The 230,686-nt window shown below is 45.0% G+C and carries 193 protein-coding genes, 1 tRNA gene, 1 other RNA gene, 6 pseudogenes and 1 riboswitch (2 of these 202 only partly in view); of the genes and pseudogenes, 86 read left to right on the forward strand and 115 right to left on the reverse strand.

Annotated elements, in window-relative coordinates:
• Both lepB and PLE7327_RS00490 read left to right on the forward strand, forming a co-directional pair.
• Nucleotides 1–523 carry the 3' portion of a signal peptidase I gene (lepB, locus tag PLE7327_RS00485; protein WP_015141895.1) on the forward strand. It extends 116 nt beyond the left edge of the window, so only the last 523 of its 639 coding nucleotides appear in the window; its start codon lies beyond the left edge, outside the window; its stop codon occupies nucleotides 521–523.
• Between the two features lie 132 nt (nucleotides 524–655).
• The gene (locus PLE7327_RS00490) at nucleotides 656–1,258 is read left to right on the forward strand and encodes a Crp/Fnr family transcriptional regulator (protein WP_015141896.1); all 603 of its coding nucleotides are present in this window, start codon (nucleotides 656–658) and stop codon (nucleotides 1,256–1,258) included.
• On the opposite strand, the gene PLE7327_RS00495 is transcribed toward PLE7327_RS00490, so the two are convergent.
• The 8 genes from PLE7327_RS00495 to PLE7327_RS00530 all read right to left on the reverse strand — a co-directional run bounded on the left by PLE7327_RS00495 (nucleotide 1,248) and on the right by PLE7327_RS00530 (nucleotide 7,255).
• Entirely contained in the window at nucleotides 1,248–3,137 is a 1,890-nt protein-coding gene (locus PLE7327_RS00495; RefSeq protein ID WP_015141897.1) for a response regulator, read from the reverse strand. The genes PLE7327_RS00490 and PLE7327_RS00495 overlap by 11 nt on opposite strands.
• A 175-nt stretch (nucleotides 3,138–3,312) precedes the next feature.
• Nucleotides 3,313–3,648: a hypothetical protein gene (locus PLE7327_RS00500; RefSeq protein WP_015141898.1), complete on the reverse strand. Its 336-nt coding sequence runs from the start codon at nucleotides 3,646–3,648 to the stop codon at nucleotides 3,313–3,315.
• Between the two features lie 38 nt (nucleotides 3,649–3,686).
• Nucleotides 3,687–4,271: a chromophore lyase CpcT/CpeT gene (locus tag PLE7327_RS00505; RefSeq protein ID WP_015141899.1), complete on the reverse strand. Its 585-nt coding sequence runs from the start codon at nucleotides 4,269–4,271 to the stop codon at nucleotides 3,687–3,689.
• Nucleotides 4,272–4,274: 3 nt separating this feature from the next.
• The gene (locus PLE7327_RS00510; RefSeq protein WP_015141900.1) at nucleotides 4,275–4,811 is read right to left on the reverse strand and encodes a phycobiliprotein lyase; all 537 of its coding nucleotides are present in this window, start codon (nucleotides 4,809–4,811) and stop codon (nucleotides 4,275–4,277) included.
• Nucleotides 4,812–4,891: 80 nt separating this feature from the next.
• Nucleotides 4,892–5,104, reverse strand: a complete 213-nt coding sequence (locus tag PLE7327_RS00515; RefSeq protein WP_015141901.1) for a phycobilisome linker polypeptide — start codon at nucleotides 5,102–5,104, stop codon at nucleotides 4,892–4,894.
• Nucleotides 5,105–5,189: 85 nt separating this feature from the next.
• Nucleotides 5,190–5,405, reverse strand: a complete 216-nt coding sequence (locus PLE7327_RS00520) for a phycobilisome linker polypeptide (protein ID WP_041391749.1) — start codon at nucleotides 5,403–5,405, stop codon at nucleotides 5,190–5,192.
• A gap of 110 nt (nucleotides 5,406–5,515) precedes the next feature.
• A complete protein-coding gene (locus tag PLE7327_RS00525) occupies nucleotides 5,516–6,283 on the reverse strand; it encodes a phycobilisome rod-core linker polypeptide (RefSeq protein WP_015141902.1) in 768 nt (255 codons plus the stop codon).
• Nucleotides 6,284–6,376: 93 nt separating this feature from the next.
• Nucleotides 6,377–7,255 (reverse strand): phycobilisome linker polypeptide, encoded by an 879-nt coding sequence (locus tag PLE7327_RS00530; protein ID WP_015141903.1) that lies wholly within the window; start codon nucleotides 7,253–7,255, stop codon nucleotides 6,377–6,379.
• A 340-nt stretch (nucleotides 7,256–7,595) separates the two neighbouring features.
• On the opposite strand from PLE7327_RS00530, the gene PLE7327_RS00540 reads away from it, so the two are divergent.
• The 6 genes and pseudogenes from PLE7327_RS00540 (at nucleotide 7,596) to PLE7327_RS00560 (ending at nucleotide 12,324) form a co-directional block, all read left to right on the forward strand.
• Nucleotides 7,596–8,105: a GNAT family N-acetyltransferase gene (locus PLE7327_RS00540; protein WP_015141904.1), complete on the forward strand. Its 510-nt coding sequence runs from the start codon at nucleotides 7,596–7,598 to the stop codon at nucleotides 8,103–8,105.
• A gap of 173 nt (nucleotides 8,106–8,278) precedes the next feature.
• Nucleotides 8,279–8,632 carry a hypothetical protein gene (locus PLE7327_RS25575; protein WP_254658056.1) on the forward strand — a complete coding sequence of 118 codons (354 nt, stop codon included), beginning with the start codon at nucleotides 8,279–8,281 and terminating at the stop codon, nucleotides 8,630–8,632.
• A pseudogene (locus PLE7327_RS00545) lies at nucleotides 8,605–9,591 on the forward strand (RNA-guided endonuclease InsQ/TnpB family protein); the annotation flags it as partial. The gene PLE7327_RS25575 and the pseudogene PLE7327_RS00545, both read left to right, overlap by 28 nt.
• 104 nt (nucleotides 9,592–9,695) lie before the next feature.
• Nucleotides 9,696–10,664, forward strand: coding sequence for a COP23 domain-containing protein (locus tag PLE7327_RS00550; RefSeq protein WP_015141905.1), 969 nt, complete (start codon nucleotides 9,696–9,698; stop codon nucleotides 10,662–10,664).
• Nucleotides 10,665–10,795: 131 nt separating this feature from the next.
• Nucleotides 10,796–11,530, forward strand: a complete 735-nt coding sequence (locus PLE7327_RS00555; RefSeq protein WP_015141906.1) for a 15,16-dihydrobiliverdin:ferredoxin oxidoreductase — start codon at nucleotides 10,796–10,798, stop codon at nucleotides 11,528–11,530.
• Between the two features lie 53 nt (nucleotides 11,531–11,583).
• Nucleotides 11,584–12,324 (forward strand): phycoerythrobilin:ferredoxin oxidoreductase, encoded by a 741-nt coding sequence (locus PLE7327_RS00560; protein WP_015141907.1) that lies wholly within the window; start codon nucleotides 11,584–11,586, stop codon nucleotides 12,322–12,324.
• Nucleotides 12,325–12,337: 13 nt separating this feature from the next.
• Here the strand turns inward: PLE7327_RS00560 and PLE7327_RS00565 are convergent, their stop codons facing one another.
• From PLE7327_RS00565 to PLE7327_RS00605, 9 genes are all read right to left on the reverse strand, one after another.
• Nucleotides 12,338–13,984: a SpoIID/LytB domain-containing protein gene (locus PLE7327_RS00565; protein WP_015141908.1), complete on the reverse strand. Its 1,647-nt coding sequence runs from the start codon at nucleotides 13,982–13,984 to the stop codon at nucleotides 12,338–12,340.
• Between the two features lie 491 nt (nucleotides 13,985–14,475).
• Complete coding sequence (gene uvrB / locus PLE7327_RS00570; protein WP_015141909.1) at nucleotides 14,476–16,470, reverse strand: excinuclease ABC subunit UvrB; 1,995 nt, start codon at nucleotides 16,468–16,470, stop codon at nucleotides 14,476–14,478.
• Nucleotides 16,471–16,631: 161 nt separating this feature from the next.
• The gene (locus PLE7327_RS00575; RefSeq protein ID WP_015141910.1) at nucleotides 16,632–16,835 is read right to left on the reverse strand and encodes a hypothetical protein; all 204 of its coding nucleotides are present in this window, start codon (nucleotides 16,833–16,835) and stop codon (nucleotides 16,632–16,634) included.
• A 27-nt stretch (nucleotides 16,836–16,862) separates the two neighbouring features.
• Nucleotides 16,863–17,180, reverse strand: a complete 318-nt coding sequence (gene minE / locus PLE7327_RS00580) for a cell division topological specificity factor MinE (RefSeq protein WP_015141911.1) — start codon at nucleotides 17,178–17,180, stop codon at nucleotides 16,863–16,865.
• A gap of 49 nt (nucleotides 17,181–17,229) precedes the next feature.
• Complete coding sequence (minD, locus tag PLE7327_RS00585; protein WP_015141912.1) at nucleotides 17,230–18,027, reverse strand: septum site-determining protein MinD; 798 nt, start codon at nucleotides 18,025–18,027, stop codon at nucleotides 17,230–17,232.
• Between the two features lie 342 nt (nucleotides 18,028–18,369).
• The gene (minC, locus tag PLE7327_RS00590) at nucleotides 18,370–19,200 is read right to left on the reverse strand and encodes a septum site-determining protein MinC (protein WP_015141913.1); all 831 of its coding nucleotides are present in this window, start codon (nucleotides 19,198–19,200) and stop codon (nucleotides 18,370–18,372) included.
• A 93-nt stretch (nucleotides 19,201–19,293) separates the two neighbouring features.
• The gene (locus PLE7327_RS00595; RefSeq protein ID WP_015141914.1) at nucleotides 19,294–20,610 is read right to left on the reverse strand and encodes a four-carbon acid sugar kinase family protein; all 1,317 of its coding nucleotides are present in this window, start codon (nucleotides 20,608–20,610) and stop codon (nucleotides 19,294–19,296) included.
• Nucleotides 20,611–20,698: 88 nt separating this feature from the next.
• Entirely contained in the window at nucleotides 20,699–20,935 is a 237-nt protein-coding gene (locus PLE7327_RS00600) for a hypothetical protein (RefSeq protein WP_015141915.1), read from the reverse strand.
• 60 nt (nucleotides 20,936–20,995) lie between these two features.
• Nucleotides 20,996–21,277, reverse strand: a complete 282-nt coding sequence (locus PLE7327_RS00605) for an RNA-binding protein (RefSeq protein WP_015141916.1) — start codon at nucleotides 21,275–21,277, stop codon at nucleotides 20,996–20,998.
• 1,473 nt (nucleotides 21,278–22,750) lie between these two features.
• Between PLE7327_RS00605 and PLE7327_RS00610 the strand changes: the two genes are divergently transcribed.
• The 5 genes from PLE7327_RS00610 (at nucleotide 22,751) to PLE7327_RS00630 (ending at nucleotide 30,276) form a co-directional block, all read left to right on the forward strand.
• Nucleotides 22,751–25,870 (forward strand): ABC transporter transmembrane domain-containing protein, encoded by a 3,120-nt coding sequence (locus PLE7327_RS00610; RefSeq protein ID WP_015141917.1) that lies wholly within the window; start codon nucleotides 22,751–22,753, stop codon nucleotides 25,868–25,870.
• Nucleotides 25,871–25,992: 122 nt separating this feature from the next.
• Nucleotides 25,993–28,023: a response regulator gene (locus PLE7327_RS00615; protein WP_015141918.1), complete on the forward strand. Its 2,031-nt coding sequence runs from the start codon at nucleotides 25,993–25,995 to the stop codon at nucleotides 28,021–28,023.
• 68 nt (nucleotides 28,024–28,091) lie between these two features.
• The gene (locus tag PLE7327_RS24635; RefSeq protein WP_015141919.1) at nucleotides 28,092–28,709 is read left to right on the forward strand and encodes a HetP family heterocyst commitment protein; all 618 of its coding nucleotides are present in this window, start codon (nucleotides 28,092–28,094) and stop codon (nucleotides 28,707–28,709) included.
• A 159-nt stretch (nucleotides 28,710–28,868) separates the two neighbouring features.
• A complete protein-coding gene (locus tag PLE7327_RS00625; RefSeq protein ID WP_015141920.1) occupies nucleotides 28,869–29,168 on the forward strand; it encodes a hypothetical protein in 300 nt (99 codons plus the stop codon).
• Between the two features lie 346 nt (nucleotides 29,169–29,514).
• Entirely contained in the window at nucleotides 29,515–30,276 is a 762-nt protein-coding gene (locus PLE7327_RS00630; protein ID WP_015141921.1) for a peptidylprolyl isomerase, read from the forward strand.
• 63 nt (nucleotides 30,277–30,339) lie between these two features.
• Here PLE7327_RS00630 and PLE7327_RS00635 read toward each other — a convergent pair whose 3' ends face one another.
• Nucleotides 30,340–31,173, reverse strand: coding sequence for a hypothetical protein (locus PLE7327_RS00635; protein ID WP_015141922.1), 834 nt, complete (start codon nucleotides 31,171–31,173; stop codon nucleotides 30,340–30,342).
• A gap of 212 nt (nucleotides 31,174–31,385) precedes the next feature.
• Here PLE7327_RS00635 and PLE7327_RS00640 point away from each other — a divergent pair, with 212 nt between their 5' ends.
• Nucleotides 31,386–32,168, forward strand: coding sequence for an ABC transporter permease (locus tag PLE7327_RS00640; protein WP_015141923.1), 783 nt, complete (start codon nucleotides 31,386–31,388; stop codon nucleotides 32,166–32,168).
• An 11-nt stretch (nucleotides 32,169–32,179) separates the two neighbouring features.
• Here the strand turns inward: PLE7327_RS00640 and PLE7327_RS00645 are convergent, their stop codons facing one another.
• The 3 genes from PLE7327_RS00645 to PLE7327_RS00655 all read right to left on the reverse strand — a co-directional run bounded on the left by PLE7327_RS00645 (nucleotide 32,180) and on the right by PLE7327_RS00655 (nucleotide 35,298).
• Nucleotides 32,180–32,875 (reverse strand): TrkA family potassium uptake protein, encoded by a 696-nt coding sequence (locus PLE7327_RS00645; protein WP_015141924.1) that lies wholly within the window; start codon nucleotides 32,873–32,875, stop codon nucleotides 32,180–32,182.
• A gap of 58 nt (nucleotides 32,876–32,933) precedes the next feature.
• Nucleotides 32,934–34,268: a TrkH family potassium uptake protein gene (locus PLE7327_RS00650; protein WP_015141925.1), complete on the reverse strand. Its 1,335-nt coding sequence runs from the start codon at nucleotides 34,266–34,268 to the stop codon at nucleotides 32,934–32,936.
• Between the two features lie 319 nt (nucleotides 34,269–34,587).
• Nucleotides 34,588–35,298, reverse strand: coding sequence for a DUF2993 domain-containing protein (locus PLE7327_RS00655; RefSeq protein ID WP_015141926.1), 711 nt, complete (start codon nucleotides 35,296–35,298; stop codon nucleotides 34,588–34,590).
• Nucleotides 35,299–35,428: 130 nt separating this feature from the next.
• Between PLE7327_RS00655 and PLE7327_RS00660 the strand changes: the two genes are divergently transcribed.
• Together PLE7327_RS00660 and PLE7327_RS00665 are read left to right on the forward strand one after the other, a co-directional pair.
• Nucleotides 35,429–36,187: a pseudouridine synthase gene (locus PLE7327_RS00660; protein ID WP_015141927.1), complete on the forward strand. Its 759-nt coding sequence runs from the start codon at nucleotides 35,429–35,431 to the stop codon at nucleotides 36,185–36,187.
• 64 nt (nucleotides 36,188–36,251) lie between these two features.
• On the forward strand, nucleotides 36,252–37,049 hold the full coding sequence (locus tag PLE7327_RS00665) for a RodZ domain-containing protein (RefSeq protein WP_015141928.1): 798 nt from the start codon (nucleotides 36,252–36,254) through the stop codon (nucleotides 37,047–37,049).
• A gap of 92 nt (nucleotides 37,050–37,141) precedes the next feature.
• Here PLE7327_RS00665 and menA read toward each other — a convergent pair whose 3' ends face one another.
• On the reverse strand, nucleotides 37,142–38,053 hold the full coding sequence (menA, locus tag PLE7327_RS00670; RefSeq protein ID WP_015141929.1) for a 2-carboxy-1,4-naphthoquinone phytyltransferase: 912 nt from the start codon (nucleotides 38,051–38,053) through the stop codon (nucleotides 37,142–37,144).
• 290 nt (nucleotides 38,054–38,343) lie between these two features.
• Here menA and PLE7327_RS00675 point away from each other — a divergent pair, with 290 nt between their 5' ends.
• The 6 genes and pseudogenes from PLE7327_RS00675 to PLE7327_RS00700 all read left to right on the forward strand — a co-directional run.
• The gene (locus PLE7327_RS00675; RefSeq protein ID WP_015141930.1) at nucleotides 38,344–39,783 is read left to right on the forward strand and encodes an isochorismate synthase MenF; all 1,440 of its coding nucleotides are present in this window, start codon (nucleotides 38,344–38,346) and stop codon (nucleotides 39,781–39,783) included.
• Nucleotides 39,784–40,106: 323 nt separating this feature from the next.
• Nucleotides 40,107–41,807 carry an AarF/ABC1/UbiB kinase family protein gene (locus PLE7327_RS00680; RefSeq protein WP_217523370.1) on the forward strand — a complete coding sequence of 567 codons (1,701 nt, stop codon included), beginning with the start codon at nucleotides 40,107–40,109 and terminating at the stop codon, nucleotides 41,805–41,807.
• Nucleotides 41,808–41,946: 139 nt separating this feature from the next.
• Complete coding sequence (locus PLE7327_RS00685; protein WP_015141932.1) at nucleotides 41,947–42,318, forward strand: hypothetical protein; 372 nt, start codon at nucleotides 41,947–41,949, stop codon at nucleotides 42,316–42,318.
• Between the two features lie 257 nt (nucleotides 42,319–42,575).
• A pseudogene (locus tag PLE7327_RS00690) lies at nucleotides 42,576–43,718 on the forward strand (hypothetical protein).
• A 30-nt stretch (nucleotides 43,719–43,748) separates the two neighbouring features.
• Nucleotides 43,749–44,590 (forward strand): annotated as a pseudogene (locus tag PLE7327_RS23005) (IS5 family transposase).
• A 76-nt stretch (nucleotides 44,591–44,666) separates the two neighbouring features.
• Nucleotides 44,667–45,028: pseudogene (locus PLE7327_RS00700) on the forward strand (mechanosensitive ion channel family protein); the annotation flags it as partial.
• A 25-nt stretch (nucleotides 45,029–45,053) separates the two neighbouring features.
• On the opposite strand, the gene PLE7327_RS00705 reads toward PLE7327_RS00700, so the two are convergent.
• A protein-coding gene (locus PLE7327_RS00705; protein WP_144266069.1) for an IS1 family transposase occupies nucleotides 45,054–45,744 on the reverse strand; the annotation gives its coding sequence in 2 pieces (ribosomal slippage) (nucleotides 45,054–45,420 and nucleotides 45,419–45,744; 693 coding nt in all).
• Between the two features lie 72 nt (nucleotides 45,745–45,816).
• Between PLE7327_RS00705 and PLE7327_RS26070 the strand changes: the two genes are divergently transcribed.
• From PLE7327_RS26070 to PLE7327_RS23850, 5 genes are all read left to right on the forward strand, one after another.
• On the forward strand, nucleotides 45,817–45,948 hold the full coding sequence (locus tag PLE7327_RS26070; protein ID WP_256377708.1) for a hypothetical protein: 132 nt from the start codon (nucleotides 45,817–45,819) through the stop codon (nucleotides 45,946–45,948).
• Between the two features lie 91 nt (nucleotides 45,949–46,039).
• On the forward strand, nucleotides 46,040–46,975 hold the full coding sequence (locus tag PLE7327_RS00710; RefSeq protein WP_015141934.1) for a YihY/virulence factor BrkB family protein: 936 nt from the start codon (nucleotides 46,040–46,042) through the stop codon (nucleotides 46,973–46,975).
• A 116-nt stretch (nucleotides 46,976–47,091) separates the two neighbouring features.
• The gene (locus PLE7327_RS00715; RefSeq protein WP_015141935.1) at nucleotides 47,092–47,532 is read left to right on the forward strand and encodes a hypothetical protein; all 441 of its coding nucleotides are present in this window, start codon (nucleotides 47,092–47,094) and stop codon (nucleotides 47,530–47,532) included.
• A 168-nt stretch (nucleotides 47,533–47,700) separates the two neighbouring features.
• Nucleotides 47,701–47,991, forward strand: a complete 291-nt coding sequence (locus PLE7327_RS00720) for a DUF5132 domain-containing protein (RefSeq protein WP_015141936.1) — start codon at nucleotides 47,701–47,703, stop codon at nucleotides 47,989–47,991.
• Between the two features lie 125 nt (nucleotides 47,992–48,116).
• Nucleotides 48,117–48,356: a hypothetical protein gene (locus tag PLE7327_RS23850; RefSeq protein ID WP_217523296.1), complete on the forward strand. Its 240-nt coding sequence runs from the start codon at nucleotides 48,117–48,119 to the stop codon at nucleotides 48,354–48,356.
• Here the strand turns inward: PLE7327_RS23850 and PLE7327_RS24165 are convergent.
• From PLE7327_RS24165 to PLE7327_RS00750, 6 genes are all read right to left on the reverse strand, one after another.
• Nucleotides 48,320–48,571 (reverse strand): hypothetical protein, encoded by a 252-nt coding sequence (locus PLE7327_RS24165; RefSeq protein WP_015141938.1) that lies wholly within the window; start codon nucleotides 48,569–48,571, stop codon nucleotides 48,320–48,322. The genes PLE7327_RS23850 and PLE7327_RS24165 overlap by 37 nt on opposite strands.
• A gap of 74 nt (nucleotides 48,572–48,645) precedes the next feature.
• Nucleotides 48,646–48,909 carry a hypothetical protein gene (locus tag PLE7327_RS00730; RefSeq protein WP_015141939.1) on the reverse strand — a complete coding sequence of 88 codons (264 nt, stop codon included), beginning with the start codon at nucleotides 48,907–48,909 and terminating at the stop codon, nucleotides 48,646–48,648.
• Between the two features lie 145 nt (nucleotides 48,910–49,054).
• Entirely contained in the window at nucleotides 49,055–49,648 is a 594-nt protein-coding gene (gene recR / locus PLE7327_RS00735) for a recombination mediator RecR (protein WP_015141940.1), read from the reverse strand.
• A gap of 152 nt (nucleotides 49,649–49,800) precedes the next feature.
• A complete protein-coding gene (gene psbA / locus PLE7327_RS00740; protein WP_015141941.1) occupies nucleotides 49,801–50,883 on the reverse strand; it encodes a photosystem II q(b) protein in 1,083 nt (360 codons plus the stop codon).
• 422 nt (nucleotides 50,884–51,305) lie between these two features.
• Nucleotides 51,306–57,050, reverse strand: a complete 5,745-nt coding sequence (locus PLE7327_RS00745; RefSeq protein ID WP_015141942.1) for an alpha-2-macroglobulin — start codon at nucleotides 57,048–57,050, stop codon at nucleotides 51,306–51,308.
• Between the two features lie 238 nt (nucleotides 57,051–57,288).
• The gene (locus PLE7327_RS00750; RefSeq protein WP_217523301.1) at nucleotides 57,289–57,672 is read right to left on the reverse strand and encodes a flavodoxin family protein; all 384 of its coding nucleotides are present in this window, start codon (nucleotides 57,670–57,672) and stop codon (nucleotides 57,289–57,291) included.
• A 194-nt stretch (nucleotides 57,673–57,866) separates the two neighbouring features.
• Here PLE7327_RS00750 and PLE7327_RS00755 point away from each other — a divergent pair, with 194 nt between their 5' ends.
• Nucleotides 57,867–59,336: a hypothetical protein gene (locus PLE7327_RS00755; protein ID WP_015141943.1), complete on the forward strand. Its 1,470-nt coding sequence runs from the start codon at nucleotides 57,867–57,869 to the stop codon at nucleotides 59,334–59,336.
• A 182-nt stretch (nucleotides 59,337–59,518) separates the two neighbouring features.
• The gene (gene aspS / locus PLE7327_RS00760) at nucleotides 59,519–61,306 is read left to right on the forward strand and encodes an aspartate--tRNA ligase (protein ID WP_015141944.1); all 1,788 of its coding nucleotides are present in this window, start codon (nucleotides 59,519–59,521) and stop codon (nucleotides 61,304–61,306) included.
• Nucleotides 61,307–61,449: 143 nt separating this feature from the next.
• Here aspS and trxA read toward each other — a convergent pair whose 3' ends face one another.
• The 3 genes from trxA to PLE7327_RS00775 all read right to left on the reverse strand — a co-directional run bounded on the left by trxA (nucleotide 61,450) and on the right by PLE7327_RS00775 (nucleotide 64,069).
• Nucleotides 61,450–61,767 (reverse strand): thioredoxin, encoded by a 318-nt coding sequence (gene trxA / locus PLE7327_RS00765; RefSeq protein ID WP_015141945.1) that lies wholly within the window; start codon nucleotides 61,765–61,767, stop codon nucleotides 61,450–61,452.
• Nucleotides 61,768–62,028: 261 nt separating this feature from the next.
• Complete coding sequence (locus PLE7327_RS00770) at nucleotides 62,029–62,658, reverse strand: DUF1361 domain-containing protein (protein ID WP_015141946.1); 630 nt, start codon at nucleotides 62,656–62,658, stop codon at nucleotides 62,029–62,031.
• 244 nt (nucleotides 62,659–62,902) lie between these two features.
• Nucleotides 62,903–64,069: an FAD-binding oxidoreductase gene (locus PLE7327_RS00775; protein WP_015141947.1), complete on the reverse strand. Its 1,167-nt coding sequence runs from the start codon at nucleotides 64,067–64,069 to the stop codon at nucleotides 62,903–62,905.
• 323 nt (nucleotides 64,070–64,392) lie between these two features.
• Here PLE7327_RS00775 and PLE7327_RS00780 point away from each other — a divergent pair, with 323 nt between their 5' ends.
• Both PLE7327_RS00780 and PLE7327_RS00785 read left to right on the forward strand, forming a co-directional pair.
• Nucleotides 64,393–65,907 carry an aldehyde dehydrogenase family protein gene (locus tag PLE7327_RS00780; RefSeq protein WP_015141948.1) on the forward strand — a complete coding sequence of 505 codons (1,515 nt, stop codon included), beginning with the start codon at nucleotides 64,393–64,395 and terminating at the stop codon, nucleotides 65,905–65,907.
• Between the two features lie 294 nt (nucleotides 65,908–66,201).
• Nucleotides 66,202–67,281: a glycosyltransferase gene (locus PLE7327_RS00785; protein WP_015141949.1), complete on the forward strand. Its 1,080-nt coding sequence runs from the start codon at nucleotides 66,202–66,204 to the stop codon at nucleotides 67,279–67,281.
• Nucleotides 67,282–67,409: 128 nt separating this feature from the next.
• Here the strand turns inward: PLE7327_RS00785 and PLE7327_RS00790 are convergent, their stop codons facing one another.
• The 4 genes from PLE7327_RS00790 to PLE7327_RS00805 form a co-directional block, all read right to left on the reverse strand.
• On the reverse strand, nucleotides 67,410–69,680 hold the full coding sequence (locus PLE7327_RS00790) for a transglutaminase family protein (protein WP_015141950.1): 2,271 nt from the start codon (nucleotides 69,678–69,680) through the stop codon (nucleotides 67,410–67,412).
• Nucleotides 69,681–69,847: 167 nt separating this feature from the next.
• Nucleotides 69,848–70,219 carry a glyoxalase/bleomycin resistance/dioxygenase family protein gene (locus PLE7327_RS00795; protein WP_015141951.1) on the reverse strand — a complete coding sequence of 124 codons (372 nt, stop codon included), beginning with the start codon at nucleotides 70,217–70,219 and terminating at the stop codon, nucleotides 69,848–69,850.
• Between the two features lie 9 nt (nucleotides 70,220–70,228).
• Complete coding sequence (locus PLE7327_RS00800) at nucleotides 70,229–70,498, reverse strand: hypothetical protein (protein WP_015141952.1); 270 nt, start codon at nucleotides 70,496–70,498, stop codon at nucleotides 70,229–70,231.
• A gap of 92 nt (nucleotides 70,499–70,590) precedes the next feature.
• A tRNA-Asp gene (locus PLE7327_RS00805) sits at nucleotides 70,591–70,664 on the reverse strand.
• A 309-nt stretch (nucleotides 70,665–70,973) separates the two neighbouring features.
• Here PLE7327_RS00805 and pds point away from each other — a divergent pair.
• Together pds and crtB are read left to right on the forward strand one after the other, a co-directional pair.
• Nucleotides 70,974–72,407, forward strand: coding sequence for a 15-cis-phytoene desaturase (gene pds, locus PLE7327_RS00810; RefSeq protein WP_015141953.1), 1,434 nt, complete (start codon nucleotides 70,974–70,976; stop codon nucleotides 72,405–72,407).
• A 142-nt stretch (nucleotides 72,408–72,549) separates the two neighbouring features.
• Entirely contained in the window at nucleotides 72,550–73,476 is a 927-nt protein-coding gene (gene crtB / locus PLE7327_RS00815; RefSeq protein ID WP_015141954.1) for a 15-cis-phytoene synthase CrtB, read from the forward strand.
• 75 nt (nucleotides 73,477–73,551) lie between these two features.
• Here the strand turns inward: crtB and hrcA are convergent, their stop codons facing one another.
• Together hrcA and PLE7327_RS00825 are read right to left on the reverse strand one after the other, a co-directional pair.
• Complete coding sequence (gene hrcA, locus PLE7327_RS00820) at nucleotides 73,552–74,634, reverse strand: heat-inducible transcriptional repressor HrcA (RefSeq protein WP_015141955.1); 1,083 nt, start codon at nucleotides 74,632–74,634, stop codon at nucleotides 73,552–73,554.
• Between the two features lie 463 nt (nucleotides 74,635–75,097).
• Complete coding sequence (locus PLE7327_RS00825; RefSeq protein ID WP_015141956.1) at nucleotides 75,098–75,430, reverse strand: rhodanese-like domain-containing protein; 333 nt, start codon at nucleotides 75,428–75,430, stop codon at nucleotides 75,098–75,100.
• A 250-nt stretch (nucleotides 75,431–75,680) separates the two neighbouring features.
• Between PLE7327_RS00825 and PLE7327_RS00830 the strand changes: the two genes are divergently transcribed.
• On the forward strand, nucleotides 75,681–77,366 hold the full coding sequence (locus tag PLE7327_RS00830; protein WP_015141957.1) for a DUF3352 domain-containing protein: 1,686 nt from the start codon (nucleotides 75,681–75,683) through the stop codon (nucleotides 77,364–77,366).
• A gap of 104 nt (nucleotides 77,367–77,470) precedes the next feature.
• Here the strand turns inward: PLE7327_RS00830 and PLE7327_RS00835 are convergent, their stop codons facing one another.
• Nucleotides 77,471–78,127 carry a hypothetical protein gene (locus PLE7327_RS00835; protein ID WP_144266071.1) on the reverse strand — a complete coding sequence of 219 codons (657 nt, stop codon included), beginning with the start codon at nucleotides 78,125–78,127 and terminating at the stop codon, nucleotides 77,471–77,473.
• 215 nt (nucleotides 78,128–78,342) lie between these two features.
• Here PLE7327_RS00835 and PLE7327_RS24170 point away from each other — a divergent pair, with 215 nt between their 5' ends.
• The gene (locus tag PLE7327_RS24170) at nucleotides 78,343–78,492 is read left to right on the forward strand and encodes a response regulator (RefSeq protein ID WP_144266072.1); all 150 of its coding nucleotides are present in this window, start codon (nucleotides 78,343–78,345) and stop codon (nucleotides 78,490–78,492) included.
• Between the two features lie 35 nt (nucleotides 78,493–78,527).
• On the opposite strand, the gene PLE7327_RS00840 is transcribed toward PLE7327_RS24170, so the two are convergent.
• Both PLE7327_RS00840 and PLE7327_RS00845 read right to left on the reverse strand, forming a co-directional pair.
• Nucleotides 78,528–79,157: a DedA family protein gene (locus PLE7327_RS00840; protein ID WP_015141959.1), complete on the reverse strand. Its 630-nt coding sequence runs from the start codon at nucleotides 79,155–79,157 to the stop codon at nucleotides 78,528–78,530.
• A gap of 109 nt (nucleotides 79,158–79,266) precedes the next feature.
• Nucleotides 79,267–79,515, reverse strand: coding sequence for a Ycf34 family protein (locus PLE7327_RS00845; RefSeq protein ID WP_015141960.1), 249 nt, complete (start codon nucleotides 79,513–79,515; stop codon nucleotides 79,267–79,269).
• 111 nt (nucleotides 79,516–79,626) lie between these two features.
• On the opposite strand from PLE7327_RS00845, the gene PLE7327_RS00850 reads away from it, so the two are divergent.
• The 5 genes from PLE7327_RS00850 (at nucleotide 79,627) to PLE7327_RS00870 (ending at nucleotide 86,302) form a co-directional block, all read left to right on the forward strand.
• The gene (locus tag PLE7327_RS00850; protein ID WP_015141961.1) at nucleotides 79,627–80,865 is read left to right on the forward strand and encodes a CCA tRNA nucleotidyltransferase; all 1,239 of its coding nucleotides are present in this window, start codon (nucleotides 79,627–79,629) and stop codon (nucleotides 80,863–80,865) included.
• 116 nt (nucleotides 80,866–80,981) lie between these two features.
• Nucleotides 80,982–82,169: a hormogonium polysaccharide biosynthesis glycosyltransferase HpsO gene (gene hpsO, locus PLE7327_RS00855; RefSeq protein WP_015141962.1), complete on the forward strand. Its 1,188-nt coding sequence runs from the start codon at nucleotides 80,982–80,984 to the stop codon at nucleotides 82,167–82,169.
• A gap of 173 nt (nucleotides 82,170–82,342) precedes the next feature.
• Nucleotides 82,343–83,767, forward strand: coding sequence for a pyruvate kinase (gene pyk, locus PLE7327_RS00860; protein WP_015141963.1), 1,425 nt, complete (start codon nucleotides 82,343–82,345; stop codon nucleotides 83,765–83,767).
• A 39-nt stretch (nucleotides 83,768–83,806) separates the two neighbouring features.
• Nucleotides 83,807–84,502 (forward strand): 2,3-bisphosphoglycerate-dependent phosphoglycerate mutase, encoded by a 696-nt coding sequence (locus PLE7327_RS00865; protein ID WP_015141964.1) that lies wholly within the window; start codon nucleotides 83,807–83,809, stop codon nucleotides 84,500–84,502.
• A gap of 168 nt (nucleotides 84,503–84,670) precedes the next feature.
• A complete protein-coding gene (locus tag PLE7327_RS00870) occupies nucleotides 84,671–86,302 on the forward strand; it encodes an alpha-D-glucose phosphate-specific phosphoglucomutase (RefSeq protein ID WP_015141965.1) in 1,632 nt (543 codons plus the stop codon).
• 57 nt (nucleotides 86,303–86,359) lie between these two features.
• On the opposite strand, the gene PLE7327_RS00875 is transcribed toward PLE7327_RS00870, so the two are convergent.
• Nucleotides 86,360–88,786: a transglycosylase domain-containing protein gene (locus PLE7327_RS00875; RefSeq protein ID WP_015141966.1), complete on the reverse strand. Its 2,427-nt coding sequence runs from the start codon at nucleotides 88,784–88,786 to the stop codon at nucleotides 86,360–86,362.
• A 76-nt stretch (nucleotides 88,787–88,862) separates the two neighbouring features.
• Between PLE7327_RS00875 and PLE7327_RS00880 the strand changes: the two genes are divergently transcribed.
• Nucleotides 88,863–89,270 (forward strand): helix-turn-helix domain-containing protein, encoded by a 408-nt coding sequence (locus tag PLE7327_RS00880; protein WP_186005356.1) that lies wholly within the window; start codon nucleotides 88,863–88,865, stop codon nucleotides 89,268–89,270.
• A gap of 828 nt (nucleotides 89,271–90,098) precedes the next feature.
• Here PLE7327_RS00880 and PLE7327_RS00890 read toward each other — a convergent pair.
• Nucleotides 90,099–90,668, reverse strand: coding sequence for a Uma2 family endonuclease (locus PLE7327_RS00890; protein ID WP_015141967.1), 570 nt, complete (start codon nucleotides 90,666–90,668; stop codon nucleotides 90,099–90,101).
• Nucleotides 90,669–90,977: 309 nt separating this feature from the next.
• Here PLE7327_RS00890 and PLE7327_RS26290 point away from each other — a divergent pair, with 309 nt between their 5' ends.
• Nucleotides 90,978–91,151 carry an AbrB/MazE/SpoVT family DNA-binding domain-containing protein gene (locus PLE7327_RS26290; RefSeq protein ID WP_371265308.1) on the forward strand — a complete coding sequence of 58 codons (174 nt, stop codon included), beginning with the start codon at nucleotides 90,978–90,980 and terminating at the stop codon, nucleotides 91,149–91,151.
• Between the two features lie 147 nt (nucleotides 91,152–91,298).
• Entirely contained in the window at nucleotides 91,299–91,454 is a 156-nt protein-coding gene (locus tag PLE7327_RS25580; RefSeq protein ID WP_186005357.1) for a type II toxin-antitoxin system PemK/MazF family toxin, read from the forward strand.
• Between the two features lie 128 nt (nucleotides 91,455–91,582).
• Here the strand turns inward: PLE7327_RS25580 and PLE7327_RS00900 are convergent, their stop codons facing one another.
• A complete protein-coding gene (locus tag PLE7327_RS00900) occupies nucleotides 91,583–92,647 on the reverse strand; it encodes a tocopherol cyclase family protein (protein WP_015141968.1) in 1,065 nt (354 codons plus the stop codon).
• Between the two features lie 174 nt (nucleotides 92,648–92,821).
• Here PLE7327_RS00900 and rplU point away from each other — a divergent pair, with 174 nt between their 5' ends.
• On the forward strand, nucleotides 92,822–93,256 hold the full coding sequence (rplU, locus tag PLE7327_RS00905) for a 50S ribosomal protein L21 (RefSeq protein ID WP_015141969.1): 435 nt from the start codon (nucleotides 92,822–92,824) through the stop codon (nucleotides 93,254–93,256).
• 43 nt (nucleotides 93,257–93,299) lie between these two features.
• Nucleotides 93,300–93,575, forward strand: a complete 276-nt coding sequence (gene rpmA, locus PLE7327_RS00910; protein WP_015141970.1) for a 50S ribosomal protein L27 — start codon at nucleotides 93,300–93,302, stop codon at nucleotides 93,573–93,575.
• Nucleotides 93,576–93,660: 85 nt separating this feature from the next.
• Here the strand turns inward: rpmA and PLE7327_RS00915 are convergent, their stop codons facing one another.
• Entirely contained in the window at nucleotides 93,661–94,497 is an 837-nt protein-coding gene (locus tag PLE7327_RS00915) for a cyanophycinase (RefSeq protein ID WP_015141971.1), read from the reverse strand.
• Nucleotides 94,498–95,165: 668 nt separating this feature from the next.
• Here PLE7327_RS00915 and PLE7327_RS22490 point away from each other — a divergent pair.
• Entirely contained in the window at nucleotides 95,166–99,116 is a 3,951-nt protein-coding gene (locus tag PLE7327_RS22490; RefSeq protein ID WP_015141972.1) for a PAS domain S-box protein, read from the forward strand.
• A gap of 22 nt (nucleotides 99,117–99,138) precedes the next feature.
• On the opposite strand, the gene PLE7327_RS00925 is transcribed toward PLE7327_RS22490, so the two are convergent.
• The 4 genes from PLE7327_RS00925 to PLE7327_RS00940 form a co-directional block, all read right to left on the reverse strand.
• Nucleotides 99,139–100,983, reverse strand: coding sequence for a penicillin-binding protein 2 (locus PLE7327_RS00925; protein WP_015141973.1), 1,845 nt, complete (start codon nucleotides 100,981–100,983; stop codon nucleotides 99,139–99,141).
• Between the two features lie 78 nt (nucleotides 100,984–101,061).
• A complete protein-coding gene (locus PLE7327_RS00930) occupies nucleotides 101,062–101,556 on the reverse strand; it encodes a hypothetical protein (RefSeq protein WP_041391760.1) in 495 nt (164 codons plus the stop codon).
• Between the two features lie 98 nt (nucleotides 101,557–101,654).
• The gene (locus tag PLE7327_RS00935; protein WP_015141975.1) at nucleotides 101,655–103,028 is read right to left on the reverse strand and encodes a serine/threonine-protein kinase; all 1,374 of its coding nucleotides are present in this window, start codon (nucleotides 103,026–103,028) and stop codon (nucleotides 101,655–101,657) included.
• Nucleotides 103,029–103,113: 85 nt separating this feature from the next.
• A complete protein-coding gene (locus PLE7327_RS00940) occupies nucleotides 103,114–104,115 on the reverse strand; it encodes a LysR family transcriptional regulator (RefSeq protein WP_015141976.1) in 1,002 nt (333 codons plus the stop codon).
• A 281-nt stretch (nucleotides 104,116–104,396) separates the two neighbouring features.
• Between PLE7327_RS00940 and PLE7327_RS00945 the strand changes: the two genes are divergently transcribed.
• Together PLE7327_RS00945 and PLE7327_RS00950 are read left to right on the forward strand one after the other, a co-directional pair.
• Complete coding sequence (locus PLE7327_RS00945; RefSeq protein ID WP_015141977.1) at nucleotides 104,397–105,113, forward strand: NnrU family protein; 717 nt, start codon at nucleotides 104,397–104,399, stop codon at nucleotides 105,111–105,113.
• Between the two features lie 217 nt (nucleotides 105,114–105,330).
• Nucleotides 105,331–105,672, forward strand: coding sequence for a co-chaperone YbbN (locus tag PLE7327_RS00950; protein WP_015141978.1), 342 nt, complete (start codon nucleotides 105,331–105,333; stop codon nucleotides 105,670–105,672).
• A 78-nt stretch (nucleotides 105,673–105,750) separates the two neighbouring features.
• Here PLE7327_RS00950 and PLE7327_RS00955 read toward each other — a convergent pair whose 3' ends face one another.
• Together PLE7327_RS00955 and PLE7327_RS00960 are read right to left on the reverse strand one after the other, a co-directional pair.
• A complete protein-coding gene (locus PLE7327_RS00955; RefSeq protein ID WP_015141979.1) occupies nucleotides 105,751–107,514 on the reverse strand; it encodes an ABC transporter permease in 1,764 nt (587 codons plus the stop codon).
• A gap of 398 nt (nucleotides 107,515–107,912) precedes the next feature.
• Nucleotides 107,913–108,863 (reverse strand): ABC transporter ATP-binding protein, encoded by a 951-nt coding sequence (locus PLE7327_RS00960; RefSeq protein ID WP_015141980.1) that lies wholly within the window; start codon nucleotides 108,861–108,863, stop codon nucleotides 107,913–107,915.
• A 335-nt stretch (nucleotides 108,864–109,198) separates the two neighbouring features.
• On the opposite strand from PLE7327_RS00960, the gene PLE7327_RS00965 reads away from it, so the two are divergent.
• The 4 genes from PLE7327_RS00965 (at nucleotide 109,199) to PLE7327_RS00980 (ending at nucleotide 114,966) form a co-directional block, all read left to right on the forward strand.
• A complete protein-coding gene (locus PLE7327_RS00965) occupies nucleotides 109,199–109,834 on the forward strand; it encodes a hypothetical protein (RefSeq protein WP_015141981.1) in 636 nt (211 codons plus the stop codon).
• A gap of 138 nt (nucleotides 109,835–109,972) precedes the next feature.
• The gene (locus PLE7327_RS00970; protein WP_015141982.1) at nucleotides 109,973–112,060 is read left to right on the forward strand and encodes a BON domain-containing protein; all 2,088 of its coding nucleotides are present in this window, start codon (nucleotides 109,973–109,975) and stop codon (nucleotides 112,058–112,060) included.
• 137 nt (nucleotides 112,061–112,197) lie between these two features.
• Nucleotides 112,198–112,740: a Rab family GTPase gene (locus tag PLE7327_RS00975; protein ID WP_015141983.1), complete on the forward strand. Its 543-nt coding sequence runs from the start codon at nucleotides 112,198–112,200 to the stop codon at nucleotides 112,738–112,740.
• Nucleotides 112,741–112,764: 24 nt separating this feature from the next.
• Complete coding sequence (locus tag PLE7327_RS00980; protein WP_015141984.1) at nucleotides 112,765–114,966, forward strand: EAL domain-containing protein; 2,202 nt, start codon at nucleotides 112,765–112,767, stop codon at nucleotides 114,964–114,966.
• A gap of 49 nt (nucleotides 114,967–115,015) precedes the next feature.
• Nucleotides 115,016–115,177: riboswitch (cyclic di-AMP (ydaO/yuaA leader) on the forward strand.
• A 123-nt stretch (nucleotides 115,178–115,300) separates the two neighbouring features.
• Here PLE7327_RS00980 and PLE7327_RS26075 read toward each other — a convergent pair.
• Nucleotides 115,301–115,423 carry a hypothetical protein gene (locus tag PLE7327_RS26075; protein WP_256377709.1) on the reverse strand — a complete coding sequence of 41 codons (123 nt, stop codon included), beginning with the start codon at nucleotides 115,421–115,423 and terminating at the stop codon, nucleotides 115,301–115,303.
• 162 nt (nucleotides 115,424–115,585) lie between these two features.
• On the opposite strand from PLE7327_RS26075, the gene PLE7327_RS00990 reads away from it, so the two are divergent.
• The 5 genes from PLE7327_RS00990 (at nucleotide 115,586) to PLE7327_RS01015 (ending at nucleotide 119,637) form a co-directional block, all read left to right on the forward strand.
• Complete coding sequence (locus PLE7327_RS00990) at nucleotides 115,586–116,923, forward strand: ArsB/NhaD family transporter (RefSeq protein ID WP_015141986.1); 1,338 nt, start codon at nucleotides 115,586–115,588, stop codon at nucleotides 116,921–116,923.
• Between the two features lie 16 nt (nucleotides 116,924–116,939).
• On the forward strand, nucleotides 116,940–117,542 hold the full coding sequence (locus PLE7327_RS00995; protein ID WP_015141987.1) for an exopolysaccharide biosynthesis protein: 603 nt from the start codon (nucleotides 116,940–116,942) through the stop codon (nucleotides 117,540–117,542).
• 280 nt (nucleotides 117,543–117,822) lie between these two features.
• Nucleotides 117,823–118,374, forward strand: coding sequence for a Uma2 family endonuclease (locus PLE7327_RS01000; protein ID WP_015141988.1), 552 nt, complete (start codon nucleotides 117,823–117,825; stop codon nucleotides 118,372–118,374).
• A 693-nt stretch (nucleotides 118,375–119,067) separates the two neighbouring features.
• On the forward strand, nucleotides 119,068–119,277 hold the full coding sequence (gene psb35 / locus PLE7327_RS01010) for a photosystem II assembly protein Psb35 (RefSeq protein WP_015141990.1): 210 nt from the start codon (nucleotides 119,068–119,070) through the stop codon (nucleotides 119,275–119,277).
• Nucleotides 119,278–119,322: 45 nt separating this feature from the next.
• Nucleotides 119,323–119,637: a hypothetical protein gene (locus PLE7327_RS01015; RefSeq protein WP_015141991.1), complete on the forward strand. Its 315-nt coding sequence runs from the start codon at nucleotides 119,323–119,325 to the stop codon at nucleotides 119,635–119,637.
• Between the two features lie 101 nt (nucleotides 119,638–119,738).
• Here the strand turns inward: PLE7327_RS01015 and PLE7327_RS01020 are convergent, their stop codons facing one another.
• The 6 genes and pseudogenes from PLE7327_RS01020 to PLE7327_RS01035 all read right to left on the reverse strand — a co-directional run bounded on the left by PLE7327_RS01020 (nucleotide 119,739) and on the right by PLE7327_RS01035 (nucleotide 126,607).
• Nucleotides 119,739–120,572: a transglutaminase family protein gene (locus PLE7327_RS01020; RefSeq protein ID WP_015141992.1), complete on the reverse strand. Its 834-nt coding sequence runs from the start codon at nucleotides 120,570–120,572 to the stop codon at nucleotides 119,739–119,741.
• 227 nt (nucleotides 120,573–120,799) lie between these two features.
• A complete protein-coding gene (locus PLE7327_RS01025) occupies nucleotides 120,800–122,452 on the reverse strand; it encodes an alpha-amylase family glycosyl hydrolase (RefSeq protein WP_015141993.1) in 1,653 nt (550 codons plus the stop codon).
• 663 nt (nucleotides 122,453–123,115) lie between these two features.
• Nucleotides 123,116–124,503, reverse strand: a pseudogene (locus PLE7327_RS26295) (MFS transporter); the annotation flags it as partial.
• On the reverse strand, nucleotides 124,442–125,254 hold the full coding sequence (locus tag PLE7327_RS25080) for a hypothetical protein (RefSeq protein WP_015141996.1): 813 nt from the start codon (nucleotides 125,252–125,254) through the stop codon (nucleotides 124,442–124,444). The gene PLE7327_RS25080 and the pseudogene PLE7327_RS26295, both read right to left, overlap by 62 nt.
• A gap of 17 nt (nucleotides 125,255–125,271) precedes the next feature.
• Nucleotides 125,272–125,802 (reverse strand): hypothetical protein, encoded by a 531-nt coding sequence (locus PLE7327_RS25085; RefSeq protein ID WP_015141997.1) that lies wholly within the window; start codon nucleotides 125,800–125,802, stop codon nucleotides 125,272–125,274.
• Nucleotides 125,803–126,214: 412 nt separating this feature from the next.
• Nucleotides 126,215–126,607, reverse strand: a complete 393-nt coding sequence (locus PLE7327_RS01035; protein WP_015141998.1) for a phage holin family protein — start codon at nucleotides 126,605–126,607, stop codon at nucleotides 126,215–126,217.
• Between the two features lie 230 nt (nucleotides 126,608–126,837).
• On the opposite strand from PLE7327_RS01035, the gene PLE7327_RS23025 reads away from it, so the two are divergent.
• Nucleotides 126,838–127,014 carry a YqaE/Pmp3 family membrane protein gene (locus tag PLE7327_RS23025; protein ID WP_071880586.1) on the forward strand — a complete coding sequence of 59 codons (177 nt, stop codon included), beginning with the start codon at nucleotides 126,838–126,840 and terminating at the stop codon, nucleotides 127,012–127,014.
• A 435-nt stretch (nucleotides 127,015–127,449) separates the two neighbouring features.
• Here the strand turns inward: PLE7327_RS23025 and PLE7327_RS01040 are convergent, their stop codons facing one another.
• Nucleotides 127,450–128,238: a hypothetical protein gene (locus PLE7327_RS01040; protein ID WP_015142000.1), complete on the reverse strand. Its 789-nt coding sequence runs from the start codon at nucleotides 128,236–128,238 to the stop codon at nucleotides 127,450–127,452.
• A 461-nt stretch (nucleotides 128,239–128,699) separates the two neighbouring features.
• Between PLE7327_RS01040 and PLE7327_RS01045 the strand changes: the two genes are divergently transcribed.
• Both PLE7327_RS01045 and PLE7327_RS01050 read left to right on the forward strand, forming a co-directional pair.
• Nucleotides 128,700–129,122, forward strand: coding sequence for a rhodanese-like domain-containing protein (locus tag PLE7327_RS01045; RefSeq protein WP_015142001.1), 423 nt, complete (start codon nucleotides 128,700–128,702; stop codon nucleotides 129,120–129,122).
• A gap of 57 nt (nucleotides 129,123–129,179) precedes the next feature.
• Entirely contained in the window at nucleotides 129,180–129,683 is a 504-nt protein-coding gene (locus PLE7327_RS01050) for a DUF6658 family protein (RefSeq protein WP_015142002.1), read from the forward strand.
• Between the two features lie 906 nt (nucleotides 129,684–130,589).
• Here the strand turns inward: PLE7327_RS01050 and PLE7327_RS01055 are convergent.
• The gene (locus PLE7327_RS01055; RefSeq protein ID WP_015142003.1) at nucleotides 130,590–131,135 is read right to left on the reverse strand and encodes an FAD-dependent oxidoreductase; all 546 of its coding nucleotides are present in this window, start codon (nucleotides 131,133–131,135) and stop codon (nucleotides 130,590–130,592) included.
• Nucleotides 131,136–131,350: 215 nt separating this feature from the next.
• Between PLE7327_RS01055 and PLE7327_RS01060 the strand changes: the two genes are divergently transcribed.
• Nucleotides 131,351–132,679, forward strand: coding sequence for a hypothetical protein (locus PLE7327_RS01060; RefSeq protein ID WP_015142004.1), 1,329 nt, complete (start codon nucleotides 131,351–131,353; stop codon nucleotides 132,677–132,679).
• A gap of 57 nt (nucleotides 132,680–132,736) precedes the next feature.
• Here the strand turns inward: PLE7327_RS01060 and PLE7327_RS01065 are convergent, their stop codons facing one another.
• The 3 genes from PLE7327_RS01065 to PLE7327_RS01075 all read right to left on the reverse strand — a co-directional run bounded on the left by PLE7327_RS01065 (nucleotide 132,737) and on the right by PLE7327_RS01075 (nucleotide 135,955).
• Nucleotides 132,737–133,618, reverse strand: a complete 882-nt coding sequence (locus tag PLE7327_RS01065) for a zinc metalloprotease HtpX (protein WP_015142005.1) — start codon at nucleotides 133,616–133,618, stop codon at nucleotides 132,737–132,739.
• Nucleotides 133,619–133,893: 275 nt separating this feature from the next.
• Nucleotides 133,894–134,982 (reverse strand): hypothetical protein, encoded by a 1,089-nt coding sequence (locus tag PLE7327_RS22495; RefSeq protein WP_015142006.1) that lies wholly within the window; start codon nucleotides 134,980–134,982, stop codon nucleotides 133,894–133,896.
• A gap of 151 nt (nucleotides 134,983–135,133) precedes the next feature.
• The gene (locus PLE7327_RS01075) at nucleotides 135,134–135,955 is read right to left on the reverse strand and encodes a helix-turn-helix domain-containing protein (RefSeq protein WP_217523304.1); all 822 of its coding nucleotides are present in this window, start codon (nucleotides 135,953–135,955) and stop codon (nucleotides 135,134–135,136) included.
• Between the two features lie 369 nt (nucleotides 135,956–136,324).
• Between PLE7327_RS01075 and PLE7327_RS01080 the strand changes: the two genes are divergently transcribed.
• The 10 genes and pseudogenes from PLE7327_RS01080 to PLE7327_RS01115 all read left to right on the forward strand — a co-directional run bounded on the left by PLE7327_RS01080 (nucleotide 136,325) and on the right by PLE7327_RS01115 (nucleotide 142,712).
• Nucleotides 136,325–136,879, forward strand: a complete 555-nt coding sequence (locus tag PLE7327_RS01080; RefSeq protein ID WP_015142008.1) for a late competence development ComFB family protein — start codon at nucleotides 136,325–136,327, stop codon at nucleotides 136,877–136,879.
• A 629-nt stretch (nucleotides 136,880–137,508) separates the two neighbouring features.
• The gene (locus PLE7327_RS26300) at nucleotides 137,509–137,601 is read left to right on the forward strand and encodes a DUF3641 domain-containing protein (RefSeq protein ID WP_371265114.1); all 93 of its coding nucleotides are present in this window, start codon (nucleotides 137,509–137,511) and stop codon (nucleotides 137,599–137,601) included.
• The gene (locus PLE7327_RS01085) at nucleotides 137,561–138,361 is read left to right on the forward strand and encodes a TIGR04283 family arsenosugar biosynthesis glycosyltransferase (protein ID WP_371265287.1); all 801 of its coding nucleotides are present in this window, start codon (nucleotides 137,561–137,563) and stop codon (nucleotides 138,359–138,361) included. The genes PLE7327_RS26300 and PLE7327_RS01085 overlap by 41 nt, the downstream gene beginning before the upstream one ends.
• Nucleotides 138,362–138,442: 81 nt before the next feature.
• Nucleotides 138,443–139,036 (forward strand): annotated as a pseudogene (locus PLE7327_RS01090) (TVP38/TMEM64 family protein); the annotation flags it as partial.
• A gap of 97 nt (nucleotides 139,037–139,133) precedes the next feature.
• On the forward strand, nucleotides 139,134–139,868 hold the full coding sequence (locus tag PLE7327_RS01095) for a TVP38/TMEM64 family protein (protein WP_371265288.1): 735 nt from the start codon (nucleotides 139,134–139,136) through the stop codon (nucleotides 139,866–139,868).
• A 21-nt stretch (nucleotides 139,869–139,889) separates the two neighbouring features.
• On the forward strand, nucleotides 139,890–140,114 hold the full coding sequence (gene merF / locus PLE7327_RS01100) for a mercury resistance system transport protein MerF (protein WP_015142011.1): 225 nt from the start codon (nucleotides 139,890–139,892) through the stop codon (nucleotides 140,112–140,114).
• Between the two features lie 10 nt (nucleotides 140,115–140,124).
• Entirely contained in the window at nucleotides 140,125–140,574 is a 450-nt protein-coding gene (locus PLE7327_RS01105) for a copper chaperone Copz family protein (RefSeq protein ID WP_015142012.1), read from the forward strand.
• A 17-nt stretch (nucleotides 140,575–140,591) separates the two neighbouring features.
• Entirely contained in the window at nucleotides 140,592–140,780 is a 189-nt protein-coding gene (locus PLE7327_RS25090) for a redoxin domain-containing protein (protein ID WP_217523306.1), read from the forward strand.
• Nucleotides 140,743–141,138 (forward strand): redoxin domain-containing protein, encoded by a 396-nt coding sequence (locus PLE7327_RS01110; protein WP_217523307.1) that lies wholly within the window; start codon nucleotides 140,743–140,745, stop codon nucleotides 141,136–141,138. The genes PLE7327_RS25090 and PLE7327_RS01110 overlap by 38 nt, the downstream gene beginning before the upstream one ends.
• 29 nt (nucleotides 141,139–141,167) lie before the next feature.
• Complete coding sequence (locus PLE7327_RS01115) at nucleotides 141,168–142,712, forward strand: mercuric reductase (RefSeq protein WP_015142013.1); 1,545 nt, start codon at nucleotides 141,168–141,170, stop codon at nucleotides 142,710–142,712.
• Nucleotides 142,713–142,780: 68 nt separating this feature from the next.
• Here the strand turns inward: PLE7327_RS01115 and PLE7327_RS23035 are convergent, their stop codons facing one another.
• The 3 genes from PLE7327_RS23035 to PLE7327_RS01125 form a co-directional block, all read right to left on the reverse strand.
• Nucleotides 142,781–143,029 carry a transposase gene (locus PLE7327_RS23035; protein ID WP_015142014.1) on the reverse strand — a complete coding sequence of 83 codons (249 nt, stop codon included), beginning with the start codon at nucleotides 143,027–143,029 and terminating at the stop codon, nucleotides 142,781–142,783.
• 185 nt (nucleotides 143,030–143,214) lie between these two features.
• Nucleotides 143,215–143,964, reverse strand: coding sequence for an FkbM family methyltransferase (locus tag PLE7327_RS01120; RefSeq protein WP_015142015.1), 750 nt, complete (start codon nucleotides 143,962–143,964; stop codon nucleotides 143,215–143,217).
• A gap of 704 nt (nucleotides 143,965–144,668) precedes the next feature.
• Nucleotides 144,669–145,562, reverse strand: a complete 894-nt coding sequence (locus tag PLE7327_RS01125; protein ID WP_015142016.1) for a hypothetical protein — start codon at nucleotides 145,560–145,562, stop codon at nucleotides 144,669–144,671.
• A 374-nt stretch (nucleotides 145,563–145,936) separates the two neighbouring features.
• On the opposite strand from PLE7327_RS01125, the gene PLE7327_RS01130 reads away from it, so the two are divergent.
• The 5 genes from PLE7327_RS01130 to PLE7327_RS01150 all read left to right on the forward strand — a co-directional run bounded on the left by PLE7327_RS01130 (nucleotide 145,937) and on the right by PLE7327_RS01150 (nucleotide 150,462).
• On the forward strand, nucleotides 145,937–147,118 hold the full coding sequence (locus tag PLE7327_RS01130; protein ID WP_015142018.1) for an FAD-dependent oxidoreductase: 1,182 nt from the start codon (nucleotides 145,937–145,939) through the stop codon (nucleotides 147,116–147,118).
• 268 nt (nucleotides 147,119–147,386) lie between these two features.
• Nucleotides 147,387–148,202 carry a molybdate ABC transporter substrate-binding protein gene (gene modA, locus PLE7327_RS01135; RefSeq protein WP_015142019.1) on the forward strand — a complete coding sequence of 272 codons (816 nt, stop codon included), beginning with the start codon at nucleotides 147,387–147,389 and terminating at the stop codon, nucleotides 148,200–148,202.
• Nucleotides 148,202–148,915 carry a molybdate ABC transporter permease subunit gene (gene modB, locus PLE7327_RS23860; RefSeq protein WP_041391767.1) on the forward strand — a complete coding sequence of 238 codons (714 nt, stop codon included), beginning with the start codon at nucleotides 148,202–148,204 and terminating at the stop codon, nucleotides 148,913–148,915. Before modA ends, modB begins: the two co-directional genes overlap by 1 nt.
• The gene (locus PLE7327_RS23865) at nucleotides 148,878–149,945 is read left to right on the forward strand and encodes a sulfate/molybdate ABC transporter ATP-binding protein (RefSeq protein ID WP_041391769.1); all 1,068 of its coding nucleotides are present in this window, start codon (nucleotides 148,878–148,880) and stop codon (nucleotides 149,943–149,945) included. The genes modB and PLE7327_RS23865 overlap by 38 nt, the downstream gene beginning before the upstream one ends.
• A 121-nt stretch (nucleotides 149,946–150,066) precedes the next feature.
• The gene (locus tag PLE7327_RS01150; RefSeq protein ID WP_015142020.1) at nucleotides 150,067–150,462 is read left to right on the forward strand and encodes a hypothetical protein; all 396 of its coding nucleotides are present in this window, start codon (nucleotides 150,067–150,069) and stop codon (nucleotides 150,460–150,462) included.
• A gap of 94 nt (nucleotides 150,463–150,556) precedes the next feature.
• On the opposite strand, the gene PLE7327_RS01155 is transcribed toward PLE7327_RS01150, so the two are convergent.
• The 23 genes from PLE7327_RS01155 to PLE7327_RS01270 all read right to left on the reverse strand — a co-directional run bounded on the left by PLE7327_RS01155 (nucleotide 150,557) and on the right by PLE7327_RS01270 (nucleotide 190,130).
• Nucleotides 150,557–153,730, reverse strand: a complete 3,174-nt coding sequence (locus tag PLE7327_RS01155; RefSeq protein WP_015142021.1) for a DEAD/DEAH box helicase — start codon at nucleotides 153,728–153,730, stop codon at nucleotides 150,557–150,559.
• 323 nt (nucleotides 153,731–154,053) lie between these two features.
• Nucleotides 154,054–154,641 (reverse strand): hypothetical protein, encoded by a 588-nt coding sequence (locus PLE7327_RS01160; protein ID WP_015142022.1) that lies wholly within the window; start codon nucleotides 154,639–154,641, stop codon nucleotides 154,054–154,056.
• Between the two features lie 110 nt (nucleotides 154,642–154,751).
• Nucleotides 154,752–155,945, reverse strand: a complete 1,194-nt coding sequence (gene dxr, locus PLE7327_RS01165; RefSeq protein ID WP_015142023.1) for a 1-deoxy-D-xylulose-5-phosphate reductoisomerase — start codon at nucleotides 155,943–155,945, stop codon at nucleotides 154,752–154,754.
• A 105-nt stretch (nucleotides 155,946–156,050) separates the two neighbouring features.
• On the reverse strand, nucleotides 156,051–158,024 hold the full coding sequence (locus PLE7327_RS24180; RefSeq protein WP_015142024.1) for an efflux RND transporter periplasmic adaptor subunit: 1,974 nt from the start codon (nucleotides 158,022–158,024) through the stop codon (nucleotides 156,051–156,053).
• Between the two features lie 25 nt (nucleotides 158,025–158,049).
• A complete protein-coding gene (locus PLE7327_RS01175; RefSeq protein WP_015142025.1) occupies nucleotides 158,050–160,299 on the reverse strand; it encodes an SBBP repeat-containing protein in 2,250 nt (749 codons plus the stop codon).
• 317 nt (nucleotides 160,300–160,616) lie between these two features.
• Nucleotides 160,617–161,618: a glycosyltransferase gene (locus tag PLE7327_RS01180; protein WP_015142026.1), complete on the reverse strand. Its 1,002-nt coding sequence runs from the start codon at nucleotides 161,616–161,618 to the stop codon at nucleotides 160,617–160,619.
• Between the two features lie 134 nt (nucleotides 161,619–161,752).
• Nucleotides 161,753–162,976, reverse strand: coding sequence for an aminotransferase class I/II-fold pyridoxal phosphate-dependent enzyme (locus PLE7327_RS01185; RefSeq protein ID WP_015142027.1), 1,224 nt, complete (start codon nucleotides 162,974–162,976; stop codon nucleotides 161,753–161,755).
• A gap of 102 nt (nucleotides 162,977–163,078) precedes the next feature.
• The gene (locus tag PLE7327_RS01190) at nucleotides 163,079–163,873 is read right to left on the reverse strand and encodes a sterol desaturase family protein (protein ID WP_015142028.1); all 795 of its coding nucleotides are present in this window, start codon (nucleotides 163,871–163,873) and stop codon (nucleotides 163,079–163,081) included.
• Nucleotides 163,874–164,448: 575 nt separating this feature from the next.
• Nucleotides 164,449–165,498 (reverse strand): UDP-glucose 4-epimerase GalE, encoded by a 1,050-nt coding sequence (gene galE, locus PLE7327_RS01195; RefSeq protein WP_015142029.1) that lies wholly within the window; start codon nucleotides 165,496–165,498, stop codon nucleotides 164,449–164,451.
• Nucleotides 165,499–165,576: 78 nt separating this feature from the next.
• Nucleotides 165,577–167,100: an MFS transporter gene (locus tag PLE7327_RS01200; RefSeq protein ID WP_015142030.1), complete on the reverse strand. Its 1,524-nt coding sequence runs from the start codon at nucleotides 167,098–167,100 to the stop codon at nucleotides 165,577–165,579.
• A gap of 5 nt (nucleotides 167,101–167,105) precedes the next feature.
• The gene (locus tag PLE7327_RS01205; protein ID WP_015142031.1) at nucleotides 167,106–168,308 is read right to left on the reverse strand and encodes a glycosyltransferase; all 1,203 of its coding nucleotides are present in this window, start codon (nucleotides 168,306–168,308) and stop codon (nucleotides 167,106–167,108) included.
• A 42-nt stretch (nucleotides 168,309–168,350) separates the two neighbouring features.
• The gene (locus PLE7327_RS01210; RefSeq protein WP_015142032.1) at nucleotides 168,351–169,895 is read right to left on the reverse strand and encodes a GMC oxidoreductase; all 1,545 of its coding nucleotides are present in this window, start codon (nucleotides 169,893–169,895) and stop codon (nucleotides 168,351–168,353) included.
• 46 nt (nucleotides 169,896–169,941) lie between these two features.
• Entirely contained in the window at nucleotides 169,942–170,775 is an 834-nt protein-coding gene (locus tag PLE7327_RS01215; RefSeq protein ID WP_015142033.1) for an SDR family oxidoreductase, read from the reverse strand.
• Between the two features lie 60 nt (nucleotides 170,776–170,835).
• Nucleotides 170,836–171,987 carry a UDP-N-acetylglucosamine--LPS N-acetylglucosamine transferase gene (locus PLE7327_RS01220; protein WP_015142034.1) on the reverse strand — a complete coding sequence of 384 codons (1,152 nt, stop codon included), beginning with the start codon at nucleotides 171,985–171,987 and terminating at the stop codon, nucleotides 170,836–170,838.
• 78 nt (nucleotides 171,988–172,065) lie between these two features.
• Nucleotides 172,066–173,058, reverse strand: a complete 993-nt coding sequence (locus tag PLE7327_RS01225; RefSeq protein ID WP_015142035.1) for an NAD(P)-dependent oxidoreductase — start codon at nucleotides 173,056–173,058, stop codon at nucleotides 172,066–172,068.
• A gap of 22 nt (nucleotides 173,059–173,080) precedes the next feature.
• Entirely contained in the window at nucleotides 173,081–174,949 is a 1,869-nt protein-coding gene (locus PLE7327_RS01230) for a hypothetical protein (protein ID WP_015142036.1), read from the reverse strand.
• Nucleotides 174,950–174,999: 50 nt separating this feature from the next.
• Nucleotides 175,000–178,032: a type I polyketide synthase gene (locus PLE7327_RS01235; RefSeq protein WP_015142037.1), complete on the reverse strand. Its 3,033-nt coding sequence runs from the start codon at nucleotides 178,030–178,032 to the stop codon at nucleotides 175,000–175,002.
• Nucleotides 178,033–178,036: 4 nt separating this feature from the next.
• Complete coding sequence (locus PLE7327_RS01240; protein WP_015142038.1) at nucleotides 178,037–182,803, reverse strand: type I polyketide synthase; 4,767 nt, start codon at nucleotides 182,801–182,803, stop codon at nucleotides 178,037–178,039.
• Between the two features lie 67 nt (nucleotides 182,804–182,870).
• Nucleotides 182,871–184,292: a hypothetical protein gene (locus PLE7327_RS01245; RefSeq protein WP_015142039.1), complete on the reverse strand. Its 1,422-nt coding sequence runs from the start codon at nucleotides 184,290–184,292 to the stop codon at nucleotides 182,871–182,873.
• Between the two features lie 174 nt (nucleotides 184,293–184,466).
• Nucleotides 184,467–184,745: an acyl carrier protein gene (locus PLE7327_RS01250; RefSeq protein WP_015142040.1), complete on the reverse strand. Its 279-nt coding sequence runs from the start codon at nucleotides 184,743–184,745 to the stop codon at nucleotides 184,467–184,469.
• A 49-nt stretch (nucleotides 184,746–184,794) separates the two neighbouring features.
• On the reverse strand, nucleotides 184,795–185,769 hold the full coding sequence (locus tag PLE7327_RS01255) for an acyl-CoA desaturase (RefSeq protein ID WP_015142041.1): 975 nt from the start codon (nucleotides 185,767–185,769) through the stop codon (nucleotides 184,795–184,797).
• A gap of 117 nt (nucleotides 185,770–185,886) precedes the next feature.
• On the reverse strand, nucleotides 185,887–187,728 hold the full coding sequence (locus PLE7327_RS01260; RefSeq protein WP_015142042.1) for a fatty acyl-AMP ligase: 1,842 nt from the start codon (nucleotides 187,726–187,728) through the stop codon (nucleotides 185,887–185,889).
• Nucleotides 187,729–189,503: 1,775 nt separating this feature from the next.
• Nucleotides 189,504–190,130, reverse strand: coding sequence for a TetR/AcrR family transcriptional regulator (locus tag PLE7327_RS01270; RefSeq protein WP_015142043.1), 627 nt, complete (start codon nucleotides 190,128–190,130; stop codon nucleotides 189,504–189,506).
• Between the two features lie 128 nt (nucleotides 190,131–190,258).
• On the opposite strand from PLE7327_RS01270, the gene PLE7327_RS24645 reads away from it, so the two are divergent.
• Entirely contained in the window at nucleotides 190,259–190,402 is a 144-nt protein-coding gene (locus PLE7327_RS24645; RefSeq protein ID WP_015142044.1) for a hypothetical protein, read from the forward strand.
• 18 nt (nucleotides 190,403–190,420) lie between these two features.
• On the opposite strand, the gene PLE7327_RS01275 is transcribed toward PLE7327_RS24645, so the two are convergent.
• A complete protein-coding gene (locus tag PLE7327_RS01275; RefSeq protein WP_015142045.1) occupies nucleotides 190,421–191,452 on the reverse strand; it encodes an NAD(P)/FAD-dependent oxidoreductase in 1,032 nt (343 codons plus the stop codon).
• A gap of 83 nt (nucleotides 191,453–191,535) precedes the next feature.
• Between PLE7327_RS01275 and PLE7327_RS01280 the strand changes: the two genes are divergently transcribed.
• Nucleotides 191,536–192,378, forward strand: a complete 843-nt coding sequence (locus PLE7327_RS01280; RefSeq protein ID WP_015142046.1) for a YaaW family protein — start codon at nucleotides 191,536–191,538, stop codon at nucleotides 192,376–192,378.
• A 38-nt stretch (nucleotides 192,379–192,416) separates the two neighbouring features.
• Entirely contained in the window at nucleotides 192,417–193,772 is a 1,356-nt protein-coding gene (locus PLE7327_RS01285; RefSeq protein WP_015142047.1) for an O-antigen ligase, read from the forward strand.
• A gap of 22 nt (nucleotides 193,773–193,794) precedes the next feature.
• Here PLE7327_RS01285 and PLE7327_RS01290 read toward each other — a convergent pair whose 3' ends face one another.
• The 3 genes from PLE7327_RS01290 to PLE7327_RS24650 all read right to left on the reverse strand — a co-directional run bounded on the left by PLE7327_RS01290 (nucleotide 193,795) and on the right by PLE7327_RS24650 (nucleotide 195,251).
• Nucleotides 193,795–194,241 (reverse strand): pentapeptide repeat-containing protein, encoded by a 447-nt coding sequence (locus tag PLE7327_RS01290; protein ID WP_015142048.1) that lies wholly within the window; start codon nucleotides 194,239–194,241, stop codon nucleotides 193,795–193,797.
• Between the two features lie 292 nt (nucleotides 194,242–194,533).
• Complete coding sequence (locus PLE7327_RS01295) at nucleotides 194,534–194,752, reverse strand: hypothetical protein (protein WP_015142049.1); 219 nt, start codon at nucleotides 194,750–194,752, stop codon at nucleotides 194,534–194,536.
• A gap of 358 nt (nucleotides 194,753–195,110) precedes the next feature.
• Nucleotides 195,111–195,251, reverse strand: coding sequence for a hypothetical protein (locus PLE7327_RS24650; protein ID WP_015142050.1), 141 nt, complete (start codon nucleotides 195,249–195,251; stop codon nucleotides 195,111–195,113).
• A 288-nt stretch (nucleotides 195,252–195,539) separates the two neighbouring features.
• Between PLE7327_RS24650 and dnaB the strand changes: the two genes are divergently transcribed.
• On the forward strand, nucleotides 195,540–196,889 hold the full coding sequence (gene dnaB / locus PLE7327_RS01305) for a replicative DNA helicase (protein ID WP_015142051.1): 1,350 nt from the start codon (nucleotides 195,540–195,542) through the stop codon (nucleotides 196,887–196,889).
• A gap of 26 nt (nucleotides 196,890–196,915) precedes the next feature.
• A complete protein-coding gene (locus PLE7327_RS01310) occupies nucleotides 196,916–198,520 on the forward strand; it encodes a glycosyltransferase family 39 protein (protein WP_015142052.1) in 1,605 nt (534 codons plus the stop codon).
• Nucleotides 198,521–198,583: 63 nt separating this feature from the next.
• Here PLE7327_RS01310 and PLE7327_RS01315 read toward each other — a convergent pair whose 3' ends face one another.
• Nucleotides 198,584–200,797 carry a glycosyltransferase gene (locus tag PLE7327_RS01315; RefSeq protein WP_015142053.1) on the reverse strand — a complete coding sequence of 738 codons (2,214 nt, stop codon included), beginning with the start codon at nucleotides 200,795–200,797 and terminating at the stop codon, nucleotides 198,584–198,586.
• 478 nt (nucleotides 200,798–201,275) lie between these two features.
• On the opposite strand from PLE7327_RS01315, the gene metH reads away from it, so the two are divergent.
• A complete protein-coding gene (metH, locus tag PLE7327_RS01320) occupies nucleotides 201,276–204,860 on the forward strand; it encodes a methionine synthase (RefSeq protein WP_015142054.1) in 3,585 nt (1,194 codons plus the stop codon).
• 722 nt (nucleotides 204,861–205,582) lie between these two features.
• Here metH and purD read toward each other — a convergent pair.
• Nucleotides 205,583–206,845 (reverse strand): phosphoribosylamine--glycine ligase, encoded by a 1,263-nt coding sequence (gene purD / locus PLE7327_RS01325; protein ID WP_015142055.1) that lies wholly within the window; start codon nucleotides 206,843–206,845, stop codon nucleotides 205,583–205,585.
• A 179-nt stretch (nucleotides 206,846–207,024) separates the two neighbouring features.
• Here purD and bchD point away from each other — a divergent pair, with 179 nt between their 5' ends.
• Nucleotides 207,025–209,031, forward strand: a complete 2,007-nt coding sequence (gene bchD / locus PLE7327_RS01330) for a magnesium chelatase ATPase subunit D (protein WP_015142056.1) — start codon at nucleotides 207,025–207,027, stop codon at nucleotides 209,029–209,031.
• Nucleotides 209,032–209,037: 6 nt separating this feature from the next.
• Here bchD and PLE7327_RS24655 read toward each other — a convergent pair whose 3' ends face one another.
• Nucleotides 209,038–209,202 carry a hypothetical protein gene (locus PLE7327_RS24655; RefSeq protein WP_186005359.1) on the reverse strand — a complete coding sequence of 55 codons (165 nt, stop codon included), beginning with the start codon at nucleotides 209,200–209,202 and terminating at the stop codon, nucleotides 209,038–209,040.
• Nucleotides 209,203–209,285: 83 nt separating this feature from the next.
• On the reverse strand, nucleotides 209,286–211,778 hold the full coding sequence (locus PLE7327_RS01335; RefSeq protein WP_015142057.1) for a phospholipid carrier-dependent glycosyltransferase: 2,493 nt from the start codon (nucleotides 211,776–211,778) through the stop codon (nucleotides 209,286–209,288).
• Between the two features lie 46 nt (nucleotides 211,779–211,824).
• On the opposite strand from PLE7327_RS01335, the gene PLE7327_RS01340 reads away from it, so the two are divergent.
• Nucleotides 211,825–212,769 carry a 2-keto-4-pentenoate hydratase gene (locus tag PLE7327_RS01340; RefSeq protein ID WP_015142058.1) on the forward strand — a complete coding sequence of 315 codons (945 nt, stop codon included), beginning with the start codon at nucleotides 211,825–211,827 and terminating at the stop codon, nucleotides 212,767–212,769.
• Nucleotides 212,770–212,954: 185 nt separating this feature from the next.
• Here the strand turns inward: PLE7327_RS01340 and PLE7327_RS01345 are convergent, their stop codons facing one another.
• The 10 genes from PLE7327_RS01345 to PLE7327_RS01390 form a co-directional block, all read right to left on the reverse strand.
• Nucleotides 212,955–214,268, reverse strand: coding sequence for a recombinase family protein (locus PLE7327_RS01345; protein WP_015142059.1), 1,314 nt, complete (start codon nucleotides 214,266–214,268; stop codon nucleotides 212,955–212,957).
• 36 nt (nucleotides 214,269–214,304) lie between these two features.
• Nucleotides 214,305–214,667 (reverse strand): VOC family protein, encoded by a 363-nt coding sequence (locus PLE7327_RS01350; RefSeq protein ID WP_015142060.1) that lies wholly within the window; start codon nucleotides 214,665–214,667, stop codon nucleotides 214,305–214,307.
• 94 nt (nucleotides 214,668–214,761) lie between these two features.
• A complete protein-coding gene (locus tag PLE7327_RS01355) occupies nucleotides 214,762–215,046 on the reverse strand; it encodes a DUF427 domain-containing protein (protein ID WP_015142061.1) in 285 nt (94 codons plus the stop codon).
• 74 nt (nucleotides 215,047–215,120) lie between these two features.
• Nucleotides 215,121–215,894: a hydroxyacylglutathione hydrolase gene (gene gloB / locus PLE7327_RS01360; RefSeq protein WP_015142062.1), complete on the reverse strand. Its 774-nt coding sequence runs from the start codon at nucleotides 215,892–215,894 to the stop codon at nucleotides 215,121–215,123.
• A gap of 23 nt (nucleotides 215,895–215,917) precedes the next feature.
• On the reverse strand, nucleotides 215,918–216,466 hold the full coding sequence (gene frr, locus PLE7327_RS01365; RefSeq protein WP_015142063.1) for a ribosome recycling factor: 549 nt from the start codon (nucleotides 216,464–216,466) through the stop codon (nucleotides 215,918–215,920).
• A complete protein-coding gene (gene pyrH / locus PLE7327_RS01370) occupies nucleotides 216,453–217,175 on the reverse strand; it encodes a UMP kinase (protein WP_041392607.1) in 723 nt (240 codons plus the stop codon). The genes frr and pyrH overlap by 14 nt, the downstream gene beginning before the upstream one ends.
• A gap of 245 nt (nucleotides 217,176–217,420) precedes the next feature.
• Entirely contained in the window at nucleotides 217,421–218,338 is a 918-nt protein-coding gene (speB, locus tag PLE7327_RS01375) for an agmatinase (protein ID WP_015142065.1), read from the reverse strand.
• 65 nt (nucleotides 218,339–218,403) lie between these two features.
• Nucleotides 218,404–219,027 (reverse strand): roadblock/LC7 domain-containing protein, encoded by a 624-nt coding sequence (locus PLE7327_RS01380; protein ID WP_015142066.1) that lies wholly within the window; start codon nucleotides 219,025–219,027, stop codon nucleotides 218,404–218,406.
• A gap of 194 nt (nucleotides 219,028–219,221) precedes the next feature.
• The gene (locus PLE7327_RS01385) at nucleotides 219,222–220,133 is read right to left on the reverse strand and encodes a carbohydrate ABC transporter permease (RefSeq protein ID WP_015142067.1); all 912 of its coding nucleotides are present in this window, start codon (nucleotides 220,131–220,133) and stop codon (nucleotides 219,222–219,224) included.
• Between the two features lie 64 nt (nucleotides 220,134–220,197).
• Nucleotides 220,198–221,982: a fatty acyl-AMP ligase gene (locus PLE7327_RS01390; protein ID WP_015142068.1), complete on the reverse strand. Its 1,785-nt coding sequence runs from the start codon at nucleotides 221,980–221,982 to the stop codon at nucleotides 220,198–220,200.
• A 125-nt stretch (nucleotides 221,983–222,107) separates the two neighbouring features.
• Between PLE7327_RS01390 and PLE7327_RS01395 the strand changes: the two genes are divergently transcribed.
• Together PLE7327_RS01395 and PLE7327_RS01400 are read left to right on the forward strand one after the other, a co-directional pair.
• Nucleotides 222,108–222,764, forward strand: a complete 657-nt coding sequence (locus PLE7327_RS01395; RefSeq protein WP_015142069.1) for an isoprenylcysteine carboxylmethyltransferase family protein — start codon at nucleotides 222,108–222,110, stop codon at nucleotides 222,762–222,764.
• Between the two features lie 204 nt (nucleotides 222,765–222,968).
• Nucleotides 222,969–224,339 carry a CHAT domain-containing protein gene (locus PLE7327_RS01400; protein WP_015142070.1) on the forward strand — a complete coding sequence of 457 codons (1,371 nt, stop codon included), beginning with the start codon at nucleotides 222,969–222,971 and terminating at the stop codon, nucleotides 224,337–224,339.
• A gap of 8 nt (nucleotides 224,340–224,347) precedes the next feature.
• Here PLE7327_RS01400 and rnc read toward each other — a convergent pair whose 3' ends face one another.
• From rnc to PLE7327_RS01435, 8 genes are all read right to left on the reverse strand, one after another.
• Nucleotides 224,348–225,082 (reverse strand): ribonuclease III, encoded by a 735-nt coding sequence (gene rnc / locus PLE7327_RS01405; RefSeq protein ID WP_015142071.1) that lies wholly within the window; start codon nucleotides 225,080–225,082, stop codon nucleotides 224,348–224,350.
• A 3-nt stretch (nucleotides 225,083–225,085) separates the two neighbouring features.
• Entirely contained in the window at nucleotides 225,086–225,646 is a 561-nt protein-coding gene (locus tag PLE7327_RS01410) for a tetratricopeptide repeat protein (RefSeq protein WP_015142072.1), read from the reverse strand.
• Between the two features lie 17 nt (nucleotides 225,647–225,663).
• Nucleotides 225,664–226,103: RNase P RNA component class A (gene rnpB / locus PLE7327_RS22970), an RNA gene on the reverse strand.
• 150 nt (nucleotides 226,104–226,253) lie between these two features.
• Nucleotides 226,254–227,207: an MFS transporter gene (locus PLE7327_RS01415; protein ID WP_254658068.1), complete on the reverse strand. Its 954-nt coding sequence runs from the start codon at nucleotides 227,205–227,207 to the stop codon at nucleotides 226,254–226,256.
• 211 nt (nucleotides 227,208–227,418) lie between these two features.
• On the reverse strand, nucleotides 227,419–229,035 hold the full coding sequence (locus tag PLE7327_RS01420; RefSeq protein WP_015142073.1) for a glycoside hydrolase family 3 N-terminal domain-containing protein: 1,617 nt from the start codon (nucleotides 229,033–229,035) through the stop codon (nucleotides 227,419–227,421).
• Nucleotides 229,036–229,117: 82 nt separating this feature from the next.
• Entirely contained in the window at nucleotides 229,118–229,522 is a 405-nt protein-coding gene (rbfA, locus tag PLE7327_RS01425; RefSeq protein ID WP_015142074.1) for a 30S ribosome-binding factor RbfA, read from the reverse strand.
• Nucleotides 229,523–229,636: 114 nt separating this feature from the next.
• On the reverse strand, nucleotides 229,637–229,840 hold the full coding sequence (locus PLE7327_RS01430) for a DUF751 family protein (RefSeq protein ID WP_015142075.1): 204 nt from the start codon (nucleotides 229,838–229,840) through the stop codon (nucleotides 229,637–229,639).
• 242 nt (nucleotides 229,841–230,082) lie between these two features.
• On the reverse strand, nucleotides 230,083–230,686 hold the 3' end of the coding sequence (locus PLE7327_RS01435) for an aspartate kinase (protein WP_015142076.1). It continues 1,208 nt past the right edge of the window; 604 of the gene's 1,812 nt are visible here — the last part of the coding sequence; its start codon lies off the right edge, out of view; it ends in the stop codon at nucleotides 230,083–230,085.

The following is a 230,686-nucleotide window of genomic DNA, read 5'->3' on the forward strand; positions in this document are numbered from 1 at the left end:
TCTGCAAATTGTCATTATTGCCCTAGTTATTGCCTTCTTAATTCGGACTTTTATTGCGGAACCGCGCTATATTCCCTCTGATTCTATGTTACCGACGCTACAGGAAGGCGATCGCCTGGTGGTAGAAAAAGTTTCTTATTATTTCCATCCGCCGCGACGAGGGGACATCATCGTGTTTGAACCGCCTTCGCAATTACAAATGCAAGGCTATGCCAAAGACCAAGCGTTTATCAAACGAGTTATCGGTCAAGCGGGTGAAATCGTTTCTGTCGATCGCGGTACTGTATACATTAATGATAAGCCTTTGCAAGAGAACTATATCCTCGACCCTCCCAACTACAATTTGCCACCTCTAAAAGTACCCGAAGGTCATTTATTCGTTATGGGAGATAATCGCAACAATAGCAATGATTCCCATATTTGGGGATTTTTGTCCCAGCAACATGCGATCGGTCGTGCTATTTTTCGTTTCTATCCTTTCAATAAAATTGGCAGGGTGGCTTCGATCGCTCCCCAGCGCTAGACGCAGGAATTTGTGGATTTGGCGCGATCGCGGGAACGATCGGCCTCGCAGATTATTGCAAATTTTTTGCAATAATTTTAAGATCGAAAAGCAATAACTTTATCTGTTCTCGTGCCAGTCACGTTGTCACTTATGCAAACTACTCTAGCCAACGGCAAAAGGCTATATACATTTAAACCGCGCGATCTCATTCCGCTACCGAGAGATGTTGTGTGGTTATTGCAACAAGGAGCAGTAAAAACCCTGACTTGGAACGAAGAGGGCACATTAATAACGCTAGGATACTGGGGAGCTGGGGACGTAGTAGGTCAGCCATTCTCTCAAATAGCTCCTTATCAAATTCAATGTTTGACTCGCGTCAAGGCGGTTTGTATTTCTTTGCATCAGTGGAATTGGTCGTCGGATGCCGTTCGTCGCTACATCCAGCAAACAGAGGAACTCTTGTATATTATCCGCTCGGATCGAATTCCCCAACGCTTATTCAAAATTCTGATTTGGTTGGCACAAAAATTCGGTCGGAAGGTTCAACAAGGACAGTTAATTGAGTTACCGCTGACTCATCAAGAATTGGCAGAAGTAGCTGGTACGACGAGAGTAACCGTAACCAAGCTACTCAATCAATTTGAACGCAAAGGAACGATTTATCGTCCTTACCGCCGTGCAATTGTGGTGCGATCTTCTAACCCTTATTACCAAGCTGAGTTCGATCGAAACAAGATCGAGGCTATACCTTGACAGAATCATTATTTTGTAATGGCTGATTGCTTGATGCTTCTGCCAATCTTTGCAGAAGTTTCAATCGCTCTAGACGATTGATAATACGAGCGATCAATTCGGGACCAACCACGGGCTTGCTAACAAAATCATCGGCGCCAGCAGCAAATACCCGATCGACCAACTTAGGGTTAATATTTGCCGTCAGAACGATAATGGGCAATCCTCCCCAATGACTATCGTTGCGAATCACTTGACACAGTTCGATGCCATTAACGTGAGGCATTTTAATATCCAAAATCAGCAAATCGGGAGCAACGGCTTCGAGGGTTTCCCAAAATCGACGAGGATCGTCGAGGGTCGTAACTTTGAGTCCCCAAGGTTCGAGCAAGGTTCGCAAAATCGCTAGAATTTTGGGATCGTCGTCTACAACCATCACGTGAGCATCGGGCGGTTTTCCCCGGTGCAGCACCCGATCGACCGCGTTGAGGACTTGAGCCGGAGACATTGGCTTTTGCAGGAAGGCGCACCCTCCCGAACGAACGAATTCAAGCCGTTCTTCCAACCCATCTCGATCTGTAAAGATTAAAACAGGGACGGGAGGCCTTTGATGCGCCAGTTGTGCGACAAGCTCGAAACTCTCTTCAGGGGACTCGGATAGAAAAGGTTCGAGCAGCACAACATCGGGGCTTCGATCTTCAAGAATTTCTCTAGCGAGCGAGAGACTGGTAGCACTTTCTGCCTCCATTCCCCAGCTTTCGGCTTCTTTAGCTAACTGTTGTACGAGTTGACGATCGCTCTCCACCACCAATAGGAAGGGACGCTCGTTTGACTGAGTTGCTCCTTCGGACAAAGAACTTTCCGAGGTGCGATCGATTTCGCGGCGCAAGGCTTTCACAAGCCGATGCAGTCGCAGGGTTTCTTTTTCCTCCCACAAGCGATCGATTTGCAATAATTGTTCGATTTTTCGCGCCAATTTAGACCCTTTAGATAACCCGAACGTGCCCAAGGCACCTGCTAGGGTATGAGCTTCTCGTTCGGCTTGCTCTTGCAGTTGTCGATCGTGCGATCGCGCCAACAGAACCGTGGCTACTTGCTCTATGACTTCCACCTGCTCGTAAATCCTAGATTGAAACCGCTTCCAAACCTCGGCTATGCCTGTTAGCGTCTGCTGTCGAGGATCGTCGTCACCAATGTTTTCTGCCGATTCGGGCAAACACATTGTTTCTTGTTCTTTGAGGCGGTAACCGATGCCGTAAACGGTTTCGATGATATCCGCCGGAGCGCCTATAGCTTTGAGTTTGTGGCGGAGTTCTTTAATATGGGTTCTGACGGCGTTTTCTCCAGGCAGCTTCTCGAATTCCCACAGATGGTCGAGAATGGCACCGCAGCTAAACACGCGGCGAGGATTGCGCAAAAAAAGCTCTAGGATAGCATACTCTTTTGGCGTCAGGGATAGGGGTTGTTCTCCGTAGGTGACTTCATAGGTACTCGGTTCGAGTTGTAAGTCCCCCCACTTGAGAACGGGGAGCGAGGCAGAACTTCCCCGACGTAAGAGCGCCCGAACGCGAGCTAACAACTCCTGCGAATCGATGGGTTTGAGGAGATAATCGTCAGCTCCTGCGTCTAATCCGACGACCCCACTTTGGCCGCTGTCCGCTCTGGTTAGCAGAAGAATCGGCAGCGTTTGACCGCTAGAGCGGATTTGCTTGCACAGACTAATCCCGTCGAGTTTTGGTAGGGTGGCATCTACGATGATTAGATCGTAGGGAAAGACATCGATTAACTCCCATGCCGTTTCTCCATCGCTGACGGTTTCAACGGTATAGTTTTGGCTGGAGAGAATTCTGTCGAGCGATTTGGCAGTCAGCTCGTCATTTTCTACCACAAGAATTTTCATCGCCGATGTCTCCGGTTTGCGCCCCCTTTCTAGAACCTAGCAGATCTGCACTCAACTATGCGCAACCCAATTATCAAGCTTTATCTTTTGCCAAAAATCTTTAAACTGCGATCGCATTTGAGTTACCATCTTTTGAATTTAATTTTTGTACGGGTGCATGGCAGTGCGCCCCTACCTAAACCCTTTCATCAAATCTTGTATAAAAACCGCCGTACTTTATCCAATATTGTTTGAGATCGCTATGAGGAGGAGTATGCAAGCTCGCTTTAGCTTGATAGAGAAGAACTTGCCGATGATTCCCAATCCAAACTTTTTTGATAGGCTCGACAGAAATTAAAGTGCCTCCCAAACTGGCAACGCACTCCTCAAATCGCTCTACTGCCGAGTATTCTAAGGTTTCAAAAATAAAAAAATTTCCCGAACAAATCAGGTGGCGACTTCGTATCCAAGCCTGCATTTTTTTGCGAGCTACTGGGGGTAGCATAATAGTTTCAAGTTCCGATACACTCATCGATAAACCCGATTATTTAACCTTTAAATCTGATGAAATTACAATGGAACTTCATCGGCAAAACTCTCTCGCTTCTCAAATCTCAAAGCTCCCGCAGTCGATCCCCACACTTGCTCGTGGGTATTGACATCCATGCCTCGATCCCAACTGACAAAGATCTTTTCTGTCAGTTCTACTTCGCTAACTAAGTAGGTTTGACGACCATTGCGTTCGATAAAACAGCCATTTCCTTCAACATTTCCCCGAAAAATCTCGTTCTCTTTTCTAAAAATCATCGAACAGTTATATCGTCTTTGAAGGCAATCGGGAGTAATGGTTTTCAAAATTGCTAAATCTCGTCCCGCACCTGCATAGCGCAAGGGATCTTCAAGGCTGTAATTTTCTACATAGATGGAATCTCCGCGATCGACCAAACGATGAACGCCTTGACGATAGGGACTCCAGAGATCGTAGTCATAGGTTTGCTCGGAATAAAACCCTATTCCACCAAAAAATTCCCAGGGTAAAGGACGAAAAAAAACGCGAATGTGAGCGTAGGTTTTAGGGTCTTCATAGGACTGTTTTTGATTGCTAAAATCCCCAGCCAGATAACGAGCTAGAGTCAGCATTAAATCGTTTTTCATCCTTCATCCCTCATTGTTTAAAAAACGAATTTCTGAAGAAAAAGAAGCGGTGACAACTCCCGAACCAGCACTGGTTTTAATCAGCGATACTCGCAAGCGCAAGTTAGGAGTAGCAAACCAAATTCTTTCTTCTGCTGCTGCGCGATCGTACTCGGTTTCTAGGACGAATACGCTATCTTCGGTAATGTGATACTTTCCCACCGAAGGAATGGTTTCTGCATACCCTTGGTCTCGGAGTAACCGTCCTTTGGTCGGGTTATCGGGATCGGGAATGGGAACGAGAACTGTCGTTCCTTTCAGTACCTCTTCTTCATTCCAATCCGACTCTCCTTCCCAACTCATGCGAAAGGGAGAAGTCGCAAGTTGGGGATCGATCTGGTAGGACTTACAGAGGTTAACGACCTCTGGATTATCTTTAGCCAAAGAAACAATATCGATGGTCGAAGTCACTGCTTCAAAGTGAGCAAAGGCGAGATGGTGAGCGCTGCGTTGCGATCGCCAACGTCCTAGAGAAAGTTTTACGAATTCGGTAAGATCCATTACAAAATTGTTGAATTTAGCTAGATAAATTAAAACAAGAACTCAGTAAAGCAAGATAAAAAGGTTGGCGATCGCTCGGTTCATTTTTTTCCCATTAAAGGCGAAGAACTCATTTTAATGCCTGCAATTCGACCGCCCAGGCGATCGATCCACTTCATGGTTTGATTGAGTCGAGAATAGGGAATCATTAGGGTAAAAGTCCCTCGCCGCTTGAGTTCTTGATGGCAAAAACCCGTCACCTCGATCGCGACTTTGCGCTCGTCGAATCCGCTTTGACTAGAAAAACCAATCATGTTAGCTAATCTCCATAAACCACTGGATTTTAGGAAACTCAGAAATCAGCTATCGGCTTAATCGCTAAAAACTGTGATAGTTGAATTAGCTAATTTCGCTAATCCTGAGAATTTTTGCGCCCATTCTATGGATGTTTTGAATTTTCTGAGATAGTTGGTCGTAACTCACTTCGTATATGACAGAACTCGTTCTAAAGTTGGGGGCGCCAACGGTACTTACAGTAATGCGAAAACGTTTGCTTGTATTGCTGTAGGCACCTGTAGGCTTGCCTAAAGGAGTCGCTCCTTCTGAAGCAGCCATACAATTGCTCCTATGTTTAAAAAACGAATTAAAAATGCAAAAGCGCTCTTAAAAACTAGACAGAATAGAGATGCAAAACTTGCATCTCTATCCAGACAAAATGCCAGAACTTATTGGATCTCTGTAATGCTGACAATCGTTCCGCCAGCTCGATGAATTCGCTGAATTTGCGGGGTCATCTTAGCGCCTGAAACAACATACTCGGTATTGCTGCTGCGACGAGGACTATCAAATTTAGACCCCTTCACCACGATCTTAAACATCTTTTCAGTTGCATCCTTATAGGCACCGCGACGACCGCCAGTACTCGGTAAAGTAATCTTATTGCCGCTATTGGTAGCGATAGCTTCGACCAAGCGAGAATCCTTAAAAGCACTATCCACGCCTGCATAACCCTGATATAGAGAAAGCGTGCGATTATAGCCGACTTGCTTTTGTCCTACTTGACTTTTTGCGCCTTGATAGTAAGGAACGGTATTATCGCCGAATTTCTCTTGATACTCTTGGCTGTCGATATAGGAGTCGATTTCTGCGTCGTATCCTGCTTCAATACAGATGCGAATATGCTCCGAAATCTCGCTGCGATCTAAGGGGGCACGACCGAGTAAATGTTTAAAATTTAGCTCTACAAAGCGATAGGGAGAGCAGGATTCAAAATAGCGATCGCGATATAAGTCAGATTTGGCAACGGCACGGACAAAATCGCGCACCGTTATACTACCATTTTTCAACTGCGATTCTGCCGTTACTAGGCGCTCGTTCTCCATCATGTGGGGATTGCCTAGCACTTGCTTGTACACTGCCCGAATCGCAATGTCTATATCGTCAAGGCTGCTATTAGGACGCAGTTCTATTGGAGTATCTAAAACTACAGACATTACAGTTCTCCTATTTTCAAATTTTCAATGCTTTTTGAATCAGTTATCCTAGGGGCAAAGCATGCTCTGCCCCTACAGTTTTTAGTGACTGAATTAGCCAACGGGCGTAATGCTAGCAATTACACCGCCTTGTTGGTGGATGCGCTGATACTCTTGGGAGAGTTGATTGTAAGGGACAAAATAGACTTTGTTGCTTCGACGGAATTTAGAGACTTTGTTGACCCGACCCGGGGAACTGTAACCCGTTACTTCAACGCGGTAAACCTTGCCGTCTTCACCAGCACCTGCACCCAGACGAGTACGGGAAGCCAAGGGACTTTCTTGGAACGACCAACCATTGCCCGCAGAACCACCAGAAGGCGGAATGACGGGAAGGGGCGTTTCCTGAATGACGTATTTATTCAATACGGGAGTTTTTCCAGCAATACTTCCTTTTAGGTCGCTGCTAGAGGCTCCCCGCAAAAGCGCAAACATATGAGTAAACCCAACCATATTTTGTCCTGGCTGGGTTTTGTAGCCTCGGTAGTAGGGAACGATATTTTCTCCGTAGGCGTTTTGATACTCATCGCTATCGATGTAAGAATCTATGTCTGCCTCAAATCCCTCGTTATCCAAGATGGTGCTGTGCGCTCTCATCTCTTCTAACCCGTCGGGAGCGCGACCGAGAAAATGTTTGAAATTTAACTCGGTATAGCGATAGCGAGGACAGGTCTCGAAGAAGCGAGAGCGGTAAAGATCGGATTTGGCAACCGCCCGTACAAACTCGCGCACGCTCAGTTCGCCTCGCTTGAATTTCGATTCGGGCACGAGCGCACGCTCGCTTTCCATCACATAGGCATTGCCTAAAATTTGCCGATAAACGGCTCGGATGACGGCTTCTGCTTCTTCTTCCGAGCAACCCGGTACCATTTCTACCGGAGGCGTGTCTTCAAATAAAGCAACACCTAATTGAGATGCGGGTCCAAAAGCCATTCAGAAATCTCCTTAATGAGAACAAAGGTTTTGGGAATCAGTTTCTTATTTTTGTTACAAAACTTAACAAGCTCGACCGAAAGAGATCTTCATCGGAAGAATTCCTCAAAACGCACAGCTTGTTATTTTAAAGTCTATTTTCTGAGAGCGACAGTCATCAAGTCTGCCAAATTACTCAAAACGCAGGAAATCTAAGCATCTTTTAGAAGATTTTAGCTTTCTACATTTTGTACGACCTGACAGCCAGACTGTGACCTGAGTGAATGTTAATACACTCTAACAAGTCTATTTATACAATGCTCCCTTAACCATTATTGTCAAAAATTGTAAAGATAGACAAATGATCGTTGTTAGTCGCGAAATTCCTAATCATATCGCTGCAATTCGCTCTGTTCTAGAGACAGCGTTCGATCGCCAAGCCGAAGCTAAGTTGGTCGATGCACTTCGCAGTCGAGGTGTCCTGACGATGTCCTTAGTGGCTAGCGAGAATGACCGAGTTGTTGGGCAGATTGCTTTTAGCCCCGTTGCTGTTGGAGCAGAAAGTTCGAGCCTCAATGCTGTCGGACTCGGTCCCCTAGCAGTTTTACCCGAATATCGGAATCGGGAAATTGGCTTGCAACTGGTGACAATTGGGATAGAAGAATGTCGGCAGGCTGGTTATGATGCAATCTTCGTGCTTGGCGATCCTGCTTTTTACTCTCGCTTCGGTTTTGCTCCTGCGTCAATTTATGGAATTGAGTTGGAGGGAGATTTCCCGCAAGAAGCTTTTATGGTTAGAGAACTGAATCAAGGGACATTCACCGATCGCGCGGGAGTAGTGCGATATCAGTCTGAGTTTGCAGAAGTATGAAACTTAAGTTTATATCTGATTCCTTAACTTTACCGAACAGCGATGGTGAAAGCCCTCCTCATTTATGGGAGGGATGAAACCGAGCAAGCGTCCAGCCAAGCTACTTTTAAGTAGCCAGTCTATAGTATAATGAGAGCAACAAGGAGGTGAGTTAATTGTACGGATGCCAGCAAGTGTTATTAAAACCTAATAAAGAACTATCGGCTATTTTGGTATTTATTTGCCAACAAGCGCATAATTTAACCAATATGGGCATCTACTATGCACGACAACTCTACCTCAAAGCCAAACGCTACATCGGCAAGTACGACCTAGAAAAACTCTACAAGAATAATCTTCACTACAAGGTTTTCCATTCTCAAGCAGCGCAACAGATACTGGGGTCGGTGTATGAATCTTTTGTTTCGTATAAGAAGTTAGTTAAAGCCTATAAACAAGGACAGATAGAAGACCAACCAAGACTTCCCAAGTACAGAAAGAAAGGAGGCTTGGCGTTAGTTTCCTATCCCGGACAAGCATTGAATTAAAAGACGGGAAGATTAGAGTACCGCTAGGCAAGCAAATTAAATGTTGGTTTGGACTAGACAGTTTTCAACTAACTATGCCTAGCAACATTAACTTCGCGGAGCTTAAAGAACTCAGAATTCTACCTAGAAATAAGTGTTTTTATGCCGAGTTGGTCTACAAAAAAGAAGTACCAACTCCAGAAGTAGATAAACAAAATGTACTGGGGATCGACCCAGGATTGAATAACTGGCTAACTTGCGTCTCTAATGTAGGCACTAGTTTTATCATCGATGGCAAATATATTAAGTCGATGAATCGCTGGTATAACAAGCAGGTCTCGACTATTAAAGATGGAAAGCCACAGGGGTTTTGGAGCAATAAGCTAGCAGCTATAACCGAGACAAGAAACAGACAAGTTCGCGATGGCATCAATAAGGCAGCTCGTCTCGTTATTAACCACTGCTTAGAAAATCAAATCGGGGCAGTTATTTTTGGTTGGAATAAAGGCAACAAGAGAGAGATAAAACTAGGCAAGAAAAATAATTCTGAATTTGTATTAATCCCAACAGCAAGATTAAAAGACAGAATTGAACAACTCTGTCGAGAATATGGCATTCAGTTTATTGAAACTGAAGAAAGTTATACCAGCCAAGCTAGTTTCTTAGATGGCGACTATCTGCCTACTTATGGTGAGAAACCCGATGATTGGAAGCCTTCAGGAAAAAGAACCAAGCTTGGTTTGTATAGAACTGCTAATAACTGGTATATCAACGCTGATGCAAACGGGGCTGCTAATGCCATCCGGAAAGTAAGCATGACACTGGGCATAGACCTAAGTGGAGTGTCTAGGGCGATTTTGACTTCGCCCCACAGGATAAAACTGTGGTCAGCTAATAAGCTCAAAACGTGGAGTGACGGTCTTTCAAGCCGTCACGAAACAACCTTATTAGAATTCGCCCTCATTCATGGGGCGGAGTAGTCAATTATGTTAATTTGCAATTTTAAGGTTAAAACTAAATATAGCAATCTTAGATCTTAGATCGTTAAGGATTGCTATAACTCTAATTGCAACAATCTGTAGCTATGTTATTAAAAAGTTCGTACTCTCACACCAAAGTTCCAGTTTCTATACTCAAAGCGATCGCTTTACCTTTGGGTATGGGCATTTTGCTGCTATCGACTAACCAAAGGACTTCAGCTCAATCTCTTTGGACAAATTCCAATCCCAAATCGCCCAACTCTGCTATTCAAGTCAGTCTAGAAGAAATCGGACGATCGCAACAAGAAAAGACAGAGGAAAACGAGCGATCGCGGCGAGACATCCCAGATGTTATTATCGATGATGAGAAATCTCAACCGGATGATTCATCCTCGACAACTTCTACCGATACTGAATCAGAAGACGAATCCACTCCTACTTCTACCGCTCCCGAACCTGAAGAAGAATCCTCGACCTCTGCCAGCACCGAACCTCGCTTTACCTGTCAGACGGTCAATGGCGAATACACGGTAATGTATCATCCAGAAAGCCGTCCGGGCGAAGCTTATGCCTGGGCAATTCCCCGTCAAATGGGCGGCGGTTGGTCGGCAGAACGCCGCTGTAGTGAAATCAGTCGTCGCCTAGAGTTCTATCGACCAGACGGGCTGTTGGAGATGAGAACCGCCGTAGAAAATAATTACAATACCGTCTGCGTGACTACTCAGAAAAATTCGAGTTGCCGCATTGTCTTTACCGTACCGCCCGGTCAAGATCCGATGGTCACTCGCGATCGCGTTTTTGAAAATCTGACCGTTGCCGATAGCGGTCAACAAACTCAGGGAGTTAACACCTTGGTTGATAACGGTCGCTCTAACCCAATTCTCGGTCAACTCGGTCAAGTCTTGGGTCAAGACCTATCCAAACTAGCGATGCGTACTAAGTCATCTGAGGCAATTAATTTGCGTCCTTTCCTCGATCGAGCTGATGGCGGAACGGGAACGAGGTTGCAAGGCAGTCCGTTTGGTTCTCCTAACTCTCGTCCTCAACGTTTAAAACCTGAGAATTTCCGTTAAAAGGTAAGTTTCTAGTTACTAATATCGCGATTCTCAACATTAAAATTTGTTGCTTTGTTGGCAACAAATGAGACGGCGCTCGTTGGCTTCCTCTATTCTCGGAGGAAGCTTTAATATACGTGCTATCGTCTATGTTTCAGCCGTTTCGCGAATATTTAGAAAAGCAGCTTTTTAGTCGCTTTGATTTACGCAGTCGCTCCATTCCGTCAGGATTGGATTACCAGGTTAGCGATCGCGGCAAGAACCCAGCCACCATTCAAAGTTGGTGCTATCAATGTCCCGAACTGCGAAAAATCCGCTATACCTACATCGAAGCGGGAGAAACGGCGCAAGTTTTTAATAGCGTTATTTATCCCAGTCATTGTTACGATCTGCCGTTATTAGGAATCGATTTTTTATCGTTTGGTCAGAAAAAAATTTTAGTAGTTTTAGATTTTCAACCCCTGTTTCGCGATCGCGAATATCTAGAGAAATATATCGAACCAATGCGATCGATTCGGGATAAATATAACGATTTGGCACAAAACTTAGAAATGAAATTTTATGATGCAAACCAGTATTTTTCTAAATACTTGCTGTTTGCAAAAACTGATAGCAAAACCGTAGTAAATCGATTATTTCCAGCCTACCGAGAATATGTCGAGCTATATTGGCAATTGTTAGAGCGAGCAACGCCTTTAACCGATCCAGAAGATATTCAGCGCATTGTTAAGGCTCAAAAAGATTACGACCAATACAGTGCCGATCGCGATCCTGCCTCCGGTTTATTTAGTAGTTATTTCGGGCACGAATGGGCAGAGCGATTCCTCTATGAATTTTTGTTTGAAGATGCCGTCCCTTTAGCTGTCACTTCAACCAAAAGATAGCCGAATAGTTTGCTAAATTTAGAGATGGGAACAATCCAAAATCCTTTCCTCCCATGACTCTATATCAGCCTTTTTTAGATTACGCGATCGCCCTACTAAAAGAACGGCTAGATTTATCCCCCTATCCCATTCCAGAGGGATTTGAGTACAAAGAAGGCACGATGGGCAAGGGGAAAAAACAAGAAGCAGTCGTTACGACTAGCTATGCCTTCAAATCTCCCAAACTTCGGCAAATTCGAGCCGCTCACGTTCGAGGAGGCGCTTCTCTACAAGTCCTTAATTTCGTCATTTTTCCCCATCCAGCCTACGATTTACCGTTTTTTGGCGCAGACTTAGTCACTCTACCAGGAGGGCACTTAATTGCTTTGGATATGCAGCCTCTCTTTCACGATACTGCTTATCAGCAGAAATACAGCGAACCCATCTTGCCCATCTTTAAAGCTTATCAACAACACTTACCCTGGGGAGGAGATTTTCCAGAAGAGGCAAAACCTTTCTTTTCTCCTGCATTCTTGTGGACTCGTCCTCAAGAGACGGAAGTCGTTCAAACGCGAGTATTGGAAGCCTTTAAAGATTATCTGCAAGCGTATCTAGATTTTGTCGAAAAAGCAGAACCCGTGACAGACAGCCAGCAACGAGAAGAGATTTTAGAGGCTCAACGGCGCTATATTGCCTATCGAGCTGCCAAAGATCCGGCGCGGGGAATGTTTACGCGCTTGTATGGAAGCGAGTGGACGGAGGAATATATTCATGGTTTTCTCTTTTTGCCCGATCCTCTCGCAAATGCTAATTGAGAAAATCACCAATCTAAAATTGATTGGCTTGAGCTTGTACGTTATCTAAAGTGCGATCGCGCCAAAAAACGATCGAATCATCAAGCGGTTGCAGCTTGGTTCCCGGATAATAAAATGCCAAAATCTGCTCGGCAGACCAACCTATATTGGCTAAATTATAGGAGCCAAATTGACTTAACCCTACTCCATGCCCGAAGCCGCCGCCAATAAAGGTATAGCCTCTTAATTGATTCTTTTCGTCATACATGGGTTCGAGATAAAATAGAGTGCTGCGAGGAGTCCCAAAGCAACTGCGAATCTCATTTTTGTGCAGTTCCAGCACCCCTTTATCAGTTTGTATCGCCATAGTGAGGATGCGTCCCGAAGGCGATCGCTTGGTAATTTCCATCCGCTGAATTGTCTGAAAATCTGCAAGGGGGTGTCTGCGTTTTTCGAGATATTCTTTTAAATCTTCATTGAGTTCTTGAAGAGTTCCTTTTCGATTCCAGCGAAATACTTTTTGTCCCGTTTCATTAAAACCCTCTTTCATGCCGATAAAACGGCGAAATGCTGCTTCATCTGCCAAAGATTGTTGGGACAAATTCCAAACTTGTCTGGGTGAATCGATGACGGGTTTTAGGTAAGGACGTTCTTCTCCATTCCAGACATCACTAAAGCTTGCCGTTATTCCACCCGTCGTTGAGGAATAGAGCGCATCGACCAACTCATTTTGATAGGTTAAAACTAATCCTTTAGTTTCGGCGATCGCGCGATCGGCTCGCGGATTGGTATTCGACAGTCCATAATACACTTGACAGTGTACATTTGCGCAGAGTTGATAATTATCTATCTGAAATCTTCGTAGATTTCGCAAAGCGTAGGTTCTCGCGATAATTGTCTGAGCTTTAATGGCATTGTCGGGAGCTTGATGTCCGATTTCGTAGGGGACGACTCCTCGCAAATAGGTTTCGAGCGGGACTTGATTGACTAGGGTAAAAGTTCCATAGGCATTCGGTTGCAGCCTCAACCTTCCGCCATAGATGCGGTCGTTATTTTTTCCTGCAATTACTTGGATGAGGTCGTTGCCAGCGCTAATCTCTAAATAATTTGGCTCGTAGCGCTTTCCGTTGACAGTAAAAGTCGGTTGGAATTTTTCAGAGAGAATTTCTGTTTCTAGATAGGATTGGTTGAATCCCCGCGCTCTGAGACTCTGCAATAGCAGGCGACGCAGTAGAGGATTTTTATAAATCTCTCGTTTTGCCCAAACCTCCCAGCGATCTGGTTGAGCAATTTCGACTTCAATTCCTTTAGTTCGCCATTCTTTGGCGCTATTTTCAGCCGTCTCGAAGGTAGAATAATTGCCAAGCACTACTCGTTCTGAGAACGTGGAAGCTTGCAAAGGCTGTTTTACTACTTGCAGTTTTACTTGGTTCGTTTTTAGGACTTGGGTTTGTCCGTTGCGATCGGTAAAAGTGAGCGTTAGGATATCTCCCTTTGTACTCGAAAGGGCGATCTCAGTATTATTTTCTTCGCCGAGTCGCTGGATGATGCCAACTTGCAGCTCAACATCTTTTGCTTTGACGCTTGGCGCCCATACTAAACCAAGCAATACGGGCAAGGTAAATGCGGTTAGAATCAATCGTTTGCCTGGTATCCGAGTCTGTTGTCGAGTGGTTGGCATATTGAAGCTCGATCGAACGGTTTATCCTAGCTTTTCATGATAGCCAACGACAAGCTCGTTTAGCTATTAAAAATACAACGCGATCGCCAATTAAATTGTCATAGATATTACCTGTCATTGGAGAGCGATGTGAGCCGAAGCGCAGCGTAGCCCTGAGCAACAGCGAAAGGGAAGTTCGCCAGGAACTAAAGTTCCTGGCTAAGAGTCAAAGTCCACTCAAGCTATCAGCCTAGAAATTTATTTCTAGGCATGTTGGTGGAAAGAGGCAAGCTGGTTGACTGACAAATCTTTGTCCCCTCATCCCTAAATCCCTTCTCCCCCAAGGGGCGAAGGGACTTTAGTCCAAAGTCTTAAGTGGAAAGCCCCTCTCCCGCTCTGGAAGAGGGGTTGGGGTGAGGGCGATTTGAGTTTTGTCAGTCAACTAGAGAGGCAAGATTTAAGCGATCGAGGTTTAGTCGCCTTAGTGTCAACCGATAACCGAATCTAACAACCTAACCTAATAACCTATCTCGCAGATGCTTAATTCTATCGCGATATTTGGCAGCTTCTTCAAACTCTAAATTCTTAGCCGCCTCTTTCATCTTCTCTTCAAGCTGTTGAATTAACTCAGGAATTTTTTCTAAAGGTAACTCATCTGAATGTTCCCAGACTTCTTCTAACTGTTGTGAATTCAACCTGCGAGAAATATCTAAAAAGTCAAGAATAGAATTATGCGATCGCGTTTTAATTGGCTGAGGAGTAATGCCGTGCATCCGATTATATGCCATCTGAATCTTTCGCCGTCTTTCTGTCTCTTCGATTGCTTTGAGCATGCTATCTGTTAAATTATCGGCATACAAAATCGCTTGTCCTCGCACGTGACGCGCTGCCCTACCAATAGTTTGAATTAAAGAACGCTCCGCCCGTAAAAATCCTTCTTTATCTGCATCTAAAATCGCTACTAAAGAAACTTCTGGTAAATCCAATCCTTCTCGCAATAAATTAACGCCGATTAAAACATCAAATTTTCCCTCGCGTAAGGATTGTAAAATTTCTATGCGCTCGATCGATTGAATTTCTGAGTGCAGATATTGAACCTGAATTCCTCTTTCTTGAAGAAATTCCGTTAAATCCTCTGCCATCCGTTTAGTTAGAGTAGTAATCAATACCCTTTCTTTCCGCTTGACTCTTTCTTTAATCTCGCCTAATAAATCATCAACCTGACCTTCAGTTGGACGGACAAAAATTTCCGGATCGAGAACTCCTGTCGGACGGATAATTTGTTCGATGACTCGTCCATTTGACTGTTCGATTTCCCAATCTCCCGGCGTAGCAGAAACAAAAATACATTGACGAACTTTTCTCCAAAATTCTTCTGCTTTTAAAGGGCGATTATCTGCCGCACTGGGAAGGCGAAATCCGTGTTCGATTAAGACTTTTTTTCGAGATTGGTCGCCATTATACATCCCTCGTAATTGAGGAACGGTAACGTGAGACTCATCTATGACTAATAGCCAATCTTTTGGAAAATAATCGACTAAACATTCTGGTGGTTCCCCAGGATTTCTTCCGGCTAAATGGCGGGAATAGTTTTCAACGCCATTGCAATAACCCACCTCTCGCAACATTTCTAGATCGTAGCGAGTTCGTTGTTCGAGGCGTTGTGCTTCTAATAGTTTTCCAGCTTTTTCTAATTCTTTTAATCGTTCTTTTAATTCTCGTTCTATGTTTTGACAAGCTTCTTCTAATTGTTCTTCAGGAGTGACGAAGTGACGTGCCGGATAGATATTCACCTTATCCAGACTTTGAAGGATTTCCCCCGTAACGGGATCGAGATAGCGAATTGCATCGATTTCATCGCCAAAGAATTCGACTCGGATGACTCTATCTTCGTAAGCGGGAACAATTTCTAAAACATCCCCTTTTAGTCGAAAGCGTCCCCGTACAAGTTCGAGATCGTTGCGAGAATATTGAACGGAAACTAAATCTCGTAATAATTGACGCTGATCGATTTCTTTACCAACTTCTATGGGAATAGCAGCTTTAAGATATTCAGACGGCATCCCTAAGCCATAGATGCAGCTAATTGATGCGACGACAATTACGTCTTTCCTCTCAAATAAAGAACGGGTTGCGGAGTGTCGCAACATATCAATTTCATCGTTAATCGAAGCACTTTTTTCAATGTAAGTATCGGTTACGGGAATGTAGGCTTCGGGTTGATAGTAATCGTAATAACTGATAAAATATTCGACAGCATTATTAGGGAAAAATTGCCTCAGTTCGTTACAAAGTTGGGCAGCAAGCGTTTTGTTGTGGGCTAGCACGAGAGTAGGCTTGCCAATCTTTTCAATAACCGAGGCGATTGAAAACGTTTTTCCAGTCCCCGTAGCGCCTAAAAGCGTTTGAAAGCGGTTTTCTTGTTGGAGAGATTCTACCAGTTGGGCGATCGCTTGGGGTTGATCGCCAGTCGGTTCAAAAGGAGCTTGCAGAGAAAATTGTTTCATCAAAAATTCGACGTAGGACTTTTCCCCATTTGGTAAAAATACAACGTTATCTCAATACTAGCGCTCATACCAAGCTTCTCGCTCGCGCCAGCGAGAAACTCGCGCTAGGTCATATTTGTCTAGGTCATATTTGTAATGACAACTCGATCTCGATCCAATGCTCAATTGTCGATGGCTTGGTCGTCTGGCTCTGGAAAATTGAGAATCGGCAAGCGATCGCCGCGAAAGACTTCTTCGCTGGCTTGACCTAATTCAATTAAACTTTGGGTTAGAGAACGAAAGGCTAACATACCGAACAGAAAGGGAGTAGTAGCCAAACTGAGCCAAAGGGAAGCGGGAAGGGGAGACTGACGAGAAGTTTTCAAGGCACTCTGTTGTCAATTAACTGACCGTTAAACCGGATTCTCTTCAATCGTACTAGAATTTTTTTCTATTGACGATCGCAAGGGTCTATTTTTCACTCGTCGGATGGGCAAGTTCGCAATTAAAGCCGTAATTCTTTGATCGCTTTCTAGGACAAATTCCATTTCATCGGAATCGATTTCTACATAGCGACCGACCACTTCTAAAATTTCTTGGCGCATGCATTCTAGCGCCTCTTGGCTCAATCCAGAGCGATCGTGAGCGAGGACAAGCTGAAGGCGGCGTTTAGCTTGTTCGCCGCTTTTCACTTGTCGCCGAAATAGTTTTTCCAGCAGTTCGAGAATCATACAAGCTATTAAAAATCCTTAATCTTAAAATAGTCTCCCGCGTCGATTTCTATGCGCCAAACAAACGGCGGATACGGGTAATGAGAGTATCGTGAGCTGCCATGAGGTCGAGAAAAGGGACTTCCTCCCCTTCTAAGCGTCTGGCAATGTTGCCAAACGCTAGGGCAGGGAGAGAAGGTTTTTCGTCGAGTACTAAGGGTTCGCCTTTGTTGGTTGAGATAATAATACGCTCGTCGTCGGGAACGATGCCTAGCAAAGGCACGACCAACAGGTCTAAAATATCCTCAACGCTAATCATTTGGTTAACCTGGATCAATTCCGGTTTGACGCGATTGACGATCAGACGGATGTTTTTGATATCTTCGGTTTCGAGCAAGCCAACTACGCGATCGGCATCTCGTACTGCTGCCATTTCGGGCGTAGTAACGATAATAGCTTCCTGTGCTGGAGCGATCGCGTTGCGGAATCCCATTTCGATCCCTGCTGGAGAGTCGATCAAAATATAGTCGTAGGATTTGGTTAATTGCTCTACCAAATCCTTCATTTGGTTGGGAGTGACTGCATCTTTCGTGCGGTTTTGCGCGGCTGGCAGTAACACTAGATTGGGTTGGCGCTTATCTTTGACAAGGGCTTTTTCGAGCGAGCATTCCCCTGCCAGAACATCTACTGCCGTGTAGACGACTCGTTGTTCCAACCCTAATAGCAAATCTAAGTTTCTCAGTCCGAAATCGGCATCGACTAGGGCGACTTTTTTTCCTAGTTGGGCGATTGCCGATCCCAAGTTTGCGGTAACGGTAGTTTTTCCAACCCCTCCTTTTCCAGAGGTGATGACGATAATATGACTCATATTCAGTTATCAGCGATTGGTAAACAGTAACCAGGTTATTAGAATTCGGAAGTCGGAAGTTAGTTATCAGCGATCGGTTATTTGATGAAAGGATTGGGGATTAGTTAGTAGGGGGCAAGTTTATCTAAAAATGCTAGAGATTTCTCAACAGTTACTGTCAAAAAACCTGTCCGTACAGGGTTATTGGATTAAAGGATGAAAGGATTTTGGATTGGTTAGTAGTTAGTAATTAGCAGTTAGTTGTTAATTTTCTCCCAACTCCCCCTTGTCTCCCCATCTCCCCCTTTCCCCTGTCTCCTCCCCTTCCCCTCTCCCACTCCCCACACTCCCCGTCCCTCATCTCTATCCTTCATACTTCGTCCCTTTCTCTACCCATCCTTTGGCTTTTTGAGAAAAAGAATAGGTTTTGGCAAAATCGATCGCGCCAGTAATGCGAATGCCTTGCGGGGTCATATAGGCGACTTCTGGCTCGAATTCCTTTGGCGCCACAGCTGGCGCTCTAGCAACGACATCGGCAATTCGGAGTTGGGTGGGTTCCATTCTCAATGCCATAATTCGACATTCGCGATCGCCCTTTACTCCCGCGCGAGCGATGCCTCGCAAGCTACCCCAAACGATAATGTCGCCGTCGGCTGCGATTTCACCTCCTGGATTGACATCTCCTACAAGGATTACTGTACCAGGATGGCGAATAGTAACGCCAGAGCGCACCGTTGTTTTTAAATAAAGCGGTTCGGCTAATGGCAAGACAATTTGAGCCGAATTAACCCCAAAAGGTTGGGTTAGGGTTTCTTGTTCTACCGAGTAGCCCGCAGTGGCAGCGGCTACTGCGGTTTGACGGCGACTGGTACGAACGCACTTTAGCAGAAGCTGTTCTTCTTTGAGGGCTTCCGCGATCGCCTGTAGCTGTCTGCCGTCGAGCAGACGATCTTGGGCGACGAGATAAACGACCGTTCCTGCTTGAGTGGCGCGATCGTTACTCTTGAGACAGTACTTGATCTGCTGCCAAGTTTGCGACCAATCGTTGCTCTCCTCTTTTTGAGGGAGCGTTGGTAAAACCAACAACAGTTTCTCGCCCTCACTTTTGAGATGAACTTGCGAGTAGCGTTCGAGAGGAAAAGGTGAAGGTTCTTCTTGAGAATCGGTTAATGGGAGTACGCGATCGGAAGACATTTGATGCGGGTCAATTGACTAAACGACATCCTAGCGCAATATGGGTTCTCAGTTACCAATATATGAAATTTTAATTTTTAGCAATGGCGAGCTTCAGCGATTCAAACGGCGATAAACCGTCACCAATCCTTGCGCGTCGCCAACATTACCGGGAAATAAAACCACCGGAAGATCGGGAAATAAGGGATGTCCGGCGGGAGTGCGGATCATCGAACATCCTGGCAAAATTTGACCGAGCAACCGCGCTGCGGTCAAGTTCAGTCCCTTACTCAGTACGTCATTCGAGGTAATCCCTCCTTTGCTGATAAGAAAGCCAATATCTGAAGGCAATCCTTGCACTACGCCCATCAATAGCGAAGAAACAACAATGCCAAAGTCCAAACGCTCTTGTACGGTTTCAAAGGCAAGTTCTTGGCGACTCGTATAGACGACGGGCGTTTTACCTGCTCGATGAACTTCTTTGACTCGTTGTAGCGTTTGCGTCAATAGAGTCTCTCTTTGAGAGGGATCGTTTCGCAATTGCGTTACATCAACTTCGATCCCGACTGTAGTGGGTTCTTTAAGTAATTGTTCTAATTGCTGAGTCGTTTTCTTAACGTGAGACCCCACTATCACTGCGCCCGGTTTGGCAGTCGGTTTGTACTTCGCCATGTCTTCTGGGGCGATGGGTTGTTTGCCCAGTTGCGCGAGAGAAGTGAGGATACTCGCGGCGCTGCGAAACAGAAATCGTTTTCCCGACGCCGCTGCCGCCAGAATATCTGTGGCAAATCGATCTAAATCGGCTTGAGTTTCTCCATCTACAACAGCGCAGCGATTGTCCTTTAAATTCATCAGGCGCTCTAGCGTTCCCTGACGAATATCTGCCAGTAAAAAGCGTTCTACCTCGCTAGCTTTGATGCGACCTTTGGTTTTTTCTTCCACGTAGTCGGGCAGGTAGCTGTGGTGATAGCCAAACACCGAATCGCGGGCAAATTCTGTTTTATGGACGGGCGTTTCTACGCCATCGACTATTAGGTAATGAATGCTATCGCGGGTGATTCGTCCTCCCTCAAAAAAAGCGGGGATGAGAAAATGCGCGTCAAAACCGCCCAGTTCTTCGGCAATGACATCGGTTTCGATGGGATAATGTCCCCGCAACGTTGAGTCAGAGCGACTGACAACCAGAAACTCTTCGATTTTTTCGGTTGCGATCGCAATTTTTAGATTGTGGCAGACTTCTCGCGTAACGCTAGCCGCTTTGTCTGGCGTTAAAGCTCTCGTATTGGTTAGGACGAAGAATATTGGAGAATCATCCGCTAGCCCCAACCTAAGAGTTTCTACGTCCCAACGCATTAACAGCAAGCAACTGTGGACGGTTTGAGACCCAGTAGGATCGTCGTCAAGGACAATAATTTTGGGTTTGCTATTCATTGTTTATGTGCAAAACTAGCCTGGATTATTGTCTCATGTTTGCATAATCTCAAGACGAGCTGACGATTAATCCTACTGGTTGTTGGTATTATTCCTCCTGATTTTCGGTAGAACTGTTATTAGTGCTGCCGCTACGACTGGAACGGTCATAACGTCTGCGAGAAAAACGCCCGGTTCCCGATTTATTAAACTGACGAGCATAGGCTTTGTTGCGCTCGGCTTTTTCTTTCTTTAAGTTACGGCGTTTAGCCACGATTACCTCATTAAAACGACAAAAACCTCTGGTATGAGTTTTTTCAACCAAGTCTAAATCCTCCAGAGGCATCTCTAGATTTAGATGTTGTTATGTTAGCTTGACTACCGGAAAACGATCGGCAAAATTTTCCTAGTATCGAGTGCGATAGCTGCCCCTATTTGGGTTATCCTCTCTAGGTCTGGCTTTGTTAACTCGTAATTGTCGCCCCATTAACTCAGTCCCGTCAAGATCTCGAATGGCCTGCTCTTCTTGGTCTTCTGATGACAGATCGACGAAAGCAAACCCTCTCATTCGCCCGGTTTCTCGGTCTAGGGGAAGTACGACTTTCTTAACTATACCGTACTCGGCAAAGATTTCTTCTAAGTCTTCTTTAGCAGCTTGGTGGGATATGTTACCAACGAAAATAGTCACAAACGTCTCTCCATCTGAACGATTGCAGGGTTCAGATGAAGCTCGGCTAGCGATGCTCAAAAACTCTTCCGAGACAAATTTTTAAAAATTTCCTCGAATTTGGCGCGAAAAAGTTCGCACAGATTAATGAACCACTAATGAAACCGAACTTGCATCTAGAATATACACTTGTCCAGTTTAATACTTAATTCCTCTGTTCGGGTGAGAAAATTGCCTAGAAATTCTTATCGCCCCGTTCGACAGATCTTTTTGAGTCGGGAGTCAGGAGTTATAGAGACGAGTTTATCTAGAAACTCAACCGACTTACCGACATCTATTAGGAGTCTCAGCTTGACAATTCCTTGATTGAAAAGGTTGTTTTGATTTTATCAGCAGAAATTGGAGATGAGAAATTGCCTTGTATAAGCTGTTTGAAAGCTACTACGGGTGGGCTAGCTTAGTCTAGTCGCAGATTCATTCAAAGATCGTTCTTTAGATAGATTTTTTTTACATTCAAGTATCGTTAATCTATTCTGCATTAACAAAGATCGCCCTTTGTGTTGAATTTGTCTCTGGCTTAATCAGAAATCATTCTCGACTTAATAACCGATTTGGCGATCGCCCCAACTGTTGAAAAAAATCTAAAAATCTATACTTGATAGATTATCTTGGCGCTGCAAGTCGGGGGAATTAATATTTAATCCTACCAAGCTGGGTTTTCTTATTTCAATTTATATAATTTAGATTTTCTATATTTTTAATGATTTTTTAGGAGCAACCCTTTATTTTAAGAGCTTTAGGTTATATACTAAATGGTGAACAATTAGTTCTATACTCAATATTGGCTATCTACTCAAGATGGCTTGTCTACTCAATTACCAAGATTTTTTTAGTTTGCTTTTCGTTGCAAAATTTAACAAAGAGACTGACCGCCTTATCCGACTTAAATTCCCTAACCTACTGTTAAAGTGCGCTCTCTCAAGAATTAATAATTAGGCGGTATCATTTTAAAAAACTGTTACATACTTTTTAGAGAAAAGCTCAGAGACGTACTAAAGCTACGCAAGCGATGCGCCCAGGTTTAGTGCCGTTAACACTAAACCTAGACGACTTTCCCCTTGTTTAGATACCTCAAGATGCAATCACAAGGAGATACAAAGATTATGGCACAGTTTATTTTTTTCGTCTCAAAACCCACACTGGGCAAAAGTTTTACATCGAACGACAATCTTGTTCGCTCGAACTCTAGCTCCCCTTTACAAACGCGCAGAAAAATTTGAGGGGACTTAGAAAGAAACTTTTCTCAACATAGCCTCATACAGGCTCAAGGCAGAAATTGTACATCGAACGACAACCCTTTTTGGCTGTCAGGGGGTTTTAGTATCGATTCATCCTGTGTTGTGATGTACTTCTTTTGCTTTTGCCGACAGAAACTTTTGGCGATTTTGATGCCAGAAAGTTTTAGAGTTCTATTGCTGCAAGAAAGCTAAAAAAATGAAACAGAATTCAGGCTTGCCAAGAGAGCCTTTCCTTGTTAGCTCGAAAGATACAGCTCAACTACAGCAAGTACTTTCAAGACAGTTAAGGCTCCCTCCAGAAGAGAAAGCGCTCATCTCGGATTTATGCAAAGCGTTTGAGATGGTTGAGTTCGAGCTAGGGAGTTCGCTGACAATTTCCTCCGCGAGTCGATCGCGCGATGACGTTGAGACGGAAGATAATTCTCAATATTTTTACGTAGTCTGTCAAGGACAAGTCCGATTGCTCGGCTTTGACGCACAGCAGGAAAGGCAAGTGTCCGCACAGTTGTTAGCAGAGGGGAAATCCTTTGGGGGCGACTCTTTGTTTGGCGAGATGTCCTTGCCTTACCGAGCGATCGCAGCCAGTTCGACTCAAGTTGCTAGAATCGCGATCGCCGAGTTGCAACCTTGGCTTAAAAAGCTACCCTCACTTTCAAGCTACTGGCTTGCCGAAACCCAACATCGGCAAGCCTTAATCTTTTTTAAAACCTTGACTGCCTTGGGATCGCTCTCCAGTCGAAGGCTCCAGCAACTCTTGCCCTGCCTGGTAGAAAAACGCATTGCAGCCGGGGAGTCGCTCGCGCGAGCGACTCCTTCAGATATTGGTCGCTACTGGCTGCGCAGCGGTCGGATTCGGTCTCAACCGCTGGAGATAGGAAATTCTTGGGGATATCCAGAGCCGATCCCAGCCGATTGGGTTGCCCAGACCGATCTGCTAGTCTATCAGCTCCCTAAAGCCCATTGGGAAACCGTACGCGCGCTCGATCCCCAGCTAGCTGCTGCGTTGGAAGAAAAGTCTTCCTCCGAATTAGAAATAGCCGCTCCTAACGGACGCCAACCCGATGGGGGAGAAATGGTTTTCTCCCCTCCCCCGGAACCCTCACCCGATCGCGATCGCATAGATTCTCAAGCCATTGAATTTCCTCAACCCTCGAAGCACCGCCGCTGGTTTGACAGAGGTTGCCCCTTCGTCGAGCAGCAAAGCTCCTCAGACTGTGGTGCAGCTTGCTTAGCAGCGATTAGCCAGTACTGGGGCAAGCACTTCAGCCTGAATTCCCTGCGCAATCTAGCCGGGATCGGGCGTGCTGGCGCTTCTCTAAAAGGATTAGCCAAAGCAGCAGATAGCCTGGGATATCAAGCTCGACCCGTGCGAGCGAGTTTGAGCCGCCTGCTGGAGCAAGATTTCCCCTGGATTGCCCACTGGCAAGGCGATCATTATATCGTGGTCGATCGCATTAAGGGAGACAGGGTTCTAGTCGTCGATCCCGCGCGGGGCAAACGCTGGCTGTCTAGAGGGGAGTTTCTTTCAGGCTGGACGGGCTATGCGCTGCTGCTAGAGCCAACGGAACGCTTATATGCAACCCCTGACGAGAAACGCACCCTCAGTCGATTTTTGAGCGTGCTTTTGCCCTATCGCACTTTGGGCGTGCAAATTATCTTGGCTTCGGTGCTGATCCAGGTTCTCGGTCTGGTTAGCCCCCTGTTTACCCAAGTCATTCTCGATCGAGTAGTAGTCAACAAAAGCCAAGTAACCTTAAATTTCTTTATTGCGATCGCGCTGCTTTGCGGGCTTTGGAGCATCGGTTTGTCCTCAGTTCGGCAATACCTGCTCAGCTATTTGTCGATCCGATTAGACCTCAGCTTGATCGGCGGTTTTATCAAACACGCGCTGACCCTGCCTCTCAAATTCTTTGAATCGCGCCGCGTGGGGGACATCCTGTCGCGGGTTCAAGAAAATCAAAAGATTCAGCGTTTCCTAATCCAGCAAGTCCTCCTGGCTTGGTTAGATTTCGTCACGGGATTCATCTATTTAGGGCTGATGCTCTATTACAATTGGCGGCTTACTCTCCTCATTCTGTCTCTGATCCCGCCGATCGCGATTTTGACCCTAGTAGCAACCCCACTCCTGCGGAAAATATCGCGAGAATTTTTCAATGCCCTAGAGAATCAAAATTCCACTCTAGTAGAAATGATGACGGGGGTAGCTACGATCAAAGCTGCTGCTGCCGAGCCAGAAGTGCGCTGGCGTTGGGAAGGGCGGCTGACCGAGCAACTGAACGTACAATTTAGCGGGCAAAAAGTCGGGATTAACTTGGGAGTTGTCAGCGGGCTGATTAATTCCCTCGGCAGTCTTGCCTTGTTGTGGTACGGTGCAACGCTGGTAATTCAAGACCAACTCACCATCGGTCAGTTGGTTGCCTTCAACATGATGATCGGTCGAGTAATCAGCCCAGTGCTGACCCTGACAGACCTCTGGGACGAACTGCAAGAAGTGCTGATCTCGGTAGAGCGGCTCAACGATGTCTTTGATACCAAGTCAGAAGACCCTCCCGGAGAGCAAATGTTGCTTTTGCCAACTCTGCGGGGCGAGGTGCGGTTCGAGGATGTTACCTTTCGCTACGATAGCGACGAAGATCGCAATACGCTCCAGAATCTCTCTTTTGAAGCGCAACCGGGACAAACGATCGCGATCGTGGGACGCAGCGGTTCGGGAAAGACGACTTTGATTAAGCTATTACAAGCCTTATATCGACCTACTAGCGGTCGCATCTGGATCGATGAGCACGACATCCGTCATGTTTCTCCTCAGTCGTTGCGATCGCAACTGGGCGTAGTACCTCAAGAGTGTTTTTTATTCTCCGGCACCATTTTGGAAAACATTACCTTCTTTCGACCCGAATACACGCTAGAGCAAGCTATTGAGGTCGCCAAACTGGCCGAGGCACATGCTTTTATCCAATCAATGCCCTTGGGATACAACACCAAAGTCGGGGAGCGCGGAGTTAATCTTTCTGGCGGACAGCGACAGCGAATTGCCATTGCCCGCGCCCTGTTGGGAAACCCACGCATTCTCATTTTGGATGAAGCTACCAGTTCCCTCGATACCGAGTCCGAGCGGCGCTTTCAGCAAAATCTCGCTCGCATGAGCCGCGATCGCACGACCTTTATCGTTGCCCACCGCCTTTCGACAGTACGCCATGCCGACCGCGTTCTAGTGCTAGATCGAGGCGTTCTCGTCGAGCAAGGCACCCACGCAGAACTGATGGCACGACAGGGACTTTACTACCACTTAGCACAGCAGCAGCTCGATCTTTAAAATCTACGACATTAGTCATTGGTCATTAGTCATTGGTCATTAGTAGTACAAATGACAAGTGACAAAGGACAAATGACAAATGACAAGTTAATCAAATCGCATAAATAATAAAAAGGATTTCTATGATTCGCATTTTGCTGGTAGACGACCAAAAGACGGTTCGAGAAGCGCTCAAAGCCAAGCTAGAGCTATCTCCAGATCTAGAGGTATGCGGCATCGCTAGCGATGGCTATGGCGCGATCAAGCAAGTTAAGGCTTTACAACCCGATCTCGTTCTCATCGACCTGGAGATGCCTGGTTTAGATGGAATCAGCGCTACGCGGATTATCCGCCAGAACTTTAAAGACATTAAGGTTCTCGTTTTAAGCGTGCATGACAGTGACGAATCCGTTATTATCGCCATGCGTGCCGGGGCGATGGGGTATCTCAACAAAACCATTTGCGATCGCGAACTCATCGAAGCAATCCGGTTTGCCCACAAAGGGTACGTTCAAATCGGGCCGGGACTGTTAGAAAAAATTATTTCTAGAGGTGGAGAATCCAGCTCCCAAACCCCTAAGACAATTTCTAACGAGACGTTAGACAGTACTAGAGCTGCACGCCTGTCATTGGTGCCAGCGGCTGAAGCTGTCTCGACTTATGGAGGGATGACCGGGGCGACAATGACACTTGCCGAATCTCCTGCCTCTTCCACACCCCTAGCGGCTCGGACAACCGCTTGGTCTGCTGATTTTCAGGCATTTTTGGATCGACCGCCCGCCTCTCTCCCTCGTCGTCTGATTGTCGGCGGCATCGCTTTCTGCCTTGTCTTTGGGATTATGGCTTGGTTTGGTCGAGTCGAGGAAGTAGGGAGAGCCACAGGACAGTTAGTGCCAAAAGGAGAAACCTATAAAGTCGAACCGATTGAATCGGGCAAGGTCACTCGCATTGCCGTGAAAGAGGGCGATGTAGTAGAAGCCGGACAAGTATTAGTCGAACTGGATACCGAGCTGGCGAAAAAAGAAGTCGAGCGGTTGGAGCAAATACTGAGTGCCTATCAATTTGAAGGTCGCCAAAAGCAAGATCTGCTCGATCGCGCGCTTCTAGAAGCTCAAACCCTAAAAGCGATCGCAACTGAAGACGCGCAAGAACAGCGTTTGGCGATCGCTCAAGCCAGAGAAAAAGTCGCAACCAAGCGAAACTTACTGACTCAATTGAGTTCGGAAATAGCAGCTGTTCGGGCAAGAAAAAGCCAGATTAAACCCCTCTCCACCGTAGCGAAAAGACGGCTTGCGCAACTGGACTCAGAAGAAGCAGCCCATCGAGAACGGCTAAAACGGCTTAGAGCCATGCAGAAAGAAGGGGCAGTCTCCCTCGAATATATCTTTCAAGCCGAACAGTCCCTGCGCCAAGTCCAGCAGCAGATCGCTCTCAGCCAGTTGCAAGAGATAGCCAATACCGACGAGCAACTATTTCAAGCCGAACAGTCCCTGCGCGAACTCCAAGACCGCATGACTCAAAGCCAAGGCGAACTCTCCGCCTCCCTCAAAGAAGCCCAGCGACTTGAGACAGAACTGAATCAGAAAAAAGCCCAGGGGCGCAAAATGCTGCTAGAAGCCGAGCAACGGATTCAGCAACTCAAAGTTGAAAGCGCTCAGATCGAAGCCAAGATTGCCGAAACGAAGAATTTGCTAGCCAGCGAGCGAGCTAAGCTCAAACAGAGATTTTTCCGCGCCCCAGTCGATGGAGTCGTCTCGCGCTTAAATCTCAAAAACGCTGGCGAGGTGGTTCAGCCTGGAGAAGCGATCGCCGAAATTGCTCCCAGCAATGCACCGCTGGTTCTTTCAGCCGTCCTGCCCGACCGAGAAGCGGGTTTCGTCAAGAAAGGAATGCCAGTCAAAGTTAAATTCAATGCTTATCCCTTTCAGGATTACGGGATTATCTCCGGCAAAGTCGTCTCCATTTCTTCCGATGCGGAACAAAACGAGCAACTGGGCACAGTCTATCGGGTGAAGGTGGAATTGGAGCGCAATTATGTTAATGAAGGAAGACGAACCATCAGACTCAAGGCTGGTCAGACAGGCAGTGCCGATATAATCATTCGCCGCCGTCGCTTTGCAGACATTCTATTCGACCCAATCCGACAGTTGCAGCGCAGTGGCATCGATTTATAAAGCTGTACGGGTACGAAAAGCTCGACCCCTACCAATTGGTATCACTTTACTTAGGAGTAACCATTCCTATGAATTCCCAATTTTCTGACTCTCAGCCCAAATTAGACAAGGCGATGACAACCGAACAATTCAATCGAATTGTTGAAGCAATTCTTGCCGGAAAATATTCCTGGGCATGCGTTCTCATCCTGCGCTACGCTGGATACAATCCGCTCCACTACATCCCCTATACCACCTATATCCGATTAGTTAAAGACAACCCGCAAGGGGAGGCTCAAAACCGCAAGAGAAATCTCGAAACCAAAGCCAAAAGAAAATTTTCCCAGGGCGACTCCAGCCAACTTACCGATCTCAGTTATTTAGAGACGATTGAAGAGAAAAGCGGAAGGATCCGAGGCGGCAATCGCTCCCGATGGGGGAACGAGCGACTAGAAAGCTACTGCTCGCTTGCTAAGAATTTATCCTTCAATTTCAAAAGGTTCGGCGAAGAATTTTTATCGCGAATTAGATCGACTGGTTTGACCTCGAAAAGTAGTGCGATCGCAATTTCTAAAAACCGCATGGATGACATTGCTCCTTCTTCGGGCCTCAATAATTGCGAAAGAACCCAATTCTACTGCGATCGCGGTTTTTCTCAAGACGGTTCCAGGACTTTTACAACTCCCCGTAGAGCCAGCCGTTGTTAGTGAAACGCTCGAATGCAGCTTAACGACGCCAACGTAGATCGATCGGAATTGAAAAAAACTTTCTACCAAATTGGTAACACCCACCTAATTTTTCTCGGTATCGTAAGAACGTAAATCAAGTTGCTCTAAGCAATCGGTTAATTAAAAAGGAGAAACTCAATGATTCTATCTGACCTCAACTATTTAGAAATCGTTGACCAGGCAACTGGTATCGTCGGCGGCGGCGGCGTTCGTTTTGATAGCAGAGTCAGAGACAGAAGAGATCTCGATATCAGACGTAAACTTGACATCGACACGAAAGTCCGGGCTAAGGCTGATTTCAGCGGTAACTTTGCTTCCGTATCTGGCACTGCTGATGCCCTAGGAAAAGACACTTACACCGACATTGTAGGTGGTACTCAAACGGTGGAAAACAAATCCTCCGAATCGTTCCTTGACGCTATATCGATCAGCAAATAAGTCGGCAGACCTCAATTTACTCATCTGCGGCAATAAAAAATAACCTAACCTAGCTGTGTGGCTAATTTGGCATGGATTTGACAATCTCTACACAGCTAGGTTTATTTAGACTCAGATCTTGCACCTTTGGCATCAACGCCTAGAACTAAAGTTCTAGGCTCAAAGCTCAACTCAATTAAAAATGATTGCTCTTGTTGGGTTAAGTGTAAACCAGCCGCTTAGGTTCTGAGTTGTTGTCTTGTGCAATAACTCAAGGGCTACCAAAAGCCCGCGCCATACCTGTTTAGGGTTAGCGCTGGGTAGTTTACTTAATGGAGAGTCGATTATTGCTGAAAGACGATAAAGTATGACCGACAGCGAGGCAAACCAAAGGAGGATAATTAATTTTTCGGGCGTATCCATTACTCCTGAAGAGATTGTGGATTTCTTGAAGCACGAGATGCTTCTCAAAGATCTTTGTCAGAAACTGGTGTCTCAAAAAATTATTGCCCAAGCTGCTAAAGACAGGGGCGTAACCGTTACGCCGGAGGAAATTCAAGCCGAGGCAAACGACATCCGTTACGAAAAGCGTTTAGAGAAAGCCTCAGACGCGCTTGCCTGGCTAACCGAGCAGATGATAACTACAGATGACTGGGAGACGGGAATTCGCACTCGCCTGCTCGCTCAAAAATTAGCTGAGCATCTATTTGATAAGGAAGTAGAAAAGTTTTTCGCTCAAAATCAGCTCGATTTCGAGCAGTTCGTTCTCTATCAAATTGTCGTTCCCTACGAGCAGCTAGCCTGGGAAATCTATTATCGAGTTGAAGAAGAAGAAATCAGTTTTTACGAAGCGGCTCACCTTTACGATATTGACGAACGGCGCAGGAATTACTGCGGCTATGAAGGAAAGCTTTATCGCTGGAGTTTAAAACCCGATATTGCGGCAGTCGTAATGAGCAAACCTGTCGGAAATATTATCGGTCCGCTCAAAACAGATCAAGGATATCATCTGCTGATGGTAACGGAGTTTATCCCTGCCGAACTCAACTCTGCCAGCCGTCAGGAGATTATTGATAAGCTATTTGAAGAGTGGCTAGAAAGTGAGTTAAACTACCTGCTTAATCGCTAAGAGCGAGTTCGGTCGATCGCGATTTGGATCTGGTTTTGGGTTAATAGTTAATAGGAATTACTTTTAATTAGACTTCAAAATACGCTTTAACGTTGAGGCAGCACTTAGGGCGAGTAAAGCTAAACCGAAGCTAGCTTCAGGTACTGACACGGGCGGATCTGCAACTGATGCATTATTCGTTTGACCTTGAATTAAAGTTAGATTAGTTGGGCTATTGAAGGAACGCTCAAACGAACCTCGAATCGAAATGGAGGCAAATTCTTCGTTTCCTCCAAAAGATGTCGTTTGTGAATTGTCAGTCAACGTGATGTTGTCGCTAATCTCAGAGAGCAGGAAATCGTTGGTGTCGCCTGGAGTTGATAAATTTCCAACAACAAGAAAGTCATCTAAGACAGTTGCGTTATCGAGCAACAAGAGAGTTATATCGCCAGCAGCCGTTGCAGCTTCGGTTTTGGGATCTTGAATTGAGGTTTCGAGGTCTAATAAACTGGCAAAATCAAATGAAAAAGTTTCGCCTGCTTCTATGGCAAAGGTGCCGAGAACTTGAGCTTCGCTTTGCACTTCCCCTGAATAGTTCCTACCTTCGCCGAATGATAGACTAAAGGATCTGCTCAAAGCGGATGGAGTCTGAGGTGGAAAAAATGCCAAGGAGCGAGCCGAGTTTCTCACGTCTCCGCCGGGAGGGGCGGCAGTCGTAAAACCGCTAGTATCGGCGAAAGTAGACGTTGTTTGCGGTCTGTGACTAAAATTACTTAACCGGAATTCTGCTGCAGAATTGGCTAGGGTGCCAGCTAGAACTGGAGAAGATGCGATCGCCGTACTAGCGACTATCGAAGTGATGCTCAACAACCAACGATGAGCCGATCCTAGCTTTTTTTCTAGTTTTGTTTTCTCCATCGCTATTGAGTTTTAAAAGTGCTACGGATAGTTCAGCAATGAGCTAATCTTAACTATTTTTGTGATTTTGTTGGCTCGATCGCTATTTTTTCTAAAAAAACTACAGATATTTTACCGTTCCTTGCTTCCCTATGCAACAGTCGCTCGCTCTATCGTTTGCAAAAATTAGTAGAGAGCGTCAAGCTAGTCATTAGCGACAGGAATTTTTCCCCATGCAACGATATTTCAAAGTGTTGTTTTTATTCTGGAGTACTGCGATCGCGGCGGAATTAGAATATCGTCTCAATTTTCTTATTGCTACCTTCAGCAGTCTCGCTAATTTGATCGGCAGTATTTTTGGATTATTTCTCTTCTATCGAACTGGCTACAATTTTCGGGGCTGGAATTGGCAAGAAGCTATGCTAGTTCTAGGAATTTTTACCCTCTTGCAAGGTTTTTCTGCTGCGTTTCTCGTTCCCAATCTCAATCGCATTGTCGAGCAAGTCGAACGCGGTACGCTAGATTTTGTCTTGCTTAAACCGATTAGCAGTCAGTTTTGGCTATCGACGCGAATGATTTCTCCGTGGGGATTTCCCGATCTCTTTTTTGGCACGATTATTATTCTCTATGCCGGAGGGCAACTGAATTTATCTGTTTGGAATTATTTATTCAGTATCGTCCCGATTTTATTCGGTTTAATTATCCTCTACAGCCTTTGGTTTATGCTGGGATCGACGAGTATTTGGTTCGTCAAAATTTACAACGTCACTGAAGTCCTGAGAGGGTTGCTAGAAGCAGGTCGCTATCCGATGGTTGCCTATCCTGCTGCTTATCGCGTCTTCTTTACCTTTGTCGTTCCCGTTGCGTTTTTGACCACTATTCCAGCAGAAGCGATGCTGGGTCGCAGCGAGACCACCTGGATATTAGGATCTGGACTTTTAGCGCTTGTCCTGTTACTAGCTTCTAAACTTTTTTGGCAATTTGCCTTGCGTTTTTACACCAGCGCTTCGAGTTAAACTTAGTTTATTTAAATCGGCAATTTTTGAATATCTTTGTTGCAACCGATTACCACCATCATCATTCCTTTGTATAACCTTTCGTGGGGTGCGGGATTTATCTTAAATTTCTCATCTTTTCCGACTGCTAATAAGTTCAAACCATAGCGATTGCGAAGTTGCAATTCTGCCAGAGTTTTCCCATCAAATTCTTGAGGAACGAATACTTCTACAATACTGTGTTCTGGATCTAGATCGAAACGTTCTAAAATCGCTGGTTTGGTTAAGCTATAAGCCAAGTCGCAACCTGCATCGTATTCAGGAAAGACGACGCGATCTGCCCCAACTCGTTTCAATAATTTGCCGTGGATTTCTGATGAGGCTTTAGCAACCACATAATTAACGCCACCTTCTTTAACATTTAACGTGGTAATGATGCTTTCTTGAATAAAGTTACCAATCGCAACGATTACTGTATCGAATTCAAAGATTCCTGCTTCTTTTAAGGCAGTCAGTTCGGTTGAATCCAGTTGAATGGCATTGACAACAATTTTTTCTGCGAGTACTTGAGAGACGATTTTTTCATCGCGATCGGTTCCCAAGACATCATATCCCATCTTACAAAGCGTCTGACAAACTGCCCGACCGAAACGTCCTAGCCCAATTACGGCGAACTGGCGATTTTCTCGGCGCAGGTTACTTAAAAATTTGACCGATTTTTGATACATTTCCCCTTCTTGTTTCTGTTATCAATCTATTTTTATTTTCTGTATTTTCTAGAGACAGTTAACCGACTAGCAGATTCTCTTCTGGATATTGAATTACGCTAGGACGAGGATCTCCTATAATCGCTGCTATTAAGATTATAATCCCTACCCTTCCAATATACATGACGGCAACAATAACTAATTGGGATAAAGGAGAAAGGCTGGCAGTGATTCCCATAGATAATCCTACCGTCGCAAAAGCTGATATCACCTCAAATAAAATTGCTAGCGCATTTAAATTGTTTTCAATATAAGAAATTATCAGCGTAGCAATAAAAATAGTCATTACCGAACCGAAAACCACAGCGATCGCTTTTAAAATTAGAGGATAAGGAACTTTTCTCTGATATAAAATTACCTCTTCATCCCCTCTTAAAACCGAGCGAGTACAACTGCTAATAACTCGTAGCGTAGTTGTTTTAATTCCGCCGCCCGTCCCGCTAGGACTAGCTCCAATAAACATCAAGATCATTGTGATGAATAATCCTTCAACCGTCATCTTGCCGATATCGAGGGTATTAAATCCAGCCGTTCTGCTTGTAACAGACTGAAACCAGGCAGCTAACAGTTTTTCTTGAAGATTTAAATCCACAAAAGTACCATCATTTCTAAGTTCTGCGAAAAAAATTGTTATCGTTCCCAATCCTAAAAGGATTATTGTCGTACTAACAACAACTTTCAAGTTCAAAGAAAAAACAAATCTCGCTTTTTTTCTTTGACATTTTTCTGTTAGCCAGGAATAGAGTTCTATAATAACTTGATAGCCAATTCCTCCAAAAATAATTAAACCCGTAATCGTTAAGTTAATAATGGGGGAAGAACGGTATCCAATTAAACTATCCTTGAACAAACTAAATCCTGCATTGTTCCAAGCACTGACGCTGTGAAAAATTGAAAGCCATAGTCCTTGCTCTAACCCATAATCTCTGGAAAATGGATAAAGCATTAAAAAGATGCCCGTAATTTCAAAAATTAGCGTCGTAGCTATAATCGAACGAATTAAATTTTGACTGCCTAGTATAAAAGGTCGATCGAAAGATTCCTGAATAGCAAATCGTTGTTGGAGATCGAATTTTCGCCCAATTAATAGCATCAAGAAAGTAGTAATGGTCATATAACCCAAGCCGCCTACTTGGGCTAGTAGCAGAATAATTAGCTGTCCCCAGAAAGAAAAATAGGTTCCCGTATCGACGACGGCTAATCCTGTAACGCAGACGGCAGAAGTAGCAGTAAATAGAGCAACAATGGGGTTATTCCAACTCCCATCGCTAGTAGAAAAGGGAAAGATAAGCAACAAGGTTCCTACAGTAATAACAGCAAGAAATCCAAGGCAAATTGTCCGAGAAATCGTCATGCAATCTTAAAGTGTCAGTCAAATTTGGAAGGATTCCAGAGATAATATGGGGCAGAAAAATACAGTTTTTAATATTTTCTCTGAGAGAGTTTTTCGTATCTAAGTTCTATATACTAGAACTTTTATCGATCCATAATCCTACTAAGTTAACTCCATTAAGATATGGACGCAAGCAAAATTTTAGCCAAATCAGCCTCAAAACAGCGATCGCTAAGATTTAATAAAAGGTAGACGCGATATTCTGGTAGTACGAGAAGAGCTTAGCGATTCAATCGCAAGTAAAAGATCTGTTTTTCGATAGAATCGATAGGAAAGAAGGCTACGATCGCACGATTAAGCGACCGCAACAAAATAATTTGCCAGCTTCTAGGTTTATTATCTCTAGTTCCACGTCATCTCCCAAATCGACTTGTAATTGGGTCAGAGCGATCGGGAACAATTTTGGCAGAACGTCCATCTCAATAGGATGAAGGCGCAAAATCTGATGATTGACGAGTTCTAAGCCCGCACGAATAGTAGCGGGCTGTTCGTTTCCTAGGGCATCGACAATTGTTCCATTCAAAACAAACTTATCGGCATTGAGGGTAACTTTGTGCCAGCTAAGGCGATACTTCTCTAGAATAGTAGTAGGCTGAGGTTGCCCGCTCAGTTCGAGCAACATCGAGAGCAGATCGGTAAAGGCATTTGATAAAAGGGAGGATGAGAGGGAGGCATTTAAGTCTGCTTCCTCCAAATGAATTTCCCCGGTAACTTTCACGGGTTCCAATAATTGGAGGGGCTTACCTTTAAGGACTTGACCGATATTGATGCGAATATTTTCGCCTTCTAGTCGTACTCGACTCAAGCGTAAGCCTTGATAAACGGCACGAGTGCTGTTTAGAAAGACACTGGGAATATAACCGCTTAAAAGGTGGCGATTGCGTCCCGATATTTGAAACTGAAGGTCTTCGACAGAATCAACTTGCGATCGCAACCATAGCTGCAATGCCGGAGAAAGAATCTTACTTATAATTTCACTTTTCTGACTCATTGATATCCTCTCGACTGAGGTCAGGTATTTATATGTCTCTTGCTTCTTGTAAGATGTGTACAAGATTAATCAAAAATAAAAAATAGGAAAGTTTAATTTTTAGAATCTAGCATTTTAAATTTCCTTACTAATGGCAGAACGAGTACAAAAAATTTTATCCCAGTGGGGAATCGCCTCGCGTCGCCAAGCAGAACAAATGATTCTCGCCGGACGAGTGCGACTGAATGGAGAGATTGTATCATTAGGTTCCAAAGCCGATCCCCATCGAGATCGACTAGAAGTAGACGGCAAAGCGATTCAACCTGCCAATCGCCCCGAACTTATTTATATTCTGCTCAATAAACCCGTCGGTGTTCTATCCACTTGCTATGACCCCCAGCATCGACCTACCGTTCTCGACTTACTCGCCGAAGACCTCCGCCAAGGTCGAGGAATTCATCCAGTAGGGAGACTCGATAGCAATTCGACAGGCGCTTTACTTCTCACCAACGATGGCGATCTGACGCTAAGCTTAACTCATCCCCGCTACCATCTGCCTAAAACCTATCAGGTTTGGATCGACGGACATCCATCCGAGTCCGTTTTGCAAAAATGGCGGGACGGGATAATGCTGATGGGGAAAAAAACCTTACCCGCACGAGTTGAAGTACTCAAACATCGCGATCGGCAAACGTTGTTAGAAGTTATTTTGGTAGAAGGAAGAAACCGACAGATTCGCCGGATCGTTCGACAGTTAGGTTTTGAAGTCCTCAAACTCCATCGCACTGCTATTGGTTCGATTCAACTCGATCGACCCCAACTGCATAGCGGTCGCTATCGATTTTTAGACGACAATGAAATCCATTTTTTAAAAAATCGCGTCAATTTAGTAACGGCGACGGACATTTAATGGCAGGGAGCTTGTTGCCTGCCCGCGTTCTCAAAAGAAGCTGCACCGATTCAGTCATTATGTTATGTTTGCCAAGTTTAAAAAAAAGTCACCTCCAAAAACGCCCCAGCAAGAACGACAAGAAAAACTTGCAGAAATCGGTTCTCAACTGGCTCAAATTCGGACTGAGAAAGGGATATCTCTCAAGTTAATCGAGACAAAGACTCAAATTCCAGTTCGTCTGCTGCATGCGATCGAGACGGGCAATTTGAATTCATTGCCCGAACCCGTTTATATTCGAGGGTTAATCAAGCAATTTGCCGATGCTTTGGGATTGGACGGCACTGAAATCGCTAATACTTTTCCTATCGATTTAAAGCTCGAACGGAGAAACTCGCGCTTTAGATTGCGCTTGCCCAGTTGGCAATTTCAATTACGCCCTTTTCATCTTTATCTTCTTTACATCTTGTTAGTCGTTTTATCAGTTCGAGGGATTGCCAACGTTCTCAGACAATCCGCACCAGAAATCGCGATCGCACCTCAACCAGTCGCTCAGCCTTCTCCGACTGCCAAAAACACGCCAAAAGCAACCAAAACCGCCCCAGCGCCTAAACAACCTCAGACAAAGCCCGTTGTTGTCGATCTTAAAATCAACGAGTTGAGCTGGCTAGAAATCAGAGCTGACGGCAAGAGAGTGTTTCAAGGAAATCTCCCAAAAGGAACTCAGCGCACCTGGACGGCTAACCAGCAAATAATAGTCCGTGCTGGCAATGCAGGCGGCGTGCTGGTGAAGTTTAATGACGAACCCCCCAAACTGCTCGGACAACTCGGACAGGTGCAGACAGTCACTTATCAAGCTAAACCCGCGCCAGCTAGCCGCTAGTCGCTCTTGAAAATGAAGGGGGACTGGGAGACATACTTCCGAATTCCAACTTCCGACTTCTAATAATTGGTTACCGATGGAGCGATCTCGGCTCAAAGTAGCCTTGGCAAAACAAATCCCAACGCCAATAATATCCCGCTCACAAAGTGAAGATTGACAGCGAGAAATTTACAAGTTCTAACTATTTCGGGGTTATCGTGATGCTGTTGGACGTGCCGTACCAATCGATTTGCCAAGGGCAAACTGCCAAAAATTAGTAACGTCGAGACCGGAAAGACTCTCAAGAGGACAAAAAGAACGGTAAATACAAAAAGACTTGCCGTTAACCAGGCTAATACCTGAGATCCCCTTGCCGTTCCCATGCGAACGATCGGCGATCGCTTTCCAGCTGCTAGATCGTCCTCAACCTGGTGAAAATGCGAGCAGAAGAGGATAATCGAAGTACTCAAACCGATGATAGCGGAAGCGGCTAAACCCATAAGGGAGAAGGTTTTCGCTTGGGAATAATAAGCGGCTGCGATCGTCAGCGGACCAAAGGTGACAAAGCAAATAATTTCTCCGAGTCCCTGATATCCCAATCGGAAAGGCGGTCCTTGATAGCTGTATCCCAAAGCGCAACAAAGCAGAACGATTCCTAAAACCATCCAGTCTTGCTGCAACCAAGCAATGGAGATAATGCCCAAAATGCCCAATCCTAGCAAGAGATTGCTTATCCAGAAGACTAAAGTTTTGTTTCCTGTTAAATTAACGACCGATTCAGCTTTATTTTTATCGATCCCCGTTTCCGAGTCAAAAACATCGTTACTCAGATTTAACCAGGCAATAATTAAGATGGCTGCTCCTAAAAATGCGAAAAAGATTTCCTGGTGAAAGCGGTTGGTTTCGGCAAATGCTACTGCCGTTCCCATCGTAATTGGAATGATGGCAACGCTATACATGGGAGGTTTGATAGCAGCTAGCCATAGCTTCCGACGAGATTTGTCAATGTAACTTGTTGTAGCCATTAGACACAATTAAAGACAACGATCCTAAAACTCAGTTATGATTTTGAATTGTGCGTACCGAGGAAAGGAAAATTCGTTCCCTGTCTGAAGTCTGACTGGAGCGCCTTTCTTAGGTACTATAGTGAAGGACAGTTTGGCGACTCGTCTACCCTCAGAGACTGTAAAGCTTGACTGTCTGGCTCTAGCCGAAGTTCGGGGAGGCACCATAGCAGAAAAAACACTACGGTTTAATATTCCAGACATACCATTAATTCTGGTTTGAGAAAAAACAAATTATAAATAAATTTACGATGTCTGCTGCTGTCCCAGTCGTCCCTTTTCGTGCTAATCATTTATCTACTAACGAGCGAGAACTACAACAATTTCTCTTAGGTCTTCAAGAGAAATCGCCTAGAAAATACAAAACACAAATTGTCAGTTTTTCGCTCCAACTCGATCCTATCGATCCCCTATCTGTTTTAGCGGCGATCGCGCGATCGGATCGCACGCATTTTTATTGGGAAAATGCTGCCCGAGAAGAGGCAATTTTAGGGTTTGAAGTTGCTAAGTCTTTTACCATCAATTCGGGCGATCGCTTTGCCAAATCTCAGAAATTTATTGAAGAGTGCCTGGATCGAACCGTTCGGATCGGAGACCTTTGCTTGCCTGGTTCTGGTCCTTATTTGTTTTGTAGTTTTACTTTCTTCGAGTCTCAGCAAAACGATCCTTCTCCTTTCCCCCGCGCGACCGTTATTCTGCCTTCTTATCAGATAGTTAGAAAAAAACAAGATTGCACTTTAGTTATTAATTTAGCGATCGATCGCGATGCAGAACTGCAAGACTTATTAAGAGCCATTCAGAATAAAATCAAAGCTTTTATTCAGTCAGCTAACGATCTCGCTCCCAATCGTTCGAGCGATCGAAATCAAGTAATTAAGCAAGAAGTAACCTTTCAATCGCTTGAGAATTTTAGATCGTCCGTTGCCCATGCTCTAAAATCCATCCAAGAAAAGCAATTTAGTAAAATTGTTTTAGCTCATTCCTTAGATGTTACTTCTGATGCGCCTTTTCAAATCGTAGAATCTTTAAATAATTTACGCCAAATTTATCCAGATTGCTATATTTTCTCGCTTGCTAACGGAAGGGGACATCATTTTATTGGAGCGAGTCCCGAACGTTTGCTTAGCGTCCGGGATGGAGAATTAATTACTGATGCCTTAGCTGGATCGGCACCCAGGGGAAAAAATGTGACTGAAGACGATTGTTTTGCCAAAAAACTTTTGAGGAGTGAAAAAGAAAAACGAGAACACAAAGCCGTTACTGAATTTATTACCGAACGTCTTTCCCAACTGGGATTAAAACCTCAGCGCTCGCCGCTTAAGCTGCTTAAATTATCCAATATTCAGCATTTGTGGACACCAATTTATGCCAAGCTACCTTCTAATATTCATCCTCTAGAAATTGTCGCTAAACTTCATCCAACTCCAGCGGTTGCAGGCGTTCCTACAGAAATTGCCTGCGAACAAATTCGCCAATATGAAAGCTTCAATCGCGGTCTTTACGCAGCGCCTATTGGCTGGATAAATTACCAAGGAAATGGAGAATTTATCGTAGGAATTCGTTCGGCATCGATTGAAAAAAATCGGGCGCGTTTATATGCAGGTGCGGGAATCGTTTCGGGTTCCGATCCCGATAAAGAAATGGCTGAAATTCAACTCAAATTTCAAGCATTGCTTAAAGCTTTGCTGTAAGCTCATCCCACTTTTTTCGCCAAAAAGGAAAAGGAGAAAGAAAGGGAAAAGATCTATGAAAGCTTTCCCTTTACCCCAATCCCAATGACCGATGACGGCGGGGCGACTTTCATCCTATCCCGCGCGTGGAATGGGCTTTCCCGCCGCCCCTTCGCGAGAAGAGCGATAGACAAATGCGGCTGTACGGTTTGCGTTTTTCTTTGGAATCGGCAATAATAAAAGGTTAAGGAATTTGTACTTTTGTATAGTATAATGAAAATCGACCATAGAAAACACTTTTAAAACGCGAGGCAAAAGAGTAGCTTGTGAGTCGGCATCAAGAGTTGTTATCTGACCCAAGTTCGGAAAATGGAATCATAAGGCGTTACGACGCAGAAGCGATCGCAAAATACTATCGCATCCGACCTTGGCTTTACATCTGGCGTACCCTAACTGTAGTCTGGGTTTTTGGAACTTTTTTCTTCAGTCTTTTGTGGGATAAATGGACGAATCGAACTGAAAAAAACAAGCAAAAACGCGCTAGCCAACTCCGCCAACTCCTCACCCATCTCGGACCTACCTTTATCAAAGTCGGACAAGCTCTCTCCACGCGACCCGACCTAATTCGTAAAGATTTTCTAGACGAACTGATTAAGTTACAAGACCAACTGCCACCTTTTGATAATCAAATCGCCTTTGCTATTATCGAATCCGAACTGGATTGCTCTGTAGATGAAGCTTATCGAGAAATTTCACCGCATCCAGTTGCAGCGGCAAGTTTGGGTCAAGTTTACCGTGCCGTTCTCCATACGGGAGAAGAAGTAGCCGTCAAAGTTCAGCGACCCAATCTGCGACCGATGCTTGCTCTCGATCTCTTTCTGATGCGCTGTGCTGCTCAAAGATTCGGACGCTGGTTGCCGCTTAACTTAGGACACGATCTGACCCTGATTGTCGATGAATTTGGCGCCAAGTTATTTGAAGAAATTGACTATGTAAACGAAGGGCATAGCGCCGAGAAATTTGCTGCTAATTTCCGCAACGATCCAGAGGTTAAAGTTCCGGCGATCTACTGGCAATACAGCAGCCATCGGGTGTTGACCCTAGAGTGGATTAACGGCTACAAACTAACCGATACGGAAAAGATTCGCTCAGCAGGCATCGATCCCAACGAAATCGTAAAAATCGGCGTGACTTCTGGATTGCGCCAACTCTTAGAACACGGTTTCTTCCACGCCGACCCCCATCCGGGTAACTTGTTTGCTACTCCCGACGGTCGCATGGCATATATCGACTTCGGGATGATGGATCAGTTGGAGGAAGAGGCAAAGGAAACCATTGCCAGTGCAGTCGTCCAACTGATTAACCAAGACTACGAGGCACTCGCAGAGGATTTTGTCAAATTAGGCTTCCTAACACCCGACACGGACATCAAACCCATTATTCCTGCCTTAGAAAAGGTATGGGGCAATGCAATCGGGCAAAGCGTGGGGAATTTCAACTTTAAAACCATTACCGATGAGTTTTCAGAGTTGATGTACGATTATCCTTTCCGCGTTCCTGCTAAATTTGCCCTGATTATTCGGTCTTTGATTACCCAAGAAGGCCTCGCTCTCAGTCTCGATCCTAATTTTAAGATCGTCGAAGTTGCCTATCCTTACGTGGCGCGACGGTTGCTGACGGGAGAATCGCCACAACTGCGGCGACGTTTGCTAGAAGTTTTGTTCAAGGATGGGAAATTCCAGTGGCAGCGTCTGGAAAATATGATTGCGATCGCTCGTTCCGATAAGAAATTTGACCTATTGCCGACTGCCCAGCTTGGATTGCAATATCTGATCTCAGACGAGGGTCGTTATTTGCGCCGTCAGCTGCTCCTTGCCCTGACAGAAGACGATCGCCTGCATACCGAAGAAGTACAGCGTCTGTGGGTTTTAATTAAAGACGAACTCAACCCCCAACAGTTATGGCAAGCTGCTTTAAATACCTTCCGAGAACTGTCTGTTGCAGGTGTGGCAGCATTGGTTCCCACGGTCAGCACTTTAAGGTAAATTGTCGATTGGTTAGTGGTTATTAATTCTTGGTTAGTAGGCTTTTTTCGCCAATTAACGACTAACTACTGATTGATGTAGAAAGGCGATGTATAGCCTCTCTACCATTAACTAATAGCAAACAACAAACAAACAACCTATGTACTATTATTTGCCAGAACCGCCTTATTTTTTGATATTCGTTGGATTGTTTGCCGGGATTACTTCTGGATTGGCTTTTGAAGCGTCATTAAAACAAATCGTCCAAGAATGGTCGAAAACAGGGATGTCTGAAACGCTCAAACAAGCGCAAGGAGTCAAGTTACAATTGCCTTTTTTGGCAATGTCTGTAGGCATTTGCGTGTTTTTAGCGTCAGGTTTGGAGGTGTTTCTGTTCGATCGCTGGCTTACCTATGCGATCGCGCTTCCCGTGACGATTTTTATTGCCGCTTTAGTATGGATTCAACTTGGTAAACTCTTAAAACAGTTACAGCAAGGGGGATCGAAGGCGATCGATCTAGATGCTTTTTAAGCACTCGGAGAGAGAAATTGCGGATCGTGTTGCCCCTGATGCGCACTTATCGAATTAACCTCATCTGGATAAGACAAAAGACTGGCATTAAATCCAGTCTTTTTTTCTAAACGAATAAAAGCTAACAGTTGCTTGCGGTGAGTTTTTAGGTTTGGGGTGATGCCAATGTCATTTTCTAGTCATTTTTAGTTTTGAGACTGACAGTATAAAGAAGTCACCTTACTCAAGCTTCTCGTGTGATTAGATAGGACTAGCCCATGAACTTAGTATTTTCAACTGACGAACTGACGACTTTAGCAGAAGTGCGATCGCTTCCTTGCGTTTCGATCTTTATGCTAACTCATCGAATGGATCCCCAAACGCAACAAAATCCAATTCGGTTCAAAAATTTGCTGCGGCAAGCTGAGGAAAAACTGACTGATAGCGGACTGCGGGGGCAGGATGCCAAAGATTTCCTCGAACCTGCTCAAGAACTCGATGATTATCAGTTTTGGCAGTATCGGAGCGATGAATTGGCAATCTTTGTTTGTGCGGATCGCTTGCTGTACTATGGCTTACCCTTGAATTTTCCCGAACGGGTAGTAGTAGGCGATCGCTTCTACCTCAAACCCTTGTTACCATTACTTACGGGAGATGGACAGTTTTACATTCTGGCACTTAGTCAAAACCAAGTCAGGCTCTTTCAGGGGACGCGCTACAGTGTCGATGAAGTCAAACTAGAAGATCTGCCCACCAGTATTGCAGAGGCATTGAAATACGACGATCCCGAAAAGAGCCTTCAGTTCCATACAGGCACTTCTGGTGGTGGAAATGGCGATCGCGCTGCCATGTTTCACGGTCACGGCGCTGGCGATGAAGCGCAAAAAGATAATTTACTGCGCTACTTCCGTCGAGTGAATCAGGGGTTGCAGGAATTATTGAAAAATCGGCGATCGCCCTTAATTTTAGCAAGTGTAGATTACCTATTACCCATTTATCAACAAGCGAATACCTATCCTCACTTGCTCGATGTAGGCATCACCGGAAATCCAGAAGAACGGAAAGCCGAAGAATTACACGCGCAAGCCTGGGAAATCGTACAACCTTACTTCGAGCAGGAACAGCAAAAGGCTAGCGATCGCTATCAAGCTCTCATAGGAACGGGGCAAACGGCAAGCACTATACAGGAAGTCGTCCCTGCCACTTATTACCAACGAGTTGAGACTTTATTTGTTCCACTCGGACGACAACAATGAGGACGCTTCGATCCAGCCACGGGTAAAGTGCAGTTACATTCCGAACCAGAAACAGACGACGAGGAATTGATGGATTTGGCTGCTTTGCATACGCTGCTTAATGGCGGTACTGTTTATGCCGTCGAGCCAGAAAAAAGACCTCCAGCAAAAGTCAGAGTAAGTTAGGTAAAATAAAACCAAATTACAATTCGAGTTATGACTTACTCTCAAGTAAAAAATTTAAAACCGACAGAGTTTAAACGGCTTTGTGGAGTATATCCAGAGACGTTTAAAGAGATGGTAAAAGTTCTAGAAGCCGAAAAAGTCTTACAAAAAAAACAGGACGACCAAATAAATTAAGCGCAGAAGACCAAATCTTAATGACTCTTGAATATTGGCGAGAGTATCGCACCTATTTTCATATCGGAACTAGCTGGGGAATAAACGAGACAACGGCTTTACGAATCACCAGAAAAGTAGAAGATATTTTAATGAAATCGGGACTTTTCAATCTGCCTGGGAAAAAAGCTGTTCAACCCCAAAATACAGAAATTGAAATTGTCGTAGTAGATGTAGCAGAACATGAAATAGAAAGACCGAAAAAAACAAAAAGCTTACTACAGTGGTCGGCAAAAGTGTCACACGATAAAATCGCAAGTTTTAGCTGACGCAAAAACGAGACAAATTCTTTGTATTGCTCATGAGAAGGGAAAAAGTCATGATTTTAAGATTTGGAAAAATAGTAAAATAGGAATCGAACAACAGATAGAATGTTTGGCTGATAAAGGATATCAAGGAATTCAGAAACTTCATCCCAACAGTAGAATTCCCAACAAAAAAAGCGCAATCAACAGTTAAGTCTAGAGCAAAAGAAGTTTAATCGTAAGTTAGCAAGTGAAAGGATTGTAATTGAAAATATTCATCGCAGTCTAAAAATATTCAGAATTCTTTCAAGTCGATATCGCAACCGAAGAAGACGGTTTGGGTTGAGATTTAATTTGATTGCTGGCATTTATAATTATGAACTTCTTTCCCACTCCAATTATGCGATCGCGTAACACTTTTGCAGGAGGTCTAAAGTACCGGGAGACGCTTCTATTGCAGCGATCTTGCGTTATTGAATGGGAGGAAGACAGCGTAGCAATTGGCTTCAGCTTGCGAGATATTTTAAGTAACTGCTTTTCTGGTATCATTTTGCTTGCTTCTCGTCCGTTTCGGTTGGGAGATCAAATTATTATTAGAGACTTTGAAGGTACGGTGGCGCAAATTCAACTGAGGGCAACGACGATCGAAACCTATGACGGACGCATTGTTTATATTCCTAATCAAGAGGTTTTTAGTGCCATTATTACCAACAATACCGCCTGTACGATTCGCCGTAGTTCGGTGACGAGATCGGCATTGGTTATGATGGGGACATTACGACTGCTAAACGCATTCTTAAAGAAGCCGTTCTGGAAGTGGCAGGGATTGAAGCCGAACCAAAACCAGAGATTTGGCATTGCTGAATAAGCATATGATTCACTGAGGGACAGGCACCTCTCCAAATTTCAGGTAGCGCAGTAACAATTTGAGCGAGTGCTTTAGCATTGCTACGGACTTCGAGTAGCACAACGTCTTGCGGTGCAATCGAGCCAGGTAGTGACGTAATCGGGTATTTTCGCCTTCCACCCGCGTCATGTAAGTCTTGCTGATAATGTGGTTGCCATCGGGAATGAAACCAGGATAGACCTTCCAACCATCGGTGACATAGAAATAGCACTTCCAAGCGGCCACGATGGCCCACAAGGGACGGAACGTTTCCGCGCTATGAGCCCCTAAAACCCACCCTAAAATCCCCGCTTTGAAGTGGTCAACGGCAGTCCACAGCCAAATCTTGTTTTTTTGTGCCCACAAAGGTCTCCAACTCATCCAATTCCCCCACTTCCGGCGTGACTTCTGGTTCGTAAGCATCGGCTAACAATTCCCCAATTTGCTTGACCCAAGTAATCACCGTTGTATGGTGAACGCCTTTGACTCGTTCAATGGCTCGAAATCCCATGCCGTTGACATCCAGTTTGAGACAGTCCCGCTTAAACTCATCACCATAGCCTGCAGGGGGATCATAGGTTTCAATGAACTGCCGCCGACAAGCTTTACAAAGGTAATTTTGTTTACCTCTTTGCTTACCGTTCTTACCGAGCGCAGTAGAGCCACATTTAGGACATTGCATTGGTTTTACCCTCGTTTCATATCCTCATTATGCAATGCCCCTTTTACTAACCTTCTTATCGCAGAGATTTTAGTGCGCGAACTCGCTGCCAATGCCGTTAACATAGAAGTGCGATTTGGGGTTGATGCGAGACGATTGCCTTTTTTGGAAATGACTTCTCAAGTTGCTCAGGCAATTAAAGAGCTATTGCAAAAGGTTAGATGACTTTTCGACAATGAAGGGCGATTGCGCTCCGCGCACCGATAGAATCGATCGCAATCCTAATTCCAAGCAGCTAAGAAATATTTCCTAGCTTATGGTGAGTTTAAGGCAAATTAGAAGACTGCTTAAAGAGACGATTTCTGAGTGGCAATTGAACGAAGTGTCGCTTCTGGCTTCGTCCCTAGCATATTATACAGTTTTTTCCCTAGCGCCGTTGATGGCGATCGTCATTCTCATCGTTGGGGCAATTTTTGATGAAACTGTCGCCACCGAACAGCTGGTGGCGCAAATGAGAGATTTGTTTGGCACTGAAGGCGCACAACTCCTTGCAAACGCGATCGCATACATGAAAACTGACGCGAACGAGCAAGAACCGTTTCAACTTCTGTTTAATCTCGGTTTTTTGCTGGCTGGCGCGACTGGCGTTTTTGCTCAAATTCAAGACGCGCTTAATAGAATTTGGGAGGTACGGCCAACCCCAGGAAGGCACTTGTTCCACTTTTTGCGCAAGCGCCTACTGACTTTTGTCATGGTACTGGCGATCGCATTGTTGTTGCTGGTGTCTTTTTTTGGTAACTCTATTTTGATAGCCTTTGTTGATTTGTTGAACGAGTTAGTACCCGGTTCGGGTAATCTGTGGCAAATCGTCAGCCTATCGGTTTCTTTCGGGGTAACAACGCTTATTTTTGCTCTAATGTACGCGATTCTGCCCGATGCCGAAATTGCATGGCGCGATACCTTAATTGGCGCGATCGTGACAGCACTTTTATTTCTACTGGGACAGTTTTTATTTGGATTATTTCTTACGCAAACGAATTTTGGCTCTGCCTATGGTGTAGCTGGTTCTTTTGTTATCGTTATTACCTGGATTTTTTATGCTGCTCACATTCTTTTGTTAGGAGCAGAGTTTACAAAAGTTTACGCCAAACATCGCGGCTCGCCCATTACTCCATCCGATTATGCTATAAGCGTTACTCGTTCTAGACAAAGGCATTCGCAGATATTTCGGAAAGACCGCCACTATTTTTAAGTAAATCTATGTTAGAAACGAGCTAGATTTGATCGCGATCGCCTATCTCAAGGAAATTATTTAGTATTATTTATTGTGGATCGTCGCCAAATAATTAACGGCTCGATCGAAGGATTATGAACGTTAAATCGCTTGACAGGATTCCTTGGCTATCTCTGGTGATACTTTGGCTGGCTTACGCCTTACTGGGGTGGTATTTATCCGCTCACCATATTATTTGGCTAGTAGGCGCTTTTGTAGCACTTGTATCGTTAGCTGTAGCTTGGAAAAGCAATCCGCTGTTAAAACGTTTGCTTAATCTAAGTTCTCAAGGTTTGGTTGTGGTTGTAATTGCGAGTGTAATTGTCAGTATATTAGTAACTTTGGCAATTATATGGAATACAGTTTTTAATCTAATTGTTATTCCTTTTGTCGCTACGGTTTTAGCTCAAGTCGAATCAAGTTTTTCTGGCTGGAGTAAACTACAGATGTTTTTAGTCTTAACCTTTGTTGCCGGATTTGGATTAATATTTGGCGAAATCGTAGATTTGACGATTTTTTCTCATAACGTTCGCTGATATCTACATTTTTTCCCTTTTCCTTTTCAAAATTTGCTTTTTATGTTGATTTATAATTGTGTCTTCCTATTAAAAATCGTTTCATTCCAGACATATTTTTCTGTTTTGTTTGGCTAGCGCCAGCTCTTAGGGTATAGACTAAAAGCGTAGGGATTAAGGAGAGAAAAAATGGCAGTCAAACTCATCCCTGATATTGAAAATGTTGTTGAAGATCTCGGCGTTCCTGGAATCGCTGCGATCGTTCTCCTGCCCGTTCTCGTTCCAGTTGTGGCAGGCGTAGGCAAACCGATAGCCAAAGCCACTATCAAAGGGGGAATTCTCCTTTATGAAAGAGGCAAGGGAGTAATTGCCGAAGTCGGCGAAACCCTCGAAGATCTTATCGCAGAAGCCAAAGCTGAACTCGCCGAGGCAGAAACCGGAGAAGCTCAAGCAACCGAAACTGAAGCCGCAGCAAGCTAGTCGAGTTTTCGCCATGAAAAAGTTCGTTGCTTGTGGGAGAATAAAAAGCGAAGTAAAACTCAAGGTCTGACTTGACACTGGAGTTTAGATAGAAAGAGTCCTAGCCTAAGCTCCAGCGCTCGTATTTGGGCGATCTTATTGCTGCCAAAAAGGGAGTGACAGGCATGAATAATCTAGTTAAAGAAGGAAAAAACACCTATATCGTTCAAGCTCCACCTCCTAGTAGTCCCGATATCGTGCCCTCAATTTACTGGATTGAGCTAGCAGAAGGTTTTTTAGTGGAGTGGCTGTGGACGTATTTACCAGACGGTAATCGGGTAGTTACCGATTATAAGCTTATACCCCCCCCCCGCGAGCGATCGTAAAAAAGTTGATGGCGACGTTTGAGAAACGCGATCGCTTCGGCAGAAGATAAGTACATTTGCGCTACATTGTCGACGCTCAGCAACCAACGAGTTTCCAGTTGGGACAGTACCCAATTTTCCTTTGGGTGAAAAGGCAGAATATGCCAATTGCCGTTGACAGTCAGTTCACAAGTAAATCCCAAACTTCTAGCGTGGCTGACAACAGGTTCGCTCATAAAAAGTTAGAAAGTAAAAATATAGCTAACCTGCGTTTATCCTATCCTGTTTAAGAAACCGATTGGAATAGAAGTCAGTCAGCAACGGGATTTGGGGAGTTTGCATTTAACCCTTGTTGGAGGGCAGCAAGCATTTGAAAGCGAACGGCAGTTGCCCACAGATCGAAATCAAAATTTTCATGGTTGGGATTGAGTACGGTCAGAACTTCTTGATTGTTAATGTTTTCTCTTGTTTTGTCGATTTTCACTGGCGCATGCCTCCTAATACCATTTTGCGTCGAAGAAGCTGAATGGGGATAAACATAGAGCGATCGCGAGCCAAAGACAATCTGTAACATTTGTTACAGCTTTCTCTTTCGATCGTAAACTAGTAAAGTTTTTGAAAGGGTTAAGTCAAGATTAGATTTTGATTAAAACAACTTGAATTGTCTGTACTGTTATTAGTAATTAATCATATCCCCACACCCCCATCCCCAATCATCTCTAATCCAGTTCTCGCCTTCCTTCTAAGGCTCTTGCCAGAGTAACTTCATCGGCATATTCTAAATCGCCCCCCATAGGCAAACCAAAGGCAATTCTCGTGACTTTCGTGAATGGTCTAAGAAGCTGACCGACATAAAGGGTTGTCGTCTCTCCCTCAACGCTTGGGCTAATTGCCAAAATGATTTCTTTTACTTTCTCGCGATCGACTCGCTGCACCAAAGGGGTAATATTAAGCTGTTCGGGACCGATGCCGTCCATTGGAGAGATGACTCCTCCTAGCACGTGATACTTGCCGCTATACTCTCGCGTTTTTTCGATGGCAATCACGTCGCGAGAGTCTGCCACTACGCAGATAGTGCTACTGTCCCGATTGGGATTGCGGCAGATTTCGCAGATGGGTTCGGCTGAGAGATGAAAGCAAACTTGACACAAGCCGACTTGCTTTTTTGCCTCGATTATAGCGCTAGCTAATGCTTGCACTTCGGCTTCGGAGCGCTTGAGAATATGCAGTGCCAATCGCTGGGCGGTTTTTGGTCCTACACCGGGCAAACGTTGCAGTTGTTCGATCAGACGAGCTAAGGGAGGTGTATAAATAGCGAGTGTGTCTCCGAATTTAGTCCTTTTTAGTCCTTTCTTATTATAGAAAGCGATCGCGCGCGATCGCTGACAACAAAAAGCGCTCTCGATCGAAAGAGCGCCTATCGATTAGTACAACCCTAGACTTTTAGGATTTTTTGCCTGAAACTTTACCCCTCAATAGAGGGAGCTGTCAAAGCGATTGGAGTAGCTTCGCCGCTAGCCAAATCCAAGGGGAAGTTATGGGCATTGCGTTCGTGCATGACCTCAAAGCCAAGATTAGCACGGTTCAACACGTCAGCCCAGGTGCTGATGACGCGACCTTGAGAGTCAAGAACCGACTGGTTGAAGTTGAAGCCGTTGAGGTTGAATGCCATGGTGCTGACGCCCATAGCGGTAAACCAGATGCAAACGACGGGCCAAGCACCCAAGAAGAAATGCAGGGAACGGCTGTTGTTGAAAGATGCGTATTGGAAGATTAAGCGTCCAAAGTAGCCGTGAGCAGCAACGATATTATAGGTTTCCTCTTCTTGTCCGAACTTATAGCCGTAGTTCTGGGATTCGTTTTCGCTAGTCTCGCGCACTAAGCTAGAGGTAACTAAGCTTCCATGCATCGCGCAGAACAGAGAACCGCCAAACACACCAGCTACGCCTAGCATGTGGAAGGGATGCATCAGAATGTTATGCTCGGCTTGGAAGACGAACATGAAGTTGAAGGTGCCGGAGATTCCCAGGGGCATCCCGTCGGAGAAGGAGCCTTGTCCGATGGGGTAAATTAGGAACACGGCAAAAGCCGAAGCAAGGGGAGCGCTGTAAGCAACGCAAATCCAAGGACGCATGCCCAGGCGGTAGCTCAACTCCCACTGACGACCCATCCAGCAGCAAATTCCCAGCAAGAAGTGGAAGAGGATTAACTGGTAGGGACCGCCGTTGTAGAGCCACTCGTCGAGGCTGGCTGCTTCCCAAATCGGATAGAAGTGCAAGCCGATGGCGTTAGAAGAAGGTACGACAGCACCGGAGATAATGTTGTTGCCATACAGGAGAGAACCAGATACGGGTTCGCGGATGCCATCGATGTCCACTGGGGGAGCGGCGATGAAGGCGATGATGTAACAGATGGTTGCAGTGAGAAGCGTTGGGATCATGATGACGCCGAACCAACCGATATAGATGCGGTTGTTGGTGCTGGTAATCCACTCACAAAACTGCTCCCATAAAGAGGCTTTTTCGCGTGTCTGTAAAGTGGTTGTCATAGCTGAATGATTACTAAAAAGATGATACGTTGGTTTTTGATGAATTTCGCAAGAGTTACCTCGCAATATATTTTTTAAGTATATTTACATCTTTATAAAATCGGGCGACATTTTTTTGTATATTTTTATATAAGTATATTTATATAAATATACTTATATTTCTTTGTGTTAAGTTTAATAAATAAAATTTACAAGCTGGCGATCGCGACGAGTTTTTTAAGAGTCCAAACGAGTTAATTTATCGGACTTTTCAGGAATTGTGCCTTTGGCGCGATCGCGAGGATAATCCTTACAATTCTTCATTAACAGGATTTTTCTAAAAATAGCTAATTTCTAGAGAAAATAGCCAATTATTAACTTTTTTGCGCTTTTAAAGCAAATGTTAATTTCCAAGATTTGTAAATTTTCTTCCCATCAAATTGTTAAGAATTATTTGATACTTCTAAAACAGAAGAAGCAGAACGCCCAAATTCCTCTGGGGCATATTGTAGATAAACTTCCGCACCGGGATATTCAAACTTACCGGGAGTGACAGAACGCACTAAATAGTGCATGCTATAAACGCCAGCCTTTAAGCGATCGCCATACGCTACAATTTTATCTTTATGGATTTTCTGATAGTTAATTTCCCAACTATCCTGTTGTGGCTGAAAATATGAGGTAGAAGCTTGGAAACTGGTATCGACTGCTTCAAAACCAGCCGGAAGGGGATCGTTAATTATCAGATGGTCTATAGGATGGTCGGTAATGATTTCTAATCCGATATCAAATACCTGTCCTGGCGTTACGGTAAAGGGTTCGTCAGGCACATACAAATCGATTTCGCGCAAGACTCGTGGTTGATTGGCAGAACGAATATAGCGGAGAACTCTTAATCCTTCGATCCGTCCGGGTTGATTTCCTTTGATGCGATAGCGATAGGCAGTTAAATAATGCAAGTTACCTTTGCCGGATTTGTTGAGGATTAAATCGTGTCGTCCTTGCGGTAACTTCTCCATCGGGACTTGCAGTTCGTAACTGGGGTTGCGATACCCTTCAAAGCGAACTTTGCTTAACTGTTTGTTAGCTAGTCGAACGATAGCGCTATAGTTAGGCGGAGTCGGTTCTAGTTGAGTGTATTCTACTAATGCCGTTAATGCTTGGGCATTGTCGTAGCTAGTTTGCCAAGTTCCCTCTCGCCGCATTGCTAAAAGTCCTTGCAGGAGGCGATCTAAGTTTTCCGGACTTACTTTTTGGGCAATAAACAGGCGCAAGGCTTGTGCTTGGGCGGTCGTATTAGAATTAAACCAACGCCATTTTTGCGGCAGGTTTACCGTTGCAGTGCGTCCCGTTTCGTAAACTGTTTCCTGAATCTCATTAAATAGAATTTGCGCTTCGTCTTGCCATTCGGGGAATTGAAAGAGATAGCGGGTTAATTTAATTTGATTGACGCGATCGAATGAATTACGTTGTTCGTAGATAGAGACGAGGAAATCTGTGCGTTTTTCTCCTAATTGTGCCAACGCCATCAATGCTTCTAGCTGTACTTGTCGCCTGCATAGGAGAGTACACCAATCGTATTGACCGGGATTTGCCAAAATTTTGTTTAAATAAGTCTTGAGACGAGCTATAATCTCCGAATCTACGATAAATCCAGCGGCTTTTGCTTGGGCAATACTTTCCGCCGCGTAGGGAGTTATTAGAGGATCGGACTGAGAGATTTCTGGAGAAGGAAAATAGGCAAAACCGCCGTCGGGTTGCTGGAGTTTTTGGAGGTTTTCTAATGCTTTAGCCGCCTCTTGGGTAGGGTTGAAATTGCTAAAGGTTTGACCGTATTTTTGAGAGAGGATTTGTAAGTTAGCCGCGATCGCAAGTTGACTTGCAGAGGTTTCTAAGAAAGGTAACCAATCTTGGGCAAAAACCTCTTTCGCTGGCGCAGTAATCTCTGGAATAAGGGTACTGGCGAGGAAAATGTCTAATCCACCTGCATCGGGAAGGACGTTATTATCGACTTGCAGGGGAATTTTGACTTGACTCGTCGTTACGCCTGATTCAATTGCTTGTTCTGTCACCTCTAACTCTCTTACTTCCAAAGGTACTTCAAAAGCATCGCTTGCTTGGTTATTGAGTTGGGTGACAAACTGGACTTTCCCTTTGCCAATTTCAGAGGCAACCATTGGAAAGCGATAGGCATTGGTTCCTGATGTTGCATTGGTAGAGATGTTACACGTAGCGTCTCTACAGTTATCGGTAAATTGGAGTTTGTTTGTCACAGAACCATTAATGGTTAAATTCCCCGTTTGTCCCGTGGTATTGGTGACGGATAAACCTCCTTGAAAGCGATCGCCTACACGAGCAAATTGAGGCAAAATGGGGTTAGTAACCAGGGGTTTAGTTGTCATAAAAGTCGCTTCTCCATTGCCGAAATGGAGATTTCCATCGGTAACAACTGCCATGACGCGCCAAGTGGTCAAATCGTCGGGTAAAGTAAAGGTAACACTGGCTTTTCCATTAGCATCGGCGAGGACGGAACCGTTATAGTAAGCAAGTGCCTGGAAATTGGTGCGAATGCGGGTATTTGCTGCTGCTGCTGACTCTCCTCCCCCATATCCCCATCCTTTTTCTAATGGAGAAGCTTGGGGGGTGAGGATGACATCGGGACGATTATCGGCGAAGCGAGTGGCAATATCTTGTTCTGCATAGACGGTTGCGACTAAATCCGGAGGACGATAGCCACTCAGTTGTAAGATGGCTTCATTGACTACCATGACGGTGAATTGTCCCCGAATGGGATTGCCTTTGTCATCCTGTAAAGTTAGGTCTACCGTTTCTTGCGTTCCTGGTTCTAGTTTGTCTTGTTGGGGAGTTATTTTTACCTGTAAATATTTATCCTCCAGGCTAGTATTAAAGGGGGCAAATCCAATGCGGACGAGATTTTCTACGCTTCCGGGTTCGACTTGAGAGATGGGTTGTCCCTGACGCACTAATACTGCTTCTACAGCGGCATTGGGAACCATGTCTGGAGTAACTTGAAATTGTATTTTGGGTGCGCCGCCTTGGACTTTCTGGATAGTACTGTAGAGAGTATCGTGACGAATCACGGCAAAATATAACTCCGCTTCTGGATAGGGAGATTCGATTAATGCGGTAGCAGTTTCGCCCGGTTGATAGGTTTGTTTATCGAGGTGAATTTCTATGCGATTATTATCATAGCGATCGCCCCAATTCACTATATCTTCTCCCGTCACCCAGATTTGCGTATCGGTTGCGCTGACATCGCTTTGACTGTGGGCGAAATTTGCATGGATGCGATAGGAACCCGATTCGGGTGGCGTAAAAGATATCGTTTGCGGTTCGTTTCCCGAACGAATCTCCTGTTCTACGACGGTTTTGTATTCCACCTGATTTTGAGAAGTCGCACTTCCTTCTTGCAGTTGCGTGACGCTGCTATATTCCATCAGTTGCAGTTCGACGCGAACTCGTTCCCCAGTTATTACCCGGCCTGCGGGATCGGTTACGATTACTTTAACTGGAAAAGATTGACCCGCTTGGGCAACAAAATCGCTTTGCAATCCAATTAAATATTTATTGGGAAAAGCTGTAAAAGTTTTTGCATTAGATACAGACAAATTAGAGACATCAGAAACTGATGCTTCCACGCGATAAGTCATCGGATACGGTAAATCTTCTGCTACTTTGAGTATTTCACTATTTTTTCCCGATGCATCTAATACTTGACTGGCTTGTCGTACATCAGCCGAAACTTCTGGTGGTTCTTCGGGCCAAAACCAGTGGCGGCCAAAAGAAAATTTCTCCCAACCTTTAGGAATAAATTCTGCTTTTTGGCGAGTGACATAATATTGTATTTTTCCCCCTTGTACCGGAGATCCAAAGAGATAATTACTCTCCGTACTAACTCTAACTTTCTCGCTAATTGTGGCAAATTCTTTATCGAGAGTCAGATCGACTTTAAAGTTTGGTGGCTTAAATTCAGCAACGCGAAAGTCACCATAAATTTCTACTCCATCTTTTCCCTTTGCTTGTAGGCTATAGTAACCTAACGGTCGATTTTTATCGAGGGTTAATTCTAAAGAAAATGTGCCAAACTCATTTGTTTTCTGAGTTCCCAAATCGGTTTCTTTTCCATCAGGATCTCTGAGGGTAATTCGATAGGAAGTATTTTTATCTTGTTTTAGGACACCATTTTGCAGATAATATGCCGTTCCCGTAAACCAAGCTTTTTCTCCTGGTTGATATAACTGTCTGTCAGAAAAAATTGTTCCTCTTGCTTGAGGTTTGCCATTATCCCAACCCGCGTAGATACCATAGCCATAATTGCCGCTATATTCATCGGTTTGCGTAAAAGCCCAATCTTGTCCTTCGCGGGCAATTACTAATAATTTAGGGGTATTTTCATTCTGGAGACATTGTTGCCAATCTTGACCTTTTATTATAGCCGTTCCTGTTGAATCTGTTGTTGCGATCGCGCAGGGATTTTGTTTGGTTCTAGATTTCGTTTCTAATTGAGTTTGATAAATTTCAATCGTCGCATTTTCAACCGCAGAACCATCAGAAAGATGATTGACTCGAATCAAACCAGAGTCGGGAAACCACTGAGAAAAGATGCCTAAATTTGTTAACTCAACCAATCCATAAAATTCTGGTTCCGACCAATATTCTCGACCATTTTCTTGATAAGGATTTGTTTTGGCTTTAATGCCATAAGCTAGTAATCCCGTAGCGGAACCCAGTTTTTCTTTTAAGGGAACTATGTTGTCATAACTTTCATTTTTTCTTCCTCCTGCTTTGGAAGTTGACCAACTACTAGCTTTGGGTAATAGTTTGTCTACATTACCTTGAGGATAATTAGCATCAATATAAACTAGATCCGTTGGTTGTAGAACTTGATAAGCAGCTTGATATCGAGAGTTGGGTAAATTAACTGTTGAGACGTGAAGTTGTAAGTTAGTATCTGCCGGAAAAATGTTTAATCCAGTTGGTGCCCAAATATCCGCTGCAACATCTCCAGTATTATATTGCAGAGTAATGGGTTTTCCTAAACTCTGTCCGAATTTATCTTTGAGATTACCCCCGATATTAATTGTATAAGTTGTAGCAGGTTCTAATGCCCAAGGATTGATCCCAACTAAGTTATCGTTATCATCCACCTGTAAAAGTTTTACTGCTTTTTTAGGAGTAGGTGTAATACTAATATTTTTAAAAGCAGAATCTGCTACCAAACCATTATTAAATTTTAATTGAGGACTGCCTTTAACAAAGCGTCCGTAAGCTATTCCTTTTTGTAGCGCTCCATAATATTCTAACTTTTCAAAAGCCAACGGCGCATAAGTAGAAATATAGCTAATCCAGGTTGTTTCGCTAGGCAGATTTCCGCGAATGGGACGCAAACCAGGAGAAAATTCAATCCGGTAGCGAGTAGCTTTATCTAAATTCTGTTGCGGTGTAATTTCGTAATTCCATGTACGAGAAGAAGCATTGAAATTTGCTTGAGATTTTTCTTCTGCCAATAGAGTTTCTTCTTTAAGCGCTACATTAACTCTAATTCTTTCATCTTTACCTGTTGGCAACAGTAACAAGTGTTCTTTAATAGAATCTGGGTCTAATTCTACATTAGAAGTAAAAATTAGATTGGGTTTTAAATCAATTGGATTGGCATCGGCATCTTCAGCCTTAATACTACCTGGCAAATTAGTAATCTGGATTGGTTCTGTATTAAAAGTCCAAGCTAAATCCTTATCTAACTGATTATTATTTAAATCTCCTAATCCTGTTTTAAGAGTGACTTGAAAGCGAGTCGCTTTAGGCAGTGCTTCGTCGGCTTGAAATCCTACCATACGAGGAGTTAAAAAGCGAAATTTTCCCGATATAGGTGGTAAAAGTTTAAACTTTTTTAACAGTTCTTCTCGAGCCGGACTATCGATCTTTTCGACGGGAATTAAGGGATATTTAAAGCGAATGCGAATTTGGGCTAATGGTTCGGATTGTCCGGTAGGACTAATTTGCTCGATCCAATCGGGTAACTGCGGAAGGGGTAAAGAAGCAATAGAAGGTAACGGTTCTACTCCCGATTTGATTTTTATAAAATCACATCCCGCTATTCCCAAAACTAGGACGAAAATAAGGAAAAATTGGATCGAAATCTTAATATGTCGTGCGATCGCCTGCATTCTCTTTCCCCTCACAGCCTATTTCTGTCATAGCTGATAGAAAGAGCAATTAGGAAAATTTCTACAATTCTTAATTAATTGAGAACGTAGGGATTAGTTAATAGTTAGTAGTTAGTAGGAATTTTTACTAATAACTGCTCGCTAACCTTTTAGAAAAAGATTGACTTAATCGATCGCAACTAATAACAATTTTTGTGCTGGCGATCGCTTTTTCATAGGAGCGATCGCCCAATTTTGCCTACCTCGTCCAACGCCTAGTTGCTTCGGCAATGCGCACTCCAAATTTCTCTGCCGTTAGGCGATTGCCCGAATCGAGCACTGGTTCTTTACCACTCATATCGAGAGGACTTTGCCCCATCACGCCTAAAAACGATCCCAATCGATTCACGCCATTGGCTTGTTGCAGCATCTCAGCAGCATTGACCCAAATCATACCATGTTGGGCGGCATTAATAGCAAGATATAAAAGCGTTCCCTGCTTGTCGCCGCTGGGAGAGCTAGAATGCGTAAAGCCTCCGGCAATTTTATCTTTCCAACCCTGCGCAAACCAAATCTCGCTAGCAGCATCGATAAACGCCTTAAACTGAGCCGCTACGCCTGACCGACTAAATGCTAAAAGCAATTAGCAATGAATGTAAAGTAGATACTCTCAGGTAAGATAGTTACGCTACGGTAACTAACGATTTGTCGCAAAATTTGACAGTAAAGGCGTTTTACGAAACGCCTTTTTAAACAAACATGACTTATCATCAAGTTAACCAGCCAAAAATTAAAGTTGGTGAGACAATTTTTATAGGTTAACTTTCCTCAATTCCCATGCCTTCTTCTGCCCCCGGTCCCTACAAGAGCAGACTATTTAACTTCCTCAATCGCCATTCGCTACAGTTTAAAGATCGGCTTGAGAAAACCGCACGACACTTAAAAGTGGCATTGGAGTGGGGAGTGCAAATCCTCATCTACCCGATGTACTTGCTGGTACAAACTGGGCGCATGGCTGGGCGACAATTGGGAAAAACGGTTGAAAAAGCTCAATTACCAGCATCTTCTTCGCCGACAGAGACTCAGCCAACCTCTCCTCCCGCAGACCAACCGATCGCCCAAGTCCTACAAGCGATCGAGGTTGCGATCGCGCCAGAAAGTTCGAGCAATCCATCTCCCCAGGAAACAGAATTGCTAGCAGGAATTCAACAGCAAACCCAAAGCACTCTTAAAACCTCCGATTTACTAAGGTCGCGATCGACGCAAAACCTAACCGTTCGGTCTTCTTCGGAGACAGCCAAAAGCAGCCAGATAGTTGTTCGAGGCATAGCTAGCTCTCTTCAGACGCGCGATCTGGTTTTGGTCACCTCAGACAATCAAATTTTAGATATCTTCTCTGGCGAACAGCAAAAAACCCTACAAAAGTGCATCTATTGGGAGGTAGCTAACTTTTGGTACGAACGCCGCCTACAGCAAGAAGCAGCCAACCCATTTCCCGAACTCGTTTCGTCTTTCGAGCAAAATAGCGATAATGTCTTGCCGCCTGCGAGACTTTTCTGGAAAGTCATGCATTGGATGCAGACGAGTCCAATCGCGATCGCGATCGATCTGTTTGGAGAATCACATCTCGTTCGTTCCCCTTCCGCCGATGCTATCCTATCTTCATCCGAACCCCAAACGGTTCGCGATCGCTCCGTGGGATGGTTACAAAGATTACAGACTGGCTTAAACTTCTCTCAAAAGTCCTCCCAACAACCAGCCACCTCAGAACCCGATCCCTTTCAAATTCAGGCGCTCATTCAAGCTGCCATTGACTACTTTTTCGGTCAGCGTCAAGAGCAATTGCCGTTGTCGGGAGACAAAGCTTTAAAGGCATCGCCAGCAGAAATCGAAGATCCTTGGCTATCCTGGGACGATCTCTACAGCGAGACAGAAACGGTATCTACCAGCGATCGCACTTCTCATCCAGATGGGTCCATTCCAACTCAGTTGCCGCCTCCTTCCGCCAAACCAGTCAAGTCTAAAAAATCGCCCTCAACCCTTCGTCGTTCCTCGCGCGATCGACAGGCAAAGCCAGCAGTTCGGCATCAAAACGTTACCGAAGTCAAACAACCGTCTTCCATCGTCCCCAACCAACCAACGGATAATTCCCTAGAACTCGACCCCGATTGGATTGAAACGAAAGCCACTCCAGTCGGCTATGTCAAACATCCTCTAGAAAGAATCTTGGAATGGCTAGATCGCCTGTTGCTCTTGGCAGAAGAATGGGTTGCGAGCATTTGGAGATGGCTGCGCCAGCGTTTTTGATTTTTTGGTAGATTTGGAATTTTTCGCGATCGCAGCGGTAAAATCTACTTGAATTACAATAATATATAACTATACTACAAACTTACCTGACACGATTGGCAAAAATGCAGGATAATGGGCAATGCGTGCAAATTCTGTTAATCTAAAAGGCTCTATATTACAGCATCTATTAAACAACGACTATGCGAACTCATTATTGTGGAGAACTAAGAGCAACTGAGATAGGCAAAACAGTCACTCTTTTCGGTTGGGTAGATCGCCGTCGGGATCACGGAGGCGTAATTTTTATCGATCTGCGCGATCGCAGTGGCATCGTTCAGATCGTCAGCGATCCCCAGCGCACCCCCGACTCCTATAAAGCCGCAGAGTCGTTGCGTAACGAATACGTCGTGAAAGTCAGCGGACGAGTCAGCCAACGTCCGCCAGAGTCCATCAATACCAAAATTCCTACGGGTGAGGTAGAAATTTACGCCGACAAGATTGAAATTCTCAATGGAGTCTACAAACAAATGCCTTTCGTCGTCTCCAGTTCGGAGGCAGACTCAGTACGAGAGGAAGTGCGGCTGAAATATCGCTATCTGGATTTAAGACGCGATCGCATGAATAGAAACCTGCAATTGCGCCACCAAGTCGTCAAAGCCATCCGTCACTTTCTCGAAAACGAACAGAATTTCATCGAAGTTGAAACGCCTATCCTGACTCGTTCCACTCCCGAAGGTGCGAGAGATTATCTAGTTCCCTCCCGCGTCAATCCGGGAGAATGGTATGCTTTACCCCAGTCGCCACAATTATTCAAGCAACTTTTAATGGTATCTGGGTTCGATCGCTACTATCAGATCGCGCGTTGCTTCCGCGATGAAGATTTGCGTGCCGACAGACAGCCAGAATTTACCCAATTAGACATGGAAATGAGTTTCATGTCTCGCGACGAGATTTTAGAACTTAATGAAGCGTTAGTTTGCCACATTTTTAAAGCCGTTAAAAATATCGATATTCCTCGTCCATTTCCGCGCCTTACCTATGCCGAAGCGATGGCGCGTTACGGAACAGATCGACCCGATACTCGCTTTAATTTAGAGCTAGTTGATGTTTCAGAAATCGTCAAAGATAGCGGATTTAAAGTCTTTTCTGGTGCCGTACAAAGTTGCGGAACTGTAAAAGTATTGCCTATTCCTGGCGGCAATGATGCTATCTCGAATGTAAGAATTAAACCAAAAGGAGATTTATTTGAAGAAGCTTGCAATGCAGGTGCAAAAGGTATCGCTTATATTCGCATTCGCGAAGACAATGAATTCGATACTATTGGTGCCATTAAAGATAATCTTTCCCAAGAGCAGAAACAGCAATTAATAGAAAAAACAGGGGCAAAACCCGGTTATTTATTGCTCTTTGGCGCTGGAGATGTAGATACTGTTAATAAATCTCTAGCGAGGTTGCGCTTAGTTGTCGGAGAAGAATTAGGATTAATTGACTCCAATAAAATTGATTTACTTTGGGTGACAGACTTTCCCATGTTTGAATGGAATGCAGAAGAAAAGCGCCTAGAAGCATTGCATCACCCCTTTACTGCACCAAATCTAGAAGATTTAAACGATCTAAAAACAGCCAGAGCGCAAGCTTATGACTTAGTTTATAACGGCGTAGAAATTGGCGGCGGCAGTTTGCGGATTTACCAGCGAGAAATCCAAGAAAAAGTGTTTGCAACGATTGGATTATCGATGGAGGAAGCCTACAATAAATTCGGATTCCTTCTCGAAGCGTTTGAATACGGAACGCCACCCCACGGCGGGATTGCCTATGGCTTAGATCGCTTCGTGATGCTATTAGCTGGCGAAGAATCGATTCGGGATGTAATTGCCTTTCCGAAGACACAACAAGCAAGCTGTTTGCTGACAGATGCACCTGCACCAGTCGATGCAAAACAGTTGCAAGAATTGCACGTAAAATCAACTTATAAGCCTAAATCTTAATCTGAATGACCTGACTCGGCAAAACGTTGATGTTATTGACACCAGTAATGCCTAATAGATTGTTCTAAAACAGGTTTTAGTTCTTGCCAGCACGCATTTGAGAGTTGACAAGATAGAACATCTTCGTACTCACAGGCGCCGATCTAAAGCAACGTTTGTAGGTGCTCAATTAACTGGGGGGCAAGCATTACACCTTCAATGCGATCGACGGGCTGACCGTTTTTGAACAAAACTAGGGTTGGTAGGGCATGGATTTGATACTGAGATGCCAATCCGGGATATTTATCCGTATCGATTTTGACGACTTGCAGCCGATTTTTCATCTGCATTCCTACTTGTTCTAAAATCGGAGCCATCATTTGGCACGGACCGCACCAAGTCGCATAAAAATCAACTAAAACAGGAATCTGTGAGGTGGCAAGGAGTTCTTGAAAACTAGAAAATTGCTTCTTAACTGCCATAATTTTCAGGAGTAAGAAATACGAATAAGGTGCCTTGAATTGCACCCTATCTTATTTCTTATCATAGCTAATTCTCCCGGCGATCGCTTTTTCTGGCTTTGCTCGCTCGAAGCACATATCCCATACTGTCATCCCAAACTTTTCATTTCATTCCAAGATCGACTCCGCTTGACATTGCCGAAATTCTTTGCTCTGCTTCTGTGCGATCGCAACGACAATCCTGACTCATATTCAGCTTTTTTCCGTTCCCTTGCCTGCCAACTAATATTTTTTGCGATCGCGAAATCTGAAAATTAAGCCCAGCGTTATTTCTTTCATAAACCAGTATAAGACTACTAAAATCAAAAAAGTAACGCTCATCATCAGCACCGACCATTTCCCCGTTAAATTATCAACAATACTATCCATTAAATTATCGGGCTTGGTTACGATATCCCAACTATTAAAACGCTGAAAGCGACCGAGATATATTCCCAGAGAACAAAGAGCATGAGTAATTAACTCGATCCAAGAAATATATTTTCCCCATCCTAATTTATAGCAGTAGTAACCTAAGTTAATCAGAGAAATAACATAGGCTTCCATCCCAGCTAAAATAAATATTAAATATTGGGGAATCAATACTAAAGTAATCGTCCAAACCGAGTAACCTTGTCGAATTAGTTCGATTAAATGAATGATATCTGTTAAGATATAAGGAGCATTGGGGAGAAAAGCGATAAAAACGGCAAAAACAACCCACCAAAGCAGCGATCGCCGCCCAACGATCCGAAATAGCCAGACGCTTAAGACTAAAGGAATATAGGCTAGAAAAAGATTCCAAATTATGAGAGATTTGCTATAGCCTAATACCTCCCTAGCATGGGCTATCCAATCAAAAAATCGCTCCATAACGAACAAAATTTCAACGCTTTATCTGGATGACAACTCTACCATTCTAGTTTATGAAATTTAACGGTCAACCGAAGAATCGGAGCATTAGCCCCAAAAAATCACTCTCAAATCTAACATTTTAGTCGATAATTCGGGAATTTAACTTATACCAAATCCGGTTGAATGACCACAATAACCAGTGGTGCGACCATCTTGGCCGCGAGCGGGACTACATATTATGACTAATTAAACGGATTTGATATTAGTCATTTGCACTTAATTGAGGAATGATATTGTCTTTTTCTTGAGCTGCCCAACTGGCAAAATGTCGGGCTAAAGGTGGAGCAAAAACTAAAGTACTGGTGAATCCAGAAAAAAGATAAACGCCGGTCAAATGATTAATTGCACCCACTAGCGGCAGAGAATTTTTCGCAAAAGCAACTAGACAGCGATGCCAAGTTCCTGGTAAATTTTGTAATAAAGGTAGTATAGTTGCTATTCCCGTGCGAATTTGCGCTTCGCTAATCGCCGAATCGATTTTTACTTGGGGATTGGTATAGATTTCGCTGATTTGACCGATATAAAAGCTGCCATCCAAAAATTGAACGGCACCGGGATCGAGAATGCCTGCAATAAAGTCCTGGCTTGGTTGCTCCCAGAGAGATTCTATTTCTGGCGCGGTTGCTTGTGCCTCCAGCAGCATCCGTTTCTGAGTAGCTGGCATAACTAATGTTCGCAGACAAATATCAACAGGCGGCGTTTTAATCAGTTGTGCGTGAGTGAAATAGAGTTTGATACTAATTCCTGCTTCTTTGAGGAGCATTCTACTCAAACCTCCCGCACAGACTACCGTATTGGCTGCATAGTATTGATTTTGAGCAGTGACGACTCCCTCGATGCGATCGCCTTGACGTAGTAAGTTGACAACTGGCTCGATTTTAAGTTCTCCGCCCAGACGACAAAAAGCTTGCTGATAGGCAAGGTTGGTCTTGTGAGGATGGATATGACCGTGAGGAAGTCTCAAAACGCCTGCGATAGCATTGGGATTGAGCAAAGGTTCTAATTCGCAAGCCTCGGCAACATCGAGGACTTGAGGAGCGATCGCAAATTGGGAATAGTTGGCAGCGACTGTTGTAGGATCGTCTTGTGCATCAATAGTTAGCATCAAATCGATGTCGCGAAACTCAGTATCTGCCCCTAATTCTTCAGACAAATTGCGATGAATTTCGATGCCTTCTTGACAAATTTGTCGAGTTAATTTCGTCGTTCCAGACCAGTAGGCAAGTCCTCCATAACTGTAGTAGGTGGCATTATTCAGTCGAGCATCTTTTTCCAATAGCAAAGTGCGGAATCCTTTTTTTGCCAGTTCGTAGCCCAAAGCAGATCCCGTAATTCCCGCACCGATAACGATCCAATCGTAATTGGTCATGTCATCTCCTATTTACAATTCGCAATGCTCAATTCACAATTATGCACCGATGCGCGAACGCGATCGCAATCCCGTCATCAATTGATGCACCCCATCACAGAATTGTGCTGAATCTTGTCTAAGTTTTATTGCCGATATAGCACGAGCAATCTTCGCGATGCCTAGACTGAAAAAGAGGCAGAAGCGATCGAGCGAACGCTATTGCATAAACTCAAGCCTCATGAGGCGATCGCTTCTGCCTTCAGATTATCCAATAGCAACCGAGAACTTTTAACGTTTTAAACGCTTAATTAACACTCCGGTCATAGACAAAGGAGGGAGATATGACAACTCAAATACAAAAAGCTGTTGAACCTCAACTCAGCAGCCAAGTCTCGCAATTTTTAAACCAATCTTTCAAACATCTCATTGGCGGAAAGTGGATTGACGCGGCAAACGGTCAAACTTTGTCCGTATACGATCCGGCAACCGGTCGCGTTATTGCTAATGTTGCCTCTGGAGAACGCGAGGATATCGATCGCGCCGTAAAAGCCGCACGTCATGCCTTTGAGGAAGGAACTTGGACAAAATTCACGGTCTCAGAACGAGGACGCTTAATTTGGAAATTAGCAGACTTATTGGAAGCCCATTTAGAAGAGTTTGCCGAATTGGAGTCCCTCGATAATGGCAAACCCATTACAGTTGCTCGCACTGCCGACGTGCCGCTGGCGATTGACTTGTTTCGCTATATGGCAGGATGGGCGACAAAAATTGAAGGAAATACCATTCCCCTCTCCGTTCCTTACACGCCCGATAGCCAATACTTTGCCTACACTGTGCGCGAACCCGTCGGCGTAGTCGGACAAATCATTCCCTGGAACTTTCCGTTGCTGATGGCGGCATGGAAATTAGGTCCAGCGTTAGCTGCTGGTTGCACCGTCGTCCTAAAACCCGCCGAACAAACCCCCCTGTCTGCCATCCGTTTGGGCGAATTAATCTGCGAAGCGGGATTTCCCGATGGCGTTGTCAACATCGTCACGGGTTACGGCGAAACGGCTGGTGCTGCCCTCGCTGCCCATCCCGATGTCGATAAAGTTGCCTTTACTGGGTCGACAGAAGTCGGTAAACTAATCGTGCAAGCAGCGGCAAGCAATCTCAAGAAAGTTTCTCTGGAACTGGGCGGCAAATCTCCCAATATCGTCCTCAAAGATGCGGATTTAGCAACCGCGATCGCGGGGGCAGCCAATGCGATTTTCTTCAACCACGGTCAATGCTGTTGTGCTGGTTCGAGACTTTATGTCGAGCGATCGATTTTCGATCGCGTTGTGGAAGGAGTCGCCGAGCAAGCCAAAAAAATTCAAGTGGGACCGGGACTAGACCCCAATACGGAAATGGGCCCGTTAGTTTCTGACGAGCAACTCGATCGCGTTTGTGGCTACTTGCGATCGGGAATTGCCGAAGGAGCAAAAGCGGTAACGGGCGGACAGCGCCTCGGCGATTTAGGCTATTTTGTCGAGCCGACGGTATTGGTGAATACCAAGCAGACGATGAAGGTGGTGCAAGAGGAGATTTTTGGTCCCGTCGTCACAGCAATGCCGTTTCAAGAACTCGACGAACTCACACCGCTAGCCAACGACAGCATTTATGGGCTAGCAGCAGGCATCTGGACAAATGATTTATCAAAAGCACATCGCTTAGCAGCCAAGCTTCGTGCTGGCACCGTTTGGATTAACTGCTACAATATCTTCGATGCTGCCCTGCCCTTTGGTGGCTACAAGCAGTCAGGCTGGGGGCGCGAAATGGGTCATGACGTGTTGGAACTTTATACTGAGGTCAAAGCCGTTTGCATCAAGCTTTAACCTTCTTCTGTAGGGGCTTCGCCATGTCTTGCCCCTACAGCCAATGAAACGCAAGGCAAGAACTTAGTAGCGCGATGGTTGGTCGATGAAAATTCCCGACTTTACTGTCAAAAGGTTTTTGAAGCTCTCGAAGATTCAGCCAATTAATGGGAACTAATGGAGAACGACTCCGTTTCATAACAGACCGAGGCGATCGCAACAGGTTGAATGATACCAATTCGCAATTAGTCAGCCGTTCTAACTGAAAAAATTCTTGAAAAGTGGGTCGCGATCGCGAATTTCAAGCATGTTGACATGAAAAAAGCACTTGTTGTCGGTTATACCAAAGACTCTATTACAAAAGCTCAACAAGAACCATTTCGTTACTACCAAAAATTACTCAGCCGCCAACTCGACTTGAAGATCGAACATATAGCTGCCGAATCTTTTGGTGCGATTGGCGAAGCTTGTAAAAACCAAGATGCCGAGATTATCTTCGTACTGCCTTTTTGGAATGAAAGTTCAGACCAAGCCGAACAAGTCATGCAATCGCTTCGCCAACAGCAACCGACGCGAACGATAGTCTTTATCGATCCGTTCGCCCAGGTAACCAGCAACTATTTCAATGTGCTGCCCCATGTCGATTATTTTCTTAAACGTCAACGTTACAAGAATTTGGATGAGTATCAGCGCTCATTCATCGGTGGCTCGATGTTCACCGATTTTCTGGCTAGAGAGTTGGAGCTAGACTTTAGTCAATGGCACGTCGGTTCACAAGTGCCCAAGCAATACCAACATCGCATTGTTTCTGGCTGGAATCTTGGGAGTGCCAAACAATTCAAGCAAAAATTGCAAACCCCATCTTGGTTTGAGTTCTGGCAACCCGCTAAGGAAATCGATATTTTCTGCCGCCTATCTTTGGGTTCTAGCCACGAAGGAGATTGGTACTATGCCTATCGTCAAATGGCGCTAGAAAGTCTCAAACCCTTGCAATCCGATTATAAGGTCGTCTCTAGCGGCAAAATTCACGCTCAACTCGTTTCTCGTCGCCAATACTTTCGAGAAATTAAACGCAGTCGCATTGTCTTTAGTCCGTTTGGATGGGGCGAGAGTTGTTGGCGCGATTTTGAAGCGGTTTGTTACAATTGCTTGCTGGTAAAACCTTCGATGGCGCATATCGAGACGCAACCCAATATTTATGTGGAAGGGGAAACCTACGTGCCTGTAAGCTGGGATTTTTCAGATTTGGTAGAAAAATGCGATTATTATCTCAAGCATTCCGATGAAGCGGCTCGGATTGTTAAAAATGCCCGTCGCGCCTACCTTGACTATTTTGAGAGGAGAGAATTTTTGCAGACGATCGCAGGGGTAATAAATGTCCGTCTAATTACTTAGTAGTGCCAGCGTGCCGCTCGCGACTCCTGTTGGTCGCACTACATATTATGACTAATTAAACGGATTTGATATGACAAAGGACAAATGACCAATCCGAAATCCAAAATCGAAATGGCGTTACTCTCTGCCTATACTCGTCTTAAATCCAACGTCAAGGGGTATTCTGGATTTAACTGCAATGGTAGCGCCTTAATGGTTGCGATCGCGGGAGGATTGGCAATAAAGCGTTCTGCAACGCGCGTCTGGGCTTGCGAGGAATTAGTCGGAAATGTATGATAAGGCTTGCCATCGGGAGGATTGACGGAGTAGGTGCAACCGCCCAGCGATCGCCCTTCCCACGTATCGACAATCTCAAAAGTTAAAGGACTGTGGGAATCAATAGCAGGATGCAACATCGATGCATATTGTCTTGCCCTGAAGCGAACGCCGCCGACATATTCCCCTGCGACTCCAGTCGAGATGAGCGGCACTGGATAACCATTGCACGTAACGACGTAGCGAGAGGAAAAGGCATTTCTATTGGGAGAATTCCCCATTGCCCCGCGCAATTTTACTTGTATTCTTTCGAGGGAATCATCCACATATCGGGCAACTCCTCCATTGGCGATTTCTTCCCCTAAAACGTGCCAAGGCTCGATCGCTTGACGCAACTCTAACTGGATGCCTTCTCTGGCAATTTCACCGTAAAGGGGAAAACGGAACTCGAAAAATGGCTCAAACCAGTCAAATTCAAAAGGATATCCAGCTTCCTGCAAATCGGCAAGGACGACTTTCAAATCCTCGCCGATGAAATGGGGCAACATAAAGCGATCGTGCAGTGTCGTTCCCCAACGGATGAGGGGTTTGGTATAGGGAGACTCCCAAAACCAAGCCACCATAGCTCGAATCAGCAGCATTTGCAGCAGGCGCATCTCTAGATTGGGAGGCATGGCTATGGCGCGTAACTCCAGCAAACCCAATTGAGTGCGAGGATTTTCGGTTGGGAACAGTTTATCGATGCAAAAGGCAGTTCGATGGGTATTGCCCGTTACATCTACGAGCAAGTGACGCAACAGGCGATCGACCACTTCCGGCGGAACTTCTTTGCCGGGTTGCAAGGCACTGAAAGCAATTTCTAATTCGTATAAACTCTCGTGTCGCGCCTCGTCAACGCGAGGAGATTGACTGGTAGGACCGACAAACTGACCGGAGAATAAATAGGATAGACTCGGATGATTCTGGAAATAACTAATCAAACTCCGCAGTAAATCGGGACGGCGCAAGAGGGGACTTTCTTGAATCGTTTCGCCGCCAATCGTGATATGAGCGCCTCCACCCGTACTGATGCGACGACCGTCGAGCATGTATTTTTCGGTTCCCAGACGGCACTGTCGCGCCTCGTCATACAAAATCGTCGTAATTTTGACTAGCTCATCCCAAGTCGATGCTGGATGAATGTTGACCTCTATCACGCCGGGATCGGGAGTAATCTGAAATTTGCCGATTTTTTTGTGGTCTGGGGGCGGATATCCTTCTATTAGTACGGGAAAGCCTGTTTCTTGGGCTGTATTTTCTATCGCCGCAATTAAATCTAAAAAGCTTTTAGCCGAGGTAAAAGGAGGCATGAAGACGCGAAGGATGCCCTGTTTGGCTTCGATACTCAAAGCAATGCGAATGGAATTGGCAGGAGATTCTACAGACGCGAGGCAGGGTGTCATAGAATCGTCATCTACAGACAAAACCGCTTCTGCTTGCAAATCCTCCGACCAAGAAATCTCTCTCAGGGGCAAACGCAATCCGACTGGAGCATTGCCTCTAAGTAAATACAAGCGATCGCTCGGTACTATCCAGCGACAGCTACTCCAATAAAACGTGCCTTCTTTAGCAATTGGTAGTAGTGGTAAGACAAATCCGGCAACTGCCTCGGTTTCAACTTCATAGACTCGAATCACAAAGTCTGGATTTAACTCCAACTGCCCAACCAAAGCGTTGATAAAGATTTCTGCCTCTTGGCGCCCGTGCCCGTAATCTTTGCCCTCTTCTGCTATTAATGCGCGATCGCGCCAAATCTGAATCCCATCTTTGCGCCAAAAATACCCTAGCGCCCAGCGAGGAGTAATCTCTCCAGGATAGGCTTTTCCTAGCCCATAATGCAATAGTCCGCCTCCTAGTGCAAACCGATTTGCCAAGCGCTTGAGTAACTGTCCGGCAATTTGGCGCTTGTCTTCCCCTAATGCTGCTATGCGCCATTGAGGAGATTCATAATCATCTAGGGAGATAAAAGTCGGTTCGCCTCCCATTGTCAACCCAATGCCCAAACCTTGCAGCCGTTGTTCTACTATTTGACCGAGAGTATCAATTTTTTGCCATTGTTCGCTGGTATAGGGTTGACTGTTAGAAATTGCTTGGATAGACCACATTGGCGACGATTGCTGAATTTTTAAGCCCGATTCGTCTGTAGTTTTTATAGTTATTACAGCACTACATCGATCTCACTTTCAAAGTCTACCAATGCCTTCATCTAATCCTTAGATAATTAATGATTTCTTGAACAACGTAAGTTCCCAGTCGGAGAAAAACCATTGCTTTAACTAGATTGATGAAAAATTAAACGATTTCCAGCCGGATCGTAGGTATAAATTTCTCGTCCGTGGGAAGCAATGGTAATTGCTCCTGGCGGTGGATATCCTATCTCAGTTAAATGTGCGATCGCACTTTCCAAATCTTCCACTTCCAGACACAGACTCATCCCACTTCCAACCGAATTCGCAAACTCTTGTTGGTGGCTTTCTTGAGGACAAAAAATCCCCAACCGCAAGCCAGTTAATTGAAATTCGGCGTATCCATTAGGAATGTAAGGCTTCGGATCTCGTTCTAGCAATCGACGGTAAAATTGAACTAACGCTTCAAAATCGATTGCCGCGATCGCAACAAAAGCCTCAGTATATTTGAAAAACATTATTAATAATTACGGGTTGCCAATAAACCCAAATATCTTGGCAAATCCACCCAATATTGCGATAATTAAGGCGACAAATACGCCACGATTAATGAAATCGACGCTATCGACTCGCTTGCTTAAGCCATCAACTTTCTCTTCTAATCTGGCTTGCCCTACTTCTAATTTATTAAGGCGTTCGTCAAGTTTATCAAATCTTCCCTCAAATTTGTCTAACTTTTGATTAATTTGTTCGAGAATCTGACTTAGACGATCGATTGTTATTTGCGGATTGGTCACGATGTTAAATTTATCTTCAGAAAGACACTTCAAAGAGCGAGAAACGATTCCTCGCTTTCTGTCTATTATCTTACTGTACTAAAAGTATAGAACGGGACTGACGGGGCTCGAACCCGCAACTTCCGCCGTGACAGGGCGGTGCTCTAACCAATTGAACTACAGTCCCATTTTTGAGCCGATTAGCATAATAGCAATAATCACGCTAGTTTGTCAAATATTTTTCTGGCAAGTAAATTTACCCTCTTAGAAGAGAAATGTAGTCACGATTCCGCAAGCCTTAAGTCGAGCTTGTTGCTCTTAGCTCAGTCCAGGTAGTTGTTCGATCGCCCAATCACAAGGTTGCATCGCATCAGCTCCAATTAAATTTAATTATTTTTTAATAGTTCTGCGATCGACTCAAAATGTAACGAAATGCAAAGTATAATGGAATGACACAATAAACATTCAGCATAAATAGAGATTCAAAAATTTAAACATGCGAGTTGCGATCGCTGGAGCAGGTTTAGCCGGACTTTCTTGTGCCAAGTATCTTGTCGATGCAGGATACACTCCCATTGTCCTGGAACGTCGCGATGTTTTGGGAGGGTTAGTTGCCGCTTGGAAAGATGAAGATGGAGACTGGTACGAAACGGGGCTCCACGTTTTTTTTGGAGCTTATCCCAACATGCTCCAACTCTTCAAAGAACTGGGGATCGAAGATCGCCTTCAGTGGAAAGAACATACGCTGATTTTTAATCAACCAGAAAAACCAGGAACCTATTCTCGCTTTGACGTTCCCGATATCCCCGCTCCCTTCAATGTCATTACGTCAATTCTCCGCAACAATGACATGCTCACCTGGGAGCAAAAGATTCGCTTTGCTATTGGCTTGCTGCCTGCCGTAATTCGGGGACAGAAATATGTCGAAGCCATGGATCGATACACCCTCTTAGAGTGGCTGAGACGGCAAGGCGTTGACGAACGGGTCAATAGCGATATTTTTATTGCTGCCTCCAAAGCACTTACCTTCATCAACCCCGAAGAGGTTTCGGCAACGATTCCCCTGACTGCCCTCAATCGCTTTTTAAAAGAGCGATATGGTTCTAAGGTAGCCTTCCTAGACGGTTCGCCCACAGAGCGGCTCTGCCAACCGATGGTAGACTATATCACCGAACGGGGAGGACAGGTGAGATTAAACGCGCCGCTCAAAGAGATTTTGCTGAACGAAGATAGAACGGTCAAAGGATTTCTGCTGCGAGGACTCAACGGCGAACCCGATGAAGTCTTGACAGCAGATCTTTATGTCTGTGCTATGTCTGTCGATCCTTTGAAGGTTATGTTACCCCAACCTTGGCGGGAAATCGATTTCTTCAGAAAACTTGAGGGGATAGAAGGGGTTCCAGTTATAAATTTACACCTCTGGTTCGATCGCAAGCTCACCGACATCGATCATTTATTATTCTCCCGTTCGCCCTTGCTCAGCGTTTACGCCGATATGAGCAACACCTGTCGGGAATATGCTAACCCCGATCGTTCCATGTTGGAGTTAGTGCTAGCACCCGCCCAAGAATGGATTAATAAATCCGATGAAGAAATTATTGCCGCAACGATGGCAGAATTAGAAAAACTCTTTCCCGCTCATTTTAAGAGCGAAAAACCTGCTAAATTGCTAAAATATCGCGTGGTGAAAACACCGCGATCGGTTTACAAAGCCGTACCGGGAAGACAAGCCCACCGTCCGTCTCAGAAAACTCCCATTGCTAACTTCTATCTTGCAGGAAGTTACACCATGCAGGAATATCTGGGAAGTATGGAAGGAGCCGTTCTCTCTGGCAAATTAGCTGCCGTTGCGATCGCGCAAGATTACTCGCCAAAGCCAGTCGCTTCTTCTTCAACAGTCGAAGGAGAAGCCCCGTTGGTGACGAGTTAAGTTGCTTGCCGTGTCATTGATTTTGAATTGTTAATATTCAGATTGCTAATCGAATGAGACAATTCTAAATGTTTAATGGCTGAGGAGCGGTCAAACACCATCCTTCACCTCTTAAACGGATAATCGTTCTGAGAAGCGATGAATGCTGCAATTGCCTAAACCAACCCCACCCAAAAAACCGCTAGTCTCCCTTTCTGAGTCCTACGAATTCTGCCGCCACATGACGGCAGAATACGCCAAGACGTTCTACCTTGGCTCTCTGTTGCTACCAAAAGAAAAACGCAAAGCCATTTGGGCTATTTATGCCTGGTGTCGTCGCACTGATGAATTGGTAGATGGCGTGAAGTCAGAGTCTACAACTCCAACAACTCTAGAACAATGGGAGCAACAACTTGAGTTACTGTTTGCAGGGCATCCTGTAGACGATATGGATGTAGCTTTAACCGACACGGTTAAAAATTTCTCTATCGATATTCAACCCTTTCGAGACATGATTGCGGGACAAAGGATGGACTTAGATCGCAATCGCTATGAAACCTTTGAAGAGCTTAAACTGTACTGTTATCGAGTAGCAGGAACAGTCGGATTAATTACTAATCCTATATGGGGAATCGGCAATAGCAATAGTACCGTTCCTTGGGAAAGTCAACAAAAACTTTATGAACCAAGAGAAGAAGCGATCGCGCTAGGAATTGCCATGCAATTGACTAATATTCTCCGAGATGTTGGAGAAGATGCTCAACGAGGTCGAATTTATCTCCCTCTCGAAGATTTAAGGCTCTTTGATTACACCGAAGAAGACTTAATGAAAGGCGTTATCGACGATCGCTGGCGTGCCTTAATGCGCTTTCAAATTCAACGGGCGAGACAATATTATCATCAAGCAGAAAAAGGAATTCGCTACTTAGATTCTCGTTTGCCCGTTTGGGCGGCTTTGATGCTCTATCAAGGCATTTTAGACGCGATCGAACGCAACCAGTACGATGTTTTCACCAAAAGAGCTTTTGTTTCTAAAGGAGAAAAAATTCTGTCGTTGCCTGTCGCTTGGTTGAGGGCACAAGTGCTTTAACCAGCGAGCAGCTATCAGCGATGAGTCATCTGTAATAGCATGAGGAACGCTGGAAAATAACCCGATAAAACTCAGTTAACTCAGTGCCTCGGATAGATAGTCGGCTGTCGATTCGACCAAAGGAATGATATTTTCATAAAGCATGCGTGTCGGACCGATAATGCCCACGCTACCTGCTGGATTATCTCCCTGTCGATAAACGGCAGAAATTAAGGTACAAGAACGCATCGATTCTAGCGGATTTTCCGAGCCGATTTTTATACTAACTCGCCTGCTGAGCGTTTCTGATTCGGGGAATTCAAAAATAATCGGCAAAAGTCGATCTTGTTCCTCTTCTAACAAGTGCAATAAAGTTTGCACTTGTTGCAGTTGAGAGAATTCTGGCTGTCGCAATACTTCGGAAACTCCATGAATCATAATTGGAATCAATGGAGAATAGTGAAAGCGATGACTTAATTCTTTTAATAACGTTTTTAGGAAATTAGCATACCGCGTAAATTCTTGATCGATTTCCTGCCAATCTAAAGTCACTAATTCTGTCAGCGATCGCCTGCGTAATTTACTATTCAAAAAGTTAGTTAAAATTTGCAATTCTTCTTCGACTCCTTCCAAATTTTCCTGGCTTTCTTCTAATCCCAGATTGGATGTATCCATCAAAACTGATTGAGTTTGATAGCTATCCGTGACGATAATTAACATTACTTGAGAGGAAGAAACTCGAACGAGCTGTAAGTGACGCAATTGATTGGGAGACGTTTGAGGCATAGTAATTAAAGCAATATAACCGCTTAAATTAGCGAGAATTTGCGTCGCCCTTTGCAGAAGAGCCTCATAACTCCACTTCTCCCAATTTAATTGTTGGTTCAGCAGTTGTTCGATTTTCCGTCCTATTTTCTCATCCGGTACAATCAGTCTGTCGACATAAATTCGATATCCCCAATCCGAAGGAATTCGCCCGGCAGAAGTGTGAGGTTGATACAATAAACCTTCTTTTTCTAATCGTCCCAGCGCATTCCGAATTGTCGCCGAACTTAGGCTAAAATTGTACTCTTCAACCAAGGTTTTTGAGCCGACAGGTTCTGCCGTAGCAATGTAGTGTTGAATCGTTGCTTTAAGAATATTTTGATAGCGTTCTGTTAAGTATGGTCGCTCGATCATACGGTATAGCAACAAAGAAACAGATTTTTTTAAAAAGGTTATCCAATGAATTTTCGTCAGTATAACTGGTTAAGTACTAAAAATGTAAACCCCACAGATATATTCCCTCTTTAAGATAACTTTTCCAACTGTGGAGGTCGAGTAAAGAAACTTTCTAAGGGCGGAGGATAGAGGAACCTGGGAGAGTTAAGAGAAGCGTGGGTAGGGGTGGCGACTGGGAGAGGGGAACACTGGCACAAGAGGAAGAAGAGGAACGAGGCAAACTACTAACCACTGTACGGGCGGGTTTTTGATCCTAAGTGTTGATAAATTTCTAGCATTTTTAGATAAACTCGCCCCTACTAACTCATCCCCAATCCCCAATACTTTCATCCTTTCATCAAATGACTAATGACTAATGACCAAGAGGTTTACCTTTAAAATCGAATCACTGGTAACTGCCTTGTGTCTTCACTTCCGCCTTCTAATATCGAGGCACGTTGGGATCGACTAAAAGAGAATAGGCATCGATCCCGCCGGCAACGTTTTTAACATTGGTAAAGCCATGATTTTGTAACCACTGGCACATCTGAGCGGAACGCACGCCATGGTGGCACATTACTAACGTTTCAACATCGGGATCGAAGCGCGTCTTAATTTGTTGTGACCATTGTTCGTATTGACTGAGAGGAAGTACCTCAAATCCTTCGAGAGAGGCTATTTCCACTTCTTCGGGTTCTCTCACGTCAATCAATTGCAATTGGGAATCTCGTTTGGCAAGACGTAGTGCCAATTCTTCAACGCTAATTTGGGACATCGATCGCTCCATAACCTTTTTGAGAAGATACTTCTATAGGAATATTTGTTAATAGATTAGCAAATGGAAAGAGCGATCGCGCCCCAAGCAAGGTATGCTAGACCATTGGAAGACCTAAAATACCAATTCGCAATTGACAATTAGTCAGCAGCGCTGGGTATCAGGCTCCCTCAAGGAGCATCTTTAGCGCTCTTTTTTAGCAATGGTATAACCCAAATCAGTGACAACCGATAACTGATAACTGATAGCCGTGAAACTTCGCTCTTTTTTGCTCGTTCTTGCCACCGTTGCCGTCGTGCTGTTAGCTATTGCTGGCGGGAGTTTGTATTGGATTTTGGCTCAAAGTCCGCTCCCTTTGGTCAAAGGAGGAGTGACAGACCAACCAACGGCGGCGATCTTCGTTCCCAAACAAGCCCCCGTAATGGTGTCGCTGTTGGTCAATCCCGATCGCCTGGAGTCCTTTGCACAATTAACCGCCTATCCCAAAAACCGACGGCGATCGCGCGGCGAGATAGAACAAGTAGAAAGAAGTTTATTAGCCAACACGGGTTTGGACTATCAAAAAGAAATTCGACCCTGGATTGGGGATGAAATCACCCTCTCGGTCACTTCTCTCGACTTCGATCGCGATCCGGCTAACGGAGTGCGACCGGGCTATTTACTCGTGGTGAGAACGAAAGATCCGGAACTGGCGCGGGAGTTCCTCCAATTATCCTATTCCAAACAGGCGATCGCGGGCACTTTCGATCTCGTTTTTGAACGATACAAAGGAATCGATCTCATTTACAAGCGACCCCTGCAACCCCCGCTAAAGACCAGTTTTCTTGCCAGTGCCGTCGTTGGCGATTTCGTTCTCTTTGCCAACGATCCCAAAGTGTTGCGAGATGCCATTAACAACGTTCAAGTAGCAGCTCTCAACTTAAAAAATTCTCCCTATTATCAGGAAGCTCTGCAAACCATCCTCGAACCTCGAATCGGCGTTGTCTACGCTAACCTTCCTGCCGTTTCTGCCTGGATCGCCAATGCTCCCGCGCCAGAAACCCCCGAAGTGCGACAGATACTTACGGTAGCCCTATCGCTGAAGTCCCAGGGATTGGTTGCTCAGACGGCACTTATCGGCGTAGCGGGAGCGGAAAACCAAGCGCCTGCGTTAGCCGCACCCGTGGGAGCTTTGGCATACGTCCCCGGCGACGCGATTTTGACGGCGGCGGGGACGAATTTAAAGCAGTTTTGGACGCAAATCGAGACGGGATTAGAACCCGATAGTCCACTTCAGCAAATTTTCAATCAAGCGCTTAACCTCCTGCAAGAACCTCTAGGAATTAATTTGCCTCAAGAAATTTTTGATTGGGTTCGAGGCGAATATAGCCTCGCTCTGGTACCGCACCCCAATGGAGGCGAACCGGATTGGATCTTTATTGCCGAGAAAACGGCCGATGCGAATGCTGACGAAGCGATCGCACATTTAGATGCGCTGGCAAAAGAACAAGGATATAGCGTTGGCAATTTGCCCCTACTAGATAAGACTGTCACTGCATGGACGAAACTATCGACTTCTGCTGGGAAAGGATTGGATAGTTTGGCGCGTTTGCAGGCAACGGTCAGCGGAGTCCATACGAGCGTCGATAAATACGAGATTTTTGCTACTTCTGTGGAAGCGATGGCAAAAGCCTTGCAAGATGCAGAACGTTCCCTAGTCAATAGCCAAAAATTTCAACAAGCAATTTCTGCCTTGCCAACCGAAAATGATGGTTATTTCTATATCGATTGGAATCAAAGCGAACCAATTCTCGACGAAAAATTTCCCCTGGTTCGCGTCGTTGAATTGGCTGTCAAACCGCTGTTTAAAAACTTGCGATCGCTCACGATTAGCAGTCAAGGCAGCCAAAATAGTATCCGTCGCGCGACTATCTTTTTTAATCTAGGAGTCAGGTAAAGGATAGGGAACTAATGCCAACGTTAGAATTCCTGAAACAACTAGGAGCGATTTCTTCAACAACGCGATCGCTCTTTTTAGTCAAGTAAATTTTGACCGTGCCTTTAGCTAGAAAATGTCCGATAGCGCCATTTATTAAGCTGCCAAGACGCGATCGCTGACGGACTTTGCAACTCTGCCACTTGACTTTTCAGTCTAACGATCAGTTTAGCTTGTTGTTCGCACTGCTGTTGCAAATTCCCATAACTTTCTGCTTTTTCTTTGGCTAGCTTTCGCTCAAAGGCTAACTGATTTTGTAAGTAGCTAATATCTCGCTCCTTGACTTCCAACTGCTGTTGTAAATAGCTAATATCCCGCTCCTTGGCTTCCAACTGCTGTTGCAGTGCCTCATAGCTTTCTATCCGTTCTTTGGGGAGTTTTTGCTCGACAGCCAATCGCTCTTGTAACTCTTTAATCATACGGTCTTTGGCTTCCAACTGCTGTTTGAGCAGATCGCTTTCGTCTGCTGGCGCTGTTTTTGCAGGAATCTGGTCGCTGGAAGTATCGACAGAATTTGCTTCGCTGGATTCAACTGTTGGCGAGTCGCTTGCGTGCGATCGCACTTTCTGTTTTTCTTCAGCTTTGTCTGAGGCTGGCTTTTCACCATTGGCATTAGGCACGGTCTCAAAACCCATCAAAGCCATCCAGCTCATCCACACTCGAGCCATTGCTTCAGTCCAAGACTGAGCGGATTCTTTGGCTGCTTTATTCCAAAAAGCCATATTTTTTTCCATATATCCCTCCTTATAGATCCGATTGCGAGTCTATTTAAGATGCAAAAAACGGATTTTGCTAGTTCTCCTTTGCCTTCATTTATAGCTCGTTATGCCAACCAGTATCTCTCGAACTCGAATAGAGTTTTCTATCCTTAGTTTAACTTTTATTATTTTTTACAAAGGCGAGATTTTTTTATGATTATGCTTTTAGAAATTACTCTTTGCTAAAGACGAAGCCAGTCGCGATCGCGACGGCAAATCTAGGAACTCCCGATCGCGCCAAAGCTAAGATGGTTGGAGCGACCGATTATCTGACGAAACCTTTTTCTCGTTTGGAGTTTCTCAAAATATTTTCTAAATACTCATTTTAATTAAACTTTTCAAAAACGGGAGATCTACCTTCTCTTCATCCTCCAGCCTGTTGTTTCAGTTTGCGAGATCCTCGCCAATAGGTTACGGTAACCCAGGCTACGACCAACAGCAGAGCCAGAATTCCAAATTGGGTAATTCCATGTACCAATTGATGCAAAGGAATTAATCGTCCGCAGAAAAACGATAAAGTTACCATAATCGATGCCCAAATAGCAGCTCCACCAAAATTACACAATAAAAATTGCGAGTAGGGCATTTGAGCGATTCCCGCCATTGGTCCGGCAAAAATCCGCAACAACGTGACAAATCGACCGAAAAATACGGCTCTAGGAGCGTTGAGACCGAACTGTTTTCTCGCTTTTTCTAGTTGGTGTTCGTGAATGTTAAAAAAGCGTCCCAACTGCAATAAAAATTGCCAGCCACCGCTCCTGCCGATCCAGTAACCTAAATTATCGCCAAAAACCGCTCCTGCGATCGCGCTTGCCAGCACAAGCCAGTAGTTTAACTCCCCACTCCCCGCTAAGAAGCCTCCAACTATAGTGATTGTCTCGCCAGGAATGGGAATCCCCATATTTTCTAAAGCGATCCCAATAAAGACAGCCCAATAACCGTATTGACTTGCAAATTCCTGGATGTTATCTAGCGACAAAAGCTCTAATGACATTTAAACCGTTCTTTACAAAGGTTTACTTCTTATCACATCTTGACGCGATCCAGGCATAAGTGTCAATTTCAAAGAAAAAGGAAGAAGGAAAAAATTTTGCCTTTTACCTTTAAGTTGGTATTGGTTCGCCGGGGCGAAGTTTTGCCCATTTGCCAGTTTCGCGCAAGAAACTGTTGCAGCCGACAACATCCCACTCCATTTCAATGTATTCGCCTTTAGTACGAATATTGACGTTGATAGTAGGTTCGTTTGGCTCGAAATCAGGATTTTCGGTTAAATGGGGTTGTTGATGCTGATGTTCTACCGAGTGGTAAGTTTGGCAGCGATCGATAAAGTAGCAGTTCACACAAATACACATGGCTCTAACTCGATCCCACTTTTTTGTTAATCTAGCTCAGGCAAGCCATTGATGACCAACTCTTTAGATTGATTTTTGTAAAGTATTGATTTTTCTAAAGTTCTGAATTGAATGTTCTGGCAAAAAAAATTAGCGCTTTTACTTGGGAACCATTTGCCTTTCAGTATAGATTGTCTGCCGCCGACGGCTTGTCTGGTTGGTGGTGCGGTACGCGATGCGCTGCTAGATCGCCAAAGAGATTATTTGGACTTAGACTTTGTTTTGCCAGAATTAGCGGTAGAGGTGGCACGAAGAATTGCCGAGCACTATCGAGCTGGATTCGTCGTCCTAGACGAACAGCGTCGGATTGCTAGAGTAGTCTTTAAACAGGGGACGGTAGATTTTGCCCAGCAGGAAGGAGACAGCCTAGAAACCGATTTACGACGACGGGATTTTACCATTAATGCGATCGCTTACAATCCCCACCGACAGGAGTTAATCGATCCGCTAGGGGGATTAGTCGATCTAGAGCAAAGAAAGCTGAGAATGGTGTCGCAAGGCAATCTTAAAGACGATCCCCTGCGTTTATTACGAGCTTACCGCCAAGCTGCCCAACTGAATTTCACCATCGAAGCAACTACGAGAGCAACGATTCGTCAATTAGCGCCTCTGCTGGGCACAATAGCGGCAGAAAGGGTACAAAACGAGTTGGGGCATTTACTGGCTCATCCCAGCAGAGGAAATATTTGGTTGGCGGCAGCTTGGGAAGATGGGTTGCTCAAACCTTGGCTTAAAAATACAACGGCAGAAAAATTACAACAAGTCGAAAGGGTAGAACGGTCGGCTGACATCTTGCCAGATCTCGTTAATAAACCCTTTTCCCTATCTCCAGAAACCATCGAGATGGCAAAGCTTGCCTGCTTGTTGGCTTCTAATCCAGAAGAAGCCGAAATGGAGCTAGTTAAATTAAAGTACTCTCGCGCCCATATTCGGACGATTACAACGGCTTTAAAATATTTGCCTCAATTGCAGCAGAATGCTACTTCTATGAGCCTTAGAGAGCAATATTTTTTCTTCTTAGGCGTGGGAGACGTTTTTCCAACTTTAGCGTTGTTAGCCATGGCTGTAGGAGTCGATCGCGATGCAATTGCCATGCTAGCTAATCGCTATTTCGATAGGAGCGATCCCGTTGCTCATCCCAAGCCATTAGTTAAGGGTCACGACTTGATAAAACATCTTGGCCTTGCATCTGGTCCGGCGATCGGCAAATTACTCACTGAGCTGCAAATAGCCTACATCGAAGGCAAAATTTCCACGGCTGGAGAAGCATTGCATCTGGCTAAGATTCTCTTGCAATCTAACAATTTTTAGATATATGGAGCATTCGATTGAAAGATAAACTTAGACTGACTACTATATCAATTTCGTTAAGGTGGAAATTATGTAGTATTTAAAGAATCCTAACAGCAGAAAGATGAACTTTTTTTATGAGAATATTAGTAGCCAGCCATACCTATATCGTCGATCTTAATTGCGAAAAATTAAGAACTTTGGCGCACCTAGAACCAGGAGTTGAAGTAACTGTCGTTGTTCCGAAGCGATGGCAACCGGGTGGCGTTCAGAACCGAATTATTGAAACCAAAGCTTGGAGCGATCGCAGTTTTCGCGTCGTTCCTATCTCAAATTTCAGTCAAAATAATCAGGGATTGCTGACTTTTGGAACGGATATTATTGAATTACTAAAACAGTTTAGACCGCAAATTATTCAAGTCGAACAAGGAGCGAAATCCTTTGCCTATGCTCAATTAATTACACTCAATCGCTTGTTAGGATTGAAGGCAAAAAATGTTTTCTTTACTTGGTGGAATCTTCCCTATCAATCCAAATTTCCTGTCTCAGTTTTAGAAAATTACAATCTCGCTCATACTGATGGACTGGTTGCTGGCAATCTAGATGCTGCCGAGATTCTGCGGGATCGTGGCTATAAAAAAGCCGTAACAGTCATGCCTCAACTCGGAGTAGACGAACGGCTATTTTCTCGTCGTCTCCAACCCGAATTAGCTTCTCAATTAGGGATTAAATCTGAGGAATTTGTTGTTGGATTCGTAGGACGTTTCGTCCCAGAAAAAGGGATCTTAACGCTAGTTAAAGCCTTGACAGGTTTACAAGAATTGCCCTGGAAGCTGTTGTTATTAGGAAGAGGAAGTCTCAAAGAAACAATTATTACAGAGGCTAGCAAGGCAGGAATTCAAGACAGATTAATTATTCTAGAAAGTGTTCCTCACCATGAAGTTCCTTGCTATATTAATTTAATGAATGTGCTGGTTTTGCCATCAGAAACAACCGATCGATTTAAGACGCTAACGGCTGCTGGTTGGAAAGAACAATTCGGTCATGTTTTGATTGAGGCGATGGCAACTAAAATACCAGTAATCGGTTCTAATTCTGGGGAAATTCCTAATGTTATTGGCGAGGCAGGTTTAGTGTTTCCCGAAGGCAATTTTGAAGCATTACGCCATTGTATTCGGCAGATAATAGAACGCCCAGAATTGTCGCAGAAGTTAGCTTGGATGGGATATAAAAGAGTCATGGAAAACTATACTAATAAAGCTTTAGCTCAACAATTATTAGCTTTTTATAAAAAGCTTTTAGTAGCTAGAGAAGAAAATCTCTAATTTCAACTCAATTTTAGGATTAACGAATCATTTCAAAATTAGTGTGTTTGCCGATAAAATTGCTTGTCGGCGAATTAATTTAAGTATTTTATCTAAAGATTTCAATTAAAATAAAATGCGATCGCATCATAAAAAATATATATAGCGATCGCTATTTCGCCAAAAGAGTACTTATGAAACCTCTAATGCACCGTACTAAGATTGTTGCTACTATTGGTCCGGCGAGTAGTTCTCCAGAAATCCTCAAGCAAATGATCCAAGCTGGGATGAATGTAGCGCGGTTAAATTTTTCTCATGGAAGCTATGAAGAACACGCCCGTAGGGTTTCGTTGCTGCGTTCCGTTTCTCAGGAGTTAGAGACTCCTATAACATTACTTCAAGATCTTCAGGGACCTAAAATCCGAGTAGGCGAACTGCCCGACGGTTCGATTCCCCTCAACGAGGGCGAGTCTCTCACCTTAGTTCCAATCGCCGAATTTACCGAGCAACCCAATACCATACCGATAGACTACCCCTATCTCGCCCAAGAAGCCGAACCAGGAGCGCAAGTATTGCTTGATGACGGTTTATTGGAATTAAGGATCGAAAAAATTCAAGGGAATACCCTTATTTGTCAAGTTATCGACGGGGGAATCCTTAAAAGTCGTAAAGGAGTGAATTTACCCAGCGTAGATTTGCGTCTACCGTCGATGACTCAAAAGGATAGAGCAGATCTCGAATTCGGACTATCTCAGGGAGTAGATTGGGTTTCCTTGAGTTTCGTTCGCAAAGCAGAAGATCTTCGCACGCTCAAAGAATTTTTGGCGGCAAAAGGAGCAAGTGACCTGCCCGTTATCGCCAAAATAGAAAAACCTCAGGCGATCGCAAACTTAGAAGCTATTCTAGAAGAGTGTGACGGCTTGATGGTGGCGCGGGGAGATTTGGGCGTAGAAATGAGTCCCGAAAAAGTGCCGATGTTGCAAAAGCGGATTATTGGGATGTGCAATCGCAAGAACATTCCAGTCATTACGGCAACGCAGATGCTCGATAGTATGATTCGCAATGCCCGCCCCACTCGCGCCGAAGCTAGCGATGTGGCTAATGCTATTGTGGACGGAACTGATGCTGTCATGCTATCAGGAGAGTCGGCAGTGGGCGATTTCCCGGTTAAATCGGTAGAAATGCTCGTCAAGATTGCCAATGAAGTCGAAAAAGACATTCAATTCGTCAATCATCCACCAGCAGAAACTGACGAAACCCACGCCTTGAGCGAAGCCCTCAACGCTATTGACAAAATTCTCAATCTGCGCTACGTGGTTACCTTCACCACTACAGGCTATACGTCTCGAATTGCTGCGGGAGAGCGCCCTAGAGCGCCAATAATGGCTTTTACGTCCAATCCCAAGGTATACCACCGCTTAAACCTGATTTGGGGAGTCATGCCTATCCTGCTCGAACACGAGATGGAGTCCTTTGAAGATTTGGTCGAGCAAGCTGAAACTTATTTAATTCAACAAAATTTAGCATCTGTTGGGGATTGCATTTTGATTATGGCAGGAATTCCCACACAAAAACCAAAAGGAACTAACTTTCTCAAAATTCACAAGCTTGGTCAGTAGCTAGCAAGCAATGACTAGATAACCAAAGACTTTTGACAAATGGCAAAACTCATTCTCATCCGTCACGGTGAAAGTATCTGGAACGCTGCCAACAAATTTACAGGTTGGGTTGACGTTCCCTTAAGCAGGCGAGGTCGTGCAGAAGCAACGATTGCCTCCGCGAAATTAAGACACTACCGGGTAGATGTCTGCTTCACCAGTCTCTTAGTTCGGGCAATGGAAACGGCAATCCTCTGCCTGACTGAATATGAAGAAATCTGCGGTGGAAAGACTCCTATTTTTCAACACGCAGCAGACGACCCAGAATGGCACGGCTGGGATAAATATGAAGGCAATCCCAATGAAGAACTGCCCATTTTTCTCTCTCAGGCACTAGACGAACGCTATTACGGTCAGTTGCAAGGCTTGAATAAAGCCCAAACTGCCGAAAAGTATGGCAAAGAAAAAGTACGCGAGTGGCGGCGTTCCTACTATACCTCACCTCCAGGCGGAGAGAGTTTAAAGGATACGCAAAAACGAGTTATTCCTTACTTTACCAGTCGCATTCTCACCCATATCAAGCACGGCGATACAGTGCTAGTGGCGGCTCACGGCAATTCCTTGCGTGCCATGATTATGAAACTGGAAAATCTCAGTCCCGAAGAAGTCCCCAATCTCGAACTTGTTACTGGCGTTCCTATTGTCTACGAACTCGATTCTGAAGCGAATGTTATCGATAAAGCAATTTTGAATTAGTTTCCTGTCAGATAAGACATGAAGGATTTTCAAACATTTTCCCCAGAAAAAAAAAGATTGCGATCGCCTGCAATTTTAAAATCGGTTTTGGCACTTAGCGATCGCGCTCTCTTTTAAAATTTTTAATGTGCGATTGCCAACCCTAGATTTTGTCATACTGTATCGAATATGAATATCAAAACTATCTCGACCACGCCTTTTGGCGACCAAAAACCTGGAACTTCAGGACTGCGCAAGTCAGTTAAAGTCTTTCAGTCGCCCCACTACCTAGAAAACTTCGTCCAGTCCATCTTCGATACCCTCAATTGCCAAGGTCAAACCCTGGTTCTCGGCGGTGACGGTCGCTATTACAATCGCCAAGCCATTCAGACGATCCTAAAAATGGCGGCAGCTAATGGCGTAGGACGAATACTGGTCGGTCAGGGTGGCATTCTATCAACGCCAGCCGCTTCCTGCGTCATTCGCGAGAACAAGGCTTTTGGCGGTATTATCCTTTCAGCTAGCCACAATCCCGGCGGTTCCGACGGCGACTTTGGCATTAAGTACAATGTTACCAACGGCGGACCCGCACCTGAAAAAGTTACCGAAGCGATTTATGCCCGGACTCGAGTTATAGACAGCTACAAAATCTTAGAAGCAGCAGATATCAATCTCGATCGCCCCGGTTCTTTTGTGCTGGGAACGATGGACGTAGAGATTATCGATCCCGTCGCCCCTTACGTCAAGTTAATGGAGTCCCTCTTCGACTTCGATCGCATTAGCGCTTTGCTGACCTCTGGAAAATTTCGCATGTGCATGGATTCCCTCCATGCCGTAACCGGACCCTACGCCAAGGCAATTTTTGAGCAACGTCTGGGCGCGCCCGCAGGAACGGTAATCAACGGCGTTCCCCTGGAAGATTTTGGCGGCGGTCATCCCGATCCCAATTTAGTCTATGCGCGCGAGCTAGTAGACATTCTCTACGGCGACAAGGCGCCAGATTTCGGGGCAGCTTCCGATGGAGACGGCGATCGCAACATGATTTTGGGTCGCAAGTTCTTTGTCACTCCCAGCGATAGCCTCGCCATCCTCACGGCAAATGCCCATCTCGTGCCGGGATACCAAGATGGATTGGCAGGAGTTGCCCGTTCCATGCCCACTAGCGCAGCAGTTGACCGAGTAGCCTCTCAACTCGGCATCGATTGCTATGAAACCCCGACGGGTTGGAAATTCTTTGGCAATCTGCTAGACGCAGGCAAAATCACTCTCTGCGGCGAAGAAAGCTTCGGGACGGGTTCTAACCACGTTCGCGAAAAAGATGGCTTGTGGGCAGTTCTTTTCTGGCTCAACATTTTAGCTGCGCGGGGCGAATCAGTCGAACAAATCGTTCGCAATCACTGGCAAAAATACGGTCGCAATTTCTATTCCCGTCACGACTATGAAGAAGTCGATGCAGCGAGGGCTAATGAAATGGTAGAACGCCTGCGTTCTCTACTTCAAGATCTCAAAGGAAAGCCATTTGGCAACTATCAAGTCGCCTATAGCGATGACTTTAGCTATACCGATCCCATAGATGGCAGCGTCAGCCAAAAACAAGGCATTCGCATCGGTTTTACCGATGGTTCTCGCATTATCTTTCGTCTCTCCGGTACGGGAACGAAAGGAGCAACCGTGCGAGTGTATCTAGAAAGCTACGAACCCGATCCCAACAAGCACAATCTCGATCCGCAAGCAGCGCTCGCGCCCTTGATTGGCATTGCTCAAGGAATCGCCCAGATTAAAGAGTTTACAGGAAGAGAAGCACCGACGGTAATTACCTAAGCGATTGGCGCAAAGCAGGGAACGGAGACGCAGGAAAAATCTGCAACTCCTATCCTGTTAATCTTTTCGAGAGGCGGGAGGGGCTGGGGGAGTAAAAGTAGAAGCAGGAGGGGGAGCTGCTGGAGCCGTCGTCGGTTGGGGAGCGGGAGTCGGAACAGGAGCGGGTTCTGGTGCTCGATTGACTGGCACGGGCGCTACCCGACGAGAATATCCCGATCGCGATTGCCGAGGGCGATAAACTCTTCGTTCCGGTCGAGCGTAGGTAGCGGTGCTTCTACTGCGTCGCAAACGCTGTCTCCTTCTAGGGACGCTAGCTTCACCCACAGCACCGACTCGTTCGCCATCCGGGTTAGTTGCCGTGGTGTAATTATAATAACTGCGCCTGGGCTTAATTGGTTCGGCTTTGATGGTTCCTTGGCGACCCTCTATTCGACCGGGAAGATCTGGAAAAGATTCGCTAGGTATATCTTCAGTCGCTTCTAACATAAATTGCCGCCAGGTAGCCGCCGCCGTACTGCTTTGACCCCAAGTGGCTTGATTATTGTCGTTACCCAGCCAGACTCCGGTCACTAATTGAGGGATATAGCCAACGAACCATAGGTCGCGAGCTTTGTCAGAGGTGCCCGTTTTCCCCGCTACGGGTCGCCCGATTTGGGCAGCAACGCCGGTTCCGCCATCGACCACCCCTCGCAACATCCAGGTTACGATCGCTGCCGTATCCGGATCGATCGCTTCTTGAGCTTTAAAGTTCGCTTGATAGATAATCTTTCCCCGGCGATCGAGAATGCGACTAATTCCGTAAGGAGGTTGGCGAACGCCTCGATTGGCTAGCGTGCCATAAGCGCTGGTCAGTTCTAGAAGATTGACTTCGGACGCGCCCAAGGCAAGCGAATAGGTGGGGAAAAGCTTCGATTCGATGCCCATTTTTTGGGCGATTTTGATAATTGGATTCCAACCGACCTCTACCAGCACCCGCACGGCTACGACATTAAGCGAGTCAGAAATCGCGTTGCGCATAGAGACTTGAGCGCCGCTATACCTGTCGCCGTAGTTTTCTGGTTTGTAGCCATCGACGACGTATTCCGCGTCTGGAAAACGACGATTGGGCGAAAAACCCGCCGCGATCGCCGTTGTATAGACAAAGGTTTTAAAGGTCGAACCGGGTTGGCGTTTGGCTTGCGTTACGCGATTGAATTCATTTTTGCCAAAATCCGTTCCTCCAACCATTGCTTTAATTTGACCGTTGCGGGGATCGATGGCAACAATAGCCGCTTGCTCGAAACGCTGCCATTTGCCATAGCGCTCTACGGTTCTCTCGATGGTTTCTTCGGCATGTTTCTGCCAGCGAGGGTTAAGCGTCGTTTCGACGACGATTCCTCCCGCCTTGAGTACCTCTGGAGATACGTACTTGGGAAGTTCTTTTTGAATGTATTCGGTAAAGTAAGGCGCTTTCCGTTCCAAACGCTTCAGCTTGCCTTGCTTTACTTCTAAAGGCGAGGCGATCGCCGCTTCGGCTTCTTGGGCTGTAATCAACCCTTGAGCTTGCATCTTTCTGATAACTTGATTTCTACGTTCCTTGGCGGCTTTAGGATTGTCTAGCGGCGAATAAACGCTGGGAGCTGGAACGATTCCTGCCAGCGTTGCCGCTTCCGCCAGGGTTAGTTCGCCTACGGGTTTGCTAAAATAAACCCAGGCTGCGTCGGCAATGCCATACGCGCCCGACCCCAGATACACGAGATTGAGATAGCGCTCTAAAATTTGCTCTTTATCAAAATTTTCCTCAATTTTTTTTGCCAGTCGCATTTCTTTGAACTTGCGTCCGACGTTGCGCTCTTGGTTTAAGAATGTGATGCGAGCTAGCTGCTGGGTAATGGTACTGCCTCCCTCTACCACTCCCCCGGCTTGCAGGTTGGTAACGACGGCTCTGGCAATGCCCAAGAGATCGACTCCCTGGTGTTCTTGAAAGCGGCGGTCTTCGCTGGCAATAAACGCTTTGCTAACGCGATCGGGAATTTGCCATATTTTTAGTTTTTCGTGAGTCACCGGACCGATTTCTTGCAATATCGTGCCATCGGCTGCTTCGATCGTTATCGTTCCTGGCGGAGTATAGGTCAAGATTTCATCTACCGAATCCGGCAATCCGCTTTCTATATAGTACGCTCCCGCACCAAGCGCGATCGCGCCGCCGCCCAGGGCAACCCCCGTACCTATCAAAAACCAAAATCTGGGACGACGATGGCGAAAAACTCCTTGAGAAAGTGCTTTGAAACGACTGGAAAAATTAGCCAACAGGACGGGAAGACGAAACGATTTAGTTCTTCGTTTCTGTTTTTTTGAGGTGGGTTTTCGTCGCCTCTGTGGGTTAGGTTGAGGAGGGGAAGGCGATTCCGAGCGAGTTTCGGAGTTAGACTCCAATTTCTCGGCGCTCGCGCGAAGAGATTGACTCAACCGTTTTTTTGCCTTGGGGTTGAATTTTTTGAACACGTTACCTTCTCAAGCGATCGGGACTGGTAAGATTCCAGTGTCGAGCTGTCTAGTACCGCTTATCATAGCTCATTTTTTGAGAAGCGAAAGCAAGCCTTACAACAAGGACTGCAACCGGCAACGAACCCAAGAAAGAGCCGAAGCTTTGAGCTTAAGCGCCCAAGGGTGGAAAGTGTCGGAGATTGCCAGTCATCTTAACCGTGCATCGAATCCAGTCCGCCAAACATTTTACCGATGGTTAAGTCAAGGAAGAGAGGGATTATTTGATGCACAGCGTTCGGGGAGAGCCAAGAAATGGAAAGAAGAAGAGCTAAAGTTATTAGAGACCGGTCTTTCTGAAGAACAAAGAACCTATAATAGCCGTCAACTTTCAAAAAAAAAAAGACTGGCGAGGGAAAAGAACGAAAGAAAGTTTAAAGAGAAACCAAAATCCCCAGCAAAAAGCGAAAAAGGTAGCCGAATTGGAAACGCTGAAACGCCATGAAGAAGAAGGGTTAGCGAGATTAAAATATTTAGATGAAGCCGATTTTTGTCTTTGGAGTCCAGTCAGCTATAGCTACCTAAAAAAGGGCTGGCCGAAAGAAATAAAACAGACGAAAACAAGAGGAAGAAGACTGAGTATCCTGGGCATTTTTGAAAAAGATTGGAGTTTTGAGTCTAGATTAGTTTGAGGAGGAGTCAAGAGCGATGTCTACAGAAAAATCCTGGACTGGCAAGCCAACAAAGCTCGAGAGCATCTACAGAAAACTGGAGAAATAACCGCGCTCGTTCCAGACAACTATTCGGTTCACCCAAGCCAAAAAATTCAACTAAAAGAACTGGAGTAGCAAGAAAAAGGATTAGAGTTTTTCTTTCTTCCTATAGTCCCGAACTCGAGCGAATTGAACCAGAGTGGCGTCAATTGAAAACTCATGCCTTAGCTGGAAGGATGTTTGAGGATGAATTTGATTGAGCACAAGCAATCATTCAAGCCATTGAATCTAGAAGCAGAAAAAACAATTGTGATGGTCAGCGATTTCGTTTTAATTAAATAACGAAGCCAGAAAAGATTGAGCTCAGAAATTATTCAATCTTGTTGGTTTAATTCTGCCTACCTACTTACTATAATAATTAACGATTGAAAATAATTACTTTTGATATTCCTCCACAAACTGCATTCGTAAGCGATGAAACAAGTACAAACAGTGATGCTGTATGTCAACAAAAGGGCAAGTCCATCCAAACCACCGCCATCATTGCCGATAGCCAATCGAAGAAGTTTTCTGTGGCTCGATGGGAATCAGTCAGATAACAGGTAGGTTAGCCATCGCAGTTAAAGAATTCCTCCCAAATCCAACACAAAACCTGGCAGTACATTCTCTCCATCCAACTGAGTTGGGTTGGTTAAAACTTCTACGGGTTGTCCGATTCTATAAATTTCCACGGTTTTGAGCATCGGGTCGAGCAACCATCCCAATCGCACCCCATTATCGAGATATTCTTGCATTTTGTTTTGCAGTTCTTTGAGGCTATCCGATGGAGATCGCAATTCGACGACAAAATCTGGGGCTATGGGAGGAAACGTTTGTCTTTGTTGGTCGGTTAAATTTTCCCAGCGAGAACGTTGTATCCAACTAGCATCGGGAGAACGGAAAGCACCACTAGGCAATTGAAACATGGTTGAAGAATCAAAAGCTACGCCCGTACCGTCTTTTTTTGCCCAAACCGTCAATTGAGCTGTCAGCCAACTATTTCTCATTCCGCTTTCTCCACCCGTGGGCGACATGACAACTAATTCTCCTCGCGCGGTCAGTTCTAGTTTGGCATCGGGATTGGCATAACACAGTTGGGTAAACTGTTCGGCGCTCAAATGAATGACTGGTTCTAACTTCAACGTAACCATCGCGATTGCTCCAGACAGGTTATCGACAAATCAAGACTCATGAAACCGATAAGCGGACAAAACCCCGTTCCCGGATAGAACAAATATACCATAAGGCGAGGGGATGTAAAAGAAGGCATCATTCTCTTACATCCGATTAAAACTATGATTAAAATACTTTTGTTCCTTTCTCCGCTCCTCGTATAAGCTAAATATATACTTAGAATCAATAAAGCATAGATAATCCAAAAGGAGATCGTTTTGTCTACTAATATCGGCAAATGGAGCAATAGTTTGGGGTTAAGGATACCTGGATAGGTAGCCGAACAAATTCATCTCAACGAAGGGGATGAAGTTACCTTTTCTGTTGAAGGCTCCCGATTAGTTGTTACACCAGTTCGTCGCAGGAAATACACGCTTTCTGAACTCCTCGATGGGATGAGCGAGGAGAATTTACACTCGGAAATCGATTGGGGAGAGCCAATGGGGCGAGAAGTATGGTAGAAGAATATATTCCCAGCAGAGGAGATATTACGAGAGCAGGCAGGAGTTCGTCCGGCTTTAGTCATTTCGCCATAAGCTTACAATCAGATTTCTCATTTGGTTGTGGCTTGTCCAATTACCAGCCGCCTCAAAGGATAGCGATTTCAAGTGCCTCTCCCTCAAGGACTGACAACTTATGGGGTAGTTTTATCCGACCAAATTCGCGTATTTGATTGGCAAGTTAGAAATGCTCAATTTGTCGAAAACGCTCCCCAAGAGTTGATTGATGAAGTTTTAGCTCGATTAGCACCTTTAGTAACGTGAGCGATCTCAATGCCCAAAAGTAACGTGAGCGATCTCAATGCCCAAACTCTTAAATCTAACCCTTAAAAGCTATCGCCCCATCTCTTGAACTTCTCTGCAATCTGCTCTTGTTCCAAAAATTCCGATACTTAAAACACCCAAGCTTCATCCCAGGGTGCGCCACCGACTTCCAAACCGCATAAAAAACTCTCTGCTCTCAGAAGCGTTCTCCCATTAATTTCTCGCAATTCTAACAATAATCGCCCATTCATCGTATCCCGACAGCGAAAGCTTAAACCCTCTTCTGTCGGCACGCGCACCAAAGTTCCAGAGCGATCGCACTTTCCAATAAGCAATATTTCAAATTGATGATTTCTCGCTTGCATCTCCCACCTTCCCCACGGCTGAACTCGCCAACTGACTTGGGAATTCCAAGGCACGAACTCATAAAACTTGCCCTGGTAGTGAAGGCAAATTAACCCAACCGACTCCATCCACCACAAGACTTTTCTTCTTCCCCCGCCGGCAGTTAAAGCAAGATCGGGATGGCAAATAAAACTATTACAGTTAATCCAGAACCACTTTTGTGGAAAAGAACGACCCCAGTTTTTTTCGCTATAGGCTGGGGCATTAGTAAAATTATAGCGATCGCCATTCCAATCGATCCATCCCGTCGCCAAGCCATGAGCCATTAAAATCTGCCATCCGGGTTCAAAAATAGGCAAATAAGACATTAAACCGCCAGTCGCTTGTTGAGGTAAATTGGGATTGCCCCAGCCATAGATTGGCTGGATTTCGTAGTGCCATCGGCAATAAAACTGACTGCCCGGATCTTGAATATAGCCTTGATTTAACGTTGCGGTGGCTTGATATCCCTCGTGCATTTCTCGCTCAAACGAGGCAGGAGCGAGTCGTTGGCAGGAATGTTTTCCATTAGTCCGTCTGGCGTGCCCCAAACCTAGATAATCTCTCGCGCCCCAAAAACTCCGCACGTCGGGAAAGGTGCGCCAAAGATAGCGATCGCCCGCACCGAGGATTTGAGCCGCACCGCCACTGTGAGGTTTACCTCCGATGGGATCGTCGATCGAATACATAAAGCCAAAGCTTTGCCCCCATTCGGGAAGAGTGACTCGATAGTACCACCCTTCAAAAAAGCGATCGCCATTACCATCCCAGTGATAGCCGCTATGCGGGGTTTGGAGTGAATTTGCCATATCGCAAAGTTGACAATTTAATTTTTTTTGACACAACTGTAACTAATCTAGGATAATAAGAGATCGTGTGTCTAACTCCTGCTCGGACCAGGTTAAGACATCAACCAAAAGCAGAAAAATATTTTCAGAATTGATTTTCTGCTACCTGTACGGCAATTTACTGGAACTAGAGAAATGAGTTACGCAATTATTGAGACTGGCGGTAAGCAACTACGGGTAGAACCGGGTCGCTTTTATGATATCGAACTCCTTCCTGTCGAAGCAGATGGTAAATATACCATAGACAAAGTTTTACTGGTAAACCACGATGGCGAAGTCACCATCGGTCAGCCTTTCGTCGAAGGCGCGATCGTAGAAGGTACGGTAATGAGACATCTGCGAGGACGGAAAGTCATCGTCTACAAGATGAAACCAAAGAAGAAAACCCGTAAAAAGCGGGGACATCGCCAGGAACTTACTCGCCTGATGATTGATTTGATCGGTCTTAATGGAACGGTCATCGCCTCTGCATCCACCCAGGCACAGACAGCAGCAACACCCGCCGAAGAAAGTTCTGCAAGCGAGTCTGAGACCCAAGAAACAACCAAAGCCTCAGCGAAAAAAAAATAAAATAGATTTGGAATAGTCAAGTAGGAAATTAAAGTAAGAAACTATGGCTCATAAGAAAGGAACTGGTAGTACTCGTAACGGGCGCGACTCCAATGCCAAACGCTTAGGGGTTAAGCGCTATGGCGGTCAGTTGGTCAAAGCTGGTAACATTCTCGTTCGCCAGCGCGGGACTAAATTTCATCCCGGAAACAATGTCGGTAGAGGCAGCGACGATACTCTATTTGCTTTAGTCGATGGGATCGTAACTTTTGAATACAAAGATAGAAGCCGCAAGAAAGTCAGCGTTTATCCTGTTGCCCAGGAAACTACGGTAGCCTAAAATAGGCGTTGTAGGGGCAGGTTGTGAAACCTACCCCTCATCAGTCGGAGACAATCGCGGAGACTAAGACTACTAAAAGCTGGATCTAACTTGCGATCACGGCTGGAGGATTAGTTTGAGAAACAACTGGTTGGCGAGTTTTCAGATTAAAGCGGAATCCATGGGGCAGAACGTGCAATTCGACTCCACACACAGCTATGGGTTCGTCTTTTAGCACTTTATCTAAATTATTATAAGTTGCTTCAGATTCATCCACAATCGTAACAGAGCCGCGCCCGACCACTCTCACTTCATCGCCATTGACGATTATTGCCGTATCCTCGTCGATGCCGAATCCTAAATCGGCGGGCTGCTGGACTAGCGCTGCGATTAAGCGTCCTAGCCGTCCGCGTTGGGCAAAGTGCTGGTCGATAACAATCCCCGGTAAAAAGCCCATACCCGGTTCCATTTCTACCACATCCGCACGGGGGTTAGTTTCGGAGTCGCCTTCTATAATCATGACATCGGGCATCATGGCAGCTCCCGCACTCGTACCGCCTACGACCATTCCTTGGGTATGCCGTTGATGAAGTAACTCGTCGAGTTTAGTGCCTTTGATATATTCAATAATGCGAGCTTGATCTCCTCCCGTAAAAAATACCCCCGTTGCCTTCTCGATAATTTCTAAATTTTCTGGGCGTTCGGCATCATCGCGACGTTCGGTATCGACAACGCGCACGTCTTCAACACCCAGTCGCTCGAATATGTGCATATATTCTTCTCCGACTTCACCGGGTAAGCTAGTTGCAGCGGTTAATACAGCAATCCTAGCTTTAGTTCCTCCGGCGCGGCGCACAAACTCGCGCAAGACATTACAATCTCCGCTTTTGTCCTCTGCACCGCCAATAATCACCAATTCCCCCCGATGGCTTTTTTCTTCCATAGAATCCTCTTATCAAGTTATCAGTTACTAGCGACCGATAATTATTGCACGGGCCTAGGATTTTTGTCTCCGTACAGTTGTTTAATTTAGGTCGCACTGTATCTGTGAAGCGATCGCTCCTTTATCGCTAGAAATTTTTCAAAAAACTAGAACAACTTAAATTATAGAAATAGTGCGGTTTTGGCTGAGTCCGCCAATAGTCATAAATTTTTCTGGCAATGAAAATCACAGCTTTCTATCTTTTCTATCTAAAGATAGAAGAAAAAAAGTGAAATTTTTTGATTTTTCTCCATGATTTGTCTTTCTAATCAGCAAACATACTACATAGCAATCCTAAATCATTTGTGAATGTAGTGCGGAAAGCGAAGCGTGTCCGTAGTACATATGTCCCGATCGCGAGCGAAAGCTCTCCCGCATTACAATTTTTATGAATCAACTAGAATTGCCATATTTCCCAATCGGCTTGCTACACGCGCTACTACTAAAAAATAGTCAAGATTTGTATCCTACTGTATAAAAACAATCCGGCGATCCTTGTAATTTTGAAGGGTTTGTTAGCCTAAGAAAGGCAATATAAAGGTTTTTTCAGAATGGCTCTGTTGGCTTAAATTTTCTAAAACTTTAGATATTGCGCCTATCTACGGGATTAGCTCCTAAGTATATCTTCAATGCTAGAACTGTTGCAAAACTTTTTTTCTTCTAGACAGTTTATTCCTCATGGTCACTGCTACCTCTGGAAGTTGGAGATAGTATGGCTCCACCTGTTGTCGGATTCCCTAATCGCGCTAGCTTATTATTCCATTCCGATTATGCTGGTCTACTTCGTGCGCCAGCGACGAGATGTTCCCTTTAAGAGAATTTTCTGGATGTTTAGCGCCTTTATTACTGCCTGCGGCACGACTCATATGATGGAAGTTTGGACGCTCTGGCATCCGACCTATTGGCTTTCCGGAACAATTAAAGCGATTACAGCATTGGTTTCTCTCTACACTGCCTCAGAACTGTATCCCTTAATTCCCCAGGTACTTTCCCTACCGAGTCCCGAACAATTAGAGATTGCCAACCGAGCGCTAGCTGAGAAGATCGAAGAGCGCCAGCAAGCAGAAGCCGAGATCCGCAAGCTTAATGCCGACTTAGAACAACGAGTTAGCGATCGCACTGCCGAGCTTGAGGCTGTTTCACTAGAAGCCCAGAATTATGCTGCCCAACTTGTATTAGCAATGGATATTGCCCAAATGGGAGCTTGGAACTGGGATATGAAAGCCAATAAAGTCGAATTGACGGTTCGAGGCAGACATATTTTTGACTATAACGACACAGAAGAAGTTACCTATGAAAATTGGAAAGAGCGAGTGCATCCTAACGATTTAGAGCGAGTTGAAGCATTAGTTCAAAAAGCTTTGAACGATAGAGAAGACTATAAAGCGCGGTATCGGGTAATTGGGTCGGATGGCAACGTGCGCTGGGTGGATGCATTAGGGCGATTCTACTATGATGCCGAGGATCGTCCGGTGCGGATGATTGGTGTCGTTTCTGATATTAGCGATCGCAAGCTGGCCGAGGAAGCCCTCAAAAAGAGCGAGGAACGCTATCGGGTGCTAGCCGAAAACATTCCGCCAATGGTTTGGATTGCCCGTCCCGATGGGGTTGTGGAATACTTAAACCAGCGCTGGCTCGACTATACAGGACTGCAACCGCACGAAACCCTAGGGTGGGATTGGCAGCAAGTTCTGCATCCCGACGATCGCCTCTTGACTTTCCAGCAGTGGACGACCAGTCTGGCGAGTGGCAACCCCTATGAGGTTCAATATCGCTTGAGACGCTACGATGGCGAGTATCGCTGGCACATCGGGCGGGGCATTCCCATCCGCGACGATCGCGGGGTCATTACTTATTGGTTTGGAACCTGCACCGATATCGACGATCGCATGCGTGCCGAAGCCGTCCTGCACGAAAAAATGACAATCCTGAATGCAGTCAATCAAGCCACGACCACCCTAATCTTTGCCAAAGATTGGCAGGGGCGCGTGCTGATGGCTAATCCAGAGACGCTCCGCTTGATGGGCAAGTCGGAAAATGAAGTTCTCGGTCGCACGGACGTGGATTTCCAGATCGACCGCGAACAGGCACAGCAGATTATGGAACACGATCGCTCGGTGATGGAAACCGGGCAGGTGCAAGTCTTCGAGGAACAATTGAGCTTGCCCGAAGGAACGCGCACGTTTCTGGCGACCAAATCGCCTTATCGAGACGAACGGGGCAATGTCATCGGCACGATCGGCGTAGCAACCGATATCACCGAGCGCAAGCGAGCTGAACGAGAGTTGCAAGAGAGCGAACGTCGCTATGCTACCCTCGCCCAACTATCACCCGTCGGGATCTTTCGCTGCGATCGCGAGGGCAACTGTATTTATGCCAACGAGCGCTGGCTCGAAATCGCCGGACTCTCGTCCGAAGAAGCACGCGGCACGGGTTGGAAGGGCGCGCTTCACCCCGACGATCGCGAGCGAGTCATTAATGAATGGAAGCAAGCGGTTGAAGAAGGTCAGCCTTTTTATTCGGAATATCGCTTCCAACGCCCCGACGGAACGATTAGCTGGGTATTGGGACAAGCACTGCCCGAAACTGAAGCCGACGGTCAAGTTATTAGCTATGTCGGAACGATTACCGATATCACCGATCGCAAGCAAATAGAAGATGCATTGCGCCAGAGCGAGGAAAAGCGTCGATTAACACTAGCTTTAACTCATATCGGTAGTTGGGATTGGAATATTGAGGAAAATATCTTAACTTGGAACGAAAACCATTTCCGGTTGCTGGGATTGCGACCAGGAGAAATAGAAAGCAGCTATCAGACGTGGCGCGATCGCGTTCACCCCGAAGATGTCGAACGGGTCGAGCAAGCCCTTGCCCGTGCCGTGGTCGATCGAGCCGATTTTGAAGCCGAATACCGCATCATCTACCCGAATGGAACCGTTCGTTGGCTGATGAGCAAAGGTCGGGGGCTTTATGACGAGCACAGAAAGCCAATACGGATGCTTGGGGTAGTTTTCGACATCAGCGATCGCAAGCAGGCGGAGGAAGCGCTGCGAGAAAGCGAAGACCGTTTCCGGCGTTCGATTCTCGATGCGCCGCTCCCTATCATTCTCCATGCCGAAGATGGAGAAGTCTTGTTCGTTAACCGTATCTGGACAGAAATAACAGGCTACGCACCAGAAGATCTTCCCACGATCGCCGATTGGACTCAACGCGCCTATGGAGAACGCTCACAAGAGGTCAAAGCTATCATCGATCGCCTTTACAGCTTGGACAGATCGGTCAGAGAGGGAGAATTTACCATCAGAACGCGCACGGGAGCGACCCGCATTTGGGACTTTTCTTCTGCTCCCTTGGGCAAACTGCCCGATGGCAGGCATTTGGTCATCAGTACGGCACTTGACGTGACCGGACGCAAGCAAACCGAAGAAGCGCTGCGAGAGAGCGAAGAACAATATCGCATGACCTTCGATTTGGCAGCGGTTGGCGTTTGTCACGTGGCTCTCGACGGTCGCTGGCTACGATTTAATCAAAAAATTTGCGAAATCACAGGCTATAGCTGTGTGGAGTTGATGGGGATGACCTATCAGGAAATTATCCATCCAGACGACTTGGAAACCGATCGCAATTACGTTCGTCAGTTAGTAGCTGGAGAGATTCCCAATTTTTCGATGGAGAAAAGATACATCCGCAAAGATGGCTCTACCGTTTGGGTCAATCTCGCCGTTTCGCTAGCCCGCGAAGCCGTTTCCGGCGACGGTAGCGGTCGCCTGGGAAGACCGAAATACACGATCGGAGTCGTCGAAGACATCAGCGATCGCAAGCAAGCCGAACTCCAGCTTCAGCAACAAGCAAGCGAACTCAGCCAGTTGAACGCAGCCTTGACGCAAACAACTTCCCAGTTAGCAAAACGCAATCAAGAGCTGGATCGCTTCGTCTACGTCGTCTCGCACGACCTGAAGGCACCGTTGCGAGCGATCGCTAATCTCTCTCAATGGATCGAAGAAGACCTCGAAGGGCAATTGCCCGAAGAAAACCAATACCAGATGGAGCTTCTGCGGCAAAGAGTCTATCGCATGGAGAGCCTCATCAACGGATTACTACAATATTCTCGCGTCGGTCGTAGCGAAGTTGCCACAGAAACCGTGAACGTTGGCGAACTGCTTGACGAGGTACTCGATTCCCTTGCTCCTCCAGCTACTTTTACCATCTCCGTGCCACCCCAGACGCCGACAATCGTCGCTAAACGGCTGCTTCTCACCCAAGTATTTGCCAATCTGATTGGCAATGCCATCAAACACCACCATCGTCCCGACGGGCGCATCGAGATTACTGCTACAGAAAAAGGAGATTACTATGAATTTGCCATAACCGATGACGGACCCGGCATCGCTCCCGAATATCACGAAAGGATTTTTGGCATCTTTCAAACGCTCAAAGCCAATCACTCTCATGAAAGCACCGGAATCGGTTTATCCATTGTTAAAAAAATTATTGAAACCGAGGGGGGCGAGATAGTCCTGGAGTCAGAGTTAGACAAAGGAGCGACTTTCCGCTTTACTTGGCCCAAGTCAAAAAGTTAATGCAGATTTTTGCGAATTAGTATTATTCATCAGTTACCTTCTGCGATGGCGGCATACCCTTTAGGGAAATCAGCGCTTCCATAACCAATTTAGCAACGGGTGCTGCGACAGTAGAGCCAAAGGTATTTTCGCCCTTGGGTTCGTCCACAATGACAAGAATGACGTAGCGAGGAGATTCGACCGGAAAAATTCCCACAAAGCTGGTAATTTTGGCACCGGGAATATAGCCTCCACCCGCGCCCGCTTTTTGGGCCGTTCCTGTTTTTCCGGCGATGCGATAGCCGGGAATTCGAGCGGGTTTGCCCGTTCCGTCAGTTACGACGGTTTCCATCATTTCTACAACTTCTCGGCTAGTCTTGGACGAGAAAATCCGATGAGTCTTAAAAGAAGGTTGCCAGTGGAGATGTCCTTTAGCATCGACTAATCCTCGCACCACGTGAGGCGTGACCAGCTTGCCGCCATTAGCTAGGGCGCCATGTAGCTGAACTAATTTTATCGGAGTTAGGGAAAAGCCTTGACCGAAGGAAGCGGTGGCAGCTTCAATCGCCTTGGCACTAAATTCGGATTTGCTTTTGAGAGATCCGGCAACCTCGCCGGGGAGATCGATTCCTACTCTTTTTCCGAGTTCGAGTTTCTGGAGACTTTTGTAGTAATCTTTGCGGCTAAGTCGATTCATGATTTGAATCATGGCGATATTGCTAGAAGTTTGCAAGACTTCCGCTATACTCAACGAGCCAAATTTCTCTCTAGTGGCATTGTAGATCTCCCAGCCATCGACAGTAATCGAGCCAGAGTCATAGAAGCGACTGTTGGGTTCGATCGCACCTCGCTCTAGCGCGATCGCGATATTGATTGGCTTAAAGGTCGAACCCGGTTCGTAGCGATCGGCAACCGTCCAATTTTTAAACAGTTCGACTTGGGAGCGATGGTACTGATTGGGATTAAAGATTGGCTCGCAAACGAGCGTTACCAGAGAGCCATCGGTTGCATCCATAACGATAACCGCACCTCGTTTGGCATGATATTTTCTCAGTTGTTGCTTTAGAGCAGAACGAGCTGCTCTTTGCAGGCGCAGGTCAATAGTAAGTTGCAACTGCAAATGGTCGAAATTCAAGAGATTTTTGGGCAGATAGGCTGGCACGATCGTCCCATCTCTAGAACTTCTAAGCGAGAAGCTCGTCGAGCTTCTCTCTAGCAACAGTTGCTGGCTGCTTTCGACTCCCGCCTGACCTTTATACTCGCGATCGACGTAACCTACCGCTTCAGCAGCCATTTCTTGTTGCGGATAAAAACGGGAATAGCGTTCTTGCACGTCGATGCCATTAAAATTTAGTTTCTTGATTTTCTCGGCGATATCTTCCGTCAAACTCCCAGAAAGGAGAATTCCCGTTTTTTGTTGTCCAAACTGCTCTAGCAGGTTTTGCTCGGTCGTGTCTCCTAAAGACTGGGCAAGCTTGGTTGCAACTTCCTCTTTTGGTGACTCGAACAGTTTCGGATGCACGAAAAGGCTATAAGTTAGCCGACTGGTGGCGAGCGCGTTTCCTTGGCTATCGACGATCGTCCGTCGAGGAATGTAAGGACGGACTTTTATGACTTGCTGCTGTCTGGCTTTTTGCCGCAGCTCGTCGCCTTGAACGACTTGTAACTGATACAGCCTCCATCCCAAGCCGACACATCCGGCTACCATAACTCCCCAAACGAGAAGTAACCTGACCTTCGGTAACTTAGCAGGGTTGAGTTCGGTTTTGGCTTTGGAAGGAGAGCGACGGGAATTCTGACGGGGAGAAGGTCTTTTTTTGTGTGATGGTTGTTTTTTCGCGGGATCTCTGGCTCTTGAGAATGTGACTTTGGAGGTTGAATCAGTCATTGGTTGTTGTTTGTTTGTTACTGGTTATTAGTTATTTGGAGAAAATTTTTTGCCAACTAACTACTAACCACTAACAATTTAGTAGGCTACGGGAGTTTTACCGATGATGGGTTTATATTTAGCAGTCGCTTTTTGAGGTTGGCTTCGAGAAGGCACGGGTGTTGGAGAAAGAAAGACGATTTGACCCGGATGAAGATTAGCGAGTCCTGTTTCCGGTTTTTCGGCTTGTTGGGCGAGTTGGTTTTTTATCGTTTCGTTCATCGCTGTTAGATGACGTTCGTGTCGCTGCAAAGTTTCTAATTTTTTATACTCCTGACCCCAGATCCTCGGAGTATAAACGCTCCAGGCATAAACTCCCAATACGGAAGCTACCAGACAAAAAGCAATTCCAGATGACAGCTTTTGTAGGAATAGGAGCGATCGCCATTGAGAAGACAATCGACGCGATCGCGGGGGCAATGGTTTGACGTTTTGCCGCAACGCTGGCGAAGCAGCCAAAGGGCGAGTCGCTTTGTGGGAACGAGAATTTCTCGGTAAAGTTGCCGATCTTTTAGAATGATTATGCAAAGACATATCCGACCCTGCGGTTAATGGTGTATATTTTAGGGGCATTATAACCGTCAAGAGTCGGAATTCAGAATTTAAGTTTCCTTGAGTCTTGTTAAAATTCTTCAGAAAAAGCGCGAGAGAATTAAATAAATCAAGCGAAAAATTGCTGTAATTGCGATCGCGGTTGCTCCTCCCAAAACGGCAATAATCGCGACAACCGAAATGGCTAACCCGCCCCGCAGGGCTGGGATCGACATGAGTAGGAATGTCAGAACTGCCAAAATTGGTAAATCCTTGCCCTCAATTCCCCGGCGATATAGCGTATAAATCAGTCCTCCCAAGCACATTCCCCATAAACCAAGAGCGATACCGGGGAAAGGCAATAAGCTGGTAAAAGCAATGTACGATAAAGCCCCTTCAAATCCCATAAAAGCTGCACTACCAAGCACTTCTAGCAAGGAAAAAGGCTTTCGCGTTGACAGTGCAGCGGGAGGTAGATTGGCGGGAGTGGGTTTTCCTTGCCGAGATCCCGCTTGGACGAGCGAGGGTCGATCGAGGGCATTGAGGACATCCTGGGCTGACTGAAAGCGATCTTTAGGGGTTGGTAAGAGCATGCGATCTAAGATGGCAGCCAAGGAATCGCTCACTTGCGGGGCATGAGTCCGCCAATTCCAGCCATGATGATAAGAATCGTAAAGTTCCTCCGGTTTTTTCCCCGTCAGTAAATTCAGACAAGTGGTAGCCAAGGCATATAAATCGGTCGAGGGATACACTTGAGAACCCGCCATCTGTTCGGGCGGCGCAAATCCCATCGAATAAATCCCTGTAGATTTTCCCGACGGCGTGCTGCCTATTGCCTGTTGCTTGACAGCACCAAAATCGAGCAGATATAAACGCCCGTTGCGATCGCGCATGATATTAGAAGGTTTGATATCTCGATGGATCGAGCCATTTTCGTGAACGAATTTGAGAACCTTCAGCATTTCTATCAGGAGATGGCGGATTTGGGCTTCTGAGAATTGTCCTTGGGCAGTCAGTTCTTCTTCTAACGTTTGTCCGTCAATAAATTCCTGTACTAAATAAAAAAATCGATCTTGTTGACCGCTAGACCGATTGAGAGCGATTAACGGAAAAAAGGCATATAAATCGGGGATTTGCTCGTGTCGGTTGCCTAAGTTTTCTAGTACGATGGCTTCCCTCTCAAACAGGTTCTGGGCAATTTCTAGCTGCTGCTGATTTAAATTTCCGCTAGGCTGAAACTGTTTGACAACGCACGATCGCAGGGTGGGAGAAAAGCGATCGCGAGCCAGATAGGCTGCCCCAAATCCCCCCTGTCCCAACAATCGTACCGGAATGTAATGCCCGCCCAAAATTAGCGGCATACCGCAGCTAGTACAGTATTTCTGCTGGACGCTTTTTAGCGTTGAGGGATCGTCGAGATCGGCAAAAAGATTTTTAGGGCGAGGACAACCCGGACGAGTGCAAAGAATTTCCATGGATGCATAAATCCAATTCGCAATTCGCAATTTTTATCCCATTAGTTATTAATTGTGAACTGTGAACCGACAAATGCCAATTAACTCAACCTCCTGCCCCATTGGCAGCTACTTCTTTGTAATGCTCGCTATCGTGGGATAGCCGTTCGATATTCAAATACTCTGGGTGGCTAGAAAACTGAGGCAGTACCTCCCGGATAAATGCTTCTGCTGCTTTAGAACGGTAGCGATTGGGATTGATCGCCACAGAGAGGGTACGTCTGACTTCAACGTCTCTGATGGGGGCAATGTGAAGTACGCCCATTTGTAATTCTTTCTCAATAGCTGTCACGGAGACGAAGGCAGCACCCAATCCGGCTTGAACGGCATTTTTAATCGCTTCGATAGAATTCAGTTCCATTTCGACTTTTAAGCGCTTGGTATCTATATCGCAGCGACTCAAAACTTTATCGATAACTTTACGGATGGTCGATTGTGAATCTAGGGTAATAAATTTGAGTTTATACAAATCTTCTTTTTGAATCGTGTCCACTTTTGCCAGGGGATGAAAAACGGGCAGGATTAGCGCCAATTCATCTTCGGCATAGGGAATGATTTTAAGGGTTTCTTGGAGTTCTGGGGGAACCTCGCCGCCGATAATTGCCAGATCGACTTGTCCGTTGGCTACTCCCCAGGAGGTACGCCGCGTCGAGTGAACTTGCAATTGAACCGTAACATCGGGATATTTTTGCCGAAATACCCCGATCATGCGCGGCAGCAAGTAAGTTCCCGTCGTTTGAGACGCACCGACGATTAAGGTGCCTCCCTGAAGATTTTGCAAATCTTCGATCGCCCGACAAGTTTCCTGGCAAAGGGTGATGATTTTTTCTCCGTAGCTGAGTAGCAAGTATCCGGCTTCTGTTAGTTGGGCTTTGCGTCCGCCGCGATCGAACAGCGGGACGTTCAATTGTTTTTCGAGGTTCTGAACTTGCAAGCTAACGGCAGGTTGGGAAACATACAGAGTATCGGCTGCTCTCTTAAAACTTCCCTCGGCGGCGATCGCTTTAAGAATCCGAAGTTGATCTAAGGTAAAAGGAATATCAGACATAGAACATTTGAAACAAAGAGTATGGAGTCAGCAGACAACCAACAATCACAAAGCCAATGGGTCTACATAATTGAGCGAGTCTAGCAGAATCGAACTAGCTACTATCTGGCAGGACAGCTAACCCGCTCCCAGTAACAGATAGAGTTTTACTTATTACACTTCCTTCGCGAGAAGGATTTTACTTGACAGTAGCATAATAAGGGGATCAAATTTCCTTTAGGATAATGAATAAGTAAAACGTAACAAAGGACTATCTTTAATTTATCTATAGATAGAAATTAATGGTTAACTGGGATTGGTTGACGTCGAGTCATTGGGTTATGTTGGGATTGCTGTTGGGATTTGCGATCGTCCACAGCGGTTTAGCGGCTTTGCGACCTTGGGGAGAACGAAAAATTGGGGCTAGACTCTATCGCGTATTTTTTGCGCTAGTCAGTATTCCGCTAGCAATCATTCTCATTATCTATTTTTTCAATCATCGCTATGATGGTTTAATTCTTTGGCAGGTACAAAACGTGCCAGGAATATCGGTTTTTGTCTGGATAATGTCGGCAATTTCTTTTCTCTTTCTCTATCCCGCTACTTTTAATTTGCTCGAAATTGCTGCTATTCAAAAGCCTCAAGTTCATCTTTACGAAACCGGAATTATTCGGATTACTCGTCACCCACAAATGGTTGGGCAAGTTATCTGGTGTATCGCTCATACTTTGTGGCTGGGAACGAGTTTTACGCTGGTGACTTCTCTGGGACTGATCGCCCATCACTTGTTCGCCGTTTGGCACGGAGATCGTCGCCTATATCAACGCTACGGCGAAGCTTTTGTTGCTCTCAAGGAAAGGACTTCAACAATTCCCTTTCTTGCTATTCTCGACGGTCGTCAGACTCTTAAATGGCAGGAATTTATTCGTCCAGCCTATCTGGGCGTTCTTGGATTTATCTTGCTATTTTGGTGGGGACATCCTTGGCTAATTCTGGCAATAGCTAGGGTTAATTGGTGATTTTAGCAAAATTTTCTCCAGTTAGTCGAACTTATAATACAGTGTTTTACTCTGTAAAACCCAAAATTTGAGGCTAAGCCAATAAAAATGAGTGAATTCGCCGATCTTAATGCAATTGCTGAAAATAGCTTTGCCACGCGATCCCAATTGGTTGTAGCATGATTCAACAAAGTCTTATATCAAAACTTAAATCTTTCGATAACAAATTTTTTCGATTATGATGCTGTCAGCGAATGAAAAAACTTTTTCTAAAGTCGTTTTAGAGTCTTCTCAACTCGTTCTCGTTCATTTTTGGGCACCTTGGTGCGGTTTATGCCGCTTAATCGTGCCATCACTGCTTAAATTTCAGTCAGAATCAGCCGGACAGATGCAATTAGTGGGAATCAATGCCGATGAAAATCTCAAATTAGCCAATACTTATCGTCTTAAAAGTCTGCCAACGCTGATTCTCTTTGAAAAAGGACAGATAATTTACCGACTTGAGGGTTTTAATGGACGCGACGAACTACAGCGAAATCTAAATTTGCTTGCATCTAATTTTTGGGTTAAATCTGCTTAACAAAACAAGTAAAAAAGAAAAAGGGAATCCCCCGAACGAGAACTAAATAAATTCGGGGGATTGTCAAACACGGCAGTACTAAGAACTAGCGATCGCCCGCTTGTAAGAGTCAGACAACAAAGCTTTTGTCTCCGACTCGGCAGCTTTTCGCAACTGTCTGGTAATCTGGAAGCTAACAAGTCCGATCGCCAGCCATTGCCCCAACAGCGACAGGCAAAGCGTCGTCGTGCTGACGTAATCGACCGCCCAGACTGAAGCTAGAGAAAAGAGACCGAATGCAGCTATTCTGCTCGGGTCGCCGCTGCTAAAGAGAGCCATAATGGCTAAAGGCAAGAAAATCAGCACAGTGACCGTCGCCGATGCCCAAATCGTTCTTTTTTGACTCTTCATCATTAGCATCAGTTGAGCGATCGCAGCGTAAATCAGGATCGTCCCCAAATCGAGCAGCACCCCTGCCAGAAGGCGAAGCTTGTGGTCTTCGAGGGGAAATAGAAAGATCGAAGGGACGATGAAAGACGTGACAATTAATAAATTCAGCGCGATCGCAACTGTAGAAGGACTTTTGTCTCCCCAGATTAATTCTTTGAGCAAGTGGCGACGATCTCGACTCATCTGATGACGATATCTTACCCAATCTTGCAGTGTCTGGCGATGGGGACTCAAACCTGCCATCAAAAGCAAGAACAGAAGTAATACAAAAGCTTGCAACATCAAGAAGTTCTCGTAGAGTTGATAGGATTCGGTCGTTTGTAAGGTAAATCCGAGAATCATTGCTGCAAAACAGCCAGAAATCGCATAACTTTGTCCCTTACTCCACAGCATAGCTAGCGGATTGTGGAAACGGCGTTTTAGTCCCTGTGCGATCCAGTAAATCCACAATCCATAGTTGACAAGCATAAAACCAACGCCAGTCCAAACATTGCGCCAAAGCGATTGCCCGTACCAAAGCAAATTGTTTAGCCCCCCACCCGATTGGTAGGCATTTTCTAACGCTAAATAGCCAACTGTTTTTGACGGGAGAAAAGTAGCATGAACCAGATAGGGCAAGACAGTACCGGGATAGAGTAAAGCTAACCAATCAAAGGGAGTATGAGTTGCTACAGTCCCTAACCTAACAAAATTCGTTAAGCACAACAGGAAAAACAAAACAACCCCGCTACCCAACCAAGCTTGAAAACCTCCCAACCCAGTCGTAACGAGTCCGAACAACAAAGCAGCACTCCAGAAGAAAACGCAGCTTGTTGCTAAAACGCCATAGAAACCCAAGATCGCTCCCAAAGAAATGCGTGCGGACAATCCTGCAACTAGGTGCAAAGGCAGTGCCAGTACCACTGCTAGGCACAATACCACTGGCACCCCTAGCATTTTCCCCAAGAGAATAGTTTTGGCAGACTGAGGACTGAGGCGGATAAAATTGAGCGTTCCCCGCCTCTCTTCCTGAGACAAGTCAGCAATGAGCATCCAGGTTCCTGCTACCAGTAAAGCAAAAATGGCGATAAAACTCAAACAGACAAATATATCTAGCCACCACAGCTGCCAGTTGAGCATCCAGTTGCCCAGCAAGTCTTTGACGCAGAAGTTATCGCTACTGTGGGGATAGGGAGTGTAGCCATTCCAATCCATCGGGGGACTGCCAATGCAGTAGCGATTGAATAGATCGTTTGTTGTTAGGTTGGCGCTAACCGCAGGAAGAGATGCTCGATAGTAGAAATAGACTAATAGCTGTACTACCAGAGAAATTCCAGAAGCGATGACGAGATTGCGAGGTTGCAATCGTCCTTTGAGTTCTCGAAACAGTTGAGGATTGATCTCGCCCAAGCGATCGATTAACGTTGATATCATTGTTTGCTATTCCTCACGACTAGAAAAATAACCATCTAAAAAAGACACAAAGCGAAGGGTTCTCTATCTGCGATCGCTAGTTACTAATAATAGTTTCCTTGAGCCAGCAAAGCTTTTGTGCCCGACTCTCCTGCTTTTTGCAACTGTTGAGTCATTATTTGGAAACCCAGTAAAGTAATAACTAACCATTGACAGACAACATTGTTGTCGTGGCAGATTCGGTTGCTACTCCTGGAAGACACGAGAGCAACCAAACCCAGATTAACTCATTTATATTAGTTTCTCTCAATAGAGAAGCAATATAGCAATATTCATCCTTTATCATTAGACCTCTTGCATAAATGTTTTTTCTGACGCAAAGGATTCCGCTAAGTTAATGGCTTTTGCCAGAAGTTTATTCAAGAAACTTGCTTGTGTCCGAGTTTGAGGAAAATAGATTCCAAATCTTCGGCGGTACAGTGAAACTCTTTCAGAGGAATTCCCGCAGCGACAAGCGATCGCAACAATTCGGCACTCTCTTCATCTCCTCCAGAAAAATCGATTCGCAAACTATTTTTTTGAGACAAAACTTCCCAACCTTCTACGCAGGGATGATTTTTTAACTCTCCCTTTAGCGCTTCTAAGTCTCCCAAGGTTGATATAACAATTTGCTGGCGCGATAGACGCTCATACAACTCTTGTAGCGAAGCACTTTCAACCAGAAAACCCAGTTCCATAATCCCCACCGAAGAGCATAATTCTGCTAGATCGCTGAGAACGTGGGAGGAGATCAAAATGGTCATGCCTGCTGCTTGCAAAACCTTGATAATTTCCCGAAACTGCATCCGCGCGATCGGATCTAAACCAGAAACAGGTTCGTCGAGTAACAGTAAAATCGGTTCGTGAATAATCGTGCGTGCCAAACTCAGGCGTTGTTTCATCCCCCGCGAGAGAGTGGCAATGAGACTGTGGCGCTTGCTGGTTAGTTGGACTAATTCCAGTACTTCCTGCAAGCGACGGCGACGGTGAGGTTGTCTAAGTCGATAAAGTCGTGCGAAGTAGTCTAAATAATCCCAAACCGTCAGATCGTCGTATAGAGGAAAGTCGTCGGGAAGATAACCGAGGCGCTGTTTCAGTCGTGGATTGCTGTCATCGCGCAGCAAGCGATCGCCGTGGATATAGATTTCTCCTATAGTCGGTTCCTCTGCTGCTGCCAGCATTCGGATCAGAGTGGTTTTTCCGGCACCATTAGGACCGATCAGTCCGTAAACTTCTCCGCTCTCAACCCGTAATTCTATGTTATTTACGGCGATGTACCGATCGAATTGTTTGGTCAGTCCGTAGGTTGCGATCGCCAGTTCCTGTCCCATCCAACTTCCCCTTAAAAACGTCGAAATATGCCAACTGAATCGATTACAGCCAGCTTAGCCTTTTCCTCAACGACTTGTCAGAGAATTTCCAAAATTGAAACGAGCGGGAATCGTAGAGATGTTCCCTAAAACGTCCCTACTCGAAACAAAAATTTATGAAAATTATACGTACAGAATACTAATGTGAGAATTTGCTAGAGAGATTCTATTATGAGAATTTGACAATATTGAGCAATTGTGTCTGTGTTAATCTGAAATAACATACCCTAAAATTAGGTGTTGATAAAAATTATACACTTTGCCTCCCAAGTTATACGCGATGGAGACTAACACAGATGAGTGACATTGCCAAAGAACAGATGAGAGACAGACTGGGCAACATCGACCAAATTCGCAATTTATTATTCGGAAAACAGATTGAAGAATACGAACAACGATTTAAAAGTTGCGATAGCCGCCTCGACAAGCTTGAATCAGACCTGGCCGGTTTTCAATTAGAAATCCGCGATCGCCTTACTCAGCTTCAAGAATCTCTCTCTAGTGAAATCCGCTCTAGACTTGATTCTCTTGAGAAGAAACTCAAGTATTTTAGTTTAACAACTCACGAAGAAACTAGCAAACTTCAACAGGCAGTTAACTTGACCGATCAAAAAATTTCTCAAGGAGTCGAATCCCTGGATCGAAAATTTAACCATCAAGCCAATTTTTTAAAAAATGAAATAGCTCAAACTAGAGAAAAATTAGAAGGAGAATTTCAATTCTTAAAAACACAAATTTTTGCCGAACTTGAGAAAGGAATGTCAGAACTCAAAGATGGCAAAGTTTCTCGGGTAGATTTAGCAGAAGTTTTATTTGAATTATGTTTAAAGATTAAAGGAACTGAATTCGTTCCCAACCTAAAAGAAGCGGCAGACAATCACGTCCAAGCAGATTTTTTGTTGCCAGAGCAATCAGAAGAACAAACCCATTAATCTGATACCAATTTGAAAAATTTTGGCTACAGATAGATTTTTCAACCCTTTATGGGATTGGTCTTTCTCAATCCTTTCATCCAAAATCTAAAATCCAAAATGGTATGAGTGACGGAAAGCGAGATCGGGTAGCAGAATATGGCGCGATCGCAAGAAAATTCGTCTAGTAAAAAATCTGAATCCGCTAACTCCAATCCAGAAGCAACAGACTCGTTAGAGGAGTTAATCGCTTTACTGAACGATTTGGGATTAGCAAAGGAGGATTTAAATAAGTTTTCTACTTCTTCAAAACAACAAGCCAAACAACAGCCGCAGTCAAATCCTTCAAACCTCCTGCCTGACAATCCCGACTTATTATCTTTGCATCGGGCAGTCGTCGAGCTAAAAGAAAAGTTAGAAAGGCTAGAAAATCAAGTTTACGAACCAACAGATTTAATTAATCCCCTTCTCCCCTTAATTACAGAACTGCTCAATATTAAATCGATAGAGTCGCAAGAATCCCTGCTCAAAGCTCTCATTCCGATTATTGACGAGGTGATTCAACAGCGATCCGGGCAGGATTTCCAGAAAATGGGAGAGGCGATCGCGCCTGTTCTGCCGACGGCAATTGCCCATGAAATTAAAAATTCGCCCACAGAAATAGCCAAAGCGATCGCTCCAGAAATGGCGATCGCTATACAAGAACAAATTCGACTCGATCCCGGTGCGATCGCAACAACTCTGGGGCCGCAAATGGGCGAAGCGATCAAAAATCAAATCAAGGTCGAACAGAATGCGATGGTGGATGCCCTCTATCCCGTCATCGGCAGCACCATCTCTAAATACATGGTCGAACTCGTTAAATCCATCAACGAAAAAGTCGAATCGGCTTTCAGTTTTGAGGGAATCAAACGCAAAATTCGCGCCAAGCTTCAAGGTGTCTCAGAAGCCGAACTAATTCTCCAAGAAGCCATTAACTATGAAGTGCAGGCAGTTTTTCTCATTCACAAAACGTCGGGTTTAGTCATCCGCGAACTTCATCCATCTTTGGAGTTGAGGCTGGAAGCTGATATGTTGGCGGGGTTGCTAACGGCTATCCGCAGCTTTGTCAACGAATGTATCGTACAGCCAGGAGAAGTATCCGAACTCAACCAAATCGAATACGATGCCTCCACCATCGTTCTAGAAGTTGCGGGCTACTGCTACATCGCCGCCGTCATCAGGGGTTCGCCCTCCAAACGCTACATGCAAAAACTCCGAAAAACCCTCGGTCAGATTGTCCTTAAATACGGCAAGTTCATCGCTGCCTACGATGGCGATCCCGCAGCGATTCCCAATTCTATAGAACCGCTGCTAGAAAAGTTAACTAGAACTGAAGCACAAGAGAAAGCCTCTAAGCCGCCCTATGCTCTGCTAGCGATCCTCGGTGCCATAATTTTTTTCTGGGGATTCGTGCTTTATCGAGGCAGCGTTGCCAATCGCATCGAAGCTAAAACCAGTGCTGCTTTGGATGCTGCGCCAGAATTATCTATCTATCGGATCTCTCCTGAGATGCATTGGGATAAATTGACGCTCGCCGGAAGAGTTCCCAATCAATATCTAAAAGACAAAGCCGGAAAAATCGCCAGCCAAGTCGCACCAAATCTTAAAATAGACAATCAAATTATCGCCGTAGAAGTCCCAGCCGATCCCGTACTAACCGCAGGAGAGATAGAAAGAGTCGCCTGGATTTTTAATCAAAAAGAAGGCGTGGCGATTACTGCCCATCACGATTACAACACCAAGACAGTCACGATTGAAGGAATCGTACCCGATCGCAGCGCAGCCGAACAAATTACCCAGGTATTCAAAAACATTCCAGGCGTTGAAACCGTCACTAATACAGTACAGATTCGACCGATTCTTGAGACTCGCATTTACTTTGAATCGGGTTCGACTAAATATAGTTCTCCCGACACCGCCGATCGCCTCAGAGCCATTCGACTATTTCTCGATCGCAATCCAGGGGTTCATCTGAGGATTATCGGTCATACCGATGATACGGGAGATCGACCCAAAAATCAGGATTTGGGTATCCAACGCGCTCGCCTTGTCCAACAGGCATTGATTGCCGAGCAAATCGAACCTTCCCGATTACACGTTTCTGGCAGTGCCGAACTTCCTCCCGGCGTTACCCCAGATCGACCTCTATGGTTAAGCCGTTGCGTCCGCTTTGAAGTCTTTATTCCTTCCCCAGGCGATCGCTAAAAGACTCCTCTTGCTAATTTGGAATTTTAGATACGCAGACTCGATAAAATAAAAAAATTACGGGAATTTCCCCATCTTAAGACGACATGCAAGTTAAACTTTTATAAACTTATAAAAGTTCCTATCTGATTGTTGATATGTCCGTCATCTCTAAAAAGATTTGTTTCATTGGCGACTACGGGGTTGGCAAAACGAGTTTAATTCGTCGTTTTGTAGACCGACAGTTTAGCGATCAATATTTGTCAACGCTTGGGGTAAAAATTTCGCGAAAGCTAGTCGAAATAGCAACTCCGAAGGGGATAGAACGGCAGAAAGTCCAATTGCTGATCTGGGATCTCGAAGGACGAACCAAATTTCATGCGATTACTTCGAGTTATTTGCAAGGAGCAACCGGAGCGATTATTGTCGCCGATCTCAATCGTCGGGATACGATCGCACGCATCCGGGAACATGTCGAATTAGTTTCTCGTGCCAATCCCAAAGGAATTAGCGCGATCGTAGCCTTGAATAAATCGGATCTTTTTGACGGAGACGAGTTGGAAAATCTCTCTGAAATTGCTCGATTTCAAGACCATCCTCACATTCTCCCCACCTATATCACTTCTGCAAGGACGGGCGAAAACGTCGATGAAATCTTCCAAAAATTAGCCCACCGTATGTTAGAAGGCGTAACTGTATAGTCGAGCAACCTAAGCTGTATCTGTATGACTCTAGACAAGGCGATCGACAAAAACCCCCCGATTGTTTCTGCCCAAGCGTCAGTAAAAGAAGCGATCGCGCTGATGGAACAAACGCAAGTCGGTTGCGTCTTGGTCGTCGAGCAGCAAAAGTTAGTCGGGAGCTTGAGCGAACGAGATGTCCTCAAATTAATTGCCTCAAGACAAGATTGGCAAGAAATCGCGATCGCCAAAGTCATGACTCGAAACTTGGTTAGGCTTTCCGTCAAGAATGTAGCGGATCTTTCCTCTCTACTGCACCCATTGCGCCAGCATTGCCTCGAATATCTACCCATTGTGACCGAAGATAATCGAGTTTTCGGTCTCGTTACTCGTGCGAAGCTCCTAGAAAGCTTACCGCCCGAAATCACCAACGCGATCGATACGAATGCCCGACTCAGGCAAGAACTCGAAGCTTATCGGGAGATAGAAGAAGAACTGCGGACAAACGAACAAGCACTGCAACTCAACCAAAATCGCTTAGACAGCATCCTCAGTTCGATTGAAGATGTCGTTTGGTCGATAGAACCCCATAGCTTGCAGTTACTTTTCCTCAACACGGCAGTCGAGCAGGTTTACGGTCGCAAACTGGCAGAGTTTATTGAAAATATCGAACTGTGGCGAGAAGTCATTCATCCAGAAGATAAAGAACGGGTAGAAGAGGCACTCAATGCCTTGTACTCCACTGGCAGAGAAGAATTAGAATACCGAATTTTATTACCTGACGGCGAGATCCGCTGGATTCGCGTTCGCTCCCGTCTAATTACCGATGAAGAGGGCACGCCTGTCCGCATTGATGGCATTACTACTGATATCACAGATCGTCACAAAATTCAAGAGCAATTGCGGCACGATGCCTTTCACGATGGACTGACAGGTTTACCCAACCGGAATTTGTTGCTCGATCGCCTCAAGCAAACCATTCGCCGCAGCCAACGACGAGATGGCTATCGCTTTGCCTTGCTCTTTTTAGACCTCGATCGCTTTAAAATTGTTAACGACAGTCTCGGTCACGTATTCGGCGATCGCCTCTTGGTTTCCGTCGCCCATCGCCTGGAAAAATGTCAGCGTGCCGGAGATACAGTGGCTCGTTTTGGAGGCGACGAATTTGTCATTTTGCTTGAGGAAATAGCCGATGCGAACGACGCGATTCAAATCGCCAATCGCGTCCAAAATGCCTTAAAAACGCCCATTATTATTGATAATCAGGAAATATTCGTCGCCGCTAGCATTGGCATCGTTATCGGCAATTCTAGAACTTACCCCAATCCCGAACAAGTGACCGATCTGTTGCGAGACGCGGATATCGCCATGTATCGGGCTAAGGCTCGCAGTCAGGGAAACTACGAAGTATTCGATCCCTCGATGTATACTTATGCTCTCAAGCGATTGCAGTTAGAAAATGACCTGCGCCGAGCGCTCGCTCGCACGACTTCGCCAGAGGCAACCCAGCCGGAATTTTCCGTTTACTATCAGCCAATTTTTTCGATCGCAACTCAGCAAATTGAAGGCTTCGAGGCGCTCGTCCGCTGGCAACACCCAGAAAAGGGGACGATCTCGCCAGTCGATTTTATCGCGATCGCAGAAGAAACGGGGCTGATCGTTCCTCTCGATCGCTGGGTTTTAAAGACGGCTTGCTACCAGTTACGCGCTTGGCAAGCGCAATTCCCAATGCCCGCACCGCTGACTGTAAGCGTCAATCTCTCTGGCAAGCATTTTTACCAGCCTGGTTTAATCGAATTTCTCGATCGCGTTCTTGAGGAAACGGGTTTAGACGGCAGAACTTTAAAGTTAGAGATTACTGAAAGCATCGTGATTGAAAATACCGAAGCGGCAGCAATTATGCTCAAGCAACTGAGGGAGCGCCAGGTTCAAGCCTGCCTCGATGATTTTGGCACGGGCTATTCGTCTTTAAGTTATCTGCACAGTTTCCCGTTTAACACGTTAAAGATCGATCGCTCTTTCATCAAACAATTGGGCATGGAAGAAGAAAACGATGAAATTGTCAAGGCGATTGTTAATTTGGGTTTAATCCTGGGAATGAATGTCGTTGCCGAAGGCGTAGAAACCCCAGAACAAGTGGCGCAATTGAAAGACTTGAACTGTCATTACGGGCAAGGGTATTGGTTCTCCAGACCGATGAACGGTGAAGCCATGACCGAGTTTTTGCTCGGCGCGATCGAGAGTTGACTTTAAGATTATGCAGATTTTCAGAATGTGTTATTTTATTAGGAAGTCCAGAGTAAGTCAGCCTAATCCCTCGCGCGATCGTGCAAAAAGTTACTTGAAAGATCGAGCAGGAACGGGGGAACCAAACCTGGGGCGAACCTTAGAAGGTCAAGGGGGACATCTCTCAGTCCTAGCCCGTCAGCTAACCTCGTCGGCATTGAGAGGAGATTGAAGAGGCAGAATTTCAACTTTTGCCCTCATCAGCATTCCTGGTTGGTACTGCTCTGTGTTGTCGTACCTACTTTTAATAATTGAGGGTAGCTTATATGAACATGCTAACGCTTGCCATTGCAGGTCAAGGCGCGTGGAAACCTATAATCCGAATAGGACGAGATTCTATTTCATTCGATGCATTGAAGTCAGCGATTTCCTGGGGAAGCGCTTTGCCGATCGCTAATCCTATTAATAAAATACTCATGCTACCCAGAGTTGTAATTATTTCTAAAGCAAATCGTTCGTCCAGTTTTATTAGTATCAAATAAATAGTTAAACGGTTATTTATGCTGGTAGGACGTAAAGAATTTTTGGTTAAATAGTCCTCCGATATATGTTTTTGTCGATCTTACAGTTTGAGGGAGCAATGGAATTACACGCGATCGTTGCAGCTTCGGTTTTTACTGGTGTAATCGTTATCATTATGTTTGAGTGGTTACACCTGACAGTTGCTGCATTACTAGGCGCATTAATTTTAGTTTTTGCCCATGTCATGACCCTATCAGAAGCAATAGGCTATATCAGTCGAAGTTATGCGACATTAGCTTTGTTTTTTGGGGTTATGGTCTTGGTTCGTGCTTTTGAACCGACTAAAATTTTTGAATATTTAGCCATGCAAATGGTGCTGATTGCTAAAGGTAGCGGGAAACTATTGCTTTTGGGAATCGTAGCTATTACTACGCCTATTTGTGCGGTTTTACCCAATGCTACTACGGTAATGCTATTAGCGCCTTTAATTCCCCCAATTGCTCAAGATATTGGCGTAGATTTTGTTCCTTTACTCATCTTGATGGTATTTGTGGCTAACAGTGCTGGTTTATTGACGCTAGTAGGCGATCCGGCGACGTTTATCGTCGGAGATTCTGTCAATATTACCTTTACAGATTACCTAAAAAACTTGAGTTTAGGAGGCGTGTTAGCCGTTGTGTCTGTTGTTGCAATTATGCCTTTTTTATTCTCAAAAATTTGGCAAACTAAATTTGAAAATTTAGAGCAAATACCGCACCCAAAAATTAATCATCCCAGAGTATTAGCGGTGGGAGGAATAATTGTTTTATTCGTTCTCATCTTTTTTGTTATTGGCGAGGAAGCTTTGCCAATTCCTATTCCTCCCGCTGCCGTAGCATTATTAGGTGCGGCTTTAGCTTTGTTATTAGCTCATCAGACTAAAATCGATACTGTTCACAATATTTTGCGAGATGTAGATTGGAGTACTTTGCTCTTTTTTATGTCTATTTTTGTCTTGATTGGCGGACTAGAAAAAACAGGAATTGTTAGTAATTTATCAAGATTATTAGCAATAATTTTAGGACAAAATATTGCCTTGGGTGCGATTCTTTTAATCTTCGTTGTTGGGATATTATCCAGCGTCGTTCCTAATATTCCTCTGGTCGTAGCGATGGTTCCCTTACTCAAGGAGTACCTTGTCAATGTCGGATATGTCGGACAGAATGTGCTCAATAATAATTTTGACGGGCAGTTGCCACCTGAAGTTTTACCGCTTTTCTACGCGATGATGTTTGGGGCAACGTTAGGAGGAAATGGAACGTTAGTCGGTGCTTCTTCTAACATTGTTGCAGCAGGAATTTCAGAACAACACGGGAAAGTTATTTCCTTCAAAACATTTCTGCAATATGGAATACCCGTAATGGGAGTGCAATTGCTAACATCGGCATTATATATCACAATTTTCCATCTGATTTAGCAGCAAAGCGCATCCCATGCATTTGAGGTTTTCTCAAGATATCGAGGCAATTTTAAAGCGGTTAGCAACTCATCCAATAACGCTGCAAGATATTTTAGAGGAAACCTCCGAACGAGGATTTAGTTTAATAATTTTTCTGTTGGCTCTACCTTTTTTATTTCCCATGCCGCCTGGATTGCCAGGTATTATAGGTCCAGCATCGATTTTATTAGCAGGACAAATGGCATTGGGAAGGCATAAACCTTGGTTACCTAAAAGAATTGCTCGTTTTCGTTTTCCTCAAAAGATTGCACTACAACTGCTATCAAAACTGAAACAAATTACCAAAATTATTGAAAAAATTACTCGTCCTCGATTGGCGATCGTAGCTAATAATCGCTATATTTGGAGAGTGAATGGACTTTTAATTGTATGGCTGACGATTTTGTTAATATTGCCAATTCCCGGTACTAATCCTTTGCCGACCATCGGTATTTTACTGCTGAGTGTAGCGACTTTGGAAGCCGATGGTTTATTAATGTGTATTGCCTATTTGTGGAGTATTTTGATTACTGGTTTGATTATCTTCCTTGGCTACTCCCTTCTACAAACGTCTATTCTAATAATTAATATTAATTGAAGAATTCTAGTTGAGTGACAAAACTCAAATCGCCTTCACCCCAACCCCTCTCCCCGAGCGGGAGAGGGGCTTTCAACTTAAGACTTTTGCCTGAAGTCCCTTCGCCTCTTGTGGGAGAAGGGATTTAGGGATGAGCAAACAAAGATTTGTCAGTCAACCAGGAAGAATTTTATAAACAAAATGAGAATAATGAGACAGCCAATCGATTTTCACAGGCTATCCCAAAAGTATAGAATATCATGTTGAGCGTAGCGATCGCGAAGCAAAACACTTATCCAACATGACCGTAACCGTTGCTAAATGGACAATAGATGAGTATCATCGCATGATTGCGGCGGGGATATTAACCGACAGGCGCGTAGAACTGCTGAAGGGAGAAATTGTAGAGATGCCCCCTGAAGGAGAATCCCACGCCTACTTTAGCACCGAAGCGGCGGAATATCTAATTCGGTTATTGGGCGATCGCGCTATGGTGCGAGCGAGCAAACCGATTACGCTTCCTAACGATTCCGAACCCGAACCCGATCTCGCGATCGTGCAACGGTTGGGACGCGAATATCTAGAGCATCACCCTTATCCTGAAAATATTTTTTGGCTGATTGAATATTCGGATTCCAGCTTAGAGAAAGACTTGGAAACGAAAAGCAAAGTCTACGCCGAGGCTAACATCCTTGAGTACTGGGTAGTCAATCTTAAAAAGAGACAACTGATAGTATTTCGAGATCCTCAAGATGGAGAATATGGTTCAAAGTCCACGCTTACTGGAGGAACAGTTTATCCATTAGCATTCCCAAATGTAGCTGTATCGGTAAATTCAATTGTTAGCACATAATCATAATGATGTTTGCTTCGGATTTCTCTTTGTCGGGCGGGATGTTGCGTTATAAAAAATATTTATTTCTTAAATAATTCCCGTCTAGCGTAGGGAGAATTTTTATTGATGACTACTGATGGATCTCGATCGCCTCGTTTTTCTGATAAGGCAAGACTAAGAGTAGATGTAGCGATCGAGACCGATCTGATTAACTGTCTATAAGCTCAAGCTTGGATTTATTTATCAGGATTAAAAACAATGTCGGCAGCAAAACCCCTTCAAGGAATAGAGTTAATTAACTGCGCTCGAGCCAATGCCAAGCTGGGTTTAGAAACCGCTACCTGGCAATGTGGATACGGTGATGATCCCCAACTTTTTCTACAAAATCTTCAATTTGCTTGTCATAGAATTGGAATAGATATTGAGCACTTAAAAATCGGACGTTTCGATCGCAGAACGACAAATCGTTCCTGAGTAGCCAGAGAATAAAAAATAGCATTTTGGTTTATCCGTCTAAAGATAGAACTAAAAAACTAGGGATTTAACTTATGTCTGTCTAAAGTTAGAGCGCGTTTTGTTAAGGAGGCTTTTCGCGCGATCGAGTTAATTAACTATTCCTTAGGATTGAAAAAAAGTCATAAAAAAGGAAGATGTGCGAATATAGCAATTCCTATAATCTTGAGAAAGAAATGAAAATAAAGTGAAGGATTCATGCATTTGTTAATAGAAACTTACACCAATACTCCCCATTTTCCAGTGGCAGCAACATTGTCCTTGATAGTGGGATTTATTGCTGCTACAACGATTGGATCTATCGCTTGGTATAACTCTAAGCGTCCTGTAGGTTGGGAAAATAAAGAACGTCCCGATATCGTACCCGAACTCGATACCTCCGATACGATGCCCAAGATCGAGCAATAGAAAAACTTATTTTCGATCGCAAACATTTTCTAGGAGCAATTTATCATGAAACCAGAAGCAAAAACTAACGAAAATTACGATGCGCACATCATTCCCGCTGAAACCGCAGCACGCGAGGAAAGAGAGGGAGAAAACTTTAAGAAAACCCCCAAACCAGAGAAAGAACTCGACACTACCAGAGGATATACTGTAGACAAAGAAGGACTCCTAAACAACTATGCGATCGAACCTGAAATGTATTATGAAGAACCTGGCGATCGCAGAGAAATCGAAGAAGCGGAAAAAGCCGAACGCGCTCAAGAGTTAAAAGAAATCAACGAAGAAGGCGGACAAGGTAGAAAAGGGCAGGGAGTTATCTAAGTTCAATGCCTGTGAGTCTAAATAGCTTCGTCTATGTCTGAGAGATTGATATGCAAGCCTAGCCCATGTGCTAGGCTTTTTAATTGAAAGATAAAAATTTTTCAGAGCGAACGAGTAGCGATCGCGCCGGTTGTAAACGTTGGAGATTTGCCCTCCAAACAATCGATAAAAACAGTCATGTCTTGCATTTGTGCTGCGCCAAAAATCGTCGCAAAAGAAATATCAGCAGCATCTCGTCCCGTACCGATGCGAATCATTCCCTCTAGAGGTGCAAGGCGAGTCGGATCGAATAGATACCAGCGATCGCCCAAATAAGCCTCAAAAACTGCATGGAAATCCGGCGGTTGTAGCTGATGTGAATATACTGACACAAATCGTGCAGGAATGTTTAAGGCACGACAGAAAGCAATCCCCAAATGGGCAAAATCCCGACAAACTCCAGCTCTTTCCGTTACGATGTCGAAAGCAGAAGTCTGGGAATTCGTGCTTCCCGATAAGTAAGTAACATTGTCATAAATCCAGTTGCAGATTGCAGTGACTCTAGAATAGCCGGGTTGTAGCTTGCCAAATTCTTGTTGTGCCAAACGCATCAAGCGATCTGATTGGCAGTACCGCGACGGAAACAAATAATGCAACTTATCTAGGGGTAACTCCGCAGGCGCAACTTCAGCAATCGAGTTAGGATCTTCGTCGAGGTAAGATAGTTCGACAGTTGCCTGATAGGAAACTTGTAGATCGCCTTCTGGTGCATTTACCCGAAGATATCGGTTCTCAAGCACAGGAGAAATATATTCTTCATAATCCAGCGACGGTTCAAATTTTATGGTTTCCTGAAGAATATTTTGATAGTTGTTTTTAGCCGCACAAATATTGAAAATTAAAGTACTAGGTGCGGAAATGCTGTAATTTAGCTGACATCCAAGATTGAATTTCATAGACTGCGAACCGTTTTTTGTTTAAGCTTTGCAAGTGTTTCTCGGAAAAAAAGTAGCGATCGCTTGGGTTATACCAATTTTCATTAGTCGCGATCGACATCCTTCTCTCCTCTCCCAAATTGGGAGAGGGGTTGGGGGTGAGGGCAATCAACCATCTCTGTCATTACTTTTGAACAATGGTATTAAAAAGCGATCGAGCTACAAATGTTACTTACGATTCTTTGCAATTATTGCCAAACGAATACTTTTGCTTCATACTCTGGCAAATCGATGAGAATATTGTCGTCTCCAGACTCAATATCGTAGTCACCCGTCCACTCGTGCCAAGTACCGTTAGCCGGAAAATGGGGAACTTGGTAGCCAGCGAGATAGTTGTCTGAGAAACTTGCCACGACAACGATACGAGATCCTTCATCGTTCCAACGAGTGTAGGCGAGAACCTTTGATTCCGGATCTTCGTGGAAGAAGTCAATATTTTCAGTGTAGAGGGCATGATTATTTTGGCGCAGGTGAATCAAGCCTTTGTAATATTCAAAAAAACCGCGATTGAGAGCGTTTTCTAATAAAGACCATTCAATTTTGCTTTTTTCGATGGTTTTGGGCTTATACTCGCCAAATTCTTCGCCCATCCAAATCATGGGAATTCCTACGGCTGTCATCAATAAAACAGCCGCCAGCTTAACTCGTTTGAAAGCCGCCTCGTCAAAGATATCGCGATTGGCTAGTTCTACCATCAAGCGATCGTGGTCGTGGTTAGTCACATAATTGACGATATTAGTCACTCCCATAAACCCTTGACGCTTGCCATCGATCGCATCTTTAAGTCTCTCTAGATCGAAGGTGTCGCCGCAAACGTGTTCTTTGACAGCATGGTAAAAACTCTCGTGCCAGCAGCCATCCATTGGACCGTCGAGGTTGGTGATGTTAGGGGTTTCGGGAATGTGTTCGGCAATATTATAGAAAGGCTTCATTCCTGCCGTTTTCTTGGCTTCTTGGACGATCCAATTCATGAAGTCATAGTTGGCAATTTGTCTTGCCGCATCATAACGGATGCCATCGATGTGGTATTCCTCGATCCAAAAGCGTACCGTATCGCCGATAAACTGCCATGCAGGTTTAACATCTAAGTTTTCGTCGTAGTGTTCGTAGTTGAATTCGGGTCCCCAGTTGTTGTCGGGATCGCGAGGAGAGTGGTGATACCAGTAATCGTGGTCTATCTGCGTTAAGGAACTTTCTGCCTCTGAGTGGTTATAGATCCCGTCGATGATGACGCGAATGCCTCTGGCATGACATTCATCAATCATTCGTTTCAACTGTTCTGTCGAACCATAGCTAGACTCGGTGGCGAAAAAATGGCGGGGATTGTAGCCCCAACTGTAGTCGCCGGGATACTCTTTAAGGGGCATTAACTCGATCGCATTGATACCTAGTTCGCACAGATAATCGAGTTTTTCAATAACGTGCTTGTAAGTGCCTCGCGGATTGGGATCGTCTTCGCCGCCGGAAAAGTCGCTAATATGCATTTCATAGATAACTAATTCATGGTCGGGAGGCAATGGTTTGTCGTCGTGCTGCCACACGTAGGTATCAACTATTTTCTGACCGTTTTTAATGCAGATAACGCCATTTTGGTTTGGTTCGTCAACATCCGTGGCATAGGGATCGATGACATCTACCCATTGGTTGGGTTCAAAAAACCAGCTTTTTGAGCGAATGCGGAATTTGTATTGATAGCTGCCATCTTCTAGTTCGACGTTGGTTCGGAAATAACCTTTGTCATCTTTTTCCATGGGAATGGCTTCCCAGTTAGAAAAAGAGCCAATTAAAGCAGCTTCCTTATTGTAAGGAGCAAATAATTTAAATTCAATTAAGTTTGCCATAGGTTTTCTCGGTGAATAATTTACAAAATCATTTGATTTGAATTACGCTACTTTAGGTTGTAGCGACTTTGAAGATGTTACAGTTTGATTTTTTTCCGGTTGATATAGCCAAAATCTTTCGAGTTTAATTGGCTCGTTTTTAGACAGATATTTTTTGTAGGCTATGACAAATTTATCGATTTTAATCATAGTTTTCTGTGTTTTTTAAACTAGAGATTGCCAATTAGTAATAGCAATTGGCTCGCGATCGTCAACGATTAATTACTAACAAAAATCGACATAAAGTTTAGCCAGTCAATTAACCGAGTTCATCATTAATAACAATAATTATATTTTTGGATGTTAATAGCACCTCTCTTGCGAAAGAAATTCTAATTAAAAATTTATTTCTTAAGATATATTTTTAAATACCAATGCGATTGAGATGTTTCGCTTCGCTCAACATGACACTTGATACGAGACTTTTTAGAAAGCCACTCAAGAGACTAGCGAGCATAGAAATAAATTTCTATGCTCATAGGTTAAATTCTAGAGGCGAGAACTATTAAATAAAAAATCCATTGAAATTGAGCGATTGAGAGCGATTGAAATCGCTGCCTTATAGGTAAAGTCGTCTTTAGACAACTAGAAAGGAGGTATTTTTATACCTTATATCTACACTCCTCAAACAATACCAATCACTCCCGCCACGCCTCCGCCAACCGCAGCCGCAGCCGAAATCAAAGCGGTCAAGAACAGCCACCAAGCGGCTGTCGCGGCTGCTTTACGGGTTTCTTCCATTTGTCGCTGCGTTTCTCGCTTGACTTGTTCGAGGCGAAGTTGTGCCTGTTGTTGAAGACGTTCCGCCTTTTGGAGGATGCGATCGCGAGTGCCTTCAATTTGTCCGATAATGCGTTGGGCATCCTCTTTGGAAATATCTGGGCGCGAACTGAGGATGGCAACTAGAGTATTGCGATCGATTTGGGAGAAGCGATCGCGCAACGCTTCAAATCCCGCTTGCGGATCGTCAAACAAGGTGCGCAAGTCACCCTTGATCCCTTCGTAATTGAGTTCGGGACGTTCTAAGCTGTTGAGATAGTCGCGGATTTTAAGGAAAATCCCGTCGATAATGGATTGAATCCGGTTTTGGATGCTCTGCAACTGGATGAGGAACCGATCGCGAACGAGAAAAATTTGGTCGATAATACGATTGACCTCCGCTTCGGAAATATCTCCTCGTTGGGATAGCAAGGCAACCAAAGTATCTCGGTCGAAGTGAGCGAGGCGCTCTTTCAAACTCTCTACCCCAGCGCGACGGTCGTGGAGCAATAACTGGATGTCTCGCTGAATGCCTTCGGGATTGAGTTCTTCTCTGTCGGTAGAGCGCAGGTAATCGGCGATCGCATCTCTAAATTCCCGCACCTGCCGCTGAGTTCGCCTTGCCAAGCGGCGAGGAGCTCTCGCGAAGCTGCGCCCTGCACTTGGTCGATAATTTGGTTGACTTGTTCTTCGCTGAGATCTTCCCGTTGGCCGAGCAACTTCACCAAGGTATCTCGATCCATCATTGCCAAACGGTGTCTAATCGCCTTGGCACCAGCTTTCGGGTCTTCTAGCAGTCGGGTTAAGTCTCGCTTAATCCCTTCGGGATTGAGTTCTTCCTTACCCGTAGAGCGCAGGTAATTTTCAATCGCTGAGGTCGTTTTCTCGTACTGCTCTTTTGCTTTCCCAGTCAGTTGTTGGGGCGCGTAGCGAACGCGAGTCCAAGTTCTTTCGACGCGATCGACAATTTGCGCGGCTTGTTCTTGGCTGATGTCTTGACGCTGAGCGAGTAACTGCACTAGCGTATCGCGATCGAAGTGAGACAGGCGCTCTCGTAAGACTGCCGCTCCTGCTTGGGGATCGTGCAACAGCAATTGTAGCTCTCGTTCGATGGCTTGGGGATTGAGTTCTTCTTTGCCCGTATCTCGCAGATAGGACTGAACTTTGAGCCATTGCTGCTCGGCTTTGATTTTAATAGCTGCCTGCTGCTCTTGCGCTTCCTGGAGAACCCGCTCCCGTGCTATTTCTAGCTCGCTGGACTGCTCCTGGATCGGCTTCGGGGTCATAGAGCAAGTCTCGGAATTCTCTCCTTAAGTTTTCTGGCTGTAGTTGCCAGGGGTTGGCGTCGAGCAAATAATGTTCGATATCCCCTCTCACTGGGCTATAAGTCGTTTCGCTGCCTGCTAACTGGGCAACTTTCTGCGTCTGTTCCCCTACCTGGTCTTTGAGCTTATTAAGCTGAGCGAGAATTTTTTCGACATCTAAATCGGAGAGATCTGTCCGTCCCAGTACCATTCCTAATAAGCTATTAAAACCCAGGGTCATCGCTTGCGCGAGCGGTTCCGATTGCTCCTTGGAAGGTTCAGAATTGCGGCTTTTGCGGGTTTCCTGGATGAGAGTATCGAGTTTTTGACTCAGTTCGCTTCCCAATAATTGTTCGCGGGTAGCCGACTGAAGATAATCGCCAAGTTCTGAGAAGGAATTTTTTTGGCGCGATCGCTTCACCTTGGTCTTCCAGGCAAATTCGAGGCGATCGGCAATGCGATTCACTTCTGCGTCGGACAAATCGCTGCGGCTTCTAATCAAATCGACAAAAGTCTGTCTGTCAATACTTGTAAGGCGATCGTCATCTATTTCTTGCAGCCTCGGATCGGCAAGTAAATCTTCCAGGTCGGCATAAATCCTCTGCCAGTTTAATTCTGGAGGTCGCAGTGCTTCCAAATAATCCTGAAGGTTTTCCCGCAGGCTTGCCGCATCGAGTCCCGTTCCCAGTTCTCGACGCACTGCTGCCGCCGCTGCCTCTACCGTAGGACTACTTGTTTGTTAACCGCTTTTCTGCCAATCGCAGCCGTCGCCGTGCCTAGCAAGGCTTGAAACCCAGAAGTCGCCGCGTTGACGAGCGATCCGACGAAAGACCCGACGGTGGTCGAACTTGCCCAAGCCATCAAACAGAAATAAATTGCCCAGATCGTTAATCCCACGATCGCGCCCGAAGCGGGTGAAATATACAAGCCCAGCCTTACAGCAAGCAGGCTGGCAAAAAATAGGGCGATCGTGACGCTGACGAGCGTTCCCAGCCCTACAGTCCAGCCAATTTTATTAATCGTGCTGCCAATACTGTCAGATTTCTCGTGAGATTTGGAGGACGAATCCCCTCCCCTGGCTAGGGAAATCCCAGCAGCTATGCCGAGATTGGTTAGCAGTAGCTGAAAGGCAAACGCGAGTGCTACTCCGGCTACCAAAGCCGCAAAAAATTGTGCGCCGTTAAAGACTAAAGCTGGTGTAACTGGGGCTTGGGCTAGCAAAGATGGTGAAATATTTAGTCCTGTCATTATTAAACTGCTGGAAAACATAGGATTTTTGGTCTAATTTCTATGGCGTTTGGGGTTGCGATCGCAAAGATGCGATCTCTGACTGGAAATACTTTGCAGCTTGAAGTTAAATCTTAATTAACCCTTTGCGATCGACTATGACAAAGTTCTAGCCAGAGGATAGGAAGTTGCTTTCTAGCAAAAGTGGTGTCGCTCTAGCTAATTTTTCTGCGGCGTTGCCTAAATGCGGGATGAATTTTATTTGGTTATGCTAAGTGCAGTGAACCGAAACGAAGCATCTGTCGGTATTCTTCAGTGCACAGAGCCTGCCCGAATCGCCAAGTGCGAAGGGTTCCGCTCACAATGACAAATCCTCCCTAAATTTAGCAACGCCTCTTCTGCAAGCTATGAAAAACTAAAACTCTTATCCGAACTACTGTGGTAGCTCTTTATTCATAGATGTAGAATTCATAGTTGCTGGGTATTTTTCCGCAAAATATTTGCTAATAAACGTGTTGACAAAGGATAAAATTACCGGACCCAGTATAAAAGCTAGCAAGCCACTGACCCGAAATCCAGGAATGAGCACTGAAGCCAGCCAAAAACATAAGCCATTGACCACCAATGAAAAACTTCCCAAACTTACGAAATTAAGTGGCATAGCGAGAGCCGACAGGACTGGTTTAACAGAAGCATTAACCACACCAATTGCAGCCGCGGCAATTAAAGCAGTCGGAAAGTTAGCTAAATCTACTCCTGGAAAAATTATGTCAACGACAAGTAAGCTCAGAGCAGTAGCCAATAATGTTAATAGGTTGCCAAGCATAACTTCTCCTTCAAATTCACAAAAAGTAACATCCAGATTTTATTTTGAATAGCATCAATATACTAAACCAATCAACCTCGTGCTTCTCCAGCGAGATAGATTTTCAGCCAATAATCAAAGAGATGTAGCCGATTTTTTTTATAAGTTCTCTTTCTCAAGATAGAGGCAGTTGCTTTCAATTATTGAGAGCATATATCTATAAAATTGTTAGGCAGGAAGATTACCAAAAGATGAGACTCGTACAAGTTATCCTAGCTATATTGTTGCCTCCTGTAGGTGTATTCCTAACAGTTGGAGCCGGTCCGACTCTTTTGATTAATATTTTATTAACTCTTCTAGGCTGGCTTCCCGGTGCTATTCACGCACTTTGGGTCGTTTCTAAGCAGTCAGACAGAGCTACCGTTTAGGATTTATCGATATAGTAGCCAGTAGCCAGAGTAGCCAGAGAATAAATTCTCTGTCTAAGATGTTAAAGCATCAACGCCTAGAACTAAAGTTCTAGGCTCAAAGCTCAACTCGATTAAAATCGACTGAAATTTCTATCGGGTCTTCTTTAGAAGACTTTTTCGCTCGGACAGGAAATTAATGACAAAAGCGGTTGTTGAAAATGGTGCAAGATCTCAGTTTAAACGGGCTTTATATTTAGGTTACAAGAAATCTATTGCTTAGTGCGATCGAGTCAGAATAAAATAACGCTCGCAGAAATTGATTTAGAATGCAATAATTACATATTTTCAGAAGTTACTAGCAATAAAAAATTTTCGAATTGCCCGATAAATATTCTCCCGAAATGGATTGGATGTTACCCAGATTAAACGTAGTAATCTGGGTAATTTTTCTGTTTATTCTTCTTTGTCCTTATCGCGAAAAGCTTCGATTAGGGATTTCCAAAGGTCTCGCAAAATTTGTTTGATTTGCCGTTCTTTTTGGGCAACCGTACTTCCTGCTTCACTGAGTTTGGTTTCAAATTCTGTACGCTTTTGTTCTACTTTGTTGGTGAAAACTTTTGGATCTTCTTTGGTACGTTCGTACCAAACTTTTGCTTCATCTAAATAATGCTTTACTTCATCAAAACGTTCGCCATAACGTTCTGCTAAATTAGCTTGTACGATCGCTAATTGAGCTTTAAGTTGAGCGTAGCGCTTCTTCAAGATAGCAACTTCTTCACTATCTCTGATAGTATTAATCGCTGATTCTATACTATGTTTTATCTTTTCCGATCGCTCTTGTCCCGTCTCTTTTACTTCGCTAAGAACGCCTTCAATTTGTTCTTGCAGTTCTTGCTCTTCGCAATCTAGTTTCGCTTGTAGCTGTTTAACTTCTGTTTGAGTTTGGGAAAGTGCTTGACGTTTCGAGCGGCTAACTCCTTCAATAACTCCTTCTATAGCGGCAGTTATTTCTTCTTGGATTTCTTCTCCTTTTTCTTGAAAGGATTCGATTATTGCCGTAATTGCTTCTCGAATAAAAGACCGAATTTCTCCAGAGCCTTCTTTAACTTCCGAAGCTGCTTGCGCTACCGCAGCGCGAATAATTTCTCGAACATGTTCGGCTCTAGTTTTTCCTTCTTGTTTTGCTTTTTGAAGCGCTTGTTGAAGATTGTCTGTAATTTTTTCTTTGGTTGTTTGAGACATGATTAATTCCCCGACGTAGAAAGTAGAAAGAAAGCTATTTTTAATTTTAGCCAGAGAATAAATTCTCTGTCTAAGAGGCTAAAGTTCGTCTTATAGGACTTTATCAAACCAGAATGAAGTATCATCGGCTAACGCTAATGTCAGCAATCTTGTTTTCTTGCTCTAAATTTTTAGCTATCTTAAAATTGATTTTTGTAAATTGATTTCACGAATTTTGCAATTCATTTCTACTATTTAGGTTAACTTATTTATTTCCAAATCATTTGCCGTTCTATAGAAAAATCTGTCTTGGGACATACCGCCTACATCTAAGGATAGATTAGATTTTTTGATTTTAGATTCTAATCGTGCAATAAAAATTTAATTTCTATAAACAAAAATGTTAAAAAAGTAACTTTTCTCTCTAGAGAAAGATAAATAAAGAATGAGTTTTTGTTAGCTTATATGACCAGACATGAGTCATGGCAGATCTTGAAGATAACATCCAACAAGTTAAAGAAGCTATCACCCAAGCTTTTCCCAAACCGCCAGGGTTAAAAGAAAAATCCAGCGCGAATGCCCTCAAAGATCGTCTGGATTGGGGCGAGCCTGTATTGACGACTATTGACGTGCGCGATCGCGAAGCTTTTAATTGCGAGCGTATTACAGGAGCAATGTCCATGCCACTAGACGAGTTAGTCGAACAAGCACAAGGCAGTCTCGAACCCGTGCGCGATATTTACGTTTACGGCGAAACCAACCAAGAAACTGCTGAGGCTGCATCTCGCCTGCGGGAGGCGGGTTTTAGAAATGTAGCCGAACTTGAAGGAGGACTTCCTGGTTGGAAAGCGATTTCGGGATCGACTGAAGGACAAGCGTTTAACGCTGCTTTTAGCGAGCAATAGTTGCTAGCCGCTACCTTCACCCTGCACCAAGAAATCTAAGCATTTCGGAGAATTCCCATGAACAATACGACCGCATTTGTAAAACGTTTACGATTAGCACGAGTTTTAGTTGTCTGTTTGGCAGGAATTATCTTATTCATCAGTACGGCTTGCACTCAGTCGCCTTCTGTTAGTAATTCTAAATTGGGTGCCGATAAAGATACGACTCCCTATGAGCTAAGGACACCTCAAGCAGAGCATCTCAAAGAAAGCTATACTACCGAACCTCGTCGAGGGGAAATGAACGCAGTAGAGTTCGGAACTGACGAACTCGTTAACCAATCCCAGCGAAATTTGCAGAAACGCGCTGCAACTCCTGCTGAAGCTGTTGACAATTTACTCAGAGAAAGAGAATCTGCGACTCAAACAGCAGAAGATAAATTAGAAAAAGCTTCTGAAAGGGTCGGTAGCTCTGTAGAAGAGATGAAAGAAGGCGCTGAAAGAGGCTTCAGAAATTTGCAAGAAAATGTTAAATCTGCCGCCGAGGATGTCTCGGAAAATATCCAAGAAGCTGTCCGTTAGATTTCTCAATAAGAAAACTTACTTGTTTTCGCATTCCCGATAAATCCTTGCTACGATCGACGTTAAGTTTGATCGTAGCTTTTTTTTATTTTTCTTTACTAAAGTTTACTATTCTTAAGCAAATTTTATTTACAATAATATCTCGAAGCAAGCAAATTTCCTCTATCATTAGTAAGATTTTTGAAAACCTTAATTTCTACTACTAGAAAGATGTGTATAGATTGCTACCAAACATAGATTATTAATAGCTGGAATAAATCATGGTTTCCTAACAATTGATAGGGGATCGCTAGGTTTTTTACAGCTTTTCTCAATAATTAATCAATCAAAAATCATTTTACTTATTGAATTTAAAAAACATTAAAAATCATGAGCAACTGTCCCATATGCTCCGCAAAAATTCTCCGGCATGTTAGCAGCCATCGAATTTACTGGTATTGTCCGCAATGCCACGAAGAAGTGCCGGATTTGAGCGAATTTTCGACTCTAAAAACAAGCGAGCTATTGTCTTCTTCCCAAGACTATCAAAAACGCGCGATCGCGAAAGCTAAATTCGATTCATAAATTAAAATATTGCCTAAGTAAGGAATTGCTGGTTCAAACGTCAGCCATTGAGAACGGCGCAGATGTTTGAACCAGCGAATGTCTTGAGAAGAGGGTAGATTGCCTGCTAGGGCGACTAGAAACGTAATACCATTTCTAAAAAAGAACGCTACAGATGCTCGAGGAAAAAGCCTTACACCCAGAGCTGCTGACTAATTGATAATTCGCAATTGATAAATTCGCAATTAAAATATAAAAACATTGAATTTCTAGCTAGAATCCATCTCTATTTCCTAATTGCGAACTGAATAATTGCCAATTACGAATTGGTATAATGCCCACGGATCGCAAGCCAAGAGGGAATCATGATTGTTTCGGGTTGATTTTCGCTAAATTGTCAATTGCTGATCCGTGGAGAACCTCTCCATCACAGCTAAAACGAGCACCATGACAAGGTCCGAGTGCGATCGCGGCTTCGACTTCGGCTTCGATTTTTTTTAAATCTTCCGGAAATTCTGCAAACGTATAGGCGCTTTGACGGCTAAAATCGCACTCTATTTGTTCTTCTTCCACGAATTGAGCAACGCGATCGATCGCCGCCTGATTAGACTCAGCATAGATACGGGCTTTTTCTTTGCCCAATTGTTCGATTATATCGGCATAGATGAGTTGGTGAAGAGAGGTCACTTTAGCCGTTGTATGACCGCTCCTTCCCATTGCAATTTGCTTGGACTCAATGACGGCAACGGTTTTTCCCGCTCGCTTGAGTAGCGTAGCAGCCGTCAGACCAGCGATACCAGCTCCTACGATCGCCACATCTACCAATAGATTATCGACAAAAGGTGAAAAGTTATTTTCAGGTGTTGAGTCTATCCAGTAGGAGACAGGTTTTCCAGAAAGAATAATCATGAAAATTTAGATGAAAAATTGGTTTACCCGTCCAATTTTGCTGAGGAATCCCGCTTATCTTCATCTCTCTAGCGGTGTAATCTTGCTATGGCATAAAACAAGCTAAGAATTATATCCATAGAGTTAATTTTTATTTAATGTCTCTATCCAATAGGAGAGGCGATCGCGCTTTCTAATTGCTAGTCTAAAATTTGTAGATCCTACGAGCAGAAATTGTGAATGTTACTCTATTAGAGCAAGCCAAGCAACTCCAAGAAACCTTGGTTGATTTTATCTATGACACAGAGGGAGAATTAGCAGTCGCACTAGAAAAATATGCTGCTGAGAATAGCAACAAAGAACGCTACGACATCAAACAACAAAACTTAATTATCGATACTTTTATTACAGAAGGGAGAGTTGGAGAGCAAACCCCGCTAGAGCTATTTTTAGAAAACGAGCCAAATTTAACAGAAAGCGATCGCGCCTTAGTCAATAATTGGAAGCGCAGTTTTACGGGTTTATTTGAAATTATCCAAACGATTCCCAATGGGTTGGAGTTAATGAATTGGTTGACTGCCAAACATTACAACGTCTACCCCAATGCTCGAATTTCTGAAGCAGAGATGGCACGGTGGCAACCGGGAGAAATTCTATTGACTCGCATTGCACCGATTGGCGATCGCGACTGGATGATTTTTAGCGATTGTATTCCTAAAGGAAAATTGAGCCAACCTAAGTTAGCCGTTGCCATTGGCGAATTCAAAAAAAACTACAAAGAGTATCTTTATAGCGACGCACCAGAATTATTAGAACAAGCTTGGGAATCGGTAGCGCGATACCATCAAGAATTTGTTGACTTTTTTGGCAGCGATCGCATTACCCTTTCTGGCAGCAAACTCAATACTAAACTCGCCGAACTCCAGTCAAAAATGAGCCAAAAAATTCTAGCATCAGCAGGAATCGATCCCTCTAAATCCCTTCAAGAAGTTATGCAAGAAGCGGGGGCAAATGAAGAAGCGATCGCTGAAGCAGCAGCAGAACTCGGTACTGACTCAGAAGCAGTTACCGAAGCAATGAAAAGTCAAGAAAAACTGGCAATGGTTACTCCGAAAGTCGAGTTACCCCCAGAAATTAAAACAGCCGAACAAGTAACGGCTTTTTCCCATCCCAAATGGGGTCAAATGTTCATTCCAACCTACACAAAATTTCAGGCAATGCTGGAAGCAGAAGACCCACTCAGCCAAGAAAATTGCACGTTTCTCGTTCGCAAATATTTAGAAGATCCTCAGATTAACTTTTTCATTTGGCAGCAACTCAAAAAGCAATATCCAACTCAACTAGAAAAAGTCTTACAAACTGTGTTAGATCGTCGAGATTTTAATCTCGATCGCGATTTAGAAGCCACACTTAAGGAATTTAATAAATTTCCAGAAACCGAGTTACCAGAGACAGCCAGCGTCCCTCAACATTTACATAATTTATTTGAAGAAGTGGTAGTACAAGTAAGTAAATCTAAGTCCAAGGGGAAGAAGAAACAAAAAACAGCAAAAGGCTTTAAATAGTAGTGTTTTTGTTATTTTTAGCAGTGCGAGCATCTTGCTCGCGTCTGGGATTTAGGATTAGGATATGCTGACATTCATAGCCGATTTGGCTTGAGCTAGTTCGCGAAGACGACGAATGCGCTCTTGTGTTGGGGGATGAGTTTGGAAAAGAGACTGCAAACCTTCAGCAGAAAGTGGGTTGATAATCAGTAGAGGAGAAAAAGCAGGATTGCCATTCATAGGCACTTGGCGACCGACTAATTCCAGCTTTTCCAAGGCTCTGGCTAGCGCAATCGGATTCTCCGTGATTTCTGCTGACCCGCGATCGGCTGCAAACTCGCGGGTACGGGAGATAGCTAGCTGAATTAGCGTCGCTGATATCGGTGCGAGAATAATTAAGAACAATATCCCTAAAGGATTTCCGTCTCGACGGTCATCTCTAGTGACTGGGCCATAAAGCGCCCCGAAACTGAGAATTCGTCCGACGAAAGTGATTGCCCCAGCTAAAGTAGCTGCTACTGCTTGAGTAAGCGTGTCGCGGTTTTTAATATGTGTTAACTCGTGAGCAATTACGCCACTCAATTCTTCAGGGGAGAGAAGTTGCAAAATTCCCTGAGTGACAGCAACTGCGGCGTGTTCCGGATCTCTTCCCGTGGCAAAAGCATTAGGGGTTTGAGTAGGAACGACAAACAAAGTTGGCATGGGAAGCCCAGCTTTATTGGCTAAAGAAGCAACCAAGTCATAAAGTTCTGGCGCTTCCTGACGAGCCAAAGGTTGAGCGCGATAAGCCATTAAAACGGCTTTGTCGGAATAGTACCAGGAACCAAAACTACTAATAGCTGCAAAAGCTAGACCCATGAATAGTCCTTGTTCGTTACCTGTTAAGTAATAACCAGCTAATACTAAAATTCCGCTTAGTAGTCCGAGTAAGGCAGTTGTTTTAAGTTGATTTACTAACATAGTTATCGAATCTTATTTATATACAGCGATGCTAAATAGATTGCTGTAGCTCGGTTAAAAGTGAGAAAAACTTATACTTTCCTCTAGTTTAACTCGCTCGTTCGATTCTAAAAACTCTATCAAAAGGAAGACTCGCGACCAAGATGGTCGCATTACTGAGTATTCTGGTCATTGAAACGGATTGAATATAATTGGGCGATCGCAGATTGATATAAAGCATAGGGGCGATGCTTTGCGATCGCCCCTATGAGTGAGAATTAAATTTGAAACTACTTTCAGGGTAAAGTTCCCAAAGTTACGTTAACCGAGTCGGTGGAACCGTTAATCGGGTCGGTTGGTTGGCTGATTGGATCTTTCGGCTGACTAATTGGGTCAGTCGAACCTAAATTGCCAGAGATAGCATCAGCGACAGTCCGAGAAACAAAATCCTCAATAGAATTGGTTATGTCATCGATAGTCTCCTGTGGAATCTCGACATCTGTAATAGCATTGACAAAATCGCGAATGGCATCGGCTAAAGGATCTTCTAGCTGAGCCACCGCATCGATGCGAGCGCCACCAATGTCGGTTCCTGCCAGAGACTCGTTGCCTAACAGCGAGGCTAATTCTGGCGAGACTAGCAGATCGCTTCCAGCAATGGTGAGGTTCTCTCCGTCAAAGTTAGCCGTCTCCGGGTCACCCAGGTCGAACAGAATCTCATCGGTGTCAAGGGTATCAGCGATAAAGAAACCGCTAGCAGTATCGGTATCCCGACTGGGGTCGAAGCCAATCGAGAAATCGCCGACCGTCCCCAATCCCTCAAAGGTCAGAGAGCCAGAGTGTTCGATGGTTCCATCGACGGGAGTAAAACCATTTTCTTGGGTAAAGGTAAAGTCAGTCTTTGGCGTAATCTCAAAACCAACTGCTGGTGCGCCTTCGGGAAAGCTTTCAGTGTTGGGTTCTGCGGCATCGGTTTGCGTTAGTTTAAGGTTGGCATCGGCGAGGACGCTCTCGTCGAGAAATACGCTCGTCAATCCAGATTCTACTTCAAAAACCTCTTGCTCAGTTCCTTGTGGCGGAGTCATTTCGCCCGGCGGCGTGGTTCCATCGGACGGAGGAGTTCCGCCTGGTGGCGTGGTAGCTTCTGGTGGAGTCATTTCGCCCGGCGGCGTGGTTCCATCGGACGGAGGAGTTCCGCTTGGTGGCATGGTAGCTTCTGGTGGAGCCATTTCGCCCGGCGGCGTGGTTCCATCGGATGGGGGGGTTCCTTCTGATGGAGGTTGGACTGAAGTGTCAGTTGATGAATCGATTCTACTTCTATCCCTATTCTCAACGCTAGTACGATCGACCTCAAAGCTTGGTTTAGCACTCGATCCGTCTGGCATGTCTCTACCTCCTTTGAGTTTATCTACTGATTTTGTAACTTAAGTAACTATAGAGGGATAATGTAAAAGCTGTCTTTCTGATTCTTGCGCTTTTCTTCGGAAAATTGCTGTTGTTTGAAGCGTCAGAAAGGGAAAAAAGGATAGATTGCTTTTACAGAGCAGTGCGGTATTGTTTTGGCGTGACGCCAGTATGGCGCTTGAAAAGCGTAGCGAAGTGACTGGGGCTTTGATAGCCTATCTCCAGCGCTACTTCGGCGACAGAAAGGTCGGTTTCTCGGAGTAAACGCCGCGCTGCTTCTAAGCGCTGTCGCATGAGAAACTGATGCGGACTCTCTCCAATTGACCGCTTGAATAGGCGGCAGAAATGATAGGCGCTCATTTGGGCGACTGATGCTAAGTCCTCAAGGCGAATTTCTCGATCGAGGTGCGATCGCACGTATTCTAGAACGCGCCGCAGTCTTGATTCTGGCATGCGATCGCGATTTTCGCCCAAGCAATCTTTCTCGACATCGCGACGGCTATAGTGGCGGAACAAGTGTGCTGCTAGCATTGCGGCAGCTGTCTCGCCGTAGAGTTTTGAACCGGAGTGCTGCGTTTCTATTTCATGCTTAAGAGACAAAGCAATCTGTTGTATGAGCGGATCTTGTACCCCAAACTTATCGATGAAAGTAATGCGCTCCGTTTCAATCGAGCGATTGAGCGTGCGTTCGACAAAAACGCGATCGAGTTCGAGAACGAGAATCTCGGTAGATTGATACCAGCAGGCTTGAGACGCAACTCCGCTAGGATCGATACAAATGTCGCCAGGAACGAGCTGTCCGCTATTGCGTTTACCTTCTCTCCACCAATCTACTTTAATGGCATCACCGAGGTGAAGTGTAACATTGTGAGTTACAGGAATTAGCTCCAGCTTTTCCATTGGAGGTAGTTGGAAATGAGCTACTTGTAACACGTCTTGCCAAGTTGCTTGCAATTTTAATTGGGATGCGGTTGAACTCGAAAAACTCCGACTGCTCTGAATATCCTTAACTATCAAACTTTTCTGCGACATTGTCTCGACCTACACGAATCTTTAAAATCGCCAGCCACTGATAGAATTCTTGTTGGCTTCTTCATATTACTAAAGTAAAAAAAGATTCCGTTTATGAGGTAAGCTCGACGACACCCAGGCATAGATAGCTAGTTTTGTAAAACTCTTGGAAGCAATTTTTAAAGCTTATGTAAAATTTCTTTCTTTCAGTGAAACTGACTAGACGATCAGTATTTTTATTGGCTATAAATAAAGGAAATATACAAGAAAACTATATAGACTTTCTCTATCTATGTTGCAGACTTATCAAAGATGAAACCTCAGACAGAAAATCTCCCCCAAACTTATCAAAACATAATGGAATTGCTCGTTCGAGAAGAGCTAGAAAAACAGCTAAAGCAATGTCCTGAAACTCTCGCTCAATATATTAATACAGTAGAAGTTGCTACCTACGCGCTCAATCGTTTGCCCGCGCTATATGCCTCTTGTGAAAAAGGCAAAAATATGCAAAAGCTATTGGCACAAAAACAGTATAGGGAAGAGATTAAAAAAGCCGTGCGCCAAGGATTAGCGGCTATCCAACGCGATCCTTTGAGAATCTCGGCGCCGCTAATTTCAAAAAATGACGAACAATATCACGCTGCCAATACCGCCCTCAAAAATTTGCAAAGCTTATTGGAAAAGGCAAATTTGTTAGATTATCAGGAACTAACCTGGAACAATCTCGTAAATGTTGTCTGCCACGCTTTAGCTAAAACCGCTTGGACTGGAGTAGCACCCCAGACATGCTATCGAGTGTCCCAAGATGCTAGCGACGAAGACCCAACTCAAGTAGCTGATTGGACGGATAGTCGTTATCTTCGCTAAAAAGAGTTTTCATCGGTTCCATGGTTGCGTAGGCATGACTTTCTCTGAATTTTCCACTTTCCTGCACAAAAACAACATCGTTTTGTCCGAGAGCGTTGTCGAGAGGGCAGTTCCATCCCAGAATAATGTCGTATGCGACAAAGCCGCGTTCCTTCATATAGAGTACGACATCGCCGTTGAGTAGCAATGGAGCGAAATCGTCCGCTAAGGCTGAAAGCTAGACTGAAAGAAAAGCGCGAGGGATGAACGAGATCTGAGAAAAAAATAGTAGCTAGTCTTAAATATCAAGCTATGCCTAAACAAGTCAGACTACAAGCTTATCTCTTTAGGATTACCAATAAGAGCAACGAAGATTCCTTATCTTACTTGTCTGGTAAGCTTTAGCATAGCTCGAAGAGTAGCGCAGGTGAAGAACTGCGCTACCTTCTAAAAACTAACGGCGTAAATTGTAATTCTGCTCTAGTTCTCCAATCCAATTAGGATGAGCAAAATCAAAAAGACACAAACAAAATTGTTTTAGAAGCTTCATATCTCCACTCAATGTAACAATTTTTATTTAGATCGGGTACATAACTTAAATATCGCACCCTCGTAGGGGCAAGTTTCTGCTCACAGTAGGTAAATCCTTTTTGGCTTCAGCATTGACGAAATACGTACTGCAACCCTACTGTTATGGCTGTACTGCGGGATGTGGTTCTAGTTGTGGTGGCAGTTTGGTTTAAAGTTAGGAATTGCGAACTCGTGACTTTAGAGGAAACAGTAACTGAGAGAATTTCAATTATCATTCCGGTTCTCAATGAAGTGGGAACGATTGAAAAAGTGCTTGCCAGTACTCAACCAAGTACGAAGATAGAAGTAATTGTTGTAGATGGCGGTTCGGTTGACGGCACGCTTGAATTAGTTCAGTCGTTGGGCGTTAAAGTGCTGTCCTCCCCTACTGGTCGCGCTTGTCAAATGAATGCGGGTGCTTCGGCAGCAACGGGCAAAATTCTGCTGTTTCTCCATGCCGATACTCTTTTACCGTCTGGATTTGATACACTGGTTCGCGCTGCGCTGAAGCCACCGAAGCAGGGATGCAGAAAAGCCCCTGTAGCAGGGGCATTTGCCTTACAAATTGATGCGCCTTTGAGGAGTTTGCGGTTAATCGAATGGGGAGTTAATTGGCGATCGCGCTTTTTGCAAATGCCCTACGGCGACCAAGCTATCTTTCTCAAAGCAGAGACATTTGATCAAATCGGTGGCTTTGCACAGTTGCCAATTATGGAAGATTTTGAACTGGTGCGTCGGTTAAAACGCTTGGGGCATATTACTATTATTCCCGTGCCAGTCTTAACGTCAGCCCGTCGATGGCTCAAGAAAGGAATTTTCCAAACGACACTCATTAATCAGATTGTTATCCTTGCTTACTTACTAGGGGTTTCGCCCAAACAAATAGTTGGCTGGTATCGCCATCAGCCAAAATCGACTTTCAGGAAGAATTAGTAAATCCTTTTTGAGATCGGCTTCGTATCACTCTATGAAAACCTCGATCGATAAGCTTGTCAAAAGCGCGATCGCCGTTCATTAATTCAGGTTAAAAGTCTCGGTTTCATCGGCGCGATCGCATTCATCGCTATCTACAACCTAGCAACATTGCTTTTCGTACCCGGTTCTATCCTGACGATGAAAGGGGGTTGTTTGTTCGGCGTTTTTTGGGGTTCAGTTTGTGTTTTAATTGCTGCCACCCTTGGCGCGATCTGGGCTTTTTTACTCGGACGTTACTTATCGCGAGATTGGATTTGCCGAAAAATTGGCAAAAATCCTAAATTCCAGGCAATCGATCGCGCTGTTGGCCAAGAGGGATGGAAAATTGTTTTGCTAACTCGTCTTTCTCCTATTTTTCCCTTTAACCTCTTAAACTACGCCTTTGGAGTTACAGGAGTTTCCCTCAAAGACTATATTTTAGGTTTTCTCGGTATGATTCCCGGTACGGTAATGTACGTTTACATTGGCTCTCTTGCTAGCGACCTTGCCGCGATTGATATGTCCAATCCTCCCACGACAACTGAGACTCAAATCCTACAGTGGGGAATCCAAATCATTGGCGCGATCGCTACAATCGCCGTAATGGTATACACGACGCGCCTTGCCAAAAAAGCTTTAGATCGAAGCCTTTAGGATCGAGAAATCGCTCATGCTATCACTAAAAATCGCAAAAACTATGAAAACTATTGGTGCCAGAAACCGATCGCAGTTTTTCCAACTGGCTATTTTAATGGTAGCTACCTTTGGCATTACTTTTCTCTTTGCTACTCACCCAGCTTTTGCCCAAGAATCGGTTAAGGTCGTCGGATTCAATCCTCAAGAATGGTTGCGAAATGCCTTACAGTGGATCGACAGTCTCAGTACGGTTGGCGCGATCGCGTTTATTCTCCTCTACATTATCGCTACTGTCGCTTTTTTACCTGGGTCAATTCTCACTCTCGGTGCAGGTGTAGTCTTTGGCGTAGTTTGGGGAGCGCTTTATGTCTTCATTGGTGCTACTTTAGGAGCTACTGCCGCTTTCTTAGTCGGACGCTATCTAGTTAGGGGATGGGTCGCCAAGAAAATTGAAGGGAACAAGAAATTTCGAGCGATTGACCAGGGCGTTGGCAGAGAAGGACTCAAAATTGTTCTTCTGACGCGATTATCTCCGATATTTCCTTTCAATTTATTGAACTACGCTTATGGAGTCACTGGAGTTTCTCTCAAGGACTACATTATCGGTTCGGTGGGAGTGATACCTGGAACGATTATGTACGTATATATTGGTTCTCTGGCTGGTAATCTTGCCACGATTGGCACTGAAGCTCAACCTGCTAACCCTGCCGTACAATGGACGATTCGGATCGTTGGTTTCATCGCTACAGTGGCTGTCACCCTTTATGTGACTAAAGTGGCTCGCAAGGCTTTGGAAGAAGAAGTTTTAGAGCCTAAGAACGAGCGAAATGAGAGATTCGACCTCAATTAGTTAATCAAAGATATTTATCCTATGAAACCTAAAAACGCACTGATTGCTAGTTTGACAGGAACAGTGATTGTAGCTTTGTGTTGCTTCACACCTATTTTGGTTATTTTACTAGAAGTAGTGGGCTTAAGTGCTGTCGTAGGTTATCTCGATTATGTTCTCTTGCCAGCATTAGGAATATTAGTTGCACTGACCGTACTTTTCTATTTTCGCTACCGCAAATCAAATCGCCAAGATTGTTGTAAATAAGAAGAAAAATATGTCTGAAGAATGTTGCTCTCAAACTCAAAAGTCCTTAAAAGCAAACTGTCCAGTCAATGGGAATAAAGGCAAGCGAGTTCCAACCATTACCCTGAAAAGTCTGCTAAAACCAAGGGCATTAGAAACCTTAAATTCTGAATCTAATTACTTTTTCTGCGACTCGATGGATTGTTCGGTAGTGTATTTCAACCAACAGGATCAAACTTTTCTCACCGATGAAATAAAAGTGCCTGTCTACCAAAAAGATAAAAGTTTGCAAGTTCCTGTTTGTTATTGTTTTGATTGGACAAGAAACCGAATACTCCAAGAAATTCAACAGACCAACCATAGCACGGCTGAATCTTCAATCCGCACTCATATTCAAGCTGGACGTTGTGGTTGTGAAGTCAATAATCCCCAAGGTAGCTGTTGTTTAGCCAATGTCCGTAAAGAAGTGAGAGATAAATGATGACAACAAATACAAAAATGACTGCTAAATTAATGACGGGTACTCAAGTCTCCGAACTTGAGGTAAAAACCCTTGATGGCAAGCTTTGGCAACTCTCCCAACAGAAACCCCAAAATTTAATAATGGTTGTTTTTTATCGAGGATGGTTTTGCCCGATTTGTCAAACCTATGATTTGTCAAACCTATATAGAAGACCTCGACAATAATCTGAAGGATTTTGCCAAGCTGGGGGTTGAAGTTATCGCCCTAAGTGGAGATAGTCAAGAAAAAGCCCAACAATCAAAAGATAACTGGAGCATTCAACAGCTTACGATTGGCTATGAAGTTAGTATTGACTTAATGCGTCGCTGGGGGCTTTATATTTCCCAAGGTGCCTTTGAGAATGAACCCCCTTTATTTTGCGAACCTGGTCTTTTCTTAGTTAAACCTGATGGCACACTTTATTATGCGGCTATCAATAGCACTCCCTTCGGTCGTCCGCAGATACCGGAGATTTTATGGGCGATCGAGTTTGTGTTGGAAAAAAATATCCCATACGGGGAAGAGAGTAGGTCATTCCATTAGGGATTTTCCATGTTCTCAAGGAGTTAATGATGTCAAATTCAGCCTTTCAAAAAGTAACCGTTCCACCGATGGACGAACATAACCAAAGACTGGTTTCTCACGTTCATCCGCCTGATTGGGTTAATCCGCAACCAGCAGATTGTTACGATTTAGTCGTCATCGGCGCGGGTACGGCTGGATTGGTTGTCGCAGCAGGCGCAGCAGGATTAGGCTTGGGTTTGAAAGTCGCATTAATTGAAAAACATCTCATGGGCGGAGATTGCTTAAATGTAGGTTGCGTCCCTTCCAAATGCATCATTCGTTCCTCGCGCGTTGTTGGCGAGATGCTAGAGGCAGAAGCGTTTGGTATTAGTCCTCCCGAACAAATAAATGTTAATTTTCCTGCCGTCATGGAACGGATGCGCAAACTGCGAGCGGGAATTAGTCATCACGATTCCGCTCAACGTTTCCAAAATCTTGGCATTGACGTATTTTTGGGAGCGGGTCGTTTTTTACGCAACAATAGCATTGAAGTTGGCGGTAAGACTCTTAAGTATAAAAAAGCAGTGATTGCGACGGGAGCAAGAGCCGTGCGACCTTCGATTGAAGGGATAGAAGAAGCGGGATTTCTTACTAATGAAACGGTTTTTTCTCTCACCGAACGCCCGCAACGTCTTGCTGTCATCGGAGGCGGCCCGATTGGTTGCGAATTGGCTCAGGCTTTTGCTCGCTTGGGATGTCAAGTCATTTTGTTCCACAAACATTCTCACCTCTTAGATCGAGAAGATGCCGATGCCGCAGAAATCGTTCAGAATGCCTTCATCCGCGAAGGGATTCATCTGGTGTTGAACAGCCAAATAGAACGGGTAAAAAAGACACCTGAAGGCAAAACGATTGATTTCATCGGTAATGGGACTAAACAGTCCATTATTGTAGACGAGATCTTAGTCGGTGCGGGACGCGCTCCCAATGTGGAGGGACTAAATTTAGAAGCGGTTGGAGTAGAGTACGATCGCAAAGGTGTGAAAGTCAATGACTATCTCCAGACGACCAACCCCAAGATTTATGCGGCGGGCGATATCTGCATGAATTGGAAATTTACCCATGCTGCCGATGCCGCCGCGCGGATAGTTATTAAAAATACGCTCTTTTCACCTTTTGGTTTGGGACGATCGAAACTCAGCAGTTTAGTCATGCCCTGGGTGACTTATACTGACCCAGAAATCGCTCATGTGGGACTATACGAACATGAGGCTCAATCCCAGGGAATTAATGTTAATACGATCGAAATTCCGATGAGTAGCGTCGATCGAGCGATCGCAGATGGTGAGGAGTCAGGGTTTGTCAAAATTCATCACAAGAAAGGGTCTGATGAAATTTTAGGAGCGACAATCGTTGCTCGTCATGCTGGGGAAATGATTAGTGAAGTGACGACAGCAATGGTTAACAAGGTTGGTTTGAACGGCCTATCTAGCGTGATTCATCCCTATCCCACCCAAGCTGAAGGGATTAAGAAAGCAGCAGATGCTTATCGCCGTACACTACTGACACCGACCTCAAAAAAAATCTTGGGATTGCTCACAAAGTTTTCTTAGGAACCGAGCCCTAAACGGTAAGCAGAGCAGCCAAATATCTCTATAAGCATTGCTAATGTCAAATCCGGTTAATTAACCATAATTAACCGGATTTGATATGAAGAGCTTTTTGAAGAAGCCCACATATCTCCGCCTGCTATGTCACACCATCGACACCCAGTAATCAGGATGTATAAAAGACTATTTAAGATCTGACGGTATGGCCCATGAGGCATTCCTTTACTACGCCTCGATGGTTCTGGAGGAAATATATCTTCAAACAACTTCCACTCCAGGTCGCTCAATCCTTCAAAACGTCCAGCCAGATCCTGATACATCCTTCTCAAAGGAAAACTAGATTACCACATCTTGGTATTAGTGGGATAGCTGAGATCTTGCACCATTCTCAACAACTACTGTTGTCATTAATTTCCTGTCCGAGCGAAAAAGTCTTCTAAAGAAGGCTCGATAGGAATTTTAGTCGATTTTAATCGAGTTGGGCTTTGAGCCTAGAACTTTAGTTCTAGGCCATGGTTGCATAGGAATGATTTTCTCTGAATTTTCCACTTTCCTGCACAAAAACAACATCGATTTGTCCGAGAGCGTTGTCGAGAGGGCGGTTCCATCCAAGAATCATGTCGTATGCGACAAAGCCGCGTTCCTTCATATAGAGTACGACATCATGAAATTGAGGAGCATCTTTCATAAATTGAAACATAGATACTTCCAGCACAACAGCTTCTGTATCTCGTAAGGTTTGCTGACATCCATCAAGCACATTGAGTTCGGCACCTTGTGCGTCAACTTTGATCAGATAAGGACCATTGAGTTCTTTTTCCTTGATGACCTCATCTATCGCAATCATTGGAACAGTTCTCTCATATCCATCTGCATTAGTCCCCATCGTTTCTTTATAGAGCGATGAACCATCCAAATGATTTGGATGTACATTAAAAGTTACTTCTTTGGATTCGGAGCCGGCAGCAGCGATCAAATATAAGCCTCGGTATTTCTTCAAGATATGTTTCAATTCCGCTTCAAATTCTCTCAGTGGCTCTATGAGCAGAAAAAAAGAGTCTGGAAAAGCCCTATAAAGTTCGGGGGTTCCTTTTGCCACACCCACATCAATTATCGTATTAGGTCTAAGACCTAAACTATAAAGAAGTGAATAGGATTCTGAGAGGTTATTTCTCAGAGCGCGATCTCCATAAACTTTTGTAATTTTATAGCCGAGTTTATTTATAATTGTCTTTAAAAATCGTTTAATTTTCATTTTTCTCCTCATTAACGCATCTGGTTTGTCATAACGTTGACTTGTTACAATGAGGGAACTTCCAGTGTATCGTCTACTACATAACTGTTAAACTAGAACTTTTTATTTATCTTAACCAAAAAAAAAGAATACTATCCAAAATTTTTTAGATCGTTAAGGACGCTTCGGAGATTATACAGAAAGTACTAGATTATCTGGCTTTCGACGATTGCATAGTTTCAAATAATCGATAATCCAGCCTACGAATTTGAAGTTTATTTTGCAAAAAGTTTTTTCTAATCTCAATTTGCTTTAAGGTTGCTACAAATGTCTGAAATATAGGAATGATGGGAGTAGGGTAAGGAAAAATTCACAGCGAAAAGGGAGTGAAATTTAATTTTTTGGATCTAAAAATTTTTGTGTATTCATCTAATCCTTCCTTAGCAAACTGAAGAGCTTTTTCCATCGTCAGATAGGGGGTTCATAATCGTTCGCTCTAGTTAACAAACGGTTTCTATAAAATTATTCAGTCGCTACTATTTATAAATTGCTATAAATCGCTCCTTTAATACAGATAATACAGATCGCGTCATAAATTTCCTATCGCTAACTATCCTAAAAGTGCCCTACTGTAGATAAAAAATAAGAAGCTAGGAGTAAAATCCCTCTTTTCTTTACTCTCAACTTATATGAAGAATCGCTTTTTGGATAGAAAATGTTGACTTCTAAGAACGTTTTTGGCGGTACTTTATTAGCGAACCCATACCCAAAGCACCAACAGCTAACACAGCAAAGGTGGAAGAAGATTCAGGAACTCTAACCTCTACAGGTTCCACTTCTACGGGTTCTGCATAGATAAAATCATCTACAGCAACCAAGTCTATGCCATTTTGCGGGTCGTCAGCAGGACCGGGAACGATCGTGTTATTTTCCAAATTAAAGAGTTGAGCATTGCCGAGGTTGAGTTCTACATCCGTGACAATCGGGTCGTCGAATAACACTCCAAGGAACGATGGCTGACCGCTGCTAGTAGGTTCGACGAAAAATCTACCTAGGCTATTTGAGCCGTTGAAAAACTCGATGAAGCTGGTGTCGGGAAGTTCTACATCGAGGAAAATGGCTCCAAAACCCCGCGTAGCAGCAGGAGTAGTAGTTCCGGGCACCGTGAAACTCTGCTCGATTTCATTATCATCTTCGCCGAAGTGAGCAAAAGTGTTGTTTGGGCTAAAGGCTGAAAACTGACCTGCAACGCCAGGATTGGCACTCTCGAAACCGTCTCCACTAACTGGATACTCTTCGTCGTATAGTGTGCCTCTATCGAGGAAGCGATCCTCTGGAATGAGAACGAGCCTATCTTGGACGACAACCTCAGTGTTGCCGCCAAAATCGGTGCCGTCGAGTCTTACCCCATCCCAGTTAATGGTACGGAATCCATCTGCCTGAGGTCCGGCAGCACCGTTGTTGACTCCGCCAATTGCCACCTGCATAGCCTGAAATGCACTAGCTGCATCAGTCCTAGCACCGCTAAAAATTGTTACTGCTCGTGCTGCTCCGGTCGTTCCTAGCAGCCCAAACATGGCTCCGGTCATTCCTACTAACAATCTTTTAGCAACAGTCATAGAATTACCTCCTTAACTGCTAAATTGGTCAATTGTTTTGTGTAGATTGTAATTGATTTATTTTTTTTAAGTTTTCATGAAAAAAAGGTAGACGTTCGAGAAAGTCAATCGGTAAAGCCAATCTACAGATATACTCTTTTTGTTGATATTGATTTTGCATTACAAAACTTCACAAAAATAACCAAAAACTATATCTAAATTTAATTTTCAAATTAGAGATTGCTTTAAATCTTTTTGTCAAGTAAGTTAGATAGATTCATCTTATTCGTTTAAGCTTTCTTCAGCTAATTGACTATCTACCGTAGCGATGACAGATAAGTAAATATGATGAGACTACAATGTTCTAGGGAAACTTGAATAGACCATTTGCCGTAATGCAACTAGCAAACTTTCCCGTTACTACGGACTTAGTACTCATTGGTGGCGGTCACAGCCACGCGATCGCTCTAAAATTATTTGGGATGAAACCTTTACCAGGAGTTCGCCTCACTCTGATTACCGACGTTTCCCATGCTCCCTATTCGGGGATGCTACCCGGTCACGTGGCAGGTTTTTATAGTTTCGATGAAACCCACATCGATTTGCGTCGTCTCGCTAGATTTTCTCAAGCACAATTTTTACGCGATCGCGCGATTGGTTTAGATTTAGTTAACAACAAAGTTATTTGTGCCAATCGTCCTCCCGTTTCTTTCGATTATTTATCGATCGATATTGGCAGTACTCCCGCTACTAATTCAATTCCAGGCGCCTCAGAATATGCTATTGCTGCGAAACCCGTTCCTCAGTTTTTACAAGCTTGGAATCGAGTCATAGAAGCTGTTACTAATAATCCCAAACAACCGATTAGTATTACTATAGTTGGTGGTGGAGCGGGGGGAGTCGAACTAGCCCTAAATATGCAAGCTAGATTGCATCAAGTATTAAAAAATGCTCGACAATCGCTAGATAATTTAACCATCCATATTGTCCATAGCGGCGCTGACTTATTACCCGGTCACAGTCGATGGGTAAGTCAACGCTTGCAGCAAATCTTATTTAATAGAGGGATTAAACTACACTTACAAGAAACAGTCACTGAAGTATTACCAGATAAAGTTATCTGTCGTTCGGGATTAACGGTAGAATGCGACTATATTTTTTGGGTCACTCAAGCTTCCGCACCTAGCTGGATTAAAGAGTCGGGTATTGCTACAGATTCTCAAGGTTTTATTTTAGTAAAAGATACGCTTCAATCTGTCTCTCATCCTCATATTTTTGCAGCGGGCGATATTGCTACAATGCAACATTATTCTCGTCCAAAAGCTGGGGTTTTTGCCGTTCGTCAAGGAAAGCCTTTATTTGAAAATTTGCAGCGAATTATTTTAGGAAAAAAGCTGAAAGCCTACATTCCCCAGAAATATTATTTAAGTTTAATTGGAACGGGAGATAAAAGCGCGATCGCGTCTTGGTCATTTTTTGGTTGGGAATCGCCTTTATTGTGGCGTTGGAAAGATAGTATCGATCGCAAGTTTATGCAACGCTTCAGCAATTTACCCCAGATGGAGAAGGATGATTAGTCAGATGTTATTTAGTGGTAATTTTTCCTGAAATTCGCTTGTTTATGCTTACAATCAACAAAAATACTTTCGATTATTGAGAGAAATTTCCCAAAAAGCTACCCAATCAACAATACTTTATTACGATCGAAGGTGGAAGAGCGAACTAAGTTTTTAGGCAAGCATTTTGGCAGAATGTTAGTTATTTCTGCTACAAAATCTAAAATTATATTCGTTTATTAATATTAATTAGCAGCCTGTTGCACAACTTTTTACCTTACCTTTAGTCATGAAAATTATCAAAGGGCGATACTTTTTTTTGTCAATCATAGTCGCAGTTTTAGTCGCATCCTGGGGATTTTTCCTGAGTCAAGCACCAGCATTTCAGACACTATTAGCTCAAAAGTCAGTGACCTTGACTGTTTCTGCGGCGGCCGATCTCAACTATGTGTTCAAAGAAATCGGTGCTTTATGGGAGAAGGAAACAGGAAACAAAGTCACCTTTAACTTTGGTTCGACAGGACAACTGGCACAACAAATAGAACGCGGTGCACCTGTAGATTTATTTGCGGCTGCTAACAAGTCATACATTGAAGACCTTGACAAAAAAGGGTTAATAATATCTAACACCAAAGCTTTGTATGGACGGGGACGGATTACTCTATGGACACGAGAAGGCAGTAAACTCAACCCCAAAGACATTAGAGATTTAACCAAGCCGGAATATAAAAAAGTAGCGATCGCCAATCCGGATCATGCTCCCTATGGTATCGCCGCCAGAGAAGCAATGCAGTCAGCAGGTATATGGGACACAATCAAGCCAAAACTGGTATTGGGTGAGAATATCCGCCAAACTCAACAATATGTAGAAACTGGCAACGTTGATGTCGGTATCGTTGCTTTATCTTTAAGCGTCAACAGACCAGGAAAATGGGATCTGATTCCCGAAAACCTACATAAACCCGTTGACCAAATGTTGGCTGTTGTCAGAAAGAGTAAGTATCAGACACAAGCTAGACAGTTTGCTCAATTTATTAACGGGCCACAAGGCAGACCATTAATGAAGAAATATGGTTTTGTTTTACCTGGGGAGACAGCGGATTAATGGATTGGTTTCCTTATATATTAACATTGCAAGTCACCGCACTAGCTACAGTTTTGCTACTCATTTTCGGACTGGGAATAGCAATTTTTTTAGCTCGTGTTCGTTTTCCAGGAGAAATCATCATATCGACACTGCTGAATTTGCCCTTGGTGCTGCCTCCCAGCGTTATTGGTTTTTACCTATTGTTAGCTTTAGGTAGAGGCAGTCCGATACTAGAATGGTTTGGCATAGATATTTTATTCACATGGCAAGCAGCAGCGATCGCTAGTGCCATAGTTGCGTTACCCCTAATTGTAGAAGCAGCCAGAGCTGCCATTCTCGATGTCAATCCCGAATTGGAAGCGGCAGCCCGTACCCTTGGTGACTCGGAAATTAAAGTCTTATGGCGAGTCACCTTACCTTTAGCTCGTTCGGGAATTTTAGCAGGCTTTATCTTAGCCGTCGCCAGGGCTTTAGGTGAATTTGGTGCAACCTTAATGGTGGCAGGAAATATCCCCGGACGCACCCAAACCTTACCCCTGGCTATTTATGATGCCGTGCAGAATCAAGAGTATGGCAAAGCCAACTTGATGGTGCTGGTGATGACTTTTTGGGCATTTCTGTTGTTGTTGTGGGCACGTAGCCTCGAACGGCGTAGTCAAAAGCGTTCTACTGAGAAAATAATCAAAACTAAGAATGGAACTTTTAGTAGACATTTACAAAAAACTAGCTAGCTATCCGCTAGAAGTAAAGTTTCACCTAGAAGGGCGAGTGTTAGGAATCTTGGGAGGTTCTGGTTCCGGCAAAAGCACGATCTTACGTTGTATCGCTGGGTTAGAAACTCCTAAGCGTGGTCGCATTGTCGTTAATGGAAGGGTTTTGTTTGACTCCAGCAAACGAATTAACTTACCAATTCGCTCACGCCGTGTGGGGATTGTCTTTCAAAACTACGCTTTGTTTCCCCATTTAACAGTTGCCCAAAATATTACCTATGGGTTACAAGATTTGTCTGGTGCGGAACGCCAGCACCGCTTAAGAGAACAAATTACCAAATTACAACTTTCAGGACTGGAAAATCGCTATCCACAGCAGCTATCTGGCGGACAGCAGCAGCGCGTAGCTTTAGCAAGGGCTTTAGCAGTAGAGCCGGAAGTTTTGTTGTTAGATGAACCTTTTTCGGCTCTCGATACCCACCTGCGACACCATCTGCAAGAACAACTGATTGAAACACTGAGTAACTATCGAGGAGTGACGCTATTTGTCACCCATAATTTAGAAGAAGCTTACCAAATTTGCGAATATCTTTTGGTTATTTCTCAAGGAAAAGCGATCGCTTACGATAAAAAACAATCTATTTTCGAGCGTCCGGCTACTTACGCCGTCGCGCAACTAACTGGTTGTAAAAACTTCTCCAAAATAAAAGCAATTTCCCCCACACAAGTCGAAGCTATGGACTGGGGTTGCACTCTCAAAGTCATCGAACCAATTCCTGAATCTTTGGCTTATGTGGGAATTCGCGCCCATCATTTAAACATTACAAATGACCCCAACGCTGAAAATACCTTCCCCTGTTGGTTAGCTCGAACGCGCGAAACGCCCCATCGGATGACGCTTTATCTAAAGCTACATCATCTACCAATTCAATCAAACGACTACCACATCCAAGCGGAAGTCTTTAAAGAAAAATGGTCAACTATCAAAGACCGTCCTTTCCCTTGGTATGTCAAATTAGATCCGCTCAAGCTGTTTTTAATGCAAATATAACAAAGGCGCGGGAGTATGAGAAGCGAGGGAGATTTGAGATAGTTCCACCTAGAAAGCGATAATAGGAGGGAGTGGTGCCTACTACTCCCAAACTTTCGTCTACTATTAGGAGTTTAGCACTGTGTCAGTCACCATCGAGCAAGATTTAAAAGACTACCTAGTTAGATTTGAAAATAAGCTAGATAAGTTAGGAGAAGACCTTAATCAGAAAATAGACAAACTTGATTCCAAAACAGACGGCGTTGCCAAAGAAGTTAACTCCAAAATAGATGACGTTGCCAAAGAAGTTAACTCCAAAATAGACAATGTTGCCAAAGAAGTTAACTCCAAAATAGACAATGTTGCCAAAGAAGTTACCGATCTAAAAGTGTCAGTGGCAAGGCTAGAAGAAAAAACAGACGGACTGAGTAAGCGATTAGAAACAACCGAGTTTGTCAACCGTGGAATTTTTGTTAGTCTCATTATTGCCATTCTGGGCGGTTTTGCTAAGCTATTCGGTTTGATCGGCAATCCTTAACTTTAAGCAGCAGCACTTTCAAAACTAGCGATCGCTTAGCAAGATTTATTAGGCTTCATGCTTTGATTTTGGGAAGGAGAAAAGAAGAATTCTTTCAACTATTTTCTTCGTCAATCACGGCATTGCGATCTAACAACAGTAAATTGCGTAATTGTTCGGTATCTAATTCTGTTAGCCATTGTTCGCCAGTATCGACAGTTAATTCTGCTAACTGTTTCTTACTTTCAATTATGTCATTAATTCGTTCTTCTAGCGTTCCAGTACTGATAAATTTATGAACTTGAACGTTTCGTTTTTGTCCGATGCGAAAAGCGCGATCGGTGGCCTGATTTTCTACGGCGGGATTCCACCAGCGATCGACATGAAACACGTGATTTGCTCTGGTTAAATTTAACCCAGTACCGCCTGCTTTAAGGGATAAGATAAAAATAGGAGGTCCATTAGGATCGTTTTGGAAACGGTCTATCATTTCCTGTCTTTGTTGACTGCGAGTTCCACCATATAAGAATAAAACTTCGCGTCTTAATTTATTTTCTAAGTAAGGTTGGAGAAGTTTGCCCCACTCAGAAAACTGAGTAAAGATTAGAGCGCGATCGCCTTCTTCTAATAACTCTTCTAACATCTCCTCTAGTCGTAATAATTTCCCCGAACGTTTGCTCGTTTTAATACTTTTTTCCTTTAAAAAGTGGGCAGGATGATTGCAGATTTGCTTTAGTTTAACCAGTAAAGTAAGAATTAGTCCTCGCCGTTGAATCCCTGTAGATTCTTCAATGTCAGAAAGCGATTCTTCTACTAATCTTTGATATAGTTCTGCCTGTTCTACTGATAACCCACAAAAGACGTTCATCTCCTGTTTTTCTGGCAAATCTTGAATGATTTCTTTGTCAGTTTTCAGGCGACGAAGGATAAAAGGACGAACAAGCGATCGCAATGTTTGTAAAGACTCTCTATCGCTATATCTTTCAATCGGAATAGCAAACCGTCGTTGGAAAAATTGTTGCGTTCCTAAAAATCCTGGATTGAGAAAATCTAAAATCGACCACAATTCTAATAAATGATTTTCTACGGGAGTTCCTGTCAAAGCAACGCGAAATCCTGATTTCAATTTACGTACTGTTTGGGACTGTTTTGCCTGTGGATTTTTAATATTCTGTGCTTCATCGAGAACTACTCCTTGCCATTCTACTGCTTCAAAAGTTGCCGCATCTCGATAGATCAAAGGATAGCTAGTAATGACTAAATTTTTATTCTTAACTTCCCTAACAAAGGTTTTTCCTTTACTGCGTTTATCGCCATGATGAATTAATGTCGATAGTGTGGGAGAAAATTTTTTAACTTCTCTTTCCCAGTTGTTGAGTACAGAAGTTGGACAAACAACAAGTATCGGTTTTGCTAATAAATCTTGTTCTTTTAAATTCAAGACAAAAGCAAGTAGCTGAGGCGTTTTTCCTAATCCCATATCGTCTGCCAAACAAGCACCCAAACCCCATTTTTCTAAGAAAGCTAACCAACCCACGCCCCTCGCTTGATAGGGTCGCAATTCTCCTCTAAACCCTTCTGGTTTTTCTATCGGTTCGATCGCTTGCTTATTAGTAAAATTATCAATTAATTCTTTTAAAGCGCCGGAAACTTCAAAATTAACAATTGGAAGTTTTGCTAGAATTTTTGTTTCTCCACTACTAAGGCGCAATGCATCTTCAACCGTTAAATTAATCGGTTCGTTAGATTGCGTTAAAATTGCTTGTGCGGCGCGAACATCGGCGGGTTGTAGAGCAATCCATTCTCCATGAACTTTTACTAACGGCGATTTTTGAGCTAATAATTGCTCGAATTCTTGTTTAGAAATTGCGCGATCGCCAATCGCAATTTTTAAGTCATATTTGAGTAAACTTTTTAAGTTGAGACGTTCTCCTTTTTTAGGAGTGACTTCTGCGTGAAGTTTTATTCCCAATCGTTTTTCTTCCGCTCCTGAAGCTAATCCAGGTGGTAATTTTACGCCCAGTCCGCTATCCTGTAATTGCCAAGCGATCGATTTAATAAATTCATAAACTTGAATCGAATTTAATTCGCATTGTCTGGGTTGTTTTTCTTGTAAACTATCTTCAATAGGTGAATAAAGACGAGAGGCTAATCCTAATCCTTTGAGTAACGTTTCTTGTGGCTGTTCGATCGTTCGACCTTCAAAATTTAAGCGATCGACAGGATTTTGCCAAATGGTTTGTGCGTCAATTAAAAAGTCTGGATCGTCTAAGGCTTGTAAATAATATTTCAAGTGCCAAATCAATTCTTTTCCATTATTATAATCTTGTGTTGGTGGTTGTAGATAAAAGCAAACGTGAAATCGATCTTGACCTAATTGTTGGTTACTAGGTGTGGCTAAATACTCTTGAACGGGTAAGCTCCAATTATATAGGGCAGTTGCTACCCGTTTTACTTCTTTTTCTGTTGTGGTAAAATTAGCCGAAACTTGAGTTAATCCTTTTAACCAAGGTTGAACGAGTGGGGCTTTAGGTAAATTAGAGATAGGGGTTAACCAAGCACGCAATTGAGCGTCTAGTATTTCTCTTAAAAATCCCAATAATAATTCCTGTTCTTTTGAGGCATTTATTAATTCTTCTCGCTCGCTTTGGGGATCGGAAGTATAAGCATAACAAGCAACCGGCATGAGTTGAATAAATTTTGCAAAACGCGAGCGATCGACGCTGCTGTCGAGTAAAGGGTACCATCGACCATAAAATTGTTCGGATTCTTGTCGAGAAATACCTGGCAAAAATTTTCCTCTAGCTAATAAATCTAAACTCCAGCGATAGATATGAGTCCAAAAGCGTAAATCTCCTCCTAAATATGAATTTTCTGCTTGTAAAGAACCTAACGGTAGCGATTTTAAAATTTGAATAGTTTCAGACGCATTGAGTCGAAATCCCTTAACTTCCCAATTCTGCAAAACTAGAGATTTCTTTTCTATGGTTTGAGTAGAAAATTGCTCGGATAAAATTGGAATGATTCGTTTTTTTCTAGTTTGATTTTGACTGGGTAAAGTAATAATTTCCGATTGCCATTTACCCTCGGATAGAGAATCGATTTTTAGATTTTGCAGAAGATTCTGAGAGTACAAAAAAGACAGTAATTCTTGTTGGTTTAGATTAAATGGATGTAGGGTAACTGACTCGGAATTAGAATCGCTGTCTAACTTTCTCCAGGTTTCACCCCAAAGGAAAAAATAGCTATTCGCTGGTTTGACAATCCAACTTCCATGTAGAGTAGACATATTATTAGTTATCGGTTGTAACTCTTTTTTCGTATCTTACAGGTTGTCTAAAAAGTATAGAATGTCACGTTGAGCGTCGCGATCGCGAAGCGAAACATCTCATAGCACTTTTCAGTTAGATGAGAGACAAAATTTATCGATTGGGGGAAAAGGGAAAAGGAAAAAAATCCTGTATTCTACTGACTCGAAAATCCATCTAGCATACCAACTCCAAACATAGATTCTTGGTTACGTTCTCCTGCACTGAAAATGACAAAATGAACTTTTTAGATGTCCTCTTAAATACATTCTGCCTGAGAATGTACTTTTCCCTTTTGAAAAATTTATTTAACCACTCGCAATTGTCCTGTCTGAATGCGCTTAAAGATTTCTTGGATGCCAGCTTGCTCGGAAGGACTGAGGGAAACATTTTGCAACATCGCTGCTAGAAATCGATCTTCTTGCAAGCTATTAATTTGACCGGAGTTGAGGACGCGGTTAATTATATCGATTAAAGCGGGAGTGTCGCTATGACACTTTTGAGCTTGCAAGAAAAAATCGACAGTTTTTGCCTTTAGCCACTGTTTTTCTACGGCTAGCTCGCCAAATCGCAGTCGAGGATATCTCCGCTTTTGCTCGACAACAATGGCATTAACCCGATCTTCATCCAACAAGGCAGCTTTTCTAAAATAGTACCCGATCGGATGCTGCCATTTTTGCGTCACTAACGCGCTCCAGTAGTCGGCAAAGAAGTCAGCTGTCTGTGCTTTAATCCATCCGCGCAACGCTAGAATTTCCCCAATTCGCAGCTCTTCATATTCTAGGCGATCGCGCAGCGCAACTTCTATCTGGGCAGTCGAAATGAGTGCGGCTCTTCGCAATACTAGACCTAGTGGCTTAGTGGGGGGAAATTGAGGCTCGGATTGTTTCACTCGGGGGAAAGGTTCGATTAGGGAAATCTATGCGTCAGTACTCTAGATCGTGGCACAAGAGGCGGTCTAGTGACAACTGCGAGATTGATAATTGGTAACAATTTCAACTGTTAATTGGTAACGGGTAACTGGTAATCGATCGCCGATTTAGTCAGTGCCAAAACTTCTTGCCTTGCCCAGCGATCGGCTTCTAGAATATCTTCTAACGTTGGCGTTGCCTTATTGTGGGTGCTAAAGCGATCGCAGACGGCTTCGATCGTCCGAGGAATCTCCAAAAATTTAATTTTCTTCTCTAAAAACAAAGCTACTGCTTGCTCGTTTGCCGCGTTGAGTACCGCAGGCATCGCTCCTCCTGCCTTGCCAGCCGCATACGCCAACTGCATGCAAGGATATTTCTGATGGTCGGGTTCTCGGAAGGTTAAACTGCCAGCTTTGACTAAATCTAGGGTTTCCCAATCAGTATAAATGCGATCGGGCCAAGAAAGGGCGTACAGTAGAGGCAGGCGCATATCGGGCCAGCCCAACTGTGCCAAGACCGACGTGTCTTGCAACTCGATCAGCGAGTGGACAATGCTTTGGGGATGAATAACGATATCGATATTATCATAATCGATCCCAAACAGGAAATGAGCTTCTATGACTTCAAGCCCCTTATTCATCAAGGTAGCAGAGTCTATGGTAATTTTCTTTCCCATTGACCAATTTGGATGTTTGAGGGCATCTTGTACTGTCACCGAGGCTAATTTTTCCACGGGATAATCCCGAAACGCTCCGCCAGAAGCTGTCAAAATAATGCGTCGCAACCCCCCTTTGGGAACCCCTTCCAGGCATTGAAAAATCGCAGAATGTTCTGAATCGGCTGGAAGTAACTTAATGCCGTATTTTTCTACCAAAGGCAGTACTACCGGACCTCCAGCAATCAGAGTTTCTTTATTGGCAAGCGCGATATCTTTTCCAGCTTCAATAGCGGCGATAGTCGGTAACAATCCAGCACAGCCGACAATTCCCGTCACTACGCTTTCTGAGTCGCCATAACGGGCAACCTCGACAACTCCCTCTTCTCCTGCCAAGAGAATGGGAGAGTAGTCCAGTGAAGCAACAGCATTTTTGAGAGCAGAAAATTTAGTTTTATCGCGAACTGCAACGATTTCCGGTCGAAATTGTCGAATTTGCTCCGAGAGCATCTCGATGTTGCTGCCAGCGGCTAACCCCACGATCTGAAATTGGTTGGGGTATTGCGCCGCAATATCTAGGGTTTGAGTGCCAATAGATCCAGTTGAGCCTAGAACGGTGATTTTTTTCACGATTATTAAATAAATCTTTATTAAAGCAGGGGCTAGATATCACTATAAATTCTCACAACTCATCTGAGAAGACTGGAAGGCTGTTTGTAAAGAAAACATAATTGGCTAAGGCAAGGAGCGCACCAACTGTCCGGGGACGAGGCGATGGGTGCCGCTGAGAATAACGCGATCGCCACTTTGGAGAGTGCCGCGCACCAGGACGCGATCGCTTTCTGTATGTAAGACTTCCACATCTCTTTGTTCGACGAGAAATGCATTCCCGTCTTCCGATTTGACTGGTTCGCTCAAGACGTAGCAAGACCACAATCCGCGCGTCCCTTTGACTAAGGCGGTGATGGGCAGCCAGTATCCAGAGTCGCGAACGATCTCGTCTAACTTTAGTCTAGCTATTTGTCCCGGCGAAACTTCTGTTCCTATCGATTCATCTAAAGTCAGAACTACCGTTAAAGTCCGAGTACTAGCGTCAAGTTCCGGTAAAATTGACGAGACTTTTGCCTGATAGTTTTTTTGTCCGATTTGTAGCTGTTGGTGGCTGCCTGGGGAAATTCGGGCGGCGACGGTTGCGGGAACGCCGATGCGGACTTCTGGCGCTTTATTTTCTACTAAGCGCAGCACTGCCTGTCCGGCAGAGACGACGGTTCCTTCGTCCGCCAGTCGGCGAGAGACTGTAGCACTAAAAGGAGCTTTGAGAATGTTTTTTTGCAACTGAAGTTGAATTCTGGCAATGATGGCATCATATTGTTGGATTAGAGATTGTTGGGCTTCAATCCGTTCGGGGCGCGTCCCAGCCAACAACTCATCTAGCTGGCTTTGCGCTCGCTCTCGGCGGGCTTGCAGGACGGCTTGCTCGTTAAGCGCCTCGTCGCGTTGCTCGCGGGAAATCGCTCCTTCTGTGTAAAGCATTTCTCGCCGCTGACTTTTTTGGCGGGCAAGTTCTAGTTGTTGGCTCAAATCCCGCACCAATGCCCGTGCGGCAGCAATGATTTCGGGGCGGGAACCCGCTTGCATTTCTTTGAGCTGAGCGACAGCTTGGGCACGCCGGGCAAGTAATTCGCGACGGGAGGTTTCTAACCGTTGAGAATCTAGATAAGCCAGAGGGGTTCCAGCCTTGACGTGAGATCCTTCATCGACGACGATGCGAGTTAGCTGCCCCGACAGCTCGAATCCCAGTTCGCTAGTACGGCGAGCTGTAACCGTGCCCGTATAAAAGCGCGATTCTCGATAGGAATTGACTGGCTCGACAGCGATCGCTTTAACGGGGAGTATGCTGCTCGAACGAGGTTGCTTGGGTTCCGGAGCGCGAGCCTCGCGATTTCTCGGAAAAATTGAAGAACCTAGCATCAATAGGATAGCCACGCATCCCAATAAGGCAAATGCGTTAATTTTCTGGTTTTTAGTTAATTTTTCAACTCTAAAAGCCTCCCAAATGTTTTTTCTCTGGTTGAGTGTATGGTGGTTATCGGAGCTTTCTCGCTTGCTGTTTGGAAGAGGGGACGTTGGTTCTGGAATGAATTCTTGATACGATGGAGGATTTAACAATTCAACCGCCGTACCGCCCCGAACGTCGCGCCCCTCAACTTCCAACAACATTTCTGGAGCTGATTTTTGGGGTTGGTGCAGTAACGCTGACTCTGGGAGCGATCGCGCCGCTACTTCTGTTGCAATCGGTACTTGGGTGACAATTTTTTTGAGCAGCCTCGGATCGATCTGGTTATGTCCGCGATCGACAAAACGAATGGTATGGGCTAACTCTGCTGCCTGAGTATTTTTAAGTAAATAGCCCTGTGCCCCTGCTTGCAGGGACTGAACTAAATACGCTTCATCCTCGAAAGCGCTGAGGACGAGAACTTTGGTACGGGGAAAGCGCTCAGAGATAATCTGCGTTGCCGTGATGCCATTCATTTTTGGCATCTCGATATCCATGAGAACAATATCGGGTTCTAGCTTTTCTACCTGCGCGATCGCAGTTTCTCCGTTGTCAGCGCGTCCCACGACTTGAAAATCTTCCTCAGCCTCCAGCCAAGTTTGCAACACTTCGCACAGGAGAGCCTGGTCGTCTACCAGTAAAATCCGTGTCATGCACTCAACCCAAGTAACTACGTAACTACGCTACTACAGCATCGGCTGGAGCGGGAGTAGGAGCTGGAGCCGGAGTGCCGCTGGGATTGAGGAAGTTAGCAAAATCATCTCTAACCGCATTACCTAAAACTCCAGAGACACTGTTGGTCGCACTGGCATCGAAGAGGCTGACAAGCCCAGCTTCAACTCGCCGTGGATCTACCGTACCACCGCCGGGAACCCCTTCACTGGGATTAATGCGATTGTCGCCAGCGGGAAGTTGCTCGCTAGGAGCGATCTGGGGAGCCTGGATGGGCGCTGTACCCGACTCGTCGCCAGCGATTCTCTCCCTTGCAGAGCCAGTCACCCTTTGCAATCTTCCTCGCCTAGCGTCAAGCTGAACGAACCAGGCATCTACCGCTTCAGTATTGGTTCTCCCCAAAGGACCATCGGTAAAACCAGTCACATTTACTCTTCCGGTACTGTTGTCTACACTAACACCTGTCGCGTAGTCGGTTCCTGCGCTTCCGAACTGTTGAATCCACTGGTTGTTGCCTGCCGTGTCGAACCTCGCCACCCAGGCATCATTTTCCCCTCTATTTCTGCCGCGTCCGCTAATCCTATCGTTCGTATATCCGGATATATAGATAGCATCTTGTGCGCTAATGTCCATGTCAGCTAAATAGGAGCCATCATCGCCTGGAGTGCCAAACTGTCGGATCCACGTCGGAGTGCCATCTGCTGGGTTAAATCTGGCAAGCCAGATATCGTAAGCAGGATTGGCTTGGCTACCCGCCTGAAAATTGCCTGTCGTCCATCCAGTCGCGTAGACATTGCCTTGGCTGTCAACGTCAACTCCCCAAGGAAATTCAAGACCTTGATCTTGACTTCCCAATTGTTGAAGCCACTGCACCTGACCGTTGGGATCGAGCTTCGCCAAAAAAACATCGTACTTTGACAGATTTCGAGAGGGATCTGCTTCTCGAACTAAACCCTGAGTCCACCCTACCACGTAGGCATTGCCATTCGCATCGGCGGCAACGTCATAGGCTTCGTCAAAAAAGGGAGATATGTCAAAAGGAAAAGTCGCTCCTGGCGCTCTAACCGCTGGGTTAAACCACTGCTGGTTGCCATTGGTATCGAATCTAGCCACCCAAGTATCATCCTGAACGGCAAATTGTAAGATGTCTTGTCGGTCGTTGTTTTTGATTCCCAATCCCACCGCAGTGACATTTCCCTGTGCGTCTACATCGAGGGCATTTGCACCATTCGCAAAACCGCTAGTTAGATTAGCGCCAAACTGCCGACCCCACAACAGATTGCCATTGGGATCGTACTTGGCTATCCAAGCATCCTGAGACGATTGCAGCGGACCAAACAGATTGCCCTGTGTCGATCCCGCCAGATAGATGTTTCCGGCACTGTCCGTAGCGACATCCAAGACCGCTTCACTCTCGGAAGTTCCGAACTGTCGAATGAATGTCTGGTTACCATTTCTGTCGTACTTGGCTACCCAGAAATCCGATGCACCCACGGGACTGGTTCCACTTTGAATAGTCCCAGTGGTCGTTCCGGTGACGTAGACATTGCCCGCAGGATCGGTAGCCGTATCGAGCCCAAGATCGACGCCAGGACCCCCTAATTGCTCGGCTCTCCTTTGCGCTGGTTTTTTGGGCGGTTGGTTGCCCACGTACTGAAAATAGTTTGCTGTCAGACTTAAATCGACTTCAGGTTTTGAGAGTACGAAGCCGACGAGGTCGGGCACTCCCTGTCTGAGCGAAAAGATCGCCTCGCCAGCAAATGGTTGTTGGATTCCCTCGATCTGCAATCCTTCCAGTTCTAACAAGACATAATCTTGCGCAGAGCCGTTTAGCTGTATCCTGTCCTGAGAGGGATCGAAATCGTATATGAATGCGAACTCATTAGTTCCGAACAGATTCGTAGTAGTTAGGGTATTCGGGTCGCCTAAATAGTAAGCTCCGGTGCTATCTCCGAGAATGTGTCTGTCTCGTCCTACTGAGGGAATATTCCTTTCTAAAATGAGAAAGGGATTCCCCCCTTGCCCGGTATTCTGGATATTAATAATAATTTCAAACTCTGCTGGAGAGTTGTCAAATAGGTCTCCGAAAAGTAAATCTATATTTTGGGATGGAGGAGTTGAGTTGCGCGAAAAGGCATATATGGTATCGTTGCCACGGCGACCGAAAGTTGCTTCCAACCTCTCATCGGGTTCTGCGAAAGCTAAGTCGCTGACAGGCGTGAATAATGAGACAAGTAAGTTTAATTCTTCATCCATCTTATTTAAGTCCTCTTAATTTAATAATTTGGTTTTTTCGAGACTTAAGATTCGGATTGGTTACTACTTTACCGCTGACTCGCGTAAAGGAAAAGTCAAATCGCTGAAATCGTATGCTGCTGGAGCTTCGATCGTTTGAGTCAATTGGTTGGTTATGGGTTGGTTATGAGACTGACAAAAAAGATTTAAGACCTATAATTTTTTCTACAGGAAATATTTAGAAGTCTAGCCCTATAAAGGTAATAAAAAAGATTAGAGCGACAACGGGATTATGCCGCAAGCGAATCATTTTATAATCCTCTCAAACCTTTATCTATTCAGGTCTTTTCTTCTGTACCTATGGAGCATTGTTCTTGAAGGGCAAATATCTTAGAGCTATAGTACCCAAGCTGCTTAAGCGCTTCGAGCGAATCTTTGAGTAGCAGAAATTCTAACCCTCGCCATCGATCGAGCACGCTTAGATAGCAACAGATTCGCTCGTACCAACTCAGTGGAGCCTCCCAGACAGAACTCAAACACTCGTGCGCTATTCGCCAATGTGGAAATAATATCTGTCCCTCATTGGCTGGATCGAACCAGACGGTGTAGGCATGATGATCGGGAAGCCTATCAGTTGGTTGTTTGGAGTTTCCACTCGCATAAATCAATAAATCGGGAGTAAACTGACTCATTGATTGTTGGGCGTGTTTTCTGTAAGAAAATAGGTATTCGGGGATTTCATAAAAGCAACCGAGCAGAGCAAGTTTTAATAACAGAATTTCATCTGCATAGGAGTAATTGCCCATCAGTGGTCTCATTTTGAGAGCACTGGTGCGTATTAGCCCAAAAATTTGAATGTTTAAATGCCGACCGAGCAGCGAATGAAAACGCTCCTGCGGATTCGGCGAATTGGTGTTGAGATTGGCGTGGTAATTTTGCAAAACTTGCCCATCTTTGTCAATGATTTTTGTGTAGGAGTGGCACAAGACCACGTTAGGGTTCTGTTCGAGTATCTCAACGCACTTGAGCAGAAAATCGGGAGCCAGTACGTCATCATGGGCAGCCCACTTAAAGTATTTGCTCGATGACAATTCAAAAACGCGATTGAAGTTCCATGCCGCACCGAGATTCTTTTCGCTGCGGTAGTAGCGGATGCGGGAGTCTTTGGCTACGTAGTCCAGGCAAATCTCTTCAGTTGCGTCGGTTGAGGCATTGTCTGAGATAATTAGCTCGAAATCTTCAAACGTCTGCGCCAAAATTGAATCCAAAGCCTCGGCGATAAATCGTGCGCCATTGTATACTGGCAATCCAATGCTCAATGTAGGGTTATTATTTTTCATTTGCCTCCTTTATCTTTTCTCTTTTACCGTTAAATTTTGGCTCCTAGATCTCCTATAGTTTGCTCGCTGCTGGCTATTAATAAATCAGACAATTATTTCAAAACATTAGTTTATTTATTTGTTGGCAGTGATTTTTAACGATCGAATTCTTTCAAATAACTAGCAATTGCCTCGATTAAGTTTTGAATATCATCTAAGCTATGATGCACAGTAACAGTAAAACGGATGCCAGTTCTTTCTGGTGGAACGGCGGGGAAAGTAGCAACATTGAAGTAGTAACCATCTCTTCGTAAATTTTCTGCCAAAAACCTAGTTTTATCGCGTTTCCCAACCCTAACAAAAAAGATAGGAGCTATTAATTCTTCGATAGGCACGTTATATTTTTTCAATAGCTCGTTACAATATTTAATTCTCGTCAGTAAATCGGATTGAAGCGTTCTTATCTCATCCGATAAATGAACCTTCGCGGATGCAATACATGCTCCCAGTAAGGGAGGCTGCATGGGTCCTGTAAATATAAGTGGTTCTCCACAGGTTCTAACCCGTTGACTCCATTTCTTTTCTGGAAACACTAATGCGCCTCCCGCCGCACCAAACGATTTATTTAGAGACGTAGCAATTACCATCTTGCTATGTAATTTAATCGTATCTAGCATATATCCACGCCCAGATATTCCCTTCCAACTCATGCCATGAGCATCATCTACATACACATATAACCGTTCGTAATCGTTCAGCATATCTTCTAAAGTCTTTAATGGCCCTATATCGCCATGCATGGAATATATGCTGTCAATCATGTACCAAATACGAGAAGCCCTATTTCGCAGTTCTTTAATTTTCTGTTCTAGAATATCCAGACGATTATGGGGAATTTCGATCGCTTCGACACCATTTTCCAAGGATTTTAGTAAGTTTACAGCCATGCGCACAGTATTATGAACGTGGCGATCGAGGACGATAACATCCTTACTCTCAATCGTTACAGGAATTACTGACATATGTGCAAGTGTTGTAGAAGGCAGAACAATTACGCAGTCGGCAGAAACATTAAAAATTTGAGCCAACAAAGCTTCCAGTTCAGAATGTTGACCGCTAGCTACATAAGCACGAGAAGAAGAAAATTGAGTGCCATATCTTAAGGCACCTTCGATCGCACCATCAATCAAGCGTCTGTCAGTTTCCAATCCCAGATAACTACCAGAACCAAAGTTAATCAAATCCTGTCCGTGGATTTTTATCGTCCTGCCATTCAATTCGTCATCTTCTACAGATAAATAACAATATCCTTTTTGGATTCCTTCTGTCATATATTTCTCTACAATATTCAGATATTTATAACGTTTAATATGTGACATTTTTTTGATTCCTTTGTTTGGTTTATTTTGGATTTAGTTTTTAAAAATATGATTGGCATTTGTTTGTCGCTCCGTGCAAAATTTTTTATTCAATCTATTTAGTTATTTAGGAACAAGTTTTCTTTGCTGCACGGCTTCTAAGTTAGCTTGATAATCCGAAAATTCTGTTCCCATTAACTTATCCCACCAAGTAAAAATCAAGGCATAATTCCCATTAAATCTCTCATGGTGCATATTGTGGTGAGTGCAGGGAGTTTTCCAATTAGTCAACCAAGATTTGGTAAACCATCGAGGATAAATTTCATAACCCAGATGAATTACGATCCCATTGAGCAATGTTAACAGCGCCCAAATACCTACAGCCAAATCATGTACGGGAATAATAGACAGAGTTATCATCTGACCTAAAAATAAGATGGCAGCTTCCAAAGGATGAAAAGAATAGGTCGTAAAAGGATTGGGATCGACACTGTAATGATGAATTTTATGAACGCAATGAAAAAGTTTGGGATGGTGTAGAAAACGATGCGCCCAGTAGAAATAAGTATCCTCAAAAACTAACATCAAAAACACGCTCAAGACAAAGTATCCCCAACCATAATCGCTGATATTGGTATAAGCATTGTCATAAAACAGACCATAGCGACTATGAAAAACTAATCGGTCTAAAATCCAACCAATTGTGCCAATAACTACTAAAGTCGAGAAACTATATCCAATTTCTCTAAAAATTACTTTGGCTTTTGTTCTTTGCCTGGGCTGAATACGGAAATGCGCAAGTCGCTGTTCGAGTATCACCCAAAAAAGTAGAAAACTAAGAATTGTATATCGGAAATAAGCCGTACCAGTATGAACTAAAGTATCGAAAATACTACTTAATAATCCATCAACTTCCATAAATATACTCTAAACTTTACCTGTTTATGGTAGGTATGAATAATACCATTTTGGATGAAAGGATTTTGCGCTGCTCGAACAAAGTTTTGCGCGGCGGTTTTGAATTTTGAAAGATACTTCTAATGGGCGTTTTAGAGATCTATCTGTCGCCAACATTTTTTAAACCGATATAACTATGGAGAGATAGCTACTATCTTAACTGACTTTTAACCAGTTGCCAAGAATTTTCAATTAAAAAAAGAAGAGCTTAATTAGTAAATTTTTGTTCTTTTTAGAGCTAATAAAAAACACTATTATTTATCAACTATTATTCCAATAATTGATAGATAATAGATGCGATAAACTCAAAAAAATTCGATCTAAGTAGCTAGAGAATAAATTCTCTGTCTAAGAGGCTAAAGTCCGTCTTATAGAACTCGATATTTGGGTTCCAAGAAGATTTCTTGGTGCGATCGAGTCACCTTGATTGAATATTTATTTACCTTCCCGTTAGTAGCGATAGCCTTATATATAGAATCCGCTGACTAATTGCGAATTGCACGCGGGAGTGAGTGAAGTTCCTCCGAGCAGCGATGTTAATTGCGAATTGTCAATTGCAAATTGCGAATTGGTATGAAGTCTCGTTCCTGTCCGTGGCGTTGTAGGTGCCAATTCCAAGCATGAAGTATCATGTCTTTGAGATCTGGATATTGAGGCTGCCAGCCCAAGATTTTTCGAGCTTTGTCGCTGCTGCCAACGAGAACGGGCGGATCTCCAGGACGGCGAGGACATTCGATCGCCTTGATGGGTCGTCCGGTTACCTGTTTGGCTGTCTCAATGACTTCTCTGACCGAGAAGCCGCTGCCATTGCCCAGGTTGAAGGTTTCACGATCGCCTCCGTCGAGCAAATGCTCTAATCCCAATACGTGAGCTTGAGCCAAATCAACAACGTGGATATAATCTCGAATGCAGGTTCCATCTGAGGTTGGATAATCGGTGCCAAAAATAGAAATCGATTCTCGTTTGCCCAATGCTGCCTGCAACACGAGGGGAATCAGGTGAGTTTCGGGGGTATGGTCTTCACCCAGCCGTCCTGTCGGGTCTGCCCCAGCCGCATTAAAATAGCGAAAGATAACTGACTGTAAGCCGTAAGCCCGGTTAAAATCGGCTAATATGTGCTCCACTGTCAGTTTGCTGATTCCATAGGGATTGATGGGATGTTGGGGATGATCTTCAGGAATCGGAACCGACTTAGGTATGCCATAGGTGGCGCAGGTAGAAGAGAAGACAATTTTTTTGACGGAGGCTGCTACCATAGCTTCTAGTAGGGTCAGGGTGCCGACAACGTTGTTGCGGTAATACTTGGCTGGAGAAGAGACTGACTCGCCGACGTAGGCATAGGCAGCAAAATGCATGACCGCAGCGATCGAGTGAGTACTAAACAGACGATCGAGTAAAGCGCGATCGCCAATGTCGCCGACAATCAGTTTGGCTCCCAAAACGTTGTCTACGAGGTCTCGATGTCCGTAGATCAGGTTGTCGAGGATAACGACCTCGTATCCCGCAGCTTGTAAGGACTGCACGGCATGAGAGCCGATATATCCCGCTCCCCCAGTTACCAAAATAGTTGGCTTAGTTTGAGACATAGTTGCTTGCTCCTTGTTTTGGTTGCGTTGCGAAAATGATTGGATAATGGAAACTCCGGTTAGGAAAAGTTAAGCCGCTCAAAAGTGCGATCGCCTCTTATAAGTCGACGGAATAAACGCCAGAATCAACAATGCCCCAGCTAGCAGGGCAATACTGGCGACGAGAACAGTTGCATGTAGACCCGACACGAAAGCATTGCCAATCGCTCGATGCCATGCATCGGGCGAAATGCTGCCTGGGAGGTCATTGGGAACTTTAGCTCCACCGTGCAAAGCATCGGCGATCAGTCGGTCTTGGACGTTGGCGGGTAGGTTCCAAGCAGAGAGCGATCGCTTCAGGTTTGAGGCTAGCCGTTGCGTGAGAATTGTTCCCTGTATGGCTATTCCAAAGACATTACCGAGACGGTTACTGACGTTGAGTACCGCTGAGGCAATTCCCGCTTTACTAGAGGGTATAGCGCTCATCGCTGCCGCTATCAGGGGCGAGAGTGCCAAGCCACCCCCGAAGCCAGAGAGAACGAGGCTCCCCAATATAGCTCCATACTCGGTGTCGGCACTCATGCGGGTAAATGAAAACGTCGCCACGCTCGCCATCGCCAATCCTGTCGCGATCGCAAAGCGCCACCCCAACCGCGCCGCCAACCATCCAGAAACGATCGATGCGATGACAAAAGCCCCATTCATCGGCAGGAAGCGAACCCCTGCCGCCGCCGCCGAGTATCCCTGCACCTGCTGTAAGAACAGGCTGAAAATAAACAGTAAACTGACGAAAGTGAAGAATATGAAAACAGAGACGACATTGACGACAGCAAAAGTTGAGTTGTTAAATAAATGTAGTGGTAACATCGGACGGCTGCTGCGAGACTCAATGATTAAAAAAGCCAGAAAGCTGAGTCCGGCAACTGCCAGCAGACCGAGCGCGAGGGGCGATTGCCAAATTCCAGCATTCCCCTCGGTAAGGGCGTAGGTGAGCGAAGCCAGCAAGATTACACTAAGCGCGACACCGGGCACATCGATACACTGCTGCTGCAGATTCCCAACTTCCTTGACAAAGCAGAAGGTCAGCCAAAAAGCGATCGCGCCTAGCGGTAAATTAAGAAAGAACACGCTCTGCCATCCCAAAGTATCTGCAAGTAAACCGCCTACCACGGGACCTGCAACGAGAGCGAGTCCCGACACTGCAGACCAGATCCCGATCGCTTTAGCTTTCTCCTTCGGAGCGGGGAATGTATTGGCGAGAATCGAGAGAGAACCTGGGACTAATGAAGCCGCACCAATTCCCTGAAGCGTTCGCCCAGCAATCAAAATCCCCAAATTGGGCGCCATAGCGCAGATCGCAGAGGCAGTCGTAAAAATAACCAGTCCTGCTAGAAAGACCCGCTTGCGCCCATACATATCTCCTAATGTCCCACTCGGCAGCACCAGACTAGCCGCAGACAGGGTGTAGGCGTTGAGAATCCACTGCAATCCAGACACATCAGCATCCAGACTTACCTGGATCTTGGGAAGCGCTACATTCACCCCAGTATCGTCGAGATTAGCCATGAACAGTGCCAAACACATCGCCCACAGCGCGATCGCTTTAATAGGATTTCGATTCATCGCCTTCACTGTCCCAGTTCGATTGCTTCTGCCACTGTTGTCTTGTCGCTACTAGGGACAATCTTCTTTAAGAATTCGACCACTTCAAACACGGCGCGATTGTCGATAGCAGCAACATTGGCCCGATAGCGAGCCAACTTTTGGGGGTCGAGAAACTCCTCGACGGCGCGATCGATCTCTCGAAAACTACGCAGCACCAACCCCACTTCCTTGAGTTGAACCCACTTGGCGTTGTATCGCTCGTGGATGAGCGTGGCAAAATTACATTCCACAATCACTGGCAGCTTCATGGCTATTGCCTCGCTGATGCTACCCGGACCAGGTTTGCCAATGAAAAAATCCGACAGATGCATATAGTAAGGCATGTCTTGGGTAAAGCCAGTCACAAACCGCTTTTGAAGACCTGGGCTATTGCGCAGCGCCACCACGAGTTCTTCATTAAGTCCGCAAATAAAGATCAGCTGTAGTTGGTCTTGAAAACATTCCAGACGCTTGGCTATGTCGAGCATCACTTTAGAACCCTGACCCCCGAACATCACAAGTCCGGTCAGACAATCTGGAGCTAAACCCAAACGTTGTCTTTCAACTTTGCGATCGCAGTTTATCGGTTCGGAAAAACGAGGATGAATGACCATGCCCGACGTTTTGACGATGCGCTCTGGTTTTATTCCCAGAGAACAAGCTTGCTGAGCTGCTCTTTCGGTGCCGCAGATTGTATAATTGTCGGTTTCCGGTTCCATCCAAGATCCGGGTGGCAAATCCTCAAAATCGATCGGGACGGTTACATAGGGAGTGCCCGGTTTTACCTTTTCTAAACTTTCCCATGCTACTTTGTTATAAAACGCTACTATAGAAACCACCAAATCTGGCTGTCGCTCGCGCCAATATTGCTCAAAAAACTTGAGACCAAAATCGTAATTGAGTTTGATCAGTAATTTATTAAGGCGAAACATCAACGGAAAAAGCCACGTCCAGCCGCTTTTGAGCATCAGGTTGTACAAGTCATGAGAAGAAATTCCGAATAACTCATAGATATTCACTATGCTTTGTTTCTCTGCTAAGCTCGCCACTAGATCGTCCATATCGGTTACATTGAGCTGCCAAGGCAGTTGTTGCTGCTCGATGACCGAACGGATTGCATTATAGGTGGCGTAATGCCCTCCGCCACCCTGCGAGGTGAGAAACTCGATCGCAACTTTTTTTTTCATAATCGCCAAGTTTTATCTAATATTGCGGATGTAACGGTCTAGTTATTTTAATCTTTCAAGCAAATGTTCTCCGACCCGCAAAGCGTTCGCTATAATCGTGAGCGTTGGGTTCACAGCGGCACTAGACGGGAAAAAGCCACCATCAACAACGTAAAGGTTATCAACATCATGAGTGCGGCAATTGAGATCGAGTACAGACGTTTTAGGATCTTCTCCAAAACGGCAGGTACCACACTGATGCCCGACATCTTTCAAGGACATATTTGCTGTCGTCAGGTAAAGCGACAACGATCCGATATCGTTGCGTGGCTCAATAGACCTTAACACTCGAATCCAGCGCTCGATCAAACGTTTATACGCTTCGTCATTGTTATTGGTATATTCGAGATAAATTTTCTCCCCCTTGACATACACGCGATTGTTGAGGTCTGGCAAGTCTTCGGTCATGAGTAACCAACCAATCGCACGATCCGCTATTGTTTTATAGATTGCCTTGGGAACAAAAGATGGTCCATTAGCGGCAGCTCTGTCTGTAGTGATAGTACCGAGGGATTGCACGTTTCCCATTGGGTAATCAAAATCTTTATCTCCCCAATAAAAATCGTTAACGGAAAGCGTCTTGGAATAAACTATCGATTTGGGTCTTACGGTCAAAGCCACGATAAACGCAAGCTTATGCATCATGTAATTGCGTCCCACCAAGTCGGAACTATTTGCCAATCCGTTTGGATGTTTGTCATTAGCCGATCTGAGCAACAATACTGCTGAGTTGATGGCACCACAAGCAACAACAACGATATCTCCAGAAAAAATCTGACGCTCGCCTGCGATTTCTGTCTCCACGGCAGTCACTTCCCGACCCGACAGGCTAGTATGCAAGCGCAGCACTTTGGCTTCGGTCATTAAAGTCACATTGGGATAGGTTATTGCCGGACGCACGCCATTAACGTCAGCATCGGCTTTGGCATCGACCAAACATGCGAAGCCATCGCAAGTATCGCAACGAATGCAAGCACTAAAAAGACGGTTGACTTCATTGAGCTTAATACCGAGCGGTTGGTAAGCAGGATGCAAGCCTCTATCCTTCAGCGCATCGTTGATTCGTTGCATGTAAGGTTCGTGGCTAATTGCCGGAAAAGGATAGTCTTCACTGCTTGGAGGGTCGGTTGGGTCGAGACCTCGCTTACCGCGTACTTCGTAGAGTTTTTCAGCCCTATCGTAGTAGGGAGCAAAATCAGGATACTTCAGCGACCATTCTGGAGAGATCCCCCCTTTATGAAGGACTTTTTCAAAGTCTCGCTCGCGAAATCTGTATAGAGCGCTACCGTAAAATTTGGTATTGCCGCCGACATAATAGTGCGTAAACGGACGCACGGGTTTGTCGTTCTTGTCGTACCATATTTCAGAAGTTCGATAGCGATTTTTGGCATAGATTGCTTCGGAGTCCCAATTAGCTTTTTCTTTGGGAAGAAAAGTCCCTCGCTCTAGGACTAGAATTTTCTTTCCGCTGGGTGCCAAGGCATGTGCTAGAGTTCCACCACCAGCACCCGTACCAATGATGATGACATCGTAACGGTCGTTATTCATTTTCAAGTGAGTCGTGTATGGTCCAGGTAAAGGGCTTGTGTGCAATCTAGTTTTGTAAGAGGCTCTCAGCCTGCATTTGCTTTTGGGCGCAGCTTTGGTTGATCTCGACCACGCCTACCTTCTGAAAGACCGTATCTCCAAATTGTGGAGACAGTTGTGAAATTGCATATAAGATTTTGGTCGGAAGTCCTTCGAGGACGACTTCCTTCTGGTTTTGCTTAATCGATTGAAGGACTATATCTGCTACTTCCGTTGGCTGAGCGACGTGTGCTGCACTCGGCGGTGTGATATCAAGAGCACGAAACATTCCGGCATCGGTAATTCCAGGACAGACCACCGAAACCCCGACATTGGTACTTGCCAATTCCTGCCGCATTGCATCCGACCACATAATCAAACCAGCTTTACTGGCTGAGTAGATGCTGTTATATGGCGATCCTTTTTTGCCAGCCCCAGAGGAAATATTGACGATATGACCGCTATTGCGCTCTAGCATGCCCGGTAACACCAAACGGGTTAACTCCATCGCTGCCGCAAGATTGGTTGTCAGGATAGCTTGGATATCTTTTAAGGCGTACTTTTGAAAAGGTCGGAATTTTTCTATGGCAGCATTGTTAATCAAAATATCGACGGGTGCTGTATGTTTCTCGATCTGCTCGACTAAGACCGATAATTCTTCCAATTTGCAGAGATCGAAGGGGATGCCAATCCCTTTACCACCTGCGGCTTCGACCTCGGCACAGATTCGATCTAGACCTTCTTGAGAACGAGAAACGCCGACTACAGTTGCCCGCTCTTTTGCCAAAGCGCGGGCAATGAATGCGCCAATGCCACCTGAAGCCCCGGTCAAAACGACTGTTTTACCTGCTATAGTTTTCATTTCCAGTCTCCGTTCTATAGAAATTAAAGAGAGATCGCAATTCGGCTAGAATGCTTGTTCTTATACAAATTCTTTACTTCTGACTTCTGACTTCTCAAGGATTCCCTCTAGAAAATCAACCACTTCAAACACGGCTTGATTATTGAGAGCGGCGGCTTTGGCTCGGTAACGGGCAAAGTTTTCGGAGACGAGTAGTTGTGCAACAGCGCGATCGACCTCTCGAAAATCGCGGACTACGATACCAAACCCATTACTGGCGATCCACTCTGGGTTGTATCTTTCTTGAAGCATGGTGAAAGCATTGCTGACCGTAATCACGGGCAGCTTCATTGCCAGCGCCTCGCTCATACTTCCAGGACCGGGTTTGCCAATGAAGAAATCGGACAAATGCATGTAGTAGGGGATTTCACTCGTATAATTTTCGACGTACCTCAGCAAGCGGCTTTGGCTGCGGCGCAGGGTATCTGCTAGTTTTTTATCGCGTCCGCAGATGAGAATGAGTTGGAGATTCAGCGGCGATCGCTCTAGAGACTCGGCAACCTCTAGCATGGCATTGGAGCCGCGACCGCCAAACATGACTAAAGCTGTCGGCAAATCTGGATCTAAGCCCAACCGTTGTCTTTCAACTTTGCGATCGCAATTTATCGGTTCGTAAAACCGAGGGTTAATTATCACTCCCGAAGTGCGGAGAATTTGCTCTTCCCGATAACCCAATTCTTGGGCTTGTTCGACCATCCGTTCGGTGGGACAAATTAAAAACTGATCCTGTTGCTCTATCCAGAAGTGAGGGGGACAATCTGCAAAATCGATCGGAAGAGTAATGAAGGGAACATTCGGTAGGGTCGCCTGCAAGCCTTCATAAAGGATTCGGTTTATGTATGGAAACAAGGAAATTACGATATCTGGCTTGTGCTGGTACAAGTAGCTTCTCAGCCGCTTTAGCCAAGCAGAATAGTTAAGGCGAACTTTTAGCTTCAGCGAGGGAACCAGGATCGGTTCGTTAAAAATTCTGACCCAGCTTCCCCAACTTTCTTTGAGCACTAGATTGTTATATACCGTTTGCGGAAGACTCGTCCCGCCGATTTCTTTAAAAAATTCGACGACATGGAATTGCCAAGGCAATTGCCGCATCTCGATCGCTTTTTGCAGAGCATTGGCGGTGCTGTCGTGACCTCCGCCCATATCGGCTGACATCAAATAAACTTTTTTCATCTAGTTAAACCTCTCAATTAAGAGCAATAGTCGCAATATCGACATGCTTAGCTACGAAGTTTTGGCAGTTGAGCTAGCCTATAGTAAATCCGTTTTTTGTAGCCACTCCTGTGTCCGTCGCATTCCCTCTTCCAAATCGATTTTTGGCTCGTAACCTAGCTGACTTCGTGCTTTAGCGATGGAATAAGCATGGGGGCGAGTTACCCAATTTACGGATTGTGGTAAAGCATCGGGTTTTTGACCGACAACTGACTGACCAAAACAGCGCAGCCAAGCGATAAACTTGAGTACGCTCGCTGGCAAAGAAAAGGGTGTAGGTGCATTTCCTATTTCCGCCAGGCGCGTAAAATACTCTTTCCAGGACGTTTCTTGTCCGTCTGTGAGATTAAAGGCTTCTCCATAGGCTTCTTTTTCTACTGCCAGAAATATGCCCTCGATTAAATTGTCCACGTATACGTGGTTCATGACTCCTCGCCCGCCATTAGCCAATGCAAATACTCTTTCGCGCATTAATTGCAGCGGTCTAACTACCCAGGATGTGCTTCCAGGTCCGTAGACATCTCCCGGTCTAATGATGATGATGCCGAAATCTGGCGGGGCATTGAGTTTTAAGAGTTCTTTTTCGCTTTCTATTTTTGTCTGACAGTAAGGATTGTTCTCTCCACGGAGTGGTCCCTCTTCCGCGACACCCTCAGGAAAGTTAAAGCCATATACCATCACGCTTGAGAGATGAACAAAGGTGTTTGCGCCAGCATTTTTAGCGGCTTTAGCCATATTAAGGGTGCCACCAACATTGACCTCATAAAAATCCTTCGGCGAGCCACCTTCTTTAACAATGGCAGCCGCATGCAGAACGATGTCTACTCCTTGGCAAGCTTTTGCGGCAGCTACGGGATCGGTGATGCTGCCTACAATTACCTCGGCACCTAGTTTTTGTGCTGCTTGAGCTTTTTCTTGGGAACGTTGCAGTCCTCGAACTTTCATCCCCCTAGATAGAGCGATTTCGGCAGCCCGCAAGCCAATAAAGCCACCAATTCCGGTAATGAGAAGCGTTTTGTTTTCAAGATTCATGGCTCATCGTATGAATTAAAGTTCAGCTAGCACCTAGACTCTCTTTAAGGGAAGCAAAATGTTTGCCTCCCAGTTCGATTTGTCCCTGTTCCACGCCAGTTTTGATTCTGGCAACTAAATACTCCCAGTCAGAGGCGATGATATTGGTGCCATGATCTGGCTCGACCAAACCAGCTAAAGCAATGTCGCTCCCGTAGCGATCGACGAGATTGCGGATGCCTAGAAAATTGAAGACTCCTGATTCATAAGTTCCACAAGGAACCGAGGGGTTGTAAACTCCAGTACAATATTCGTTTTTCGATTCAAACCACGCGAGCGATGGATACCCGTGAAAATGAACCATGGGTGCGCCATTTTCGATTAGATCCGGTGCGTACAAAGCTGCTGCCAGAGCCATAGAGACCATGACATAAATATCGTAAGAAGGTTTGATATCGCCTGCTGCCGGATCGATTCCTTTGGGTACTTGGAGTAATAATCTGTCTTGTAAGCCAATCCTCAAAACATCAGTTTCTAGGTTGAGGTCGGTTTTCTTTGAACCCGATCGAGAACTGACAAGCCATAGGTCTGGTAGCTGCTTAAATACGTATTTTTCCCCAATCCTGGTTTTTATATATCTCCTACCGATGTCATTCTGACGCAGTTCGTCACGACTGAACCCTTCGATAGGGGACAGACTTTCCCACTCTTGCTCGGATATTTCCACCGCACCCACGTATTGCGGCGGTTCGGCGTAGGCAACAAAACCATAAGAAACGCCTGTTCTGCCATTTGCCATCCAGTCGACAATATCTCGATGGGACTTTCTTTTGACCGCATCATCAATCTTAAAACCAGAAGGGAGTAAACCCGTTGATGCCAACTCCCGACCCATTCTCACTAAATTGGTTGCATAAATCGATGCTTTCGGCTCGTATTCACCAATCTCAAATCGGCTTAGAGGCAATGGTTGAATGGGTACGTAAATTTTAGGAATTAAAGACTTACAAACGAATTCATCAACTGACTCTACAGGAAACACCGAGTCTGAAAGGTTCATATTTAAGATAGAAATTTTGGTGTCGGAAACTCCGATCGCGATTTCAGAAAATGTTTCGATTAAGGTATTTACACCAATAGGAATTTTCTGTTGATAAGGAATTTTTGGATCGATAAACTCTTGGTTGAGTTTTGTTAAAACGATCGCTTGAGTATTGGTAGGATCTTCCAGCGGTCGGGCATTCTCTTCAGCCCAACTGATAAACTGCATGATTTTAGAAGCAGATATCTGGCGATTTTTTAAAACAAAACGAGAATAGAATTTATACAGTAACTCTGCTGCAAATATCTTAACTTTTCCAAGTAAAGAAGGACGTTTTTCTACATCGATAACAGCACTAACACCCGCTTTTATTACTCTTGTTGCGATCTTTTTTTTCCAATTTATAAAAGGAATCGTAATTTCGTAGTTAAACTCTTTAGTTGCTTCTTCCCAAGATAAGATCTGAACGCCATTGTCCCGCAGCTTGCGTTCTAACTCTTGTCTAAACTTTAAAATGGTTTCTTTTTTGTATCCATCGGGCAAAGGTCTAAAGGTAACTTTTAGCTTATTTGCCATAATTTTTGGATCGATAACGGGAGGGATAAAGCCTGTAACTTTACGGCAATAACCTCCAATCAAACGACCAATTGTCTGCAAGCTAAGGTCTTGAGTTTCAGAAGTGCAAAGATCGCTAGCAGTTCCGTTATTTTGTTGCAGAAACGCCAGAATTTCTGTTTTGCGCTCGGCTAGCTTTGTGCGTATTTCTGGTGTTAGTAATCCCTTTGGAGAATTAATCTTGAGTTTGTCATTATCTGCCCATAGCTGAACGCCTTGTTGATTAAGGTCATTCAAAAGCTCGGATACGTTCATCGTTTAAAAATCTCCCTATTTTATAATCTTTTTCAGAGCGAATTTGAAGTTTAAATCTCAAAGATTTCTAACTCAGAAGCTTCTAATTCTTTGGCTAGGTGGTGGGAAAGCGACTCAATCGTGGGATAATGCACTAGCAAAAGCGGAGACAGATCGAGTCCAAGAAATTGTTTGCCAGCGCTAGCAATGCCGAGCGCTAGCACAGAATCCAGACCGTAGCTGTCGAAAGGTACTCGAACATTTACGTCATCGGGTTTGACTCCTAGCTCTTGGGCAATGCGATCGACCAGCCAAGCTTGAATATCTTCTGCTGTCAGAGACTTGGGATCGAGCGGCTGTGCTGGAGTTGTTGGCTCGATGAATCGCGACGCTTCGGTCTGCTGCTGGTATTGCTTGGCTAATAATCTAAGCAGCTTGGGCAGCAAATTCAACTCCTCTTTTGAAAGTTCTCCGGTCATTTCTAACTGTCTGATTAACTGTTCGCTCTCTGCCTGAGCGAGAAGGTTAGCCATCGAGTGCTGACCGTTATTTTGGTTTCCGTGCCCATTGTTATTCGGTTCAAACCAGTAGCGCTTTCGCTGCCAGGGATAGGTTGGCAGTTGTATCGATTGACGCGAGTAGTCGCGCTCAAAACCCAACCAGTCTACTTTGGCTCCACGCACATATAAAGTCCCCAAACTCTCAAGGAGCTGTTGCCAATCGTCTTTGCCTGGATTTAGGCTAGATAGACAAACTTTTCCTGTTTTTTGGGCAAGCATTGGCTTTGGTGCAACTTCTACCAATATTTCGTAACCCTGTTGAGCGAGGGCATCGATGTTGATGGCATTTACGGATTGTCGCACGCGATCGCCTTTGGCATTGCCCGGAGAGCAATCGCACCAGTATTGAGGGGTAGCGATTTGGGCAGTCGCTAGTTCTCCAGTTAAAGAAACTAATGAAATTCGCAATTGGGAATAGGTTATTTCCTTAGCGATTCGCTCCAACTCTCCTGACGATGACTCCATAAGCAACTTCAAGCCATCTTCCAAACCAAATACGCCAGCGACGGTTGCAGCGACATATTCCCCTACACCGTAACCCATGACTGCGGCGGGTTTGATGCCCCAAGATTTCCATAACTGGAAGAGGGCATATTCGAGGGCAAATAAGGCAGCTTGTTCGATTTTGGCGAAGCCGCCACACGCTCCCGGAACTGCTTTCGGGAGAACGGCGGATTGGGTATTTTCTTTGACTTGAGTGGGATAAAGTACTTCTAACAAAGGCTTTTCGAGATAGGAATGCAAGATTTCGGCACACTTATCTAAAGCGGCTCGAAAAGTCGGTTGGGTTTCGTAAAGCTGACGACCCATTCCTATGTATTGGGAGCCTTGTCCGCCAAAAAGAAAGGCGATCTTGGGAGGATCGGTTACCGTCCCCTTAAATAATCCTGCTGCTCCCTGCCCAGCACTGAAGGCAGCTAGCTTGTCGCAGAGTTCGGCAGTTGAAGAAGCTAGCACGCTCAGCCGATGCTGAAAGTGAGATCGCCCGCTATTGGCACTAAAGCAGATATCTCCTATTGCTAAGTCTGGGTTGGCGGCTAAGTGCTTCTCGTACCGCTCGGCTAACTGAACGAGAGCCTCATCTGTCTTAGCCGATAAGGTTAGTAGGTGTAGGGGACGCTCTATCGACCTTGGCACTGGCTCTGCAACGGGAGCCTCCTCGAGAACTACGTGAGCATTGGTACCGCTAAAGCCGAAGGAGCTAACTCCCGCAAGCAACAGCTTTTCGCCTACAGACCAAGGCAGACAATTTGTCGGAACTTTTACTGGTAGTTCGTTCCAGGGAATGTAAGGATTGGGTTGTTTAAAGTGCAGGTGGGGGGGAATCTCTTTGTGTTGCAAGGCAAGCACTACCTTGATCAGACTTGCTATCCCCGCCGCCGCTTCTAAGTGACCGATGTTGGTTTTCACCGAACCAATGACCAGCGGTTGTTCTTGAGGGCGGTTCTTGCCAAATACTGCCCCCAAGGCTCCTACTTCAACTGGTTCGACTAGAGATGTTCCCGTGCCATTGACCTCTACATAACTGACTCGTGTCGGTTCGATGCCTGCATTCTCCAAAGCTTTACCAATTACAGCCTGCTGAGACGGTCCGCTATGGGCTACCAAGCTACTACTGCGACCATTGTGGCTGACTGCCGAGCCTCGGATCGTGGCTAAGATCCGGTCTCCGTTGGCTATGGCATCTGAGAGGCGCTTGAGGACGATGACTCCACATCCTTCTCCTCGCGTATAGCCATCGGCAGAGGCATCAAAGGTTTTACAGCGACCATCCGGCGCTAGCATTCGCGCTTTGGATAAGTTAATACTATTTTCTGGAGCTAGGAGCAAGTTTACTCCGCCTGCTAGAGCCAGACTGCACTCTTGCAAGCGCAGGCTCTGGCAAGCCAGATGAACTGCTACTAATGAGGAAGAGCAGACTGCATCGACTGCAAAGCTAGGTCCTTTGAGTCCTAAACTGTAGGATATGCGTCCAGCCGCTACACTGTGAGAGTTGCCCGTTCCGTAATAAGCATCAATGTCTGTCGGTTCTCCCGTTCCTAAGAGTACGCTGCTATAGTCGCCGCTAGAGATCCCGACAAATACCCCTGTCAAGCTGTTAAACAAGCGATCGGGTGCCTGATTGGCGTTTTCCAGAGCCTCCCAACTTACCTCTAGCAGTAAGCGCTGCTGGGGATCGAGGCTAGTAGCTTCCCGAACCGGAATGCCGAAAAACTGAGCGTCGAAGGCATCCACGCGATCGAGAAACCCTCCGTAGCGGGTAGATATTTTGCCGGGGGTATCGGGGTCTGGGTCGTAGTATTTTTCCATATCCCATCGCTGGGGGGGGACTTCTGTAATGGCATCAACCCCGTCGCGCAACAGCCGCCAGAATGCCTCTGGATTGTCGGCTCCTCCTGGAAATCGGCAACCCATGCCAATAATAGCGATTGGTTCCCTTCTGGCATACTCGATAGCATCGAGTTTGGCTTGCATGTCGTCTAAAGCCTTGAGTGCCCGCTTGATAGGAGATACAGACTTTTCTTGTTGTGAATTCCAATCCATCTCTTCAGTACCTCATGTTGTCCAATTTACTAAGCAGCAACGCTTCAGCCTCGCTGTCCGATAGATCGTCTAAGTTTGATTCGGCTACACCTTGCTCGCGATCGCTGCTTTTGTGTAACTCCACAGCAGATTCATCAAAAAAGTCCGCTCCCATTACTTCTTTAGCCAAATAATCCGTCAGTGCTTCGACTGTTGGATAGTCAAACGCTAAAGTTGTGGGAATGGAGCACCCCAAACTGGTCTGTAAATGATTCCTTAACTCCACGGACATGAGCGAATCCAGTCCCAGGTCTGACAAGCCTTGCTGTATATCTATTCGATCGGGTTCGCTCAACCTCAGAACTTTGGCAACTTGACTGCGAACATGATTTATCAATAAATTCCGGCGATCGCTGACAGGAGCGGACTCTAATTGTTGCAAGAACGCTGTTTGCTGCGTGGCTGGTTGCTCGGATGCTACCCCAAAAGACTCAAGGAATGACGACATCACGCCTTCAGGGAATCGTTGCAGAAACTTAGACCAATTAACTGGCAATACCCCCACCTGAGCAGCGCTTCCCGCGAGCAGATTTCCTAATACCTGCAATCCCTGCGCTAAAGGAATCGGCTCAATCCCCTGGGCAGCCATACGCTCGCGCTCGCGCTCTCCCAAGCTGGCTGCCATCCCCGCTTCGCCCCACGCTCCCCAGTTGATGCTCAACCCCGGCAGTCCTAAACTCCGTCGATAGTGAGCGAGCGCATCGAGAAAAGCATTCGCTGCCGCATAATTCCCTTGACCGGGCGCACCCAACAGCGAAGCTGCCGAGGAAAAACTGACAAAGAAGTCTAGTGGCAGCTCTTGTGCCAATACATGTAGATTCCAAGTTCCTTTGACCTTGGCAGCCATGACTTTAGCAAAGCGTTCCCAGTTCTGTTGCAGCAAAATGCCATCGTCGAGTACGCCAGCCGCCTGCACGATTCCTCGCAGCGGCGGCATCGAAGTCCTAATCTGTTCAAAGACTCTCACCAGCTCCCCCCACGCGGCGACATCGGCTCGCGCGACCAGAATTTTGGCTCCTGCCTGCTCCATGAGTGCGATCGCTGCTTGCGCTTTCTCGGAAGCCTCTCGGCGACTGGTTAGCACCAAGTGCCGCACTCCCCTATCTACCATCCACTGGGCGACTTTTAGCCCTAATGCCCCCAGCCCTCCTGTAATTAGATAGGTGCTATCGGCTTGTAGGGATACCGAGCGAGCCGCTGGCACTTGGCTTCTCACTAGGCGAGCTCCATAGCGCTGTCCGCCTCGAAAGGCGAGCTGGTCTTCTCCTTGAGAATCCCTAATTTCTGCCAACAGATTTATGGCTTCATCAGAAGGCGCATCTGGCGCTAAGTCGATCAGTCCTCCCCATAATTGCGGTTGCTCTAGGGCGATGACCTTACCCAATCCCCACAAACAAGACTGAGCCACTCCTGGCAGCGACGAGTCTACTGGCACCGCTCCCCGCGTCACCAACCACAAGCGCGGTACGGCTTGCTGGTAGTGCTTGGCGAGCGCTTGGACTAGGTGCAGGGCGCTGCCGCAACCGATTGCCTGGATTTGTTCTAGCTGGGGCGCGGTTAATTCTGGCGCGAATGAGTCTTCTAAACTCCACAGGTGGATAACTCCCTTCAACGGCGGCTGGCTAGTTGCCTCTATTTGTTGTAATAGCCGCTCGAAATCGGTTGGATTGGTGGGATTGAGACTCCAGGCTCCCGGTTCTTTGCCTTGATAGGTGTCTGCGGCATGAACCAGATAACAAGTTTGACCGCGCTCTTCTAGGAGATTGGCGAGGGCTTGTCCTACACCCGAGCTCTCAGCTAAAATTAGCCAGCTACCTGCTTCGGGGAAGCTGATATCTGTCTGCTGACGGGGCTGGGGCTGCCAGGAGACTTGGTAGAGCCAATTGGGTAGGGCTGCTGCCTTCTGCTGCTGTTGGTGTTGCTTGACTAGGATTTCTAGCAGCTTGGGCAGGAATTTGGTTTCTTCGGGGGAGAGTTCTTCTGCGGTTTCTAGATGTTGGGCTAGCTGTTGTGCGTCTCCTCGATGTAGGAGATTGATGATGGGGGTTTGAAGATTTTCTTGGGAGCCTGACTCGGCTTGACCGCGTCCGTTGCGAGCTGTTTCTACCCAATAGCGCTGGCGCTGAAATGGATAGGTGGGCAATGCTACTCGACGGCGGGGATAGTCGCGCTCGAATCCTTTCCAGTCTACTGCTGCTCCACGGACGTATAAGGCTGCCAAACTTTCTAGCAGTTGTTGCCAATCTTCCTGTCCCGGACGCAGGCTGGGCAGCCACAGATAGGATTTTGGATTTGCTAAAACCGTGCGTGCCATGCCTAAAAGGGTGGGTTTGGCGCCAATTTCTAAGAAGATTTCGCACTCCTGCTTCGCTAGCGCTTCCATACTGGCGGCAAATCTCACGGGCTGCCGTACGTGAGCAACCCAGTATTGCGGCGTGGCAATTTCTTCGGTTGCGAGTTTTCCCGTCAGGTTAGAAATAATATCGATACGAGGTAGAGCATAAGTTATCTCGCTAGCAACTCGTTCAAACTCCGCTAGCATCGGTTCCATTAAAGGCGAGTGAAAGGCATGGGAAACCTGTAATGGTTTCGTTTTTATGCCCTCAGATGCGAACCCAGAGACTATTTGTTGAATAGCTTCTGTTTCTCCAGAGATTACGATACTCTTGGCACCATTAATTGCCGCGATCGCAACTTTTTCTGTATAGGGTGCGATCGCTTCTCTTACCGTTGTTTCATCTGCCAAGACCGAGACCATTGTCCCCGTTTGTGGCAAGGCTTGCATGAGTTTCCCGCGATAGGCAATTAATTTCAACCCATCTTCTAAACTGAATACCCCAGCAATAGTTGCGGCAACGTACTCGCCGACACTGTGCCCCATGACGACAGTGGGTTCTATGCCCCAAGATTGCCATAATTGCGCGAGGGCGTATTCGAGGGCGAATAGTGCGGGTTGGGTGTAGGCAGTTTCGTCGATGGGCGAAAATGTTCCCTCTTGGGGATATAAAACTTCAAGTAGTGGCTTTTCTAGATAGGGTTGCACAATTTCGGCGCATTTATCTAAGGCGGCGCGGAAAGTCGGCTGGGTTTCGTAAAGTTGACGACCCATGCCGACATATTGGGAACCTTGACCCGTAAATAAAAATGCCATTTTCGGCGATTTCTTTTTGGTGACGCGATCGCTAATTAAGTTAGAAGTTTCTTTTCCGGCAGCAAAAGCACCCAACTGCTCCCGCAACTGTAGGGGAGATTCAGTGACAACAGCGAGGCGGTACTCGAAATGCGATCGCCCCGCATTGGCACTAAAGCAGACATCCGCTAGCGAAACTTTTGGATGATACCCTAAGAAATCTTCATACCGTCGTGCTAGTTCTACCAAAGCCCGATCGCTTTTTGCCGAGAGAGTTAGAAGGTGCCGAGGGCGATCGACTTCGCTTGATACTGGGGTTTGCAGCGGCGCTTCTTCGAGGATCGCGTGGCAATTGGTGCCGCCGAAGCTAAAAGCGCTGACTCCAGCCAAGCGACTGCCAGAACAAGACCAAGGCTGGCACTCAGAAGGGATGACAAAGGGCGTTCCTTCGAGGGAAATATAGGGATTGAGCTGCTTTAAATGCAGGTGGGGAGCAATCTCTCGGTGTTGTAGTTGTAAGACTACCTTAATCAGGCTAGCAATTCCAGCAGCGCCTTCGAGATGACCGATATTGGTCTTAACCGAGGCAATCCAACAGGATCGATCTGGGGAACGATCCTCCATCAGCACGGCTTTGAGGGATTTAACCTCAATTGGATCTCCTAAAGAAGTGCCAGTGCCGTGGGCTTCTAGATAGCTAATCTGCGCTGGAGCCACTCGTGCTTGTTTCAAAGCTTGGCGAATGACTGCCTGTTGAGACGGTCCATTGGGGGCTGTCAGTCCGTTGCTCGTACCATCTTGGTTGACTGCCGAGCTTCTAATGAGCGCCAGAATGTTATCTCCGTCTCGGAGGGCATCTTCTAGGCGCTTGAGGGCGATTATGCCACAGCCTTCTCCCCGGACGTAGCCATCGGCACTGGCATCAAAGGTCTTACAGCGACCGTCAGCCGCCATCATTTGAGCTTGGGAGCAAGTGATAGTTGGCTCTGGAGACAGCATCAGGTTTGCCCCTCCAGCTAGGCAGAGATTGGATTCCCCGTTCCACAAACTCTGACACGCTAAATGAACTGCCACTAACGATGAGGAACAAGCCGTATCGATCGCGATACTGGGACCTCGCAGATTTAGTGCATAGGAGAGACGATTGGCGGCAATGCAAGGAGTAGTGCCCGTGGCGCTATATGCGCCGAGTTGGGAAGAGTCTTTGTAGAGAAGTTTGTGGTAATCAGCATTGGTGATGCCAACGAATACCCCTGTCTGGCTGCCCGCTAGCGTCTCTGGAACGATTCCAGCATTTTCTAACGTCTCCCAGGCCACTTCCAACACCAGTCTTTGCTGGGGATCCATGTGCTCTGCTTCGCGGGGAGAAATCCCAAAAAAGCCAGGGTCAAACCGATCTACCCGATCCAAAAAGCCACCCCAGCGGGTATTCATTTTTCCAGGCGTAGCTGGCTGAGGGGCATAAAATTCGTCAATGTCCCAGCGATCGCTTGGTACCTCAGAGATCGCATCTACACCATTGCGTAAGAGCTGCCAAAAGGCTTCGGGATTTTCTGCACCGGGAAAACGGCAACCAATGCCAACAATTGCTATGGGTTCCATCAAATTTCTCTAACTCCGAACTCTAATGTACAGACGTTCTAGAAAACATCCCTACAAACTTCAAAGGCTAGCTATCCTGCGCCAGGATCGATTGGGAGAACCGCTTAAAGGCTTCGGTATTCTTTGGCAAGGCTTTCTCGATCGAACCGCCTGCCGCCATAATGCCCATGTTGCGATTGATCGACCATTGGTAATCGAGGCGACCGAACAATCTCCGCATCAATTCCAAAAGACTTTGGTGATACTTAAGTCCCACGTGATAGCCTTCGTGTTCTTGACAGACGCATTTCTCCAGCCAATCGAGGGCTTCTCGCTTTTCCATCGCAAACAGAGGCGATGTTAAGAGCTTGTAGTAGAAAATCATTAACATCTGGTCGTCGTAAACACAGCGACCGGGCAAAATTCCAGAAAGACCGCTCAAGAGGCTGCATTGCATCTTGTAAATTATCAAACCGGAGATGAATTTCTCGTAGGCTGTTGGCTTGGGAAAATCCTTATAGGTATCTCTGGCAAGTGTCTGAGAAATGGTAGTATGGAAGGCTTCGTCCAATAAGTGATAGTAGGAAACGGCAGTTGGAGTTGGGATATGTTCGCCCTTTTGCTCTAACTCTCGGAAATACCTAACGTATGGGTATTCTTGATTTTTGAGAATTGCATTTGCCGTGTAGCGCAAAGAATAGTACTGACATGCCATAAACGGCGACATTCCCCAGTGAATCGTGAAGAACCGCAACCAATAACGCGGTGCGATTCGCCCTCCCAAACCGTCGGCTGGCGCGGGAATCGACTCGCCCCTTTCTTCTATATCTCTCAAATACCCAGAGTAATACTGTTTTTTATCTCTAAGCATTATCTTGGCGATCGCGCCTAAAACCTTGTCTCGCTGGATCGAAAAGGGCGAGCTTCCCTTGCTTGAGATAAAATAATTCCGCACGGGCTGAGGAATCAAAAGTTTAAGCCAACTATTAACATCCTCATTATCCGATTTGCCATATTCGGAATTCCCCAAGATGGTTTTGCCGACGATCGCCATTTTGGTTTTGAATCCGATCTTTTGAAAGGTGCGAATGTGATAGCTTTCCTGCTCGGTTTCAAAATCGAGTTCCCGACAAAGGGTTTCGTAACCGCCGACGGCTCGAAACACCCCATTGGTGACCATATTATAAATACTGGTAGTGGCTTCGCTAACGGCGGTATGGTTGTAATTTCCTACCCAATAGAGATGATTGAGCGCAAGCTTCTGCGTGTGGGAAGCGGCATCGTAGAGAGGGGTACCGTACAGCAGCGAAAGTTCGGGATAGCCCCAGTAATAATCGCGGTTGCTGGCGTAATCAAATTCATTACCCAGGTCTCTAATCTTCTCGGTGTAGTCCGAGTCGGTGTTGTTCTTGAAAGTTTTTTCGATGATTTGGTGGTGAAGTGTCTTTCGAGTTTCTGACTGGTTTACTGATTGAGTCTTGCGATCTAGGGTTTTGTTTACAGCTACCATAAGTTTCTCCTGAAAGTATCAATTCAATTGACAATTCACAATTTGCAATTCCCGGAAGACATTGCACGTCCGACCACTCGAAAGAGTTATTTCGATTATAGTATTTATGTACTATCTGCTAATTAGGAATTGGTATAACCGTCCACCGCATGAATTGAATCAATCCCGCGTTCGCTAACGTTTGGCTTTCAACTGGGAGTTTAAATGCTCGACCAAAGCTTCAACAGTTGGGTAATCGTATAGTAGGGTTGGCTCGACTTCCGTTCCCAGCCAATTTTCTAAGTCGCCCGTCAAACCGACTGCTGCCGAGGAATCTAAACCATAGCGATCGAAAGGAATCGTGACATCGATTTCTTCTGGTTCCGTCTCTAGCAAGTCCGCTAGATAAGCGACGATCCAATCTTGAATTTCTACGGCGGATATCTCTTTTACTGGGGGATTTTGAACTTCCATTGTTTTAACTCCTCGTTTGTGATTTTTGATTAGTTTCTAGTTTGCTTTACTAAACTGCTCTCTTGGCTTCTATTTGGCTCGCCGATGGCATTTTCACGTTCCAAGCTAAGCCTGTCGCCTTCAGCATCCAAACAACCCAGTTACCCAGATCGATCTGCCACCACTTCAGCCCGACAATCGCCGAACTGGGAAAAGCGTGATGGTTGTTGTGCAACGACTGTCCGAAGGAGGGAATCGCAAGCCAAAGGTTGTTGGTGCTGCGATCGTCGGAGTTGAAGGGACGACCGCCATATATGTGACAGATGGAGTTGGTAGCGTTGATAACTTGCTGTCCCAGGAAAACGCGCACGAGTCCTCCCCAGAGAAACCCTAGTAAAACTCCCATCCAGGTTCGGGAGATCAGCCCATCTATGACAGCAGGGATGACAAGACCGAGAAGTACCCAGTACTGCTGCCACTGGTTGACTTTAGCGATCGCCGGATCGCGCAGCAGATCTTTGGCAAACAGCATCGAGTTGGGAATTTCGCCTTTGAGAACCCAGCCTAAGTGAGAGTGCCACAGCCCGCGCAGTCGTCCTCGAATGCCTTCCCCATGCAGGTGGGGCGAATGGGGATCGTTGGGGAGATCGGTGTACTGGTGGTGACAGCGATGGTGTGCTACCCAAAACATCACTCCTCCCTGTGCTGCCATCGAACCGAAGATGGCGAGAGCAACGCGGACGGGAGTCGTCGTCCTAAAAGCGCGGTGCGAAAAGAGTCGATGGAAACCCACCTCAACTCCCAGGATGGTCAGTGCATACATGCCGACCAATAATCCTACTTCTACCGCTGTAATGGGAACGTACCACAGCAGTGCGATCGCGAAAACCGTCCCGATAAAGGGAATCAAGACAGTAATCAAGCTCAATCGCCGATAGATTTTTTGGAAATAATCGTTTGTTACCCTGACGCGATCTCGGCTTGACAAACCTTTGGTTCCCATCGCTTGACGAGCTTTCGTAGATTCAAGGTTTTGAACTTCCATTCCTATCAATTCCTTTTTTTGGTTTTACCAAGTCGGGCCCTTGGCAGTGTCTTTTGCCACTTGCAACAGAGTCGCGATCGCGCCAATGCAACTCAAGGCATTAGCCAACTAAAACTATTAGTTTGACACCCGTTTGACAGCTTGCAGCTTTTCTAAAATGGATTCGACGTCCGCTTGCAGTTGCAGGAACTTCACCTTGCTTTTTGGATTCTCGCTCCAGTCTTCGACAACGTTCAAAGTGCCAGCGAGAAAACCAGCGCGACAAGCATGGCGCTGAATCTTGCCACTGGATGTTTTAGGGATGCTTTCCGTTTTCACCAAAACTGTTGCATAAACTTGGAGATTATGCTCGGCTGTTACGGCTCGACGAATACTCTCGACCACCTCTTTGACGTTCAGCTTGCGCAGATAACTCCGCTTGACTTCCTGAACGATTACGAGGCGTTCCGAACCATTGACTTCTACCGCGAAAGCAGCCCCACAGTTAGGTCGCAGTGCCGGATGGCTTTTTTCTACTGTCAGTTCGATGTCCTGGGGATAGTGGTTTTGCCCGCGAATAATAATCGCGTCTTTGATTCTCCCGGCAATAAATAACTCGCCTTCTTGCAGAAATCCCAAATCTCCCGTGCGTAGGAACGGACCTTCCCCCGTGTCGGCAAGGTAAGCATTGAAAGTTGCCTTTGTCTCTTCAGGGCGCTCCCAATAGCCCTGAGCAACGCTGGGACTTGCCACCCAGATCTCTCCGACTTGATTATCTGGCAGCAAAGTTAAGGACTTGGGATCGACGATCGCAATCTTCCCGTCTACTAAACTCTTACCACAGCCTACGAGTTTGCGGCTGCCTTCCTCGCCCCGCGCCGCTATTACCCGATTCTGTTCGAGTGCCCCTCCCTCCACCTGCTGCACGACGGGAGTTGCTGCTTTCAATCCTCCAGAGACAATCAAGGTCGTCTCTGCCATCCCGTAGCAGGGATAAAAAGCTTCTTTTCGGAAGCCGCATGGCTCAAATGTAGCAGCAAATCGCTCTATGGTTTCCGCTCGTACGGGTTCGGCGCCCGTAAAGGCAACTTCCCAGCTACTTAAGTCGAGACTTGCCTTCTGTTCGGGAGTAATCTTGCTACAAGCAAGTTCGTAGGCAAAATTGGGTCCGCCGCTGGTAGTTCCCCGGTAGCGGGAAATCGCTTGCAGCCAGCGCAACGGCTGCTGGAGAAAATCTACTGGCGACATCAGCGCGACGGGAAAACCGCCGTAGAGAGGCTGTAGCACTCCACCAATTAACCCCATATCGTGATAGGGCGGCAGCCAAATTACCCCTCGACTGTCAGGCGTATGTTCGAAACACTTATGGATTAGCACTGAGTTGTGCAGGAGATTGCCATGACTGACCATTACTCCCTTCGGCGTTCCCGTAGAACCGGAGGTATACTGAAGGAACGCTATCGTGTTGCTGCTTATTGTCGGCTTTTGCCAGTCCGATGCTAGCTCGTTAGGGATATTATCGGTAGTCAACCATTGCATGGTTGCCAATTGCGGATCTTCGGCAAACCGACGCTCGATATTTTCTAGAAGGGTTGACGTGGTGAGAACGATCATCGCCCTCGCGTTGTCTAAGATCGCTTGCAACCTAGTCAGCTTCTGATTGCGCCGGGGCGGATAGGCAGGCACGGCAACCACAGAGGCATACAAACAGCCCATAAAGGCAGCAACGAACTCCAATCCGGGCTGATAGAGTAGCAGAGCACGCTCTCCTATGGCTCCCACTGACTGAAGGCGAGCGGCAATCGCCCTTGCCTGTCGATCTAATTCCTGATAGGTTAGCTGACCCACCTCGGTTTCTCCGCGATGAAGAAAGGTGTATGCTGTTCGATTGGGCTGATTTTGCGCTCTATAAGCCAAAAGATCGGCAAAAGTAGACAATTCGCACCCTAATTCGAGTGAGGAGTCTAAACAAGTAGACATCGTTTTATACTCAACTTCTTTAACGATTAGGTAGGATCTTGCAACTTTCTGACTGTAAAAGTACCTGAAAGCTTTTCTGACTAGGGAAACTCAATCAGTAGGCAAAAAGAACTCAAACCTGCTTACGGCTTAGAAAGGATAGCATCCGATGTAAAAAATCCTTTTCAGTACAGGTTAAGGCTAATTCTCTGTTTAATTTTTTCTAAAACTCATTAAGCTCCTCTGCACGTCCGTAGCAGAGAACACAAACTCACTCGCGTTGCAATTACTAGACTGTAGTGTGGCATAATTAGATCTATCTCCTTGTGGTTGAATGTTGAAGAAGTTGACAAGGGGTTAAGTCGTCTAAGTTTAGTGCCGCTAACACTAGACTTAGGCGCATTTTATTTTATTCGATCGCTTAGCTTATTTCATACTTCTTTACTCTATTAGAAGTATCGATTAGTTTCTCCAAATTATAAACAGTCTTTCCAAATTGTAAACAGTTTTTCCAAATTGTAAAGGTAAAATCGATCGCATATTTAAATTTCTATCCTAGCTGCTTGGGAAAAATTGAATAAAAATTTAGTAATTTTTCTCCTCAGTCCTTCTCTAATAGGGTTTTTGAGCGATGTTTTCAGGCAGGGAACGTCAAGCGATCGTAACTTTGAGAAAAGGTTAGGTAGCTTTGAATACCATGGGGAATAAACAGCTTTGTTAGATTTAGTGACTTAAAAAATAACAACCTAAAACTAACACAACAGTAACAAAACAATAGGAAAGAGCTAACTTATCGCTCACTGCTACGTTTATAACCTAAAGACTCTGAAATAGGAAGTCGAGCCAAGCAGGTTTTCTAGTCAAGCAAGAGACTGCTATGTATTTAACTTACATAGACTAGAGACAATAACCTCAATAGACTTTTTAGAAGGTTTAACTAGAACAATAACAAGCTTGAGACTTATGGAGAGATTTGAAAATTTATAAGTCTTAATTAATTTGACTGTTAAACACAGTAGAAAAAGAGTCTTTTTTAAAGTTATGAATTTGCAGGTTATGCCGCTAAAATATTAAGCATATACCCTAACTTTATTAACAGGAATTGAGTTGATTAGTTCGACAGTGAGTAAGACATTAGAGAAAAAAGTATTTCTACTTAGAAGACAAACAATACCTCTAGAACAAGACAATAGCTAAAATAAACTCAGAGCGTCTTAAGTCTGTTTTGAGAGAAATCTACGTTTAATTTGTCGGTTCTAAGACGAAAACTTAGAACTTCCCAACATTTGTTTAAAGTTCTTGCTCGCTCACAATTGCAACTAAAGTATTTGATTTGCTTCCATGTGCTGCTCTCAGAATACATAGTCGATCTATATATTTGAATTAGTTCGACAATTAAAGAAGATTCCTTATTAGATAAAGAAGGAAATTCACAAATACGAGCTACTCTATTTATGCAATTTAGATACGCAAAATCTTAAGTTTAAAAAAATTAATAAGAATGATTAGCTACGATAAACATTTGTTTTAGATGGTCGCTAATCGCTCGAAAAACCAAAATTCGTTTTATTTTCCAGAGCCAAGCTCGATAACCTTTGTCTAAAATACCCGACCTAGCTCTATACGCTCGAAGTAGCTCGCGATCGCATTGCAGATTTGTAATAGTGCGTTGTACGTTCAAGCGTTTTATTTAAAAGTTATCTCTTAAGATAGATATAAATTTCTATCCTAGGATAGATGAAAATAGTAGCAGTGTTTATGTTGTAAACTACGCTTAGCCAATTAGCTATCAGAAATCACCTCGCGATCGCGTAAATCAAGCTATCAACCAAACGCTCCTTTTCCATTGGCATGATCTCTTTACCGTGCAGCATCTCTTGAGTAAGGATAAAGTGAACTATGGCTCCCACAAAGATTCGCGCCGTCGCTTCTGAGTCGGGCAGGTTAATTTCTGGGTGTTCCTGAAAATATCGCGTCAGAATTTTCAGCGCGGGTTGAGCGATATTGCTCAAAAATAACTGTGCTAGGTCGGGTCGCGTTCCCGACTCTGCCACAATCAACCTCAAAAAGCACAAGTAATCTGGATCGTCAACTTCTCCTAGCAATCGATACGCCAATTCTCGCAAAACGATTTCCGGTTTTCCCTCTAATGGCTGCGACCAAACCAACTTAAATTTTTGGCACGCCATGCGTTTGACTAAAGCCGTGAAAAGCCCTTCTTTATCTGAAAAGTAACTGTAGAGAGTTTGTTTGGAAACTCCTGCCGCTTGAGCCACTTTATCCATGCTAGTGCAGGCATAGCCGTGCTTGAGAAATTCGGGTAGCGCTCCTTGTAAAATTTGTTCCGCTTTGTCTATAGAACGAGTCAGTGCTTCGCGGCGACTTGTGCGTCGCGACTCTTCTCTTTTGCTGGTTCTAGGCATGGTCTATTGTTTGTTTTTCTAGGAATCGGCAAAGTTTCTTGCATCGGGGATTGACAATATCAAACCGTACAGTCTATTCTATTAGATATAAAACTGTACCGTCTAGTCTCTACAAAAAGGTGGCAACAATGGATATCTTATCCTTAGCTTTTCTTTTGATTGCTCTAGGGATATACGATGAAATTCTCAACGGTCAGATGAAAATCTCTCAAAAATTACTCGGTTGGCTCGATCGCAAGACTTCTAATAACAGTAAAACTGTAAAGAACTGAATTAGCAAGCAATCGAAACTAGAGATGCCTAAGTACTTCCCCAGCCGAAGCAAGACCGGAGTTTAAGGCACTCTCAACTCGGTTCCCTCCGCACCAATCCCCACAGCAAATTAGGGGTAGAGTCGAAGTTGTTGCTAAATAGGGCATTTCCAGAAAACGACGCGGAAAAGAGTATCGCCACCGATGTACCTGACACCATTCGGGACTATCTAGCCAAGGAAGCAAGAGTTGAGCCGCGCGATCGCACAGTTGTTTGATCGCAGGTTGTAAGTCGCTGACATCGAGATAGGTTTGGGCAAATCGAGCTGTGCTGTGGATAATTAAGATGGTCTGCTTGGAAGATTCGCGCTTGCTGCTATCCCAACCGACCCAAGCCAGATCGGGATGGTCGATAATTTTGACCGCTTGCCACGAGGGTTTTAGGTCGTCTCGGTAGCTAGCCGTAACTGCAATACAAGGATCGAACCGGACAGAAGCTATTTTATCGAGAACCCCTAACAGGCGATTGGTAGAGGTAAGAGATTCTAGCAATGCCAACGCTTGAGGAGCGGGAATCGCTACAACAACTGCTTTAGCCGCGATCGCGCTGGGAAAATTTTCGGCTGCCTCGCTAGTCAGCAACCAGGTTTTACCTTCAGGGACAATCGTTTTCACGCGGCATTGTCGCCAAATCTCTAAATCGGTGGCGAGGAATTTCGCGATCGCACTCATGCCCTGGGGGGCAATGTAACGATTAGCGGGCGGGGATAACTGCCAATCGTTTTGAGGATGCAATTCGTAAGCTGTACCCCTCCAGGGTCGAACGATTTTTTGCTCGCACAATCGATCGATTAATTGCTGAGTCTGCTCGCCTTGAATTTCTAGATAGGGTAGCCCGCGATCGACGCAGGTATCGTAGAAACGCCGCGTGTCTACTCGTCCTCCGACACCGCGAGACTTTTCTAAAATTACGACTTTTAAGTCGGCTTGCTGTAGTTGTTTGGCACAAACTAAACCAGCCAAACCCGCACCAACAACGGCAACATCAAATTTAGGTATTCGATTAGTCATTTCTTCTCTATCCGATCGTTAAGGGCTAATATTAGAATGGTTGACGTAGCCAACTCAAGCCATGAGTGGTGGAGGACCTAACCTTGGACGAACTTAGATCGGCGCTGGAATTAGCAACAGAAGACGAGTTACAACAACTAACGCAAATTTTATTTTGTCGTAAATTCAACCCGCTCGATTATTTGCAAACTCCCGACCCCATAGAAATACAAAGCCAAGATTGGGAAACTTGGATAGATTCGATCGAAAAGCGATTTCGCTACCTAGCTGCGGACGGTTTTACAGTCTTAAGGGGAAAAACTAAGCAATTTAGTTATCGCCAAGCGTTAGTTCGCGTTTGCCATTACCTGAAAATTCCTTACTCGAAGCGAATGGCAACCACCGATATCGAAGCGGAAATTTTTCTGCACTTGATCGGCAAAGCCTGGAAACGCTTGCCCGCTTTGGAACAGAAATCCTTAATGACAAGGATACAGCGATCGCTTGCCAAATCCAATACCCCAGAACCTTTACTCGTTCAACTAAAACAAGATTCTCTCGACATCATCCTCAAAGGCAGCAGCGCAATAGCCGTCAATTCTTTCCTCAAACCCTTGATCCTCAAACAAATTGCCCAGCAGTTTGCCGTTCACTTTGCTACCTACCAAGCAGCCACATCGGCACTCGTTCGAGGCGGAACGGCTGTCGCTGCCCAGATTCAGAACCGGGTAGTTCTCCAAGCAGCCGAGCGAGGCATGGCAATGAGTGCCGCTCGCTATGGGGCAGTTCGCACCGTATTTGCTTTTGTGGGACCCGTTCTCTGGGGCTGGTTTATAGCCGATCTCGGTTGGAAAGCGATCGCAACTAACTACGGACGCATCATCCCTGTTATTTTTGCTTTAGCACAAATTCGCCTCACCCGGACCGAGTGTTGGGAACCCGCCTGATAGTAAGGAAAAAGGAGTAGGGGAGCAGGAGAAAAAAATTGCCCACTCAGCAATCGCTAATCCCCAATCTCCAACCAACATGGGCTTGGGAATGTGCCCGGATAAGCGCACTGGTTTTTCCTTGGTTTCCAGCTTTGGGAGCCGGGGGTCTAGCGATCGCCTCTATCGGTCTTTGGAAGCAGCAATACCGCCGCCTGGTTCAAATTCCTTTTATTTGGGGACTTCTGCTGCTGAGCCTTTGGTTGATTTTTTCGTCCTGCTTCGCCGTCAATCGCCAGGAAGCTTTTCTCGGCTTAGCAAATTTTTTGCCTTTCATGGCTCTAGTTGCGGCTTTTTCTTTTGCGATCCAAAAACCATCACAACTGCGTCAGCTAGCCTGGTTGCTAGTTATTCCCTCATTTCCTATCGTTATTTTGGGCTTGGGACAGTTATTCGCGTCCTGGAACAGTCCCCCGTTTCTCGCCCAGATTCTGGGATGGGAGTTGGTTCCTGGAGGCGAACCACCGGGCAGAATGTCGTCGGTGTTTATGTATGCCAACATCCTTGCTGCCTATCTGGTTATCGTTTTTATTCTCGGACTGGGGTTGTGGATCGATACTTACCAAGCTTGGCGATGGGATTTGAAGCAGCGCGATCGCATCTGGATGTTAGGATGGTTGGGTTTGGTTGTCATTAGCGATAGCATGGGGCTAATTTTAACCCAGTCTCGCAACGCTTGGGCATTAGCCTTTTTAGCTTGTCTTGCTTTTGCGCTTTATTTGGGTTGGCGTTGGCTCGTCGGGGGGGTGGCAGCTGCGGCAAGTAGCGTTTTGTGGTCATCGTGGGGACCTTCTCCCAGTCGCGAGTGGTTGCGTCAGATCGTTCCCGCCTATTTTTGGGCGCGTCTTTCTGATGAAATGTATCCCGATCGCCCCTTAGCCACTTTAAGATCGACCCAATGGCAGTTTGCGTGGGATATGATGGCTCAACGTCCCTGGATGGGTTGGGGGCTGCGCAATTTTACCCCTCTCTACGAGGCAAAAATGGGTTTGTGGTTGGGACATCCTCACAATCTATTTCTGATGCTATTGGCTGAAATTGGCATTCCAGGAACGCTTTTATTATCTGGATTAGTCGGTTGGGTGATTTTTGAGGCGCTAAGACTCATAAAAAATTGGTCGGCGGTTTCGTCGAAAGAAGTTAAACTTTGCAGACACAGCGATCGGTTAATTTTGTTTACTTATTTGGTTGCTTTTGGTAGTTGTGTTTTATTTAACATGTTTGACGTGACTGTCTTCGATCTGCGAGTCAATACGATCGGTTGGTTGCTTCTATCGGCAATTTCTGGCATCGCAATCGCGTCTCGCGATCGCGTTTTGTCAGGTTTTCGCCATCGTGAATCGAGCCTTTCTTGAGCGGTCAAACTTCTGACCTAAATTATTGAAATCTCCAACTGGAACTTCCCCCATCCGTCGCGATCGCCCTATGCAAGTTGGCACGGCTGAGATCCACATCACTAAGTTCTACATGACTCAGGTTTGCCTGACTCAGGTTAGCTTCAGTTAAATTTGCTCCCTGAAGGCTTGCATTGGTGAGATTTGTATGGCTTAAATTCGTCCTCGTTAAATTGGCACGGCTAAGATTTACATCACTCAAGTCTACATAACTCAGGTTGGCTTCAGTTAAATTTGCTCCCTGAAGGTTTGCATTGGTGAGATTTGTATGGCTTAAATTCGTCCTCGTCAGGTTGGCACCCCTAAGATCTGCACCACTGAGATCTGCCCCTTTGAGGTTCGTATTTCTCAGATTTACCGCAATCAGGTTTAGATTTCTAAAACTCCTCTGCCCTGCTGCATATCGGCTTAAAAGTTCTTTAATATCCATCCTAACTTCTGTATCTTTTGTCTTCCTATATTTTGTTAGTCAGTTGAGTAATGGATTATAAAACTGGCATTTCTTGGTAACAGTAGCTACAACGCCAGTAAATACCGCTCAAACGTATATGACGGAGTAAAGTGCATGAGCAGCAAGGACAAGTATGCTTTCTCATTATGGATCGTCTGGTATAGATGGCTGTATTATTTTGACTGTTACCAGTTTTAGGATGAGTCAGCGCTTGAGAAGATCTATTTAATAAAGCTTGCATTGTTTTAACGGATTTTTGTTGATATCCGGCTCAGATTTTAGAGACGGCGGCAAATTGTAGTTGAATCCACAATTCTTGTTTCCACTTAAGGCTCAAAATCTCTGGATTTTTGATTCCCAAAGCTTTTAGGCATTTAACTATGTCTTTTTTCGTAAGTGACTGTGGTTGTAATTCTGAAGCCACAAAACGGGCAAAGCTAGGTGAGACAACTATAGGGATGTAAAATAGATTGCCGACATAAATTGACATAAAACACCTCCAGAATCAAAGGGTGTAGAGATTTAGATTCGGAGAGAAGTCTATAAAGTTTAGTTAAATAACCGAAAATATTTCTCAGTAATCTAACTTTAACGTCGAACTCTACACAAATGCCATAAAGACACAATTCTTATTGAGGCATCCTCATTTCTAGAGGAACCACGGGTTCTATCACGGTGAAATAATCTACAAAGTTGTTACCGAAGACGTGGAAACTGAACCAGAACGAGGAGTGTAGCTACTAGGGACAAGGCATGTAGAGACGCGATCGCTCGCGCCTCTAAAACTATCCAGATTCAATGCCTGGTAGATCGTGTCGAACAATGACCATTCGATCGCTTACCTCGTATTAGTTGACAGCGTAAGCAACCCTGAGCGCCCACACGATCAGGGCAGCGATCGTACCTAACACGAGTAATGCCGAGACAGCGACAACCGCAGGTTTGTCCGCTCCCTCGAATTTCATAATTCCACGATTTAGATCTGACATAGAAGCTTGGCTCCTTTCTCAGGTTAAACGCGCGATAAAATACTATTCCTCGTCCAGATTAGCGAAGATTAGCCCTCATTGGGCGAACAATAAAAAGATTTAATAACTGCTTTAGCTTTGTTGCAACAGCGCGATCGCGTCGCTGATGATTGGCTACCTATCAAACCAGGGATTGCTAGGAAAAAACCTGTCACTCCGAGGCTTGCGGACATCTTTATTTATACTAGATGAGAGATAGAAGTAGCGCCAGCCCAGTATAGGAGTATATCAAGTATATCAAAGATTCAAATGACAGAATTTTTTCCTCAGATTTCTAACAACTCTCTTCCCCCTCAAAATATAGAGGCTGAGGAATCTATTCTAGGCGGAATTTTACTCGATCCAGAAGCGATCGGACGGGTTGTCGATGTGCTTTTGCCAGAAGCTTTCTATGTAAAAGCACATCAGGATATTTATGAAGCTGCCCTGAAGCTTCACGCGCAGGGCAAACCGACGGATTTAATGACAGTTACCAGTTGGCTGCAAGACTGCCACCTGCTAGAGCGAGTCGGCGGGACGATGAAATTAGTTCAGTTACTAGATCGTACTGTATCGGCTGTCAATATCGATCGCTATGCGGCATTGGTAATGGATAAATACCTGCGCCGTCAATTGATTTCAGCAGGACACGAAATCGTCGATTTGGGTTACGATACGGCAACCGAATTAGATATCGTTTTAGATGAATCAGAGAAGAAAATTTTTCGCCTGACTCAAAAGCGTCCTCAAGAAGGTTTGATCCCTATTGGCGATACTTTAGTTCAAACCTTGAACGATATTGAAAAACTGCATCAAAAAGTTGCTCAGCCGGGAATTCCTTGCGGTTTTTACGATTTGGATGCTATGACTAGCGGTTTTCAGCGTTCCGATCTTATTATTATTGCTGGAAGACCGTCAATGGGGAAAACCAGCTTTGCTCTTAATATCGCTCATAATGTTGCCAAACAAAATCTTCCAGTTGCTATCTTTAGCTTAGAAATGTCTAAAGAACAGCTAGCCTTAAGATTGCTAGCTAGCGAAGCAGGAATTGAAAGTAATAAATTGCGATCGGGGCGACTTTCTCAGAAAGAATTAGAACCTTTATTTGAAGCTTTAGGAACGCTTTCTAGTCTACCCATTTTTATCGATGATACTGCCAATGCGACAGTCATGCAAATGCGATCGCAAGTCCGTCGCCTGCAAACAGAACATAAAGGAGAAATAGGATTAGTTTTAATCGATTACCTCCAATTAATGGAAGGAAGCGGCAGCGATAATCGCGTACAAGAATTGTCGAGAATTACCCGTTCTCTCAAAGGATTGGCACGGGAAGTTCAGACGCCTGTTATTGCTTTATCCCAACTCAGTCGCGCCGTCGAATCGCGAACTAATAAGCGTCCGATGATGTCAGATTTAAGAGAATCGGGTTCGATCGAACAAGATGCAGATTTAATTATTATGTTGTATCGCGATGAATATTATCATCCAGACACCCCCGATCGCGGCATATCAGAAGTTATCGTTACCAAACATAGAAATGGGCCTACAGGCACTGTCAAACTGTTATTCCAGCCCGAATTAACTAAGTTTCTTAACTTACAAAGAAAACAACCTTATTAATTTGCATCAAAACTATTAGAGCGTCAATGAAAAAAAATTGGTTGGTTTGGAAAAGAAGACAAACTTCTCTCACTCATCAAAGATGGTTTCAATTGCTACTAGCTATCCTCTTAATTATTGGGATTTTTTTTCACTTCTTCAATCTCGATAAAAAACTCTATTGGCACGATGAAGCCTATACTTCTATGCGAGCAGCTGGCTATACTCGTACAGAACTCGATCGCGATCTATTTCCAGATAGTTTACTTTCAGTTGAGGACTTACAAAAAGCTCAGCAAATTAAGCCAGGAAGTACATTTAAAGATACAATTAACTCTCTTGTCATAGAAGATCCGCAGCATCCACCTTTGTATTTTTTAATGGCTCGTTTTTGGATGCAAAGCTTCGGCAGTTCTCTGACAGCATCGCGAACTTTACCCGTATTGATTAGTCTTTTATCATTACCATTAATCTATCTTTTATCCCTAGAATTATTTTCTTCAAAACTAGCTGCCATACTCGCGACAATTTTTTTAGCTCTCTCTCCTTGCGATATTCTTTTTGCTCAAACGGCGCGACAATATAGTTTACTAACATTGACAGTAATTGCTAGTAGTTTAGTGCTTTTAAAAGCCTTAAAAATTTCTAACTGGAAAACTTGGAGTCTCTATACTGTAGTCTGTACGGTTGGATTTTATACCCATCCCTTTTTTATTTTGACGCTAATCGGTCATACCGTCTTTCTTCTTGGTGTTTGGTTATTTGATAAGTTAGAAATCAAAAAAATCTTATCATTTGGATTGGCGATCGCTGCTACGGCTATTCTTTATAGTCCTTGGATATTTGTCCTTACTACTAACTATCAACGTGCCTTAAATACGACTGACTGGGCGCGTTTGAGGGTCGAGTTATCTTATTTAATTAAACTCTGGACTTTGAGTTTTACTTCTCTATTTGTCGATCTAGATTTTGGCTTTGATAATATCCAAACTTACGCCATAAGATTTCCGTTTGTTTTACTTATTCTTTTCTCTGCTTATGCTGTCTGTCGCCAAACAAAGCAATCGACTTGGCTATTTATTATTACAGCAATTTTTGTTCCTTTCTTGTTACTCGCACTGCCAGATTTAATCTCAGGAGGAAAGCGCTCCGCCGTAACTCGCTATCTCCTTCCTAGCTTTCCAGGCGTGCAATTAGCTGTCGGTTATTTAATGGCTCGATTACTTATCAAAGGAAAACAATTTTGGCGAATAATTTTTGCGGCGATAATGTCAGTTACTATTTATTCCTGTACGCTTAATGCTTTAGCCGATACTTCTTGGAGCAAAGATTTGAGCTTTCATAATTGGGAAGTTGCTAGAACAATCAATGCGAGTTCGTCACCCTTACTAATTAGCGATCGCGGCGACGATTGGACTAATCTTGGCGACTTACTTTCTTTAGGTTATATACTCGATTCCGACGTTCGCCTCGCATTGTTTAGTTATCCGACTAATCCAGAAAAAGTTCGGGAAATCTTGGCAGAAAATCAATCTGAAGTATTTGTTTTTCGTCCGAGTACAAAACTATTTTCTGCTATAGAAAAAGCGGGAGGTAAACTCGAAACTGTTTCAGTGCAAGGTAGGCTTTTGAAGCTTAGTTCTCAATCTTAAATCTTTATCTAGATTGCTTTTTGATAACTGAAGAATTCATTCATTCCCCCTCTCTAGTTATAGCTAAGTAGATTTAGGCAAAAGTACTTTTGCTTTCTTATTCGACCAAATTAAAAATACTATCGGTCGCAGTAAAATTTTTATTAGAAGCCAAAGCGATCGCAGTTCTCCTGGCGCATCTCGGCGCTGCCACTGTTCTGGATGACAAAAGAGAATATCTACTAAACGTCGATAGCGATCGAGATCGAGCGTTTCAAATTTAACTCGTACTCTTAGCATTTTTTTGGTCAAATTAGTATAAATCAGTTGCGCTTGCAGCTTTAATCCTTCTTCAGGAATTTCTAAGGTTAAAATGCTGCTTAAATCGACAGGTTGCTTCAATTCGATTTCAGCCCCTATTTCGGAGAGTTTGGTCATCGTGCCGCAGACAGTCCCTTCGCTGCTGGTTAAGCGTACCTTATGCTGAACGGGCAACCATTCATAAATGTCTGTTTTGGGAACGTCTAGCAAACCTAATAAAGCAACGCCAAGAATAATTAGGTTGTAAACATCCCAAACTAAAATCAGACTGAAACCATTCGTATGAGTAGAATCGAGCAGCCCTAAACTACTACAAAAACTGATAGAAATTCCAACAAAAAATACGATCAAAGGTAAGGCTAGCGACCAATTATACTGACTTTTATGTCTAAAAATCCCTTTTGGCGTCACTCTAAACCCTTGTCCGAAGGGATTGAGCATGACTTTGATAATCGTAATAAATAGGGGAAAACACGATGGAATCGCATAGACGTCGGAGAAGATTAAAGAACGCGATCGCAAGTTTAACCAAGAAAAAGCAGTTAACTGGAGAAAATAATAAGGAACGAAGAAATAAAGCATTTCTTGCATGCTGACGACAAGCGGCTCAATGCTAAAGAAAGTGTAGAGGATCGGCAGCATTAGGAAAAACAAACGAGGAATAATCGCAAACCAAGTCAAAAATCCTTCTAAATGCGCCAATCTTTGTCGTAAGCTCAACCCTGGTATCGTGAAAGGATTAGAATCGATAAAAAGTCCCTGTAGCGTACCCCGCGCCCAACGGATTCTCTGAACGATATGGGCAGCCATGCTTTCGGCTGCCAATCCCGCACTCAAGTTTTCATTGAGATATACTAATTCGTAACCTTTTGCCGACAGGCGAATCCCCGTGTAGTAATCTTCGCTAATCGAATCCGTCACGAAACCGCCGACTTCTAAAAGAGCGCTACGCTTGACGATAAAAGAGGTTCCCGAACAAACGACGCTACCCGCACCATCCTTAATCAATTGAACTTGGCGATAAAAAATTTCTTCTTCAGAAGGTAAAATCTTTTCTAATCCTAAATTGATAGCAATGGGATCGCTATTGTAAAAACTTTGCGGCGTTTGAACTAAAGCAATTTTGTTATTTTGAAAAAAACCTACCGTGCGCGTCAAAAAGTTTTTGGCGGGGATAAAATCGGCATCGAAAACAGCAATCAATTCTCCTTTAGTTTTTTGAATGGCATTGTTTAAGTTGCCAGCTTTTGCAAAATGGTTTTTTACTCGCGAAATGTAATAACAGCCTAGTTCTTTAGCTAATTTTCTAATTTCTGGTCTTTTGGTATCATCTAATAAATAAACTTTTTTGTTAGAATAATCTATAGCTTGACAACCAATAATCGTTCGCCGCAAAACAAATTCTGGTTCGTTATAAGTAGGAATTAAAATATCGACTGAAGGAAAGTAGGTGCCATCTTGGACGGCTTGACTGTATCGGTCGGCTTCGCGACGGCGATCTTTGATATCTAGCATTAAATATAGCTGGATGGTTCCTCCGGCAACCACCATCATTTCTAGGAACAGTAAGGCAAGACTAAAAATCCCATCGAGGGGGTTGGAGAGATTTAGCGTAGAGAACAATCGCCATAGGATATAGCGAAGGGTTAAAGCCAGTAAAATACATACAACTATCGTCCGCGACCAAGGTTTGGGTTGGGGCGATAACTTCATGATTGTGTATACAATACTAAAGAGAATTATTGTCGGAAATAATAAAAAATAGGGATTGCTAAACTCCGGTACGGCTAACCAAAAAGGAGGATTTTCTTGCCAGAAATACAACCGTTCAAAAAGTTCTGAAATCGTTCTTTCCTCAAGAAACCAGGCAGTTGCGATCGCTCCGAAAAACCCTATTATTCCTAAAAGGACTAGCGTGGCTGTCCGCAGTGGCAGTATTGAATTACTCGGTTCGGCAATGGGTTTAAAGATTTGCATGATAAACGGCAAATTAATAATTAACAGTGAAGTATTGGGGAATTAATTATAGATGTCAACTCCCATTTTGCCTATGACACCTCAAGCTGATTTAGCATCAGTTAGTCAGTAACGTTGCTGTCAATTTTACACTTCTTAATAAGAAATTCGGTTAAATCTTGCCCAAAAGCTTTTACTCTTCTGCCTTCGGTAAGAGTTTGACAATAGGTTGTTTTCATGCATGTCAGTCTATAGAGAAAATAAACTTTCTAGTTGTTCTATCCCAAATCTTGACTCAAACGAAGCCGTGTGACTTCTCAAGAACAAAATAGATAGTCGTTGAAGTAAACTATATCGAGAGCTGGACTTTTTTCTCCTGTGTCCCTCCCAAATCCCCAGATTTTTACACAATAATGGTAAAAGGCAAAAAAGCGTATATTTTTAGATAAAGCTAACGCCCATCGCTTTAAACGAGTCGCATTAACCTATGAATTGACCCATGAATAGTTCCTTCCTCAATCGCCTTCGCAGTCCAGAACGTCCCGTCCTCATCTTCGACGGTGCCATGGGAACTAACCTGCAAATGCAAAATTTGACCGCAGAAGACTTTGGCGGTTCTCAATATGAAGGATGCAACGAGTATCTGGTACACACCAAACCAGAAGCTGTAGAGGCGGTACATCGAGGCTTTTTAGAGGCGGGTGCGGACGTAATTGAAACCGATACTTTTGGCGGAACTTCCATTGTATTGGCAGAATACGACTTGGCAGACAAGGCTTATTATCTCAACAAAACTGCCGCCCAACTAGCCAAGCGAGTCGCCGCAGAATATTCCACGCCTGAAAAACCTCGCTTTGTGGCGGGTTCAATGGGACCGGGAACCAAACTGCCAACGTTGGGACATATTGACTTCGATACGCTTAAAAATGCCTATGTCGAACAAGCAGAAGGACTTTATGACGGCGGAGTTGACTTATTCGTCGTCGAAACTTGCCAGGATGTCCTACAAATTAAAGCGGCGCTAAATGCCATAGAAGAAGTTTTTCTCAAAAAAAGCGATCGCATTCCGCTCATGGTTTCTGTCACTATGGAACAACAGGGAACTATGCTCATCGGAACGGAAATTGGCGCGGCGTTAGCGATTTTAGAACGCTATCCCATCGATATTTTGGGTCTCAATTGCGCGACGGGACCCGATTTAATGAAACCTCATATCAGATATCTCTCCGAAAATTCTCCCTTCATTATCTCTTGTATTCCCAATGCAGGATTGCCAGAAAACCTCGGCGGTAAAGCACACTACCGATTGACTCCGATGGAGTTGAGAATGGCATTGATGCACTTTGTCGAAGATTTGGGAGTACAAATCATTGGGGGTTGTTGCGGAACTCGTTTCGATCATATCCGACACCTCGCCGAGATGGCGAAGGATTTAAAACCCAAAGAACGTCATCCTCACTACGAACCATCGGCGGCATCAATTTACACCACCCAACCTTATATCCAAGACAATTCTTTCCTAATTATTGGAGAAAGATTGAATGCCAGCGGTTCTAAAAAATGCCGCGATTTGTTAAATGCAGAAGACTGGGATGGTTTGGTTTCTCTGGCAAAATCTCAGGTCAAAGAAGGCGCACACGTTCTCGATGTTAACGTAGATTACGTGGGAAGAGATGGCGTGCGCGATATGCGCCAATTGGTCTCTCGTTTAGTTAATAATATCACCTTGCCACTGATGTTAGACTCGACAGAATGGCAAAAAATGGAGGCAGGATTAAAAGTTGCTGGCGGGAAGTGCATTCTCAATTCCACTAACTATGAAGATGGCGAAGAAAGATTTTTAAAAGTCTTAGAATTAGCCAAAAAATATGGTGCTGGCGTCGTTATTGGCACTATCGATGAAGAAGGAATGGGAAGAACGGCAGATAAGAAATTTGAAATTGCCAAACGGGCCTATCATGCTGCTGTTGAATATGGAATTCCGCCTCGCGAAATCTTTTTCGATACGCTAGTTTTGCCTGTTTCTACGGGGATTGAAGAAGACAGAGAAAATGGCAAAGCAACCATCGAAGCTGTTCGCCGCATTCGTCAAGAATTTCCAGAATGCCATATCGTTTTAGGGGTTTCTAACGTTTCTTTCGGTTTAAATCCTGCCGCACGTCAAGTACTCAATTCAGTTTTCTTGCACGAAGCAATGCAAGCTGGTTTGGATAGCGCGATTGTCAGCGCTAGTAAGATTTTACCCCTCTCTAAAATTGAACCAGAACATCAAGAAGTTTGTCGAGATTTAATTTACGATCGCCGTAAGTTTGAAGGAGAGATCTGCGTTTACGATCCTCTCACTAAGCTAACCGAATTATTTGCTGGAAAAACCACTAAACGCGATAAGTCCGCTGAAGCTAATTTACCTGTAGAAGAAAGGCTAACGCGCCACATTATCGACGGCGAACGAATCGGTTTAGAAGAAGCTTTAGAAGAAGCACTCAAGCAATATTCTCCACTAGAGATTATTAATACCTTCCTGTTGGATGGAATGAAAGTTGTAGGAGAATTATTTGGTTCGGGACAAATGCAGTTACCATTTGTGTTGCAGTCCGCACAAACAATGAAAGCTGCGGTAGCGTATTTAGAACCTTTCATGGAAAAATCAGACACCAATGGAGGTACTAAAGGAACGTTTGTCATTGCAACGGTAAAAGGCGATGTTCACGACATTGGTAAAAATTTAGTCGATATCATTCTTTCTAACAATGGCTATAAAGTTATTAATCTAGGAATTAAACAACCAGTAGAAAATATTATTCAAGCTTATAGAGAACACAACGCCGATTGTATCGCCATGAGTGGTTTATTGGTAAAATCGACGGCGTTTATGAAGGAGAATTTAGAGGTATTTAACGAACAAGGCATTACCGTTCCTGTTATTTTAGGCGGTGCGGCACTAACGCCAAAATTTGTTTATGAGGATTGTCAAAATACCTATAAAGGTCGAGTCGTTTACGGAAAAGATGCCTTTGCCGACCTTCACTTCATGGATAAATTAATGCCTGCAAAAGCCGCAAATCAATGGGACGATATTCAAGGATTTTTAGGCGAATATGCTGAAGAGAATGGCAAAGGAAAACATCAAGAAGCTGAATCAGAATCTCAAGTTAATCCCGATACTTTAATTATCGATAAAGCAGATAGACAAGAAGCAGAATCCCAAAAAATAGATACTAGACGTTCTGAAGCAGTAGAAGTTAATATCAATCGTCCTACACCGCCATTCTGGGGAACAAAAATTTTACATCCAGGAGAAATTTCTCTTGAGGAAGTCTTCTGGTATTTGGATCTGCAAGCTTTATTTGTCGGACAGTGGCAATTTCGAAAACCAAAAGAACAATCGCGGGAAGAATACGATCGCTTTTTAGCCGAGAAGGTTTATCCTATTTTAGAAGAGTGGAAGCAACGAATTATTAAAGAGAATTTGTTGTATCCGACAGTAATTTATGGCTATTTCCCCTGTCAGTCTGAGGGAAATACTTTATTGGTTTACGATCCAGAAGTTATTACAACAGAGGGAAAGATACCAGATAATTTGGCACCCATTGCGACATTTGAGTTCCCGCGTCAAAGATCTGGTCGTCGCCTCTGCATCGCCGATTTCTTTGCACCCAAAGACTCTGGTATTATCGATGTCTTCCCCATGCAGGCGGTGACGGTTGGAGAAATTGCTACGGAATATGCCAAGAAGCTATTTGATGGCAATGAATACACAAATTATCTCTACTATCACGGTATGGCAGTACAAACGGCGGAAGCGCTAGCAGAATGGACGCATGCCAGGATACGGCGGGAATTAGGATTTGGCGATAAAGAACCGAATAATATTCGCGATGTCCTGCAACAACGCTATCAGGGATCTCGTTACAGCTTTGGTTATCCTGCTTGTCCGAATATTGCAGATCAGTATAAGCAGTTGGAGTTGTTGAAATGCGATCGCATTAATATGTATATGGATGAAAGCGAGCAATTATATCCCGAACAGTCTACGACGGCGATTATTACTTATCATCCGGTAGCGAAGTATTTTAGTGCTTAATGTGATGGCAATACCTGATTATCAAACAATTATGCTACCTCTTCTTAATCCTCTTCTTAATTATGCAAGCGATCGAGACAAGAGCATTCGCTTCGTGAAGCCATCTCTTAAACATTAAAATCTCGCCAAGAAATAAATTTCTTGGCTAACAGCATAAGTCCATTAAAATAGACTAAAAGCCTTATTTAGTCATCATTTAGTCCTAGAGGCGAGGACTTTTGCGATCGAGCTTGGGAATTCATTCCCTTGTTGAGTGAAGCGTAGGTGAAAGATCTGAGCTAAGCAAAAACCCCGAAGCTATTAATGTTAGGTTTCTAGAGAAATTTGATGAATTTATTGAGTTTCAATAATTAAAAAAAGAACAAATAGATCTAATTATTTATCTGAATTATCAATAGGAAACACTTTCATTTGTTTCCAAAAATACTGTCCTAGCTTTTCTAAATCGTTAAGCTGCAACAAACCCAAACGAATTGCGTGCTCGTTAATTTGGACGTTTTTTCTAGATTTTTTTCAATCAAACCGCTCATAGTTTTTGGTTAAGTAATCTATACCTGGCGCGGCGAGTAGGAGCTTTAGATGAGAGGGCGATCGCTAGTAGCAATGAGGAGGAGAAGATTAAGCTCTTAGCCTTTAAAATTCCTCATGTGCCAAGACATTAATTTCTTGGCTAATATACCAAGTTTACTGAAGTGGACTCTTTATCAATTTGTGCAACAGAACTATTTCCTGACTCGATAACCGATGTCGCGTCGGCAGTACTTGCCTGCAAATTCGATGCAATCTACGGCTTGGTAAACGCGAGCGATCGCATTTGCAAACGTATCTCCCGTTGCAGTTACGCCGAGAACGCGACCGCCGTCAGTAACGAGTTGCCTGTTTTGGAGTTTCGTTCCCGCATGAAAGACAATTGCGCCTGATGCTTCGGCTTTATCTATTCCCGCGATCGCCATTCCTTTTGCATACGCTCCCGGATATCCGGCAGAAGCTATGACTACGCATACTGCACTGCCTGCTTTCCAGCGCAGCGGCGGGAAGTCGGCTAGTCGTTTTTCTGTGCAAGCGAGGAGCAGTTCGTCTAGAGGAGTCTCTAACAGAGGAAGAATAGCTTGCGTTTCTGGATCGCCAAAGCGACAATTGAATTCTAGTACTTTAGGCTCGCCTTGAGGCGAAATCATCAAGCCCGCATAAAGAACGCCTCGATAGTCGATTCCTCGACGGCGCAAGGCTTCAACAGTCGGTTTGAGGATGTCTTGCTCGATCTGCTGCATTAATTCTGGCGTAGCTATAGGAGCTGGGGCATAAGCGCCCATTCCTCCCGTATTGCTGCCCGTATCGCCTTCCCCAATGCGCTTGTGGTCTTGTGCCGGGAGTAGGAAACGGACGGTAAAACCGTCAGTTAGCGCGAGTACTGAGACTTCTTCGCCTAGCAAATACTCTTCAACGATTAGCTTGGTAAAGCCTTCTCGAAATAAAGTATCGATCGCAGCTTGCGCTTCTTCTACAGTAGCTGCTACGATAACTCCTTTTCCGGCTGCCAATCCGTCGGCTTTGACGACAATCGGCGCACCCTGTTGGGCAATGTAGGTTTTAGCGGCTTCGGCTTCTGTAAAGGTAGCCGATTTAGCAGTGGGCACGCCAGCTTCTTCCATCAATGCCTTTGCCCAAGACTTGCTCGCTTCGATTTGTGCTCCCGCTTGAGTGGGACCGAAGACTTTAATCTTATCGCGTTGGAGGCGATCGGCAATTCCCAGAGACAGAGGGAATTCCGGTCCGACTACCACCAAATCGATTCCTCTTTCTTGGGCGATGCGAGCGATGCTGTCGAAATCGTCTACCGATACCGCAATATTCTGACAGCCTTTTAGCCCTGCCGTGCCACCGTTACCCGGAGTGCAAATACAGCTTTCTACCTGGGGAGATTGTAGCAGTTTCCAGGCTAAAGCGTGTTCCCGACCCCCATTTCCAACAACTAGAACTTTCACCCTGCGCGATCTGTCTAACGTTTCATCTTTTAAGATTATCAGGGTTTTGGATAAGATAGAGGCGATCGCACCATAAATTCGTCGATCTACCAAAAGCGCGATCGCGCTCCAACCTTTGAAGCCAACCCCCTTTGTGTTCTAAACTGGATCGTGCCAACCCAAATTCATCTTTCATTCCAATGCCTGCTCTAACAACTTCTCGCACTAGCCTGAGCTTTCCTTTAACTGCCGTTGTCGGACAAGAAGCCATCAAACTCGCTCTGCTATTGGCTGCCGTCGATCCGGGATTGGGAGGGGTGGCGATCGCGGGTCGTCGGGGGACGGCAAAATCGGTATTAGCACGGGGAATTCACGCCCTACTGCCGCCGATTGAAGTCATTAAAGGCAGCCCTTTTAATTGCGATCCGGCTAACCCGGACGAATGGGACGACAAAACGCAGCAATTGTATGGGAATGCGGCAGAAATTCCTACTGAAGTCATTCCTGCGCCTTTCGTACAAATTCCTTTAGGCGTGACAGAAGATCGACTGTTGGGATCGGTAGATGTGGAAGAGTCGGTCAAACGAGGGGAACCCATCTTTCAACCCGGATTGCTGGCAGAGGCGCACCGAGGCGTGTTGTACGTCGATGAGATTAACTTGCTCGACGACCAAATTGCCAATCAACTGCTAACCGTTTTAAGCGAAGGGCGCAATCAGATCGAACGGGAAGGGATTAGCTTTCAGCATCCATGCAAACCTATCTTAATTGCCACCTACAATCCAGAAGAAGGGGCGCTGCGAGAGCATTTACTCGATCGCATCGCGATCGCGCTTTCGGCGGATGGCGTGTTAAATTTAGACCAGCGAGTGGAAGCCATTAATCACGCGATCGCCTACGCCAATTCTCCCCAAGCTTTTATCGAGCAGTATGCTGGCGAGATAGACGACCTTAAAACCGAGATTATTCTGGCGCGGGAATGGTTGAAAGATGTCAAGATTAGCCGCGACCAGATTGCCTATCTCGTTGAAGAAGCCATTCGCGGCGGGGTAGAAGGACATCGGGCGGAAATTTTTGCCGTGCGAGTTGCCAAAGCCGCCGCCGCCCTAGAAGGACGCGATCGCGTTACGGCAGAAGACTTGCGAAGGGCAGTAGAATTCGTTATCGTGCCCAGGGCAACTCTACTGCAACCGCCACCGGAAGAGGCTCCCCCACCGCCTCCACCGCCTCAAGAACAGCCCAAAGACGAATCGCAACAAGACCAAGAGGAGCGAGAAGAGGAAAACCCAGAAGAACCCGAACAAGAACCCCCAGGCATCCCAGAGGAATTCGTTTTCGATCCCGAAGGAGTCGTTCTCGATCCCGCCGTGCTTTACTTCGCGCAGATGGCGCAGCGACAAGGGAAATCGGGAAGCCGCAGCTTGATTTTTTCGGAGGATCGAGGGCGCTATATCAAGCCGATGCTGCCCAAGGGCAAGGTCAAACGCATCGCGGTAGATGCCACCCTGCGGGCGGCTGCCCCCTACCAAAAAGCCCGCCGCTTGCGCCATCGGGATCGCAAGGTGATTATAGAAGAAGGGGATATCCGGTCAAAGCGACTCGCCAGAAAAGCGGGGGCATTGATCGTATTTGTGGTGGATGCTTCCGGTTCGATGGCCCTCAATCGCATGCAGTCGGCAAAAGGCGCAGTTTTGCGATTGCTTGCTGAAGCATACGAGAATCGCGACCAAGTTGCCTTGATTCCCTTCCGAGGCGAAAGGGCAGAGGTCTTGTTGCCGCCGACTCGTTCGATTGCTTTAGCGCGACGGCGCTTAGAAACCTTGCCCTGTGGCGGAGGTTCTCCTTTAGCCCACGGTTTGACGCAGGCGGTACACGTGGGGATGAATGCCAAGTTGTCTGGCGATATCGGTCAAGTGGTCATCGTGGCGATTACTGACGGACGAGGAAATATTCCCTTGGCGAGATCGCTGGGCGAACCCTTACCTGAAGGAGAAAAGCCAGATATCAAGGGAGAGTTGTTAGAAATTGCTGCCAAGCTTCGTGCCCTGGGGATGAAGCTGTTAGTCATCGATACGGAAAGCAAGTTCGTATCGACTGGATTTGCCAAGGAGATAGCACTCAAAGCAGGTGGCAAATATTATCACCTGCCTAAAGCCAACGAACGCGCGATCGCGCAGATGGCTAAAGGCGCGATCGCGTCTCTATAAATTGGTTTAACGCCCCCCAGGCAGGTCGAGAAAAAGAATTGCCATAATCAGAGCAAGAGTGACGAAGGGGACGACAGCAAAAACGAATAAGATTATGGGGGTCAACTGAGGATTTCTCAAGATTAGGTCGAGAGGAGTTCTGAAATTTGAGAACTTTTCTGAGTTTTTCATCTTCGTTCCCCTACTGCTAGTAAGAGATCTATGCTTCTAATTTATCGGCTGGCGCTTTTGTAGGATTCGGTGCGAATCAATTCTTATAAAAGAGGGGAAAGAATCATCCAAGCTTTAATTAGGTTTCCCTGCATGAGGGCGGCAATGCCATTTAACGCCTGAATTTCGCGGTCATCGGGTTTGAGTTCTAGGGCAGGTTGAAGTACCTTCTGTGCTGCTTTGGGTTGCCAGTCATAGAGATAGACAAAGGCAAGATAGGCATGAGCGTAGGCGTTGTTTGGATCGAGTTGTACGAGATTTTTTAAAGCCGCGATCGCGCTGGGCGCATCTTCTTGCAAAACTCTAGCTAAAACTAACCCATAAGTCCAATCCAATTTTTTGTCTCCAATTGGAGACATTTTCGTCAAACGATATTCTAAAGTCTGTGCTGCTTGCTCTAAATAGTCTTGAATGGGATCGTATTGATTCAGGCGTGCAACTTGCTCGAACACGGGTGCCAAGCCTTTCGGTCCTTTTTGTAAATTTAACGCTAGTTTTCTCAATTGCGTGACCAAATCTAATTCTGGTGCGGGTACGGCAGGCGCATTGGGGTCGATCGCAATGGTGGCTGGGGGAACGGTTAAGGGATAGGTTTCTCCCGTGGCGCGATTGAGATAGGTAGCAGTGAGGATATAATCGCCCCCCGCGACTTCTGCATCAGGAAGCATGGCAGTCTGTTCGATGACGCGAAAAGCTTGACTGGTAGCATTGGATTGTCCCGAATATAAAGTTCCCATGCCAATGCCGCGATCGTGCAGCCAAAAAGAATTCGAGTTAGATTGTGAAATTTCCTTTGGAATCCAAGTCAACAATACTAAACCCGATTCTAATTGTTCCCAGGAACCCGACCACTCGTAGGTAATAGGGACGGGAACGCCAGGAGGAACTCTAGTAGGAACGATGACGCGATCTAAGTACACCTTTTCCCTCGTTTGAGAGAGGGGTTCGACGGTAACGGAAGGCGATCGCCGATGATAAAGCTTGAGAGTAGTATCATCTGGCAATTGCCAACTTTGCTGGAGACGAAAGGCTGGATTAGTCTCTAAACGGTTAGCGAAGGCTAATTGTGCTTCTCGTGCCATGCCATTATCGCCTGTTTTGGCCAGCAACCAATCGAGCGATCGCTCGTCCTGCGCCACTTGTTCTACACTAGAACCGAGTTCTCGTCCGTATACCTGACGTTTTTCTAGTGCCCCAAAATAGTTGAGCGTATCGTGATTAATTGAAGGCGTACTGGGAATTACACCCAAATTCGCCCGCAGATAAGGAGTCGTCTCAATAATTTCCTCAATGACTTGAGGATTGGGCACTTCTGCACCCAGATAGGGATAGGATAAACCACCGGGACTTAACGCGATCGCAACTCCTCCCATTCCTGCCAGGGGAAACAATTTGCCGCACATCACCAAAAAAGCCAATCCTACCGTTAGCCAACGAACGATTTGCCATCGTCCTCGCCACAGAGTCAGACAATAGGCTAAAAATACTGCCAGGATTGGCAGGTATGACATGATATAGCGATTATCTTTATTAAAAATGGCAGAACAGATTAAATAAGCGCTAATAAAATAAAGGGCTAACCAAGCTATACTTCTGCTTACTTTCTTGTTATCTAACTCTTTAGGAAATCTCCCCAATAAATGCAGCAGCAAACCGACTAAAGGAACGATTAGCAATGCCCAAGAAAAGGCTTTTGGCAAATCGTTCCAATAATAGGTCCACGCTGCTAGCGTATTAAGGGGAGGATCTCCCTCAAGCGTGGCAGGAATTGCATTTGAGTTCTGGGCAGTACTGAATAGATAAATCCAGTTAGTACGATACCAAGGCATCCAAATAGGAACAGAAACCAGAAAACTTGTTATTAATTGGGCGATTCTCGACCATTTTCGCTGCCAGAGATAACTAACTCCCAACCACAGCAGAGGCACGAATATAAAAAACATGACACTCTGTTTGGTTAATAGGGCTAAACCCCAACTAATTCCGAAAATTACTGCCCATAGCCATTCTCCTAACCAGGTTTTCTGACTGCGCCAGATGGTTAAACAGCAAAAAGAGGCGACGGTTAAAGTCATCAATGGAGTATCGATGAGATAAGTCAGTCGCGCTTCATACAGTCTGGGCAACAGCACGCACAACCCCGCCGCCCATAAACCAACTTGCCCACTGAAGAGGGTTTTACTGATGCGGTATGTTGAAATCAGCAAAATCGCACTGTAGAGGAAATTGACCAGTAATGCTTGGTCATTTCCCGTTCCAAAAACTTGTTGAAAGGGTGCAGTGAGAATATAAGTAAGAGGCGGATATTTCGTCGAAAGCATCCAAAAGCTTCGCCACCATTGCCCGTCGAATAATTGAGGATTTTGGAGAGCATCTAAATATTTTAGAGAGAGAGTGAGGTGATTACTTTGATCCCAAGCTGGGACAGAACGATCCAAAGCCAACCACAGGCGATCGCACAAGTTACTCGCTAACCAAATCATTCCCAGAATTTTTATCGCCTGAGATTTGGTTATGGAAACTTGCTCTTTTGGCATGAGAGTATATTTAAACAATCTTACTTCTTACTCACTCTATCAAACTATGAAAAAAAATAAAGTTTTTGTTTTGTCTTTTCTAATTGCCCTTCAAATCATCTTTTTACAGTCAGTTACACCAAGGATTTCTTTATCCAAAATAGGAAAAGAGATATCGCGTTTTAAGCAAAATCAAAAGTCGATAACGATCGCTCAATTTAATAACCGAGCTTTAGCTAAAGAAATTGCCGATCGCTATCTCAAGAAAATTCCTCTCCAATCGCTTCCCGATAATTTAACTTTAGGGCAGGCTTTACAAGTTCAAGACCAATTTGTTCGACTTCTTGTTCCGAGTTACGGCAAGCCGATTGGTTATAAAGCTGGACTGACTAATAAAGACGTACAAGCTAAATTCAATAGCGATCGCCCCGTTTCTGGCATCTTGTTAGAAAAAATGTTACTCAAAAGTGGTGCGACTGTTCCAGCAAATTTCGGCACTCGACCTCTAATCGAAGGCGATTTGATGGTTAGAGTCGGTAGCGAAACAATTAATACTGCCAGAACGCCACAAGAAGTTTTAGCCGCACTCGATGCCGTTATTCCCTTTTTAGAATTGCCCGATCTAGTTTATGCAGAAAATATCAAATTAACTGCCCCAAAAATAGTCGCTATTAATGTTGGTGCTAGATCGGGAATTATGGGAGAATCGATTCCTTTAACTAATATTAATGAATGGCAAGAAAAGTTAGGAAAAATTCAACTAATTATTCGCGATCGCGATGGAAAACAACTAGCCATTGGAGAGAGTAAAACTTTATTAGGCGACCCAGTAAAAGCTATTGTTTGGTTACGAGATGACTTGCAATCGCGAGGAAAATTCCTAAAAAAAGGAGATTTATTATCTTTAGGAACGATTACACCGGTTATTTCCGTAAAATCTAAAATGATAATTTGCGCTCAATATATCGGTTTAGATGACAACCTAGTGAAGATATTTGTCAAGTTTAAATAACAATTTTTTACTCTAGTAAATCTCAAAAATCTATCAGCAATCTAGACAGGTATTACTAACAAAATCAATTAAATTTTTCATTATTGTTATTACTTCTTGCTTCTGTTATATTAAAATTTGCTCAGAAATCAAAATCAATAAAACTCTAAAGCGATCGTAAAATAGGATTTTTATTTTCTTGTCTGTTAAAAAATAAAGGTAAGTTCTAGTTCCCAAATTTGAGATTGAAATCGAATAATTTCAATTTGTTGGATAAATTCTCGAAAATAAAATCGCCGTTCCGCTTCTGATAAATCGAGCCAAAACTGAGGTAGGGATACAGCTTGAGCGATAACTTTTAAATCTCCGGGCGGCAAACTATTGAGTTTACTTGTCAATTGAGAAATTTCTGTCTGCAATTTATAACGGCGTAATGCAGCTGTTTCTTCATCTAAAATTCCTTGTTTTTTTAGAGAAGATAATTGCTCAATAATTGCTTGTTTTGTATGGATTTCCGATCTGAGCCTTTCTTTAATTCCCTCTGGATTAGGTAAGTTTAATTTCGCTACTGTTCGAGGTAAATCTTCGCAGATGCGATCGATAGTTTTTTCGAGGACTTCCTGATAGGAAATAGCGCTACATTTCGGAAGCAAAGGACAGTTCATCGGACGCAGATAGAGATATTCTTTTTTTTTCCCTCTGGCAGTCACGCGGGTAATTGTCATGTGAGATTGACACTGCCCACAGATAACTAAACCTGCTAGAGAACGGGGGGCGCTAGCAGTCCGAGAGGGCAAACGTCCGTTGCGACGCAGCAGGCGATCGATCTGAGCCGCTTCTTCTCTCGATATAATGGGGACGTGAGTATCGGGGACAATCTCATTATTTTGATAGGCGAGATCGCCTCGATAAACTGGATTGGTCAACCAATTTCGACCTGTAGATACTGAAATTTTTTTCCCGTACCTTTTTTCTAGATAGCGGACGGCGCCGCGTAGGGAACCAAATAGCAAAAAGCGTTCAAAAAACTCTTTAACGACTGGGGCAGTGCTGCGATCGAGGATATAGCGATCTTTGCCGCGACGATAGCCGTAGGGGGCTTTTCCTGGCGGCGGTAAAGCTTTGATTCGGTTGCGGGCGTGCCCTTGACGGAGGCGGCGGCGATGCTTAATATATTGTATTTCGTGCAGGAGTTTAGTTAAATTTGCTCGAAGATCGCTCGTGGGAGCATCTTTCAGTTGGAAAGAATTGTAATTTTGTTCTGTGGCAACGATCGCTACGCCGAGAGTTTCAAGTTGAGTCATGCGATCGCTAATTTCTTTTACAGAATCTCCTAATTCTTCTAAGTTACGAATTAATAAGTACTCTGGAGTATTTATTTGACAATCTTCTAATAATTGAAATAACTGCTGGCGCTTGCCCAAATCTTGATAAATTTTATCGACTTCTAAACCCCAAATCGATCGATCTGGCGGAGATTCTAGGAAAGGGTCGCTGTAGGAATAGGCGATAATTTTCATGGGATGAATTCTGAATTTTGAATTCTGAATTCTAACTTACGCTTGACCGATCTCGATAATATTGCCGTCGGGATCTTTGGTAAAACAAGCCGATCGCCCAGAGGCACTCATTTGTACGGGATATCCTTGCGATTGCAAGAGGGCGATCGCTTCGCCTAAATTATCGACTGCTACGGCAAAATGGGGATTGCGACCCCATTTTTCTGTATTGGACAGAGTTGTAGAGAAATTGGAATGAACGATGAGATGAATTTGATAATCGCCGATTTGATACCAAGCCCCAGGATATTTTAAAGTGCGATCGACTTTAGATAAACCTAAAACTTTGCCGTAGAAATGTTCGGCTTTTTCCAGATTAGAAACTAAAATTGCCGTATGAAGGCATTTTGTTATTTGCATAAAAAATTAACTGACAAAAATTTTCTAATTCTAATTTTTTCAAGTTTTGTAGAGACGCGATGTATCGCGTCTCTACAGTTGCTTGTTTAAGAACTTATGGTTCTACCTTTACTCCCTTCCAAAATGCAACGTATCCTTGAATATTTTTTGCCTTTTCTTTGGGATTGGGATAGTACCAAGCAGCATCTTTATTCTGCTGCCCGTCCACTTCAATGGTGTAGTAACTTGCTTCTCCTTTCCAAGGACAAGTCGTGTGAGTATTGCTGTCTTTAAAATATTCTTTGTTAATTGCGTCGGGAGGAAAATAGTAGTTCCCTTCTACGATTTCGCACTTATCGCTTTGGGCTAAAACGGCACCATTCCAGATTGCTTTTGGCATGAGGAATTTGACTCAATAAACTCTCTAAATATTATTATGCCGCGACAGGAGATTAGCGCGCGGCTAGAAAAGAGCTAAAATAGATCCTTCATTCCTCGCAAACGAGCAAAAACCCTAACGGGATCGTTGCTGTTCGCGGCTGACTGCAATGCTCGATCGTCCCATCGCAAAAAGGGATTAGTGCGCTTTTCGATTCCCAAAAGGGAAGGAACGGTTGCTTCTCCTCGGTGGCGTGCCTCTTGCACTTGGCGATAGCGGGTTTGCAAGTCTGGGTTTTGGGGATCTACTGTTAAGGCAAACTGTAAATTTTTCTGGGTGTATTCGTGAGCGCACCAGACGCGCGTGTTGTCTGGCAGCGTCCGCAGTTTGCTCAGAGAATTGACCATTTGGGCGGGAGTGCCTTCAAATAGTCTGCCGCATCCGCCTGCAAAGAGCGTATCCCCGCAGAATAATTCTCCGGGATCGCCTTCCGTTGTCGGAGGAAAGTAGTAGGCGATATGAGCGCGGGTATGACCGGGAACGAAGAATATTTCGCCAACTCTCCCGGCAAATTCAACACGATCGCCCTCTTGTAAAAACACTTGCTGTCCGGGGATTCTCCCGCGATCTTCTACTCCGCCATAGATGCAGAGATTGGGAAAGTGCCGTATCAGTTCTCGGTTGCCCCCAACGTGGTCGCCGTGGTGGTGAGTGTTGAAAATCGCCACTAACTCCGCCCCCAGGGTTTCTAAGCAGCGCAGGACGGGTCGAGCTTCTGCCGGATCGACGACCGCTGCTGTATTTTGATTGCGATCGTGGAGGAGAAAAATGTAATTATCAGACAAAGCTGGAAGCCGTTTGACCTGCATTGATAGTCTCCTCTTGAGTCGGATCAAACCGTTGTAATATCCTTTTCTTTAGCCGCCAGTAACTCGTCAATTTTAGCGGTAAAGCGATCGGTAATTTTTTGGATTCGATCCTGCAAATCCTTGGATTCGTCTTCGGAAATTTCGTGATTTTTTTCCTGCTTGCGCACCGAATCGATCGCGTCGCGACGAATATTGCGCAAGGCAACTTTCCCCTCTTCCGCCAACTTCCCCGCCAATTTGACCAGTTCCTTGCGTCTTTCTGCGGTCAGGGGAGGAATATTCAACCGAATGACCTGACCGTCATTATTCGGCGTTAAACCCACATCTGACATTGAAATAGCTTTTTCGATTTGTGCCATGCTGCTCTTATCGTAAGGCTGAACGATAATCGTGGTTGCATCGGGCGTGCTGATATTCGCCAGAGACTTAAGCGGGGTTTCAGTCCCATAGTAATCCACCGTAACGCGGTCTAACAGTGCAGCATTGGCGCGACCCGTGCGAATGGTATTAAACGCTCGCTGGGTGGCTTCAATGGTCTTTTGCATGTTTTCTTGAACGTCAGCTAACTTCACAAAAACCTCCGACAATGGTTCCAACAGGTTCTCCTTTGATGGCTCGAAGGATATTGCCTCGAACCGAAAGATCGAAAACAACAATAGGAATGTTATTTTCTTTACACAAAGCGATCGCCGTTCCGTCCATTACTCGCAAGTCATGGGTAAGGACATGACCGTAATTCAAGCTCCGATAGCGACGGGCGCTAGGATTGACGTGCGGATCGCTATCGTAGACTCCATCGACTTTGGTAGCCTTAAAAACGACTTCAGCATCGATTTCTGCTGCTCTGAGCGCTGCTGTAGTATCCGTGGTAAAGAAAGGGTTGCCCGAACCCGCCCCAAAAATCACCACGCGCCCTTTTTCGAGATGGCGAATGGCTCGACGGCGAATGTAGGGTTCTGCCACTTCTTGCATGGCGATCGCGGTGAGAACCCGCGTTGGAATATTATTGCGCTCTAGAGCATCTTGCAAGGTCATGGCATTCATGACAGTCGCAATCATGCCAACGTAATCAGCCGTTGCCCGATCCATTCCTGCTGCGGCTGCTTTTACCCCGCGAAAAATGTTACCGCCACCAACAACGATGGCTAGCTGGGTACCCAGTTGAACGACATCTGAAATTTCCTGAGCAATGTCTGCGACTACTTTGGGGTCAATGCCATAACCCAAATCCCCCATTAATGCTTCGCCGCTCAGCTTGAGTAAAACTCGATGGTAAGTCATGCCTTTGCCGCAACTACGATCTCTATTGTTAATTTTCTCCCCATAAACATAGCATTTTTGGTCGCTAGTCATTAGTCATTTGTTATTGGAAAAAGGAAGAATTCAGAAGTTGGAACTGGGTAGCGGAGGGCAGGGAGGCAGGGAAGACGACGGGACTCCGAAGAAGAAGAACAAGACAATCTACTAACCACTAACTACTAACTCTTACCAATCCTTTCATCGAAAATTTAATAATTGGTCATTGACTAAAACCATCCTTGAGTAAGTGCTTGATAACCGATTAATTTATAAAGCAATTTGGCAGTGGTATACTCGGAAACGACGGAATCGACGATGGGGGCTAATTCCATGATGTCACAACCGATAACCTGATGGGTTTCAAACACTCGCCTCATAAATTTAGTGATGCCATACCAATCCAAGCCTCCAGGTTCTGGGGTTCCTACGCCGGGGATTAGACTGGGGTCGATCCCATCTACATCGATGGTAATGAAAACTTTAGGGGTTGATATCTGCGCGATCGCGTCTTCTATCCAATTCGGATTGTTAGCGATATCTCTCGCCCAAACGACGGGAATTTGTTTTTCTTCGATTAATAACGCTTCTTCTTGACAAATACTGCGGATGCCGACCGACAGCGTTGGCAATCCCATCTCTAAAACCCGGCGCATTACGCAAGCATGATTGTGCAAGGAACCTTCGTATTCGTGGCGCATATCCCCGTGAGCATCGATTTGTACGACGGTAAAGGAAAAGGGATCGTTTATCGCTTGCTGGTACGCCCTGATGATTCCAGTCGTAATCGCATGTTCGCCGCCTACAGCAATAACAAATTTATTGTCGGCAATGAAGCGAGAGACAGTTTCGGTAGTGACTGCTAGCATTTCGTCAGCACAAAGATCGGGATTTTGGCGCGTATCGGCGATGGCGGGGTGGGTGTAAATCCCAACTTCGATACAGGTTTCCCGTTTTAGTTCTTCATCATAGGCTTCTAGTTGGTCGGATGCTTCTAGCAAGGCATCGGGACCTTTTTCACAACCTTTGCGAAAGGTGGTGGTGGCTTCGTAGGGAATAGGCAAAATCACGACTTTGGCAGCTTCGTAAGTCGATGTGGCTTCCAAGCCAAGAAATTGCCTTACGGCTGGAGTAGATTGTAAGAGCATAGACCAAAATTATATTTTTCTAACCTCTAATAATTATGACGCGGGCGATCGCGACTGCGTTTTTATTAATTATCGGAGAGCAAACGCTGTTGGAACTCGATCGCTTGTTGTCGGTCGGGAATTTGATTGGCTATGGCTTCTACGAAGTCAGATGCCGACAATTCGGGATTTTGGGCGAGGACATGCTGGCAAACGATCGGAGCGATGGGACCGATAAATTCTACTAATTCCTGTTGGCAATCGTGGATGAAAGACGAATCGACCTGGGTTTTCGTTATGTCGGCGTTTCTAGTTTGGGGATTGTCTAAAAACAGTACGAGTTCGACTGAATTAATTTTCTCAAATTCGGCTTTTAGTTTTGCGATCGCGCGCTTGATGTCATCCTCGAAAAACCCCAATGGAGCTTTAATCGTTCTCATCAACAAAAAAATCTGCTGGTAACAAGGGATGAGCGTAATGTAACCTTCTTCTGCTTGCACGGAAATTTTTTGAACCCTTTCCCACCTAAATTCCTGACGAATGTGCTCTCCCAAGCTCAGCATTACGATCGCGGTAATCAGTGCCCTTTCATATCCTATACCTATCGATGACGTGAGTGGTTTTCCCTGAGACGACACCAAAACGACTCCCTCAATTCCAGGCGTTCGAGCTGCAAGTTCTCGTAGAATTTGGTTGATTTTTCGATTCATAACTCTACTTTTTCTCAAGCTCGCGCAACAATTGCGATCGCAGCTAGACTGCCTTGAGCTAGAGAAATATTGCTGCAACTAGCAACTTCAGATTATATCCGTTCTGAATTAAGAATATAAGTCTCTTCGTTAACCTGCAAGCTCTGGTTGCGGGAATGAGAGTTCGCCTAAAGTTGCCAATTCCTCTCTCCTTCTCAATGGCGGGACAAATTGAGGTTGAGAATTGACAATCCCAAAATGACTAAAAACAAAACTAAGCCGATAGTGCAACCATAGCTGTAATCTGAAGCAGTGAAGGCTTGCTCGTAGACGTAATAAACGACAGTCTTGGAACTATTGAGCGGACCTCCGCGAGTCATGATATAGACTTCTTCAAATACTTTCATTGCAGAAATCGAAGAGATAACCGCAACTAGCAGTAAATAGGGACGCATCAACGGGACGGTAAGATCCCAATGCTTTTTCCATCCATCCGAACCATCGAGGGAGGCAGCTTCATACAGTTCTGCGGGAATCGATTGCAACCCGGCTAAATAAATGACCATATAATAGCCCAAGCCCTTCCAAATCGTTACCGCCATCACGCTCCAAAGGGCTAATTGTGGGCTAGTCAACCAGCGAATCGACTCTGTAAAACCGATCGCTTTCAGCCCTTGATTGAAGATGCCGTTAGTATCATACAACGCCCGCCAAGCAATTCCAGCTACGATAGTAGAAATGATGACGGGCGTATAAAAAGATAGCCGAAACCAATGAATGCCTCGCAGTTTTCGGTTGACTAGAATAGCTAGTCCTAGAGGGGCAACCACCAAAATAGGCACAACGCCGACGAGATAGAGAAAAGTATTTTTTAGCGTTTCCCAGAAAACTTTATCTATCCACAACCTTTGAAAATTCTCCCATCCTATCCATTGAGGGGGTTGGGTAAATCCTTCATAACGAGTAAAACTCAAAGAAAAGGCTTGCAAGACTGGATAAAATACTGTCAGTCCCAGCACGATTAAAGCGGGAAGCAAAAATAAATAGGGCGTTAGTTGCTTTTTAAGTTTATAGTGTTTGCTCGTTTCCCGGCTCTGTTTGGAGATGGGTTTTTCTATAGTTTTCATAGTAGTTATTGGTTAGTAGTTAGTTGTTGGTTGTCTCCCCACACTCCCCCACTCAATAAGCCATCTATCCCAAATAAGAAATTCTATTTTCCTCTGGATGGGGATTGCGCCACTCGCCGACGACATCGAGGCTGCCTTCCAAAAATTTAGCCCGACAGGTGCGGCGTTGAATCTTGCCGCTGGTAGTTTTGGGAAGGGTGCCCGTTTTCAACAGTTGAATCGCATAGACATCAACCGAGTGTTCTTGAGCGATTGCCTGACGAATCGCCGCCACGACTTCCTCGACGACTAAGCATCGTAGATGGCTTCGCTCTACCTCGTGAGCGATAATCAATCGTTCTTCTCCTGCTAATTCTACTGAAAAAGCAGCCCCGCAATTGGGTCGCAAGGAAGGATGGCTTTTTTGCGCCGTCGCTTCGATTGGCTGGGGATAGCGATTGCGTCCCCATAGGATCATTAAATCTTTGATGCGACCTGTAATAAACAGTTCGTCATTGTCGAGATAGCCTAAGTCGCCAGTGCGCAGAAAAGGTCCTTCTCCCGTGGCAAGATAGGCTTGAAAATTGCGTTTGGTTTCTTCGGGTAGATTCCAATAGCCCTTGCTGACTCCTGCACCCGATACCCAAATTTCTCCCACACAGCGATCGCGACATTGAGTTAAAGCATCGGGATCGACGATAATAATTTTATCGCCCAACCACGGACGACCACAGCCGACGATCGCTCTCGCGTTTTCTCGGGAAGGTTCGACGGGAATGACGCGATGTTGTTCCAAGGCGTTTCCATCGACATACTGAATCTTTGGACGGGCTTTTTTCTTTCCCCCAGAAATAAACAAAGTCGTCTCAGCCATTCCGTAACAGGGATAGAAAGCTTCCCGACGAAAGCCGCAAGGCTCGAAGGTAGTAGCAAATTGCTCCAAGGTTTCTGCACGGACGGGTTCGGCGCCAGAAAAGGCGACTTCCCAAGAACTGAGATCGAGATGCTCTTTTTGTGCGGGAGTAACTAGGTGGGTTACGAGATCGTAGGCAAAATTGGGTCCGCCGCTAGTAGTAGCTTTGTAGCGAGTAATGGCTTGCAACCAATACAAAGGTTTTTGCGCTAATGCCACGGGCGACATCAAAACAACGGGAAATCCGCCATAAAGAGGCTGCACTACGCCGCCAATTAGTCCCATATCGTGGGAAGGCGGCAGCCAAATCACTCCTTGGCTGTCGTCGCGATGCTCGAAAGACTGATAGATAATTTCTGAGTTGTGCAGGAGATTGCCATGAGTTACCATGACACCTTTTGGTTTTCCGGTAGAACCAGAGGTGTATTGTAGGAAGGCAAGGGCATCTCTAGTCAGTTTGGGTTCGTGCCAGTCCGAGGCGCTAGCGGCAGAAATCTCATCGGTGGCTATCCACTCGATTTGAGCTAATTTAGGGGCTAAGTCGGGATTTTGGGCTAATTTTTCTTTAATGTTCCCTAAAAGTTCTTTCGTCGTCAAGCCGACGGTTGCTTGCGAGGAAATGACCCGTTCTTGCAGTTTATCGAGTGCTTTGCTGTGGCGTGGGGGATTGTCGGTAACGGCGACGACTCCCGCATAGAGACAGCCAAAGAAGGCGGCAATGAATTCTAAACCAGCGTGATAGGGATAGACGACTAGCGCTTGAGATCCCGTTGCATCTAACGCTTGTAGGCGAGCTGCGATCGCTCTTGCTTGTCGATCTAGGGTTTCGTAGGTTAAATGACCGGATTCGGTTTCTCCATCGGCGAGGAAAGTATAGCCAATTTGCTGGGGTTGGAAAAGAGCGCGCTCGCGCAAGATTTCTACAATACTCGAATAGCTGGTTCTTGGACTTGCCATACCTCTTGAGTCTGGAATTTGGAAACTGATGTTCAATAGGATAGGTTACGCTAAGAGCGATCGCAATTTTTAGAAAAAAAGCGATTATCATTCGTTCCTACTGCATTCATTGGAAATTCGGATCGATGAAAATTAAACACGCAATCAATCTCCATAAAGCTTTTACCTTCCTAGTCATTCTCGGATTGATGGTAGCTTATGATAACTTTACTACTGGAGCTTGGGTTTACCTTGCCCTTCACGGAACCTATGGCATTATGTGGCTGTTCAAAGACCGCATCTATCCCGATAAACAGTGGGAGCAAGAAATTTCTTTTGGGATGGGTATGACGACTTTTATTCTCCTGGGATTATATTGGGTTGCGCCCTTTATTCTCATCAGTCGCGGGATCGAACCTGCACCTCCTCTCATTGCTGCTGCTGTTGCGATTAATCTATTCGGAGTCTTTCTGCACTATAGCAGCGACGCGCAAAAATACTATACTCTCAAATATCGACCCGGATTGATTACAGAAGGTTTCTTTGCTCGTTGCCGCAATACTAATTATCTCGGAGAAGCATTCATTTATCTCGGCTTTGCTCTACTGGTTCAACATTGGCTGCCCTTTGTCATTTTGGGATTCTTTTTCAGTCTCGTTTTCGTTCCCAATATGCTCAAAAAAGATAAGTCGCTTTCTCGCTATCGAGAATTTGAAGACTATAAAGCCAATTCGGGATTGTTCTTGCCAAAGTTATTAGGGACGAAAACGCAAGAAACAAAAAAGGGCGCGATCGCCTCATAGAAGAAAAATTGCTAGATCGGCGATCGCAATCTCGATCAAAAAAGCGATTATCGTTCGTTTCTACTGCATTCATTGGAAATTCTGACAATGGATATCGATCGCATCCTGCTTTTAAAAAAATATTTCGATCCGTAGCGCTATTTGCATAATTTAGAGTAGCTGTTGCTACTAAATCGAGAAGTGTATGAGTTAGATGTATAAGTCGTGTTGAGAAAAAAAACCAGACAACTTTTGTTATTTTTCATAGCAATTTGCGTCATTGCTATTAGTAGCTTCACCAGTCATTCACAAGCGATTCCTAGTAAAGGGCGCGATCGCAGTATAGATAGACTTACTATAGACAATCGCCAAAAAGCAACAAACGATGGCTTACAAAACTGGGGTAGGGTCATTACTGGGGTTGAAAGTCAATGGGAAAAACAATATGAAGAGTATTTTGAGGAAGATTTTATCAGCTCGAAGCTAACTCCCGAACAAATCGCCAAAAAACTGAGAGAAATAAGTAGAGAAACTGGGAAAAAACCCGCCGTCCTATGGGTAATGTCGCAGCCAAAACAGCTTAATTTGCTTTTGATTACGCCTCAAGGAGCGCCAGTTAGCCAAGAAATTAGGGCAGCGGATCGAGAAACGCTCTCAAAAGTCTCCCAGGATTTTGTCGAAAAACTTAGCAATCTTTCTAACGGTTATCTTGCCTCGGCACGGTTATTGCATCGGTGGCTGATTTCTCCGATCGAACCTTACTTAGAAGCCGAGCAAATAGATACTTTAATTATGTGTCTCGGAGGTGGATTGCGGACGCTTCCCTTCGCTGCCTTATACGATGGGGAGCGTTTTTTAATAGAAAAATACAGCCTCACCCGAATACCTGGCTTTTATCTAACGCCGATAAGTCACGGCAATTTGAGCGATGCAAAAGTTTTGGCAATGGGGGCTACCGAATTTGAAGAGCAAGTCTCTTTGCCTGCTGTAGCTGTAGAATTATCGGCTATTACTCCCGATCCTTGGCAAGGAAAGACAATTCTCAACGAAGGATTTACCGTCGAAAATTTAGAAGCTCAACGCGATCGCGAACCTTTTCAAATCATTCATTTAGCTACCCATGCCGACTTTGTTCCCGGGAAGCCTCGCGATTCATACATTCAATTTTCCGATCGCAAATTAACCCTAGACCAGCTCAACGAGCTAGGCTGGAAAGAGCCTCCCGTAGAGTTGTTAGTCCTGAGTGCCTGTCAGACGGCGGTAGGCGATCGCACTGCCGAGATGGGTTTTGCTGGTTTAGCCCTTCAATCGGGCGTGCGATCGGCATTGGCAAGCCTTTGGTACGTCAGCGATGCCGGAACTTTAGCCCTGATGAGCGAATTCTATCAACAGTTGAAAAATATACCCCTAAAAGCAGAGGCGCTCAGACAGACACAAATTGCCATGCTCAAAGGAAAAGTCTATTTGCGAGAAAGGGAACTCGTCAATTCTAGAGGAGATATTTCCCTGCCGCCAGCCTTAGCCGAAAGCCAAGAAACCAATCTCTCCCATCCCTTCTACTGGGCGAGTTTTACTTTAATCGGCAGTCCTTGGTAAGTTTTTTGTTAGCTGCGAATCACTGATAAAAATGCTTCTTTGGCAGCTGCTTGCTCGGCAGCTTTTTTCGATCTGCCCGTGCCCACACCTAATTTGCGATCGTTGAGCCAGACTTCTGCTGTAAAGCGTTCTCGATCGCCATTCGCCTGTTGAATTTCTCGTACCCGATAGTCTGGCAGAATTTTGTACTGCGCCTGCGTCCATTCTTGCAGGGCATCTTTGTAATTTTGGCGAGCGGGATCTTGACGAATTTCAGCCGCTTTCTCCTTGAGTAGATCGTCTAGCCACGGGCGCACCAATGCCATTGTCTGGGTGCTGAGATAAAGCGCTCCCAATACGGCTTCAAAGGCATCTGCCAAACGCGACACCCTTCCCGCTTTGTCAGCAGCAGCACTGCTAGAGATCGATAAATAGCGCTCTAATCCGTAACTTTCGGCAAACTCGGCAAGAGTGCGATCGCTGACCATAATCGATCGCACGGCGGCAAATTCTCCGACGGCAGCATCGGGATAAGTTTCTAGCAGCACTTCAGCCGCCGCCAGTCGCACCACTGCATCGCCAACAAACTCTAGCTGCTGATAATTTCTTTCTTTAGAAATACTCGGATGGGTTAAGGCTAAGTCTAGCAGCGACCAATTAACGGGAGCCGTTGTAGGCAATCCCAATTTTTGCACTAATGTTTGTAACTGTTTGCTGCGTCGAGGATCGGGAATCATATTGGAAGTGAGATAGGGTGTAACCATACCCTAATCGGGTTTTTGGAATTGTTCTAAGCCTTGAATAATTTCTAAGGCTTGCTCGTAGGACATCATATCGCCTTCTTGTTTGGATAGTGCGGCGCCTTGGCGAAAGTCTGCAATCGCCCCTTTCTTGTCGCCCAGTTCTATGCGAACATAGCCGCGATTGTAGTAGGCGATAGTCAGTTTGGGGTCGAGACGAATTGCTTGGTTATAATCCTCTAGGGCTTGTCGAAATTTTTTGAGCCAGAAATAGGAAGTTCCTCTGTAGTTATAAGCCTCTGCGCGATTGGGATCGAGTTCGATGACCCGACTAAAATCTGCGATCGCGCCTGGAAAGTCTTCTTGGCTGTGAGAGCGAATCATCCCGCGATGCATGTAAGCATTCGCGTCGTTAGGATTGGCGCGAATCACTTTTTCAACGCCTTCTAGTTCGTCGATATCGTAGTGAGCGACGTATCGATGGACGGGGATTTCCTCAAAAGGAATTCCCCAAGCTGGGAAGGTTGCCAACTCAGCAACTGCGATCGATAGAACAATTGCCGATAGAGAAAAAAATTGAGCTTTCATAGCTATAGAGAAACAAAAGGAGAAAGTAAGACGTAAGCCGGATTCTGTTCGTACAATCAATAGCTTAGCTTACAGCGATCGGCTAACTGTTGCACGGGCGGTTATCTATCTGGGATGTCTGTTACCAGACACCTCAAGCGGTTCTCTCGCAGCGGGACTGGTAAAAGACCAACCGTAGTCCCTTCGACCTTGCTCCCAACCGGGGTTTACCGAGCCAGCACCTCTCGATGCTGCTGGTGCGCTCTTACCGCACCTTTGCACCCTTACCAATTTTGTCCTTTGTCCTTTGTAAAAAACAAATGACAAATGACAAATGACTAATTGGCGGTATGTTTCTGTGGCACTATCCTCGCGCTTGCGCACACTGGGCGTTACCCAGCAAGTTTGGTCTTTCGGGAGTCCGGACTTTCCTCAGATTGGCAAATTTTGCCAATCCGCAACCACCTCGCTTACTCTCTCCTACTTTCTACTTTATAGTATGAACGACGATGAAGCGATCGGCATTCTAATTGCATGTAAACTGGCAGTTTTTCGCCTGATGAGAGTAATAAACTGACGGAGTTAAACGGAACGCGATCGCTTGCGTCTCTATTCAAAAGATCTATGTCTAATTTCTGTGCGTCAGTTCTGCTGGAGTTTCAGGAACAGAAGCTGCCTTAAGGGTGCGTTTGAGCATGAAGACGGCTAAGACAATTCCTACCATTGCCAAGCCTGCTGTAGGATAGAAGAAAGCAGTGTAAGAGCCAAAGAAATCTCTGATCCGACCAGCTATGAGCGTACCTGCTAATGCGCCTGCTCCATAGGCAGTAAAGACAATACCGTAGTTTTTTGCATAGTCTTCTGCTCTAAACAAGCTCAAGGTTGAATTAGGAGCGATCGCTAGCCACCCTCCAAGACAGAAGAAAAATATGGAGAATGCAACCAAATAAGTCGGTACTTCCCCTTGTCTGGCATTTAGCATCATAATCGAGCCAATGACGATCGGTACGAAGGAAACAATTGTCGCTATTTTGGAACTAGTGCGATCGGTCAGCCAACCAAAGAAGGGACGACCTGCTCCGTTAAATATCGCAAACAGAGATAGTGTGTTCGCTGCCGTATTTGCATCTAGTCCGATAATTTCCTGCGCTGCCGAGCTGGTAATTCCGATCGCCGACAATCCTACAAAAGACCCGATAGTGTAGTATAGCCAAAGACCATAGAATGTCTGAGTTTGGAGCATAGGCTTACGCTGTACTAGCCCATTTGCCGTTACAGATTCGAGAGGATTCCAACCCGCAGGTTTCCATCCTGTTGGAGGAGCCTTCAAAGTAGTCGAGATTACCAATATGATTGCTGTAAAGGCGATCCCTAGAATAATGAAAGTTGGTTGCACCCCATAAGCATTAATGAGCTGTTTGGCGATGGGAGCGGTGACTAGGGGAAACAAACCAAAACCAATTACTGTCAAACCAACAGCTAGTCCTTTCTTGTCTGGAAACCACTTAGCTGAAATGGCAAGCGGTACGCCGTAAGCCATTCCCACTCCTATGCCTGCAATTATGCCATAGGTGAGTACCAACAGGGTAATGTTGCTGGTGAGGTTAGAGAGAATATATCCTACTCCCGTTATTACTTAGTAATTCGCAATTATCAGTTCGCAATTAGTCAGCAGTTCTATGTGTGGTGAGTTTTTGTACTTCTGTGAATTTTAAGAAACATGCAGATAAAAAATAGCCTCAAAAGTGAGTATAATAGGAGGCTAAATCTTTTGATTTTTTTTAATCTTTATTTTACTGAAATGTGTCTTTTGCAACAGAGATAGCAAACTTAGATGGCTCGAACATAACTTCAGTTGCGATCGCTTGTGCCCGTTCTATCTGACCGTAGGAAAATATCCAAGGTAATTCTGACGGGAGTTGAGAACGAAACCACTCCAAAATATAGGGGCTGCCGTAAATAATTAGTCCTTGAATCGAACCGCCCCGGAGCAATTTCTCATAAAAATCCCTTCCTTGAGGCGTTAATCCGGCAATTCCTCGGAAGGGATTAGCCCGAATAAAGACTTGTAGCAGCGTTTTTCTAGGATCGTCGCCAACAAAATTTAGGGTGGTTTGGTCTACTAATTGCAACTCGTAACCGAGTTGTTTGGGAATGGTAACTGCTGGCGTGTGGCGATCTAAAAAATCGCAATTGAGCAGATCGTCAACTACGATTAAATTTCTTCCCTTCTCCTCGCTAGAAGGTTTTAGCGGCAAAGAACCGCCCACTTGCATCGAGTCTCGCAAAATACGATCGACTGTTTGAATTGCCGCAGGTTGTTCTAATTGTGAAATAAAGAATAAAGACTCTTTTTCTGTCTTATCGCGGAGGATTTTTCGTTTCGCTTGCCAAATTCTCTCTATGGATTCGTGAATTTTTGCTTCGCTCAAACGTCCCGATCGCACTGCGCGATCGACTGCTTCAATTGCGACTTCGGGATCTCCAGGCATTAACAAAATATCTGCTCCCGCTTCGACTGCCATCACGGCAACTTCTTCTGGCGAGGCATAGTTAGCAACGCCGCCCATAATCAGGGCATCGGTGACGATTAATCCGGCAAACCCTAACTGTTGTCGCAGTTGACCTGTGAGAATGGGTTGAGAAAGGGTTGCAGGACGATCTGAGTCCCAAGCAGGGATGAGTAAGTGAGCGCTCATAATGCTATCTACCCCTGCCGCGATCGCGCTTTGAAAGGGGGGTAACTCCACTTCTGCCAGTCGGGAGGCAGCATGAGGCAGGACGGGTAAATCTAGATGGGAGTCGGTAGCGGTATCTCCGTGCCCTGGAAAATGTTTAGCGGTGGTAAGGACGGGATAGGATTTTGCGCCTTCGATAAAAGCTGTTATAAGTTGACCGACGAGTTCGGGCGTATCCCCAAACGAACGAACGTTGATGACTGGATTATCGGGATTGTTATTGACATCGGCAACGGGAGCATAGATCCAATTAATGCCGATCGCTAACGCTTCTTGAGCGGTAATTGCGCCCATTTGGGTAGCATAATATTTGGCGCGATCGCGATCTTGCTCGGCAATCGCTCCGATTGCCATCGGCGGCGGAAACCATGTCGCACCCGCAAAGCTCTGTCCGACTCCTTCTTCAATATCCGCGCCAATGAATAAAGGAATCGTCGCCCAACTTTGTAACTGTTGCGATCGCAGGGCAATTTCGGCAGCACTACCTCCTAATAAGATGACCCCGCCCAGGTTTAACGTCTGCAACCAATAGCGTAACTTAGCAGCAGGCGGTTCCCAAGCGGGATAGCGAATTTGTCGGTCGAACAAATAGCCAGAGGCACGTACCACTACCATTTGTCCGATCTGTTCCTTGAGAGAGAGTTGCGTCCAATCGGGTAAATAGTCAGTCATAATAGTTCAAAGTTTAGAGTTCAAAATTCAAAATTACCTCAAACTTTGAACTTTGAATTTTTCACGATTTTAGTCGCGCGCGTTACCCTAAATCCTCTTGCTCAAGATTATCTATCTCTTCGTCCTCTTCTCGATGAGTGTCGCGAATTTGGTTTAACAGATGTAAGGTGCGATCGCCTCGCTCTAGAGAACGATCTTCGACAAACACGACTTCTGGCGTTCGGCGCAGTCTAATCCGCTGACCGAGTTCGCGGCGCACGAAGGCAGTAGAAGATTTCAATCCTGCCATCGTCTCGGCTTTTGCCGCTTCTGTGCCATAGATGCTGACGTATATTTTAGCATGTTGCAGGTCGCCAGAGACATCGACATCTGTAACGCTGACCATACCAGCGCCCACGCGATCGTCTTTGATCTCGTTGAGCAACATCTGGCTAACTTCGCGTTTGATTAGAGAAGAAACGCGCGAAACCCGACGATTATCAGCCATAATTTTCGCCCCCTTTTTTTGACTATGGGCAATTTTAGGTATTATCCCTTGTCTATTGTCGGTTATTTTGCGGTTTTCGTTTCGGAAAACTAATGACTTTCAGGTTGCGATTGGCTAGGCTGCTGATAACCCCAGCATGGCTCTGAGCGTGAAGGCGATAAAGGCAAATCCGCCTGCTAATATCCCTACGATTGCAATTGCCGTTACAGGATTTTTGAACCAGGGTTTTAAGCTGTCAAAAAAAGCAATAAAAATTCCCAGAATCAGACTCAGAAGATAGGTCGGGTAACGAGAAACATTGATAAAAAAGTCTTTCATCGCTCAGCAGGGCATTCTACATTACATCTTTATGGTGTAGCACCTGTTCGGGTACTTAGACAACCGTTCGAGGTGAGAATTGGAAAATCTCCAACTCGCCGATGATGGTATGCTATGACAATCTTCTCGGATTTGTGAGTACGAGCGTCTTGAAAAGTGCGTGTTTAAAAATCGCGAGCAAGACGCGAAGCGTCCTGAGTGTAAGCAAAGGATCTTTCGCACTACCTAAATTACAATTCTCGTTAGGCAGGAACTCGAACGATATCTTGCCCTGCTAGTCCAAAAGCTTCGTGAACGGCTTGTAAGGCTTTAATACCATCTTCTTTGGTTACTACGCAACTGATTTTAATTTCAGAGGTAGTAATCATTTGAATGTTGACGTTCTGCTGGGCTAAAGATTCAAAAAATCGAGCCGCAACCCCTGGCTGTCCTGCCATTCCAGAGCCGACAATGCTAACTTTAGCCACATTGGTATCTACCTTAACTTCGCCGCAACCCGTGCTAGCAGCTAGGGCTTCTAGGGCTATCCGTGCTGCTTCTGCGTCTGCCTGGGCGACGGTAAAAGCGATGTCGCGGGCGGGGGTGCCGTTAATGATGCGACAGCGTTGGGACTGAATAATCGTGTCTACGCTGATATTTTTCTCGGCAAGCGCTCCAAAAATTTGCGCCGCCATGCCGGGGCGGTTTGGCACGTAACGAATCGCAATTTGTGCTTGATTGGTATCTAAGGCGACTCCGCGCACGGGTGGAGAGTCGGCAGATTCGGTAACGACGGTTGGGGGGAGGAGGGGAGAATCTTCTACTTCAAATGCTTCGCACAAGGCTTTAATAGCGCGATCGCACTCG

The sequence above is a fragment of the Pleurocapsa sp. PCC 7327 genome (assembly GCF_000317025.1).
GTDB lineage: Bacteria > Cyanobacteriota > Cyanobacteriia > Cyanobacteriales > Microcystaceae > Hydrococcus.

Excerpts from the sequence above, each read along its gene's own strand:
- PLE7327_RS01080 (WP_015142008.1), top strand. The coding sequence starts at position 136,325 with ATGAAACCTCAGACAGAAAATCTCCCCCAAACTTATCAAAACATAATG.
- PLE7327_RS00490 (WP_015141896.1), top strand. The coding sequence starts at position 656 with ATGCAAACTACTCTAGCCAACGGCAAAAGGCTATATACATTTAAACCG.
- psbA (WP_015141941.1), bottom strand. The coding sequence starts at position 50,883 with ATGACAACCACTTTACAGACACGCGAAAAAGCCTCTTTATGGGAGCAG.
- minC (WP_015141913.1), bottom strand. The coding sequence starts at position 19,200 with ATGTCTTCCGATCGCGTACTCCCATTAACCGATTCTCAAGAAGAACCT.
- PLE7327_RS01230 (WP_015142036.1), bottom strand. The coding sequence starts at position 174,949 with ATGAACGTATCCGAGCTTTTGAATGACCTTAATCAACAAGGCGTTCAG.
- PLE7327_RS00715 (WP_015141935.1), top strand. The coding sequence starts at position 47,092 with ATGAACGTTAAATCGCTTGACAGGATTCCTTGGCTATCTCTGGTGATA.
- merF (WP_015142011.1), top strand. The coding sequence starts at position 139,890 with ATGAAACCTAAAAACGCACTGATTGCTAGTTTGACAGGAACAGTGATT.
- PLE7327_RS00550 (WP_015141905.1), top strand. The coding sequence starts at position 9,696 with ATGTTATTAAAAAGTTCGTACTCTCACACCAAAGTTCCAGTTTCTATA.
- PLE7327_RS00965 (WP_015141981.1), top strand. The coding sequence starts at position 109,199 with ATGAGTGACATTGCCAAAGAACAGATGAGAGACAGACTGGGCAACATC.
- PLE7327_RS01290 (WP_015142048.1), bottom strand. The coding sequence starts at position 194,241 with ATGGATATTAAAGAACTTTTAAGCCGATATGCAGCAGGGCAGAGGAGT.
- rnc (WP_015142071.1), bottom strand. The coding sequence starts at position 225,082 with ATGGTTACACCCTATCTCACTTCCAATATGATTCCCGATCCTCGACGC.
- PLE7327_RS23035 (WP_015142014.1), bottom strand. The coding sequence starts at position 143,029 with ATGTATCAGGATCTGGCTGGACGTTTTGAAGGATTGAGCGACCTGGAG.
- uvrB (WP_015141909.1), bottom strand. The coding sequence starts at position 16,470 with ATGAAACAATTTTCTCTGCAAGCTCCTTTTGAACCGACTGGCGATCAA.
- PLE7327_RS01065 (WP_015142005.1), bottom strand. The coding sequence starts at position 133,618 with ATGTTAGTAAATCAACTTAAAACAACTGCCTTACTCGGACTACTAAGC.
- PLE7327_RS01105 (WP_015142012.1), top strand. The coding sequence starts at position 140,125 with ATGTCTGAAGAATGTTGCTCTCAAACTCAAAAGTCCTTAAAAGCAAAC.
- PLE7327_RS24180 (WP_015142024.1), bottom strand. The coding sequence starts at position 158,024 with ATGACACGGATTTTACTGGTAGACGACCAGGCTCTCCTGTGCGAAGTG.
- pyrH (WP_041392607.1), bottom strand. The coding sequence starts at position 217,175 with ATGACTTACCATCGAGTTTTACTCAAGCTGAGCGGCGAAGCATTAATG.
- PLE7327_RS00890 (WP_015141967.1), bottom strand. The coding sequence starts at position 90,668 with ATGGTTACGTTGAAGTTAGAACCAGTCATTCATTTGAGCGCCGAACAG.
- PLE7327_RS01110 (WP_217523307.1), top strand. The coding sequence starts at position 140,743 with ATGATTTGTCAAACCTATATAGAAGACCTCGACAATAATCTGAAGGAT.
- PLE7327_RS01315 (WP_015142053.1), bottom strand. The coding sequence starts at position 200,797 with ATGCAAATCTTTAAACCCATTGCCGAACCGAGTAATTCAATACTGCCA.
- PLE7327_RS01205 (WP_015142031.1), bottom strand. The coding sequence starts at position 168,308 with ATGAAAAAAAAAGTTGCGATCGAGTTTCTCACCTCGCAGGGTGGCGGA.
- minD (WP_015141912.1), bottom strand. The coding sequence starts at position 18,027 with ATGAGTCATATTATCGTCATCACCTCTGGAAAAGGAGGGGTTGGAAAA.
- PLE7327_RS00825 (WP_015141956.1), bottom strand. The coding sequence starts at position 75,430 with ATGTCCCAAATTAGCGTTGAAGAATTGGCACTACGTCTTGCCAAACGA.
- PLE7327_RS01340 (WP_015142058.1), top strand. The coding sequence starts at position 211,825 with ATGAAAAAAAATAAAGTTTTTGTTTTGTCTTTTCTAATTGCCCTTCAA.
- PLE7327_RS00915 (WP_015141971.1), bottom strand. The coding sequence starts at position 94,497 with ATGGAAGAAAAAAGCCATCGGGGGGAATTGGTGATTATTGGCGGTGCA.
- PLE7327_RS01430 (WP_015142075.1), bottom strand. The coding sequence starts at position 229,840 with ATGAAAGACTTTTTTATCAATGTTTCTCGTTACCCGACCTATCTTCTG.
- PLE7327_RS24635 (WP_015141919.1), top strand. The coding sequence starts at position 28,092 with ATGAATTCCCAATTTTCTGACTCTCAGCCCAAATTAGACAAGGCGATG.
- PLE7327_RS01035 (WP_015141998.1), bottom strand. The coding sequence starts at position 126,607 with ATGCTTGGCAACCTATTAACATTATTGGCTACTGCTCTGAGCTTACTT.
- PLE7327_RS01270 (WP_015142043.1), bottom strand. The coding sequence starts at position 190,130 with ATGCCTAGAACCAGCAAAAGAGAAGAGTCGCGACGCACAAGTCGCCGC.
- PLE7327_RS01250 (WP_015142040.1), bottom strand. The coding sequence starts at position 184,745 with ATGGAAGTTCAAAATCCCCCAGTAAAAGAGATATCCGCCGTAGAAATT.
- minE (WP_015141911.1), bottom strand. The coding sequence starts at position 17,180 with ATGATTCTCGAACTGCTGGAAAAACTATTTCGGCGACAAGTGAAAAGC.
- PLE7327_RS00865 (WP_015141964.1), top strand. The coding sequence starts at position 83,807 with ATGGCAAAACTCATTCTCATCCGTCACGGTGAAAGTATCTGGAACGCT.
- PLE7327_RS00775 (WP_015141947.1), bottom strand. The coding sequence starts at position 64,069 with ATGACCAATTACGATTGGATCGTTATCGGTGCGGGAATTACGGGATCT.
- trxA (WP_015141945.1), bottom strand. The coding sequence starts at position 61,767 with ATGGCAGTTAAGAAGCAATTTTCTAGTTTTCAAGAACTCCTTGCCACC.
- modB (WP_041391767.1), top strand. The coding sequence starts at position 148,202 with ATGGATTGGTTTCCTTATATATTAACATTGCAAGTCACCGCACTAGCT.
- PLE7327_RS00980 (WP_015141984.1), top strand. The coding sequence starts at position 112,765 with ATGACTCTAGACAAGGCGATCGACAAAAACCCCCCGATTGTTTCTGCC.
- gloB (WP_015142062.1), bottom strand. The coding sequence starts at position 215,894 with ATGCAGGTCAAACGGCTTCCAGCTTTGTCTGATAATTACATTTTTCTC.
- PLE7327_RS22495 (WP_015142006.1), bottom strand. The coding sequence starts at position 134,982 with ATGCCAGACGGATCGAGTGCTAAACCAAGCTTTGAGGTCGATCGTACT.
- PLE7327_RS01225 (WP_015142035.1), bottom strand. The coding sequence starts at position 173,058 with ATGAATCTTGAAAACAAAACGCTTCTCATTACCGGAATTGGTGGCTTT.
- PLE7327_RS01355 (WP_015142061.1), bottom strand. The coding sequence starts at position 215,046 with ATGCCAAAAGCAATCTGGAATGGTGCCGTTTTAGCCCAAAGCGATAAG.
- PLE7327_RS00495 (WP_015141897.1), bottom strand. The coding sequence starts at position 3,137 with ATGAAAATTCTTGTGGTAGAAAATGACGAGCTGACTGCCAAATCGCTC.
- PLE7327_RS01015 (WP_015141991.1), top strand. The coding sequence starts at position 119,323 with ATGAAACCAGAAGCAAAAACTAACGAAAATTACGATGCGCACATCATT.
- PLE7327_RS00625 (WP_015141920.1), top strand. The coding sequence starts at position 28,869 with ATGATTCTATCTGACCTCAACTATTTAGAAATCGTTGACCAGGCAACT.
- dnaB (WP_015142051.1), top strand. The coding sequence starts at position 195,540 with ATGACAGAATTTTTTCCTCAGATTTCTAACAACTCTCTTCCCCCTCAA.
- PLE7327_RS00595 (WP_015141914.1), bottom strand. The coding sequence starts at position 20,610 with ATGAATAGCAAACCCAAAATTATTGTCCTTGACGACGATCCTACTGGG.
- PLE7327_RS00990 (WP_015141986.1), top strand. The coding sequence starts at position 115,586 with ATGGAATTACACGCGATCGTTGCAGCTTCGGTTTTTACTGGTGTAATC.
- PLE7327_RS01255 (WP_015142041.1), bottom strand. The coding sequence starts at position 185,769 with ATGGAAGTTCAAAACCTTGAATCTACGAAAGCTCGTCAAGCGATGGGA.
- PLE7327_RS01310 (WP_015142052.1), top strand. The coding sequence starts at position 196,916 with ATGAAAAAAAATTGGTTGGTTTGGAAAAGAAGACAAACTTCTCTCACT.
- PLE7327_RS01260 (WP_015142042.1), bottom strand. The coding sequence starts at position 187,728 with ATGTCTACTTGTTTAGACTCCTCACTCGAATTAGGGTGCGAATTGTCT.
- PLE7327_RS01000 (WP_015141988.1), top strand. The coding sequence starts at position 117,823 with ATGACCGTAACCGTTGCTAAATGGACAATAGATGAGTATCATCGCATG.
- PLE7327_RS00615 (WP_015141918.1), top strand. The coding sequence starts at position 25,993 with ATGATTCGCATTTTGCTGGTAGACGACCAAAAGACGGTTCGAGAAGCG.
- PLE7327_RS00785 (WP_015141949.1), top strand. The coding sequence starts at position 66,202 with ATGAAAAAAGCACTTGTTGTCGGTTATACCAAAGACTCTATTACAAAA.
- PLE7327_RS01245 (WP_015142039.1), bottom strand. The coding sequence starts at position 184,292 with ATGGTAGCTGTAAACAAAACCCTAGATCGCAAGACTCAATCAGTAAAC.
- PLE7327_RS00935 (WP_015141975.1), bottom strand. The coding sequence starts at position 103,028 with ATGGAAATTCTTTGCACTCGTCCGGGTTGTCCTCGCCCTAAAAATCTT.
- PLE7327_RS00520 (WP_041391749.1), bottom strand. The coding sequence starts at position 5,405 with ATGGCTGCTTCAGAAGGAGCGACTCCTTTAGGCAAGCCTACAGGTGCC.
- PLE7327_RS01120 (WP_015142015.1), bottom strand. The coding sequence starts at position 143,964 with ATGAAAATTAAACGATTTTTAAAGACAATTATAAATAAACTCGGCTAT.
- PLE7327_RS01390 (WP_015142068.1), bottom strand. The coding sequence starts at position 221,982 with ATGGCAAGTCCAAGAACCAGCTATTCGAGTATTGTAGAAATCTTGCGC.
- PLE7327_RS00555 (WP_015141906.1), top strand. The coding sequence starts at position 10,796 with ATGTTTCAGCCGTTTCGCGAATATTTAGAAAAGCAGCTTTTTAGTCGC.
- hpsO (WP_015141962.1), top strand. The coding sequence starts at position 80,982 with ATGAGAATATTAGTAGCCAGCCATACCTATATCGTCGATCTTAATTGC.
- PLE7327_RS01200 (WP_015142030.1), bottom strand. The coding sequence starts at position 167,100 with ATGAATCGAAATCCTATTAAAGCGATCGCGCTGTGGGCGATGTGTTTG.
- PLE7327_RS24650 (WP_015142050.1), bottom strand. The coding sequence starts at position 195,251 with ATGTCAGATCTAAATCGTGGAATTATGAAATTCGAGGGAGCGGACAAA.
- PLE7327_RS00505 (WP_015141899.1), bottom strand. The coding sequence starts at position 4,271 with ATGAAAAACGATTTAATGCTGACTCTAGCTCGTTATCTGGCTGGGGAT.
- PLE7327_RS00710 (WP_015141934.1), top strand. The coding sequence starts at position 46,040 with ATGGTGAGTTTAAGGCAAATTAGAAGACTGCTTAAAGAGACGATTTCT.
- PLE7327_RS01180 (WP_015142026.1), bottom strand. The coding sequence starts at position 161,618 with ATGAAAAATAATAACCCTACATTGAGCATTGGATTGCCAGTATACAAT.
- PLE7327_RS00755 (WP_015141943.1), top strand. The coding sequence starts at position 57,867 with ATGCCTTCTTCTGCCCCCGGTCCCTACAAGAGCAGACTATTTAACTTC.
- PLE7327_RS01190 (WP_015142028.1), bottom strand. The coding sequence starts at position 163,873 with ATGGAAGTTGATGGATTATTAAGTAGTATTTTCGATACTTTAGTTCAT.
- PLE7327_RS00955 (WP_015141979.1), bottom strand. The coding sequence starts at position 107,514 with ATGATATCAACGTTAATCGATCGCTTGGGCGAGATCAATCCTCAACTG.
- PLE7327_RS01235 (WP_015142037.1), bottom strand. The coding sequence starts at position 178,032 with ATGGATTGGAATTCACAACAAGAAAAGTCTGTATCTCCTATCAAGCGG.
- PLE7327_RS00770 (WP_015141946.1), bottom strand. The coding sequence starts at position 62,658 with ATGGAGCGATTTTTTGATTGGATAGCCCATGCTAGGGAGGTATTAGGC.
- PLE7327_RS00640 (WP_015141923.1), top strand. The coding sequence starts at position 31,386 with ATGCAACGATATTTCAAAGTGTTGTTTTTATTCTGGAGTACTGCGATC.
- PLE7327_RS01025 (WP_015141993.1), bottom strand. The coding sequence starts at position 122,452 with ATGGCAAACTTAATTGAATTTAAATTATTTGCTCCTTACAATAAGGAA.
- PLE7327_RS00650 (WP_015141925.1), bottom strand. The coding sequence starts at position 34,268 with ATGACGATTTCTCGGACAATTTGCCTTGGATTTCTTGCTGTTATTACT.
- PLE7327_RS00930 (WP_041391760.1), bottom strand. The coding sequence starts at position 101,556 with ATGTCTTTGCATAATCATTCTAAAAGATCGGCAACTTTACCGAGAAAT.
- PLE7327_RS00600 (WP_015141915.1), bottom strand. The coding sequence starts at position 20,935 with ATGCCTCTGGAGGATTTAGACTTGGTTGAAAAAACTCATACCAGAGGT.
- PLE7327_RS00540 (WP_015141904.1), top strand. The coding sequence starts at position 7,596 with ATGATCGTTGTTAGTCGCGAAATTCCTAATCATATCGCTGCAATTCGC.
- pyk (WP_015141963.1), top strand. The coding sequence starts at position 82,343 with ATGAAACCTCTAATGCACCGTACTAAGATTGTTGCTACTATTGGTCCG.
- PLE7327_RS01130 (WP_015142018.1), top strand. The coding sequence starts at position 145,937 with ATGCAACTAGCAAACTTTCCCGTTACTACGGACTTAGTACTCATTGGT.
- aspS (WP_015141944.1), top strand. The coding sequence starts at position 59,519 with ATGCGAACTCATTATTGTGGAGAACTAAGAGCAACTGAGATAGGCAAA.
- PLE7327_RS24165 (WP_015141938.1), bottom strand. The coding sequence starts at position 48,571 with ATGAGCGAACCTGTTGTCAGCCACGCTAGAAGTTTGGGATTTACTTGT.
- PLE7327_RS00795 (WP_015141951.1), bottom strand. The coding sequence starts at position 70,219 with ATGTTTTTCAAATATACTGAGGCTTTTGTTGCGATCGCGGCAATCGAT.
- galE (WP_015142029.1), bottom strand. The coding sequence starts at position 165,498 with ATGTCTCAAACTAAGCCAACTATTTTGGTAACTGGGGGAGCGGGATAT.
- PLE7327_RS01045 (WP_015142001.1), top strand. The coding sequence starts at position 128,700 with ATGGCAGATCTTGAAGATAACATCCAACAAGTTAAAGAAGCTATCACC.
- PLE7327_RS01020 (WP_015141992.1), bottom strand. The coding sequence starts at position 120,572 with ATGAAATTCAATCTTGGATGTCAGCTAAATTACAGCATTTCCGCACCT.
- PLE7327_RS01175 (WP_015142025.1), bottom strand. The coding sequence starts at position 160,299 with ATGGATGAAGAATTAAACTTACTTGTCTCATTATTCACGCCTGTCAGC.
- PLE7327_RS00530 (WP_015141903.1), bottom strand. The coding sequence starts at position 7,255 with ATGGCTTTTGGACCCGCATCTCAATTAGGTGTTGCTTTATTTGAAGAC.
- hrcA (WP_015141955.1), bottom strand. The coding sequence starts at position 74,634 with ATGATCGAGCGACCATACTTAACAGAACGCTATCAAAATATTCTTAAA.
- PLE7327_RS00925 (WP_015141973.1), bottom strand. The coding sequence starts at position 100,983 with ATGACTGATTCAACCTCCAAAGTCACATTCTCAAGAGCCAGAGATCCC.
- PLE7327_RS01050 (WP_015142002.1), top strand. The coding sequence starts at position 129,180 with ATGAACAATACGACCGCATTTGTAAAACGTTTACGATTAGCACGAGTT.
- PLE7327_RS01185 (WP_015142027.1), bottom strand. The coding sequence starts at position 162,976 with ATGTCACATATTAAACGTTATAAATATCTGAATATTGTAGAGAAATAT.
- PLE7327_RS01295 (WP_015142049.1), bottom strand. The coding sequence starts at position 194,752 with ATGTCAATTTATGTCGGCAATCTATTTTACATCCCTATAGTTGTCTCA.
- PLE7327_RS26075 (WP_256377709.1), bottom strand. The coding sequence starts at position 115,423 with ATGAGTATTTTATTAATAGGATTAGCGATCGGCAAAGCGCTTCCCCAG.
- PLE7327_RS00845 (WP_015141960.1), bottom strand. The coding sequence starts at position 79,515 with ATGTGTATTTGTGTGAACTGCTACTTTATCGATCGCTGCCAAACTTAC.
- speB (WP_015142065.1), bottom strand. The coding sequence starts at position 218,338 with ATGCTCTTACAATCTACTCCAGCCGTAAGGCAATTTCTTGGCTTGGAA.
- PLE7327_RS01220 (WP_015142034.1), bottom strand. The coding sequence starts at position 171,987 with ATGAAAAAAGTTTATTTGATGTCAGCCGATATGGGCGGAGGTCACGAC.
- PLE7327_RS01275 (WP_015142045.1), bottom strand. The coding sequence starts at position 191,452 with ATGACTAATCGAATACCTAAATTTGATGTTGCCGTTGTTGGTGCGGGT.
- PLE7327_RS00665 (WP_015141928.1), top strand. The coding sequence starts at position 36,252 with ATGTTTGCCAAGTTTAAAAAAAAGTCACCTCCAAAAACGCCCCAGCAA.
- PLE7327_RS00525 (WP_015141902.1), bottom strand. The coding sequence starts at position 6,283 with ATGTCTGTAGTTTTAGATACTCCAATAGAACTGCGTCCTAATAGCAGC.
- modA (WP_015142019.1), top strand. The coding sequence starts at position 147,387 with ATGAAAATTATCAAAGGGCGATACTTTTTTTTGTCAATCATAGTCGCA.
- rbfA (WP_015142074.1), bottom strand. The coding sequence starts at position 229,522 with ATGGCTGATAATCGTCGGGTTTCGCGCGTTTCTTCTCTAATCAAACGC.
- PLE7327_RS01335 (WP_015142057.1), bottom strand. The coding sequence starts at position 211,778 with ATGCCAAAAGAGCAAGTTTCCATAACCAAATCTCAGGCGATAAAAATT.
- menA (WP_015141929.1), bottom strand. The coding sequence starts at position 38,053 with ATGGCTACAACAAGTTACATTGACAAATCTCGTCGGAAGCTATGGCTA.
- PLE7327_RS00560 (WP_015141907.1), top strand. The coding sequence starts at position 11,584 with ATGACTCTATATCAGCCTTTTTTAGATTACGCGATCGCCCTACTAAAA.
- PLE7327_RS01125 (WP_015142016.1), bottom strand. The coding sequence starts at position 145,562 with ATGACTGTTGCTAAAAGATTGTTAGTAGGAATGACCGGAGCCATGTTT.
- PLE7327_RS00745 (WP_015141942.1), bottom strand. The coding sequence starts at position 57,050 with ATGCAGGCGATCGCACGACATATTAAGATTTCGATCCAATTTTTCCTT.
- PLE7327_RS00835 (WP_144266071.1), bottom strand. The coding sequence starts at position 78,127 with ATGGCTTTTTGGAATAAAGCAGCCAAAGAATCCGCTCAGTCTTGGACT.
- PLE7327_RS01095 (WP_371265288.1), top strand. The coding sequence starts at position 139,134 with ATGGTAGCTACCTTTGGCATTACTTTTCTCTTTGCTACTCACCCAGCT.
- PLE7327_RS00945 (WP_015141977.1), top strand. The coding sequence starts at position 104,397 with ATGGTTAACTGGGATTGGTTGACGTCGAGTCATTGGGTTATGTTGGGA.
- PLE7327_RS00685 (WP_015141932.1), top strand. The coding sequence starts at position 41,947 with ATGTACTATTATTTGCCAGAACCGCCTTATTTTTTGATATTCGTTGGA.
- PLE7327_RS00510 (WP_015141900.1), bottom strand. The coding sequence starts at position 4,811 with ATGGATCTTACCGAATTCGTAAAACTTTCTCTAGGACGTTGGCGATCG.
- PLE7327_RS00500 (WP_015141898.1), bottom strand. The coding sequence starts at position 3,648 with ATGAGTGTATCGGAACTTGAAACTATTATGCTACCCCCAGTAGCTCGC.
- PLE7327_RS01210 (WP_015142032.1), bottom strand. The coding sequence starts at position 169,895 with ATGAATAACGACCGTTACGATGTCATCATCATTGGTACGGGTGCTGGT.
- PLE7327_RS00720 (WP_015141936.1), top strand. The coding sequence starts at position 47,701 with ATGGCAGTCAAACTCATCCCTGATATTGAAAATGTTGTTGAAGATCTC.
- PLE7327_RS00900 (WP_015141968.1), bottom strand. The coding sequence starts at position 92,647 with ATGGCAAATTCACTCCAAACCCCGCATAGCGGCTATCACTGGGATGGT.
- psb35 (WP_015141990.1), top strand. The coding sequence starts at position 119,068 with ATGCATTTGTTAATAGAAACTTACACCAATACTCCCCATTTTCCAGTG.
- PLE7327_RS01385 (WP_015142067.1), bottom strand. The coding sequence starts at position 220,133 with ATGAAAACTATAGAAAAACCCATCTCCAAACAGAGCCGGGAAACGAGC.
- PLE7327_RS01055 (WP_015142003.1), bottom strand. The coding sequence starts at position 131,135 with ATGATTATTCTTTCTGGAAAACCTGTCTCCTACTGGATAGACTCAACA.
- PLE7327_RS00635 (WP_015141922.1), bottom strand. The coding sequence starts at position 31,173 with ATGGAGAAAACAAAACTAGAAAAAAAGCTAGGATCGGCTCATCGTTGG.
- PLE7327_RS00840 (WP_015141959.1), bottom strand. The coding sequence starts at position 79,157 with ATGTCATTAGAGCTTTTGTCGCTAGATAACATCCAGGAATTTGCAAGT.
- PLE7327_RS01345 (WP_015142059.1), bottom strand. The coding sequence starts at position 214,268 with ATGAAAATTATCGCCTATTCCTACAGCGACCCTTTCCTAGAATCTCCG.
- PLE7327_RS00780 (WP_015141948.1), top strand. The coding sequence starts at position 64,393 with ATGACAACTCAAATACAAAAAGCTGTTGAACCTCAACTCAGCAGCCAA.
- PLE7327_RS00995 (WP_015141987.1), top strand. The coding sequence starts at position 116,940 with ATGCATTTGAGGTTTTCTCAAGATATCGAGGCAATTTTAAAGCGGTTA.
- PLE7327_RS00940 (WP_015141976.1), bottom strand. The coding sequence starts at position 104,115 with ATGTCTGATATTCCTTTTACCTTAGATCAACTTCGGATTCTTAAAGCG.
- metH (WP_015142054.1), top strand. The coding sequence starts at position 201,276 with ATGAATAGTTCCTTCCTCAATCGCCTTCGCAGTCCAGAACGTCCCGTC.
- PLE7327_RS00960 (WP_015141980.1), bottom strand. The coding sequence starts at position 108,863 with ATGGGACAGGAACTGGCGATCGCAACCTACGGACTGACCAAACAATTC.
- PLE7327_RS00630 (WP_015141921.1), top strand. The coding sequence starts at position 29,515 with ATGACCGACAGCGAGGCAAACCAAAGGAGGATAATTAATTTTTCGGGC.
- PLE7327_RS01410 (WP_015142072.1), bottom strand. The coding sequence starts at position 225,646 with ATGAAAGCTCAATTTTTTTCTCTATCGGCAATTGTTCTATCGATCGCA.
- PLE7327_RS01215 (WP_015142033.1), bottom strand. The coding sequence starts at position 170,775 with ATGAAAACTATAGCAGGTAAAACAGTCGTTTTGACCGGGGCTTCAGGT.
- PLE7327_RS01350 (WP_015142060.1), bottom strand. The coding sequence starts at position 214,667 with ATGCAAATAACAAAATGCCTTCATACGGCAATTTTAGTTTCTAATCTG.
- bchD (WP_015142056.1), top strand. The coding sequence starts at position 207,025 with ATGCCTGCTCTAACAACTTCTCGCACTAGCCTGAGCTTTCCTTTAACT.
- PLE7327_RS00515 (WP_015141901.1), bottom strand. The coding sequence starts at position 5,104 with ATGATTGGTTTTTCTAGTCAAAGCGGATTCGACGAGCGCAAAGTCGCG.
- PLE7327_RS00970 (WP_015141982.1), top strand. The coding sequence starts at position 109,973 with ATGGCGCGATCGCAAGAAAATTCGTCTAGTAAAAAATCTGAATCCGCT.
- pds (WP_015141953.1), top strand. The coding sequence starts at position 70,974 with ATGCGAGTTGCGATCGCTGGAGCAGGTTTAGCCGGACTTTCTTGTGCC.
- PLE7327_RS00610 (WP_015141917.1), top strand. The coding sequence starts at position 22,751 with ATGAAACAGAATTCAGGCTTGCCAAGAGAGCCTTTCCTTGTTAGCTCG.
- PLE7327_RS01240 (WP_015142038.1), bottom strand. The coding sequence starts at position 182,803 with ATGGAACCCATAGCAATTGTTGGCATTGGTTGCCGTTTTCCCGGTGCA.
- PLE7327_RS24655 (WP_186005359.1), bottom strand. The coding sequence starts at position 209,202 with ATGAAAAACTCAGAAAAGTTCTCAAATTTCAGAACTCCTCTCGACCTA.
- PLE7327_RS00870 (WP_015141965.1), top strand. The coding sequence starts at position 84,671 with ATGAATATCAAAACTATCTCGACCACGCCTTTTGGCGACCAAAAACCT.
- PLE7327_RS23865 (WP_041391769.1), top strand. The coding sequence starts at position 148,878 with ATGGAACTTTTAGTAGACATTTACAAAAAACTAGCTAGCTATCCGCTA.
- PLE7327_RS23025 (WP_071880586.1), top strand. The coding sequence starts at position 126,838 with ATGAGACTCGTACAAGTTATCCTAGCTATATTGTTGCCTCCTGTAGGT.
- PLE7327_RS00645 (WP_015141924.1), bottom strand. The coding sequence starts at position 32,875 with ATGTATCAAAAATCGGTCAAATTTTTAAGTAACCTGCGCCGAGAAAAT.
- PLE7327_RS24645 (WP_015142044.1), top strand. The coding sequence starts at position 190,259 with ATGGATATCTTATCCTTAGCTTTTCTTTTGATTGCTCTAGGGATATAC.
- PLE7327_RS01115 (WP_015142013.1), top strand. The coding sequence starts at position 141,168 with ATGTCAAATTCAGCCTTTCAAAAAGTAACCGTTCCACCGATGGACGAA.
- crtB (WP_015141954.1), top strand. The coding sequence starts at position 72,550 with ATGCTGCAATTGCCTAAACCAACCCCACCCAAAAAACCGCTAGTCTCC.
- PLE7327_RS01395 (WP_015142069.1), top strand. The coding sequence starts at position 222,108 with ATGAAAATTAAACACGCAATCAATCTCCATAAAGCTTTTACCTTCCTA.
- PLE7327_RS01420 (WP_015142073.1), bottom strand. The coding sequence starts at position 229,035 with ATGACTGACTATTTACCCGATTGGACGCAACTCTCTCTCAAGGAACAG.
- PLE7327_RS00675 (WP_015141930.1), top strand. The coding sequence starts at position 38,344 with ATGTCTGCTGCTGTCCCAGTCGTCCCTTTTCGTGCTAATCATTTATCT.
- PLE7327_RS25090 (WP_217523306.1), top strand. The coding sequence starts at position 140,592 with ATGACTGCTAAATTAATGACGGGTACTCAAGTCTCCGAACTTGAGGTA.
- PLE7327_RS00565 (WP_015141908.1), bottom strand. The coding sequence starts at position 13,984 with ATGCCAACCACTCGACAACAGACTCGGATACCAGGCAAACGATTGATT.
- PLE7327_RS00730 (WP_015141939.1), bottom strand. The coding sequence starts at position 48,909 with ATGTTACAGATTGTCTTTGGCTCGCGATCGCTCTATGTTTATCCCCAT.
- PLE7327_RS01040 (WP_015142000.1), bottom strand. The coding sequence starts at position 128,238 with ATGTCTCAAACAACCAAAGAAAAAATTACAGACAATCTTCAACAAGCG.
- rpmA (WP_015141970.1), top strand. The coding sequence starts at position 93,300 with ATGGCTCATAAGAAAGGAACTGGTAGTACTCGTAACGGGCGCGACTCC.
- PLE7327_RS01380 (WP_015142066.1), bottom strand. The coding sequence starts at position 219,027 with ATGAATCGAAAAATCAACCAAATTCTACGAGAACTTGCAGCTCGAACG.
- PLE7327_RS25085 (WP_015141997.1), bottom strand. The coding sequence starts at position 125,802 with ATGACAGGACTAAATATTTCACCATCTTTGCTAGCCCAAGCCCCAGTT.
- PLE7327_RS00975 (WP_015141983.1), top strand. The coding sequence starts at position 112,198 with ATGTCCGTCATCTCTAAAAAGATTTGTTTCATTGGCGACTACGGGGTT.
- PLE7327_RS00790 (WP_015141950.1), bottom strand. The coding sequence starts at position 69,680 with ATGTGGTCTATCCAAGCAATTTCTAACAGTCAACCCTATACCAGCGAA.
- rplU (WP_015141969.1), top strand. The coding sequence starts at position 92,822 with ATGAGTTACGCAATTATTGAGACTGGCGGTAAGCAACTACGGGTAGAA.
- PLE7327_RS01155 (WP_015142021.1), bottom strand. The coding sequence starts at position 153,730 with ATGTCTACTCTACATGGAAGTTGGATTGTCAAACCAGCGAATAGCTAT.
- PLE7327_RS00660 (WP_015141927.1), top strand. The coding sequence starts at position 35,429 with ATGGCAGAACGAGTACAAAAAATTTTATCCCAGTGGGGAATCGCCTCG.
- PLE7327_RS00655 (WP_015141926.1), bottom strand. The coding sequence starts at position 35,298 with ATGAGTCAGAAAAGTGAAATTATAAGTAAGATTCTTTCTCCGGCATTG.
- PLE7327_RS00950 (WP_015141978.1), top strand. The coding sequence starts at position 105,331 with ATGATGCTGTCAGCGAATGAAAAAACTTTTTCTAAAGTCGTTTTAGAG.
- PLE7327_RS22490 (WP_015141972.1), top strand. The coding sequence starts at position 95,166 with ATGCTAGAACTGTTGCAAAACTTTTTTTCTTCTAGACAGTTTATTCCT.
- PLE7327_RS00850 (WP_015141961.1), top strand. The coding sequence starts at position 79,627 with ATGTTCTGGCAAAAAAAATTAGCGCTTTTACTTGGGAACCATTTGCCT.